A 216632-nucleotide genomic window follows, 5' to 3' on the forward strand; every position below is an offset into this window, starting at 1 on the left:
CGGCGCCTCGTCGGAGCGGATCTACATCCGCACGTCGCCGCACCCTCGCGTCGCGGTCACGGTCGTGGGCCGGTCCCGCCGACGCGACGACCCGGACGGCGACGAGGTCGTCGATCTCTGGCACGAGATCGCCCATCCGCGACCGGTGGTCGATCGCCCGGCGTCCTGACGGCACCGCGCCGGGAGGACGCGCCGAAAAGAAGAGGCGAGGGGCGGCGAAGCCGCCCGCCCCTCGCCATGCGAGTGGTTACCCGAAAACCGACCCGCACATGCCGATCCGCGCTCTGAGGGATACGGATCGACAGAACGCAGAAGCGTTCCAGCGCTATTAGTCTCTCTGATCGCGAAAAGCGTGTCTGTAGGTACTTTGGGGGACAAATCGGGCGTCAGCCCGCCCACCGGCCCCACGGCACGTCGCGACGCAGATCGTTCCCGACGCCGCGGGCCGAGATCCGCCAGGCCGACACGGCCGGCTCGTCCGCGACCGCGGTGCTCGCCTCCTGCGCGAGCGACTCGCTGACGACGGCGATCACCGCGGCGATCTCCTCGGGAGTCGCCGAACCGCGCCGCACGTGGAGGTGCGCCGCATCCGGGCGTGCGTCGTCCGACTCGCTCACAGCGGGATGTTCCCGTGCTTCTTGGCCGGCTGGCTCGCCCGCTTGCCGCGGAGGGCGCGCAGCGCCTTCGCGACGGCGACGCGGGTCTGCGCCGGCTCGATGATCCCGTCGAGCTCACCGCGTTCGGCGGCGAGGAAGGGGGACGCGACGTTGTACGTGTACTCGTTGGCGAGGCGGGTGCGCACGGCGGCGACGTCCTCGCCGGCTTCCTCGGCGCGCTTGATCTCGCCGCGGTACAGGATGTTGACCGCACCCTGACCACCCATGACGGCGATCTCGGCGGTCGGCCACGCGAGGTTGATGTCGGCGCCGAGCTGCTTGGAGCCCATCACGATGTACGCGCCGCCGTAGGCCTTGCGGAGGATCACGGTGACGAGCGGGACGGTCGCCTCCGCGTAGGCGTAGAGCAGCTTCGCGCCGCGACGGATGACGCCGGTCCACTCCTGGTCGGTGCCGGGGAGGTAGCCGGGGACGTCGACGAGGGTGAGGATCGGGATCGAGAACGCGTCGCAGAACCGGACGAACCGACTCGCCTTCTCGCCCGCGTCGATGTTGAGCGTCCCCGCCATCTGCGACGGCTGGTTCGCGATGATGCCGACCGTCCGCCCCTCGATGCGACCGAAGCCGATGACGATGTTCGGCGCGAACAGCGGCTGCACCTCGAGGAAGTCGCCCGCGTCGACGATGTGCGAGATGACCTCGTGGATGTCGTAGGGCTGGTTGGGGGAGTCCGGGATGATCGTGTTGAGGACGCGATCGGAGTCGGTCGTCTCGAACTCGAAGCCGGACTCGTAGCTCGGGGCATCCGACATGTTGTTGTCGGGCAGGAAGCTGATGAGGGTGCGCGCGTAGTCGATCGCGTCGTCCTCATCCTCGGCGAGGTAGTGCGCGACGCCCGAGCGGGTGTTGTGGGTGTGCGCGCCGCCGAGCTCCTCCATGCCGACGTCCTCGCCGGTGACGGTCTTGATGACATCGGGGCCGGTGACGAACATCTGGCTCGTCTTGTCGACCATGATCACGAAGTCGGTGAGGGCGGGGGAGTAGACAGCGCCGCCGGCGGCGGGTCCCATGATCAGCGAGATCTGCGGGATGACGCCCGATGCCGCGGTGTTCAGGCGGAAGATCTCGCCGTACTTGCCGAGCGCGACCACACCCTCCTGGATGCGCGCGCCGCCGGAGTCGAGGATGCCGATGACCGGGATGCCGCTGCGCAGCGCCAACTCCATGACCTTGATGATCTTCTCGCCGGCCACCTCGCCGAGCGATCCGCCGAAGGTCGTGAAGTCCTGCGAGTACACCGCGACCGTGCGGCCGTGGATCGTGCCGGTCCCCGTGACGACCGAATCGCCGTACGGGCGGGAGCGGTCCATGCCGAAGGCGGTCGTCCGGTGCCGGACGTACTCGTCGAGTTCGACGAAGGAGCCCGGGTCGACGAGCAGTTCGATCCGCTGGCGGGCGGTGAGCTTCCCCTTCGCGCCCTGCTTGGCGCGGGCGGTCTCCTCGGCGGAGACGACGGCTTCTTCGTAGCGGGCACGGAGGTCGGCGATCTTGCCGGCGGTCGTGAAGAGGTCGGGCTGATCGGTCACGCGTTCCACCCTAGCGAGCGCGGTCCCGGCGGCGTTGGATACCGGCGACAATCGCCGCGCGGATCCGCTGTGGCATCCCTCAGGATGTCGGCTGTCAAGCCGCCCGGCGCTCGACGCGGCCGCGTCTAGGGTGGGCGGCATGTCGATCCCCGAGAACGGTTATCCCCGCGCCGCCGCGGTCAGCCCCCGCCTCCACGTCGCCCCGAGCGTCGACTCGACCAACAAGAAGCTCCTGAAGGACGCCTTCGACGACCCCGACGGTCATCCGCACCTCTCCGCCGTGGTGACCCGCGACCAGACGGCCGGCCGCGGTCGCCTCGACCGCACGTGGGTCACGCCGCCGGATTCCGCGCTCGCGGTGTCGGTCCTGCTGCGGGTCGAGGCGGTCCCCGTCGCGCAGCGGGGGTGGATCCCCCTCATCGCGGGCGCGGCGATGACCGCGGCCGTCCGGGCGCAGCTGGAGGACCGCGAGGTCGGACTCAAGTGGCCGAACGACGTCCTCGTCGGGGGCCTCAAGATCTGCGGCATCCTCGCCGAGGTCATGCCCGGCGATCCGCACGCCGTCGTGGTGGGAGCGGGCGTCAACACCCGGATGACCGCCGCGGAACTGCCGGTGCCGACCGCCACCTCGTTCGCGGCACTCGGCCGCACCGCCGACGAGGATCAGCTGCTCGCGGACTACCTCACGAGACTCCGCGACGGGATCGCCGACCTCGCCGCGGGCGGCACCGCCGCGGGCCTTGCGACGAAGGCGGTCCGCGACGCGTGCGCGACTGTCGGCAGCGACGTCTCCGTCTCCCTTCCCGACGGTTCCTCCCTCATCGGCAGGGCGACCGGCATCGACGATGAGGGGCGGCTGGTGGTCGAGGCCGCGGGCGTCGCGCACGTCGTGTCCGCCGGCGACGTCGTGCACGTCCGGTGACGGTGGGCGCGTCGGCGCACCCGGCATCCGTCGTCGCGCCATGATGGTCCCGTGAGCCAGCCGACCGCGTATCCGGGTCGTCCGCGGACGCCCGCTCCGGGTGCCGCCGCACCCGAGCTCGTGATCGCGCGCTTCCGTCGGCACGGACGCCGACTGCTGTGGCCTGCGATCGTGCTCATCGCCGTGGCGGGGACGACGGGCTACGTCAGCGGCAACCTCCCGTCGCCGTGGGGGGACTGGATGCTGTGGGCCGCCGCCGGGCTCGTGGTGCTGCTGCTCGCAGCCGTGCCCTATCTACGGTGGTTGTCGCACACCTACACCGTGACCACGCGGCGCGTCATCGAGCGGACGGGTCTCGTCCAGCGTCGCCGCGTCGACATCTCGCACGCCCGCGGCTACACCATCTCCGAACGGCGGGGTCCGGTGCAGCGGCTGTGGGGGAGCGGCACCCTGATCCTCGCCAACGGGGTCGACGAACCGGTGCGGCTCGTCGATGTCCCCTCGGTCCGTCTCGTGCACGAGACGCTGTCGGACCAGGTCGAAGTCAGCCAGATCCTCGCCCACCGCGACTCGCACAGCGTCCCGGTCATCGCGACGGACGACTGAGCGTCTGCGGGCGCCCGCCCGGATGCGCGAGAATGTCGGGGTCGGGAGGAGACGCATGGCACTGCAGGTCGGAATCGTCGGAGGCGGTCAGCTCGCGCGGATGATGATCGCGCCCGCTGTGGAACTGGGACTCGGCGTCCGGGTCCTCGCAGAGGAACCCGGGATGTCCGCCGGTCTCGCGGCGACCGCGGTCGGCGACTACCGCGACCTCGACACCGTCCTCGCGTTCGCGAAGGACGTCGACGTCCTCACCTTCGACCACGAGCACGTCCCGCAGGACGTGCTGCGCGGCCTCGTGGACGCCGGTGTCGCCGTCCACCCCGGTCCCGACGCCCTCGCCTACGCGCAGGACAAGATCGACATGCGCACGAAGCTCGCCGAGCTCGGTCTGCCGCAGCCCGACTGGGCTGCCGTGACGGATGCCGCGGCCCTCGACGCCTTCATCGCCGACCACGGCGGCCGCGCCGTCGTGAAGACGCCGCGCGGCGGATACGACGGCAAGGGTGTGCGCGTCGTCTCCTCCTCCGCCGAGGCCACCGACTGGCTTGACGGCCTGGCGGACGGAGCGGCACTGCTCGCCGAGGAACTCGTCCCCTTCACCCGCGAGCTCGCCCAGCAGGTCGCCCGCCGTCCCTCGGGCGAACTCCTGGTCTACCCGGTCGTCGAGACGGTGCAGCAGGGCGGCGTGTGCGCCGAGGCGATCGCGCCGGCACCGCACTCCGCCGGCCGCCTCGCGGACGTCGCCGCCGAGATCGGCGAGGCGATCGCCACGGGCCTCGGGGTGACGGGCATGCTCGCCGTCGAACTGTTCCAGACCGGCGATGAGCGGCTGCTCGTGAACGAGCTCGCCATGCGTCCGCACAACAGCGGGCACTGGACCCAGGACGGCTCGATCACGAGCCAGTTCGAGCAGCACCTGCGAGCCGTCCTCGACCTGCCGCTGGGCGACACCGCGATGCGCGCACCGCACGCCGTGATGGTCAACATCCTCGGCGGCCCGGCTGAGGGGACCCTCGGTGAGCGGCTCCCTGACGCGCTCGCCGCGCACCCCTCGGCGAAGGTCCACACGTACGGGAAGGACCCGCGCCCCGGGCGCAAGGTCGGGCACGTCAACGTGGCCGGGGACGACCTCGACACGGTCGTCTACGAAGCCCGCGCGGCGGCGTCGTTCTTCCTCGATTGACCCGTGCCGTTCCGGCGTTCTTCAGGCTCGCGCGCCTAGCCTTGATCGGGTGAACAGCCCCCTGCACTCATCGACCGCTCCGCTCATCGGCGTCGTGATGGGATCCGATTCGGACTGGCGTGTGATGTCCGACGCGTCGCAGGCGCTGACCGACTTCGGCATCCCTCACGAGGTCGAGGTGGTGTCCGCCCACCGCACGCCCGACAAGCTGCTGCGCTACGGCCGCGAGGCGCGTGGGCGCGGCCTGCGCGCGATCATCGCCGGTGCCGGCGGCGCGGCGCACCTGCCGGGCATGCTCGCCTCGGTCACGACGCTCCCGGTCATCGGCGTCCCGGTGCAGCTGTCCACCCTTGACGGCCTCGACTCCCTGCTGAGCATCGTGCAGATGCCCGCCGGCATCCCCGTCGCGACGGTGTCGATCAACGGGGCGAAGAACGCGGGCCTGCTCGCCGCGCGCCTGCTCGGCTCGGCCGATCCCGAGGTCGCCGACCGCGTCGCCGCCTACGCCGCCGACCTCGAAGTGCAGGTCGAGGAGAAGAACCGCCGCCTGAAGGACTCCCTGTGACCGGCCACCCGGTCGGGGTACGCCGATGAGCGTCCTGAGCCCGCCGCGGGCGTCGTCCTCATCGGCCCGCGCGCTCGTCGAGGAGCGTCCGCTCCGGAACCCGGACGCTTCGGCCCCCGGTGTGATGTCGCGGCGTGCGTGGTGGCTCGTGGCATCCAACTTCCTCCTTCCCGGGTCCGCGCAGATCCTCGCGGGTGGTCGACGCCTGGGCCGCGTCGGTCTCATCTCGACGATCGTCATGTGGGTGTTCCTCTTCACGACGGTGCTCCTGGCGCTGATGTGGCGCTCGATGCTGACGACCCTCGTCGCATCGTGGTGGACGCTGACCCTCGCGCAGGTGCTGCTCTGGGCGTACGCCGCGCTGTGGGTCGTGCTGACGATCGACACGCTCCGGCTCGCCCGCCTGCGGCGTGTGCCCGGACGCACCCGCGCCGCCGTGTCGATCGTCGCGCTGGTCCTCGCGCTCGTCCCCGCCTCGGCGGCCGCGTACACGGCCCAGTCGGTCGTCGCGCCGCTGCGCTCCGGGCTGTCGATCTTCGCCTCCGGCCCGAGCGTGCCCCCGTCGGACGGCTACTACAACTTCCTCCTGCTCGGTGCCGACAGCGGGCAGGGACGCGACTCCATGCGCTTCGACAGCATCTCGGTGGTGTCGGTGAACGCGGACTCCGGCGCGGTGACGATCTTCGGCATCCCGCGCGACCTCCGCCACGTCCCCTTCTCGGACGGACCGATGCGCGACCTGTACCCCGACGGGTTCGAGGGCCACACCTCGTCGACGTGCGGGTGGTCGTCGGGCATCAACCAGCTCATGAACGCCGTCGAGGTGTGCCGCGAGGATCGCGGGGCGAGCCTCTACCCCGATGCCGCCGCGCAGAATTCGACACCGGCCGTCGAAGCGACGAAGGACGCCGCGGAGGGGATCCTCGGCATCGAGATCCCGTACCACGTCTTCATCGACATGCACGGGTTCGCCGACCTCGTCGACGCGCTCGGCGGCGTGAAGATCACGGTCAAGGAACGCCTCCCCGAAGGCCCCGGCCCGCGCTTCGAGGGTCAGTCCGCCGAGGAATGGGCGACCGGATGGATCGAGAAGGGCACCCAGGTCATGGACGGCGAGACCGCGCAGTGGTACGCGCGATCGCGGTACACGACCAGCGACTGGGACCGGATGCGGCGCCAGCGGGAGCTCCAGACCGCGATCCTCGCCCAGGCGACCCCGTCGACGGTCGCGACCCGCTTCAGCGAGGTCGTCGCGGCGGGCAAGAACCTCGTGCAGACCGACATCCCGGACTCCCTGCTCCCCTTCCTCGTCGATCTCGGCGTGAAGGCGAAGGACCAGGAGGTCCAGGACCTCGAGCTGACGCCGAAGGGGGTCGGCATCGATCCGGAGGACCCCACGGCCGAGGACTGGGCGAAGATCCGCGGCGAGGTCCAGGCGCTCCTGCATCCGCCGACGCCGACACCGACGACCGCGCCGTGAGCGCACAGGGGGAGTTCCGATGACGACCACACTGCGGGTCGTGTTCGACCCGTCCGCTCCCGGCACCGGGCCCGACCTCGCGACCGCCTCCCGGGAGCTGGCCGCCGCGCTCGTGGCGACGGCGCCCAGCGGGTGCGAGGTGCGCGCGATCGTCCCCGGCGACGCGGGGGACGACACCTTGGCCGCGCAGGGTGTGGCGGCCGCCGATCGCCTCCCGGTCGGCTCCGCCGCCGCCGCGGCCCTGTGGCGGCGCGGACTCCGCGCGGGCGCCGGCGACGGCCTCATCCACTCGGCGACGCTCGCGGCGCCGCTCGTGCGCCACGACCGCGTCCACGACCATGACCAGACGGTCGTGACCCTGTGGGACGTCCGTCCGTGGGATCACCCCGACGAGGTGCCGCGGACGGATGCCGCCTGGGCCCGCGCCATGCTGCGCCGGGCCGTCCGGCACGCCGACGCCGTCGTGGTGCCGACGCACGAGCTCGCCCACCGGGTCGCCGAGCTGGCGCCCCTCGGGGACCGGATCCGGGTGATCGCCGGGGCTCCCGAGAGCGCCCTCCGCGTCCCCAGTGACGAGATCGGGCGTCGGCGCGACCTCGGCCTACCCGAAGGGTACGTCTTGCTGTCGGGGTCGTCGGCGGCATCCGACCGCCTGCGCACCGGTTTCGAGGCCGTCGCGACCTCCGGACGGGACACGGCCGTCGTCGTGATCGACGCGCCCGACGGTCAGGAACCCGCGATCGCCGAGCTCGCCGCCGCGGCGGGCCTGCCCGAGCGACGGGTGCACGTGCGCGGTCACCTCGAGGCGCCCGATCGCGCCGCGGTCCTCGCCGGCGCCGTGGCCCTCCTCGCGCCGTCGGACAGCACCGCCTTCCCCTGGCGGACGCTGGATGCGCTCCGGCTGGGGGTGCCCATCGTGGCCGCCGACAGCGCGACGCACCGCGAACTCCTGCTGGACGGGGCGACCTTCGCGCCGGGCGACGCCGGATCGCTGGGGGACGAGCTCGCCGCGACGCTGGCGTCGACCTCCGCGGTCGAACGACTCGCCGTCCTGTCCGCCGATCGTGGGCGGGCGTTCAGTTGGGCGGGCGCGGCGGAGCGCGTCTGGCAGCTCCACGCCGAACTCTGAGGTCGTCCGAACGCCGGGCGTCGGCGTGTCGCACAACGGATATCCAGCCTCGACTGGTAACAGGACGCGACTTCAGTAACACTGTTCACATGCGCCTCTCAGTTTCCGTGCCCCGTCGACCCCTGCGGAGCCTTGCGATTCTGTTGGCGACCGTGCTGTCGTTGAGTGTCCTGATGGCCGTCGCGCCCGCGTCGACGGCGACCGCGGCGGACCCCCGGCTCCCGTCCACCATCGAGGACGGCGGGTTCATCATCAGCGACGCCGAGTACTTCAACGGCGGCTCGATGACTGCGGCTCAGGCGCAGACCTTCCTCGAAGCGCGGGTGCCGTCCTGCAAGGCCACGAGCGGACCGACCTGCCTGCGGAACTTCACCGCCGACATCCCCGCGAAGGCGAAGGATGCCTATTGCGCGGCCATCCCCAAGAAGACCAAGGTGCGCGCCGCCGAGATCATCGTGACCGTCGGGAAGGCCTGCGGCCTCAACCCCAAGGTCATCCTCGTCATGCTCCAGAAGGAACAGGGCCTGGTCACCTCCACGAAGCCGAGCGAGTGGAGCTATCGGGCGGCGATGGGCATGAACTGCCCCGACACGGCGCCGTGCAGCGCGGCATCCGCGGGGTTCTTCAACCAGGTCTATCTCGGCGCGCGGCAGCAGCAGGTGTACGCGAACAACCCCACGAAGTACGGGTACCGCAAGGGCCAGGTGGCCACGGTCAAGTGGCACCCCAACAGCGCCTGCGGGACGTCGAAGGTCCTCATCAAGAACCAGGCGACCGCCAACCTGTACATCTACACGCCGTACCGTCCGAACATGGCGGCGCTGGCGGCCGGTTACGCCACCGGCGACGGGTGCTCGAGCTACGGCAACCGCAACTTCTACAACTATTACGTGCAGTGGTTCGCCCCGGAGGTGAACCGCTGGGGGTCCGGGGCGGCTGCCCGGGTGGACGTGTGCACGGCGCCGAAGGCCGCTGACATCGTCCCGGCGTCTTCCGTGGCGACCGTCACGGCCGCCACGACGGCGCGCAAGGCTCCCAGCACGCTGTGTGCGGCGGGCTCGAGCAGCGTGGCGAAGTCCGCGAAGGTGACGGTGACCGGCACGTACGGGTCGTGGGCGCGGGCGACCGTCGGCTCGACGTCGATGTGGATCGCGAAGTCGGCGCTCTCGATCGCGAGCGGCACGCCGGCCGGCAACCCGTGCGCCGTGCCCGCGGAGTCGAGCGTCACGAAGGCCGGTGGGACGATCACCGTCGTCTCGGAGAACCTGCGAGCCCGCAAGGCTCCCTCGCTCGACTGCGCGACCGGCTTCCGCTGGATCACGGCCGGGCAGAAGTACGAGCGCACCGGGATCTACGGCGCGTGGTGGCGCATCCAGGTGGCGGGTTCGACGTACTGGTCGCACAGCGACTACATGACGGTCGAGGAGAAGCCGCCGGCCAAGACGATGTACCTCGCGACGACGACGAACATGACGCCGTCAGTGTCGTCGGCGACGATCCAGGCGACGCTGCGCAAGGGCTCGACGGTCACGACCCTGGCGGTGTCCGGTGACCGGACCCAGATCACCGTGGGCGGCATGACGGGGTGGGTGTTCTCGTCGAAGCTGTCGACGAAGAACCCCGGTGCCGTCGGCGGTCAGGACCGGCAGGTCGTCAAGGCCACGCCGCTGCGGGCGACGGCATCCGCTTCGGGCAAGGTCCTCTCGACCCTGAAGGCCGGTACGAAAGTCACCGTGCACGACACCTTCGGTGCCTGGCGCGCCGTCACGGCCGGATCGACGAAGGGGTGGATGCGGGACTCCGAGCTGCAGGCCGTGACGAAAACGATGTACCTCTCGACGCCCGACAACGTGGCGCCGTCGGCGACCTCGAAAACCATCCAGGCGACGCTGCGCAAGGGCACGGCGGTCGTCGCCTCGTCGGTGTCCGGCACCCGCACGCAGATCGTCGTCGACGGGACGACCGGCTGGGTCACCACGGCGAAGCTCGTCGCGACCAACCCCGGCGGAGTGGCGGGGCAGGATCGTCAGAGCATCGCCGCCACGCCCCTGCGGGCGACGGCATCCGCTTCGGGCAAGGTCCTCTCGACGCTGAAGGCCGGCACGAAGGTCACCGTCTACGACGGCTACGGGGCCTGGCGGGCGGTGACGGCGGGGTCGACGAAGGGGTGGATGCGGGACTCCGAGCTGCAGGCGGTCTCGACGGCGAAGACGATGTATCTGGCGACGACGACGAACATGACGCCGTCGGTGTCGTCGGCGACGATTCAGGCGACGCTCCGCAAGGGCACGACGGTGAAGGCGCTCTCGGTCTCGGGGGACCGGACGCAGATCACGGTCGACGGGATGACGGGGTGGGTGTTCTCGTCGAAGCTGTCGACGAAGAACCCCGGTGCCATCGGCGGTCAGGACCGGCAGGTCGTCAAGGCCACGCCGCTGCGGGCGACGGCATCCGCCTCGGGCAAGGTCCTCTCGACCCTGAAGGCCGGTACGAAGGTCACCGTGCACGACACCTTCGGGATCTGGCGCGCGGTGACGGCGGGGTCGACGAAGGGGTGGATGCGGGACTCCGAGTTGAAGAAAGTGTCGGCTGCGCCGTCGGTGAAGACGATGTATCTGGCGACGACGACGAACATGACGCCGTCGGTGTCGTCTCCGGCGATTCTGGGGACGCTGCGCAAGGGCACGACGGTGTCGGTGGTGTCGGTGTCGGGTGATCGGACGCAGGTCACGGCTGACGGTGTGACGGGGTGGGTGTTCTCGTCGAAGCTGTCGACGAAGAACCCGGGCGGTGTGTCGGGTCAGGACCGGCAGGTGATCGCGTCGACGCCGTTGCGGTTGACGGCTTCGGCGACGGGCAAGGTCGTGAAGACGTTGCCGGCGGGTACGAAGGTGACCGTGCACGATGTGTGGGGAATCTGGCGTGCGGTGACGGCGGGGTCGACGAAGGGGTGGATGCGGGACTCCGAGCTGAAGAAGGTGTCGGCTGCGCCGTCCAGACCCGTGAAGACGACGACCGCCGCCCTCAACTTCCGGCAGACCGCATCGACCTCCGGCAAGATCATCAGCGTCATCCCCAAGGGCAAGAAGGTGGTGGTGACGGGATCCTCGGGCGCGTGGCGCAAGGTCACCTACGGGTCGCGGACCGGCTGGGTCCACGGAGACTACCTGCGCTGAGGACCATCGCCGGAGCCGGGGGCCGCTCAGAAACCGTCGGATAGGATGATCGACGGCCTGAACGGCACCCGCCTTCGCAAGGAAACCCGTGACACAGATCGATTACAGCGCCTTCGACACGCCAGGACGTGGACGCGGCATCCTCGACGTCTTCGAGTACCGCTACCTGCTCCGGCTGCTGATCGGCAAGAGCACCGCCCTGCGATACCGCAACTCCGTGCTCGGCTGGTTCTGGTCCTACGTCCGTCCGACCATCCAGTTCCTCGTCTACTTCCTCGTCGTCGGAGAGATCCTCGGGCTCCACCGGAACGTCCCGGCCTTCCCGCTGTACCTGTTCAGCGGTCTGGTCCTCGTCAACCTGTTCAACGAAACCCTCGGTGCAGCGACGCAGTCGATCGTCAAGAACGGTGCGCTCGTGCGCAAGATCTACCTGCCGCGCGAGCTGTTCCCCCTCGCCGCCATCATCGGTGCCTTCACCCACTTCCTCCCGCAGCTCGCCGTCCTCATCATCGTGAGCCTGCTGTTCGGGTGGTTGCCGAGCTTCGCCTCGGTCGGGTTGGTCCTCCTCGGGATGCTGCTGGTCCTCCTCTTCGTGACGGGCCTGGGCCTCTTCTTCGCCGCCCTGAACGTGCGCTTCCGCGACGCGAGCAACACGGTCGACATCATCCGGACGATCGCGACGTGGTCGGTCCCCGTCCTCTACACCTGGGCGATGGTCTACGAGCGCACCGAAGGTTTCCGCTGGCTGTTCCACGTCTGGATCTCGAACCCCCTCGCGGTGGCCGTCGAGATGTTCCACCACGCGTTCTGGGGCGCGCTGCCCGTGGTGAACGAGGCCTCGCCCGCGCCCGCCAACCTCGGCTGGCCGCCGGAGTTCGGGTGGCACGTCGCGGCATCCGTCGGCGTCATCCTCGTCACCCTGGTCCTCGGCCAGCTCGTCTTCCGCCGCGCCGAGCGCACCTTCGCCCAGGATCTGTGATGTCCCCTACCGCCACCGAAGCCCAGCCCCGCATCATCGTCGAGCACGTCTCGAAGTGGTTCAACAAGCGCTCCGCCCGCTCCCTGAAGGACGCCTTCATCAGCGTCATCAAGCGGCAGTCCACGCGCTCGCGCCAGTTCCAGGCGCTCGATGACATCTCGTTCCAGATCGCCGAGGGCGAGTCCGTCGCCATCATGGGTCTGAACGGTTCGGGCAAGTCGACGACGCTCAAGCTCGTCTCCGGCGTCCTCGAGCCCGACGAAGGCCGTGTCTTCACGCGCGGCCGTGTCGCCGGTCTCATCGAGGTCGGTGCCGGCTTCCACCCCGACCTCACCGGCCGCGAGAACGTCTTCCTCAACGCGGCCATCCTCGGGATGACCGAGAAGGAGACGAAGGCCCGCTACGACGAGATCGTCGAGTTCAGCGGCATCGGCGACTTCATCGACCAGGAGGTCAAGCACTACTCCTCGGGCATGTTCATGCGTCTCGCGTTCAGCGTCGCGATCCACGTCGAACTCGACGTGCTGCTCGTCGACGAGGTCCTCTCGGTGGGTGACGCACCCTTCCGCGCGAAGTGCGACGCGAAGCTGCGCGAGCTCGCCGACAAGGGTGTGACGATGATGATCGTCAGCCACAGCAAGAACATCGTGAAGAGCCTGTGCTCGCGGGGCGTCGTCATCCGCAAGGGCAAGGTCGTCTTCGACGGACCGATCGACGATGCCCTCGAGGTGCTCGAGAAGGGCTGAGCGCTCCGCTCGCCGCGCGCGCTCAGCCGAGGTGGTCGCGCAGCGACTCCCGCCAGTCGCGCGGGGAGTACCCCGTCGCCTCGATCTTGCCGAGGTCGAGCACCGACCATCGCGGGCGCGGCGCGACGGGGCCGGTCGCGTTCGCGAAGTACTGCTCGGTGCTGACTCCCGAGACCGCCGTGCGGTCGTGGCCGGTGAGCTCGTAGACCTCGGCGGCGATGTCCGCCCATGACGCCGGAGCGCCCCCGCCGGTGAGGTTGTAGGTCCCGTAGGGCGCTGCGCTGGTGAGCAGGTGACGGATGCCGCCGGCGATGTCGTCCGTGAACGTGAGCCGACCGATCTGGTCGTCGACGACCGAGGGCGCGATGCCGCGCTCGGCCAGGGAGGCCATCGTGCCGACGAAGTTCTTGCCCTCGCCGATCACCCAGGACGTGCGGACGATGTAGTGGCGCGGGACGGTCGCGACGATCGCGTCGGCGGCGGCCTTCGTCTGCCCGTAGACACCGAGGGGAGCGACAGGCTCGCCCTCGGTGTACGGCGTCGTGGCCGTGCCGTCGAAGACGTAGTCGCTCGAGACGTGGACCAGGGTGATGCCGTTCTCCGTCGCGATCCGCGCCAGCTGGGCGACCGAGGCGACGTTCCCCGCCCACGCGCCGGCGCGGTCGGTCTCGGCGGCATCGACGGCCGTGTAGGCCGCGGCGTTCACGATCGTGCCGTAGTCGCGCCACCGGCGAGCGGCGTGCAGATTGCCGGTGAGGTCGAGCTCCTGCCGGCCGGCGAACTCGACGCTCTCGTCTTCGCCGTAGGCGGCGCGCAGGGCGCGTCCGAGCTGTCCGTTCGCCCCCACCACCAGGGTCTTCTTCGGCGGGATCGGCACGACGTCGGCCAATCGCGGGTGGGCCAGGTCCTTCGCCGAGATCTCGACGTCGGCCAGCGGGATCGGCCAGTCGATCGCCGCCGTCTCATCGGCCAGGTTCAGGAAGGAGTACGACGCGTCGGGGGACCAGTGGTCGTTGACGAGGTACGTGTAGGCGGTGTCGGGCTCGAGCGTCTGATAGGAGTTTCCGACACCGCGCGGCACGAAGATCGCGCGCGACGGATCGAGCTCGGCCGTGAAGACCGTGCCGTACGTCGGGCCTTCGCGCAGGTCCACCCACGCACCGAAGATCCGGCCCGTCGCGACCGAGACCCACTTGTCCCAGGGTTCCGCGTGGATGCCGCGCGTCGTCCCGACCGCGTCGTTGAACGAGATGTTGTTCTGCACGGGACCGAAGTCCGCGAGCCCCGCCGCGGTCATCTTCTCGCGCTGCCAGTTCTCCTTGAACCAGCCGCGGCTGTCCCCGTGGACGGGGAGGTCCCAGATGACGAGTCCGGGGATGCCGGTCTCGGTGGCCGACAGCGCTTTGCCGAAGTCCGTCACTCTCACTGGCCCTTCGAGGCGTAGAAGGCTTCGACGCCGTCCTTGGCGGGGGCCCACCAGGCTTCGTTGCGGCGGTACCAGTCGATGGTGGCGGCGAGGCCGGCTTCGAAGTCCTGGTAGCTCGGGGTCCAGCCGAGTTCGGTGCGGAGTTTGGTGGAGTCGATCGCGTAGCGCAGGTCGTGCCCGGCGCGATCAGTGACGTGGTCGTAGGCGTCGGGGGACTGGCCCATGAGCTCGAGGATGAGTTCGACGACGGTCTTGTTGTCCTTCTCCCCGTCGGCGCCGATGAGGTAGGTCTCGCCGATCTCGCCCTTGTCGAGGATGGTGAGGACGGCCGAGGAGTGGTCGTCGGCGTGGATCCAGTCGCGGACGTTCTCGCCCTTGCCGTACAGCTTGGGACGGATGCCGCGGATCACGTTGGTGATCTGGCGGGGGATGAACTTCTCCACGTGCTGGTAGGGGCCGTAGTTGTTGGAGCAGTTGCTGATCGTGGCGCGCACCCCGAACGAGCGGACCCAGGCGCGCACGAGCAGGTCGCTGCCGGCCTTGGTCGACGAGTACGGCGAGGATGGGTTGTAGGGGGTGTGCTCGGTGAACCGGGCGGGGTCGTCGAGTTCCAGGTCGCCGTACACCTCGTCGGTGGAGATGTGGTGCAGCCGGGTGTCGTGGCGGCGTGCCGCCTCGAGCAGCGTGTACGTGCCGATGATGTTCGTGTCCAGGAACGGACGCGGGTCGTGCAGCGAGTTGTCGTTGTGGGACTCCGCCGCGTAGTGGACGACGGCATCCGCCTTCTGGAACAGGGTGTCGACCAGTTCCGCATCGGCGATGTCCCCGACGACCAGGTCGACCCGGTCCTCGGGGAGACCGGCGAGGGATGCCTCATTGCCGGCGTAGGTGAGCTTGTCGAGCACCGTCACGGTGTGGTCGGTGTGCCCGATCACGTGGTGGACGAAGTTCGATCCGATGAAACCGGCGCCGCCGGTCACGAGAAGGTGTGCCATGGTCACACGCCCCTGTTCAGGATGTCGAGAAGGTACGTGCCGTACCCGGATTTGACGAGCTTCTCGGCCCGTTCACGGAGCTGATCGTCGGTGAGGAACCCCTGCCGCCACGCGACCTCCTCGGGCACCCCGATCTTCAACCCGGTGCGGCGTTCGATGGTGCGGACGTACTCACCGGCATCCAGCATCTGATCGAACGTGCCCGTGTCCAGCCACGCCGTCCCGCGCGGCAGCACCTGCACCTGCAGGGAGCCGGCCGACAGGTACGCCTTGTTCACGTCCGTGATCTCGTACTCCCCGCGCGGGGAGGGTTTCAGGTCGCGGGCGATCTGGACGACGTCGTTGTCGTAGAAGTACAGACCCGGCACCGCGTAGTTGCTCTTGGGCTGCGCAGGCTTCTCCTCGAGGGAGATCGCGCGGCCGTCGGCGTCGAACTCCACGACGCCGTATGCCTCGGGCTCCCCGACGTAGTACGCGAACACCGCGCCGCCGTCGACATCCCGGAACCGTGCCAGCTGCGACCCCAGACCCGGCCCGTACAGCAGGTTGTCACCCAGGACCAGGGCGACCTTGTCGTCGCCGATGTGGTCCGCCCCGATCGTGAACGCCTGCGCGAGACCATCGGGCGACGGCTGCTGCGCGAACGACAACGACACCCCGAACTGCGACCCATCACCCAGCAACCGCTGGAAGTGCTCCGCATCATGCGGGGTCGTGATGATGAGGATGTCGCGGATGCCGGCGAGCATCAACGTCGACAACGGGTAGTAGATCATCGGCTTGTCGTACACCGGGATCAACTGCTTCGACACACCGAGCGTGATCGGGTGCAACCGCGTCCCCGAACCCCCCGCGAGAATGATGCCCTTCATGGCTCCCATCGTTCCACAAGCGGTGTCGTGCGCCCGACGCCGAAATCCTGCGAGCCGTGGGACCGCGCCCGTAACATGGCCTGGTGATCAAGGTCTCGGTCGTCGTGCCCACCTACCAGACACCTCCCGAGGGACTGACCCGGCTCGTCGGGTCGCTCGATCGGCAGACCCTGCCGACGTCGGAGTTCGAAGTGATCTTCGTCGACGACGGCTCGCCGGACGACACCCTGCAACGGCTCCGCGGACTCCAGTCCACGCACCGCAACGTGCGGGTCGAGGCGATCGAAAATTCCGGATGGCCGTCGAAGCCCCGGAATGTGGGCATCGACCTCGCTCGGGGCGAGTACGTCGCTTTCATGGACCACGACGACGAGCTCTACCCGGATGCGCTCCGAGCGGCGTACGAGTTCGCCGCAGCCCATCGCGCAGACGTCGTCAGCGGCAAGGAGTCGCGAACCACCGATCCCGGGTGGGCGCTCGGAAGTTACGACGTGGATCGCCCCCAGGCGAAGGGGCGCGAGGACGTGCACCCGCTCCTCCCGATGAATCCCCACAAGCTCTACCGGAAGGCGTTCCTCGACCAGCACGGAATCCGTTTCCCCGAGGGGAGGCGGGTGCTGTGGGAGGACATCTTCTTCAACCTCCAGGTCGCCCGGGACGCGAAGGTGGTGTCCTCGCTCGCCAGCGTCCCGTACTACCACTGGGTGACGACCGAGGGCAGCGGGTCCACCACGTTCCTGAAGTCCAACGACGACTACTGGGAGTGGCTGCGTCGCGTCTGCTCCGCCACCGTCGAGACGCTGCCCGGCGAAGAGAACCGGATGCAGCGCGAACAGCTCGAGTTGCATCAGTACAACTCGCGCGTGGTCGGCGCTTTCGACCTCAAGTTCACCGAGCGATCCGAGCGCAACAAGAAGTTCATCTTCGAGCACGCGGCTGCCCTGCAGGCCGATTACGGCTACCGGCGTCTGGACAGTCGGCTCACCGTATCGCGTCGGTTGCGCGCTGAGCTGCTCCATGCGGGTCGTCAGGATCTAATCGAGACGGTGTGCGCGCTGGATGCCGCTGTGCCCGGATGGGGGAGTGCCGACGCGGTGCAGTGGCGCGATGGCGTCCTCCACGTCGAGGGGGTCGTCGAGTGGGCCGATTCCTCGGGCCGTCGCCCCGCTCTGCGGCGCATGGGCAGCCGGATCGTCAAGGATCTTCCCCAGGAGGTCCTCGATGCGGTCTCCAGCGACGCGATCGACGTGACCCGGGAGATCGACGCGATCGAGCTCACGGCATTCGGTCACTCGCGACAGTCGCGGGTGGCCTGGGCCCTTGAGACGACCTCGGAGGTGAGCGTCGAGGATCGCCCCGACGGCACGGTCGGGATTGCCGGCCGGATGAGGTTCTCGATCGATCCGCGCCGCGCCGCGTTCGGTCGTCCTCTCGATAGCGGATCCCACTGGGACATCCGCCTGCATACGAGGTTCGGCAGCGCGACGACTGCACGCGCCGTCAAGTCCGCGATCCCCGCGTCCGTCTCGGTCGCCGACGGCCACCTTCACCTCGTCTACCCGAACGACGGCGGAGCCGCCACTCTCATCCCGGACGGCCAACAGGAAGCCGTTCGGCGGCTCAGCCCGACGGCTGCTTCTCTGGAGGGTGGCGATCTCGTGATCAGCCTCGATGGCCGACACGACGGCTCGGGGTCCGTCGACGCATCCGTGGGCGAGTGGAAGGCCGGCGCCGCCGGACCGCGAGCGACGGCGGCGACGCTGACGGTGAAGGACGGGCACGCTCTCCTCCGCATCCCCGGACCGCACCCCGACGTTCGTGAGCTCCGCATCGGAGACCGTGCTCCCGGAGGCGCCACATCGTGGTCCTTCCGGCGGCGGCCCGGCGGTGTCGACATGGCGCGCACGGCGCGTACGGCGCAGAGCGCGCGTCCCACGGCGAAGCCCGCGGCGCCGACCCTCCGCCGCAAGGTCGGCAAGGTGCTGCGCAAACTCGGGCTCCGTTGAGACGGCCCGGCGCTCAGGGCGATCGCGAACCGGTGCCGTAGAATCGGCAAAATGCCTGAACACACACCCCGTGGCGATGGAACGACCGCGACGGCACCCGTCGTCCGCGTGACCGGGAGCGCCGTCATCGACGGCGACATCGCCGAGATCGTCGGGCAGCCGCTCCCGTGGGAGCGGCTCCAGGGTGCCACGGTGCTCGTGACGGGCGCCGCAGGGATGATCCCCTCCTACGCCCTCTACACGCTGCTGGGTCTCAACGACGTTCGGGACGCGGGCATCACCGTGATTGCGCTCGTGCGCGACCTCGACAAGGCACGGGCTCTTCTCGGCTCGGTGACCGACCGGGACGACGTCGTCCTGGTGAAGGGGGACGTCCGCGAAAGGATCGAGCTCGACCGCACGGTGGACCTGGTGATCCACGGCGCCTCTCCCGCACGCCCCGCGTTGCACGCAGCGAATCCCGTCGACTCCATCCGCGCGAACGTCAACGGCGCTTTCGGACTGCTCGACCTCTGCGTCGCCTCGGGGGGAGCGCGCTTCGTGCTGATGTCCTCGGCGGAGGTCTACGGCCAGCGCGCCGACGACGGATCCCTCGTCGGCGAGTCCGATTACGGCGCGGTCGACATCCTGACGCCCCGGGCGTCCTACATCGAAGGCAAGCGTGCGGCCGAGACGATCGCGGTGAGCTACCACGCACAGCACGGTGTCCCGATCACGATCGGCCGCTTCGGCCACATCTACGGACCCGTCATGGCGCTCGACGACGGCCGTGTGCAGGCGGATTTCGCGTCCGACGTCCTGGCCGGACGCGACATCACCCTCAACAGCGACGGAAGCGCCCGGCGCACGTACACCTACCTGGCGGATGCCGTCTCCGGCATGTTTGCGGCGATCCTCCTCGGTGAGGACACCGCGTACAACATCTCCGACCGCGACGGCTTCATCAGCATCCGCGAACTCGCCGAGGCGTTCACGCACGCGCGACCCGAGAAGGGCCTCAGCGTCCGCTTCGCGGAGGGCGTCGACCTGAGCCGCTACAACTCGGTGAAGGGTCAGGGCCTCGACGACGCCCGCCTGCGCAGCCTCGGCTGGACGCCCCACGTCGGTCTGCGCCGAGGTCTCGACCGGACGCTGGCCTGGCACGAGGAGCGCGCCGAGGGGACCCGCTCGTGAGCGCCACCGGCCGGCCCCCGGCATCCCCCGCTCCGGAGACCGAGGTCGCGGTCGTCCGCCCCCTGCCGCCGTTCGACGTGACGGTCGACTCCCTCAGCTGGGAGCGGGCGAAGCTGACCATCCGACTGTCCGTCGTCCAGGTCGACGACTGGACGCCGCAGGCGCCCGAGCGGGGCGAGGTGCCCCCGCCCGCCGTCGACTTCCGACTCATCGACGGCAAGCGGCGCATCCCGGTGCCTTTCACCGCGGTCGGACCCGGCTCGTTCGAACTGCATGTCGACGTCCCGACGTTCCGGGACCGTCAGGCGATCCCCAACGGCACCTGGCGCATCGTGATGTTCGCGCACGGGGAACGGGTCGCGCCGGCGCGTTTCGACGGACGTTCGCTGCTCGAACTCGACGAGGGGTCCCGCGTCTTCCTGTACGACGGCAACCGCGCCGTCACGACCGTCTCGTTCGGCATCGCCGAGAACGCGGTCGACCTGGAACGGCTCGACTTCCTCATGCGGAGCTACCACCTCTTCCGCTCCCGACCGAAGCCGAAGAAGTTCCGTCCGATGAAGCGCCTCAAAGCGTTCTTCCTGGGCGCCCCCGCGAAGCAGCGGTACGCGGGACTCATCTACCAGCTGATCACCCGCACGGTCGGGGTGAAGCCCGGCCGCATCCTCTTCGCGTCCGATCAGCGTCTGCGCATCGAGGGCAACCTCCGTCGCGTCCAGGAGCGGATCGTCGAGCGCGGTCTGCAGGACCGCTTCGACATGAAGTACTCCTTCCGCCTGCCGCGCTCGGGCGGCTGGGGCACGACGCTCCGGATCATCTACCTGCTCGCGACGAGCGAGATCGTGCTTCTCGACGACTACTTCGGCATCCTCAAGAGTCTGCGGATGGACCCGCGCACCAAGGTCATCCAGCTCTGGCATGCCGGCAGCGGATTCAAGTCGGTCGGATACAGCCGCTTCGGCAACCTGGGGTCGCCCAAGCTCTGGCACCCGCACCGGCAGTACACCTTCGCCATCACGGGCTCGGAGCACCTGCGTCACGTCTACGCGGAAGCGTTCGGCATCGAGGAGGCCGCCGTCATCCCGACGGGCCTGCCGCGCGTCGACTGGTTCCTCGACACCACCTTGCGCGACCGGTTCCTTACGACGTTCGCCACCGAGTATCCGCAGATCGCCGGGAAGAAGGTCGTGCTGTTCGCGCCGACGTTCCGCGGACGGTCGATCTACACGGCGTTCTACGACTACAGCCAGATCGACTTCGACGCCCTGTACGAGGTGTGCGGCGACGACACCGTCGTCCTGTTCCGGATGCACCACTTCGTGAAGAACCCGATCGAGATCCCCGAGCAGTACCAGGATCGCTTCTTCGACTTCACGCACTACCCGGACGGGCTCAACCTGCTGCACGCGACGGATGTGCTCATCACCGACTACTCGTCGATCATCTACGAGTTCTCGCTGCTCGATCGCCCGATGCTGTTCTTCGCGCCCGACAAGGTGAACTACGCCGCGACGCGAGGTTTCCACCGCGACTACGACGAGACCGCCCCGGGCCGCGTCGCCGACACCTTCGACGACGTCATCGACGCGCTCCGCACCGGCGAGTTCGAGCAGGAGAAGGTCGCGGAGTTCCGTCGCCTCAACTTCGACCGCGTCGACACCGGGGCCGCCGACCGCGTCATCGACTGGCTGATCCTGGGCAACCCCGACACCGAGAAGATCACCGAGAGCCCGGTGCCGACCGAGCGTTCCGACGCGAACACCACAGAGTCCAGTGAGAAGGACGTCCCAGAAGAGGAGATCGCGTGAACATCGCCATCATTTTCGCCGGCGGGATCGGATCCCGGATGACGTCGGCGACCCTGCCGAAGCAGTTCCTCGAGATCCACGGCACACCGCTGATCGTCCACACGCTGCAGCACTTCCAGGACCACCCCGAGATCGACCGCATCGCCGTGTCCATCCTGCCGGAGTGGCGCGACCGTTTCGCGCGTCTGGTCGCCCGGTACGAGTTGACCAAGGTGAACTGGATCGTCGACGGCGGCGCGACCGGTCAGGAGTCCCGCCACCGCGCGCTGCGGGCCGTCGCCAACGAGGCTCCCGGTGACACCGTCGTCCTCCTGCACGACGGGGTGCGTCCCCTCATCAATGCGGACGTGATCTCGGCGAACATCGAGACCGTCCGCTCGCAGGGGCCCGCCATCACCAGCACGAAGTTCAACGAGACGATCATCTCCTCGGCCGCGGGCGCCGTCGACGAGGTCATCCCGCGCGACCACCTGTACGTCGCGCAGGCGCCGCAGAGCGGCCGTCTCGACACCGTCCTCGGCGTCTACGACCAGGCCGTCGCCGACGGCGAGAACGACTCGATCGACACCTGCAGCCTGCTGCGCCGGTACGGGCACACCCTGTACCGCGTCGACGGTCCGCGTTCGAACATCAAGATCACGACGGCCGAGGACTACTACGTCTGCCGCGCGTTCTTCGACGTCATCGAGCGCAACCAGATCGGCGGCTGAGGCGCGGGCTCAGCCCCCGGCGTTGCGCATCGCGGCGACGTTGACCGTGACGATCTGACCCGTCAGGTCGGATGCCGCCACGTTCAACGTGACGCGCGCGACGTCGGCCGGGTCGAGCAGGCTGTCGACCGGCTCCTCGCCGAAAGCCTGCGTCCGCATCGGGGTACGGGTGCGCTGCGGGTTGATGCAGTTGATGCGCACCCGGGACGCCTCCCACTCCTCGGCGAGGGCCTGCGTGAGGTTCACGACACCCGCCTTGGTCGCCGAGTAGGCGCTGTAGCCGGCCCGTCCACGGGTGTACGAGCTCGAGGTGAACAGCACGACCTGCCCCGCCGTCTCGGCGAGGTAGGGGTGCGACTCGCGAGCCACGACAGCCGGCGCGATCAGGTTCACCTGGATCGTGTCCTTCAGGTCGCGCTTCCGGCTCTCCACCAGCGGAGCGATGCGCAGCACGCCCGCGGTCACGATGACGACGTCGATCCGACCGCTCCGGGACTGCGCCTCGGCGAGGGCGGCGCGCACGGCCTTGGCGGAGCGGATGTCGGTACCCGTCGACGACCGGCTGAACTCGTGGACCGTGGCCCCGGCATCCGTCGCCTGCTGGACGATGCTCTCACCGATCCCGTAGCTGCCGCCGAACACGACGACGGACTTCCCCGACAGGTCGGGGACCGTCGTCATGCTCTCGAGCGACAGGCTCGCGGACTGCAACTGGAAGAGCTTGTCGGCGATGTGGACGTCGATCGGCTCGGTCACCTTCATGTTCTCGGCGGTGCCGTCGACGACGTAGATGGGGACGTCGGGCAGGTAGGTGAAGACGACGCCGCAGTCGTCGGTCGCGCGGAAGTGCGGATCGGTCGCGGCGATCTCGTACGCCTTGCGGATCGTGCCGAGGCGGAAGGCCTGCGGCGTCTGTCCGCGACGGAGCAGAGAACGGTCCGGGATGCCGGTGATCAGCCGATCCGCGTCGACCTGGATGATCGTGTCCGCCGAGGGGATGGCGGTGTCGACGGCCTCGTAGGTGTCGAGGGCGCGCACGCAGTCCTCGATGATGCGGTCGTCGATGAAGGGACGGACCGCGTCGTGGAAGAGGACCTTCGTGTCGTCGCCCTCGAGCGCGGCGATGGCCAGCTGGGTCGTGTCGTTGCGGGTCTCGCCGCCGGGGAGGATGCGGCTGAGCTTCGTGAACCGGCCGGTGTCGAGCAGGTGGTCGAGCTCGCCGATCGCGGCCGCGTTCATCATGATGATGATCTCGTCGATGCGGGGGCTGGCCTCGAGCGCCTCGAGCGTGTGCTCGACGATCGCCTTGCCCGCGATCTTGATGAGCTGCTTGGGGATGCCGAGACCCACCCGGACTCCGATGCCACCCGCGAGGACGACGGCGACGGTACGGGCTGTGGTCACGGCGAGGGCTCCTCGTGAGTCGGTGCGGGCGTGCGCTGGCACGCCCGCACCATCCTATGCGAGGGGCTCTGCGGGCCCCCTGCCGGCCACGCGGTCGAGCACGAGTCGCGCGATCCGTTCCGTGCACGGGTGCCCGGTGGCGGCGCCCGTCTCGGCGACCCAGCGTGCGGCGAACGCCGCGGCATCCGTCGTCGTCGCGATCTCGGCCTCGACGGCGGCCGCGAGCTCCCCGACGGTGGTGCACACGGGGCCGGGCAGGTCGCGCCGGTAGTCGAGGTAGAAGTCGCGGGTCGCCAGGTACTCGTCGAGGTCCGGAGCGAGGAAGTAGGTGGGGATGCCGCGCACGGCCGCCTCGAACAGCGTCGAGGAGTAGTCGGTGATGAAGACGTCGGCGACGGTCAGCATCTCCTGCGTCGAGAAGCCGTCGGCGGTGTCGACGGCGCTCCCGCGGAGCGTCATCAGGGGGTGGAGCTTCACGACCACGTGGACCCCGATCGCCGCGAGGGCGGCGACGACGTCGTCGGGGGCGGACATGGCGGTGTCCTCGATCCGGAACGTCGGGGCGAACACGGCCACACGCGCGTCCCGCAGATGCGGATGCCGGCGGTAGATGCGCTCGCGCGTGCGACGGGTGATCTCCTCGTCGCGCAGGCGGTCCACGCGGGGCAGGGGAGCCACCACGATCCGGCTCTCGTCGGTGCCGAACGCCTCGGCGTACGGCGCGCGGCACGCCTCGCCGCTGGCCAGCACGAGGTCGTACCCCGCATGCATCCGCATGGCCTGCGCGAGGCGCGCATCGCGTCCTTCGCCGGTACCGAGGATGCTGAGACCGAACTTCTTGAAGGCTCCGAGAGCGTGCCAGATCTGGATGACGCTCAGCTCGTTTTTGTGCCGCAGCATGCTCGCGACCATGGAGTAGGTGTCGACGACCAGGACGCGCGCGGTGGCGACGTGGTACATCTGCACCAGCAGGTGCCCGGCGTAGCCGATCTTGCGGAGGAGGCCGGGCGGTACCATCCGCACGAGCGACACGACCGAGACGGACGGGTCCATGGCGGCGATCGCGGTCCGCAGGTCGATGAAGTCGTCGGTCTCCTCGGGGTGCTCCCGGCTGATCATCACCACCTTGCGTCGGGTGGGCAGCAGCTTGAGCGGCGCGTAGCAGACCCCGAGCACCGTCCGCGCGACGCGGGCCGCGAACACGTGCCGGCCGACCGGGCCGTCGATGCGGGTCGGCGCGACGGGGGGTGCGTCGAGCATCGCGGGGCGGTCGTGGACCTCACGGGGAGTGAGGATCATCTCGCGCACGATGCGCTCGGTCGATCGGCCGTCGCACGCCGACATGAACCGCTCCCGGAACGCGGCGAGGTCCGCGCCGGCGCGCGCGTCCCGGATGGCGGCGGCGAGGTCGGCGCCGTCGGTCACGAGGGGACCGGCGAGGTAGTCCTCGAACGGGTGGTAGAACGAGCGCTCCGCAGCGTAGACCTCGACGTCGGGGCAGAAGAAGACCATCGGGCGGCCGAGCAGGGAGAACTCGAAGATCGCCGAGGAGTAGTCCGTGATGAGGACGTCGGCTGCCATGAGCAGATCGTTGAGCTCGCGTTCGGCGGAGACGTCGAGGATCCGCTCGTGCGACGGGATTCCGGCGGTGGCGCGCGCGACGAACGGGTGCAGCTTGACGAGGACCACCCATTCCTCGCCCAACTCCTCGACGAGCCGGAGCCACGGCACCCAGTCCACGTCGTAGTGCGCGCTCAGCTGGCCGTTGCCCCGGAAGGTCGGCGCGAACACGGCGATGCGCTGCTCGGGTCGGATGCCGAGGCGGGTGCGGACCTCGGTGGCGCTGCGCGCGATCAGGTCGGTGTCGAAGAAGACGTCGGTGCGCGGCACGCCCAGCGCGTGGACCCGCGCGACGTCCATGTCGAACGCCTCCGCGTAATCGGGACGGATCGCCTCCGAGCTCACCGTGGCATCCGTGTAGTTGCGGTGCGCGACCGACCCGGGGAGGGGGCCGCCGGGCAGGCCCGCGCGGCTCCAGCCGACCTTCTTGTAGGCACCGGCGGCGTGCCAGACCTGCAGCAGACGCGTCTCGGGACGCAGCTGCAACGGGTAGATCATCGGGTAGTAGTCGTCGAGGACGATGGTCTGCGCGCGGGCGAGCTCCCAGGGCAGCCGCAGCGAGTCGCGGAGGGGGCGCCGCTCGGCGAGGCTTCCCTTGAAGATGCCGACGACCTTCGCGTCCGGCCGCTGGCGTCGGATCTCGTCGCGGAGGAAGGCGATGTTGCCCGAGAAGCCCCGGCGGGAGTCCGAGAGGAAGAGGGTGCGTCCCTGCTGGACGCGCGCGATCCGCGAGGCGAGGGCGTAAAGGGCGATCCACAGCCCGAAGCGCCACCTCTGCAGGAAGGCGTTCCCTCGCAGACGCCTGCGAAGTGATCGCACGGTGGAACCTCCTGGATCGTGGCGGGTGTCGCTCGATTCTAAGCCGGTGCTCCGAGCCCGAACGTGTCGGGACGCTCCGACGCATCCGGGGGCAGGGGGCGCTCGCGCCGCCAGCCGCGGACGAGGGACGCCTGCGTGGCGCACAGCACGAGGAGGAACCACCCGAAGCCGCCGAGGGGGGAGCTCGTCACGACGGAGTCGGTGAGGAGCACGATGATGACGAGGGCCGGCCACACGTAGACCGTCGAACGCCGCTCACTCGCCGTCGCCCAGGCGCGGGCGAGGGCGAGGCCGACGAAGGCGACGAGGAGCACGACCCCCACGGCGCCCGCCTGCAGCAGGACGTCCATCCAGACGTTGAGGGCCGAGGCATGCGGGCGGCCGGTGACGAGGCGGATGTACGTGAAGGGGGAGAGGTGGTCGGGCCAGGTGCCGACCCACCCCCATCCCTGGACCGGACGCAGCGCCGACATGTCGAGGATCACGTTCCACAGGCGGGAGCGGGTGAAGAAGTCGGGTTCCGCGTTGAGCCAGTAGACCAGCGGTCGGCGGAAGATGTAGACGAGCACCAGCCCCACGGCGACCGCGCCGGCCAGGACCCCTTGCAGGACCGGGCGGACGTGGAGGGGGACGCGACGCAGGACGGCCAGCGCGCCCGTCGCGGCGCCCGAGACGAGGACCATCCCCAGGACGATGGGGGACGCGGTGAACATCGCCAGGACGGCCGCGAGCGAGACGGACCCGATCGCGACGCCCGCACTCACCGATCGCGTGCGCCATTCGACGAGGAAGGTCACGAGGGCGATGATCGTGACCACCCCGAGGACGGTGCGCGTGCCGAAGATCCCCTGGACGGGACCCCCGTCGGCGAGGTTGCCGGCGATGCCGAGGAAGGCGATGGGCAGGTCGAGCAGGATGCCGCTCAGGATCTCGAGTCCGAGCGAGACGCCGAGCAGCACGCGCAGGACGTCGCCGGTGGCGCGCACGGTCTGGAGCGTGTCGCGGAACTGGGCGACGACGACGGCGAGGAAGGTCGGGGCGCCCAGTTGCAGCCACCCCGTCAGGGTCGCCGAGGGCGACGCGGACCACCCCGCCGTGATGATGAGCCAGAGCAGGAGCATCAGGAGCGTGGTCGGGATGAGCTGGATGAGGCGGAGCTCCGCGCGGCGGGCGATCATCATCCCCGCGCCGATCAGGCAGAGACCGCTGAGGACGGCGCCGTACCCCGCGTTGCCCATGAGTTGGCGCAGCGCATGGGTGGAGAACAGGGCGCCGACGGTGACGAGGGTGTAGGCGGCGGCGACGTCGGGGGTCTGCAGCGCGGCGATGAGCCGGGGGAGCGCGCGCACGGTCCTCATCGCTCGGTCGGCCTGTCGCCCTGTTCGCCGATGAGGCGCTCCTCGGACGGTCCGCGGCCGACCAGCGGCGCCTGCTTGATCTTGAACGCGAAGAGGATGAGCAGGAACCATCCCCAGTTCAGCAGCGGCGTCGACTCGGCGAGGCCCTGCACGAGGAGGATCGCGCCCGTGAGGGTCGGGAGCAGCGTCACCGCGGTGTACGGCCGGTCCGCCACGAGGTCCCACCGGGGGCGGTCGACGGCGAAGAACCACGACCGCCAGACGAACGCGACGTACGCGGCGGCGATGAGGACGACGCCGACGGCGCCGAGCTGCAGGAAGACGTCCACCCACATGTTGTGCGCCTGCATGACGGTCTGACCGTGGTCCACGATCCAGCGGTCGAATGCCGGTTCGGTCGGGATCCAGGGCGTGGAGAAGCCCCAGCCGATCACCGGGTGCTCGACCGCCCGCTCGAGGACCTTCTCCCAGATCGACTCGCGGCCGGTGAGGTCGCTCGAACGCCCGAGCGCCGAGAAGACGCGGTCTCGCAGCGCCCAGACCGCGAGCAGCCCGCCCACGGCGACGATCGCGTAGACGAGGTAGTAGCGGGTGCGCTCGCCGGCCCGGGTCGTCGTGCGCATCACCAGCACGGTGATGAGCACCACGACGACGGCGACGGCCGACACGGTCGCGGTCGCGGACCCCGCCCGGACGAAGAGGTACACCGCGAGGAGGATCCACAGCACGAGGACCGGGCGCCGAGGCGCGCGGGAGGCGATCCGGATGGCGAAGACGACGATGGCGAGGAGCGCGACGTAGGCGAGCGCGTTGGCGTTGCCGAAGACGCCCTGGATCCGCCCGCCGTCGAGCAGGTTGTCGCGAGACCACAGCACGATCGGATCGTCGACGGGCCCGTCGGGGCGGACGAAATGCGGCAGGATCGGGCCGTTCCAGACGAGGCTGACCCAGAGCTCGAAGAGGATCGACAGCGCCAGCATCCATTTCAGAGCGGATGCCAGGGCGCGCACGACCTCGCGCCAGGTGAGCACGGCGCCCACGAACAGGGCGCCGACCGTCGTCACGATGAGGAGGGCGACGGTGGCGAGGGTCGCGTCCGGCCAGTGCGACCAGAGGAGGGAGAGGACGGCGAAGGCGAGGTAGGCGAGCGCGTACCACGGCAGTCGGCGCCACTGCACGCGCGGGCGGATCGTCACCCACAGCACGACCGAGACGAGGAAGCTCACGATCCCGATGCCCGCGGCGACCTCTATACCGAAGGCGAGAGGGAGGGCCGTGCCCGACAGGGTGATGACGAGCAGAAGGATGCACCAGCCCCGCAGGAGGATGTGGCTCGTCCGCTCGCGCGGCGGGGCGGCCGGCGGCGCCGAGACCGGGTGCGAGGAATGGACGGCCATGGTGACAGAAGGGTATCGCGCGGCCCTGTGCTTCCTGCGGCCCTGTGCTTCCTGCTGCCTGGTCGTTCCTCCGCACGCCCTAGGCTGATCGCGTGCTGGAGACCCTCTCGAACGAGCCCCGCGACTACGCCTGGGGATCCCCGTCCGCGATCGCCGACCTGCAGGGGCGGGTGCCGACCGGCGGCCCCGAGGCCGAGGTGTGGTTCGGCGACCACCCCGGCAGTCCCGCCCGCCTGGGGGACGGGCGGTCCCTGCCCGAGGCGCGCGCGGCGGCCGGAGAGCCGCCGCTGCCCTTTCTCCTGAAGATCCTCGCCGCCTCGTCGTCGCTGTCGATCCAGGCCCACCCCGACCTCGCGCAGGCGAAGGCGGGCTTCGCCGCCGAGGAGGCCGCCGGGGTCCCGCGCGACGCCGGCGACCGCATCTACCGCGACGACAACCACAAGCCCGAGGTCATCGTGGCGCTGAGCGATCCGTTCCGCGCGCTCGTCGGTCTCCGCCCCGTCGCGGACACCCTCCGGCTCCTCGACGGACTGGGCGATGCCGCCGGGGTCGACCGTCTGCGCTCCGCCCTGACGGCGACCGACTCGTCCGCCGCCCTGCGCGGGGTGATCGAGGAGGTGCTCACCGGACGCGCCGAGGACGTCGTCCGCGACGTGTCGGATGCCGTGGCGAATGCGGTCGTGCCCGGCTTCGCGCAGGAGCTCGACGTTCTCCGCGCGATCGTCCGCGACTTCCCCGGGGACGCGGGCATCGTCGTCGCGCTCCTCATGAACCTCGTCGTCCTGCGTCCGGGGGAGGCCGTCTTCGCCCCGGCCGGTGTGCTGCACGCCTACCAGGACGGTCTCGGCGTCGAGTTGATGGCCGCCAGCGACAATGTCCTGCGCGGCGGTCTCACCCCGAAGCACATCGATGTCCCGGAGCTCCTGCGGATCGTCGACACCGAACCGGGACCAGCGCCGCTGCTGACACCCGTGCCGGAGGGTGAGGGCGAGGTGTTCGACGCCGGCGTCCCCGACTTCCTGCTCACGCGTCACGTCCTCGCCGGCGCGCCGGTGCAGGCGCCGCTCAGCGGTCCCGCGATCGTCCTGGTCGTGTCGGGAAAGGTCACCGTCGGGACTGCGGAGCGCGAGGTGACGCTCACGCCGGGGACGGCGGCGTACGCCCAGGACGAGACGTCGATCGCCCTGTCCGGCGACGGGGTCGCCTACCTCGCTCAGCCCGGCCGACCCGCCTGACGCGGCGACACGCCGGGAGCGTCAAGAAGATTCAATCACCGGTTGAGGGTTTACGATTTGCGACTTGACCGGAGCGAATCACACGGGTGTAATTAGGCATCGGCCGCACCGCGGCGAGTGTCTACAGGTGGGAGAGCAAGATGACGGGTTACCGTTCCGGCGTTCCCGAGAATTGGTTCGTCGACCCGGTGAACCTCGGGGTGCCCGGTGTCCGCCGGCGTGTCGAGACCGACGAGGACACCGCGCTCGCGTGGCAGGCCGATGCGCTCTGCGCACAGACCGACCCCGAGGCGTTCTTCCCCGAGAAGGGCGGCTCGACGCGTGACGCCAAGCGGATCTGCACGTCGTGCGACGTCCGCGGCGAATGCCTCGAGTACGCGCTCCAGAACGACGAGCGCTTCGGCATCTGGGGCGGACTGAGCGAGCGCGAGCGCCGCAAGCTCAAGCGTCGCGCGTCCTGACGCGATCCGCGCCACCCCGTCCGTCCTCCCCGAGTCGGGCGGGTCGCGACCTAGGCTGACCTGGTCATGCCCGCCCGAGTACACGCGATCCTCGTCGTCCGCCCCCACGGACGAGGCCCCACGGATCTCCATCTGAGCCGCACGCTGCGCGCGCTCGCCGCCCAGACGCGGCGAGCCGACGTGCTCACCGTGGTCCTCTGTGGACCCGACGAGACCCTGACGCGCCTCGCCTCCGAGTCCGGTGCGGAGGCGGTGATCGTCGCGGGCCGGAACACCGGCTTCGCGGAGGCCCTGCGTCTGGCCGGCCGTCGCATCTCGGGCGACGCGGTGTGGCTGCTCGCGCAGGACACCGCCCCCGCCCCCGATGCCCTCGCCCGGCTGGCCGGTGCCCTCGAGACCGCGCCGTCCGTCGCCCTCGCGGCGCCCAAGCTCGTCTCCTGGGACGATCCGACCCGCATCGTCTCGCTCGGCGTCACCCTGACGCGGACGGGCCGTACCGTCGGACTCGCCGACGGCGAACTCGACCAGGGCCAGCACGACGCCGGCGAGGACGTCCTCGGCTCCGACATCCGCGGCGTCCTCGTCCGTGCCCAGGTGTGGCAGGCGCTGGGGGGCGTCGACCCGGGGCTCGCCGGCGCGGACGAAGGTCTCGACCTCGGCATCCGCGCCCGATTGGCCGGCGGGCGCGTCGCTCTCGCACCGACCGCGATCGTCGCCGTCGCAGGAGACGGTGTCGCCGGTACCCCCACGGCGCGCTCCGCGGGTGCGCGCGGCCGGCGGCTCTACGCGGTGCGCAAAGCGCAACTGCACCGCCGGCTCGTCTACGCCCCCGCCCCGGTCGTCCCTCTGCACTGGCTGTCACTCCTGCCACTGGCCCTGTGGCGCACCCTCGGTCATCTCGTCGCGAAGAACCCGGGCAGGATCGGTCCGGAGTGGGCGGCATCCGTCTCGGTCCTGGTCGGAGTCGCGTCCGTCATCCGGGCGCGCCGCACGATCCGCCGGACCCGCACGACGTCGTGGCTGTCCCTCGCGCAGCTGCGCATCGGTCGACGGGACCTGCGCGAACGCCTCGAAGACGAAGCGGATGCCGCGACCGCGCCGCGCGAGGAGCTCCGGTTCTTCAGCGGCGGCGGGGCGTGGGTCGTGCTGGGCGCCCTGGCCACGTCGCTCCTCTCCTTCAGTGCCCTGCTGGCGTGGCCGGTCCTCGGCGGCGGCGGACTCGCGCCGCTGCGCAGCGGCGTCCTCGCGCTCTGGACCGACGCCGCCTACGGGCCGCGTGCGCTCGGATGGGACACCGTCGGGCCCGCCGATCCGTTCGCGGCGGTCGTCGCGCTCATCGGCTCGCTCTCGCCGCTCGCGCCCTCGCGCGCTCTCGTGATCCTGTGGCTGCTCGCGCTGCCTCTGGCCGCCCTCGGCGGCTGGTTCGCGGCCACCCGCGTAACCGAGCGCTCGGTGCTGCGCTGCACGGTCGCGTTCGCCTGGGCGGTCGCCCCGACCTTCCTCGTCGCGCTCGTCGAGGGGCGGCCGGCGGCCGTCATCCTCCATCTCGCGCTGCCGTGGCTCGTCTACACGGCGACCGCGGCGCGTCGTTCCTGGAGCAGCGCTGGTCTCGCCTCGATCCTTCTCGTCATCGTCGTCGCGTGCGCGCCGTCGCTCGCCCCCGCGCTCGGTGCGCTGTGGCTCGTCGCCCTCATCCTCGCGATCGTCGTGCGGCGGGGCCGCGGGGCGGGCCGCATCATCTGGCTCGTGATCCCCTCTGTCGCCGTCTTCCTCCCCCTCGTCTGGTACCACCTGACGAGGGGCGACCCGTTGGCCGTGTTCGCCGACCCCGGGCGCCCGCTGGCCGTCGCCGGCAACCCCGACGGACTGCTGCCGAAGATCCTCTTCGCCTTCGGCTACCCGTCGACCGACGGCGCCGGCTGGCTGCAGTTCCTCGGCGAGGACGGCCGGGCATGGTGGGTCGCGGCCTTCACCGCACCCGTGCTCGTGCTGGCGCTGCTGGGCCCGGCCCTCGGCCGGCTCCTCCCCGCCTCGCTCGCGCTCGTGGCGGCGGGCCTCGGCGTCGCGACCGCGGTCCTGGCCTCCGGCATCGCGCTGACGGCAGGCAGCTCCGGACCGGTCGCGATCTGGCCGGGGAGCGCGCTCTCGCTCGCGTGGGCGGGCCTGCTCCTCGCCGCCGTCGCCGGGCTCGACGGGTTCCGCCGCGTCGACGCGCTCGTGCCGGTGGCGGCATCCCTCGTCATCGCGTTCCTCGCCATCGGCGCCGTCCCGGCCCTGACCGCGGTGATCCGCGGCGACGCGGCCCTCACGGACGGGCCCGCCAGCACCCTGCCCGCCTACGTGCAGACGGCGGGCAGCGAAGGGGAGCGGGACGGCGAGCAGACGGCGACCCTGGTCCTCACGGTCCAGGCGGATGCCGCCTACTCGGCCGCCGTCGTCTGGGGAGCGAGCGAGACCCTCGGCGGTCAGACGACCGTCCAGTCCACGCGCCCCGCGCTCACCGCCGGTGACCGCGAGCTCGCCCACGTGACCGCCGACCTGGTCTCGACCGCGACGGGTGACGTCGTGGCGGACCTCGCCCGGCACGGCATCGCGTACGTGCTGCTCGAGGAGGCGCCGGGGGAGAGCGACGTCGCGCGCGCGGCCCGCCTCGGCGCGCAGAACCTGCTTAATCAGCGAGCCGACCTCGTCAGCGTCGGCGAGACGGCGCGCGGGGCGCTGTGGAGCGTCGACGGGACGATCTCCGAGCGCACCGTGGACGACGCCTCAGGTCCGCATTCGATCCGCGTCGCCCTCCTGCAGCTCGGTGTCATCGTGGTCGCGCTCCTGCTCGCCGTCCCGACCCGCGCCAGCCTGCGCGCCGGGCGCCGGCATCCGCGCATCATCGGCGAAGGGGTCCGGCTGTGATCGCGGCGCGGACCGTCCGCCGCGGGGTCGGGGCGATCGTGAGCCTCGCCGTCGTGGCCGGCGCGTTCCTCGTCATCACGACGCCGTGGCAGGGCGTCGAGCGCTCGACGCTGTCGATCACGACGCGACCCGAGCCCGCGACCTCCGTCCTCTCCTGCGACGGTCCGCTCGTCGCGGTCGGGCGTGACGTCGAGGACCCGGGTGCCCTGCAGGTCGCCGCGGGCGCGAGGATCGTGTCGGGCACAGCCGCCGGGTCGCCCGAACCGGTCCCCGGCGAGATCGCCTCGGCGATCGAGGGCGCCGACCCGATCCCGTCGTTCTCCGCCGAGCCCGTCGACCGCGTCCGCGCGGACCTGGCCGCCGCGCAGTCCGCCCGGGTCGCAGCCGACGACCTCGCCGGCTTCGCCGCGTCGACGTGCGCCCCGCCCGCCATGGAGACCTGGCTCGCCGCCGGCAGCGGTCTCACCGGCGCCGCCGACCTGGTGGTGATCGCCAACCCCGGCGACGTCGCGTCGCGGGTCGATCTCACGGTGTTCGGCGCCGAGGGCCGCACCGCCCCGGAGGCCGGCACGAACATCCTCGTCCCCGCGGGGGAGCAGCGGATCGTCCCCCTCGCGGCGCTCGCCCTGAACGAGGCGAGCCCCGTCGTCCTCGTCTCCGCGAGCCAGGCACCGGTGCAGGCCGCCCTCCAGTCGATGCTCACCCGGACGCTCGTCCCCGTCGGCGTCGACCAGGGCGGCGCCACCGGACTGCCGCGCATGCAGCAGACGATCCCGGCGTTCTCGGCGGTGGGCGGCGGCGACGAACACACCGACACGACGATCCGTCTGCTGGCGCCGTCCGACGACACGACGGCATCCGTCACCGTCACCCCCGTGGGCGGGTCGATGACGGCCGCGTCGTTCACCGACCTCGCGCTCACCGCGGGGGTGCCGATCGAGGTCGACCTCGAGACGCTCCCCGAGGGGCGCTACCGCGTCGAGGTGCAGGCGGGTGCTCCCGTCGTCGCCGCCGCGCACACCTCCACGGGAGCGGATGCCGGGTCGGACTTCGCGTGGTACGGCACCGCCGACGACGTCCGCGTCCCCACACTGGTCGCGGTCTCGAACGGCCCCCGTCCGCAGCTCGCGCTCGTGAACCCGGGCCCGCAGGAGGTCGCCGCGGTGCTCGCGGACGGCGCCGGGGCGGGCGAGCCGCGCGAGGTCCGCGTGCCCGCCGGCGGGTCGGTGTCCGTCGACCTCGCCGCCGGGGAGCTCTACCGCCTGGATCCGGCGGGCGGGACGCTGCGGGCGAGCGTGACCTTCACCGCCTCCGACGCGATCGCGGGCTACGCGGTCGTGCCAGCCGACGCGGCGGCCGCACCCGTCGAGGTCCGGCCGCGCTGACGGGATCGCGGGTCAGAACCGGAAGCGGTCGGGACCGAGGTCCCAGGGATCGCGGTCGAGGTATTCCGCGGCCGCGCGGAACACGCAGCTCTCGATCATCATGCGCCGGTGCAGCTCGTCGTTGCGGTGCAGCCGCGCGAGGCGCTCGATGGGCAGGCGGAACAGCACGATCCGCTTCTGCTCGGACTGCACCACCCAGCGCGGGATGCCGTCGTCGTCGGCGGCGTCCGGCATCCATCCGATGTCGAAGCGGACCTCACGCAGTTCGGGCCAGGCGCTGCGCAGGAACTCGACGGCCGTCGTGACGGTCAGGTCGAACTTCTCGGCGCGCGTCTCGATGGCCGGCAGCGGCGGCCGGACGACCGGGCTGCGGTCGAGGCGTCCGTGCCGGCCGTGGCGGTCGGGGCGTGCGGTCGTGCGGGCGCGACGCCTCACGAATCCCCCTTGCAGCGCATGACGCCATCCTAGGCGCCCGGTGCCGCCGCGTCGGGCGCTCGCCCGATGTCCGCGCGCCAGGGGGCGATGCCGCGGGCGATCAGCGCGAGCGCGGCCTCGAAGGCGTCCGGTGCCGGTGCGGCGGCCGACTCCGGTGAGAGGGCGACAGTGGATGCCGCGGTGCCCCAGGCATCCGCCGCTCGCCGCTGCTGCTCGTGGAAGGTGACGCCCATGACGTAGTGGGTGACCGCGTCGGCGACGACGTCCGCAGCGAGGGAGTGGTCGATCGCGCGGAGGGCGTCGTGCACCGGGGAGGCGACCAGTCCGAGGGCGAGCGAGCTCGAGACGACCTCCGCGCCGTCGCGGTGCGCGAGCAGGCGGTCGTGCAGGCGGCGCCCGAGCGTCACCGCGGCCCGCTCGAGATCGTCGGAGTCGCCGTCGCGGAGCGCGACCGGGGCGAGGATGCGGGCGCTCACCTGAGCCAGCAGCTCCTGCTTGCTCGCGACGTGCCAGTAGAGCGCGCTGGGCTGCACCCCGAGCTCCTCGCCGAGGCGGCGCATCGACAGGTCGGGCAGGCCGACACGGTCGAGCAGGACGAGGGCCGCGTCGACGACGTCGTCCTTCGACCGCCGCGCGCCGCGGGGGTTTGGATCGCGCGGAGACATGCCGCTACCCTACCTGAACGGTGTTCACGTGAACGCTGTTCAGGAGGATGAGATGACCCACGACCACCCCGCCCGCACCCCGCGGCTCGACACGACCGACCTGGCCCGCGCCGCCGTCTTCGCCGGTGTCATCGCGATCCTGGGGCTGCCGGGGTCGTTCTCCGTCTTCGGCGGGGTGCCGATCACGGCGCAGACCCTCGGCGTCATGCTCGCCGGCGCCGTCCTGGGACCGCTCGTGGGCGCCGTCTCGGTCGGCACGCTGCTCGTGCTCGTCGCCGTCGGCCTGCCGCTGCTCGCGGGCGGACGCGGGGGAGCAGGTGTCTTCGTCGGCCCCACCGCGGGATACCTGGTCGGCTGGCTCGTCGGTGTCGTCGTGATCGGCCTCATCGTGCACCTGGGCGGCCGGCGGCCGGTGTGGTGGCGGACCTTCGCGGGCGTCGTGATCGGTGGGGTGGTCGTGGTCTACGCGTGCGGCATCCCGATCCAGAGCCTCGTCATGCGCATCGGAGTGGACCAGGCCCTCCTCGCGAACCTCGCGTTCGTCCCGGGCGACCTCGCGAAGGCCGTCGTCGCGACGGTCGTCGTCGGCGCGCTCGTGCGCGGCTATCCGCGCGCGTTCCGACGGACGTGGGCGCGCGCGGCCGCCCCGCGTGAGGCGGCGCCGGTCCGGTGACGAGCGCGCTCCGCCTCGCCGACGTGTCGGTGCGGCTGGCCGACACCGACGTCCTGCGGGGGATCGACCTCGCCGTGGATGCGCGGACCGTCGCGATCGTCGGCGACAACGGGTCCGGCAAGTCGACCCTCGCGCGGCTGATCGGCGGGCTCGTCCGTCCGACGAGGGGCCGCGTCGAGGTGCTGGGGCTCGACGCGGCGAGGGATGCCGCGGCCCTCCGACGTCGCGTGGCGGTCGTCTTCAGCAATCCCGACGCCCAGATCCTCATGCCGACGGTGGCCGAGGACGTCGCCTTCTCGTTGCGTGCGGACCGCCTGCCGCGGGCGGAGCGCGACGCCCGCGTCGCCGCAGCGCTGGAGCGTTTCGGGCTCACCCCGCTCGCGGACCGGCCCGCGTTCGAGCTGTCGGGCGGGCAGAAGCAGCTCCTCGCCCTGTGCGGCGCGTTCGTGCGGACGCCGGATCTCGTCGTGGCGGACGAGCCGACCGCGTTCCTCGACGGTCGCAACGCCCACCTCGTCGCGGGTCACCTGCTCGCCGACACCGGCCACCGCCTCGTCGTCGTGACGCACGACCTCGAGCTCGCCGCGCGATGCGACGTCGCGGTGCGGGTCGACGACGGACGCATCGCCCAGGTGGGGGAGGCGCCGGACGTGGTCGCCGCACACACCGCGAGGTGGCGGTGCTGACGCTGTACCGCTCCGGCGACGGCCCGTGGCACCGGATGCCCGCCGGACGCAAGACCGTGCTGCTGCTCATCCTCGTCCTCGCCGTCTCGCTGCTGCCTCCCGTCTGGCCGGCCGCGGTGGCGGCGTCCGTGCTGTGCCTCGCGTGCTACGCGGTGCCGGGCGTCGGGGTGCGGGAGCTCGGGCGGCAGGTCTGGGCGCTCCGCTGGCTCGTCCTCGTGGCTTTCGGCATCCCTTGCTTCTTCCTGGGTGTCGAGGCCGCCGCCGTCGGCACGGTCCGCATCGTCGCCGCGGTCGCCCTCGCGGGCCTGCTGTCGCTGACGACGCCGGTCGCGGTCCTCCTCGACGTCGTCGAGCGGGCGCTGCGACCGCTGCACCGCGTGGGGGTGGATGCCGCCCGCACGGCCCTCCTGCTCGTCGTCGCGCTCGGCACGGTGCCCACCCTGGCCCGTCTCGCGCGCGAGGTGCGCAGCGCGCAGCACGCGCGCGGCGCCCGCGGCATCCGGGCGTTCGTCATCCCGTTCCTCGTCCTGGCGCTCCGCCACGCGGACGACCTGGGCGACGCCCTGACGGCGCGCGGCGTCCGCTGAACCCGGCGCGGCATCCCGATGGCGGGGGAGGCGCCGGATAGCGTGGACGCGATGCTCGACAGACTCTGCTCCAAGGTGGGCTGCGCCCGCGAGGCCGTGACGACCCTGACCTACGACTACGGCGACCAGATGGCCGTCCTCGGTCCGCTCGGCGCCGGGAACGACCCGCACGCGCACGACCTGTGCGCCATCCACACCACTCGGATGTCGGTGCCCAAGGGCTGGGTCGTCGTGCGTCACGAGACCCTCCGCGTCTGAGCCGGCGTGGGAGAATGGGCGCGTGCCCACTCCCGTGAAGAGCCTCGAACACGTCGTCGCCGACCTCTCGCTCGCCGACGCCGGCCGTCACCAGATCCGTCTCGCCGAGAACGAGATGCCGGGTCTCATGGCCCTGCGCGAGGAGTACGGCCCCTCGCAGCCCCTCGCCGGCGCTCGCATCGCCGGCTCGCTCCACATGACCGTCCAGACCGCGGTGCTCATCGAGACCCTCGTCGCCCTCGGCGCCCGGGTCCGCTGGGCCAGCTGCAACATCTTCTCGACGCAGGACGAGGCCGCCGCCGCCGTCGTCGTGGGACCCTCCGGCACCGTCGCCGAGCCCGCGGGGGTGCCGGTGTTCGCCTTCAAGGGCGAGACGCTCGAGCAGTACTGGGAGCTCGCCGACCGCATCTTCGACTGGTCGGAGGAGGGCTTCGACGGCCCCAACCTCATCCTCGACGACGGGGGTGACGCGACGCTCCTCGTCCACAAGGGCGCCGAGTTCGAAGCCGCGGGCGCCGTGCCCGAGGCGGGCCCCACCGACTCCGCCGAGTACCGCATCGTGCTCGAGACGCTCCGGCGCTCGCTCGCGCGCGACCCGCAGCGCTTCACGCGCATCGCGGCCGGTCTCCTCGGGGTGACGGAGGAGACCACGACCGGCGTGCACCGCCTCTACGAGCTCCACGCCGCGGGCAAGCTCCTGTTCCCCGGCATCAACGTCAACGACTCCGTCACGAAGTCGAAGTTCGACAACAAGTACGGCATCCGTCACTCGCTCCCCGACGGCATCAACCGGGCCACCGACGTCCTGATCGGCGGCAAGGTCGCGTTCGTCGTCGGGTACGGCGACGTCGGCAAGGGGGCCGCCGAGGCGCTGCGCGGCCAGGGCGCGCGCGTCATCGTGAGCGAGGTCGACCCGATCTGCGCCCTGCAGGCCGCCATGGACGGCTACCAGGTCGCCCGGCTCGAGGACGTCGCCGACCAGGTCGACATCGTCATCACGGGGACGGGCAACACCCGTGTCGTGACCGTCGACCACCTGCTCTCCCTCAAGCACCTCGCCATCGTCGGCAACGTCGGTCACTTCGACGACGAGATCGACATGGCCGCGCTCGAGTCGCTGCCCGGCGTCGAGAAGATCGAGATCAAGCCGCAGGTGCACGAGTACCGGCTCCCGACCGGGCGCAGCATCCTGGTCCTGTCCGAGGGGCGTCTGCTGAACCTCGGCAACGCGACCGGACACCCGTCCTTCGTCATGAGCGCGTCGTTCACCAACCAGGTGCTCGCCCAGATCGAGCTGTACACGAAGCTCGACGAGTACCCGACGGGGGTCTACGTCCTGCCGAAGGCGCTCGACGAGAAGGTGGCGCGGCTGCACCTGCCGGCCCTGGGCGTGCAGCTGACGCAGCTCACCGACGAGCAGGCCGCCTACATCGGAGTGCCCGTCGACGGACCCTACAAGCTCGATCACTACCGCTACTGACCACGCGACACGCCCGGCTCGACTCTCTTTTGATCTGATCAAAAAGAACTAGACTGAGGGCATGACCGATCCCGACCCGAACCTCGACATCGCGCTCCGCGACGCCGGTCTGCGGGTGACGGAGTCGCGTCGTGCCGTCTTCGCCGCGCTCGCCGCCCACCCGCACGCCAGCGCGGAGGCGCTCTACGCCGCCGTGGCGGACGAGCTTCCCAAAGCGAGCCGGCAGTCGGTCTACAACGCGTTGCACGACTTCGCGGATGCGGCCCTCGTCCGCCGCATCGAGCCGGCCGGGCAGCCGATGCTCTTCGAACTCCGGGTCGACGACAACCACCACCACCTCGTCTGCACGTCGTGCGGGCGTGTGGAGGATGTGGACTGCGCCGTCGGCGCCGCTCCGTGCCTGCATCCCTCCGACGACCGCGGGTTCCGCATCGCGTCCGCCGAAGTCACCTACTGGGGTCTCTGCGCCGACTGCGCCGCCGAGACCGCCGCCTGACCATCCCCTCTCCCACACCCCGAACGGAAGGATCACCATGAGCGACCGTGACCCCCAGGCCGAGCCCCTCGGCGCCGAGGCCACCGACGTCGACCAGGCCGTCACCCCCATCGACACGCCGGTCGACGAGCGCGCCGACGGCGAGGACCGTCCGCGTTCCAACCAGGCCGACGGATGCCCCGTCTTCCACGGCGCGCCCGGTGCCGACCGCGAGAACCACGGCGCACAGCCGCACCCGACCGTGGGGTCTGCGAACCAGGTCTGGTGGCCGAACCAGCTGAACCTCCGCATCCTGAAGAAGAACCCCGCCGTCGGAAACCCCGTCGGCGAGGACTTCGACTACAAGGCCGCGTTCGAGAGCCTCGACCTGGCCGCCGTGAAGGCGGACATCGCCGAGGTCCTCACCACCTCGCAGGACTGGTGGCCCGCCGACTTCGGCAACTACGGACCGCTCATGATCCGCATGGCGTGGCACTCCGCCGGCACCTACCGTGCGACCGACGGTCGCGGCGGCGGCGGCACCGGCCAGCAGCGTTTCGCGCCGCTGAACAGCTGGCCCGACAACGTCAACCTCGACAAGGCCCGCCGACTCCTCTGGCCCGTCAAGAAGAAGTACGGCCAGTCGCTGTCGTGGGGCGACCTCATGATCCTCGCCGGCAACGTCGCGCTCGAGACCATGGGCTTCGAGACGTTCGGCTTCGGCGGCGGCCGCCCCGACGTGTGGGAGCCGGACGACGACGTGTACTGGGGACCCGAGACGACGTGGCTTGCCGACGAGCGCTACAGCGGCGACCGCAACCTCGAGAAGCCGCTCGCGGCGGTCCAGATGGGTCTCATCTACGTCAACCCCGAGGGCCCGAACGGCGAGCCCGACCCGCTGAAGTCGGCCCGCGACATCCGTGAGACCTTCGGGCGGATGGGGATGGACGACGAGGAGACCGTCGCGCTCATCGCCGGTGGTCACACGTTCGGCAAGACCCACGGCGCCGCGCCCGACACGAACGTCGAGGCGAACCCCGAGGCCGCCGGCATCGAGCAGCAGGGCCTCGGCTGGAAGAACAACCACGGCACCGGGAAGGGCGACGACACCATCACGTCGGGCCTCGAGGTCACGTGGACCTACCACCCGACCCGGTGGGACAACGAGTTCTTCCACATCCTCTACGCCTACGAGTGGGAGCTCATGCGCAGCCCCGGCGGGGGGCACCAGTGGCGGCCGAAGAACGGTGCGGGCGCCGACATGGTCCCCCTCGCGCACTCCGACGGCCGCCGCGAGCCCCGCATGCTCACGAGCGACCTGGCGCTACGCACCGACCCGGCGTACGACGCGGTCTCGCGCCGCTTCAAGGACGACCCGGTCGCGTTCGGCGACGCGTTCGCCCGCGCCTGGTTCAAGCTGACCCACCGCGACATGGGCCCCGTGGCCCGCTACCTCGGACCCGAGGTGCCGCAGGAGGAGCTCATCTGGCAGGACCCCGTGCCCGCGGTGGACCACCCGCTGATCGACGAGGCCGCCGCCGCCGACCTGAAGCAGCGCATCCTCGCGACCGGCCTGACGGTGTCGCAGCTCGTCTCGACGACGTGGGCCGCGGCATCCACCTTCCGCGGCAGCGACAAGCGCGGCGGCGTGAACGGCGCCCGCATCCGTCTGGCTCCGCAGAAGGACTGGGAGGTCAACAACCCCGCCCAGCTGCAGACGGTCCTCGCTGCCCTCGAGGGTGTCAAGGCCGCCTTCGACGCCGAGCGGACGGACGGCACGAAGGTCTCGCTCGCCGACCTCATCGTGCTGGCAGGCAACGCCGGCGTCGAGAAGGCCGCGAAGGATGCCGGGGTCGAGGTCACCGTGCCGTTCCACCCCGGTCGTACCGACGCGTCGCAGGAGCAGACCGACGAACTGTCGTTCGGCTACCTCGAGCCGGCCGCCGACGGGTTCCGCAACTACTACGGACCGAACGCGTTCCTGCCCGCCGAGCACCACCTCATCGACAAGGCGAACCTGCTGACCCTGAGCGCGCCCGAGACGACCGTCCTCGTCGGCGGCCTCCGCGCCCTGGGGGCGAACTGGGACGGCTCGTCGCACGGCGTGTTCACCGACCGGCCCGGCGTCCTCACGAACGACGTGTTCGTGAACCTGCTCGACCTCGGTGCCACGTGGAAGCCGCTCGACCCCGGATCGCATGCGTTCCGCGGAACGGCGGCGGACGGTTCCGAGATCGGTGTCGGCACCCGCGTCGACCTCGTCTTCAGCGCGAACTCCGAACTGCGCGCGCTCGCCGAGGTCTACGCCTCGGACGACGCCGCGGAGAAGTTCGTCCGCGACTTCGTCGCCGCGTGGACGAAGGTCACCGAGCTCGACCGGTTCGACCTCCACGCCTGACCCCCGCCGGTCACCCGCACGGCCCGTCCCTCCGGGGCGGGCCGTGCGTCGTCCCGCCGGGCAGGTCACGGTTCGGTTACTGTGGACTCACCCGTGGGCGGAGCACCGGCATCCGCTGACCCCGAAGGACGACATCGGCCCTATGACATCGCGCATCCTGGTTGTCGACGACGACACCGCTCTCGCAGAGATGATCGGCATCGTGCTGCGCACCGAAGGCTTCGACGTCGCCTTCTGCGCCGACGGCGGCACCGCGGTCGACGCGTGGCGGGACGAGCGTCCGGATCTGATCCTGCTCGACCTCATGCTGCCGGGGATGGACGGGATCGAGGTGTGCACGCGGGTGCGCGCCGAGTCCGGCGTCCCGATCATCATGCTGACGGCCCGCACCGACACCGCCGACGTCGTTCGCGGGCTCGAATCCGGCGCCGACGACTACATCGTCAAGCCCTTCAACCCGAAGGAGCTCGTCGCGCGGATCAAGACCCGGCTGCGCCCCACGGCCGAGGCGCGCTCCGAGAGTCTGCGCATCGGGGACCTCACCGTCGACGTCGCGGCCCACGAGGTGCGCCGCGGGGATTCGCCGATCGCCCTCACGCCGCTCGAGTTCGAGCTCCTCGTCGCGCTCGCGTCCAAGCCGCAGCAGGTCTTCACCCGCGAGATGCTGCTCGAGCAGGTCTGGGGTTATCACTACAAGGCCGACACGCGCCTCGTGAACGTGCACGTCCAGCGCCTGCGGGCGAAGGTCGAGCGCGACCCCGACAACCCGCAGATCGTGACCACGGTGCGCGGCGTGGGCTATCGCGCCGGCGCCGCGGTGTGACCACCGGGAGCCCCCCCGCCGTGTCGGTGACCGCCCGCACCGGCACGCACACCGTCGTCCCGCCGTGGCGCGACTGGCGGTCCTGGCAGCGCCGCGTGCAGTACGCCTGGCGTCGCTCGCTGCGCTTCCGCACCCTGTCGGTGACCCTCACCCTCACGGCGCTGACGATCCTCGTCGCGCTCGTCTGGATGTCGCTCGCGATCCTCACCGACCTCTACGAGTCGCGCGCCGAACAGGTGCAGGATGCCGCGCAGCGCGCGACGCAGGCGGCGCAGAGCACGTTCGACGCGGCGGTCGTCGACAGCGACGAGGTCGCCCTTCAGGTGCTGATGGACGAGGTCCGGCGCGAGATCCTGTCGCGGCAGGCCGGGACGACGATGCTCGCGGTCTTCCGCATCGACGACGAGCCGTCGGCGATCGCGCCGCAGAACTTCGAGGCGGGCGGTCTCGAGGAGTCGATGATCTCTCCCGAGCTGCGCGAGAGCGTCCGCCTCACGGGGGACCGGCAGTGGTGGCAGTCGATCGGGCTGCCCGAGGCCGACGGGGGCGAGACGCCCGGGATCATCGTCGGTCAGCAACTGGTGCTGCCCGAAGCGGGGGCCTACGAGGTGTACTTCGCCTACGACCTCGGGTCCGAGGCGCAGACCCTGCAGTTCGTCCAGGTGACGCTGTGGGTCGTCGGTGTCGCCCTGCTCGTCCTCATCGGCGGGATCTCGCTCTTCGTGCTGCGTTCGGTGACCGTCCCGATCGCCCAGGCCGCCGAGACGAGCGCGAAGCTCGCGGCGGGGGACCTGGGCGTCCGACTGCCGGTGCGCGGCGAGGACGAGTTCGCGACCCTGGGCCGGTCGTTCAACGCGATGGCCGACAGCATCGAGGGGCAGATCAAGGAGCTCGCCGAGCTCTCGCTCGTCCAGCAGCGGTTCGTGTCGGACGTCTCGCACGAACTGCGGACGCCCCTGACGACCATCCGACTCGCGGCCGACATGATCAACGATCAGCGCGACGAGTTCGACGCGTCGACCGCGCGTGCCGCAGAGCTCCTGCACGCGCAGGTGCAGCGGTTCGAGGTGCTCCTCGCCGACCTCCTGGAGATCAGCCGCTACGACGCCGGCTCGGTGCAGCTCGAACTCGAACCGACGAGCCTCGCACACCTGGCGGAGGACGTCATCGAGTCGATGGCGCAGCTCGCCGAGCAGCACGGCAGCGACGTGCGACTGGTCGCCCCCGGAGGCTACTCGCCCGTCGACATGGACCCGCGCCGCATCCGCCGTATCGTCCGGAACCTCCTCGGCAACGCGATCGAGCACGGCGAGGGCCGGCCGATCGTCGTGACCGTCGACAGCGACCAGCGCGCCGTGGCCCTCGGTGTCCGCGACTACGGTCTCGGGATGAGCGAGGCCGACGCCGAGCGGGTCTTCGACCGGTTCTGGCGCGCCGACCCGTCGCGTCGACGCACGATCGGCGGGACGGGTCTCGGACTCTCGATCGCCCTCGGCGACGCGCGACTGCACGGCGGCACGCTCGAGGTCTGGTCCGAGCTGGGCGGCGGCAGCCACTTCGTCCTCACCCTGCCGCGGCAGGCGGGAGAGCACCTCTCGGGCCCGTCGCCCATCGAACTCGATCCCCGGGACGACGCCGCCCTCGGCGACCTCGGCCTCACCCAGCCCATCTCCCTGCCGCCCCGGGAGGAGAACCCGTGACCGTCCGTCGTCCGCTCGGTGCCGCCGTCCTGGTGGTCGTCGCCCTCGTCCTCTCGGCCTGCGCCGGGCTGCCCCTCGGGGGTCCCGTCCACGTCGGCAAGGCGATCGACGAGGTCGAGGGTCCGCCCGACTTCGCGTTCGTCCCGGACGGTCCGGTGAAGGACGCCACGCCCCAGCAGATCGTCGAGGGGTTCGTCGCGGCGGGCTCCGGCCCCCGCGGCAACTGGGAGGTCGCGCAGGAGTTCCTCACGACGCCGTTCCGTCAGCAGTGGCAGCCGCAGGCGAACGTCACCGTCTATCGTCCGGGGGAGAGCTCGATCTCCTCGCCCGCCGAGAACGAGATCGTCTTCACGGTCGACCCGGTCGCCAACGTCGACGCCACCGGATCGTACGAGCCGGCCGAGCAGGGCCGCATCCCGTTCGCCTTCTCCCTCGCGCAGGAGAACGGGCAGTGGCGCATCTCCCAGGCGCCCGACGGCATCGTCCTCGACGCCAACCGCTTCGCCTCGGTCTTCCAGAGCTACGATCTCGCCTACTTCGACCGGGGGTGGGACACGGTGATCCCCGACGTCCGCTGGTTCCCGTCGACCAACCCCGCCACGCGCATCACCGCCGCGCTCGTGTCGGGCACGCCGAGCCCGTGGCTGGCCGAGTCCGTGCGCACCGCGTTCACGGGCGAGGTGGGTCTCGCGCAGCCGTCGGTGCCCGTCGAGGCGGGGGTCGCGCGCATCTCGTTCGACCCGGCGATCCGGGACCTCGGCCGCGAGACGATCGCGCGCATGAAGACCCAGCTCGGCGCGAGCCTGGCGGGCGCCGGCATCCTCGACGTGCAGCTGCTCGTCGGGGACGAACCGTTGGACGTGACCGCCGTCCCGACCCGCTCGACCGCGGTCGACACGCGCCCGCTCGTCCTCCAGGACGGCAGGTTCGGGTTCCTCTCGGGCAACGACCTCGACGAGGTCGACGGCTTCGGGCAGGCCTTGCAGAGTCTCGACGCCCGGGCCGTCGAAACGGATGCCGCACGCCGGACGGCGGCGGTCCGGACGGGCTCCGGCGCGATCCTCCGCGTGCCCGCGAACGGCGAGTACACCGAGCTCGACACCCGCCCGGGCATGACGAAGCCGTCGATCGACACCGAGGGCTACATCTGGACGGTGCCTCGGGACCAGCCGGAGGAGGTCGTCGCGTACGGTCCCGACGGTACCGCGCAGACCATCCCGTCCGGCTGGGTGGGCGCAAGCGAGGTGAGCGCGATGCGGGTCTCCCGCGACGGCGCCCGGATCGCCGCGCTCGTGCGCAGCGGAGGCCGGTCGGCCGTCTGGGTGGCCGGCATCGTCCGGGACGAGAACGGGGCGCCGGTGTCGCTCGGCCAGCCGCTGCTCGTGGCGAACCTCGCCGGTCGCGGTGTCGACCTCGCGTGGGTCGACGGCGCGACGCTGGCCCTCGTCTTCGTCGACGGCGATCAGCGCGTCGTCCGTGAGCAGACGATCGGCGGGCAGGGCACGGAGGTGCGCGCGCCCGACGACGTCGTCGCGATCGCCGCCGGGAACCAGAGCGGCAGCGCGCGGCTGCTGACCTCCGACGGCAGCCTCTATGTGCAGCGCGGCTCCTGGCAGGTCATCGCCTCCGACGTGTCGGCCCTCGCCGTCCAGCAGGGTCTCCCCGGGTGAGTCCTCCTCCCCACCCGCCGCGCCGGGAAGACCCTCCTCGTTCTGCGCCGCCCGCGGGTGGGCGGGCGTGCCGGCGCGGCAGGCTGAGCGGATGCCGCCTCCCGCCGCTCCCGTCGTCGCCGTGCGCCGCGCCGTCGCCGACGCGCTCGCCGTCGTCTTCCCGGTCGCCTGCGCCGGATGCGACGAGGCGGATCGCGACCTCTGCGACGCGTGCCGGCGCCTGCTGAGCCCGACGCCGGTCGTCCGCCGCCTGCCGAGCGGTCTCGAGGTTCGGAGCGGTCTCGTCTTCGAGGGGGTGCCGGCCCGCGTCATCCGTTCGTTCAAGGAGGACGGGCGCACCTCGCAGGCCCGGGCGCTGGCCGCTGCGCTGGCGGCGGCGTGGCCCCTCGACGTCGACGCCGTCCCCGTCCCGGTGCCGGCGAGCCCGGCCTCGCTCCGCCGCCGCGGGTACGCGCCCGTCGAGCTGCTCTGTCGGCGCGCGGGATGGCGGCCGCACCGGCTCCTGCGTGTCGCGCGGCGCACCGCCGATCAGCGTTCTCTCGCGAAGGAGCAGCGCGCCGCGAACCTCGCCGGCGCGCTCGCCGTCCGCCCCCGGGCGCATCGCCTCCTGGGGGATCTGCGCGTCGTCCTCGTCGACGACGTCGTGACCACGGGAGCGACCCTCGAGGAGGCGGCGCGTGCCCTCCGTGCGGCCGGGATCCCGGTGGTCGGCGCCGTCACGGTCGCGGCCACGCCCCGGCGCGCGGGCTCAGGGGATTCATCGTGATCGGGTCGTGACACGAGCGGGGACCGGCACTACGGTGGGGGGACACAAGGCGAACCGAGGTCCGCCCTTGACCGGGTGGACCGGAACAAGGAGGTCAGGGATGGAGATCAACATCGTCGGTGTGGGCGTGAGCGTCAGCGATCGTTTCCGCACAGTCGTCGAGGAGAAGTCCGCCCGCATCGAGCACCTTGCCCCTCGAGCCCAGCGGCTCGACATCAAGGTGACGCATCGCACCTACCACAACGGGGGCCGCGAGGACGAGACCGTCGAGGTCACCCTCACCGGCAAGGGACCCGTCGTCCGCGCCGAGGCGGTGGACGGCGACAAGTTCACCGCCCTCGATCTCGCGATCACCAAGCTCGCCGAACAGATCCGCCGCGCGAAGGAGAAGCGCGTCGACGCACGCAACCACCCGCGCGGCGCCAAGCTCGAGAAGGGCACCGGCACGCTGCAGGGCATCGACGTGCAGCCCGCGTCCGTCGACGTCATCCGCGCCGTCGCGACCGGGGAGGTGCCCATCATGACCGGCGCCGAGGACGAGGAGGACTACACCCCCGTGGTCATCCGCACCAAGCGGTTCGACCCCGAGTGGATGACCGTCGAGGACGCCGTGGACCGGATGGAACTCGTCGGTCACGACTTCTTCCTCTTCATCGACGCCCGCACCGACCAGCCGAGCGTCGTGTACCGCCGCAAGGGCTGGGACTACGGCGTGATCTCGCTCACGACCACCGCCGCACCCGCGGAGCTCGTCTCCTGACCGACGAGCGGTGACATTGAGGGCGGATGCCGCACGGCATCCGCCCTCTTCCGTGTCGGGCGTGCGACTCAGCGTGCCGCGAGGGCTCCGAGGACCGCGTCGCTGAAGGGTGGCCAGGCCTCTGCCGCCCATTCGCCGAACGGCCGGTCGGTGAGGGCGACGAGGGCTGCGCCCGCCCGCGGGTCGACCCAGAGGAAGGTGCCGGACTGGCCGAAGTGGCCGAAGGTCTCGGGGGAGTTGTGCGCGCCGGTCCAGTGCGGGCTCTTCGTGCCGCGGATCTCCAGACCCAGGCCCCAGTCGTTCTCGCGCTGCAGACCGAAGCCGGGGAGGACGCCCCGCAGGCCCGGGAAGGCCACACCCGTCGCTGCGGCGAGCGTCGCGGGGGCCAGCAACCTCGGCCGCTGCAGCTCCGCCGCGAACCGGGCCAGATCGGTGCACGAGGACGCCCCGCCCGCCGCGGCGGAACCGCCGATCGTGGTGGACGTCATCCCGAGCGGGGCGAAGACCGCCTCGTGCGCGTACGCATCGAAGCCGATGCCGGTCTCCGATTCGAGCAGGTCCGCGAGCACCTCGAATCCGGTGTTCGAGTAGAGGCGCCGCTCCCCGGGCTCCGCGCGGAGCGTCGATGTCGAGAAGTCGTACCCGGCCGTGTGGGCGAGCAGATGGGCGACCGTCGCCCCGCGCGGGCCCGCGGGCTGGTCGAGGGCGAGGGCGCCCTCCTCGACCGCGACGAGGGTGGCATAGGCGCTGAGGAGCTTGGTGACGGAGGCGAGTCGGTAGACGCGGTCCTGGTCCCCGGCGGACGCCGCCGCCGTCCCGTCCGCCGTCACGACGACGGCGGAGACGTGAGGGACGTCCCAGGTCTGCGAGAGGGCGAGCGCGTCGTCGAGGGCGGCCATCAGTCGAACATGCCGTCCAGCAGACCGCCGATGACGAGTCCGCCGAGCAGGCCGCCGGCCAGGCTGCCGCCGCCCATCCCGCCACCCATCCCTCGACCGCCGTATCCGCCGTTCCCCCAGTCGTTCGGCCGGGACGAGTCGATGTCGCGCTGCGCCAGCTGCAGCGCCTCGCCCGCCAGGTGCGCGGCGCGACGGGCGAGACCCATCGCCTCCTCGCGGTCGTCCTCGCCGATCGGGCCCGAGAAGCGCAGCAGGTCGCCGCGGATGCGCTCGGCCTCGGCGAGCCGGGTGCGGGCGTCGGCGCCGATCCACCCGCGGTGGCCCGAAATCACACTGCGCGCGACCCCGATCTGGCGGTCGGCGTCGTCGATCGCGTGGCGCACGTGCTCCTCGGACGGCACCGGACGCTCGGCGCGTTCCCGCGCCTTGGCGACGGCCGCGTCGAGCGCGGCGTTGGCGGCGCGCAGACGGGTCAGTTCGGCGAAGGGGTCGGGCTTGCTGCCCGCGGGGGTGAGCGAGGCGAGCGCCGCCTCGAGCTCGGCGGCGGCCGCCGCGACGGCCGGGGTGCCCAGCATCGGCTGCGCGACGATCAGGTCGTCGCGCGAATCGTCGACGATGGCCGCCAGGGTCGACTCCGCCCGCAGGGCCTCGATCTCGAACGTGTCGACGGCCTCGACGAGCGTGCCCGCCCGCCGCGAGGCCTCGATCGCGGTCTCGAGGGCGAGGTTCGCCTGCTCGCGCTGACCGCTGTCGCGGCGGCGCTCCGAGACCTCGGCGCTGTGCTCGGCGAAATCCAGCAGCTGGGCCGCTTCGGCCGCATTGCCCAGCACGGTGCGCATCGCGGCATCCGAGTACCGCGTGGACAGTCGCTCGAGGCTCGCGTTCAGAGCGGGGAGGCGCTCCCGCAGGCGCGACACGTCCGCGCGGATGCCGGCGATGATCTCGGGCGCGCGCCGGGCACGGGCGATCGCCTCGGCGAGGGACTCGGTGCGGTCGTCGAGCAGGTCCTCGGCCCATTCGCACAGCTGGACGATGCGCGCGTTGCGCGTGCGCAGCTCCTCGGGGGTGTCGGGGATCTCGTCGTGGTTCAGCTGGTGCAGCTGGAACGCCTCACCGAGGTGCTGCCGCACCGCCGCGAGCGCCTCGCGCAGCGGAGCGGTCGCCTCGCGCCCGAGCTCGATCTCGGCGTAGGACAGCTCGTCGTCCGTCACGCGGATGCGCTCGTCGGCCGAGACGAGCGCCGCCCCCGCCTTGCGGCTGAGCTCGGCGTCCTGTGCCTCGATCTCCGCGTCCTCGCGCTTGCGTCTTCCCCAGAAACCGGCCATGGGCCGATCTTACGGGCCGACGGATGCCGCCGGTCGACGCACGGGGGAGAGGCCGGATGCCCCCAGCAACCTCGTAGGTCACAGGCGGATAACATGGCGGTGTATGTCTGCGCGTCCCGCGCACCGGCATCCCGACATTGCACGTCGGGGTGGCGAATCGACAGATGGAGATCCTCCGTGGCGAACCCCCTCGAGAAACTGCTTCGTGCCGGTGAAGGCCGCGTCCTGCGCAGGCTGCAGCAGGTCGTGAAGGCCGTGTCGGCCCTCGAAGAGGACTATGCGCACCTCACCGACGAGGAGCTGCGCGGCGAGACCGCCGAACTCCGCGCCCGCTACGAGGCGGGCGAGAGTCTCGACAAGCTCATGCCCGAGGCCTTCGCCGCCGTCCGCGAAGCCGCGAGCCGCACCCTCGGCCAGCGCCCCTACGACGTGCAGGTGATGGGTGGGGCGGCCCTCCATCTCGGCAACATCGCCGAGATGAAGACCGGTGAGGGCAAGACCCTGACCGCCGCCCTCCCGGCGTACCTCAACGCGATCGCGGGCAAGGGCGTCCACGTCATCACGGTCAACGACTTCCTCGCCTCGTACCAGTCCGAGCTGATGGGTCGCGTCTACCGCGCGCTCGGGATGACCACCGGCACCGTCGTCTCGGGTCAGAACCCCGAGGTGCGCCGGCGGCAGTACGAAGCCGACATCACCTACGGCACCAACAACGAGTTCGGCTTCGACTACCTGCGCGACAACATGGCGTGGCGCCGTGAGGACCTCGTGCAGCGGGGTCACTTCTACTGCATCGTCGACGAGGTGGACTCGATCCTCATCGACGAGGCGCGGACGCCGCTCATCATCTCGGGCCCGTCCTCCGGTGAGGCGAACCGCTGGTTCACCGAGTTCGCGAAGATCGCCCGCACCCTCGAGGCCGGTGTCGACTTCGAGGTCGACGAGAAGAAGCGCACGATCGGTGTGCTCGAGCCCGGTATCGAGAAGGTCGAGGACTACCTCGGCATCGACAACCTCTACGAGTCGGCGAACACCCCGCTCATCTCCTTCCTCAACAACTCGATCAAGGCGCTCGCCCTGTTCAAGCGCGACACCGACTACGTCGTGATGAACGGCGAGGTGATGATCGTCGATGAGCACACCGGCCGCATCCTCGTGGGGCGTCGCTACAACGAGGGCATCCACCAGGCGATCGAGGCAAAGGAGGGTGTCGCGGTGAAGGCCGAGAACCAGACCCTCGCCACCGTGACCCTGCAGAACTACTTCCGCCTCTACGAGAAGCTCTCCGGCATGACCGGTACCGCCGAGACCGAGGCGGCGGAGTTCATGTCGACGTACAAGCTCGGTGTCGTCCCGATCCCGACGAACAAGCCGATGATCCGCAAGGACCAGTCCGACCTCGTCTACAAGAACGAGCAGGCGAAATTCGCGCAGGTCGTGGAGGACATCGCCGAGCGTCACGCCTCCGGTCAGCCGGTCCTCGTCGGAACCGTGAGCGTCGAGAAGAGCGAGTACCTCTCCCGCCTCCTGGCGAAGAAGGGCATCAAGCACGAGGTCCTCAACGCGAAGAACCACGCGCGCGAGGCCGAGATCGTCGCCCGCGCCGGTCGCTACGGCGCCGTGACGGTCGCCACGAACATGGCCGGTCGAGGCACCGACATCATGCTCGGCGGCAACGCCGAGTTCCTCGCCGTCTCGGAGATGAAGGCCAAGGGCCTCGACCCCGTCGAGACGCCGGACGAATACGAGGCCGCGTGGGAAGAGGTCTACGCTGCCGTCAAGGAGAAGGTGCAGGAGGAGGCCGACCGCGTCGTCGAGGCGGGGGGACTCTACGTCCTCGGCACCGAACGACACGAGTCACGCCGTATCGACAACCAGCTCCGCGGTCGCTCGGGCCGTCAGGGCGACCCCGGTGAGAGCCGGTTCTACCTGTCGCTCACGGACGACCTCATGCGACTGTTCCAGTCGGGTGCGGCCGAGGCGATCCTGGCCCGCACGAACTTCCCCGACGACGTGGCCATCGAGTCCTCGATGGTCTCGCGCGCGATCAAGAGCGCTCAGGCGCAGGTGGAGGCGCGCAACGCCGAGATCCGCAAGAACGTCCTCAAGTACGACGACGTCCTCAACCGGCAGCGCGAGGCGATCTACGCCGACCGCCGGCACATGCTCGAGGGCGACGACCTCTCGGAGCGCATCGAGCATTTCCTCGAGGACACCATCGCCGCGATCATCGACGAGCACACCGGTTCCGGCCACAACGAGAGTTGGGACTTCGATGCGATGTGGGCCGAGCTCGGCACCCTCTACCCGGTCGGCGTCACGATCGACGAGGTCGTCGCCGAGAGCGGCAGCAAGGGCAAGGTGACCCCCGAACTGCTCAAGCGCGAACTGCTCTCGGACGCCAAGATCGCCTACCGCAACCGCGAGGAGAAGCTCGGAGCGCCCGCCATGCGCGAGCTCGAGCGTCGCGTCGTGCTGCAGGTCCTCGACCGTCGCTGGCGCGACCACCTCTACGAGATGGACTACCTCAAGGACGGCATCGGCCTGCGCGCCATGGCGCAGCGCGACCCGCTCATCGAGTACCAGCGCGAGGGGTACCAGATGTTCCAGTCGATGATGGCCCAGATCAAGGAGGAGTCGGTCGGCTTCCTCTTCAACCTCGAGGTCGAGGTCCGTCAGACCGAGGGGGGCGACATCGAGGCGAAGGGCCTCGCCGCGCCCGAGATCGACGCGCAGAAGCTGCAGTACACCGCCCCGAACGACGCGGGCGAGGTCGAGGTGCGCAACGAGCGCGGCCAGGTCCAGCAGGCGGAGACCAGCAAGGCACGCCAGCGCGAGGCCGAGCAGGAGGCCCCCGCCGACGCCCCTCGCGGCTCCTTCGGGCAGCAGGTGCAGGCACCGGCCGAGGTGGGCAACCGCGCGCAGCGACGGGCGTCCGGCAAGAAGAAGTGATCTCGGTCCGACGGGGTCGGGCGGGCCACCGGACCGCCATTGGCCCCGTCGGGTCCCCGATATCCTGAACCGATGAGCCCGCGCACCTTCGACCAGTCATCCAAACTCAAGGACGTCCTGTACGAGATCCGCGGAGCCGCCCTGGTCGAGGCCGACCGGCTGCAGGACGAGGGTCACACGATCCTCAAGCTCAACACCGGCAACCCCGCGATCTTCGGATTCGAGGCGCCGTTCCAGATCGTCCGCGACATGATCGAGGCGGTCCCGCAGGCGCACGGCTACTCCGACTCCCGCGGCATCATGTCCGCGCGGCGGGCGATCGTCTCGCGGTACGAGGAGGAGCCGGGCTTCCCGAAGTTCGACCCCGATGACGTCTACCTCGGCAACGGTGTGTCCGAGCTCATCACGATGACGATGCAGGCGCTGCTCGACGAGGGCGACGAGGTCCTCATCCCCGCGCCGGACTACCCGCTGTGGACCGCCATGACGAGCCTCGCCGGCGGCACCCCGGTGCACTACCTCGCCGACAGCGAGAACGGCTGGCAGCCCGACCTCGAGGACATCCGGGCCAAGGTGACGCCGCGCACCAAGGCGATCGTCGTGATCAACCCGAACAACCCGACCGGCGCCGTCTACACCCGCGAGGTGCTGCAGGGGATCGTGGAGATCGCCCGCGAGCATCAGCTCCTCTTGCTCTCCGACGAGATCTACGACCGCATCCTCTTCGACGGCGCTCGGCACATCCCGCTCGCGACCCTCGCGCCGGACCTGCTCTGCCTGACCTACAACGGACTGTCGAAGACTTACCGCGTCGCCGGGTACCGCTCGGGGTGGATGGTCATCACGGGACCGAAGAAGCACGCTGCGGGCTTCCTCGAGGGCATCCAGCTGCTCGCCTCGACACGTCTGTGCCCCAACGTCCCCGCGCAGTTCGCCGTCCAGGCGGCGTTGTCTGGTGTCCAATCCATCGATGCGCTCATCGCACCGACAGGTCGGCTCCATGAGCAGCGGGATGCCGCCTGGGCCGGCCTCACCGCCATCCCCGGCGTCACCTGCGTCAAGCCCGAGGGCGCCCTGTACGCCTTCCCCCGGCTCGACCCCGAGGTCCACGACATCCACGACGACGCCAAGTTCGTCTATGACTTCCTCGTCGCCGAGCACGTGCTGCTCGTGCAGGGGACCGGGTTCAACTGGCCGACGCCGGATCACTTCCGCATCGTCACGCTGCCCGAGGCGCGGGTGCTCACCGAGGCGATCGAGCGCCTGGGCAACTTTCTCGCGTCGTACAAGCAGTAAGGGGCCGCGAGGTCAGAGCAGGGCGAGGGAGGTCGCGCGCCAGCGCCCGTCCCAGCCCTCGAGGCGCATCGCGACGGCACGTGTGCGGATCGGACCGCCGACGACCACGACCGCCTCGAGCACGCCGTCGGCGGGTTCGCAGGTGCGATCGCTCAGGATGCGGTGCGCCGGCCGGACGGCGGCGACGCCGCGTGCGCTCCGCGCGCGGGCCGACAGGTTCGCTCGGGTGACGAGCGCCCGGTACGCGTCCTCGCCGAGCCAGCGCGCCAGCTGATCGACGTCGCGCACGCCGGCCAGCACCTCGAGGACGCCGATCGTGAGGTTCTTCACGAGGGGGAGCGGGTCGGGCAGATCGGCCGTGGAGGTGCGCTGCGGTGCGAAGTACTCGGCGACCTCGAGGGCGCTCCCCGAACGCGGTATCCGGCTGTCTTCGGTGGCGGTGAGGGCCATGTCGGTTCCTCTCGGGCGACAGGTGTCTGCGGGTCGATGAACGCCACGAGTACAGCACAGGGCGACGAGAGGGTGGATGAGAATACTCCAACCTGTGGACAAACCCCGCGGTGCCGGCGGGGGGTCCTCTACATTCGCGATCGTGCGCTGGGATCGATTCTTCGAGGATCTCGAAGACCAATTGGACTCCGAATGGGAGGCCGAGCGCGCGGCGCTCGACACCGAGGCCGAGCGGCTGCGACTGGCCCGGCTGTCGCTGTTCCAGCGGTTGCATGCCCTGGTGGGTGCCGTCGAGGACGCCATCACCCTGGATCTCGTAGGCGGCGCCGCCGTGACCGGCGTACCCGTCGCGGTCGGACCGGATTGGCTCGCGGTGGACGACGGCGGCGCGCGGGGTGCCCTGATCGTCCCCCTGGCCGCCCTCGTCGGGGTGGGGCCGACGCACGCCGACCTGCTCCGCAGCGCCCGGGGGAGTGAGCCCGGGCGGCTCCGCGAGCGGATGACGCTCGGCTTCCTCCTGCGCGACCTCGCGCGGCGGCGTGTCCCCGTGACGCTGTACGCCGTCGACGGGCGGGAGTACTGCGGCACGATCGACCGTGCGGCATCCGATCATCTCGATCTCGCCCTGCACGACCGCGGTTCACCCCGTCGCGCCGACCTCGTGAGCGGATACCGCATCGTGCCGCTGTCGGCGGTCACGGCCGTGCGGCTGGAAGCGCCGGCCTCGCTCGCGTGAGCGCGGCGCGATCAGGCCGTGATCATTCGCCGCCGCGGCGGCCGCGCCCCCAAAGCTCGGGGAAGCTCGCGGCGTTGGACTCGCGCCAGAGCGCGTGGAGTCGCGCGTCCTCCGCCTGTTCGTCCAGGTAGTCCTCGACGCTGTCCGCCTCGATGCGCCACGCGAGCGGGGAGCCGAGCCGAGCCCCCCGCAGACGTCCGTCGAGGATGAGAGCCACGACCTCGTCGACCTCCAGTTGCAGCATCTCCGCGACCTGGGCGGGCGTGAGCATACGCAGGGGGGACGCATCGGGCATGAGGCCATTATGAGCCCGCGTACCGGTCGCATCGGTTGCATCGCCGGCTTGTGGATAATCGCGGTGGCACCGCCGCGGGCTCGGTCACCATGGCGTCATGACCACTCCCGACACCGTCCGGCCCGCGCCGCGTGCGTTCTGGGCCGACGCGCGATTCCTCCTCGGTATCGCGCTGATCATCGCGTCCGTCGCGGGCGTCTGGCTCGTCGTCGCCTCTGCGCGTCAGACCGCGCCGGTGTTCGCCGCCGCCCGCACGATCGTCCCCGGTCAGACCGTGACGGCGGACGACCTGCGGGTGGTCGACGTCGCCCTGGGGTCCGCGGGTGACACATACGTCTCGCCCGCCTCGCTCGAGCCCGGCGTCATCGCGACCCGCACGATCCTGGCGGGCGAACTCGTCCCGCACGCGGCCGTGGACGAGGCGGATGCCGCGACCACGACGAGCGTGGTGATCCGGACGGCCGGAGACGTGTCCGCCGCCGTCACCGCGGGCTCGGTCGTGGAGGTCTGGGCGGCACCGGCCGAGGAGGGCGGCGAGGTCGGCGAGCCGCGGATCCTCGTGCCCTCGGCGACGGTGGTCACGGTGACGAAGGACGACGCCGTCGTCTCGGGCGAGGACGTGTCGCTCGAGATCGTCATCCCCCGCGCCGATGTCGCCGCGACGCTCGCCGCGGTGTCCGACGACTCCCTCCTGTCGGTCGTGCCCGTGGCGGGGGAGTCCCGGTGAGGGTCGTCGTCGCGGCGGACGGTGTCCGCGGGGACACCCTCGCCGCGCGACTGCGCCATGAGGACGCCGACGTGCGCGCGGTGGTGGCGGCATCCGCCCCCGCTGCCGCCGCGCTCGATGCGATGGCCGCACCCGAGGCGGCGGAGCTCCTCGCCGAGCTGGCCCGGGCGGACCTCCTGATCGTCGAGGGGCGGGCGGCGACCCTGACCGCCGAGCTCGTCGCCGCCTGCGACCGTTTGTCGGTGCGCATCGTGCCGCTGTGCGCTCGAACCTCGGATCGGCGCCTCGCCGCATCGCTCGGGCTCGCGGCCCACGATCCGGACGCACCGGCGGCCGAGCTCCTCGCGAGCCCTCCGTCGTCCCTTCCCGTCGAGCCCACCCGCGGCCGTGTGATCACCGTGTGGGGCGCACAGGGGGCGCCCGGGCGGACGACCCTCGCCATCGAGATCGCCTGTGCACTTTCGAGTGCCGACCACCGCGTCGCGCTCGTCGACGCGGACTCCCACGCGCCCTCGCTCGCCCTCGCGACCGGCCTCGCCGACGAGGGCCCCGGGTTCGCCGCCGCATGCCGGCAGGCCGAACGCGGCACGCTCACGGTGGCGGAGCTCAGCCGCATCGCGTCGACGCTGGCCGACGTGGACGTTCTCACCGGCCTCAATCGGCCGGGACGGTGGCCCGAACTGTCCCATGCCCGCGTGCTGGCCGCGCTCGAGGCGTGTCGCGGATGGGTGGATGACACCGTCGTCGACACAGCGGCATCCCTCGAACGCGACGAGGAGATCGTGAGCGACCTCGTCGACGGTCCCCGCCGGAACGCCGCGACGCTCGCGGCCGTCGAAGCGGCCGACGTCGTCCTCGCCGTCGTCGCCGCCGATCCCGTCGGGGTGTCCCGTTTCGTGCGGAACTGGCCCGAACTCCGCGCGGCGGCGGGCACCGCCCCCGTGCGGGTGGTGGTCAACAAGATCCGCGCCGGCGCCCTCGGTGTCGACGCCCGCGGACAGGTGCGGCGCACACTCGAGCGCTACACGGGCGTGACGGACGTGTCCTTCGTCCCGTGGGATGCCCGGGGGACGGATGCCGCGCTCCTCGCCGCGCGTCCGATCGCCCACGTCGCACCGCGCTCGGCGGTGCCGACCGCGGTGCGACGCCTCGTGGCCGAATCGCTCGCCCCGCGGCGTGCCGCGGAGGCCGCGACCCGGCACTCGCTGCGCCGCCTGGCCCGGAGCGCGTAGAGCGCGGGAAGCCCCCGGGAGGAGGATCTAGGGTGGAGGCGTGTCCACCCTCAGCGACCTCGTCTACGCCCAAGGCCGATCCACCGCGGAGGATGTGGAGTGGCTCCACCGCCTGGCCGGTGACGGTCAGCTGCTCGCCGACCTGGCCTTCGCGGACATCGTCATCTGGGTGCCGACGTCGGACGACTCGTTCATCGCCGTCGCCCACACCCGGCCGAGCGGCGCCGCGACCCTGTTCTACCGCGACATCGTCGGCGATGCCGTGCGACCGCAATGGCGCACGCAGGTCACGGACGCGTTCACGCAGGTGCGCGTCGTGGATTCGTCCTCGCCGGACTGGTTCGAGGAGACCCCGACCCGCGTGCGGGCCGTGCCGATCGTGCGCGAGCGCGCAGCGGAGGGACGCGAGAGCCGGGTGATCGGCGTGCTGACCCGGCACACCAACCTCGGTGAGGCCCGCACCCCGTCGCGTCAGCAGATCACCTTCAACGACTGCGCGGACGACCTGTTCGGGATGATCGCATCGGCGGACTTCCCCGACCTCACGGCGCCGACCTCGCCGCGCCGGGGCGCCCCCCGGGCCTCGGACGGCCTCATCCGTCTCGACGTCGACGGCATCACGACGTTCGCGAGCCCGAACGCCCTGTCGGCCTTCAACCGGCTCGGCTTCGACGACGAGCTCGAAGGCGAATCGCTCATGGAAGTGGCGACGAAGATCATGCCGGCGTCGCGCCAGTTCGACGAGTCGCTGCCGATCGTGATGGCCGGCCGTGCGCCGTGGCGCGCGGACGTCGAGGCGCGGGGCGTCACCGTGTCGCTCCGGACGATCCCCCTGCGCGAGAACGGCACCCGCATCGGTGCCATCGTCCTGTGCCGCGACGTGAGCGAGATCCGCCACCAGGAGCAGGAGCTCATCACGAAGGATGCGACGATCCGCGAGATCCACCATCGCGTCAAGAACAACCTGCAGACCGTCGCGTCGCTCCTGCGCATCCAGGCGCGGCGAACCCATTCCGACGAGGGTCGGGACGCCCTGACGCAGGCCATGCGCCGGGTGAGCGCGATCGCTGTCGTCCACGACACCCTGTCGGAGGGGCTCACGCAGAGCGTGGACTTCGACGACGTGTTCGAGCGCGTCCTCAAACTCGTCGCCGAGGTCGCGGCGGCGCCCAACACGCGTGCCCGCACGGTCAAGACCGGCACGTTCGGGACGCTGCCGAGCGAGTACGCGACGCCGCTCGCCCTCGCGCTCACCGAGCTCGTGACGAACGCCGTCGAACACGGTCTGGTTGACAAGGAGGGCGAGGTCGAGATCATCGCCGAGCGCGACGAGGACCGGCTCGCGGTCCGCGTCCGCGACACCGGTGTCGGCCTGCCCGAGGGTCAGGTCGGTCGGGGTCTCGGCACGCAGATCGTGAGGACGCTCATCCAGGGTGAGCTGAGCGGGACGATCGACTGGCACACCCTCATGGGCAGCGGGACCGAGGTGACGATCGAGATCCCGATGCGGTACATCGAGCGCGCGCGGGCCTGAGGCCCGCGCGCGGCGGTGTCAGGACGCGCGGCGGGCGCGGGCGGCGCGGCGCTTGAGGGCGCGGCGCTCGTCTTCGGAGAGGCCGCCCCAGACACCCGAGTCCTGGCCGGTCTCGAGGGCGTACTGCAGGCAGAGTTCGGTGACGGTGCACCGGGCGCAGACGGACTTCGCCTTCTCGATCTGGTCGACGGCGGGCCCGGTGTTCCCCACGGGGAAGAACAGTTCGGGGTCGACGGTCAGGCAGGCGGCTTTGTCGCGCCAATCCATAGCGGTGCTCCTTGTGGGGGATCGGAAGTCGGGATGCGACGCCGGGCGACGTCGACTAACCTGATTGGTGTGCGAGCTGATGCTCGCCCCACGCCGCTGTGGGAGCACACTTGCCCATCAATATTCCCATGCCCGGGCATGGGAATCAAGGGTTATGTGAATCACGGGTTAACGGAGTATTTCGGCGCCTCGCCGTGCCCCGGCGCCCAGGAGGAGCGGTGAACGTGCGTACCACCCGCGTCGAGCGGATCGCGGCCGGTTGGCTCGCCCTCGAGGCGATCGGCGTCCTGGCCCTCGCCGCGTGGGAGCTGATCGCGCTGGTCCGCGGCGACAGCGAGAGCGTGCCGAGTTCGCTGGCGCTCCTCGCCCTGACGGTGATCGGCGCGGCCGCCGTCGCAGGCTTCGCCGTCGCCGTGTGGCGCGGCGGGTCGTGGGGACGCTCCGGCGGCGTCGTCGTGCAGTTGCTCGTCCTGTCCGTCGCGCTCGGGACCCTCACGGGGGAGGGAGCCGACACGCGCCTCGCCGCGACGATCGCGGTCCCCGCCGTCGTGGGGCTCGTCCTCCTGATCGCGGCCGCTCGGGCGGCCGGCGCGCGATCGCGGAGCGAGGCCGACGAGGTCTGATCAGACTTCGAGCAGGCTCCGGATCCGCGCGACGTGGCCGGTGGCCTTCACGTTGTAGAGCGCGTGCGCGACCGTGCCGTCCTCATCGATGACGAAGGTCGAGCGGATGACGCCCTCGACGACCTTGCCGTAGTTCATCTTCTCGCCCCACGCGCCGTAGGCCTCGTGGACGCTGTGGTCGGGATCGCTCAGGAGGGCATAGGGGAGGGCGTCGCGCTCACGGAACTCGCGCAGCTTCGCCGGCTCGTCGCGGGAGATCCCCACCACGGTGTACCCGGCCGCCTGCAGCGGCGCGACGCTGTCGCGGAAATCGCAGGCCTCGGTCGTGCAGCCCGGCGTCATGGCGGCGGGGTAGAAGAAGGCGATGAGGCGCCCGCCGCGGAAGTCGCTCAGCGAGACGGCCCCACCGTCCTGGTCGACGAGGGTGAAGTCGGGGGCGGGGGATCCGGGGTTCAGGCGCGGCATCCCCTCATTTTAGTCGGCCGCTCAGGTCGTGAAGGTGGCGAGGAGTCGCTGCAACGAGTCCAGTCGCGCAGGACCGCGCTCGCCCAGTCGACCCTCCGCCACGGCCTCGACGATCGCGCAGTCGGGGGCGTCGGGCAGGTGCGTGCACCCGCGCGGGCACTCCTCGGCGACGGCGGCGAGATCGGTGTAGGCGCGGAGGATGTTGGCGGGGTCCACGTGGCCCAGACCGAACGACCGGACGCCGGGGGTGTCGATCACCCAGCCGCGACCCTGGTCGCCGACGTAGCGGAGCGAGACGGCCGAGCTCGACGTGTGGCGGCCGCGCCCGGTCACCTCGTTGACGTGTCCGGTCGCGCGCGCGGCGTCGGGGACGAGGGCGTTGACGAGGGTCGACTTGCCGACACCGGAATGGCCGACGAACACGGTGGCGTGCCCGGCGAGGCGTTCGCCGATCTCGGCGACCGGCATCGCGCCCGTCCCGCTGGTGAACACCTCCAGGTCGTCGAGGCCCTCGAAGTGCGCGAGGAAGGATGCCGGATCGGCGAGATCGGTCTTGGTGACGACGAGCAGCGGGTGCATGCCGGCATCCAGCGCCGCGATGAGGTAGCGGTCGACGAGGCGCGGGCGGGGTTCGGGGTCGGCGGCGGCCACGACGATGAGCAGCTGATCGGCGTTCGCGACGATGATGCGCTCGACCTGGTCGGTGTCGTCCGCGCTGCGGCGCAGCAGCGAGGTGCGCTCCTCGATGCCGACGATGCGCGCGAGGGTGCCGTCGTCGCCGGAGGTGTCGCCGACGACGCGGGCGCGGTCGCCGTTGACGATCGGCTGTTTGCGGAGTTCGCGGGCGCGTGTCGCGAGGATCTGGCGCTCGTCCGGGCCGTCCTCGTCGATCAGGACCGTGTAGCGGCCGCGGTCCACGCCGAGCACGCGGGCGGTCTGCGCATCCGCGTGCGCGGGGCGGCGCTTGGTGCGGGGGCGGTTGGCCTTGGGATTCGGCCGGACGCGGATGTCGGCCTCGTCGTAGTCGAGGTCGTCGTCGTCGCCGTCGTCGTCGAGCCAGCTCACGCGAGCATGCCCGCCCACAGCTGGGGGAACTCGGGCATCGTCTTGGCCGTCGTTCCGATGTCGTCGACGACCACCCCGGGCGCCCGCAGGCCGATGACCGCGCCCGCCGTCGCCATGCGGTGGTCGTGGTGGGCGCGCCATACCCCGCCGTGCAGGGGCCTCGGGACGATGTGGATGCCGTCCTCCCGCTCCTCCGCCTCGCCGCCGAGCGCGCGGAGGTTCTCCACGAGGGCCGCGATCCGATCCGTCTCGTGGCCCCGGATGTGACCGATGCCGTGGAAGGTCGTGGGGGCGTCGGCGAACGCGGCGAGCGCGAACAGCGTCGGGGTGAGCTCGCTCGCCGCCGACAGGTCGAGGTCGAGGCCGGCGATGCGGTCGCCCGCGGTGACGGTGAGCGCTCCCGCGCGGCGGGTGACGTGCGCTCCCATGACGGGCAGGATGTCGGCCAGCAGCGCGCCGGGCTGGGTGGAGTGCGCGGGCCAGCCGGGGACCGTCACCGACCCGCCGGTGAGGACGGCGGCGGCGAGGAACGGAGCGGCGTTGGAGAGGTCGGGTTCGATCGCGATCTCCTTGCCGCGCACCGGCCCCGCGGGCACGAGCCACTCGTTCGGTGTGGGGTGCTCGACATGCACCCCGCGGCGGGCGAGTGCCTCGACCGTCATCTCGATGTGGGGGAGGCTCGGCAGGCGCTCGCCGTCGTGGATGAGACGCAGGCCGACGTCGAAGCGCGCCGCGGCCAGGAGCAGTCCGGAGACGAACTGACTGGACTGGCTCGCGTCGATCGTGACCTCGCCGCCGCGGAGGTGCCCGTGGCCGCGCACGTCGAAGGGGAGCGACCAGCTGCCGGCGTCGTCGATGTCCGCCCCGATGTCACGCAGCGCGTGGATCATCGCCCCCATCGGGCGGTGCAGAGCGGTGGGGTGGGCGGTCACGTGCACGTCGCCCACGGCGAGGCCGGCGATCGGGGAGACGAATCGCATGACGGTGCCGGCCTGACCGCAGTCGATCGTGGTGCCGCCGGTGAAGCGGGACGGCGGGGTGACCTCGAGGTCCGGACCGAAGGGGGAGTCGCCGGCGACCGGCTCGATCCTCACGCCGAGGCGACGGAGGGCGTCGATCATGCGCGCGGAGTCGTCCGAGTGGAGCGCGCCGGTCAGCAGGCTCGGTCCGTCGGCGATGGCGGAGAGGACGAGTTCGCGGTTGGTGAGCGACTTCGACCCGGGCACCGTCACGTGCGCGTGGACCGGCTCGCCCGGCGTGGGCGCCGGCCACGACCCGCCGGGGATCTCGTCGGCGGTGGCGGGGGAGGAAGGGGCGTCGCTCATCGCTCCCAGCCTACTGATGACACGGAATCCGTTCACCCGTTCCCGAGCCCTGAGCCGCGGCATCCGCGAACCTGGGAATAGGCCCCGCCCTTCGTCCGTTGACCCCTCTGTCGACACCGTGCATGCCAGGGGAGAGGAGCGCGATGATCGCGACAGCTGATGCGCCCGTGCTCGCCGAAGGGGCCGACGTAGACTGGCCTGCGATGAACGATCAGGCGGTCGACGACCCGCGTACCCAGTTCGAGGAGCAGGCGCTCCCCTTCATGGACCAGCTCTACGCTGCGGCCATGCGGATGACCCGCAACCCGGCCGACGCGTCGGATCTCGTCCAGGAGACCTTCGTGAAGGCGTTCGCCGCGTGGGCGTCGTTCACGCAGGGCACCAACCTCAAGGCGTGGCTGTACCGCATCCTCACGAACACGTACATCAACACGTACCGGAAGAAGCAGCGCGAGCCCTACCAGGGCACGATCGACGACCTGGAGGACTGGCAGCTCGGCGGGGCCGAGTCGACCACGGCGTCGTCGGCGCGATCGGCCGAGGCCGAGGCGATCGACCACATGCCGGCATCCGTCGTGAAGGACGCGTTGCAGTCGCTCCCGGAGGACTTCCGACTGGCCGTGTACCTCGCGGATGTCGAAGGATTCGCGTATCAGGAGATCGCGGACATCATGAAAACCCCCATCGGCACGGTCATGAGCCGTCTGCACCGTGGCAGACGTCAGCTCCGCGACCTGCTGTCCGAATATGCGAAAGAGCGCGGCATCGATGTGCCCGCCACGAGGAGTGCGAAATGACCGACTGCGGTTGCGACAAAGCCCGGCAGGACCTCGAGGAGTACCTGCGCAACGAGATCTGCCACACGCGCCACTCGGACATCACCGAGCACCTGGAGAACTGCGCCGCGTGCCGCGACGAAGCCCTGGTCGCCACCACCCTGACCGCGGTGGTCGCGCGCGCGTGCAAGGAGGCGGCGCCGGAGGACCTGCGCGATCAGGTGCTCGCGCGGCTGCGCGCGGAGCAGGCGACGCACCACTGACCGGACGCCACCCCTTCTTCCCACGAAAGAAGTGGCCCCGCCGAAGCGGGGCCTCTTCTTTCGTGAAGGCGCTCAGAAGGTGAGCGCCTTCTCCATGATCGCGGCGTGCTCGCGGGCGTGGACCTTCGGCGAGCCGGTCGCCGTGGAGGCGGCTGAGGAACGCGAGATCCGCTTGATCGTGCGGCCGTGGAGGTGCTTGACGACCTCGAGCGCCATGAACGGCCAGGCGCCCTGGTTCTCGGGCTCTTCCTGGACCCAGAACAGCTCGGCGTTCGGGTAGCTGTCGAGCACCGCGTTGAGCTGGTCGATGGGGGCCGGGTAGTACTGCTCCAGGCGGACGAGCGCGACTTTCTCGTTCGGGTTCTTCTCGAGCTCAGCGGCGAGGTCCCAGTGGATCTTGCCGGCGTGCAGCAGCACCCGGCTGACCGACTCGCGGTCGAGGGAGCGGCTGTCGTCGATCACCGGCTCGAACCGGCCGTGGAGGAAGTCCTCGACGGGGCTCGTGGCGTTGCGCAGGCGCAGCATCGCCTTCGGCGTGAAGACGACGAGCGGCCGGCGCGGGCGGGCGTACGCCTGACGGCGCAGCAGGTGGAAGTACGACGCCGGCGTCGACGGACGTGCGACGGTCATGTTGTCCTGCGCGCACATCTGCAGGTAGCGCTCGATGCGCGCCGACGAGTGGTCGGGTCCCTGGCCCTCGTAGCCGTGAGGGAGCAGGAGCACGACGCCGGACTGCTGGCCCCACTTCTGCTCGGCGGAGGAGATGAACTCGTCGATCACCGACTGGGCGCCGTTGGCGAAGTCGCCGAACTGGGCCTCCCACAGCGTGAGGGTGTCGGCCCGCTCGACCGAGTAGCCGTACTCGAACGCCATCGCGGCGTACTCGCTCAGGAGCGAGTCGTACACGTAGAAACGGCCCTGGTTGTCGCTCAGGTTCGCCAGCGGCAGCCACTCCTGACCGTTCGCACGGTCGTGCATGACGGCGTGGCGCGTCACGAACGTGCCGCGTCGGACGTCCTGACCGGCGAGGCGGACGTTCGAGCCCTCGACCAGCAGCGAACCGAACGCGAGCAGCTCGCCGAAGCCCCAGTCGATCTTGCCGTTGCGGCTCATGTCGTGCCGCTTCTCGAGCAGCTGCTGCAGCTTGGTGTGGACCGTGAAGCCCTCGGGCTTGTTGACGAACGCGTCCCCGATGCGCTCGATGACGTCGCGGGCGACCCCGGTGGTCTCGGGCTCGCCGACGGCCGTGTCGGCCGGTGCGTCCGCCGCGACGACCGGCGAGGTACCGGTCTGGGCGGCGTGCGTCTCGGCGAAGGCGATCTCGAGGCGGTTCTGGAAGTCCTGCTTGGCCTTCTCGTACTCCTCCTCGGTGATGTCGCCGCGACCGACGAGCGCCTCGGTGTAGAGCTTGCGCACCGAGCGCTTGGCCTCGATCAGGTTCGTCATGAGCGGCTGCGTCATCGAGGGGTCGTCGCCCTCGTTGTGACCGCGGCGCCGGTAGCAGACGAGGTCGATCACGACATCCCGGTTGAACTCCTGCCGGTAGCGGAAGGCGAGCTCGGCGACGTGGACGACGGCCTCGGGGTCGTCGCCGTTCACGTGGAAGATCGGCGCCTGGATCGTCTTGGCGACGTCGGTCGCGTAGATCGACGTGCGGGCGTCGAGGGGGAGCGTCGTGAAGCCGACCTGGTTGTTGACGACGACGTGCACCGTGCCGCCCGTGCGGTAGCCGCGCAGACGCGACATCTGCAGGGTCTCCATCACGACGCCCTGGCCGGCGAAGGCCGCGTCGCCGTGGACGAGGATCGGCAGCCACGAGAACGAGCCGATGGGGAGGCGGTCCTGCTTGGCGCGGACGATGCCCTCGAGGACGCCGTCGACCGTCTCGAGGTGCGAGGGGTTCGCCGCGAGGTAGACGGGGAGCTCCTCGCCGCCGTCGGCGACGAAGGTGCCCTGGGTGCCGAGGTGGTACTTGACGTCGCCCGAACCGCTCTTCGAGCCGACGGCGACGGAGCCCTCGAACTCGCGGAAGATCTGGCTGTAGGTCTTGCCGGCGACGTTCGTGAGGACGTTGAGGCGACCGCGGTGGGCCATGGCGATGGCGGCGCCGTCGAGGCCCTCGGCCGCCGCGCCCTGCAGGATCTGGTCGAGCAGGGGCACGAGCGACTCGCCGCCCTCGAGGCTGAACCGCTTCTGGCCGACGAACTTCGTCTGCAGGAAGGTCTCGAACGCCTCGGCCTCGTTGAGCTTGCCGAGCACGCGCAACTGCTCGTCGTGGCCGGGCTTCTGGTACTTGACCTCGAGGTTGTCCTGGAACCACTTGCGCTGCGTCGGGTCCTGGATGTGCATGTACTCGACGCCGATGGTGCGGCAGTACGAGTCGCGCAGGATGCCCAGGATGTCGCGCAGCTTCATCGTGCGCTTGCCGCCGAAGCCGTTCGTGACGAACTCGCGGTCGAGGTCCCAGAAGGTCAGGCCGTGGTTCTCGATCTCGAGGTCGGGGTGCGTGCGCTGCACGTACTCCAGCGGGTCGATGTCGGCCATCATGTGGCCGCGGACGCGGTAGGAGTTGATGAGCTCCTGTACGCGAGCCGTCTTGTCGACGCGCTCGGCGACGTCGACCTTGATGTCGCTCGACCAGCGGATGGGGGAGTAGGGGATGCGGAGCGCCGCGAAGATGTCGTCGTAGAACCCCTCCTGGCCGATCAGCAGCTGGTGCACGATCTTCAGGAACTCGCCCGAGCCGGCACCCTGGATGACGCGGTGGTCGTAGGTGCTCGTGAGCGTGATGGTCTTGCCGATGCCGAGCTCGCCGAGCGTCTTCTCGCTCGCGCCCTGGAACTCGGCCGGGTAGTCGAGGGCGCCGGCGCCGATGATGCAGCCCTGGCCCTTCATCAAGCGCGGGACGGAGTGGACCGTGCCGATGCCGCCGGGGTTGGTCAGCGAGACCGTCGTCCCCTGGAAGTCCGCCGCGGTGAGCTTGTTCTTGCGGGCGCGCTGGACGAGGTCCTCATAAGCGGTGAGGTACTCGCCGAACGTCAGCGTCTCGGCCTGCTTGATGCTCGGCACCATGAGGGCGCGCGTGCCGTCGGGCTTCGGCAGGTCGATCGCGATGCCGAGGTTGATGTGGGCGGGCGCGACGACGGACGGCTTGCCGTCGACCTCGGCGTAGTACACGTTCTGGGTCGGGAAGGCCTTCAGGGCCTGGATGAGCGCCCACCCGATGATGTGGGTGAAGCTCACCTTCCCGCCGCGCGTGCGGGACATGTGGTTGTTGATGACGATGCGGTTGTCGATCATCAGCTTCGCCGGGATCGTCCGCACGCTCGTCGCGGTCGGGACGGTGAGGGACTCGTCCATGTTGGCCGCGAGGGTCTTCGGCAGTCCGCGCAGCGGCGTGACGGTGTCCTCGAGGACGGCCTTGTCGGCGGCGGGTGCGGCCTTGGGAGCCTCGGCGGGAATCGGCTGCGGAGCGGCCGGACGCGCGGTCGTCCGGGCGACGGGCGGGGCGCCGGCCGCGGCGGGACGGTTCTCCGCTGCGGATGCCGCCGGTGCGGAAGCCGGTGCGGCGGATCCGGCCGGTGCGGATGCCGCCGGTGCGGGTTCCGTTGCGGGTGCGCCGGAGGCTCCGTCAGGGGTGTAGGCCTCGAGGATCGGCCACCACTCCTTGTCCACCGAGTTCTTGTCGCGGCTGTACTGCTCGTACAGCTCCGCGACGAGCCATTCGTTGGCTCCGAACTCCCCGTCGCTCGTAGTTCCCACGCCGGTCGCCTGACTGGACACGGTTCCGCCTGCTTTCGTCGTCGACGTTCGAAATGTGCGGTGCCCGCGCGGCCTCGCGCACAGAGATCAAGGGTATCCCAGGTTCGCGCGCGCCCGACCCGCTCACGCCGTCCGGCGCAGGGGCTCGACGGTCGCCTAGCGTGGGAGTATGCACTTCTCCGGTGAGCGGCCCGCAGGCGACCTGACCTACTCCGACGTGTTCCTCGTCCCGCGACGGTCGGACGTGACGAGTCGCCTCGACGTCGACCTCTCACCCGGCGACGGGACGAGTGCGACGATCCCGCTCGTCGCCTCCAACATGAACTCCGTCACGGGACCGCGCCTCGCGGCGACCCTGGCCCGTCGCGGCGGGCTCGCGGTGCTGCCCCAGGACATGCCGCTGCAGGAGGTCGACGCGGCTATCCGGTGGGTCAAGGACCAGCCGGTGCGCTGGGACACCCCGCTCGTCCTGCCGCCGGAGGCGCTCGTGTCGGAGGCCGCCGCACTCCTGCCTCCGGCCGCGGGTCACGCCATCGTCGTCGCGACGTCCTCCGCGCACGATGCGGGCGCACCGCGGGTGCACGTCGACGACATCCTCGGCATCGTTCCCGCCGAGCGGCTCGGGACGGCCCTGCCGGACGCGCGGCTCGGCGACCTCGTGCGGGGGCGGGCGGCATCCATCGACGCCGACGACGTGGACACTGCGCGGGCGGCCTTCGACCTCCTGGTCGCGGCGGATGCCGACATCGTCACGGTCCTGCAGCACGGCCACCTCGTGGGCACGCTGTCGCAGCGGACGGCCCTGCGCTCCTCGCTGTACCGTCCGGCGGTCGACGCGGACGGACGCCTCATCGTCGCCGCAGCCGTCGGGATCAACGGCGACGTCGCGGCGAAGGCGCGCGCCCTTGCGGCCGCCGGTGTCGACGCGCTCGTCGTCGACACCGCGCACGGTCACCAGGAGAGCATGATCCGGGCGCTCCGCGCCGTCCACGCCGAGGGTCTCGACCTCCCCATCGTCGCCGGCAACGTGGTCACCGCCGAGGGGGTCCGCGACCTCGTCGAGGCGGGCGCCACGATCCTGAAGGTCGGCGTCGGCCCGGGCGCCATGTGCACGACCCGCATGATGACGGCCGTCGGCCGTCCGCAGTTCTCCGCCGTGCTCGAGACCGCCGAAGCGGCGACCGCCGCCGGTGCCCACGTCTGGGCGGACGGGGGTGTCCGCTACCCCCGGGACGTCGCCCTGGCCCTCGCGGCGGGCGCGGCATCCGTCATGATCGGCTCGTGGTTCGCCGGCACGATCGAGTCGCCGGGCGAACTGCGGGTCGACGCCGACGGGCGGGTCTTCAAGGAGTCGTGGGGCATGGCGTCGACGAAAGCGGTGCAGGGGCGCTTCGGTCGCCTCGACCCGTTCGAGCGTGCCCGGAAGGAGCTCTTCGCCGAAGGTATCTCGTCGTCGCGCATCTACCTCGACCCGCTGCGCCCGAGCGTCGAGGACCTGCTCGACATGATCACCTCGGGTGTGCGTTCGTCGTTCACGTACGCCGGAGCCGCGACGGTCGCCGACTTCCACGAGCGGGCGACGGTCGGTTTCCAGTCGGCGGCCGGATACGAGGAGGGCAAGGCCCTGCCCGTCAGCTGGTGAGCCGCCGCCCCCGGGCGGGGGCGGGCGTGCCGTAGAATCGTCCGCACAATGGACGACCCTCCCAGTAGACCCTCGCCCCACCGACCCTGCTCCCCGATGATCGGGGGTGACGTGTGATGGACTACGTCATGTTGGGCGTGGGGCTGCTCCTGACCGTGGGAACCGGTCTGTTCGTCGCGAGCGAGTTCGCCCTCGTGAACCTCGACCGCGCCGACCTCGAGGCGCGCCGCGCCGCCGGCGAGACCCGTCTGTCGCTGACGATCAACGCGCTGCGGATCACCTCGACGCACCTGTCGAGCGCGCAGCTCGGCATCACGCTGACGACGCTTTTGACCGGTTACACGATGGAACCGGCGCTGTCGAACCTGCTGAACCCGGTCTTCGCCCTCTGGGGCGTGCCGGAGGCGGCATCCCGTCCCATCGCGACCGTCGTGGCGATCACGGTCGCGACCGTCTTCTCGATGATCATCGGCGAGCTCGTCCCGAAGAACTTCGCGCTCGCCGTCCCGCGGCAGACCGCGAAGCTCGTGATCGGGTTCCAGACGGTCTTCACGACGGTCTTCCGCCCCGCGATCCTCCTCCTCAACGGCAGCGCCAACGCGGTGCTGCGTGCCATGGGCGTCGAGCCCAAGGAGGAGCTGTCGGGTGCCCGCACCGCCGAGGAGCTGTCGAGCCTCGTGCGGCGCTCCGCGAGCGCCGGCGTCCTCGAGGAGGACACCGCGTCGCTGCTCGATCGCACCCTGACCTTCTCGCGGCTCACGACCGCCGACGTCATGACGCCCCGGCCGAGCGTCCACGCCGTCGCCGCCGACGACAGCGTCGAGGAGATCGTGCAGCTCGCGCGCCGCACCGGCCACAGCCGGTTCCCCGTCTACGGCGAGTCGATGGACGACATCATCGGCATCGTCCACCTCAAGCAGGCCGTGTCGGTGCCGCGCGAGCGTCGCGCCGACGTCCCCGCCGCCGCGATCGCGCAGGAGCCCCTGCGCGTCCCCGAGGCGGTCCACCTCGACGGCCTCATGTCCGAGTTGCGCTCCCGCGGGTACCAGATGGCGATCGTCGTCGACGAGTACGGCGGCACGGCGGGTGTCGTGACGCTCGAGGATCTCGTGGAGGAGATCGTGGGCGAGGTGCTCGACGAGCACGACCGCAGCCGCGCGGGCGTCGTGCGGGCCAAGGGGTCGATCATCTTCCCCGGCGACCTGCGTCCCGACGAGGTGCTCGACCGCACCGGCATCCGCGTCCCCGAGGGCGACGTGTACGACACCGTCGGCGGGTTCATCATGGCCACGCTCGAGCGCATCCCGGCGGTCGGCGATCAGATCACCCTCGAGGACGGGACCATCACCGTGCAGCGGATGGACGGTCGCCGCGTCGACCGCGTCAAATTCGTGCCCGCTCCCGTGCCGGTCGGCGCCGAGACCGAAGGGGGTGAGCGCCGATGAGCGACTGGGCCGGGATCGCCTGGCTGGTCGTCCTCCTCGTGGCCAACGCCTTCTTCGTCGGCGCGGAGTTCGCCGTCATCTCGGCGCGACGCTCGCAGATCGAGCCTCTCGCCGAGAAGGGGTCCCGCTCGGCGAAGACCGCGCTGTGGGCGATGGAGCACGCCACGCTCATGCTCGCCACGTGCCAGCTCGGCATCACGATCTGCTCGCTGCTGATCCTGAACGTGTCGGAGCCGGCGATCCACCACCTGCTGGCCGCGCCGCTGGAGGCGATCGGGTTGCCGTACGCGGTCGTCGACGTCACCGGGTTCGTCATCGCTCTGCTGCTCGTGTCGTACCTGCACGTCGTGTTCGGCGAGATGGTGCCGAAGAACCTCGCGTTCTCGCTGCCGGACCGCGCGGTCCTGATGCTCGCGCCGCCGCTCGTGTTCGTCTCGCGGGTCTTCCGCCCGGTCATCGTCGCGCTCAACTGGATCGCGAACCACGTCGTCCGGCTGTTCCGCGTCGAGCCGAAGGACGAGGCCGCCTCGACCTTCACCCTGGACGAGGTCGCCACGATCGTGAACCAGTCGCGCATCGAGGGGGTGCTCGACGACGCGTCGGGCGCCGTCGCCATGGCGGTCGAGTTCACCGACAAGAAGGCGAAGGATGTCGCGGTTCCGCTCTCGGAGCTCGTCACCCTGCCCGAGCACACGACGCCCGATGAGATCGAGCGGGCCGTGGCCCGTCACGGATTCTCGCGCTACGTGATCGTCGACGACGAGGGGATGCCGCTCGGTTACGTCCACCTCAAGGACGTGCTGCGCGCGGCGGAGGGACCGGATGCCGAGGCGACGGTGGACGCGCCGATCAAGCCGAAGCGCATCCACCACATGATCCCCATCGGCGAGGCCACCGACCTCGAGGACGCGCTCGCGCTCATGCGGCGTTCGAGTCGTCACCTCGCGCAGGTGCGCGATTCGGCGGGAGAGACGACGGCGGTGCTGTTCCTCGAGGACATCATCGAGGAGCTCGTCGGCGAGGTGCACGACGCGACGCGGCGCCTCTGAGGTCGCCGGCGACGCGTCGCGGGCGGCTCAGCGCCGCCGGGCGCGGAGGTACTGCGGCGGCCACAGCGCCGCGGCCTCCGCGTCGCCGAGCTCGTCGGCGGCGCGCAGAGCGAAGTGGGGGTCGCGGAGCCAGCCGCGACCGACCATGACGGCGTCGGCGAGCCCGTCCTGCAGGATCGTCTCGGCCTGCGCGCCGTCGAGGATCTCGCCCACCGCCGTGACGAGGAGTCCGGTGCGCTCGCGCACCGTGGCCGCGAACGGCACCTGGTAGCCGGGACCGGTCGTGATGCGCTGGTGGGCGACGAGGCCGCCGGTGGAGATGTCGATGACGCTCGCGCCCCGCTCACCGACCCACGCGGCGACCGTCGCCGTCTCTTCGACGCCCCAGCCGCCGTCGGCCCAGTCGGTGGCCGAGAACCGGACGGCGATCACCCGGCTCGGTGCGGCCTCGCGGACGGCGGCCACGACGCGCAGCAGCAGGCGCGCGCGGTTCTCGAGCGATCCGCCGTAGGCGTCGGTGCGCTCGTTCGACAGCGGCGAGAGGAACTGGTGCAGCAGGTAGCCGTGGGCGGCGTGGACTTCGAGGAGATCGAACCCGGCCTCGTCGGCGCGGCGGGCGGCCTGCGCGAAGGCGTCGACGAGGGCGTCGATGTCGCCGTCGGTCATCGCGACCGGTGGCGCGTAGCCGTCGAACGCGATCGCCGAGGGGGCCATCGTCGTCCAGTCGCCCTCCGCGGGGGCGACGGAGCCGCGGGCGTCGTCCCACGGCCGGTGGGTCGAGGCCTTGCGGCCCGCGTGCGCGAGCTGCACCCCGGCGAGGGCGCCGCGAGCGTGGATCGCGGCGACGATCGGAGCCCAGGCATCCCGCTGCGCGTCGTTCCAGAGCCCCGCGTCGTGCGGGGTGATCCGCCCCTCCGGGGTGACGGCGGATGCCTCGGCGATGACCACGCCCGCACCGCCGGTCGCGAACTGGGCGAGGTGCACGTGGTGCCAGTCGTTCGGCACGCCGTCCACCGCCGAGTACTGGCACATCGGCGAGACCCACAGGCGGTTGCGCGCGGTGGCGCCGGCCAGTTCGAGGGGGCGGAACAGCAGGGTCATGGGCGGACTCCGTCGCAGTAGGGTGGGCGCCATGGCGGCGCGGGGATGGACGAGGGCGGACACGGCCGAGGTCGTCTTCGGGCCAACGGCGGACGACGACAAGTATTCCCGCGGTGTGGTCGGCCTGCGGACCGGATCGACGGCCTTCCCCGGTGCGGCGGTGCTCGGCGTCGAAGCCGCCTGGCGGACGGGCGTCGGCATGGTGCGCTATCTCGGACCGCAGCGCGCGGCGGACCTCGTACTCGCCCGGCGCCCGGAGACGGTGACCGCGGACGGTCGCGTGCAGGCGTGGGTGGTCGGGTCGGGGACGGATGCCGCGCACCGCTCCGCGCGCGAGCGCGCCGCGCTCGGCGGCATCCTCTCGGGGGAGGTCCCCGTCGTGGTCGACGCCGGCGCCTTAGATCTCGCCCCGGCGGCGGCCGCGCCGGTCGTGGCGACACCGCACGGCCGCGAGCACGAGCGGCTGCGGCGGATGCTGGGGCTCGACCCGGACGTGGACGATGCGTCCGAGACGGCGGCCGTCCTCGGCGGTGTGGTGGTGCGCAAGGGTGCGACGACGGTGGTCGCGGCGCCCGGCGAAGAGGCGATCGAGATCACGGCTCCCACCTCGTGGCTCGCGACCGCCGGCACCGGCGACGTCCTCGCCGGGACGGTCGGCGCCGTGATCGCGGGCGTCGTCGGGCGGGGCGGAGCGCCGGGCGACCGGGGCGCGCTGCAGCGGGCCGCGGCATCCGCTGTCTGGCTGCACGGCCACGCGGCGGCGCTCGCCGTCGCCGCCCACCGCGGCGGACCGATCGCGGCGCTCGACGTCGCGGAGCACCTGCCGTTCGCGGTCGCCGAGGTGCTGGCCGGCTGACACGCGTCGGTCGGCGGCGCCCGTAGGCTGGGCGCGTGACGAACCGCGTGCTGCTGTGGACCGTGTTCGTCCTCGTCCACGCGGGTGTCGGCCTGCTGGGGTTCGTCCTGCCGAACGAGCCCATGGGCGACGTGTACCGCGTGTACGAGCCGTGGTCGCGCGCGGTGTTCTCGGGCGGCGGCGTCGTGGGCGTGACGCAGGACTGGGTCTATCCCCAGCTCGCGCTGCTGCCCATGCTGCTCGCCCATCTGCCCGCCGGCCTCGTGGGCGACTACACGGTCGGCTGGGCCGTGCTCGTGACGCTGGTCGACGCGGTCGCCTTCGCGGTGCTCGTCGGCCGCGGGCACTCCCGCGGGCGCGTCGTCGCCGCCGTCTTCTGGCTCGCGGCGATCGTCTGCCTCGGCCCCGTCGGCCTGTATCGGATCGATGCGGTCTCGGTACCGCTGGCGATCCTCGGATGCCTGTGGCTGTTGCGCCGGCCCGCGCTCGCCGCCGCGCTCCTCGCGGCCGCGACCTGGATCAAGGTGTGGCCCGCCGCGCTCCTCGCGGCGGCCGTGGTCGCGGTGCGCCGCCGCGCGAGGGTGATCGCCGCAGCAGCGCTCGTGAGCGTCGCGGTGCTGGGTGTCGTCGTCGCCGCCGGCGGAGCGGACCATGCGCTGGGATTCGTCACCGGGCAGACCGGGCGCGGACTGCAGGTCGAGGCGCCCGTGAGCGCGCCGTACGTCTGGGGTGCGTTGCTGGGCGCCGACGGGTCGGCGGTGTACTACGACCAGGGCCTGCTCACCTTCCAGGCCACCGGCCCGCAGGTCGACCTCGTCATCGCCGCGATGACGCCGCTGCTCGCCCTCGCGGCCGCCGCCGTCCTCCTGCTCGGGGCCTGGCAGGTGCGTCGCGGAGTGCCGTTCGTGCGCCTGTTCCCTGTCCTCGCGCTCGCCCTCGTGCTCGTGCTCATCGTCGCCAACAAAGTCGGGTCGCCGCAGTTCCACACCTGGCTGTTCGCCCCCACCGTCCTGGGCCTCGTGATCGACCGGCGCCGATGGGCGGCACCCGCCGCCCTCGTGCTCACGGCCGCCGCGCTCACCCAGCTCGTGTATCCCGTCCTCTACGGCGGCATCATCACACCGGCGGTCCTGCCCGTCGCGGCCCTCACGCTCCGCAACCTCGTGCTGGTGGGCCTCCTGGTGTGGATGGTCGCGCGCCTCGTCCGCCTGCCCGCATCCGTGTCCGCTCCCGTCCGCGTCGCCCCCTGATCCCGGAGGTCCTCCCATGCTCGTCGCCTTCTCCGTCGCCCCCTCCGGTGACGGCAACCCGGACGGTTCCGTCCACGACGCGGTCGCCGCGGCCGTCACGGTCGTCCGCGCGTCGGGGCTGCCCCATCGCACCACGAGCATGTTCACCGAGATCGAGGGGGAGTGGGACGAGGTGATGGCCGTCGTCAAGGGCGCCGTCGACGCCGTGCAGCCCTTCGGTTCCCGTGTCTCGCTCGTGCTGAAGGCCGACATCCGCCCGGGGCGCACCGGCGAGATCGACGGCAAGATCGCTCGGTTGGAGACGGCGATCGAATCGATTCGTGGCGAGCAGGGGAGCGGGACTACGATCTCGGAGTGATCTCCGCCCCCACGCGTCCCCGCCGCGCCCTCCTCGCGCTCGCCGTCGGCAGCTTCGGCATCGGCATGACCGAGTTCGTCGTGATGGGGCTGCTCCCCGAGATCGCGCGCGAGCTGCTGCCCGCCGCGTGGGCGACCTCGCAGGAGGACGCGATCGCACAGGCGGGGTGGCTCATCACGCTCTACGCGCTCGGGGTGGTCATCGGAGCGCCGACGATCGCGGCATCCGTCGCCAAGTACCCGCGTCACCGCGTCATGATCCTGCTCGCGGCGGCGCTGACACTGTTCAACGCGCTGACCCTCGTGCTGCCGACGTTCGAGCTCGTCGCGGCATCGCGCCTCCTGGCGGGACTGCCCCACGGCGCGTACTTCGGCATCGGCGCGCTCGTGGCCGCCGACGTCATGGGTCCGGGGAACCGGGCCAAGGGCGTCGCCTTCGTACTGACCGGTCTGACGGTCGCGAACGTCGTCGGCGTGCCGCTCGGCACCTTCCTCGGGCAGAACCTGGGCTGGCGATGGGCGTTCGTGCTCGTCGTCGCCATCTTCGCCGCTGCGACCGCCGCGATCGCCGTCACGGTGCCGCGCCGGGCGGGGGAGCCCTCGCGCACCCTCCGCGCCGAGCTCGGGGTGTTCCGCATCGGACAGGTCTGGTTCGCGCTCGGGATCGGCGCCATCGGCTTCGGCGGCTTCTTCGCCGTCTACACGTACGTGTCGCCGCTCGTGACCGAGGCCGCGGGGTCGCCCGCGTGGGTCGTCCCGATCACGCTCGTGATCCTCGGGATCGGGATGACGGTGGGCAACCTCGTCGGCGGGCACCTCGCCGACGTCGACCTGATCCGCGCGATGTTCGGGCTGCTCGGCCTGCTGGCGCTGTCGCTGCTGCTGCTCGCCCTGACCTCGGGGTGGATCGTGACGGTCGTGATCTTCGTCTTCGCGGTCGCCTTCGCCGCGTCGGCGGTGAGTCCCACCATCCAGACCCGCCTCATGGACGTCGCCGGCGACAACCAGTCGATCGCCGCCGCGCTCAACCACTCCGCCCTCAACACCGGCAACGCCATGGGAGCGGCCCTGGGCGGTGCCGTCATCGCCGCGGGGTTCGGCTTCGCGGCGCCCGTGTGGGTCGGCTTCCTCCTCGCGCTCGCCGGGCTCGGCATCGCCGCGCTCAGCGTCACCGTCGAGCGGCGGCACGCCCGCACACCCGCCCTGGTCTGACACGCCGCGGCGGGCGGCGCAACCCCGTCTACGACCGAGCCCGTGACTCGCTAGCGTCGAGCCATGTCCCGTAACTCGCGCCGGTTCGCCTGCACACCCGACGACGTGTTCGCCGTCCTCGCGGACGGCTGGCTGTTCCCGTCATGGGTGGTCGGCGCGTCCCGCATGCGCGAGGTCGCCGACACGTGGCCGCAGGTGGGCTCCCGGCTGCACCACTCGTTCGGCGTCTGGCCGGTGCTCATCGACGACGCGACCGAGGTGCTCGTCTACGACCCGCCCCGCCACGTGCTGCTGCGGGCGAAGGGATGGCCGATGGGCGAGGCCCAGGTCGACATCCAGGTCAAGCCGCACCGGGACGGGTGCATCGTACGGATCCAGGAGGAGGCGGTCGCGGGGCCGGGCAGCCTCGTGCCGCAGCCGCTGCTCGATGTCGTCCTGCAGCTGCGCAACCACGAGACGCTGCACCGGCTCGCGTACCTCGCCGAGGGGCGCGCCGCGCGGCCGACGGACGAGACGACCGCCGAGGACGAGGGCGTCGCCGAATGAACGACCTCGACGTCGTCGTCGTGGGGGCGGGCCCCAACGGCCTCGCCGCGGCCGTCACCCTCGCCCGTGCGGGCTTGGCCGTCCGCGTCTACGAGAAGGGCGCGACGATCGGCGGCGGAGCTCGCACCGCCGAGATGACCCTCCCCGGGTACCAGCACGACGTCTGCTCCGCCGTGCACCCGCTCGCCTTCGAGAGCCGCTTCTTCCGCGAGTTCGGCCTCGGCCGCCGCGTCGAGTTCGTCGTCCCGGAGGCCTCGTTCGCGCATCCGCTCGACGGCGGTCGCGCGGGCGTCGCCTACCGTGACCTCGACCGCACCGCCGAGGGCCTCGGCCGCGACGGCGACGCCTACGCGCGGCTCCTGCGCCCGCTCGTCGAGCGTGCCTCGGAGGTCGCCGACTTCACGGGGCATCCGCTGCTGCGCATACCGCGGCATCCGCTCGCGGCGGGCTGGTTCGGCGCCCGCACGCTGGAGCAGGGGAGTCCGCTGTGGAACGCCCGGTTCCGAGAGGATGCCGCGCCGGCGCTGCTCACAGGGGTCGCCGCGCACACGATCCTGCCGCTGCCGAGCCTCGCCGGTGCCGGGGCGGGCCTCGCGCTCACGACTTACGCCCACGCACGCGGCTGGCCGATCCCGGTCGGCGGCAGCCAGGCGATCGTCGACGCGATGGCCGACGACCTGCGCGCCCACGGCGGCGAGATCGTGACCGACCACGAGGTCACCTCGCTCGCCGAGCTGCCGCCGGCGCGCGCCGTGCTGCTCGACGTCATCCCGCGCGCGTTCCTGCGGATGGCCGGCGACGCCGTGCCCGCGGGGTACCGCGGTGCGCTCGAACGGTTCCGGTACGGCGGGGCGGTCGCGAAGGTCGACTTCGCCCTGTCGGGACCGGTGCCGTGGGCGAATCCCGAGGTCGCGGCGGCCGGCACGGTGCACGTCGGGGGCACGCGCGCCGAGGTCGCGGCATCCGAGACCCTCATCGCGCATGGCGGCCTTCCGGACGCGCCCTACGTGCTCGTCGCGCAGCCCTCGTCGTTCGACGCGTCGCGCGCGCCCGCGGGCGGGCACACCCTGTGGACGTACACGCACGTCCCCGCGGGGAGCACGGCCGACCGGGCCGAGGCCGTCATTCGGCAGATCGAGCGCTTCGCCCCCGGCTTCCGCGACCTGATCCTCGCCGTCAACTCGCGGAACGCCGTCGAGGTCGAGGCGGAGAACCCCAACTACCCCGGCGGGGACATCGCCGCGGGCGCCCCGGCGCTCTGGCAGCTGCTGAAGCGACCCGTCGTCTCGCCCGAGCCGTGGCGGACGCCTCTCGAGGGCGTCTACCTCTGCTCCGCGTCGACGAGTCCGGGGCCTGGGGTGCACGGGCTCGCGGGCTGGCACGCGGCGCGGTCGGCGCTGCGGCACACCTTCGGGACGCGGATCGCCCCGGATCTGTCGCCCCGCTGAGCGTCAGCTCTCGAGCAGACGGCGCAGGTGCCGACCGACGGGCTCGGTCTCGATGAGGAACCCGTCGTGGCCGAAGTCGCTGTGCAGCACGACGGTGTCGTCGTCGATGGCGGTGCGGATGCCGCGGCTGATGCGGTGCTGGCCTTCCACGGGGAACAGCCGGTCGCTGTCGATGCCCAGCACGAGCGTGCGCGCCGTGACGCGTGCCAGGGCGTCCTCGACGCCGCCGCGATCGCGCCCGACGTCGTGCGAGTTCATCGCCTCGACGAGGGTCACGTACGAGTTCGCGTCGAAGCGGCGCGTGAAGCGGTTGCCGTGGAAGTCGAGGTAGCTCTCCACGGCGTACCGGCCGCCCGCGCCGAAGGGACTCTTGTCGGACTGCCACGACCGCTGGAACCGCTGGTTCAGTTCGGTGGGCGTGCGGTAGTTCAGCAGGGCCATGCGGCGCGCGAGCGACAGGCCGCGATGCGGACCGTCGCCGTCGGGTGCATCGTAGTAGTGGCCCCCGGCGAACCGCGGGTCCATCTGGATCGCCGCGAGCTGCACGGAGTTGAGCGCGACCTGGTCGGCGGTCGTCGTCGGCGGGGAGCACAGCACGCCGAGCCGCTCGACCCGCTCGGGATGCGTGACCGCCCACTCGAGCGCGTGCATGCCGCCCATCGAGCCGCCGACCACGCCCGCCCACACGTCGATGCCGAGGGCGTCGGCGAGCATGACCTGCGCGGCGACCTGGTCGCGGATCGTGAGGAAGGGGAATCGTGACGCCCACTCGTAGCCGTCGGGGGCGATGCTCGCGGGGCCGGTCGACCCCTGGCATCCCCCCAGGATGTTCGGTGCGACGACGAACCAGCGGTCGGTGTCGATCGGGGCGCCCGGGCCGACGATCTCACCCCACCAGCCGTCGGTCGCGTGGCCCGGGCCGGCCTCGCCGCGCACGTGGCTGTCGCCCGTGAGGGCGTGCAGGATCAGCACGGCGTTGTCGCGGGCGGGGGACAGCTCGCCCCAGGTCTCGTAGGCGAGTCGGATGCCGGGCAGGCTTGCGCCGCCCTCGGTCGCGAACGCGCCGAACCGCGCGAACCTGCGCTCCCCGATCGGGTCGCCGTCGCGCCAGGCGCCGGTCGCCGGTGGGCGCCCGAGGAGCGACCGGGCGTCTGCCTCGGTCACCGGAGCCGAGGGCACCGTGTCTTCCGAGGTCTGCCAGTCCATACGACCATTCTCCGGGCCGATGGGGAGGGTCAGCGCAGTGTTACGGGGGCACGGACACCTTCGAAAGTTTCCGCCGAAAGGCGGGCGCGGGACCTTCGGACCCGTCGTTAGCGTCGGGGAGATCACCATTCTGTGACCTGATCGCTCCACCGGAAGAGACCCTGATGACACGTTCCTGGCGCCGCACCGCCTCCCTCACGATGGTTACAGCGCTCCTGGCGTCGACCATCGTGGCATTCCCCTCCATCGCATCGGCGGACGACGAGGTCGACGCGGCCTCGATCGCCGTCGCTGCGCAATCACTGGCGAATCTGGATGAGTCACTGCTCCTTGCTGCATCCGATGGAGCCGGGACCGGGACGGTGCAGACCAGCCAGGGCACCATCGGTGTCCCGTCGCGGTTGACGGACGGGGTGTCTATACACTCTCCCGGGCGGTCGCCCTTGACGATCGATCTCCCCGAGGCGGACGCGGCGGGCGATGCCGTCCTCCTCCAGGGTGGGGCGGTGACCTACCCGGGTGAGTCCCTGACCAATTCTGTGATCGTCGGTGACGCGGGTGTGCAGATGCTGACGACGATCACTTCCGCCGACGCGCCGGAGCATCTCGAGTACGACGTCGACCTCGGCGTCGGCGAGTCGTTGCGATCGACCGAGGACGGCGCCGCGGTCGTCGCCGCTGACGGCACTGTCCTCGCCGTGGTCGCGGATGCCTGGGCACTCGACGCGGACGGCGACCCTGTCGCGACGCACTACGAGATCGAGGGCTCCACGCTCATCCAGGTCGTCGATCACCGCGCGGCGGGGGTCGCCTACCCGGTGGTGGCGGATCCGATCTGGATCGCTCCGTGGGTGTTCAAGTGCCTCCTGGGCCTCGGGCTCAAAGGGCCGCAGATCACGCAGGCCTTCGCCACCGGCACGATCTGGGGTGGCCTCGGCGCGGCCGCGCTCGCCTGCGCACTGGGCAAGTGATCGCCGTGCAACCTGAGGAGCTGGCACGGAGGATCGCGAAGGTCGATTCTCAGATCGCGGCGCACCCGCTGTCCAGCGAACGCGTTACGCAGGCGCATGCCGTCATCGAGGCGCACGGGGGCACGGACGACTCCGATGCGATCTCGCGCGAGTTGGCCTCTCGAGGGCTCCCGAGTCTGGTGGAGCTCGGCCGTATCCAGGCGCGGAGCTCGTTCAGCTGGTGGCGGCTCCACCGCAAGCGGCGAGCACTGCTCCGTCGCGCGGATCGCTAGGCGACCCGCGCGCGGCGGACCGAGGAGACGATCGAGTCCAGCACAGCGTTCGACTGACGCAGCAGCGGGCGGGACGCGGCATCCTCGACCAGACGGTCCATGAGCAGCTGGGTCCTCGACACGATGGGATGCCAGTAACCGCCGGGGTGGTGCCGGTCCAGATCCAGGCGCAGTGACCCGTGGTCCGTCGTGAGCACGGCGGTGCCGGGCGCCAGGTCGAGGTCCGGGTCGGTCTGCGTGATCATGACCAGGACGGAACTCCACAGGCCCGAGAACGCGCCGGGGAACGGGAACCGTGTGGTCCTCAGGTCCAGCGTGGCACCCCGGATCTCGGTCCAGTCGACCTGCTGCGTCACGGCGGGTCCATCTCGGTGACTGATGGTGTCCACGCCGAGGACGAGGTGACGCCGACCGGGATCGCCGATCGCGAGCCCGTCAGGCACAGCGTGAAGAGGTCCGTAGCGTTTCATCGTCTTCCCTCGAGCGTATCGGGCCGGACGCGCGACACCCCGCCGCGGTGACCCGGGCGGGGTGTCGGTCTCCTGAGGAGGGGAGGTCAGGCGCGGGCGGCCTCGGAGAGGCGGCGCGCGGCGGCGAGGGCCTGGTCGAGGTCGGCCTTCAGGTCGTCGATGTTCTCGAGGCCGACCGACAGGCGGACGAGGCCCGGCGTGACGCCCGAGGTGAGCTGCTGCTCCGGGGTCAGCTGCGAGTGCGTCGTGGATGCCGGGTGGATGACGAGCGAGCGCACGTCGCCGATGTTCGCGAGGTGGCTGAACAGGCTCAGCGCGTTGACGAACTCGCGGCCGGCGGAGACACCGCCCTTCAGCTCGAACGACAGCACCGCGCCGACACCCTTCGGGGCGTAGCGGTTCGCCGCGGCGTACCAGGGCGAGGTGGGCAGGCCCGAGTAGTTCACCGAGGCGACGTCGGGGTGATTCTCGAGCCACTCCGCGATCTCCTGCGCGTTCTGCACGTGACGCTCGATGCGCAGCGACAGCGTCTCGACGCCCTGGATGAGGTTCCACGCGCTCTGCGGCGAGATCGCGGAGCCGAGGTCGCGAAGCAGCTGCACGCGCGCCTTGATGATGTAGGCGAGGGCGTCGCCGACCGCTGCGGTGTAGACGGCGCCGTGGTACGACTCGTCGGGCGTGGTCAGGCCGGGGAAGCGGTCGGCGTGCTGGGACCACGGGAACGAGCCGCCGTCGACGATGACGCCGCCGATGGTGGTGCCGTGGCCGCCGAGGAACTTGGTCACCGAGTGGACGACGATGTCGGCGCCGTGCTCGAACGGACGGATGAGGTAGGGCGTCGCGATCGTGTTGTCGACGATGAGCGGCACACCGGAGGCGTGGGCGACGTCGGCGACCGTCCGGATGTCGAGGACGTTGATCTGCGGGTTGCCGATCGTCTCGGCGAAGAAGAGCTTCGTGTTCGGGCGGACCGCACGGTGCCATTCTTCGGCGTCGTCCTGGTTCTCGACGAACGTCGTCTCGATGCCGAGCTTGGCGAGCGTGTACTTGAAGAGGTTGTAGGTGCCGCCGTAGATCGAGCTCGACGAGACGATGTGGTCGCCCGCCTGTGCGATGTTGAGGATGGCGAAGGTGGAGGCCGCCTGGCCGGACGAGACGAGGAGGGCGCCGGTGCCTCCCTCGAGACCGGCGAGGCGCTGCTCGAGCACATCCTGCGTCGGGTTCTGGATGCGGGTGTAGATGTTGCCGAACTCGGCGAGGGCGAACAGGTTCGCAGCGTGGTCGGCGTTGTCGAAGACGTATGACGTCGTCTGGTAGATCGGCGTGGCGCGGGCCTTGGTGACCGGGTCCGGAGCGGCGCCGGTGTGGATCTGCTTGGTCTCGAAGCGCCAGTTCTCGGGTGCGGACATGACGGGCTCCCTGCGTGAGTGGACGGTGGGGTGACGGCCTGCGGACGGATGCCGCGGGCTCGACACCGACGTTACGAGCCGCATCCGGCGAGGACAACGGAACGGACACGCGGCGTAACGTGACGGCGTGCCGGGGGGCGGGTCGCGAGTGGCTAGCGTGGACCTCATGGCGAATCGACGTGCAGTGGTGACCGGCGCGAGCTCGGGGATCGGTGAGGCGGTCGTGCGCGACCTCCGCGCGAGGGGCTGGGACGTCGTCGGAGTGGCCCGGCGCGCGGCGCGCCTGGAGGCCCTCGACGCCGAGATCGGGTCGCGCTCGTACGCCGCCGACCTCACGAGCGAGGCGGACGTCGCGGCGCTCGCCGCGCACCTCGCCGACACCGGTCCGGTGCACGCGCTCGTCCACGTCGCGGGCGGCGCCCGCGGGACGCAGCGCGTCGAGGACGGCGACGCCGCCGACTGGCGCTGGATGTTCGAGGCCAACGTCCTGTCGGCGCAGCTGCTGACGGCAGCCCTCCTGCCGCTCCTGCGGCGCGCCGCCGAGGCCGACGGTCACGCCGACACGGTCTACGTCACCTCGACCGCGGCCCAGACCGCCTACCCGGGCGGTGCGGGGTACAACGCGGCGAAGGCGGGCGAGTCGATGCTGGTGCACGCGCTGCGGCTCGAGCTGAACGGCGAGCCGATCCGCGTCGTCGAGATCGCCCCCGGGATGGTGCAGACCGAGGAGTTCTCGCTGAACCGCCTCGGCGGCGACCGGGCCGCGGCCGAGAAGGTCTACGACGGCGTCGACGAGCCGCTGACGGCGGCCGACGTCGCCGACGTCATCGGGTACGCGCTCGAGGCGCCGGGACACGTGAACCTCGACCTCGTCACGATGCGACCGGTCGCCCAGTCGGCGCAGCACCTGCTGGCGCGGGGGCGCCTCCGCCCCCGCAGCGACAAGGACTGACCGCGCTCAGCCCGCGGGCGGGGCGTCGGCGAACGCCACCTTCGGCACGAACACCAGCAGCACGGCGGCGAGGAATCCGCCGGCCGCGCAGATCGCCCACACCGTGAGGTAGCCGCCGAGCGAGCTCGCCGTCTGACCGACGACGCTGCCGGCGCCGGCGGCGAGGACCACGCCGAACACGGCGGACGAGAACGCGCCGCCGATCGTCTTCGTCGTGTTGGTCAGGCCGGAGGCCTCCCCGGTCTTGCCGAGCGGGGCTGCCGCCGCCGCGGCCGCGGGCAGGGCGCCGACGAGCGCGCCGCAGCCGATGCCCGCGATCGACAGGTTCAGCAGCACCTGCCACACCTCGAGGTGGAACGGCAGGAAGAGCGCGTACCCGATGCCCACCAGGGCGGCGGCGGCGATGAGCGCGAGCCGCGGGCTGACCCGTCGCGAGGTGACGGCGAACAGCACCGCGCCGACGATCAGCGACACGAGGTACAGCCCGATCACGTACGAGCGCTCGGTCGCATCCAATCCGAGTCCGTAGCCGAGCGAGGAGTCCGTCCCGGCGTAGGTGGACAGCGGGCCCTGCGCACCGAGCAGGCTGATGCCGATGAGGAAAGCGGTCGCCTGCACCGGCCACATGTCGGGTCGGGCGAGGACCCGCACGTCGATCACCGGGGAGGCGTGGCCCCGCTCGTGACGGACGAACCAGACGAGCACGCCGACGCCGACCACGAACAGCCCCACGACCCCCGCCCACGCGACCGGGCCGAGTGCGAGCTCACCGATGAGCCGCATCCACGCCAGTGCACCGGTGACCAGTAGCAGACCCCACGCGAGCAGGACGACGCCCCACGTGTCGAGGCGGCGCTCGCCGCTCGGCGTCGACTCGGGCACGAAGACCCAGATGACGACCGCGATGAGTGAGACTGCGACGGCGGGCACCATGAGGGTGAGGCCGAGGTCGCCCGTCGCCGCGTAGATCCGACCCGCCGCCAGGGCGCCCATGATGGCGCCGGCCTCGAGCCCCACGACCAGCAGGCCGGCGGCGCGCCGGGTCATCGAGACGCCGCGGTTCTGCTGCCGCCCGCGTTCGAAGATCAAGGCGATCTCGAGCGGGAGCCACACGACGTAGAAGCCCTGCAGCGACCAGAACAGCAGGAACGTCCAGAAAGAGTCGGCGAAGACGAGACCCCACGAGGCGAGCGCGGTGAGGATCGCCGCGACGAGCAGGATGCGCTTGTGGCCGAACATGTCGCCGAGCTTCGCGAGGATCGGCACGACGAGGGCGCTGAGCAGCAGCTGCCCCGCCTCGAACCAGTTGACGTCGGCGTCGCGGATCCCGAGCTGGATCACGATGTCGCTGAACAGGGGCACGTAGAACCCCTGCAGGATGCCGCTGACGATCTCGACGAGGATGAACCACCCGATGAGCCCGGCGGTGATCCCCGCGGCCGAGGAACGCAGCGCGGACGATTGCAGGGCCGAGGAGCGCGCGGAGCCGGTCACGAGCGCGAGCCTAGCGCCGGAGGGGCGCGCGACCGCGAAGGCGCCCGCCCCGCAGGTCGTAGTCTGGGACCTCATGGACGAAGGGATGCCGGTGGCCGGCGAACGCGAGACGTTGACCTGGGACGATTTCGGCGGCGCGACCCGCGACCTCGCGCGATCCATCATCGCCGACGGGTTCGCTCCCGACATCGTCGTCGCCATCGCCCGCGGGGGACTGCTGCCCGCCGGAGCGATCGCGTACGGCCTGGGGGTGAAGAGCTGCGGCGCGTTGAACGTCGAGTTCTACACCGGCATCGGCACGGTGCTCGACGCCCCCGCGCTCCTGCCGCCCGACCTCGACCTCGGCGCCCTCCCCGGCAAGCGCGTGCTCCTCGTCGACGACGTCGCCGACAGCGGCCGCACCCTCGCGCTCGCCGTGAAGATGCTGCGGGAGGCCGGCGCCGACGTCCGCTCGGTGTGCATCTACACGAAGCCCGGGTCGATCGCGATGCCCGACTACTCGTGGCGCGAGACCGACCTCTGGATCGACTTCCCCTGGTCGTTCCGGGGAACCGTGGTCCAGGAGGACCAGGGGCTCCCCGCCGGCGCATGACCGCCCGCTCGCTCGACGACCTGGCCGCCGACGGTCTGCTCGACCCGGAATGGGCGCAGGCGCTCGGGCCCGTGGCATCCGACATCGCGGCCCTCGGCGACCGCCTGCGCGCCGACGAGCGCGGCTACCTGCCCGAGGGACGCCACGTCCTGCGCGCCTTCGCGCAGCCGCTGTCGCGGGTGCGGGTGCTCATCGTCGGTCAGGACCCGTACCCCACCCCGGGGCATCCGATCGGCCTTTCGTTCGCCGTCGAGCGGCACGTGCGCCCGCTGCCGCGCAGCCTCGCCAACATCTACGCCGAGCTCTCGGCCGATCTCGGCATCCCGCCGGCGTCGCACGGCGACCTGTCGGCGTGGACCGAGCAGGGCGTCCTGCTCCTCAACCGCGTCCTCACCGTCGCGCCCGGCGAGGCGGGCTCCCACCGCGGCTGGGGGTGGGAATGCGTCACCGAGCACGCGATCCGCACCCTCGTCGCGCGGCCCGGTCCGCTCGTCGCGGTGCTGTGGGGGAGGGATGCCGCAGGCCTCATCCCCATGCTGGGTGACACCCCGCGCGTCGAGTCGGCGCATCCGTCCCCCCTCTCGGCGCGGCGCGGCTTCTTCGGGTCGCGGCCGTTCTCTCGGGTGAACGCGCTGCTCGAGGCGCAGGGGGCGGCCCCCGTCGACTGGCGACTGCCCGACTGACGGGACGGGTCGCCGGTGAGCCGTATGCTGGCGGCATGCTGGAGGACGAGTACGAGCGCGATCGTCGCCGCCTGCCCCGTCACCTCCGCCGCCGGCCCGAGCCCGAGCGCGAGTTCTCCTTCGAGCTGCGTCCCGCCGTGCGCACCGACATGCCGGACGTCCGTGAGATCTACAACTACTACGTCACCAACTCGGTCGTGACCTTCGACGAGAAGCGCTGGACGCACGCGCAGTGGGTGGAGAAGTTCGACCACCTGACGAAGCTCGGGCTGCCGTTCCTCGTCGCCGTCTCGCCGACCGGGCAGATCCTCGGGTACGGCCTCGTCTCGCCCTGGACGGGCAAGAGCGGCTTCCGCTACACGGTCGAGAACTCGATCTACCTGGGTCAGGCGGCCACCGGCAAGGGGCTCGGCACGGCGCTCCTGCAGGCCCTCATCGCCGCGTGCGAGGAGAAGGGCATCCGCGAGATGGTCGCCGTCATCAGCGACAAGGGGGCCGAGGCCTCGCTCGCTCTGCACGAGCGGCTCGGTTTCGTCGAGGTGGGCCGGATGGGCCGCGTCGGGTACAAGTTCGGGCGATCGCTCGGCACGATCTACCTGCAGAAGCACCTGAACCCGAAGAAGAAGGAATCGATCCTGTCGCGCATCCGCGCGCGCTGAGTCAGGGCGCCGGCACCGCCTCGCCGTCGGCCTGCACCCGGTCGATCAGGTCGCGCCAGGGCCCGGCGGCGTCGCCGTCGCCGAGCGACGCCCGGCGGTGGCACGAGCCGCCGGCCACGGCGACCTCCCACGAGAACCGGTCGGCACCGGGAGCGGATGCCGGTGGCTCCTCCCACGGGCACGCGTCGATGAGCGGCATCCACCCGTCCGCCTCCTCGGGAGCGACCTCGACGCGCCACGCCCGGCGCAGCCCCGCGAAGCCGCCGGTGCGCACCACGACGATCGTCATCGGGTCAGCGGGTTCGGGCATCCTCCACGACTCCGACGCTCGCCCACGCGGTGCGGACGGCGACGGCCTCCTCCGAGTCCTCACCGTACTCCCGCGCCGCGGTGTCCGCGGTCGCCGTCGCGAACTGCGCGAAGGTGGCGGCGGGGCTGAGGGAACCCGCGGTGAGGGTGAGGTACCAGATGCGTCCCGCGCGTTCCCAGGCGTAGCCGCCGAGCGCCGTGGCGACGAGGTGGAAGGCCTTGTTCGGGATGCCGGAGTTGATGTGCACGCCGCCGTTGTCGCCCGAGGTCTCGACGAAATCGCGCATGTGCGAGGGCTGCGGGTCCGTGCCGAGCACGTCGTCGTCGTAGGCGGTGCCCGGGGCGGCGAGCGAGCGCAGCGCCGATCCGGTGACGGCGTCGGTGAAGATCTCGGCGCCGATGAGCCAGGTCGCGGCATCCGCCGTCTGGCCGCGGTGGTGCTGGTCGGCGAGCGCCCCGAAGACGTCGGCGATCGATTCGTTGAGCGCGCCGGACTGCCCCGAGTAGTCGAGGCCGCCGGCGCTCTCGATGACGCCGTGCCCGAGCTCGTGCGCGATGACGCTGAGCGAACGGGTGAACCCGGCGAACACCTCGCCGTCGCCGTCGCCGAACACCATGCGCTCGCCGTCCCAGAACGCGTTGTCGTACGCCCGGCCGTAGTGCACGGTGGCGGCGAGAGCGCCGCTGCGGCCGTCGAGACCGACCCGCTCCAAGGCGTCCCAGAGGAAGGTGAAGGTCGCGCCGAGCCCGTCGTACGCCTCGTCGACCGCCGCGTCGCCGGTGGGGGCGGCGCCCTCGGCGCGGGCGGGGGTGCCCGGCAGCTCCTCGCGGTTCTGCGCGTCGGAGATCAGCCGGTCGGGGTCGGGCGCCGCCGAGACGACGAGGGCGTCGCCGTCGACCGACAGGTCGAGGTGCGCGCGCATCGGCGCGTACGCCCGCGGGACGGCGAGGGTCGCGCGTGCGGCGGCGACGGCGTGCGGGAATCGTTCGGCCGGAGCGGCCGCGAGACGGGCGAGCAGGTACGGCGGGACGATGGCGTGCATGCCGCCACGCTAGTGCCCGGCGCCGACACCCGGGCCGTCGGTCAGCGCTCGCGCGGGTCGATGACGGGGATCGACGCGAGCAGGCGACGGGTGTAGGCGACCTGCGGATCGAGCAGGACCTTCTCGGTCGGGCCCTCCTCGACGACACGGCCCTCGGTCATGACGACGACGTCGTCGCAGAGGCTCTGCACCACGCCGATGTCGTGCGAGACCATCACCAGGGTCAGGCCGTCCCGCTGCCGCAGGCCCCGGATGAGGTCGAGGATCTGCGCCCGGACGGTCACGTCGAGCGCCGACAGCGGCTCGTCGCCGACGAGGACGTCGGGACGGTGCACGAGGGCGCGGGCGAGGGCGATGCGCTGCCGCTGACCGCCCGAGAACTCGTGGGGGAACCGCTCCGCGGCGTCGGCGGGCAGGCCGACGTCGTCCAGCACTTCCCGCACGCGCGCGCGGTGGTCGCCCGGGATCTCGAGCGCCGACAGCGGCTCGCCGACGATGCGTCCGACGCTCATCCGCGGGTCGAGCGACCCGTACGGGTCCTGGAAGACGATGCCGGTCCGCCGTCGCAGCCAGTGCAGGGAGCGAGCGTGTGCGCTCCCGTCGACGGGACGCCCGTCGAACTCGACGGTGCCGGCGGTCGCCGTGTCGAGGCCGAGCAGCAGGCGCACCAGCGTGGACTTGCCCGAGCCGGACTCGCCGATGATGCCGAGGGCGCTGTGGGCGCGGACATCGACGTCCACGTCGTCGAGCGCCGTCGTCCACCGTTTCGGTGCGAAGGCGCCGGCCCGCGGCATCCGGTACCGCCGCGTGAGTCCGCGCGCACGGATCAGTTCGCTCACGCGTCCCCCCTCGGTCGCCACAGGGTCGCCGTCGCGTCCCGCAGCAGGGCCTGCGTGACGGGGGAGGCGGGGGAGCGCAGCAGCGTGCGCAGCGGTCCCTGCTCGACGACCCGTCCGGTGTCGAGGACGACGGCGTCCGTCGCGATCTGCGAGAGCACCGCGAGGTCGTGCGTGATGAACACGAGCGACATCCCGTCCTCGTCGACGAGCTGGTGCAGCAGGTCGAGGATCTCGGCTTGGATCGTCACGTCGAGCGCCGTCGTGGGCTCGTCGGCGATGAGCAGACGCGGCCGGCAGGCGAGGGCCATGGCGATCGCGACGCGCTGACGCTGCCCGCCCGAGAGCTGGTGCGGGTAGCGGCGGACGATCGACTCCGGATCGGGCAGGCGCACCCGGCGCGCCTCCTCGACCGCCCGCGCCCACGCGTCGGCGCGGGAGACGTCGCGATGGTGGATGCGGATCGACTCGGCGATCTGCCGCCCCACCGTGCGGATCGGGTTGAGCGCCGTCTGGGGCTCCTGGAACACCATGCCGATCTCGTCCCCGCGCAGCTGCGCGAGGTCGCGGTCCCGCATCCCGACGAGCTCCCGCCCGTCCCAGCGGATGCTGCCGCCGACCTCCGCGCCGTCGGGGAGGAGTCCGAGGATCGCAAGCGCCGTGAGGGACTTGCCCGACCCCGACTCGCCGATGAGGCCGACGCGGTCGCCGTCGCCCACCTCGAGGTCGATGCCGTCGACGACGCGGCGACCGCCGACGTCGATCGTGAGTCCCGCCACCGAGAGCGTCATGCCGTCACCGCCGCGGGCGGTTCCGCGCCGACCGGGCCGACACGGCGCGACAGCGTGGGGTCGGTGGCGTCGCGCAGGGCGTCGCCGAGGAGGTTGAAACCGAGCACCGTCAGGGTGATCGCGAGCCCCGGCCACACCACCGAGAGCGGGTGGACACTGATGAACCGCTGCAGGTCGGCCAGCAGCAGCCCCCACGACGGCTCCGTCACGGGGGCCCCGAACCCGAGGTAGGACAGTCCCGCCTCGGCGAGGACGGCGACGGCCATGCCCCAGGACAGCTGCACGATGAACACCGGCGCGACGTTCGGCAGCAGGTGGCGCCACAGGTTCTGCCAGGGGGTCAAGCCCGAGGCGCGTCCGGCGAGCACGAAGTCGCTGTGCAGCACCCGGCGGAGCTCGGGCCGGGTCACCCGGGCGATGTTGACCCCGAACCCGATGCCGACCGAGACGACGACCACGAGAAGGGAGCCGCCCCACACCGCCGAGATCATCATCGCGATGAGCAGCACGGGGAAGGCGATGAGGACGTCGACGAGCACCGTGACGGCCTCGCGGACGGGCCGCGGGGTGAGCGCCCCGAGAGCCGCGAGCAGGAGTCCGATGACGGTCGCGATGACCCCGGCGCCGACGGCGACGAGGACCGTCGTGCGCGCACCGGCCATGAGCAGGCTGAGGATGTCCCGGCCCGAACCGTCGGTGCCGAGCAGATGCGCGGCATCCGGTCCGGACCACCGGTTCGCGACATCGACGCGCTGCGGATCGAACGGCGTCCAGACCAGCGAGACGGCGGCGACGACGAGGATGACGAGAACGACGACGACGCCGAACCGTCCCGTGCCCGACCCCCAGAGCCGCTGCGCCCACGCGAACCGCCGCATCACTCGGCCTCCCGCTGACGCGGATCGAGGAGGCGGTGGACGAGGTCGACCGCGAAACCGATGACGAGGACGAGCCCGGTGAGCACGAGCAGCTCGCCTTGCACCTTCACGAGGTCCCGGTTGCCGGTGTCCTCCACGAGCATGCGGCCGATGCCGGGGAGGCTGAAGAGCTGCTCGATCACGACGGCGCCGACCATGATGCCGGCGACCTGGACGCCCAAGACGGTGACGACCGACAGGCCGACGCTCGGCAGGCCGTGCCGCAGGAGTGCCTGCGTGCGGGTGAGTCCCTTCGCGGCCGCCGTCCGCACGAAGTCCTGCCCCATCGCCTGCAGGGTCGCCGAGCGCACGAACCGGAGCAGGACCGCGCCCTCGACGACGCCGATCGTGAGGGCCGGCAGGAGCAAGGCGCGGACGGCCGCGCCGGGGTCGGACCAACCGGCCCGCGGGAACCCCTGGGCGGGCAGCCAGCCGAGCGACACGGCGAAGACGACGACGAGCATCATCCCCGCCCACACGACCGGGACGGCGGCGAGGGCCTGCGCGCCGACCGAGACGAGGACGCCGTCCGGTCGGCGGCGCCGGACCGCGGCGTGCACGCCGAACGGGACCGCGACGATGAGGGCGATGACGAAGGAGAGGATGCCGAGGGGCACCGTGACCTCCGCCTTCTGCAGCAGCTCCGAGGCCACCGGCGTGCCGGTCAGCTGCGAACGTCCCAGGTCGCCCGTGAGGATGCCCGCGATCCAGTCGCCGTACTGCACGGGCAGGGGCCGGTCGAGTCCCAGGCGCTCGCGGATCCCTGCGATCTGCTCGGGGGTGGAGTTGACGCCCGCGATGAGCTGCGCGACGTCACCGGGGAGGATGCGCAGGGTCGTGAAGATCAGCGCACTGGCGACGAACAGGCCCAGCACCAGCAGGGCCAGTCGCGTCAGCGCGTAACGGATCACCCCTCGCTCTTGGCCAGTTCTGCGACGTTGAGTCGCTCGTTGACGTTGACGGTCGGCATCCCGCTCACGTTCGAGCCGACCGCCACGACGGACGCACCGTTGTAGAGCCAGTCGGCGGCGTCGTCCTCGGACACGATGCGCGCGGCCTGCGCGAGCAGGTCGGCGGCCTCGGCGTCGTCGGTCGCGGCGACCGACTGCGCGTACAGCGCCTGTACCTCGGGGTTGTCGTAGGTGAAGTAGTAGTCGGGGTTCGCCCAGTTCTCGAAGTCGCGCGCCTCGGTGTGCAGCACGAAGCTCAGCTCGTAGTCCTTGTTGACGTACACGTCGTTGATCCACGCCGGGAACTCGACGGGGTTCACCTGGAGGGTGATCCCCACGTCGCGCAGGTTGGAGACGAGGATCTGCGGGACCGTGGTGCCGTACGCCGAGGGGATCGTGAGCGTGAGGGTGAGGTCCTCGGCGCCCGCCTCGGCGAGCAGGGCGCGCGCGGCCTCCGGGTCGAACGGGGCGACGTCGGCGAGGTCCTCGTAGCCCGGGTCGAGCGACGGGATCGGGCCGTACATCGTCGTGCCGGCGCCGAGCGCCTCGACGATCGACGCGTTGTCGATCGCCTGGCGGATCGCCTGGCGCACGCGGTCGTCGGCGAGCGGACCGGAGGTCTGGTTGAACGCGAGCGTGCCCTTGTCGGTGGACTCGCCGATCTCGAGCGAGAAGTCGCCGTTCGCCTCGATCTGGTCCTTCAGGTTCGCGTCGAACCCGGTGAGCACGTCGAACTCGCCGGCCAGCGCGCCGCTGAGGGCGGCCTGGTTGTCGCCCACATAGGAGAAGACGACCTCGGCCGCGGCGGCCGGGGTGCCCCAGTACTCGGCGAAGCGCTCGAAGACGATGCTGTCGCCCTCGCGCCATTCGGTGAGACGGAAGGGGCCGGTGCCGTTCGCCGCGGTCTTGCGGTCGATCTTGTCGCCCTCCTTCAGGACGAGCCCGGCGCGACCGGTGAGGCTCCACAGGAGCGTCGAATCGGGCGCCTTCAGCGTGAGGGTCACGGTCTGCCCGTCGGCGGCGATGTTCGCGACGTTCGCGAGCCGCGCGGAGTCGCGGAAGGTCGAGGTGTCGCGCACCTGCGTCAGCGACCACACGACGTCCTGGGGGGTGAGCGGCTGACCGTCGTGGAAGGTGACGCCTTCGCGCACCGTGAAGGTGTAGGTCAGCTTGTCGTCGGAGACCTCGTAGTCGCTCGCGAGCGCCGGGACGATCTCCTGGTCGGGGGTGCGGGCGACGAGGCCCTGGTAGACGTTGTCGACGAGGATCTGGTCGAGGGCCGAACCGGCCGTCTCGCGGATGTCGAGGTTGCCCGGCTCGAGCACGAGACGCACGTTGACGGATGCGTCGGGGTCGGGGGTGCCTGCCGAGGCGGAGGGACCGGGCTGGGAGCCGGTGCAGCCGGACAGGAGCAGGGCGCCGGCAGCGACGAGCGCGGCGGCGGCCAGGGCGGTGCGGCGAAGCATGTGCGTGGGGGATCCTTTCGGCACGATGGGGGTCGTCACTACGGCCGCGCCATCGGAGTGCTCGGGTGCGCGTTACAGCCTAGAGTCCCGCGCGCGCAGTTCGGTCACCGGCCGTCATGTGCCGCGCGCACGGCCGCGGCGAGCTCGACGGGGCGCTCCTCCTGCACGTTGTGCCCCGACTCCAGCTCGAGATGGCGTGCGGCCGGCATCCGCTCCCGGAACGCGCGCCGGTCCGCCTCGGTGAGGAAGCCCCGCGTGCCGGTGACGAGGGTGACGGGGGCGGTGACCGCGGCGAGGTGGTGCCATCCCGCGGCGGAGAGGACACCGGCATCCGCCCGCTGCGCGGCGTCGACCGCTGCGGCGGCCCCCGGGTCCGCCGCGAGCCGGTTCGCGAGGTGCGCGTAGTGGTGCTTCCACTCGACGCGGCCGTCGGGGCGGATGCGGGAGTTCAGCGACACCCCTCGCGTGGCCGCCTCGCGCGAGCCGCCGAGACCGAACGAGAGCGCGCGGTCGACGAGCTCGTCGCGGCTGGCCCAGTCGGTGGGACCGGCGAAGAAGGCGCGGATCGAGGCGGCGGCGCCGTTCGGGTCGATGCCGGGGGAGATGTCGACGAGGACGAGGACCGCGACGAGCTCGGGATGCCGCGCCGCGAGGGCCGCGGCGGTGAGCCCGCCGAGCGAGTGCCCGACGAGGGTCTGCGGGCGGCCGCCGGTCCAGGCGGTGACGGCGGGCGCGATGTCGGCGGCGAGGGTGTCACCGGTGTACTGCGCGTCGCTGCGCCACGACGAGTCGCCGTGCCCCGGCAGGTCCAGGACGAGCGCCGGGAGACCGGCGGCGAGGACCGTCGTGTCCCACGTGTGGGCGTTCAGCCCGGCGCCGTGGAGGAACGTGACCTCGGGCGCGAGGTCCGGGTCGCCGAACCGCAGGGCGCTCACCGTCCGTCCGTCCGGTAGGCGGTGCGTCAGGCGGCGCACCGGCGGGACGGGGACCCCGAGGGCGTCGCCCTGCGCGGGGAGGTAGGAGAACTCGTCGAACGCGTCGTCGCTCACGTTCCTCATTGTCGCCGATCCCGGGTGGCGGGGACGCGGCTACGGTGGACGGCATGAGCGATCCCCACCGCGTGCACCTGGCCCGCGCGGCCCGGCCGGCCTACGACGCCCTCGAGGCGTTCGCCAAGACGGTCGGCGACCTCGCCGCCGAGGCGGGGATCGACGCCCGCCTGCGGGAGATCGCCCTCATCCATTCCTCGCAGCTGAACGGATGCGCCTACTGCGTGCGCGTGCACGCCGATCGTGCCGCCAAGGCGGGGCTCACGATGGACGTCGTCGCGCAGATCGCCGTCTGGCGTGAATCGGGCGTCTTCACCGAGCGGGAGCGCGCGGCGCTCGAGCTCACGGAGGCCTACGTCTTCATCCACGAGGAGGGCGTCCCCGACGACGTCTACGACCGGGTCGGCGGCATCCTCTCCGAGGAGGAGTACGTCGCGCTCAGCTGGCTGCTCGTCTCGATCAACGCCTTCAACCGCATCGCGATCGCGGGGCGCTACCCGGTGCCCGAGCGCCCGGCGCCGCCGACACCGTGACGGTCCACGACGTCCCCGGCGTCTTCAACGTCCGCGACGTCGGCGGGCTGCCCGCGGACGGCGGCCGCACGAGGGACGGCGTCCTGTTCCGATCGGGGCACCTGGCGCGGCTGACCTCGGAGGGCCGCGAGCGGCTCGCGGCGTTCGGCATCCGTCGCATCGTCGACCTCCGCGACGAGCAGGAGCGACGCGACGAACCGTCCCGCATCGACGGTCTCGGCGTCGAGACCGTGTGCCTGCCGATGTTCGCCGGGTCGGCCGCCTCGTTCTTCGACGACGACCTCTCGCTCGACGACCTGTACCGGGCGCTCGTCGACGGTTCTGCGTCGCGGCTGGTCGAGGTGGTGCGCGCCGTGCTGGCGGCGCAGCCGGTGCTCGTCCACTGCACGGTCGGCAAGGACCGCACCGGGCTGTCGGTCGCCCTCGTCCTCGCCGCCGCGGGGGTCGACGAGGAGGCCGTCGTCGCCGACTACGCGCGCACCGAGCACCTGCTGCCGGTGGCCCGCAACGACGCCGTCCTGCGCTTCCTCCGCGCCCGCTACCCGCACGCGCGGCACCTCGAGGACCTCGCGACGCGCTCGCCGGCAGAGGCGATGCGCGCCGTCTTCGAGGACCTGCGGCTGCGCTACGGCGGTCCGGTCGACTACCTGCGGGCGTACGGACTGCGCGACGACGAGATCGCCGAGCTCCGCCGCATCCTCATCGCGTGACGCCCCTCAGCGGCGCGGCACGTAGCGGCCGTCCTCCAGCCCCGCCTCGATCTCGAACCGGTTGGTGAGGGGGTCGCGGCCGGCGAACAGGTACAGCAGCGGCATGAGCATGCCGTAGCGCCGCCACTGCTCCCGGTGCACCGCTTCATGGGCGAGCAGCCGGTCGTCGATGGGGCCGGTGCCCGTGAGGAAGCAGCCGCCGACGCAGACGCCGCCGCGTCCGAACGTCGCCTCGGGCATGCCGCGGAACACCCAGAGCCCGCCACGGCGTTCGACCCGCCCCGTCGACCAGAGCGACCCCCACACGAACCCGAAGGCGGTGCCCGCCAGGTATCCGAGGCGGCTGAGGGGGGAGTCGAGCAGGATGCCGGGGATCCACCGGTCCCACCGTCGCCCGCGGTCGAGGGCACGCTCCGCGCGCTGCTCCCATCCGGGCGGAGGGAGCGGACTCACGCGAGGGCGCCCAGCAGGCGGAGGATCGTGCCGAGGTCCTCGACCGCGGCGTCCCGGCTCGCCGGGGCGAAACCCGCGACGGAGGCGCCGACCAGTGGCATCCGCTCTCGCAGTCGTCCGATCGCGGCGACGACCTGGGCGGGCTGGGCGCCGAACGGCACCGGTTCGAGCACGCCCGTGATCGTGGCCGGGTCGAGGACGTCGAGGTCGATGTGGACGTACACCGCGTCGGCGCCGGTCGCGGCGACGGCGTCCGCGAGGGCCGCGGGGTCGGCGAGGGCGTCGGCGGCGAGCATCGTGACCGGCGAGGAGTCGAGCACGTCGGCCTCGCCGTCGTCCAGCGCGCGCGCCCCGACGAGGACGGTGCGCGCGGCGGCGGCGGGGGGCGCGTCCGTGAACGGGCCCGGCGCGATCGCGGCGCGCAGGGCCATGCCGGCGAGGGCGCCCGAGGGCGAGGACGCGGGGGTGTGCAGGTCGCCGTGCGCGTCGAACCAGACGACGGCGAGGGAGGGATGCCGCGCGGCCGCGGCCGCGATCCCGGGCACCGCGACAGCGCAGTCGCCGCCCACGACGACGGCGGGCTCGTCGGCGCCGTCGAGCGCTTCGGCGATCGCATCGCGCACGCGGGTGAGGGTGCTGAACCGACGGATGCCGGTGCCGAGCGCCTCACCTGCCTCGGCGGGGACCTCGATCCGCGTGAGCGCGGACCGGGGGAGGTCGTCGGCGATCGCCTCGGCGCCGTCGATGAGGCGCATCGCGCGGGCGGACGGCGAGCCCTGCCACTGCGGGGCGACGACGAAACGGGTCATGGACACCTCCGGGGAGCAGGACGGCGCCGGACCCGAGGGCCCGGCGCCGTCCGTGCGGATGGGTTTACTGCTCGATCGCCCCGGCGCTGCCGCCGGTCTTGAGCGCGGCCAGGCGCGCCTCGACCTCGGTCAGCTCGCCGATGTCCTCGAGCTGGTTGAACTGCGCGTCGATCGACGACGCCGCGATCTCCGCCTTGCCGGCGGCCAGGGCCTCCTGGCGGCGGACCTTGTCTTCGAAGCGGCCGAGCTCGCTCGTCGGGTCGAGCACGTCGATCGACTTGACGGCGTCGTGCACCTTGTTCTGCGCCTCGGCGGTCTTCGCACGGGCCAGCAGCTCGGAGCGCTTCGAGCGCAGCTGCTCGAGCTTCTGCTTCATGCCGTTGAGGCCGTCCTTGAGCTTCTCGACGACCTCGGTCTGCGCGGCGATCGAGGGGGCGATCGCCTTGGCCTCGTTCTCCTCGCTGATCTGGCGCTGCAGGGCGATCTTGGCGAGGTTGTCGAACTTGTCGGCATCCGTCGTGTTCCCGGCGGCGCGCAGCTCGTCGGCCTTGCGGCTGGCGGCGATGGCCTTGTTGCCCCACTCGGCGGCGGCCTTGACGTCCTCGTCGTGATCGCGCTCGAGCAGACGCAGGTTGCCGATGGTCTCGGCGATGGCCGTCTCGGCGTCGGCGATGTTGTTCGTGTAGTCGCGGACGAGCTGGTCGAGCATCTTCTGCGGGTCCTCGGCGGAGTCGAGGAGGGCGTTGATGTTCGCCTTCACCAGAGTCGAGATGCGGCCGAAGATGGACTGCTTTGCCATCGTGTTTCCTTTCCTAGCGGGAGGTCGTGGTGTCGGGGTGGGTGGGGAGGTCGTGGCCCTGCGGCGTCGGAAGATCAGAAGCGACCGCCTCCTCTGCGGGATCGGGAGCCGCCGCTGCTGCGGCCGATGGATCCGCCGCTGCGACCGCCGCTGCGCCGGGAGGAGCCGCCGCCGAACCCGCCGAACCCGCCGGAGGAGCGACGGGACCCGCCGCCGCTGAGGAGGGATCCCATGATGATGCCGCCCAGCATGCCGCCGAAGTCGCCTCCGCCGCCAGCGTTTCCGCCGCCGGCGAACGACCCCACGTCGCTCTGCGCGCGCCGTGTCGCCTCCTCCGCCAGGCTCGAGGCGCGCTGCGCCAGGGCGAGCGCCCGTTCCGGGTCGCCGTCCTGCGCCTGCGTGGCCTGCACCAGCGTGGCTCCGGCCTCGGCGAGCCGGGTGCGCGCGGTCGCTCCCACGGCGCCGCGACGGGCGGTGATGAAGTCCTCCGCGGCGGAGATCTGCGCCCTCGCCTGCAGCAGGGTCTGCGAGAGCACGCTGCGAGCGCGGTCGGCGCGCTGCTGCGCTTCGCGGACCTGGCCGAGCGCACCGTCGATCGCGGTGTTCGCGCGCTCGAGCAGGGTGAGGGCCGAGAGCGGGTCGCGATGCGCGCCCGTGAGATCCTCGCGCGCCGCGTCGAGGTTCTGCCGCGTGGCGGCGATGACCGGGGCGAGGCGGGCGTCGGGATCGGGTGTCGCCGCCGCGGCCGCGAGATCCGCTTCGAGCTCGGTGACGAGGGCGGCGCCGTCGCGTTCCGCGGCCTCGAGGTCGGCGGCGAGCTTCGTGATCGCGTCCTGCAGTTGGGCCGCCTGCGCGACGGCTTGCTCGGCCGCGCGGATGCCGACGGCCGCCGCAGCGCCGTCGCCCGCCGCGACCTCGCGTTGCGCCTCGGCGAGCCGCGCGTCGGCGAAGGTCAGCCGGTCGCGCGCCTGGTCGGGGTTGTCGGCGACGGCGCTCAGCGCCTCTGCGCGGTAGGCGGCGCGGAGCTGCGTCAGCCGGGCGTCCGAATCCGCGGCCCGCGCGCCGACCTCGGCGCGGCGCTGCTGCACGCGGGCGAGCGCCTCGGGGGCGTTCGCGGCGAGGTCCCGCAGGGCTTCGAACGCGCCCGCCTTCTCCGCCAGGGCCGCTTCGGCGGCGCGCGAGCGCTCGAGGATCTCCTCGTACCAGGCGCGGCGCTGCTCGGGGGAGTCGGGCGTCTCGTCATCCATCTTCTGCTGCAGGGCGAACGCCTGCTGCAGCGAGGCGCGCGCCGCGGCGATCGCCTGTTCGAACTCGCCCGTCGCGGCATCTCCGAACTCCGCCTTCGCGAAGCCGAGCTCCTGCGCGCTCGTCGAGATGGCGTCGTCGGTGCGGACCAGGGCTGCGCCGGCCTGTCGCTCGAGCTCCTCCAGCGGGACCTGGGCCTTGCCGGATGCCGCACCCGCCCCGCGGCGTCGACGCCGCACGAGCGCCCACACGACGAGGGCCGCCAGCGCAGCCACGACGATCACCACGACCCAGACGAGTCCGCCGCCACCGCCCCCGGACCGGGCCTCCTGGAGCCCGTCGGCCGCGGCGGTGCCGGCGCCCGCCCAGTCGCGGTCGCTCAGGGCGGGGAGCACGCGTTCCTGCTCGATGCGTGCGACGGCGTCCGGGGAGATCGGGCCGCTCGAGTCGGCGGAGAGGTAGTACGCGCGCCCCTCGGTCGCGACCGCGAGGAGGTACTGGTTCGGACCGAGGTTGTTGCGTTCGGCGGTCGCGTCCGCCCAGTCCTCGGCGCTCGACGGATCGGTGAAGTCGTCGACGTAGACGACCCACAGGCCGAGGCCGGTGTCGTCCTGCAGCTGCGCGAGACGGGCGTCGAGGCGGGCTTCCTGCGCGTCCGTGAGGACGTCGGATGCGTCGAGCACACGGGTCTCGTCGAGGGTGACCGGCTCGGTCGCGGCGGCCGGTGCGGCGACGGCGGCGCCGAAGAGGACCGCGAGCGACACCGCCACGACGGGCGTCAGGCGGGATCGCATCGTCCAGACCTCCGGGAGTCGCTCGAGTGCGGTCGGAACCGCCTGTCGCGAGTCTATGCCGCGACCCGTATGCCTCGGTACCGGCATCCGACCGGAGCGCCTGTGCGTTCGCTCTGTGTTCCTCCTCTAGGCTTCCCGGTTCGGAGGTGCCGATGGACGACCGGTATGGAAGCGACGTGCTCGCCGCGGGATGGCGCGACAAGGGGCGGCCCACGGTGGCGACGGTCCCCGCCGAGCGGGGTCTCGTCGTCGAGGTCGCGCTGGACGACTTCGTGGGTGCCGTGACCGGCGTGACGGCGGGCCACGTCGAGCTCGAGGACCGGCACGGCCGTGTGCGGCTGTTCCCGATCGGCGGCGGGTTCCTCGTCGACGGTCGGCCCGTTCACCTCGTCCCGCCCCGCGCCGCAGCCCCCGCGGGACGGACCCGCACGGCATCCGGGTCCTTCGCAGACCCGCAGGCGCGGGCGCGCGTCGCCCGGGCCTCGCGCATCCTCGTCGAGGGTCGCCACGACGCCGAACTCGTCGAGAAGGTCTGGGGCGACGACCTCCGCATCGAGGGGGTCGTGGTCGAGTACCTGCAGGGAGTCGACCTGCTGGAGGATCTGCTCCGTGCCGAGCCGCCGAGTGCGGAGCGTCGCTACGGCGTGCTCGTCGACCACCTCGTCCCGGGGTCGAAGGAGACGCGCATCGCCGAGCAGATCCTGCGGGGTCCGCACGGACCGTTCCTGAAGATCGTCGGACATCCCCACATCGACGTCTGGCAGTGCGTGCTGCCGCGCGCGGTCGGCATCGCCGCCTGGCCGGAGGTGCCGCGGGGGATCGAGTGGAAGAAGGGCGTCAGCCGCGCCCTCGGCTGGCCGGCCGAGGACCAGACCGACATCGCCCACAACTGGCAGCGCATCCTCGGGTCCGTCACGACCTACCGCGACCTCGACCCCGCCCTCCTCGGCCGCGTCGAGGAACTCATCGACTTCGTGACCGCATGAGCGGGCGACGCAAGGGCCGGCCCGCGGGGGCGCGGGACACCGCGGGATACCCTGGTCGCATGCCCGACCCCGATGCGCCCGAGGCCGCGCCGCGCTTCCGTGACAAGCCGGTGTCGTTCGTGCGGCGCAGCGGACGCATGAGCGATGCACAGGAGCGCGCGTGGGACGAGCTCTCGGGCACGTACCTGCTCGAGGTCGAGCGGGATGCCGCGGCCACCAGCATCCGCCCCGGTTCCACGATCGACCCCGCCGCCGAGTTCGGCCGCGCGGCCCGGCTCGTCGTCGAGATCGGCTCCGGGCAGGGGCACGCGATCGTGCACGCCGCGGCGGCCGACCCCGCCACCGACTTCATCGCCGTCGAGGTGTTCCGCGCCGGGCTCGCCCGCACGATGCTCGACGCCGACCGTGAGGGCGTGCGGAACCTGCGGCTCGTCGAGGCGAACGCGCCCGAAGTCCTCGAGCACCTGCTGCCCGAGGCATCCGTCGACGAGGTGTGGATCTTCTTCCCCGACCCGTGGCACAAGACCAAGCACAACAAGCGCCGGCTCATCGCCGACGGATTCCCCGCGCTCGCCGCCCGCGCGCTGCGGGACGGCGGGGTGCTGCGGCTCGCGACCGACTGGGAGGACTACGCGCTGCAGATGCGCGAGGTCCTCGCCGGCGCCGACGAGTTCGAGGCGACCTTCGACGGGGAGTGGGCGGCGCGGTTCGAGGGGCGCATCATGACCGCGTTCGAGCGCAAGGGCATCGCCAAGGGGCGCGACATCCGCGACCTGACGTACCGCCGCCGGCCGCGGACGCCGTGATGGTGCGCGCCCACGCAGGAGCACGTCCGCTCGTCGGTGTGCGCCTCGTGCCGGCGCTGCTCGTCTGCCTGGCGGCGCCGGCGTTCTTCGTGCTGCTGACGCCCTGGCTCGGGTGGATTCTGCTCGCCGCGGGGCTCGGAACCGCTGCGCTGCTCGATCGCGGGGGTGGTGGTGGTGAGGTCGTCTCGGTGGGGTCGACCCTCGAGTCGTCCACGCAGGTGGGCGTCGCCCGGACCCCGTCGCTCACGCGCGACCTCTCGCTCATCGCGATCGGGATGCTGATCGTCAGCGTCATCCCGTTGAAGGCCGAGCTCGACGACGCGGCGATGGTGCGCTTCACCCTGGCGCTGGGCGGCGCGGTCCTCGTGCCCTACCTCGTGTCGCGGTTCGTCTACCGGGACCATGCGATCCGGTTCCCCTGGCGCGGCGGGGGGCGGTGGACGCTCTGGCAGTGGGCCTGGCTGATCGCGGTGCTCGTGCTCGGCTGGCTGATCCTGCCGTTCTACTTCATCACGTCGGGCGTCTACGAGAACTGGCCCGTCGTGGACACACCCGACCTCATCGCGCGCCTGTTCGTCGGTGTCGGCGCGGTCGGCATCTGGGACGAGCTGTTCTTCATCTGCACGTGCTTCGCCCTGCTGCGCCGTCACTTCGCGGATGCGACGGCGAACGTGCTGCAGGCGATCGTGTTCGTCTCATTCCTGTGGGAGCTGGGATACCGCGCATGGGGTCCCGTGCTGACGATCCCGTTCGCGCTGCTGCAGGCCGTCATCTTCCTGCGGACGAAGTCGCTCGCCTACGTCGTGACGGTGCACCTGCTGTTCGATGCGGTGGTGTTCGGTGTGCTCGTCCACGCCCACAACCCGGGACTGCTCGACGCGGTCTTCCTCGTTCCGGCGCCCTGACCCGGGCCGTCAGGCGGGAGAAGGGGATGCCGTCGCGCGCGCCGACGTCGCGTGCGCGACACCCCAGACGACCAGGGCCATCGCGGCGACGGCGCTCGCCGCCATCAGCACGGTGCCGCCGGGGGCGTGATCGCCGCCGCTGATCATGAACGTGTCGGCGAGCGACATCCCGGTACCTCGTGTCGCGCATCCGTTTGAGGGTGTCAAGCCCTGCGATCGCGTCGCACCCCGGTGCGAGCCTGGCGGCGAGACGAAGGAGGGCCTCATGGCCGATGAGAAGGATCCGCACGCGACACTGATCGACCTGCTGCCGAAGTTCCGCTTCGCGATGGTCACCACGATGAACGAGGAGGGTGCCCACACGGCGCGGCCGTTGACGGTGCAGGATCGCGAGTTCGCCGGCGACCTGTGGTTCATCGTCGGTCGTGACTCGTCCGTCGTCGCGCATGTCGCCGCCCGTCCTCAGGTCGGCGTCGCGCTGAGCACGAACGACGCGTGGGTGTCGATCGCGGGCAACGCCGAGGTGGTCGACGACCTCGCGCGACTGCGCGAGTACTGGTCGCCCGCGGTCGAGGCGTGGTTCCCCGACGGCCCCGAGGACCCGAACGTCACGATGCTGAAGATCGATGCGGTGTCGGGGGAGTATTGGAGCAGCCCGGGAGGGGTCGTCGCCTCGGTGGTCAGCCTCGTCAAGTCGAAGATCACGGGTGAGCCGTACGAGGGGCGCAACGCGACCGTCGACCTCTGAGCGTCCCCGGCGCATCGGGTCTGTCAAGGCCCTGAGCGGGACGAGGGCGGCTGCGTAGCGTCGCCGACACGTGACCGACAACGACCGGAAGGACTGCGATGAGCGACACGAACGGCTCGGACGAGCACAACACGCAGGGTGTCCCCGACGAGAGCGCTGACGCCGACACCGCGTCCGGCGGATCGCCCGACGAGAACCCGCCCGTCACGACGGACGAGGACGGAACCCCCATCGAGAACCCGTCGGGCGGCTGAGTCCGCCCGACGCAAGGCCTGCCGTCGCACGAGGATGTCCGTCTTCGTGCGACGGCAGTTCCGTGTGCGGGCATCGCTGAGCCGGTGTGGATGCCGGGCCCCGCCGCGCCTGGTGTCAGAACAGGGCGAGCAGGGACGCGCCGAAGGTCACCAGGAGGGCGACGGGGACCACGAGCAGACCGATCGCCGCGATGCCGATGGCGACGATCGTGCCGAGCACCGACAGCACGGCCGCCGAGGCCGCGCCACCCGCGCGGGCGACGGAATGCGAGCGTGTGGAGAGGGTCGCGGTAGCCATACTCCGACGCTACGAACCGGCGCTCGCCGGCGCGTCCTTCGCAAGGGTGTCCGGGGTCATCCTCGGGGATGATGTCGGCCGTTAGAACGGGGGCGGTCCGGGTGGGTCGGTGGTGAATTGCGGGATGCGGCGTTCGGGCCTCACGAGGTAGACCCGGCCGGCGGGTGAGGTCCATTCGAGTGCGCCGCCGGGTTTGGCTCTGACCTGCCAGTCGGAGTGGTGTTTGAGGGTGTGATGCCCTCGGCACAGCGGGGCGAGGTTGTCAGCGGCGGTGGTCCCGCCGTGGTGCCAGTCGATGGTGTGGTCCAGGTCGCACCGGTCGGCGGGGATCCCGCAGCCGGGTGCCATGCACCGCGCGGCCCGCCAGGTGACGAGCCGTCGGAGGTCGGCGGGTGGCCGGTACTGCTCGCGCCCGACAGAAAGGACGACCCCGGTTTCGGGGTGGGTGAGCACCCGCATCCACCCGGATGCTGCTCCGCAGAGTTCGCGGGCGCGGTCGAGGGGGATCGGGCCGACACCGTCGACCTGCGCGGCCGGGCCGTCACCGGTGAGAAGGGTCAGGGCGGGGACGGTGACAGCGACCGTAGGGCGGATACCGCGCGCGGTCTCGGGGAGCGCGTCGGTTTCGCCGTCGAGGAGGAGGTCTCCGAACACGTCCGCCCGTTTCTGATCCAGGGTCCGCTCATCGTCGGCGGAGTGGAGGGTTTTCGCGATCGCGGTGAGCCTGCCGGCGATCACGTGTGCTTCGACTGTGGGCAGGTGCGCGGTGAGCCACGCCATCCCATCCACCCCCGCATCCACCCGCACGTATCGGTGCGCGACCGCGGCGGCGTGCTGTTCGGCGAGGGTCGCTTCCTGCTCGCGGTCGACGATGCGTTTCATCGCCCGCCGGAACGGCCCGGTCGGGAGTTCTTCCGCGAGGCTCAGCACCTCAGACACGAGCCCCGCGGTCACGTCGTCGATCTGGTCGAGCCCGTCGACGATGATCGTCGCGTGGGTGTCGGTGATGTCCGCACGGCTCATCGCCTCCCACACCTTCGGGTACCGACGCAGCAACGCGTGCCCGACACCCATCAACCGTCCCGCCGCGTGCTCGGTGATCCGCAACGCGGCGGCGACCTCGAGCCGCACCGACCGTTCCACGAACGCGACCGGTTCCTCCCGACGGCGCGCGTCGGCGATCGCGTCGTCCCACAACTCGACGATGCACGCGTACCGCTGCGCGGCATGCACGGTCGCCATATCCGCGCACATCACCACCCAGTCCAGGGTCGTCGGGATCCCCTCCGGGACCTCGTCGCGACGATCGGCTGAACTGGACATAGTTCCAGACTAGGAGGGGGTTCCGACATCGATTCCGGCACGGTGCCACCCCCCCCGGCGTGGAAGGATCGGGGCATGCAGACGCCTCTGGGGATCGATGGGTTGGCCAACGCAAGAGACCTCGGTGGGCTCGAACGGATCGACGGTTCCCGCACGCCGACCGGCGTCTTCATCCGGGCTGAGACGCTCGACCGTGTGACCGACGCCGGGTGGGATCGCCTCCGAGCGCATGGCTTGGGAACCATCGTCGACCTCCGCCGTCCGAGTGAACGAACGGCGTCCGTCCCCCGCGACATCGCCGTCCGGCATGTCGATCTCGACGGGAACGAACGGCACTTCTGGGAATCTCGGGAGAAGGACGGGCAGTGGGGAACTCCGCTGTACTACCTGGACCACGTCGGGGAGCTGCCGCATCGGCTCGCGGGTGCCCTCGAGGAGATCGCGCGAGCCCCTACGGGCGGCATCCTTTTCCACTGTGGCGCAGGCTGGGATCGGACCGGCCTGCTGGCTGCGGTCCTGCTGAAGGCCGCCGGTGTGACCGAGTATGCCGCGACCCGCGACTACCTCTCGTCGTTCGCCAACGCCGTGGCCATGGCGGAGCTCCACAGCCGTTCGTTCGACGTCGCTGAGCGTCTGAGCGTCCTCGACCGCTTCGGGCATACGCCGGAGTCCGCCTTCCGCGACATGTACCGCCGGCTCGATCTCGACGCGTGGCTGAGCTCGTACGTCGACGGCGACACCGCCAGGGCCATCACGACGTGGCGCGGCGCCATCGCCTCTGCACCGGGTCTGCAGGCAGCCTCGATAGACTCGGCGGCGGGCCCCGACCGGGCCCCCGGACGAGGGTTCAGTACCCGGTGAGCGACAAGACTGGCCAGGAGGTCAGTGATGTTGTCGTGGATCGTTCTCATCGTCGCCGGGATGCTCGAAGCCGTGTGGGCCACCGCGCTCGGGCGCTCCGAAGGCTTCACGAAGCTGTGGCCGACGGTCACCTTCGGTGTCGCGCTCGTCGCCAGCATGGGCGGTCTCGCCTTCGCGCTGCGCGAGATCCCCACCGGGACGGGGTACGCCGTGTGGGTCGGCATCGGGGCATCCCTCACCGTGGTCTGGGCGATGGTGACGGGCGCCGAGTCGGTCTCCGTGGTGAAGATCCTGCTCATCCTCGGCCTCGTCGCGTGCATCGTCGGGCTCAAGCTCGTCTCGGATTGACGCGCCGCGCTGTCAACCCCGGGCATCCGCGCGAGCGTCGCGTTAGCGTCACGTCCACAGAGGACACCGACCGACGGAGGGCGACATGACCGGCGACGACCGCAGCATCGATGACAACGCGTACGAGGGGCCGGATGTGGAGCTCCCCACCCACGACGGCGCGGTACCGGGCGGCGTGCCGCCATTCGGCCATCCCGCCCACCCGGACGAGGACCAGGACGCGCGCGAGGACTGAGGTCCCGTGGAACGACGAAGGGGACCCGGCGCGATGCCGAGTCCCCTTCGCTTCCGTGTGCCCCCGGAGGGATTCGAACCCCCGACTTCTGGTACCGGAAACCAACGCTCTATCCCCTGAGCTACGGAGGCGTACCGATCGAGACTATCACCGGTGCGACCGCTCCCGCGCGCACGTCCACGCCGTCGCCTAGCCTGAAGCGATGACCTCCTCCGCTCCCGCCCCGACCGCGCGGGAGCAGCTCGTCGGCCTCGTCGAATCCGTCGCGAGCGGCGCCGCCCAGCCGGGTTTCGAGGTGCTGCGTTCGATGCCGGAGGTGCCGGGTGCCCGGCCGGCGGCGGTGCTCATCCTGTTCGGCGTCCTCGACGAGGTGCCGGCCGAGCGCGAGGCGGCTGAGAGCGCCGTCTCCCGCGATCTCGACGTGCTGCTGCTCTCCCGCGCCGAGACGCTGCGCGCCCACCCGGGACAGGTCGCGTTCCCCGGCGGACGCGTCGATCCGGGGGATGCGGATGCCGTCGCGGCATCCCTCCGCGAGGCGTGGGAGGAGACGGGGCTCGAGGTCGACGGGGTCGACGTCCTCGGCACGCTCGAGCCGATCCCGCTCGAGTTCTCCCGCCACCTCGTGACACCCGTGGTCGCGTGGTGGCGCCGCCCGTCACCCGTGCGCGTCGTGGACGAGGCCGAGTCGGCGGACGTGTTCCGCGCTCCCGTCGCCGATCTGCTCGACCCCGCCCACCGGGGCGTCACCGTTGTGCGGAGCGACCGGGGCGAGTTCCGAGGGCCCGCGTTCCTCATCCCGACACCTCGCGGCGACCGCCTCGTGTGGGGGTTCACCGCCATGATCCTGGCGGGCCTGTTCACCCGGCTCGGCTGGGAGGAGCCGTGGGATGCGGGCCGCGTCATCCCCCTGCCGGGTCAGAACGCGTAGAAGTTCGCGTAGTCCGACAGCAGCAGGTCGGTCGCATCCTCCGGGACGAGGTAGGCGACGAGACCCTCGACCGTCTCGCCCTCGGCGATCGTGCCCTGGTCGACCAGCAGCGTCGTGTCGTCAGGCGGCACGACGTACGCACTCGGGTAGCTCATCCCGTCCGGGGTCGCGACCGACAGGTCGTACGACGCGTACGACGCCTCGATGCCCTCGGGATCGAGTCCCGTCACCGTCATCTCGACGAGGACGTACCGCATGCCGGTGATGTCCCTCTCGTTGTAGGCGTTCCACCCCAGGATCTCGTCGGTGGCGTCCTCGTCGACGAGCCGGACGTCGGCACGGTACTCGTCGCGCGACGACGGACCCGCCATGTACGGCAGGGGGAGCGGGTCCTCCAGGGACCCGGGACCGGTCTCGGGGGCGTACGGCTCGAAGCCGCGGTCCGAGGGGGATGCCTCGGGTGCCGGTGCCGCGCCCGCATCGGGATCGCTGTACGACGGGCTCGGTGCCCAGATCAGGGAGCCGATCGAGATCGACACGATGAGCGCCCACGCCAGTCCGAGGCCGGAGAGGACCGTGCCCGTCACCGCGAGCGCCTTGCGCTGCCGGCGGACGAGGGCGATCACGCCGATGACGGCGCCGGTCAGGGCGATGAGGAGTCCGAGGAACGGGATCCACGCCGACAAGAAGGCCGCGATGCCGAGCACGAGTGCCGCGACCGCCCACCCCTGCGGCGCGCTCGGCGCCAGGACGGGGCCGCCGTACGGTGCGTACCCCGCCGGCGGCGCTCCGTACGGTGCCGGCGGCGCTCCGTAGGGCGCGTGCGGCGGCACCGGGCCGTACGCGCGCACGGGACCCTGCGCCGGAGGAACGGCGGCGGCGTCGGCGGGGAGGAACGGGGGAGCGGCGTGCCACGCCGCGCCGTCCCAGTAGCGGAGTTCGTTGCCGGCGTGCGGAGCCGGATACCACCCGGGAGGCGTCGTCTCGCTCACGTCCGTGTTCCCCATCGTCGATGCATCGGGAGCCCACCGGCCCCTTCCACGTCGAGCGTACAAGCGCAAGGGGACGCGCCTCCGGGGCTGTCCACCGTAGCGTCGAGGCGGTAGGAAGGGAGCCCACATGGCACGCATCACGATCATCGGGGGACACGGGAAGGTCGCGCTGCTGCTTGCGCCGCTCCTGGTCGAGGCCGGACACGACGTCACGTCCGTCATCCGCAACCCGGAGCACGAGCAGGACGTCGCCCGCACGGGCGCCCGCCCGGTCGTCGCCGACGTCGCGGCATCCGATCTCGACGCCCTCATCGATCTGCTGGCCGACAGCGACGCGGTCGTCTGGTCCGCCGGCGCCGGTGGCGGCTCGCCCGAGCGCACCTACGCGGTGGATCGGGATGCCGCGATCCGATCGATCGACGCGGCCGTCGCCGCTGAGGCGCGCCGCTACGTCATGGTGTCCTACTTCGGCGCCGGGCCGGATCACGGGGTCGACCCGTCGGACGGCTTCTACGCGTACGCCGAGGCGAAGGCGGCGGCGGACGAACACCTGCGGGGCGCCGACCTCGACTGGACGATCCTCGCGCCGTCAGCGCTGACCCTGGATGAGCCGACGGGGAGGATCGACGCCCGCTCCGACGAGGGGACCTCGGTCCCGCGTGCGGACGTCGCCGCCGTGATCGCGGCGGTGCTGGCGGAACCGGCCACGATCGGACGGACCGTCTCGTTCAACACCGGCGACGTGCCGATCGCCGAGGCCATCCGGCCGTGAGAGGTCAGGGCCGGACGGGCGCCGACTCGTCCTCGGTCGGGGCGACGGCGTCGGTGCTCGCGCTGCGGTCGACGAGCGCCTGCTGAAGCCGCTCGGCGAGGTACGCGTGACCCCGGTCGGAAGGATGCCGCTTGCCGGCGCCGACGTCGATCACGTCGAGATAGTTGGCGGGGGTGACCCACTGCTCCTGGAGCGGCGAGATGTACCACCAGTGCCGGTCGGCGGCCGCCTCCTGGAGGTCGCGGTCGATGCGGGCGGTGCCCTCGTCGATCGGGAACTGGTGCGGGGTCGGCCCGAAGATCACGATCTGCGCGTGCGGGTACAGCTGGGCGAAGACGTCCCAGGTCGCGTCGACGGCTTCGCGGTAGCCGCGCTCGCCCTGGTGACGGTCGTTGATGGAGCCCTGGATGATGATCAGGTCGTAGTCGGCGGCCGGGTCGAGCCACTTCGCCCGCGTGCGGAAGTCGGGACCGTCCCACCCGGGCTTCATGTAGCCCGAGCCGCGCACGCCGTCGACGGTCACGTCCCATCCGGTGAGCCGCCCGAGGCGGTACGCGTAGCCGTCCGTGGGGACGGTCGCTGCCGCGCCGTAGGTCCAGGAGTCGCCGAAGACGAGCACGTCGGGGTCGGCGGGGAGCGAGAGCGGCTCGACGGTGGAGACGCCGTCCGATGAGGAGGCGGCGTCGACGGCGGAGATGCTGCGCCACGGCTGCCACGCGGCGAGCGCGACGATGGCGGCGACTCCGACGGCGATGATCCCCAGTCCCCACCCCCGAGCGCGTCGTTCAGAGGTCATGCGACGAGGGTAAGCGATGATCCCCGAACTCGCCGAGCACGATCTTCACCGTGGGAGGATTGCTCGGTGCAGCGTGTCGTCACGGCGGAACTCGACCTCGATCTCGAGGGCGAGCTCGACCTCATCCTCTCCGTCGCCGTGGCCGCCGGCACTCCGCTCGCCCACGAGCGCCTCCGCATCCTGCGGAACGGCGAGGATCTGCCCGCCGTGACGGTGACGGATGCCGTGGGCACGCGGTTGCACCGCCTCCGCGTGGGGGCGGGCCCCGTCCAGGTGCGGTACGAGGCGCGCGTCGACGGGCCGCTCGCCGTGGCTCCGGCCTCCGATCTCGACACCGCCGTCTACCTCCGGCCGAGCCGCTACGCCCCGTCGGACGCCGTGTTCGCGCAGGCGCGCCGCCAGTTCGGTGGGCTCCGCGGCACCGACCTCCTCGCCGCCGTCGAGTCCTTCGTCGCCGAGACCGTGACCTATTCGCCCGGTCTGTCCCTCGGGACCGACTCGGCCGTCACGACGCTCGCCACGGGGCAGGGCGTCTGCCGCGATTACGCGCACCTCGTCATCGCGCTCCTGCGGGCGATGGACGTCCCCGCCCGCTACGTCGCGTGCTACGCACCGGGTCTCGTCCCGATGGACTTCCACGCGGTCGCCGAGGCGTGGATCGACGGGCGCTGGCTCGTCGTCGACGCGACCCGGCTGTCGAACCGTCGCGGGCTGGTGCGCATCGCGACGGGGCGGGATGCCGCGGACTGCGCCTTCCTCAGCTATTACGGTGCGAACCTGGCGCTGCGACGGCTCGTCGTGGACGCGCGCGTCGACGCCGACGAGGCGGTCGCGGCCGCGGCATCCGATCCGCAGCGGGACGATCGGGCAGCGCTGGTCTCGATCGGGTGATTAGGGTGATGCGTAGGACATCGGGGAGGTGCGGGTGAAGACCGCAGATGACGCCATTCGGCGAGCGATCATCGAGGACTACCGCGTGCTGGGCGAGGCCCCGGAAGCGGACCTCCAGGGCCTGGTGCAGCTGGCCGCCACCGTGTCCGGCGTCCCCACCGCGGTCATCAACCTCATCGACGATCGGTTCCAGCATCAGATCGCGGCGGTCGGCATCGAGCCGGCTGTCTGCACCCGCGAGGACTCGATGTGCGCGGTCGTGTTCCGCAAGCCGGGTCACACCGTCGTCACCGACGCGAGCCTCGACGAGAGATTCGCGGGCAATCCGTTCGTGACCGGGGAGGTCGCCAACGTCAAGTTCTACGCCTCGAGCCCGCTCATCACCCCGATGGGGGTGCCCATCGGCACCATCTGCATCTTCGACGAGGTGCCCCGTGAGCTCCCCGAGGACGAGAGTGCGGCGCTCGCCCTCATCGCGCGCCAGATCGTCGACGTGCTCGAACTGCGACGCATCACGCGGGAGCTCGGCGAGTCGAACGAGCAACTCGAGAACTTCGCGGCGCAGGTCGCGCACGACCTCCGCAACCCGCTGACCGCGCTCACCGGATACATCGAGCTCGCCGCGGACGTCCCCGAGGTCGCAGATCTCCCCGCGGCGTCGCGCGCGCTCGCCCGCGCCGAATCGGTCGCCGACAGGATGTCGGGGATGATCGGCCGGCTGCTGGACTACGCGCGCATCGGCGGATCGCCCATCCGTCGCACCGCGGTCGACGTCGAACCGCTCGTCGCCTCGACGATGGAGGACCTCCGCAGCGCGGGCGAGGACAACGGCGCCGAGGTGACGGTCGAGGCATCCGTCCCCGTCCAGGCCGACCCGACCCTGGCAAGCGTCCTCGTGCAGAACCTCGTCGGGAACGCGGTCAAGTTCGCCGGGACCGGCGGTCGCCTCCCGCAGGTCGTCGTCTCGGTCGGAACGGTCGCGTCCGGCGTGCGCATCGTCGTCGACGACAACGGCCCGGGCGTCCCGGTCGCCGAGCGGGAGCTCGTGCTCGAGCCGCTCGAGCGCGGATCGAACGCCGAGGCCCCCGGCTTCGGCATCGGCCTCGCGACGTGCCGTCGCATCGTCGAGTCCCACGGCGGCCGCCTCGGGATCGACGATTCGCCGCTCGGGGGAGCCCGCATCTGGGTCGTCCTGCCGTCGGCGTGAGGGTCTCCCGACCGTAGACTTGTCGGGTTATGACTCCCGACGCCCTCTCCGCCGCCCTCCTCGCCGTCGTCCTCCCGCTCGTCGAGGCGCGACGACCCGGCGCCGGTGAGGCGCTCACCGTCGCGGACTTCCCGGTCGAGCGGCCGAAGAACCGCGATCACGGCGACTGGGCCTCCAACGCCGCCCTGAAGCTGTCGAAGCAGGTCGGGGCGAACCCGCGCGAGTTCGCGGCCGAGGTCGCCGACGCGCTCGCCGCCGTCGACGGCATCGCCTCGGTCGAGGTCGCCGGTCCCGGGTTCATCAACATCCGACTGGATGCCGCCGCCGCCGGCGCGCTCGCGAAGACGATCGTCGACGCCGGTGCGAGCTTCGGGCACGGGCGCACGCAGGAGGGCAACACGATCAACCTCGAGTTCGTCAGCGCGAACCCGACCGGTCCCATGCACATCGGCCACACGCGGTGGGCGGCGCTCGGCGACGCGATCGCGCGTCTGCTGCTGGCCAGCGGCGCGACCCTCGTGCGCGAGTTCTACATCAACGACGCCGGTGCGCAGATGGATCGCTTCGGCCGCTCGGTCCTCGCCCGCATCGAGGGCAAGCCGACGCCCGAGGACGGGTATGCCGGCGCGTACATCGACGACCTCGCGACCCGGGTCGCCGCCGCCGAGCCGGGTCTGGGCGACCTGCCCGAGGCCGAGCGCGTCGCGGTGGCCCGCGACAAGGCCTACGAATTGCAGCTCGCGGAGCTCCAGGCATCCCTCGAGAAGTTCAACGTGCACTTCGACGTCTTCTTCAGCGAGCGCACGCTCCACGCGAAGAAGCCGGACGGCGGCCCGAGCCTCGTCGACGAGGCCGTCGACCGCTTGCGCGCGCAGGGCCACGTGTTCGACGCCGAGGGTGCGGTCTGGGTGCGCACGACCGACTTCGGCGACGACAAGGACCGCGTCATCCGTCGGTCCAACGGCGAGTACACCTACTTCGCCGCCGACGCCGCCTACTACTTGAACAAGGGCGACCGCGGCTTCGCGCACAAGATCTACCTGCTCGGCGCCGACCACCACGGGTACGTGCACCGCCTCAAGGCGCTCGCGGGGGCTGCCGGCGACGACCCGGAGAAGGACATCGAGGTGCTCATCGGGCAGCTCGTGTCGGTCAACGGCGCGCGGCTGTCCAAGCGTGCGGGCAACATCATCGAGCTCGACGACCTGCGCGAGTGGCTCGGCACGGACGCGCTGCGGTACTCCCTCGCGCGCTACCCGGCCGACTCGCCGCTGACGCTCGATCCCGAGATCCTGCAGAAGCGCACGAACGACAACCCCGTGTTCTACGTGCAGTACGCCCACGCGCGGACGCACAACGTCGCTCGGAACGCCGCCGACTCCGGCGTCTCGCGCGACGCGTTCGCCCCCGAGCTCCTCACGCACGAGGCCGAGTCCGCTCTCCTCGGCGCCCTGCAGGAGTTCCCGCGCCTGGTCGCTTTCGCGGCCGAGCTGCGCGAGCCGCACCGCATCGCGCGCTACCTCGAGGAGCTCGCGAGCCTCTACCACCGCTGGTACGACTCCTGCCGTGTGACGCCCCTCGGCGACGAGGAGGTCACCGACCTGCACCGCACGCGTCTGTGGCTCAACGACGCCACCGGCCAGGTGCTGCGCAACGGTCTCGACCTGCTCGGCGTGAGCGCGCCCGACCGGATGTGACATGACGACCGTCACGGCGCCCCGCCGACGTCGCCGCGGCTGGGTCGTGGTGATCGTCGTCGTCGCAGTGCTCGCCGCCCTGGTGGTCGCGGCGGAGTTCGCGGCGCGGACGATCGTGCCCAAGGTCGTCCGCTCGCAGCTGATCGAGAACCTCGGCCTGCCTGTGGACCAGGCGATAGACGTCGAGATCCCGGGGCTCGTCCTGCCCCAGCTCGCCGTCGGGAGCATCGCTCAGATGAGCGTGTCCGCTGACGACGTCGACGTCGAGGGGATCTCGGGCGACGTCCGGGTCGACATCGAGGATGCCCCGGTCCGGGGCGGCGACTGGAGCAGCGCCCGCGCCGTCGTCGTGCTGGACGAGGACCAGGTGCGCATGATCCTGTCGCGGGTGGACGGTTTCCCGGTGGACGCCTTCCGCCTCGCGCCCCCCGAGGTCGCCCTCGACACGGAACTGAACCTGTTCGGGACCGCCATTCCACTGGGTGTGCGCCTGTCCGCGGCCCCGGAGGACGGCGACCTCGTCCTCTCGCCGACGACCTTCCGGCTCGGCGACGTCGACGTGAGCGCCGACGCGCTCCGCGAGCAGGTCGGGCCGCTCGTGGGGTCCTTCGCGCAGAGCTGGCCGGTGTGCCTCGCGCAGTACCTGCCGCGGGCGCTCACCCTGACGGGCGTCGCCGTCGAGGAGCGCGGGGTCGTCGCGACGTTCGACATCGACAGCGCGATCCTTCGCGACGAGACCGCGCAGCAGCCCGGTTCCTGCTCCGACGCCTCGTAGCGTCACGGGGCCGGGGGCGGCAGCCGGGGTGCCCTAGACTGTGGGCACCGTCGGGGCGTGGCCACACCGCCCGACGATCCCGTTCCCACCCGATTGGTGCCCCTGCGTGTCCACCGCCTCCGACCGTCCCGCCGTGCCCGAGTGGCTCTCGAAGCCGGATGATGCGAATGCGCTCGTCGAGGCCGTCTGGCCCGCCGGCGCGACGCGCGACGACGCCGGCGCGCTCGTCCTCGGCGGCGTGCCGGCGACCGAGCTGGCCGAGCGGTTCGGCACGCCGCTCTACGTCGTCGACGAGGATCTCGTCCGCGCCCGCGCCCGCGAGGTGCTGACGGCGTTCCGGGATGCTGCGGCCCGCCACGGCGGCACGGCGCGGGTCTACTACGCGGGCAAGGCGTTCCTCACGACCGACCTCGTGCGCTGGGTGACCGCGGAGGGCCTCGGCGTCGACGTCGCCAGCGGCGGCGAGTTGGCGGTCGCCCTGGCCGCGGGCGCGGACCCGCGCCGTCTCGGACTCCATGGCAACAACAAGCTCCTGCCCGAGATCGCCCGCGCCGTGCGCGCCGGCGTCGGCTCGATCGTCATCGACTCGCTCGTCGAGATCGAGCGGATCGCGGCCGAGGCCGCCTCCCAAAGCGTCGTGCAGACCGTCCTCGTCCGCGTCAACAGCGGCGTCCACGCCGAGACGCACGACTTCCTGGCGACCGCCCACGAGGATCAGAAGTTCGGCTTCGCCCTGACGGATGCCGAGGCGGCGGTCGCCCGCATCCGCGAGCTGCCTTCGCTGCGCTTCGCGGGGCTGCACTGCCACATCGGCTCGCAGATCTTCGGCACGGCCGGGTTCGCCGAGTCCGCCGCCCGCGTCGTCGAGGTCCACGCGCGGCTGCGCGAGGGCGGCGAGGTCCCGATGCTGAACCTCGGCGGCGGCTTCGGCATCGCCTACACGTCGAAGGACGACCCGACCCCTATCGCGGAGCTCGCCGAGGGGATCGTCGCGGCGGTCGCCCGCGAGTGCGCGAGCCGCGGCATCCCTCTTCCCGAACTCGCGTTCGAGCCGGGACGGGCGATCGTCGGCCGCGCCGGCGTGACCCTGTATTCGGTCGGCACGGTGAAGCCCGTGCGCGTCTCGGACGACCTCGAGCGGCTGTACGTGAGCGTCGACGGCGGCATGAGCGACAACGCGCGGACGGCGCTGTACGGCGCCGACTACAGCGCCCGCATCGCGAGCCGTCGCAGCGACGCGGACGCCGCGCTCGCGCGCGTCGTCGGTCGGCACTGCGAGGCGGGTGACATCGTCGTCGGCGCAGAGTACCTCCCCGGCGACGTGGCCCCGGGCGACCTGCTGGCCGTCGCGGCGACCGGCGCGTACTGCTTCTCGCTCGCGAGCAACTACAACTACCTGACGCGCCCTCCCGTGGTCGCCGTCGGCGGCGGTGCCGCCCGGCTGATCGTCCGCGGAGAGGACGAGAACGACCTGCTGGCGCGCGACCTCGGCGTCGCACCGGCCGCATCCCGCACCACCGAGGAGTCCGCATGATCGAACCCCGCCGCCTGCGCGTCGCGCTGCTGGGAGCCGGCGCCGTCGGATCCCAGGTTGCCCGCCTGCTGCTGACCCACGCCGACGAGCTCGCCGACCGCGCCGGTGCACCGCTCGACCTCGTCGGGATCGCCGTCCGCGACGTGGACGCCCCGCGCGAGGCCGACCTGCCGCGCGATCTGTTCACGACCGACGCCGACACCCTCATCGCCGGCGCCGACATCGTGATCGAGGTCACCGGCGGTCTCGAGCCGGCGCGCACCCGGATCCTCCACGCCCTGTCCTCCGGCGCCGACGTCGTCACCGCCAACAAGGCGCTGCTGGCCACCCACGGCAGTGAGATCTTCGACGCCGCCGACCAGGTCGGTGCGACCGTCGCCTACGAGGCCGCCGTCGCCGGCGCCATCCCGATCATCCGTCCGCTGCGCGACTCGCTCGCCGGCGACCGCGTCCGCCGCATCATGGGCATCGTCAACGGGACGACGAACTACATCCTCGACCGCATGGACCGCGAGGGCCTCGGCTTCGACGAGGTGCTCGCCGAGGCGCAGCGGCTCGGGTACGCCGAGGCCGACCCGACGGCGGATGTCGAGGGCTACGACGCGGCGCAGAAGGCCGCCATCCTCGCGAGCCTCGCCTTCCACACCACCGTCCCGCTCGAGGCCGTTCACCGCGAGGGCATCACGGCGGTGGATGCCGGTGTCATCGAGGCAGCCCGCAAGGCGGGCTACGTCGTGAAGCTGCTCGCCGTCTGCGAGCGTCTCGTCGACCAGCCCGACGCTGCGCCCACGGGCGAGGCCATCTCGGTGCGCGTCTACCCGGCGCTCGTCCCGCGCGAGCACCCGCTGGCGTCCGTCCACGGCGCCAACAACGCCGTGTTCGTCGAGGCCGAGGCCGCCGGCGACCTCATGTTCTACGGCGCCGGCGCCGGGGGAGTGCAGACCGCGTCGGCCGTGCTCGGCGACGTCGTCTCGGCCGCGCGTCGTCACGTCGCCGGGGGGCCGGGTGTCGGCGAGTCGACGCGGGCCGGACTTGCGATCGTGCCGATCGGCCGCATCCGCACCAGCTGCCAGATCACGCTCGAGGTCGACGACCGACCGGGCGTCCTGGCCACCGTCGCGGGGATCCTCAGCGACGGGGACGTGTCCATCGCGACCGTCGAACAGACCACCTCGGGCGACGCCGTCGTCCGGGACGGCGGGGATGCCGTCGCGCACCTCGTCATCGGAACCCACACGGCCCGGGAGCAGGACCTGGCCGACACCGTCGCGCGTCTCGCTGCCACCAGCGCCGTGCGCCGCGTGATCTCGGTCCTGCGCGTAGAAGGAGACTGACATGGCACACGTCTGGCGCGGAGTCCTCCGCGAGTACGCCGATCGACTGGGCGTCACCGACGCCTCGACCGTCGTGACGCTCGGCGAGGGCGGCACCCCCCTCATCCCCGCCGCCTCGCTGTCGCGCATCACCGGGGCCGACGTCTACATCAAGTTCGAGGGCATGAACCCGACCGGCTCGTTCAAGGACCGCGGCATGACGGTCGCGCTCTCGCGTGCCGTCGAGCACGGCGCCGAGGCCGTCATCTGCGCCTCGACGGGCAACACCTCGGCATCCGCGGCAGCCTACGCGGCGCACGCCGGCATCACGGCGGCCGTCCTCGTGCCCGAGGGCAAGATCGCGATGGGCAAGCTCAGTCAGGCCGTCGCCCATGGCGGCAAGCTCATCCAGATCCGCGGCAACTTCGACGACTGCCTCGAGATCGCGCGCGAGCTCGCCGTCGGCTACAAGGTGCACCTCGTCAACTCGGTCAACCCCGACCGCATCGAGGGGCAGAAGACCGCCGCCTACGAGGTCGTCAGCCAGCTCGGCGACGCCCCCGACTTCCACTTCATCCCGGTCGGCAACGCCGGCAACTACACCGCCTACTCGCGCGGGTACCGCGAGGAGGCCGAGCGCGGCGTCGCGACGCGCGTGCCCCGCATGTTCGGCTTCCAGGCCGAGGGTTCGGCGCCGCTCGTGCGCGGCGAGGTCGTCAAGAACCCCGAGACGATCGCCTCGGCCATCCGCATCGGCAACCCCGCGTCGTGGGATCTCGCTCTCGAGGCCCGCGCGGCGACCGACGGGTGGTTCGGCGCGATCGACGACGAGCGCATCCTCGCGGCGCAGAAGCTGCTCGCCGGGACCGTCGGCGTCTTCGTCGAGCCGGCCTCCGCGATCAGCGTCGCGGGTCTGCTCGACCGTGCCGAGGCCGGCGTCATCCCGAACGGCGCCAAGGTCGTGCTGACCGTCACCGGCCACGGCCTGAAGGACCCGCAGTGGGCGCTGCGCAACGCCGACGGCTCGCAGGTCGAGCCGCTCGTCGTGGATGCCGCGACCAGCGAGGTCGCGTCCGCGCTCGACCTCACGCGCGTGGCGGGATGACGCTCGCCGGGCGCAGCGTCGCCGTCCGCGTGCCAGCCACGAGCGCCAACCTGGGCCCGGGCTTCGACACGTTGGGCCTCGCCCTGAGCGTCCACGACGAGCTCGTCGTGACGGCGCTCGACGCGCCGGGGCTCGAGATCGAGGTCACCGGCGAGGGTTCCGCGGACGTGCCGACGGACGCCTCGCACCTCGTCGTGAAATCTATGGCGTACGCGTTCGAGGCCGTCGGCAGGCCGATGCCCGGCATCCGATTGCGCGCGCACAACGTGATCCCGCACGGCCGGGGCATGGGATCGTCGGGGGCCGCCGTGGTCGCGGGCCTCCTCGCGGCGCAGGGACTGCTCGAGGGGGACGTCACCCTCGGGCCCGAGACCCTGCTGCGCCTCGCCACCGAACTCGAAGGGCACCCCGACAACGTCGCCCCGGCGCTCTTCGGCGGTCTGACGATCGCGTGGATGGACCAGGACGGTCCGCAGCACAAGAAGCTCGCGGTCCACCGCGGTGTCTCGCCCCTCGTGTTCGTTCCCGAGTTCACGATGTCGACGTCGGTCGCGCGGGGACTCGCGCCGCTCCACGTCACCCGCGAGGACGCCGTCTTCAACGTCTCGCGGTCCGCGCTGCTGATCGCGGCGCTCACGCAGAGCCCCGAGCTGCTGATGGCGGCGACCGAGGACAAGCTGCACCAGTCGTACCGGGCGCAGGCGATGCCCGCGACCGACGCGCTGGTGCAGTCGCTCCGGGGCGCCGGTTTCGCCGCCGTCGTCTCGGGCGCCGGCCCCAGCGTGCTCGTCCTGGCCGACGGCCCCGGACGCCGCCTCGAGGCGGTCGAGTTCGCGGCGCGGTCCACGGACACGCCATGGAAACCCCTGCTGCTGGCCGTCGATGTCCGGGGTGGTACAGTGAAGGACCATACGGAGGATGCCACGTAATCACGTGAATCTGCCCTCCATCGCAATCTGCGAACCACCGCACACCCCCTTCTGACGGGCCTGCGCAACTTCTGTGCCTGCGCGAACACCCCGCTGAGGAACCGGATCTGTCGTGGACGGAACCACCTGCGGTTATGACTTTCCACATCTGAAAGGGAGAACTCGTGGAGTCCATCTCCGAGATCCAGACCGGCGACGACGTCGCCACCGGCGGCACCGTCGCCGACGAGACCACCGCCGATGCCACCGCCGAGTTGGCCGCGCCCGCGACCGAAGAGACGCCCGTCGAGGACACCCCCGCGGACGAGGCGCCCGCCGCCGAGGCGCCCGTCGAAGAGGCCCCCACCGCGGACCCCGCCCCCGTCGCCGACGAAGAGGTCGCCGCTGCGCAGCCGGTCGACGAGACCCCGGCCGAGGAGAAGCCCGCCGAGAAGCCGGCGAAGGCGCCGCGCAAGCGCGCTCCGCGTCGCGCGAAGAGCACCGATGTGCCGGCCGCCGATGCCGCCGTCGCTGCCGACGCTGCGGAAGCCCCCGCCGTCGAGGCCCCCACTGCCGAGGCCCCGGCCGCCGACGCCGCCGAGACTCCGGCCGCCGATGCCGCGTCCGCCGTCGAGGCACCCGCGGCCGACGCCGCCCCCGAGACCACCGAGCAGGCCGCGACCACCGAGGCGCCGACGGTTGATGCCGCGGCACCGACGGCATCCGCCGATGACAGCGAGAACGCCGGCGAGGGCAACGGCCGCAGCCGCAGCCGTTCGCGCAGCCGCAGCCGCAACCGCAACAAGGGCGACAACGGCCAGAACGGCAACGCGCAGAACAACAGCGCGCAGAACGGCAACGGCCAGAACGCGCCCGCCGACAAGCCCGCCGTCGAGCAGGCCTCCGACGACGAGCAGGGGCAGGGTCGTGGCCGTCAGCGCAACAAGCGCCGCGGACAGAACACGAACGACGAGTTCGATACCGAGATCGGCGAGGACGACGTCCTCATCCCGATCGCGGGCATCCTCGACGTCCTCGACAACTACGCCTTCGTGCGCACGACGGGCTACCTCCCCGGCCAGAGCGACGTCTACGTCTCGCTCGGTCAGGTCAAGAAGTACAACCTGCGCAAGGGTGACGCCGTGGTCGGCGCCATCAAGCAGCCGCGCGAGGGCGAGCAGTCCAGCCGCCAGAAGTACAACGCGCTCGTCAAGGTCGACGCCGTCAACGGCCTCTCGGTCGAGGACGCCGCGACGCGTGTCGAGTTCGGCAAGCTCACGCCGCTCTACCCGCAGGAGCGCCTGCGCCTCGAGACGGCCCCCGAGAAGCTGACGCAGCGCATCATCGACCTCGTCGCCCCGATCGGCAAGGGTCAGCGCGGCCTGATCGTCGCGCCGCCCAAGGCCGGCAAGACGATCGTCCTGCAGCAGATCGCGAACGCGATCGCGACGAACAACCCCGAGGTCCACCTCATGGTCGTGCTCGTCGACGAGCGCCCCGAAGAGGTCACCGACATGCAGCGGACGGTCAAGGGCGAGGTCATCGCCTCGACGTTCGACCGACCCGCCGAGGACCACACGACGGTCGCCGAACTCGCCATCGAGCGCGCCAAGCGCCTCGTCGAGCTGGGCCGCGACGTCGTCGTCCTGCTCGACTCGATCACCCGCCTCGGTCGCGCCTACAACATCTCGGCGCCGACCTCGGGTCGCGTGCTCACCGGCGGTGTCGACGCATCCGCTCTCTACCCGCCCAAGCGCTTCTTCGGCGCCGCGCGCAACATCGAGAACGGCGGATCGCTCACGATCCTCGCGACGGCCCTCGTCGAGACCGGTTCGAAGATGGACGACGTCATCTTCGAGGAGTTCAAGGGCACCGGCAACAGCGAGCTGCGCCTGTCGCGTCAGCTCGCCGACAAGCGCATCTTCCCCGCCGTCGACGTGAACGCGTCGAGCACGCGTCGCGAGGAGATGCTGCTCTCGGCCGACGAGGTCAAGATCACGTGGAAGCTGCGCCGGGCCCTCGCGGGTCTCGACCCCCAGCAGGCCCTCGAGGTCGTCCTCGGCAAGCTCAAGGAGACGACGTCGAACGTCGAGTTCCTCGTGCAGATGCAGAAGTCGATCCCGGCGCCCGCCGCGGGCGGCCACGGCCACGGGCACGAGAACAGCATCCGCTGACCTTCGCGTCGTGTTCGAGTCCGTCCAGACGCTGATCGACGAGCACCGCGCGGTCCAGGAGGAACTCTCCGACCCCGCGGTGCACGCCGATGCGGCGCGCGCCAAGCGCGTCAACCGGCGGTACGCGGAGCTCTCGCGCATCGTCGCGGCGCACGACGCCTGGCGGGCCGCGGAGGAGGACCTCGCGGCTGCGCGGGAACTCGCGAAGGAGGATGCCGCCTTCGCCGACGAGGTCCCCGCCCTCGAGCAGCGGCTCGCCGAGGCGCAGGAGAAGCTCCGCCGCCTGCTCATCCCGCGCGACCCCGACGACGCCCGCGACGTGATCCTCGAGATCAAGGCGGGGGAGGGCGGCGCCGAGTCGGCGCTGTTCGCCGCCGACCTGCTGCGCATGTACCTGCAGTACGCCGCCTCGCAGGGGTGGAAGACCGAACTGCTCGAGCGCAACGAGTCCGATCTGGGCGGCTACAAAGACGTCCAGGTCGCCATCAAGGGCTCCTCGAGCGATCCTGCCCAGGGCGTCTGGGCGCACCTGAAGTACGAGGGCGGCGTCCACCGTGTGCAGCGCGTGCCCGCGACCGAGTCGCAGGGCCGCATCCACACCTCCACAACGGGAGTCCTCGTCTTCCCCGAGGTCGACGAGCCCGAAGAGGTGCAGATCGACGCGAACGACCTCAAGATCGACGTCTTCCGCTCGTCGGGTCCGGGCGGTCAGTCGGTCAACACGACCGACTCCGCCGTCCGCATCACCCACCTGCCCACGGGCATCGTCGTGTCGATGCAGAACGAGAAGAGCCAGCTGCAGAACCGCGAAGCCGGCATGCGTGTGCTCCGCGCGCGCCTGCTCGCCAAGCAGCAGGAGGAGCGGGATGCCGCGGCCTCCGACGCCCGCAGGTCCCAGATCCGCGGAATGGACCGGTCGGAGCGCATCCGCACGTACAACTTCCCCGAGAACCGCATCGCCGACCACCGCACCGGGTACAAGGCGTACAACCTCGACCAGGTGATGGACGGCGCGCTCGGACCGCTCATCGAGTCCGCGATCGCGGCCGATGAGGAAGCGCGGCTGGCCGCCGTCGGCTCCGAGGCCTGACCGCTCAGATGTGGTACTCGGGCGCCGTCAGGATCGCCCGGGTGTCCTCGCCGACCGCCCGCCGTCGGGCCCGCGCCGGCACTCCGACGAGCACGGAGTCGGACGGCGCGTCCTTCGTGACCACGGCGTTCGCGCCGATGACCGAGTGCGCGCCGATGACGATCGGTCCGAGGATCTTCGCTCCCGCGCCGACGGCGACGCCGTCTTCGAGGGTCGGATGCCGCTTGCCGCCGTCCCGCGTCCGGCCGCCCAGCGTCACCCCGTGGTAGAGCATGACGTCGTCGCCGACCTCCGCCGTCTCGCCGATCACGACACCCATGCCGTGGTCGATGAAGAAGCGCCGCCCGATGCGGGCGCCGGGATGGATCTCGATGCCGGTGAGCCAGCGGGTGACCTGCGAGAGCGCCCGCGCGGGGAAGCGCCGGCCCCGCCGCCACAGCGCGTGCGATACCCGGTGGCTCCACACGGCGTGGAGCCCCGGGTACAGCAGCGCGATCTCGAGCCCGCCGCGTGCGGCCGGGTCGCGCAGCTTCGCCGCCGCGATGTCCTCGCGGACGGCGCGGACGACGGCGACGAGGCTGCGGCGCAGGGAGCGGGCGATGCCGGGCACGACGGACCTTTCGGAGACGACCGGGATCAGTCGCGGAACTCCTCGAAGAGCGCCGTCGAGAGGTACCGCTCGCCGAAGGAGGGGATGATCACGACGATGTTCTTGCCCTCGGCCTCGGGACGTGCGGCGACCTGGAGCGCCGCCCAGATGGCGGCGCCGGACGAGATGCCCACGAGGATGCCCTCGGTCGTGGCGACCTTCTTGGCGGTCGCGATCGCGTCGTCGAAGGTGACGTCCTGGACTTCGTCGATGACGCCCTGGTCGAGGATCGGCGGGATGAAGTTCGGGCCGATGCCCTGGATCTTGTGGGGTCCGGGCTTGCCCTCGGTCAGCAGGGGGGAGTCCTTCGGCTCGACCGCGACCACCTTCGCGGCGGGCACGCGCTCCTTCAGCACCTGGCCGACGCCGGTGATCGTCCCGCCGGTGCCGATGCCGGCGACGAAGTAGTCGACGGCGCCGTCGGTGTCGCGCAGGATCTCCTCGGCGGTGGTCTTGCGGTGGATCTCGACGTTGGCCTGGTTGGCGAACTGCTTCGCGAGCACGGCGCCGGGGGTCTCGGCGGCGATGCGCTCGGCCTCGCCGACGGCGCCCTTCATACCGAGCGACGGGTCGGTCAGGACGAGCTCGGCACCGTAGGCGCGCAGCAGCATCCGACGCTCGATCGACATCGAGGACGGCATCGTCAGGATGACCTTGTAGCCGCGGGCCGCGCCCACCATGGCGAGGGCGATGCCGGTGTTGCCGCTCGTGCCCTCGACGATCGTGCCGCCGGGCTTCAGCTCACCGGAGGCCTCCGCGGCGTCGACGATCGCGATGCCCAGGCGGTCCTTGACCGACGAGGCGGGATTGTAGAACTCGAGCTTGGCGAGGATGGTCCCCGGCAGCCCCTCGGACACGCGGTTCAGTCGGACGAGGGGGGTGTTGCCGAATGCGCTCGTGATGTCGGAGTGGATGCCGGTCATGGGATGCCTTCCGTGCGGGTCGGATGAATTGGGTGCGGCTCAGGTGTCCGCGATGCGCCCCCCAGCCTACGGTCCCGGCGACCCGGGCGGCCCTGTGTGACGATGCCGTGCGCGGTATCCTGAGGCTTCCCATGTCGACTTCACGGACTTCCGACGCGCCCACGGGCAGCGACCTCGCCCCCCTCGTGCGCCGCGCCGCCGAGCGCCTCGCCGCGTCCGGCGTGCCGTCCGCCGATGTCGACGCCGAACTCCTCGCCGCGCACGTCCTGGGCATCGGCCGGGGGGAGCTCGCCGCCGCCATGATGCGCGGTGATCGGATGCCGGAGACCGCCGCCACGCGCTTCGCCGAGCTCGTCGAGCGCCGCGCCGCGCGCGAACCGCTGCAGCACCTCACCGGGACGGCGCCGTTCCGCCACCTGGAGCTCCGGGTGGGGCCGGGGGTGTTCGTCCCGCGTCCCGAGACCGAGATGGTCGCGCAGCTCGCGATCGACGCGCTGCGCGCCGCGCCCGGTCCCGAGCCGGTCGCCGTCGACCTCGGCACGGGCAGCGGCGCGCTCGCCCTGTCGCTCGCGACCGAGGTGCCGCACGCGCAGGTGCACGCGGCCGAGAATTCTGTCGACGCCTTCCTCTGGGCGAAGGAGAACTTCGCCCTCCACGCCCCGCATGCCCGTCTCGCGTTCATCGACCTCGCCGATGCGTTCCCCGAGCTCGACGGCACCGTCTCGGTCGTGGTGTCGAACCCGCCCTACGTGCCCGACGACGCGATCCCGCGCGACCCCGAGGTGCGCTTCTGGGACCCGCCGGCGGCGCTGTACGGCGGTCCCGACGGGCTCGACGTCGTGCGCGTGCTGTCGCACGTGGCGCTGCGGCTGCTGCATCCCGGCGGCACGCTGGTGATCGAACACGGCGAGTGGCAGGGCCCCGGCATCCGCGATCTGCTGACCGCCGACGGATGGCGCGGCGCGGCCACGCACCGGGACCTCACGGCGCGGGACCGCGCGACGACGGCGCTGCGTCCCTGAATCGGGACCGCCCGCGTGCAGGCGGTCCCGAGCCCGCTCCTCGTAGAATGCTGCGGATATGTCTCCCGTCCTCGACTGCCGCGACGCCGACCAGCTGCTCCCCGCTCTGCGCCAGGCCCGCCAGGCCATCGGCCGCGGCGAACTCATCGTGATGCCGACCGACACCGTCTACGGCGTGGCCGCCGACGCGTTCAACGCCTCCGCCGTCGCGCGCCTGCTGGCGGCCAAGGGCCGCGGACGGCAGTCACCCCCGCCGGTGCTCGTCTCGGGACCCGACACCATGCGTGCGCTCGTGGCCGAGGTGCCCGAGCCCGTCGATCGCCTCGTGGAGCGGTTCTGGCCGGGGGGTCTCACCATCGTCCTGCCCGCCCAGCCCTCGCTGCGCTGGGACCTCGGCGAGACCCGCGGCACCGTCGCGGTGCGGATGCCGGACGACGCCTTCGCCCTCGAACTGCTGCAGGAGACCGGTCCACTCGCCGTCTCGAGCGCGAACCTGACGGGCAAGCCCGCGGCGCTCGAGATCGACTCGGCGATCGAAATGCTCCGCGACAGCATCTCCGTCTACCTCGACGGCGGGCTCGTCGACACCGGGGTCGCCTCCACCATCATCGATGCGACGGGACTCGTCGGCCGCGATCCGCGGCCTGTGACGGTGCTGCGCGACGGTGCCGTCTCCCGCGCCGCCCTGCGCGAGGTGCTTGGCGACCTGCTCGAGCCGGATCCGGTCTCGCCCGACGAATCCGACGACGCGTGAGGGACTACCTGCTCGCGTTCGTCATCACCGGCGCCCTCACCTTCGTCTTCTCGTGGGCGGTCTGGCGTGTGGCGATGAAGTTCGGGCTGCACCCGGCGATCCGCGAGCGGGACGTCCACAAGACCCCCACGCCCCGGCTCGGGGGCGTGGCGATGTTCATCGGCATGCTCGGCTTCTTCGTGCTGTCCTCCCAGCTCCCCGCCTTCGCGATCGTGTGGCAGGAGCCGTCGATGGTGTGGTCCCTGCTGGGGGCCGCCGCCCTCATGGTCGTGGTCGGCGTCGCCGACGACCTGTGGGACCTCGACTGGATGATCAAGCTCGGCGCCCAGTTCGTCGCCGCCTGGATCGTCGTCTCGCCCGGCGGCATCCAGATCTTCTACCTGCCCTTCGGCCAGCAGGTCGTCGTGTCGAGCTGGGTCAGCATCAGCCTGTCGATCCTCCTCATCGTGATCGTCATGAACGCCGTCAACTTCATCGACGGACTCGACGGGCTCGTCGCAGGGGTGTGCCTCATCGCGAACGCGGTGTTCTTCGCCTACTCGGCGATGCTCGTGCGCGACTTCGACAACAGCGAGCAGAGCAACACCGGGGTGTTCATCGCGATCGTGCTGCTCGGGATGTGCGCGGGCTTCCTGCCGTTCAACTGGAATCCGGCCCGCATGTTCATGGGGGATGCCGGTGCCCTCCTCCTCGGGCTCATGATGGCGTCGTCGGCGATCGTCGTCACCGGCAACCTGCCGCCGAACCTCCTGAGCGATAACGACCTCTTCGGCCGCTCTCAGCTGCTCGGTGCCTTCATCCCCGTCATCCTCCCCGTCGTCATCGTGCTGTTGCCGCTCGTCGACTTCGGTCTCGCCGTCGTCCGGCGGATGGCGCAGGGCAAGTCGCCGTTCTCGCCCGACCGCAAGCACCTCCACCACCGGATGCTCGACATGGGCCACACCGACCGCAACGCCGTCTTCGTGTTCTACGCGTGGACCGCCGTCGTCTCGCTGTCGGTCCTGCTGATGTACATCGGCACGACGAAGGGCTGGCCCGGCCGGTACTGGCCCGGCGTCGCGTTCCTCGTCATCGGCTGCATCGCCTGCGTCCTCGTCACACTGCCCCCCGCGCGCCGCGCCCGATCGGTCGCGCCCGAACAGAAGGCCCTCTCGTGAGCTCCCTGTCCTCCACCTCCATGCTGCGCACCGCCCTCGTGTGGTCCGGAATCGTGACCGCGGTCCTTCTCGTCGCGGGGGGAGCGGTCGGACTGCTCGTCGCCGGGACGTCGGGCCTGTGGAGCGCCCTCGTCGCCGTCCTGATGGCGGCGGTCTTCCTGGGCTTCACGATCGTGTCGATCCTCATCGCCAACCGTTTCTACGGCGATCCGCTGTTCGTGCCGATCTTCTTCGGTTCCGTCATGGGCGGATGGATCCTCAAGTTCGTGGTCTTCCTCGTCGTGCTCTTCGTCCTGCGCGATCAGCCGTGGCTGACCCCGCTGGTCTTCCTCGTCTCCCTCGTCGTCAGCATCGTCGCCTCGCTCGTCGTCGACGTCGTCGTCATGCTCCGGATGCGGACCTCCGCCGTCAGCGACACGACACTGCCCACCGCCGCGGAGGTGGAGGCCGGGGAACGCCGGCCCGGGGACTCGGCGGCGCCCCAGGACTGATAGGCTGTTCTCGAGCCCGCCTGATCCCGACGGGAACGTCTGCGGAGTCAGCTCACCGACCATCGTCGCCCGATCCTTTGATCGACGCCCCGAAGCTGGAGCCAGCGCTGTTTACTCAAGCTGCGACCCTGATCGCTACTGCCGCCGAAGACGCCCCCGTGTTCCACGGGCCCTCGATCGACGACTTCTTCCCCGAGACGCTCTTCCAGATCGGTTTCCTCGAGGTCAACCGGATCCACCTCATCCAGTTCCTCGCGACGATCGCCATCGTCCTGATCTTCTGGCTCGGGACGCGTCGGATGACCGTCGTCCCCGGCCGGTTCCAGAGCATCGTCGAGATGGGCCTGGACTTCGTCCGCGTCAACATCGCCGAGGACATCCTGGGTAAGAAGGACGGGCGCCGGTTCCTCCCGATCCTCACCACGATCTTCTTCATGGTGCTGTTCATGAACATCACGGGCGTCATCCCGTTCCTGAACATCGCCGGTTCTTCGATCGTCGCGGTCCCACTCCTGCTGGCGATCGTCGCGTACGTGACCTTCATCTACGCCGGCATCAAGCACAACCCGGGCGCGTTCTTCAAGAACGCCCTGATGCCCTCCGGCGTGCCGTGGCCGCTGTACATCATCATCATCCCGCTCGAGTTCCTCTCGACCTTCATCATCCGGCCCGTCACGCTGACGCTGCGTCTCCTGATGAACATGATCGTCGGCCACCTCATGCTGGTCCTGTTCTTCGCGGCCACCCAGTTCTTCCTCGTCGAGGTCGGCGGCTGGTTCTCGGCGCTCGCTGCGGGCACGCTCGCGTTCGGGTTCGCCTTCACGCTGTTCGAGATCTTCGTCGCCTTCCTCCAGGCCTACGTCTTCGCCATCCTCACCGCGGTCTACATCCAGCTCGCGGTGGCAGAAGAGCACTAAGCGGTCCGGCGCACGCCGAACCATCCAACCGAAAGGAAACACCTCCGTGGACGCAACTACGGTTCTCGCCGCCCTCGAGGGCAACGTCGCGACGATGGGCTACGGCCTCGCCGCCATCGGTCCCGCCATCGGCGTGGGTATCGTCGTCGGCAAGACGATCGAGGGCGTGGCCCGTCAGCCCGAGCTGGCCGGCCGCCTGCAGGTCCTGATGTTCATCGGTATCGCCTTCACCGAGGCGCTCGCCTTCATCGGCATCGCGACCTACTTCATCTTCGTCTGATCCCCGAACAGATTCCTAAGGAGACAGGATGCTGAATGCTCTTGTCGCGTACGCCGCAGAAGAGGGCGAGGCGCACAACCCGCTTTTCCCCGCCGCGTACGACATCATCTGGTCGGGCGTCTGCTTCGTCGTGATCCTGTTCGTCTTCTGGCGGGTCGCCCTGCCGAAGATGCAGGTTCTGCTCGACCAGCGCGCTGCCGCCATCGAAGGCAACATCGCGAAGGCCGACGAGGCGCAGCGCAAGGCGGAAGCCGCCCTCGAGGAGTACACGGCCCAGCTGGCCGAGGCTCGCAAGGAAGCCGGTGAGATCCGTGACGCCGCTCGTGAGGACGGCAAGAAGATCGTCACCGAGGCCAAGGACAACGCCGCCGCCGAGGCTGCGCGTCTGACCGCCGCTGCTCACTCCCAGATCGAGGCCGAGCGCCAGAGCGCGCTCGTCTCGCTCCGCAGCGAGGTGGGCACCCTCGCCCTCGACCTCGCCGGCGGCGTGATCGGTGAGACCCTGTCGGACGACGCCAAGGCCCAGGCCGTGGTCGACCGCTTCCTCGCCGACCTCGAGGCATCCGAGAAGGCGGCGAAGTAATGGGCAGCGCGACCACTCAGGCCCTCGCGGCGACGACGTCGGCCCTGCAGGCCGCGCCGGGCGTCGACCTCGACGTCGCCCGCGAGCTCTTCGCCGCGGCGCGCGTCCTGGCCGGCTCGTCGCAGCTGAGCGGCGCGCTCTCCGATGCGTCGGTTCCCGCGGAAGGCCGCCAGAAGGTCGTCGCGAACGTGTTCGGCACGTTCTCGCCGGCCACGGTGGCCGTCCTCGACGCCGCCGTCAGCGAGCGGTGGTCCTCGGCCGCCGATCTGCTGACCGGTATCGAGGAGGCGGGCATCCGTGCCGCCGCCATCGCGGCCCCGCAGGCCGACATCGAGGGCGAACTGTTCTCGGTGGCCCGCACGATCGCGGCCAACCCCGAGCTCGAACTGGCGCTTGGCAGCCGTCTCGGCGACGCGTCCGCCAAGGGTGCCCTCGTCGAGAAGCTGCTCGCCGGCCGCGCCGCCGAGCCGACGGTGATCATCGTCTCCTCGCTCGCGCAGCTCCCGCGCGAGCGGCGGGTGCGTTCGATGCTGAGCTGGGCGCTCCGCGTCGTCGCCGAGCAGCGCGGTCGCGCTGTCGCGACGGTGTTCGCCGCGGCGGAGCTGACCGAGGCGCAGACCGCGCGTCTGCGGCAGACCCTCGCGGCACGGTACGACACCGAGGTCTCGCTCACTGTCGTCATCGACCCCGAGGTCGTGGGCGGCATCCGCATCGAGATCGGCAACGACGTGATCGACGCCACCGTCTCGTCCCGATTGGGCGACCTCCGCCAGCGTCTGGCGGGCTGACTCTTCCCGCTCCACCGCGGAGCGGACCCGGCTGGCCAGGTGCCCGCCACAAGACCTCACTAAGAAGGAAAACCATGGCAGAACTGTCCATCAGCCCCGACGTCATCCGTGACGCGCTGAAAGACTTCGTCGCCGCCTACGAGCCCACCGGGGCAGCGGCGACCGAGGTCGGCACCGTCGTCGACGCCGCGGACGGCATCGCCCACGTCGAGGGCCTGCCCGGCGTCATGGCGAACGAGCTCGTCCGCTTCGAGAACGGTGTCGAAGGCCTCGCGCAGAACCTCGACGAGCACGAGATCGGTGTCGTCGTCCTCGGCGACTTCGCCGGCATCGAGGCCGGTCAGAAGGTCACCCGTACCGGCGAGGTCCTCTCGGTCGGTGTCGGCGAGGGCTACCTCGGCCGTGTCGTCGACCCGCTCGGCAACCCGATCGACGGTCTCGGCGAGATCGCGACCACCGGCCGCCGCGCGCTCGAGCTCCAGGCTCCCGGCGTCATGCAGCGCAAGTCGGTCCACGAGCCGATGCAGACCGGCATCAAGGCGATCGACGCCATGATCCCCGTCGGCCGCGGTCAGCGCCAGCTGATCATCGGAGACCGTCAGACCGGCAAGACGGCGATCGCGATCGACACGATCATCAACCAGAAGTCCAACTGGGAATCGGGCGACGTCACCAAGCAGGTCCGCTGCATCTACGTCGCGATCGGCCAGAAGGGCTCGACCATCGCTTCGGTGAAGGGCGCGCTCGAGGACGCCGGTGCCATGGAGTACACGACGATCGTCGCGGCCCCGGCATCCGACCCCGCCGGCTTCAAGTACCTCGCTCCCTACACCGGATCGGCCATCGGCCAGCACTGGATGTACGAGGGCAAGCACGTCCTCATCATCTTCGACGACCTGTCGAAGCAGGCCGAGGCCTACCGTGCCGTGTCGCTGCTGCTGCGCCGCCCGCCGGGCCGCGAGGCGTACCCCGGTGACGTCTTCTACCTGCACTCGCGTCTGTTGGAGCGTTGCGCCAAGCTCTCCGACGAGCTCGGGGCGGGATCGATGACGGGTCTGCCCATCATCGAGACGAAGGCCAACGACGTCTCGGCGTACATCCCGACCAACGTGATCTCGATCACCGACGGCCAGATCTTCCTGCAGTCCGACCTCTTCAACGCCAACCAGCGTCCCGCGGTCGACGTGGGTATCTCGGTCTCGCGCGTCGGTGGTGACGCTCAGGTCAAGTCGATCAAGAAGGTATCGGGAACGCTCAAGCTCGAGCTCGCCCAGTACCGCTCGCTCGAGGCGTTCGCGATGTTCGCCTCCGACCTCGACGCCGCGTCGCGTCGTCAGCTCGCCCGCGGTGCGCGTCTGACCGAGCTGCTGAAGCAGCCGCAGTACTCGCCGTACCCCGTCGAGGAGCAGGTCGTCTCGATCTGGGCCGGCACCAACGGCAAGCTCGACACGATCGAGGTGGAGGACGTCCTCCGCTTCGAGCGCGAGCTGCTGGACCACCTGAAGCGGAACACGTCGATCCTCGACACGCTGCGCGAGACGAACGTCCTCGACGACAGCACCGTCGCGGAGCTCGACAAGGCGGTCGACGCCTTCGTCCTCGAGTTCCAGGGCGGCAAGGGTCAGGCACTCGGCGCGCCGGGTCACGAAGAGGTCGCTGCTGCGGACGCCGACGACGTGAACCAGGAGAAGATCGTCAAGGGCCGCCGCGGCTGACGCCGACGGGAGACTCATAACCAATGGGCGCACAACTCAGGGTCTACAAGCAGAAGATCTCTTCTGCTCAGACGACCAAGAAGATCACGAAGGCGATGGAACTCATCGCGGCTTCGCGCATCCAGAAGGCGATGGCACGCGTGCGCGCGTCCAACCCCTTCGCGCGGGCCGTGACGCGGGCCGTCTCCGCCGTGGCGACGCACTCGAACGTGCAGCACCCGCTGACCACCGAGCGCGAGGACATCCGACGCTCCGCCGTCGTCGTCTTCGGCTCGGACCGCGGTCTCGCCGGCGCATTCAACTCCCAGGTGATCCGCGAGGCGCTGCAGCTCGGCGAGCTGCTGCGCAGCGAGGGTCGCGAGCCGGTGTACTACCTCATCGGCCGCAAACCCGTCGGCTTCTTCCAGTTCCGTCGCATCGCGACGGCGGGGGAGTGGATCGGTGACACCGACACGCCGGCGTTCTCGACGGCGGAGGAGATCGCGGCCGCGCTGATCGGCGCGTACGAGAAGGGCGGCGCGGACGGCGGCGTCGACGAGATCAACCTCGTCTACAACCGGTTCGTCAGCATGATGACGCAGACGCCCGAGACCGTGCGTCTGCTGCCGCTCGAGGTCGTCGAGGCGGAGGACGCGGCGTCCAGCCAGGTCTACCCGCTCTACGAGTTCGAACCGGATGCCGAGACGGTGCTCGACGCGCTGCTGCCGGTGTACGTGCAGAGCCGCGTGTTCAACGCGCTGCTCCAGTCGTCCGCCGCGAAGCAGGCCGCCACGCAGAAGGCGATGAAGTCCGCAAGCGACAACGCCGACAAGCTCATCACCGACTACACCCGCCTGCGCAACAACGCGCGTCAGGCGGAGATCACGCAGCAGATCGCCGAGATCGTCGGCGGCGCCGACGCGCTGGCGTCGGGCAAATAGACCACACGAAAGAAGAGAAGCCATGAGCCTCACCGCTGAGAAGACGGAGACCCCCGTCGTCGGTCGCGTCGCGCGCGTCACCGGCCCGGTCGTCGACATCGAGTTCCCGCACGACTCGATCCCCGAGGTCTACAACGCCCTCAAGACCACCATCACGATCGACGGCGAGTCGACCGAGATCACGCTCGAGGTCGCGCAGCACCTCGGCGACGACCTCGTCCGCGCCATCTCGCTCAAGCCCACCGACGGCATGGTCCGCGGCCAGGAGGTGCGCGACACCGGCGGCCCGATCACGGTCCCCGTCGGCGACGTCACCAAGGGCAAGGTGTTCAACGTCACCGGTGAGGTCCTCAACGCCGCGCCGGGCGAGACCATCGAGGTCACCGAGCGCTGGGGCATCCACCGTCAGGCGCCGAACTTCGACCAGCTCGAGTCCAAGACCGAGATGTTCGAGACCGGCATCAAGAGCATCGACCTGCTCACCCCGTACGTCCAGGGTGGCAAGATCGGCCTCTTCGGTGGTGCCGGCGTCGGCAAGACCGTCCTCATCCAGGAGATGATCCAGCGCGTCGCGCAGGACCACGGCGGTGTGTCGGTGTTCGCCGGTGTCGGTGAGCGCACCCGTGAGGGCAACGACCTCATCGGTGAGATGGAGGAGGCGGGCGTCTTCGACAAGACCGCCCTCGTCTTCGGCCAGATGGACGAGCCGCCGGGGACGCGTCTGCGCGTCGCCCTGTCGGCTCTCACGATGGCGGAGTACTTCCGCGACGTGCAGAAGCAGGACGTCCTCCTGTTCATCGACAACATCTTCCGCTTCACGCAGGCCGGTTCCGAGGTCTCCACGCTGTTGGGCCGCATGCCCTCTGCCGTGGGTTACCAGCCGAACCTGGCCGACGAGATGGGTGTCCTCCAGGAGCGCATCACGTCGACCCGCGGTCACTCGATCACGTCGCTGCAGGCGATCTACGTCCCCGCCGACGACTACACCGATCCGGCTCCGGCGACCACCTTCGCGCACCTCGACGCGACGACCGAGCTCTCGCGTGAGATCGCCTCGAAGGGTCTGTACCCCGCGATCGACCCGCTGACTTCGACCAGCCGCATCCTGGACCCGCGGTACATCGGTGAGGACCACTACCGTGTGGCCACCGCCGTGAAGCAGATCCTGCAGAAGAACAAGGAACTGCAGGAGATCATCGCGATCCTCGGTGTCGACGAGCTCTCCGAAGAGGACAAGATCGTCGTGTCGCGTGCACGCCGCATCCAGCAGTTCCTCTCGCAGAACACCTACATGGCGAAGAAGTTCACCGGTGTCGAGGGCTCCACGGTCCCGATCAAGGAGACCATCGAGTCGTTCGACGCCATCGTCAAGGGTGACTTCGACCACGTGGCCGAGCAGGCCTTCTTCAACGTCGGTGGCATCTCCGACGTCGAGGAGAAGTGGGCGCAGATCCAGAAGGAGAACGGCTGACATGGCGCTGACCGTCACCCTCGTCTCCGCTGAGGCGGAGGTCTGGCACGGCGAGGCGAGCCTCGTCGTGGCCAAGACGGTCGAGGGCGAGATCGGCTTCATGTCCGGTCACGAGCCCGTCCTCGCCATCCTCGCGGAGGGTGAAGTCCGGATCACGCAGTCGAACGGCGAGAAGATCGTCGCGACGGCGGAGGACGGCTTCCTCTCGATGGAGAACGACGAGCTCACCATCGTGGCCGGGAACGCAGCCCTGCAGTCCTGACACCCTTTGCGCGCAGCGCCGTCCGGTTCGCCGGGCGGCGCTGCGCTTTTCCCCGGAGGTGCCGCCGTGCTCATCCTGCTGCCCCCGTCCGAGACCAAGCGCCCCGGCGGCGACGGCCCGCGCTGGCGTCCGGACGCGCTCGCCTATCCGACGCTCTCGACGCAGCGCGAGCAGGTGATCGACGCGCTCGTCGCGCTCAGCGACGACGAGGAGGCCGCGGCCCGCGTGCTCAAGCTCTCCGCCCGGCAACGCGGCGAGGTCGCCGTCAACGCCGCGCTCCGCGGCTCCCCGACGATGCCCGCCGTCGACCGCTACACCGGGGTCCTCTTCGACGCCCTCGACGCCGCGACTCTCGACGACGCGTCGCGTGCCTGGCTGGCGGGCCACGTCGCGATCCACTCCGCCCCGTTCGGCGTGGTCGGGGCGCTGGATCCGATCCCGGCGTACCGTCTGGGAGCCGGCATCCGCGTCCCCGGACTCCCGCCGATGCGGGCAGTGTGGGCGGATGCCGTCGGTGCCGCGATCGCGGCATCCTCGCCCTCGTTCGTCCTCGACCTGCGTTCGGAGGCGTACGTCGCCCTGGGGCCCGTGCCCGCCGGGATCCCGCAGGCGTACGTGCGGGTCGTGTCGGAGGGACCGGACGGCGCCATCCGGGCCCTGAACCACTTCAACAAACACGCCAAGGGGGAACTCGTCCGCCGCCTCGCGACCTCACGGCCGGACGTCCCCGGACCCGACGCGCTCATGCGATGGGCGCAGGACGAAGAGATCGTCCTGCGCCCATCGGCGGCCGGCGAGCTGGAGCTCGTCGTGCCGCCTACTACGAGATGAAGCGGAAGGTCACCGGGTAGCGGTAGCTGCCCCCGGCGTTCACCCGAACCGCGCCGAGGATCGAGAAGATGATGTTCGCGACCCACACGGCGAACGGGAGCAACCCCCCGATGAAGCCGAGGAACGGGATGAAGGCCAGGATGCCCGCAACGATGTAGGCGACGATCATGGCGATCGTGAAGGTGATCTGCCAGTTCAGCGCCTCCTTTCCCTCGACGTTCGTGCGGGGACCGCGGTCCTTGAACACGAGCCAGATGATGAGGGCGGGCAGGAAGCCGACGATGCCGCCGAGGTGCGCGAACATCGCCCACTGCTTGTCCTGATCGGGGGTGAGAGCGGCGCCCGGCTGCGGCTGCCCGTAACCCGGCTGCCCGTACGGCTGCTGCTGCGCGTAGGGCTGCTGGGGCGGCGGCGGAGCGTAACCGCCCGGGTTCTGTCCCGGCGGAGGGGTCGGCGCGCCTGCGGGAGGAGGAGACGCGGGGCCGTCCTGCGGCGGCGTGTTCGGGTCGGTCATCGGTATGCCCTTCTGTCGGCGTCGCCGCGGCGCGCGGCGTTCAGCGCGCGTGCGCTGCCACACACGAAAGGTAGTGCCGGGAACGGGTCGGGGGCAACGCCCCGCGCCGCAGGATGACGGCGGAGGACGTCCACTAGAGTGTGAGGACGCTGCACCGATCAGGAAGAAGGGTGGGAGCGTGCCCGAAGCCGTCACCTCGTCCCGCGTCGTCCCCTCCGGCGCAGGCCCCATCGAGGTGCGCTGGGCCGAGGTCACCCACCAGGGCCGCCGCCGCGAGAACAACCAGGATGCCGTGCTGTCGGCGTTCCCGCTCTTCGTCGTCGCCGACGGGATGGGCGGCCACATCGGGGGCGAGATCGCCAGCTCGCGCACGGTGGAGCGCCTCTCGGCCGCCGTCGACCGCGGCACGGTCTCGCCGGAGGCGATCGAGGACGCCCTCGAGCACGCGGTGGCCGACATCGCCTCGCACGCCGAGACGACCGACGACGGCACCGGCACGACGGTGACGGGTGTCTACCTCGACCTCACCGGCGCCGAGCCGACCTGGGTGACCCTCAACATCGGCGACTCCCGGGTGTACCTGCTCCGCGACGGCGCGCTCGCGCAGGTGACGACCGACCACTCCGTCGTCCAGGAGCTGATCGCCGCAGGCCGTCTCAGCCCGGAGGAGGCCGAGAACCACCCTTACGGCAACGTCATCACCCGGGCCGTCGGTCCGAGCGACGGGGTGGTGCCCGACTACGTGCGACTCGAGGTCGTCGACGGCGACCGCTTCGTGGTGTGCAGCGACGGACTGACGAAAGAGCTCACCGACTACGGTATCCTGCACTTCCTCCTGCAGAACCAGGACCCGGCTGCCGCGGTCGACGCGATGCTCGAGGCGGCGCTGGAGAACGGCGGCCGCGACAACGTGTCCATCATCGTCGTGAGCGCGCGGCACGTCCCGGCCGACGAGGACACCGCCACGGTCGAGATCTCCTCACCAGTGCGCCCCTGACGCGGATCGTCCACAGGACGTCCGTGCACCGGCCGCCGGACCGGGCCCTCCGCGCACAGTGGAGCGGTGTCCACCTACGCACCCGATGACCCCCTCGCGCTTCCCCGCCGTGCCGAGCCGGCACCGCGCCCGCCCCTCCCGCTCCTGACCGTCGTCGTACCGGTCGTCGGTGCGGGCGTGCTGTGGATGGTGACGGGGTCGGCCTACGCTCTGCTGTTCGCCGCCCTCGGCCCGCTCATCGCGATCGCCTCGGTCGCCGACGCGGCGCGCACCTCGAAACGGACGGCGAAGAAGGATGCCGCGGCGCTCCGCCGTCGGCTGGCGCAGGCGGAGGTCGACGTGGCGAACCGCCACGACGACGAGCGCGCCCAGCGTTGGGCGACGCATCCCGACGTCCCGCGCTTCCTCGCCCGCCCGGAATCGATCTGGCGCGTCGTCCCCGAGCGCGAGTCCATGCTCGTCGTCGGTTCGGGAGAGGACGCGAGTGCCCTGCGGACGACGGGCGGTGACGGGGACGACGCGTCGGCGGAACTCCGTCGGCGCGCGGCGCGGGTGGACGACGTGCCCGTCCTCGTGCCGCTCACGACGGGCGTCGCCGTGGTGGGGCCGCCGGCGCTCGCCGCCGCGGTCGCGCGCGCTCTCGCGTTGCAGGTGCTCCTGTGCCTCTCGCCCGGGCGCGTGCGTCTGAGCGACGCCGGTCCGTCGTGGGCGGATGCCGCGCCCCACCGCGCCGCTGCGGTCGGGCCGCTCCTCCAGGTGCTCGAAAACGGCGGGCTCGTCGGCGGCGACGTCGACATCCCCATCGTCGTCGTGCCCGACGGCGCGCCGCCGCCGCCGCGGTGCGGGGCGGTCCTGCGGCTGACCGGGCCGACCCGGGCGTGGCTCGATCTCGACGGCCGGTCCCGTGACGTGACCGTGGACGTGCTCTCGGCGGCGCAGGCGGCGCACCTGGCCGGCCTCCTCGCCGATCGGGCGGAGCGCGCGCTCGGGCAGACCGCGGGGGACGTCCTGACCCTGCGCGAGACGCTGCGGCAAGTTCCGCCCGCCCGGCGCGGCGCACTGCCGGCGGCGTTCGGAAGCGCGGGCGGAGCGGCGGCGCCCGTCGACCTCGTGGCCGACGGGCCTCACGCGGTGGTCATCGGGATGACCGGGGCGGGCAAGAGCGAGCTGCTCACGTCGTGGGTCGTCTCGCTGTGCGCGGCGCACACGCCGTCGCAGGTGGGACTGCTGCTCGTGGACTTCAAGGGCGGCCGCACCTTCGACCATCTGGCACCTCTGCCGCACGTGACCGGTGTCCTCACCGATCTCGACGAGGCCACGACGCTGCGCGCCATCGACAGCCTTCGCGCCGAGGTCCGCTTCCGGGAGCGCACCCTCGCGTCCCTCGGGGCGCGCGACGTCGACGAAGCGGGCGAGGGGCTCGGACGGCTCGTCATCGTGGTCGACGAGTACGCGGCGCTCGTGGCGGCGCACCCCGTGCTGCATGACGTGTTCGGTGATCTCGCCGCACGCGGGCGGGCCCTCGGCATCCACCTCGTCCTCGCGGCGCAGCGCGCGAACGGTGTCTTCCGCGACGCCGTGCTCGCCAACGCCCCGCTCCGCATCGCGCTGCGGGTCGCCGATGCGACCGACTCCCGTGCGGTGCTGGGCGTCGACGACGCCGCGCGGCTCTCGGGACGAGCGGATGCCCGCGGCACGGCGCTCGTGCGACGGTCCGGCGACACGGCGCCGCACCCGGTGCGGGTGGCTCTGTGCGATGCGACGGTCATCGCCGAGGCGGTGGCGAGGTACGAGGGTGAGGGCGCGCGACGCCCGTGGTTGCCGGCTCTTCCCGAGTGCGTCCCGCTCGCCTCGGTCCGGCAGGCCGGCGTCGTCGTGCTGGGAACCGCCGACGAGCCCGAGCAGCAGCGCCAGCGCGCCGTGGCCTGGGACGAGCCGGCGCTCGCGGCGGTCGGCGGGCCGCGGAGCGGGAGGACGGGGGTGCTCCGCACGATCGCCGCGCAGACGGAGACGCTCCTGGTGCCGGGGGATCCCGAGGGGGCGTGGGACGCACTGACGACCCTCGAGCACGTGCCCGCCGGCGCCACGGTGCTCGTGGACGACCTCGACGCCATGCTCGCCGCCCTGCCGGGGGAGTACGGCGCCGTCGCTGCCGAGTCGCTCGAGCAGGCCCTGCGCGGCGCGCGCACCCGCGGCATCCGGATCGCCCTCACGACGCAGCGCGTCGGCGGCGGCGTCGGCCGGATCCTCGAGCTCGTGCCGCAGCGTCTCGTCCTCGGGACGGCCACGCGTGCCGACCACGTCGCCGCCGGCGGCGACGCGAGCGATCACCTGCCGGATCTACCGCCGGGACGCGGACGGCTCGGGCGGACGCTCGTCCAGGTCGCCGACGCCGGCGCCCAGGACCTCTCCGTCGTCAGCGATCCGCCGCCCGTCTGGCAGCCCGGACGCCGGCCCGCGGCGGTCGTCGCGCCCGCCGGCGCGCGTCTGCGACGGCTCACGGCGGAGTGGGAACGCTGGGGCATCCCGGTGACACCCGTCGCCGCGCAGGCGTCCCTGACGCGCGGCGGGGTCGTGATCGGCCCGCCCGACGCCTGGCTCGCCCAGTGGCGGCTGCTCGCCGACGCGCGCGCCGACGCGGACCTCGTCATCGACGCCGCGTGCGCGGCGGAGTACCGCGCTCTCGTCGGGTCCCGCGACCTGCCGCCGTTCGTCGTCCCCGGTGCGGGTCGCGGCTGGTGGCACGTGCCCGATCGCCCGGTGCGGCGCGTCCTGATGGAGCGCGACTGAGCGTCAGGGCGCCGGGATCAGACGGTGGGACGGATGACGCCGACGTCCCTGCCGCCGCCGACCACCGTCAGCGGCAGGTCGGCGAGGGTGCGCGCCACGTCCGCCGCCTGCAGGGCGCCGGCGCGGACGAGCAGCGTGAGCGCCGTCACGGCGCCCGCCCGGGTGCTGCCGTCGAGCATCTTCAGCACGGCGGTCGTGCCGTTCGGGGCGATCATGGCCATGACGCCCTCGGCACCGTGCTTGGCGAACACGCCGAGGCGCTCCGTCACGATCGAGTCGGGCTGACCGGGGCCCTGGATCACCCACGGGTTCTCCCGGACGGCACGGACCAGGGTGCCCGCGCTCCGGTGCAGCGCGAACGGCGACTTCTCGGACGAGGCGCCGATGCGGTGGAAGGCCCGGGCGAGGGCGGCGAGACTCATCGCGTGCACCGGGGCGCCGCATCCGTCCGTCGCCGTCGCCGTGATCTTCGTCCCGGTGAGGCGCTCGATGACCTCACGGGTGTGGACCTGCAGCGGATGCTGCGGGTCGAGGTAGGTCGTCGTGTCCCACCCGCTCGCTTGACAGGCCAGCAGCATCGCCGCGTGCTTGCCCGAGCAGTTCATCCGCACGCGCTGCGGCCCGATCAGCTCGCGGGTCATCTCGTCGCGCGCGGCCGGGTCGCCCGGCCACGCGGGCGGGCACTGCAGCGCATCCTCACCGAGACCGGCGGCGGTGAGGATGTCGGTGACGAGGGCCACGTGCCGGTCCGTGCCGGAGTGGCTGGCGGTCGCGACGGCGAGATGCGGGCCCTCGAGCGTCGCCCCGGCCGAGACGCTCGCGAGCGCCTGCATCGGCTTCAGGGTCGAGCGGGGCAGGATGGGCGCCTCCACGGCGCCCAGCGCCGAGACGACCCCTCCCTCGGGGTCGAGCACGATCGCCGACCCCGCATGACGGGACTCGATGAAACCGCTGCGTTCGACGACGGCGAGTTCGACGGCATCCGTCACGGCGAAGGTCTCAGGCACCCGTCCAGCCTACCCAGGGCCCTCCCGCGCCCGCCCCGGCTGCGCGTGCGAGACTGACCGCGTGCACGACGAACACCACTATCGCGTGAAGACCCTCTGGACGGGCGACCGGGGGAGCGGAACAAGCGGGTACCGCGACTACGACCGCGCCGTCACCGTGCAGGTCGAGGGCAAGCCCGACCTGCTCGCCTCGGCCGACAAGCCGTTCCGCGGCGACCCGACGCGCTGGAACCCCGAGGACCTGCTGCTCGCCGCCCTCTCGGAGTGCCACCTGCTGTCGTACCTGCACGCCTGCGTCACGGTGGGTGTCGTCGTGACCTCCTACGAGGACGACACGACGGGCACGATGACGCTCGACGGCAGAGGAGGCGGTTCATTCCGCGAGGTCACCCTGCACCCGCGGGTGACGGTGGCGGATGCCGCGATGGTCCCCGCGGCGGAGGCCGCCCACCGGCAGGCGCGCGAGTGGTGCTTCATCGCGAACTCGGTGAACTTCCCCGTGCGCCACGAGGCCGTCGTGACCGTCAGCGACGTTCGTGCGGCAGGACCTGCTTGAGACGCTCGACCGGATTCTGCGCGGGCACCTCGTTGTACGAGCCGGCGAGCTCCTGACCCGAGAGCGCGTGGATCGCCGACATGATGTGGTCGGTGGCCTGGCGGCGGGCACGGCCCGACGACGCCGGACCGTGATGGGACAAATCCATCGGCTCGCCGTAGCGGATCGTCACCCGCGGCGACATGCGCGGCCACTTCGCGCCCACGGGCATCGCGTCGTTCGTGCCGACGATCCCCACCGGCACGACCTTCGCGCCGGTCTCCAGCGCGAGGAAGGCGACACCGGTGCGGCCCTTGTAGAGGCGTCCGTCGAGCGAGCGCGTGCCCTCGGGGTACAGCGCGATGGCCTTGCCGGACTCGAGGATGCGGCGCTGCTGGTCGAGGGCGTCGAGCGCGGCCTGGCCCGCCCCGCGCTGCACGGGGGTGGCGCCGAGGGCGCGGAAGAACCGGTTGCTGAACCAGCCCTTGATTCCCGACCCGTCGAAGTAGCTCGACTTGGCCAGGAAATAGACGGGCCGCGGCGCGAACAGCGGCAGCACGAACGAGTCGATGAAGCTCAGGTGATTGCTCGCGAGGATGATGGGGCCCGACCGCGGGATGTTGCCCACGCCCTCGATGCGGGGGCGGTAGATCAGCCGTGCCAACGGGCCGAAGCCCCAGCGCACGAGGTAGTAGAGGCCACCGGCACGCGCGAGTTCGTCGTCGGATGACCCGGCGGAGTTCTCGGGGGGAATCGGCGCTTCGGTCACCTGAAGAGGGTACTGCCAAACCCATGCGGGCCAGGACATGCCCCGGTGCATCGCGGCGCTCGGAACGCCGACTCACACCCCGGACAAAAGAAGGTGGGGGAGGATGGAGGCAATCCCCGTTTCTCTGTGAGGTCTACTCCGTGCGTCTTCGTCCCTTCGCCGCCCTGTCCGCCGTCGCCGTGACCGCGCTTCTGCTGACCGGATGCGGCTCCTCCGACACCGCCGCTCCGACGCCCACCGGCTCGGCGGCCGCAGATCTCTGCGACGCTGCCGCGAAGCCGGGCGAGGCATCCGATTCCGTCGAGGTCGACGGCACCGTCGGCTCGCCCTCCACCGCGACCTTCTCGACGCCGCTCGAGCCGAAGGAACTGCAGGTCACGGTGCTCGACGAGGGCGACGGCCCCGCCGTCGAGGCCGGCGAGTTCGTGTCGTACGCGATGACCGCGTACAGCGCCGAGGACGGCAAGGAGCTCGCCACGATCGGGTACGAGCCCGGCCAGTTCCTGCCCTCGCAGCTCTCGCCCGACACGGTTCTCGGTCAGGTCTTCGGGTGCGGGCACGTCGGCAAGCGCGTCGTCGCCGCGTTCCCCGCCAGTGACACGGCGCAGGCCGAGGTCTACGTCCTCGACCTGCTCGGCACGGTGCCCACCGCGGCCTGGGGTGAGCCGCAGGCCGCCCCCGCCGGCTTCCCGACGGTCGAGCTCGCCGAGAACGGCGCGCCGAAGATCACGATCCCCGAGGGCGAGGAGCCCCCGACCCAGACCGAGGTCGCGACCATCAAGAAGGGCGACGGCTACACGGTGCAGAAGGGCGACTACGCCCTCATCCAGTACACCGGCGTCCGGTGGTCGAACGGTGAGACCTTCGACTCCACGTGGGACAAGGGATCGCCCATCGCCTACCCGACGACGAACTACGTCCAGGGCTTCCAGAAGGCGCTCGAGGGCCAGACCGTCGGGTCGCAGGTCCTCGTCGTGATCCCGCCCGCCGAAGGCTACGGCGAGGGCAAGATCAACGAGGCCGACCTGAAGGGCGAGACGATCGTCTTCGTCGTCGACATCCTCGGCGCGCAGACACCGGCGGCGGCTTCCGCGCAGTGACGGCGACCCGGCCGAGCCGGTCCCCGCGGGTAGGGTGAAGCGCATGCGACGCATCCTGATCCTCGGTTCGACGGGCTCGATCGGGACGCAGGCGCTCGACGTCATCCGCGCGAACCGCGACCGCTTCGAGGTCGTCGGTCTCGCGGCGGGGCGGGATGCCGAGGGCCTCCGTCGTCAGGCGGAGGAGTTCGGCGTGGCCGCGACTGCGCTCGGGGCCGGCGACGCCGAACGTCTCGTCCGCAGCGTCGAGGCCGACGTCGTCGTCAACGGGATCACCGGATCGGTCGGGCTCGGGCCGACGCTCGCGGTGCTCGAGACGGGCGCGGCGCTCGCGCTCGCCAACAAGGAGTCGCTCATCGTCGGCGGCGAGCTCGTCACCCGGCGGGCGGCCCCCGGCCAGATCGTCCCGGTCGATTCGGAGCACTCCGCGATCGCGCAGTGCCTGCGGTCGGGCGAGGCGGGCGAGGTGCGCCGCCTCGTCCTGACTGCCAGCGGTGGCCCCTTCCGCGGGCGGAGCCGCGAGCAGCTGCGGGAGGTGACCCCCCGCGAGGCGCTCGCGCACCCCACCTGGGACATGGGGCGTGTCGTGACGACGAACTCGGCCACCCTCGTGAACAAGGGCCTCGAGGTCATCGAGGCGCACCTGCTGTTCGACGTCCCCTACGACCGCATCGACGTGACGGTCCACCCGCAGTCGATCGTGCACTCGATGGTCGAGTTCGTCGACGGGTCGACGATCGCGCAGGCGTCGCCGCCCGACATGCGGCTGCCGATCTCCCTCGCCCTCGACCACCCGCGCCGCGTCGCGGGGGTGGGTGCTCCGCTCGACTGGACGACGGCGTCGACGTGGACGTTCGAGCCGCTCGACGCGGCGGCCTTCCCGAGCGTCTCGCTCGCGAAGCAGGTCGGTGTCGCCGGGTCCACCTATCCCGCCGTGTTCAACGCCGCCAACGAGCAGGCCGTCGAGGCGTTCCACGACGGCGCGCTGCCGTTCCTGGGCATCGTCGACACGATCGCGCGCGTCGTCGACGCGCATGAGCCGCCAGCGGAGCTGACGCGCGAGAGCCTCGCTGACGCCGAGCGCTGGGCGCGGACCACCGCGGACCGGCTCATCGCCGCCGGCTGAGGCTCCCTCGAGTCCCGACCCTTCCCGAACGTCAGGCGGGAACCGGCCATCCCGCGCGTCGCAGGGCGTCCGTCGCGGCGCCCTCCGCGTCGAACGGCGTGCGGACTCCGTGGATCTCGCGGTAGTGCTGGTGGCCCGGTCCCGCCCACAGGATGGCGTCGCCCTCGCCGACCAGCGAGACCGCCGTCGCGATGGCCTCCTCGGGCGGGGTGACCTCGTGGATGACGGCGTCCGGTCGCGCCGCGCGCGCCCCGTCGACGAGCGCACGCCGGATGAGAGCGGGATCCTCCGAGCGGGGATGCTGGTCGGTCACGACGAGCACGTCGCTCCCGAGCGCCGCGACGGCGCCCATGTCGGCGCGCTTGGTGGTGTCGCGGTCGCCGTTGGCCCCGCACACCATGACGACCCGCCCGGGGGTGACCCGACGAACCGCGTCGAGGGTCTTCGCGAAGGCGTCGGGGGAGTGGCCGAAGTCCAGGTAGAGCGCCGGGCCGTCGGCGCCCGAGATCCGCTGGATGCGGCCGGGCAGGCGCGCGTCGATGGCGCGGTGGCCGATGAGGGCGGTCAGCGTCTCCCACTCCCAGCCCGCCTCGAGCAGCATGACGATCGCGAGGCCTGCGTTGGACGCCATGTGCGGACCGATCACCGGCACCGTCGTGGTGACCGAGCCCGCCGGGCCCGACAGCGTGAAGGTCGTGCCCTCGGGCGTCTCGGCGACGAGGTCGACGCGCCAGTCGGCGGCCGCCGTCGGGTCCTCCGCGATGGCGGCGGTCAGCACCGTCGTCACCGGGATGCCGGCACGCTCGGCGATCGCCTGTCCCGCCGGCTGGTCCACGCAGACCACCGCGCGGCGCGCGCGCTCGGGGGTGAACAGGGCCGCCTTGGCGGCGAGGTACTCGGTCATGTCGGCGTAGTCGTCGAGGTGATCGTGCGACAGGTTCGTGAACCCGGCGACGTCGAAGACGAGACCGTCGACGCGGTGCCGGGTGAGGGCCTGCGCGCTGACCTCGACCAGGATCGCCTGGACGTCCTTCTCGCGCATGAGTGCGATCAGGGCGTGCATCTCGGATGCCTCGGGGGTCGTCAGCCGTGAGGGGATGACTTCGCCCGCGATGTGGCGCTCCGCCGTCGACGACAGACCCGTCGTGACGCCGAGACCGTGCAGCATCCCCTCCATGAGGTGGGTGACGCTCGTCTTGCCGTTCGTCCCGGTGACGGCCAGGAGCGGCGGGAGGTCGGCATCCGCTCCCGTTCCGTAGACGAGTGCGGAGAGTCCGCCCAGGCGCGCCCGAGGGTCGTCGACGACGAGGACCGGGACGCGGACGTCCGTCAGGAGCGCCGCGCCGTCGGCATCCGTCACCACGGCGACGGCGCCCTTCGCGATCGCGTCGGGCGCGAACTCCGCCCCGTGGCGATGTGCGCCGCGGACGGCGACGAACAACTCGCCCGCGCGCAGATCGGCGGTCGCGAGGGTCACACCGTGGACGGACGCCCCCGCGAGGTCGCCCGACGCCGTCGCGCCGAGGTGGGCGGCGACGTCCTGCAGTGGCACGGCACGGGGGTGCGACGGCCGGAGGACGGGGGGAGGTGCGGAGGGGTTCTGCATGGTCCCTCCATCATCGCACCCGGCCTCCGGCCGGCCCGGGTCAGACCCGGCGTCGGTTCAGCAGGGCGACGACGAGTGCCGCGGCACCGAGCACGAGAGCGCCGCCCCCGAGCCAGGTCGCGACCGGGGCGCTCGCCGCGGCCTCCGCCTCGGGAGCAGCCCCGGCCTGGCCGTGGCCGTCGCCGTGCTCGGAGGTGCCCGCGGCCGACGCCGCAGCGACGGCCACGATCGGCGCGGGGGATTCGAGCTCCTCCGGGTCCTGACCGTCCTCGGCCACCTGCGTCCAGCCCGTCTCGCCCACCTCGCACCGCTGCGTCACGGGGAACGCGATGTCGGTGTCGCCCACGTCCGAGGAGAAGAGCGCGTCGAAGGATGCCGAGGCGGCGAAGCCGTCCTCGATCGGGGTGAGCGCGGTGTACGTCACCTGCGTCGGCGTGCCGTCGTCGCCGAGGACACGGCTGATCTTCCACACGCCGTCGACGACGGGGGTGACGTTGGCCACCCCCTCGGGGATGTCGAAGACGAGGGCCGTCGTGGGGGAGCCGTCGCAGCCGTGGCTGAACGAGAAGTCCAGGCGCGACGTGGCGCCGGCGGCGGCACCGTCGGCGTGGACGTGGACGTGGGCGGATGCCGCCAGGGGGGCGGCGAGGACGAGGGCGCCGCCGAGGGCGATGCCGGTGAGGGTGAGCGCCGAACGGCGCGGGGAACGCGTGGTCATGAGTCGATGTCTCCCGAAGAGGTGTGCGGGGCGCGCCCGAGGGCAGGCCCGCGCGGAAAGGTGAGGAACGTGCCGCCGTGGGCGGCCGGCTCAGCGGGGAGGTCCGCGGCGGGAGAGATCGGCGAGGGCGAGGCGGGGGCGGAGGCCCCGCGGCGTCGTGAGCGGAAGGGCCGGCGCGGGCCATCCGCCCGTCGGCGGGGCGACGACGGCGACGCGCAGGAGGGAGTGGATGCCGCGTGCCACGGCGCGCAGCATCCGTTCGCCGTGGCAGACCGCCACCGCGGTGACGACCGCGGCGAGGGCGTGGCCGGCGATCATCGCGCCGTCGACCGAGACGGTGCCCCCGGCGGTCGCCCCGAGCGCGAAGGCGTCGTGTTGATGGCCGGCGGGGGCGGCCGTCGGCTGGACGTCGCCGACGAGCGCGAAGGCCGAGTGGAGGAGCGCCTGCGCGGCGACGACGGCGAGCCCCGTCCGGACGGCGGAGGGCCGGGACCCCACGATCGCCAGTGCGATCGGCCACGCGAGCAGCATCACGGTCGCGACGAGCCAGGGAGCGGGGGCGGTGCCCCCGCCGAGGGTGTGGGCGGCCGCCGCGGTCAGCGTCGCGACCGCAGCCGCCCCGCCCGCACGCACGACGCGCACGCGCCGCGAGTCGACGGGTCGGGGGATCACCCTCCCAACCTAGATCCGAGACGAGCCGCGATGACGGCGGCGACGTCATCGCCGCTTCATAGCGTCCGGGGGTAGCGTGTCGGCTCGTGACCGTACTCGCATTCATCATCGGCGTCGTCGTGCTGGTGGTCGGGCTCGCCGTGTCGATCGCCCTCCACGAGGTCGGACACCTCGCCCCCGCCAAGGCGTTCGGTGTCCGTGTGGGCCAGTACATGATCGGCTTCGGCCCGACCGTGTTCTCGCGCCGGGTCGGCGAGACCGAGTACGGCTTCAAGCTCCTGCCGCTCGGCGGTTACATCTCCATGGCGGGCATGTACCCGCCTTCGGCGGCGACCACGGGCGAGGATGACGACGCGCGGCCGCGCCGCCGCCGCCTGTTCGAGACGCTCATCCAGGACGCCCGCACGGCCAACGACGAGACGCTGCAGGGCGACGGTGCCGGGCGTGCCTTCTACCAGCTGCCGGTCTACAAGCGCGTCATCATCATGCTCGGCGGCCCCGCGATGAACCTCGTGCTCGCGATCATCCTCTTCGCGATCATGTTCTCCGGTATCGGCGTGCAGACGGCCACGACCACCGTCGCGTCGGTCAACGAGTGCGTCCTCCCGGCCGGCAGCACGCAGACCTCGTGCGCGGCGGACGATCCGGCCTCCCCGGCGGCGGCCGCCGGCATCCGTCCCGGTGACGTCCTCGTCTCGGTGGACGGCACCCCGGTCGACACCTTCGCCGAGGCGTCGGCGATCATCCAGAAGTCCCCGGACCGGCAGATCCCGGTCGTCGTCGAGCGCGGCGGCACGCGGCAGACGCTCGAGGTGACCCCGGTGCTCGCGACCCGCGAGATCGCGACGGCGGACGGCGGCACGACGACGGCCGAGGTCGGCTTCGTCGGGATGTCGGCGACCGTCGCGTTCGTGCCGCAGCCCATCTGGGACGGGCCGCAGGCGGCCCTCGCGCAGACCGGCCAGGTCGTGGGGATCATCTGGCAGCTCCCGGCCCGGGTCTACCAGACCGCCGTCGACACGATCACCGGCGCCGGTCGCGACCCGAACGGCCCCCTCTCCGTCGTCGGCGCCGGGCGACTCGCGGGCGAGGTCGCCGCGACCGAGACGCCGATCCTGAACCGCGTCTCGGGCATGCTCGCGCTGCTGGGCTCGCTCAACATCGCCCTGTTCGTGTTCAACCTCGTGCCGTTGCTCCCGCTCGACGGCGGCCACGTCGTCGTCGCGCTGTGGGACGGACTCAAGCGCGTCTGGGCGCGGATGACCGGGCGCCGCGCACCGCGTCCGGTGGACGCGACGAAGCTCGTCCCGATCACCTACATCGTCGTGATCGGCCTCATCATCATGGGCGGCACCCTGATCCTCGCGGACATCGTCAACCCCGTGCAGCTGCTGGGCTGACGCGCGGCTCAGGCCTCGACGGGGCTGAGCGCGTGCGTGACGAGCCGCTCGAGGGTGGTGAGACCGTCGCGCGAGAGGATCGACTCGAGGTGGCCCTGCACCGACGCGTACGCGGGACCGCGCAGCGCGTAGACGTCGCCGGTCCGCGCATCAGCCGACACCTCGGTCGCCCCCACGCGGGTCGTTCCCGGGGAGACGCGGGCCGTGAACGTGTTGTAGAAGCCGATGGATGCCGGGGTGCCGAAGACGTCGACGGTCTTCTGCAGGCCCTGGTGCGGGCTCGCGAGCGGCGCCAGCTCGAGTCCGAGGCGGTCGGCGAGCACCTGGTGGCTCAGGCACACCGCGAGCAGCGGCGCACCGGCATCCACCCGTTCCGCCACGATCTCGCGGAGACGGGCGATGCGGGCGCTGTCGGCGTCGCGCGGGTCGCCCGGACCCGGGCCCGAGACGACGAGGTCCGCCGCGGCGACTGCTGCGGGGGAGGCCTCGGACCAGTGCGCGATCGTCACGTCGAAGCCGAGGTGGCGCAGCTGGTGGGCGAGCATCGTCGTGAACCGGTCCTCGGCGTCCACCACGAGGGCGCGTCGCCCGGCGAGCGGACCGCGTCCCGGCTCGCCCTGGGGGTTCAGCCAGAAGGCGGCCAGGCGGGCGTTGCGCGAGGAGAGGAGCTCGGCGATGGCGGGATCCTCGGCGAGCGGCCGCGGGGCCGGGGCCGGGGCGTCCTCGTCGACGGTGCGGGCGACGACGTCGCGCGGGATCGCGCCGATGGCACCCAGCACACCGGCCGCCTTGCCGTGGGTCTCGCCCACCTCGCCGTACGGGTCGGAGTGGCGCACGAGGGTCGCGCCGACAGGGACGCGCAGCCGGCCGTCGACGACGTACGCGGTGCGGATGAGGATCGGCGCGTCGAGGTCGTGTCCGCCGTCGGCGCGTGGCGTGAAGAGGGCCGCCACGCCGGAGTAGTACCCGCGCGGGCTCTGTTCGTGACGGGCGATGACGGTGCAGGCGTTCTGCATGGGCGAGCCGGTCACGGTGGGCGCGAACATGGTCTCGCGGAGGATGTCGCGCGGGTCCATCGTGCTCGTCCCACGGAGCATGTACTCGGTGTGCGTCAGCCGCGACATCTCCTTGAGATGCGGGCCCGTGATGCGGCCGCCGTCGCTGCAGACCGCCGACATCATCTTGAGCTCCTCGTCGACGACCATGAAGAGCTCCTCGGTCTCCTTCGTCGAGGAGAGGAACTCGGTCAGGGTCTCTGCCGTCGCGCCGCCCGCCGGGTGGCGGAAGGTCCCCGAGATGGGGTTCATCGTCACGACGCCGCCCTGGGCGCTGACATGCGCCTCGGGGCTCGCGCCGACGGCGAGGTGGTCGGGCGTCGACACCAGGAACGTCCAGTAGGCGCCGCGCTCGTGCTCGAGCAGCGCGCGGAACCACGTCAGACCCGCCGTCAGCGGGTCGCCGCCGACCTGCGCGACGTAGTCGCGGCGGATGACGAAGTTCGCCCCCTCGCCGCGGCCGATCTCGTCGGCGATGACCCGGCGGACGATGTCGGCGTACGCCTCGTCGTCGATGTCGAAACCGGCGTCCTCGAGGGCGACGGGCTCGGTCGGCAGTTGGGCGAGCGCCTCCGACAGGGGCAGGGAGTGCCGTTCGCCGACGACGAGGCAGCGCAGCGGCGCGCCGTCGTCGTGGCACGCGAAGCCGCGCTCGACGACCTGGCGGAACGGGACGAGCGCGAGCACCTCGCGCGGGGAGCCCGCGGCATCCGTGAGGGGGATGTCGGCGAGCAGCTCGACGTCGACCACCTCGCCGGTGAGCACCTCGACGGTCGCGCCGTCGCGGGCGAGGAGGGCGAAGGGGACGCCGCGCGCGGCGAGGTCGGCGAGGATGATCGGGGCGGTGCCGGTCATGGGGGATCTTCCGTTCGGGGCGGTCGCCGGTAAACGAGAAACGACCGCCGGGCTGTCAGCTCAGGCGGTCGTCGGGATGCACGTGGCGTCCGCCTCAGGCGGAGCGCCACCACGTGCGGTTCGCGAACATGGGGCCGAACCTACCACAGGCGACCCTCGCGGCATCCTCTCGGCCAGGTGCCGTGCCCGAGCGCCCCCCGCGGCTTAGGCTGGAGCCGTGCCAGCTGTGAACATCGGGATGCCCCGCGTGCCGGAGGTCCTCGCGCCTCGTCGCAAGAGCCGTCAGATTAAGGTCGGCAAGGTCCTCGTCGGTGGCGATGCCCCCGTCAGCGTCCAGTCGATGACGACGACGCCGACCACCAACATCAACGCGACGCTGCAGCAGATCGCCGAGCTCACCGCCTCCGGGTGCGAGATCGTGCGCGTGGCCGTGCCGTCGCAGGATGACGCGGACGTCCTCCACATCATCGCCGCGAAGAGCCAGATCCCGGTGATCGCCGACATCCACTTCCAGCCGAAGTACGTGTTCCAGGCGATCGACGCCGGCTGCGCGGCCGTGCGCGTGAACCCCGGCAACATCCGCAAGTTCGACGACCAGGTCGGCGCGATCGCCAAGGCGGCCCAGGCCGCGGGTGTGTCGCTGCGCATCGGCGTCAACGCCGGGTCCCTCGACCGGCGCCTGCTCGAGAAGTACGGCAAGGCGACGCCCGAGGCCCTCGTCGAGAGCGCCGTGTGGGAGGCATCCCTCTTCGAGGAGCACGACTTCCACGACTTCAAGATCTCGGTCAAGCACAACGACCCCGTCGTCATGGTGAAGGCCTACCGGCAGCTCGCCGAACGGGGCGACTGGCCGCTCCACCTCGGCGTCACCGAGGCGGGCCCCGCCTTCCAGGGCACGATCAAGAGCGCGACCGCGTTCGGGATCCTGCTCGGCGAGGGTATCGGCGACACGATCCGTGTCTCGCTGTCGGCGCCGCCCGCCGAAGAGGTCAAGGTCGGCCACCAGATCCTCCAATCGTTGAACCTCCGCGAGCGCAAGCTCGAGATCGTGTCCTGCCCGTCCTGCGGTCGCGCGCAGGTCGACGTCTACACCCTCGCCGACAATGTCACCGAGGGCCTCAAGGACATGACGGTCCCGCTCCGCGTCGCGGTCATGGGCTGTGTCGTGAACGGTCCGGGCGAGGCCCGCGAGGCCGACCTCGGCGTCGCGTCGGGCAACGGCAAGGGGCAGATCTTCGTCAAGGGCGAGGTCATCAAGACCGTCCCCGAAGAGGACATCGTCGCCACCCTCATCGAGGAGGCCAACCGCCTCGCCGACGAGATGGGGCCGGATGCGCCCCTCGGAACGGCGCAGGTCGTCACCTCCTGACGCGAAGCGGATGCCGGGCGGTCCCGGCATCCGCTGTTCTCGTCAGCTCCAGAGGGAGTGATAGGCGTTGATCGCCGGCTGCCCGCCCAGGTGTGCATAGAGGACGGTCGAGTCCTTCGGGATGTCGCCGCTCTTCACAAGGTCGATGAGACCGGCGAGCGACTTGCCCTCGTAGACGGGGTCGGTGATCATCGCCTCGAGCTGCGCGCCGAGCGCCATCGCCGCCATCGTGGAATCCACCGGGATGCCGTAGAGGTCGCCCGCCCACCCCTCGAGCACCTGGATCTCGTCGTCGCGCAGGTCGCGGCCGACTTCGATGAGTTCCGCGGTGTGGCGTGCGATCCTGGCGACCTGGTCGCGCGTCTTCTGCAGCGTCGCGGAGGCGTCGATGCCGATGACCCGTCGCGTCACCCCGGTCAGCTCCTCGAGGGCGGCGAAGCCCGCGATCATGCCGGCGTGCGTCGAGCCGGTCACCGTGCAGACGATGATTGTGTCGAAGAAGACGCCCAGCTGCTTCTCCTGCTCGGCCACCTCGAAGGCCCAGTTCGCGAAGCCGAGGCCGCCGAGGCGGTGCTCGGAGGCTCCGGCGGGGATGGGGTAGGGGGTGCCACCGGCATCCTCCACCTCCTGCAGCGCCTGCTTCCAGGAGTCACGGATGCCGATGTCGAACCCGGCGTCGTCGAGGCGGGAGTCCGCGCCCATCATGCGCGAGAGCAGGATGTTACCGACCTTGTCGTTGACGGGCTCGTCCCACGGGACCCACTTCTCCTGGACGAGCCGCGCCTTCAGACCCAGGTGCGCGGCGACCGCGGCCACCTGACGCGTGTGGTTGGACTGGTAGCCGCCGATCGAGACGATCGTGTCGGCGCCGCTGGCCAGGATGTCGGGGACGATGTACTCGAGCTTGCGGGTCTTGTTGCCGCCGAACGCGAGTCCGCTCGAGACGTCCTCGCGCTTGGCCCAGATCTCGGCTCCACCGAGGTGCTGGGTGAGGCGCTTGAGGTGCTGCAGAGGGCTCGCGCCGAAGGTCAGCGGGTGGCGCGGGAACTGGTCGAGGATCACGGGGTCTCCTGGGTGGTGTCGGTGAGCAGGTCGAGCCAGAGGCCTTCGGCCACGGCTGCCGCGGCCTGCGCGTCGCGCGTCGCGCAGTGGCGGATGAGCTCGGTATGGCGGGCGGCGGAGGCGGTCGCGTCGCTCGAGGCGAAGCGCAGGCGCTCGGCGCGTTCGAGTACCGGTCCGTAGAGGGCGAGGACGGTGCGGACGGCCTCGTTGTCGGCGCGGTCGACGGCGACGTCGTGGAACGCGTGGTCGGCAGCGAGGGCGGCGGACGTGTCGCCCGCGTCGTGTGCGGCGACGAACGCGTCGTTCGCCTGACGCATCCGGTCGATGTCGTCGTCGGTGAACCGGGGTGTCGCCTCGACGACCGCGACCCGGTGCATCGCGGCGACGACCGCCGCGGCATCCCGGACCTTGTCGTCGTCGACGGGAGCGACGACGGTCGACCGGCCCGGGAGGGCGAGGACGAGGCCGGAGCGGGCCAGGTCGAGGAGCGCTTCGCGGACGGGGGTGCGGGAGACCCCGAGCCACGTGGCGAGCTCGACGTCGCGCAGCTGCTCGCCGGGGGCGAGGGTCCCGTCGACGATCGCGTCGCGCAGTCTCGTGCGGACTTCGTCGCGCAGCAGCCCGCGCGGGGGAAGGGAGGTCGAGGGCACCGGCATGCAATATATTGCACACCCGACGGCGGCCGGACGCAAATCGGCGCGCTCAGGCGGGCGCGAACTCGACCCTTCCGGAGGCGACGTCGGCGGCGACGAGGCGCACCCGGATCGTCGCGCCGGGCTCGGCGTCGACGCCCGCGACCGCCGTCTCGAGGGGCGGGATCGTCAGGGCGACCCGCCCGCCGTTCTCGCGGCGACGGAGCACGACGGCGTCGAAGACCTCGCCCTCGCGACCGCGGAGGACCGCCGCGGCGACGTGCTCGATCGCGGCGGCGTCCACCTGCGACGCGACGCGCGAGGATCGTTCCATCGCCTCGGGCAGCTCCGTCAGCGACCCGCGGACCTCGGCCGGCACCTCCTCGCCGTTCGCGAGCGCGTGGCACACGAGCAGCGACCAGCGATCGACGAGGCGCCGCAGCGGCGCGGTCGTGTGCGCGTAGGGCGCGGCAATGGCCGCCTGCGTCACGAGGTTCGGTACCTCGCCGTCGAGGACGGTGTACCCCGCTCCGCGGAAGAGGCCCGCGGCCTGCTCGCGGATCGCGCGGCCGACCGGGGTCCGCGGCAGATCGCGGAGGTAGTCGCCGTACGGGACGTCCGGGTGCCACGGCACGCCGAGCCCGACGGTCTGCGCGCGGAACGCCGCGACGTCCTCCTCGGATGCCGGAGGCATCGTCCGGAGGATGCCCACCTTGCCGGCGAGCATGATCTCCGCGGCGGCCATCCCGGTCAACAGCGACACCTGGGCATTCGCGTCCTCGAGCGGCACGCCCTCGTCGGCCTGCAGGTCGTACCCCTCGGGCGTCGCCACGACCCGGATCTCGGGCAGGTTCAGGCTGGCGCCGCCGCGCTCGCTCTCGCGCCGGGCGCGCTCGTCGCCGAACCACACGAGGTGCTGGATCGTCTCGGGGGCGTCGCCGCGCCCCAGCGCCGCCTGCGCGTCGACGTACGACCACTGCGCGCGGGACCGGATGACCCCGCGTGCGAGCGTGACGGCGGCTGGGCGGGCACCGGCATCCAGCTCGAAACGCCAGACGAAGGCGCGCCGGTCGCGATCCGGTAGCAACGAGGCCGCGTCCTCGCTGAGGACGGCCGGGTGCAGCGGGATGCGGCCATCGGGCGCGTAGATGGTCTGGCCGCGCCGCCGCGCCTCCGCGTCGACGGCGCCGCCCATCGGCACGAACGCGGGCACGTCGGCGATCGCGTAGTGCAGGATGCCGCCGCCGTCCGCGGTCCGCTCGAGGTGGACGGCCTGGTCGAGGTCGGTCGAGCCCTCGGGGTCGATCGTGAGGAATGGGATGCCGCGCAGGTCGGCGAGCTCCGCGGACGCCCAGACCGGGACCTCGCGCGCCGCCCGCTCCGCCGCGGCCTGGACCTCGGCCGGGAAGGCGCCCGGCAGGTCGAATCGCTCGCGCAGCGCGCCGAGTGCGGCGCTCAGTTCCGACTGGACGGGGGAGACGAGGCGAGCGCGGCGGGAGGGCACGCGGTCAGTGTAGGCCGGGCTGCCTCAGCGTGTTCCTCGGTTGCATCCAGCGCGCTCGTAACGGCGGCGCATACCGTGAGCGGCATGAGCAAGCTCTCGCGACTGATCGGCCTGGCCGCCAAAGCCCTCGACTCGTCCTCGTCCTCGTCCTCCTCGTCGTCCCGGGAGGGTTCGTCAGCAGGGGACTGGCGCGGCATGGTCCGCTCCGCTGCGGACGCGCTCACGGGCGACAGTCGCGGAGTTCCGCCATCGCCCGTACAGAACCGCGACGTGCGTTCGGCGGGCGCGCCGGTGGGTCTGACGCCGCCGGCGGCGGGAGCCCCGGCATCCGCTTCGCACAACCGTCTGTCGGCGGCCGATCGCCAGGCGGTCGCGCGGTACGACTACCTGCTGCAGACGGCGGATCCTCATCAGATCGAGCAGATCCACCGCGAGGCGTTCGCCCGTCTCACGCCGGCGCAGCGCGCGCACGTGCAGTCGCGGATGACGGCGGAGCTGCCCGTCCACGAGCATCCGCGATCGTCGTCACCGGATGACCTCGCCCGCGCGGCGGCACGGGGGGAGGCTACACGCCCGGGCCTGCTCAAGGGGCTCCTGGCGCGGGCCGGGACGGGCGGTGGCGCGGCCCGCCTGGTTGGTGGTGCGGCGATCGGCGCCGGTGTCGGCATCCTCGGCGCGGTCGCCGCAGGCGCCGTCGTCACCTCGGTAGCGGGGCCCCTGCTGGCACAGGCTGTCGGCATGGGTGTCGACTTCGATGCGCTCGCCGCAGGCGTCGACCTCGACGGCATGGCGGGAGAGGCGCTCTCCGGTGCGGGTGAGCAGGTCTCCGGCTTCGGGGAGCAGGTGTGGGGCTTCGGCGAGAACCTGGGCGGCTTCGGGCTGCCCGGACTCGACGACATCTTCGGCCGCTGAATCCTCGCGCGCGTAGGCGCGCTCTCGTAGTGTCACCTCATGAGCACTCGGGGGAGCGGTACACGTCGTCGGATCACCGGAACGAGCCTGGCGGCTGCGGTCGCCGTCCTGCTGCTGGCCGGATGCGCGGGTGCCGTCGAGGCATCCCCGTCCCCCTCTTCGGCGTCACCGTCCGCGCCGTCCGCCGGACCGTCGCCCTCGCCGGAGGAGACGGATGCCGAAGCTCAGGGCATCTCTGCGACGTGCGATGACCTGCTCGCCGATCCGTCGCTCAGCGAGGTGACGGACCCCGCGGACGCGGTCGAACCCGACGGCCTGTGGTCGACGGCGGCGGAGGTGGCGGGCGGGCTCGTCTGCGGGTTCGACTCCTCCCGACTGTCGGGCACGATCGTCGCGCTGCCCGCCGACCGAGCCGGGTCGGTGGCCGCCGCGGCGGAGGCCGCATGCGCCCCGTCGTACGATGCCGTCGAATGCATCGGGACGGGTGCCGCGGATGGTATGGCCGTCGCCGTGTCGTTCCTCGCCGTGGAGCAGACGCAGGCGCAGATCGATCTCGTGACGCGCCTGCGCGACGCCGCGCTCGACGCGGTGCGCGCCGCCGATCGGGCGCCGCTCGCCGAACCGGCGGCGCTGCCCCCGTCGTGCACCGAGCTCGGTGACGCCATCGACCCGTCCGCCGTGCTGCGCGCCGAGGAGGTGTTCCCGGAGCCGATCATGGAGGGCGACCTCCCGTTCGACCGGCGGACCGTCGAGGCGGCGGAGCTTGTGCGGGCCTGCGACTGGTCCGAGTTGACCGACTCCCGAGAGCTGCAGGTCGTCATCGTCCCGGGTGGAGCGGAGAAGTGGGACGAGGTGAGCGACCGGCTCGGCGGCACGGCTGCGTCCGTCGACGGCGCCGACGCCACCAAGGTCCAGGAGGACAACCGCGTCCGGCTCCTCGTCCGCGGAAGTGTCGACCTGATCCTGGTCGAAGGCCGGTTCGGCGACGCCGAGCGAGCCGTCAGCCCGGAGGATCTCCGGACGGTGGCGCAGAAGCTCCTCGCCCTCAGCTGATCTCGCCGCCGACCCCGCCGGCGTCGTCACCGGCGTCGAGCGACACCCGGACCGCGACCTCGAGCGCGTCGACGAGGCGGTCGAAGGGCAGCGACGGCACGTCGCCGGGCCCGGTGCCGTCCGCCCACGGGAGGTGGACGAATCCCGCGCGCACCGGGGCACCGTCCGTGGCGTGCAGGGCGGCGTACATCACCGCGTTGCAGACGAACGTGCCGGCCGTGTGCGAGACGGTGGACGGGATGCCGCGGTCCGTGAGTGCCGCACCGATCGCCTTGACGGGGAGCGTCGCGAAGTACGCCGCGGGCCCGCCGTCGACGACGGGGGCGTCCCGGGGGCAGTGGCCTGCGTTGTCGGGGATGCGGGCGTCGGCCAGGTTCACGGCCACGCGTTCGGGGGTTACGGCCGCACGACCGCCGGCTAGACCCGTGGCGACCACGACATCCGGTCGATGCTCCTCGAGGAGCGCGGCCAGACGTGCCGTCGCACCGTCGAAGGTGACGGGCAGCACCTCGGTGATGAGGCGCTCGGGTCCGCGCCAGCGCGCGGCGAGTGCGCGGACGGCATCCCCCGACGGGTTCACCGCGTCGCCGGCGAACGGTTCGAATCCGGTCAGGAGGACGGTGCGCATCCCTTCAGGCTAAGCGCCTCGCCGCCACGGCGTCCCGGCCCGCGCACCTAGACTTGACCCTCGTGGTCACCCGTCTCTCGACATACTTCCTCCGCACGCTCCGCGAAGACCCGGCCGACGCCGAGGTCACCAGTCACCGCCTGCTGGTGCGCGCCGGCTACATCCGCCGCGCCGCCCCCGGCGTCTTCACCTGGCTGCCGCTCGGCCTGCGGGTGAAGACGAAGCTCGAGCAGATCATCCGCGAGGAGATGGCGAACGCGGGGGCCTTCGAGGTCCACTTCCCCGCGCTGCTGCCGCGTGAGCCGTACGAGCAGTCCGGACGCTGGACCTCCTACGGCGACGGGATCTTCCGCCTGCAGGACCGCAAGGGCGCCGATTACCTGCTCGCTCCCACGCACGAGGAGATGTTCACGCTCCTCGTGAAGGACCTGTACTCCTCGTACAAGGATCTGCCGCTGAGGATCTTCCAGATCCAGGACAAGTACCGGGATGAGGCGCGTCCCCGCGCGGGCCTGCTGCGCGGCCGCGAGTTCACGATGAAGGACGCCTACTCGTTCGACTACACCGACGAGGGGCAGGACGTCTCGTACCAGTCGCAGCGCGACGCGTACGAGCGGATCTTCACGCGCCTCGGCCTGGAGTACGTCATCGTCGCCGCCGACAACGGACTGATGGGCGGTGCGCGCAGCGAGGAGTTCCTGCACCCGATCGCCGTCGGCGAGGACACCTTCGTCCGGTCCGCCGGCGGCTACGCGGCCAACGTCGAGGCCTTCACGACGGTCGTGCCCGACGCCCTTCCGCTGCCCGACGGCGCCCCGGTCGTCTTCGACTCCCCGGACACCCCGACGATCGACACGCTCGTCGCGCACGCCAACGCCCACCTCGACGCCCCGGCGTCCGGCATCGCCGGTCCCGCGACCGACGGCGCCGACACCTGGACGGCGGCCCACACGCTGAAGAACGTCGTCCTCGCCCTCACGCACCTCGACGGCACGCGCGAACTCGTGATCGTCGGCCTGCCCGGCGACCGCGACGTGGACGACAAGCGGGCGGAGGTCGCCTTCGCACCCGCCGCCGTCGAAGCGGCGACCGAGGCCGACTTCGCGAAGCACCCCGGCCTTGTGAAGGGGTACATCGGACCCTGGTCGCCGAACGGTCCGGTCCTCGGCGAGGAATCGACCACCGGCATCCGCTACCTCGTCGACCCCCGCGTCGTCGAGGGCACCGCCTGGGTCACCGGCGCGAACGAGCACGAGAAGCACGCCCACTCCGTCGTTGCGGGCCGCGACTTCACGCCCGACGGCGTCATCGACATCTCGGACGTCCGGGCCGGCGACCCTGCCCCCGACGGTTCGGGGCCGGTCGAGCTCGCGCGCGGCATGGAGATCGGGCACGTCTTCCAGCTGGGACGCTTCTTCGCCGAGACGTTGGGGCTGAAGGTCCTCGACGAGAACGGCAAGCTCGTGACGGTGACGATGGGCTCGTACGGCATCGGCGTGACCCGCATCCTCGCGATCCTCGCGGAGCTCAACAACGACGACCGCGGCCTCATCTGGCCCGAGTCGATCGCGCCGTTCGACGTGCACGTCGTCGCGACCGGTCGCGACGCGGTGGCGTTCGAGCTCGCCGAGAAGCTCGCCGCCGACCTCGAGGCCGCGGGCCGCGACGTGCTGCTCGACGACCGGCCGAAGGTCTCGCCGGGCGTGAAGTTCGGCGACGCCGAGCTGGTCGGCGTGCCGTGGATCCTCATCGTCGGACGCGGCGCCGCCGACGGCCAGGTCGAGCTGTGGGATCGCCGCTCGGGCGAGCGGTCGACTCTGGCCGCCGCCGACGCGATCGCGGCGCTCACCGCCTGAGCTGCGGCATCCGTTCTCATCCATTCACCCGACGGATGCCGGATCGTGACAGCCTGGGGAGATGTCGCCGAGTCCCACCTCTTCCCTCGACGGTGACGTCACCGACGCCGTCCGTGCCCTCCTGACCGACGCCGGGGTGACCGACGACGCCGATCTCGTGGCCCGCATCCTCGTGACGGGACTCGGGATGGGGGTCGACGACACCGACCGGCTCGACCTGAAGATCGCGTCGGCGGCGCTGTCGGAGATGCGCTCCGCGTTCGGGCTGTTCGCGCCCTACCGCGGGACGCCGAAGGTGACGATCTTCGGCTCGGCGCGCACCCGGGCGAACGACCCGCTGTATCGCGCGGCCGCCGAGATCGCCGGCGCGCTCGCGCAGCGCGGCTGGATGATCGTGACCGGCGCCGGTCCCGGCATCATGCAGGCCGCGGCGGAGGGCGCGGGTCCCGAGCACTCGCTCGGCGTGTCGATCCGGCTGCCGTTCGAGGAGAAGCCGAACGCCGTGATCGCCGAGGCGGACCGCGTCGTCGCGATGAAGTACTTCTTCACGCGCAAGCTCATGCTCGTCAAGGAGTCGCGCGGGTTCGTCTGCGTTCCGGGAGGTTTCGGCACCCTCGACGAGCTGTTCGAACTGCTCACCCTGCAGCAGACCGGCAAGGCCGAGCCGACGCCGATCGTGCTGCTCGACGCCCCTGGGGGGACGTTCTGGCAGGGCCTCGAGCGGTTCGCGTCCGACCATCTCATCCCGTCGGGGGTGATCTCGCCCGACGACCTCGACCGTGTCCTCGTGACCGATTCGGTCGCGGCGGCGGAGGCCGAGATCACCGGGTTCTGGCGCAACTACGACTCGCTGCGGTGGATCGGTTCCCGCCTCGTGCTGCGGTTGTGCGCGGAGCCGACGGATGCCGAGGTCGCAGACCTCAGCGACCGTTTCACGCACCTGCTCACCGGGGGCCGCATCCAGCGCACCGCACCCCTGCGCCGCGAGCGTCAGGACGACGATCGGCTGGAGATGCCCCGCCTGCTCCTGGACTTCGACCGGCACCGTATCGGCGAGCTGCACCACCTCATCCGCGCGATCAACGCGCTCCCCTCGGCGCCCCCGGCCACGCCGCCGACCGAACCCCACGCCGTCGGCTGATCAGAGCTTCGCGTAGCGGGTGCGGAGGAAGCTGAAGACCGCGTAGACGACGAGGCCGAGCCCCACGAGGAAGACGAGGACGGGACCGATCATCTGCGAGAGGAGGGCCTCGATGGCGGCGTCGAAGCCGCCGGCGGCCGCGGAGTCCTGCTTCACGGCCGCGACGATGAGGAGGATGCCGACGATGAGCACCGACACCCCCTTGCCGATGTAGCCGAGGATCCCCGACACGGTCACGGCGACGCCCAGCGCGCCGTCCGGGATGCGGACCTGCTTGTCGAAGGATCGGCGGACACCGATCGACGCGAAGACGAGCGCTCCGATCACGAGGCCCACGCCGGCCGCAGCGACGACGAAGACCCCGCCGGGGGTTTCCAGGAGACCGCGCGTGATCTGCTGTGCCGTGCGGTCGCCGTCGGGGCGCGCCCCCAGCGCGATGGTGACGGCGATGGCGCCGAGGGCGAGGTAGACGACTGACTGCCCGGCCGCCGAGCCGCGCCTGCCCCACGCCGCGGCATCCTTCCCCTTCACGAGGCAGGCGCGCAGGGCCTGGAACAGTCCGAGCGCGGTCAGGAGGAGGCCGAGGATCCAGACGAGCACGAGCCCGAGCGGCGCGTCCAACAGGGCCTTGAAGACCCCGGCCTGGTCTGATTCGCCTCGGCCGCCGAACGAGATGACGATGACGACGACACCGAAGACGAGGTGCACGACGCCGTTGGCGGCGTACCCGCCGCGGGCCAGGATGCGCGCGACGGGGGAGCGGCGCACGGTCTGTGCGACATCCTCCACGGCATCGGTCATCCGTCGATCTTCTCAGGTCGCCCGCGATCCGATCGGGTAACGTTGACGGGATGCCGCGACGCACCGGGAGACCGGGCGTGATCGCGGCGCCGTGTTGAGCAACTGAAAAGGGAGGCACCTGTGGACATCGACCTGGGGCTGCTGAGGACTGTCGAGCGCGAGCGGGAGATCCCGTTCGACGAACTGGTCCGGATCATCGAGCAGGCCATCCTGACCGCTTACGCGAAGCACACGTCCCCCGACGGTGAACTCCCCGAGGGCGCGCGCGCCCGGCTCGACCGCAAGACCGGTCACGTCGCCGTGTACATCCCGCTGCGCGACGAGGAGGGTGCCGTCATCGGCGAGGAGGAGTCCACGCCGGACGACTTCGGCCGGATCGCCGCCTTCGCCGCGAAGCAGGTCATCAGCCAGCGTCTGCGCGACATCGCCGACGACGCGGTGCTCGGCGAGTTCAAGGGCAAGGAGGGCGACATCGTCGCGGGTGTGGTCCAGCAGGGCCCGAATCCGCGCATGGTGCACGTCGACCTCGGCACGATCGAGGCGATCCTCCCTCCCGAGGAGCAGGTCCCCGGTGAGGACTACGCCCACGGCTCCCGCCTGCGCGTCTACGTGACCTCGGTCTCGAAGGGCCTCAAGGGGCCGCAGATCACCGTCTCGCGGACGCACCCCGGTCTCGTCCGCAAGCTCTTCGCCCTCGAGGTGCCCGAGATCGCGTCGGGTGTCGTCGAGATCGTCTCGCTCGCCCGCGAGGCCGGCCACCGCACCAAGATCGCCGTCAAGGCGAACGACCCCGCCGTCAACGCGAAGGGCGCCTGCATCGGCGAACTCGGCCGCCGCGTGCGCGCGGTGACCGAGGAGCTCGGCGGCGAGAAGATCGACATCGTCGACTACGACGAGACCCTGCCGAAGTTCGTCGCGAACGCCCTCTCGCCGGCGAAGGTCACCTCGAGCTTCGTGCTCGACCAGGCCACGAAGGCCGTGCGTGCCCTCGTCCCCGACTACCAGCTGTCGCTGGCGATCGGGAAGGAAGGCCAGAACGCCCGGCTCGCCGCGAAATTGACCGGCGCGAAGATCGACATCCAGCCCGACAGCATTCTCGACGAGTCCTGACGCGGTAGGATGGAACCTGTTCGAACGTGCGTGGGATGCCGCGCGCGTGCCCCCCGGTCCTCGTTGCTCCGCATCGTGGCCCGGGACGGTGCCCTCGTCATCGACGAGAAGGCCGTCCTGCCGGGTCGGGGCGCGTGGGTGCATGACACGGACACCTGCGTGACGACCGCTCTCAAGCGGCGCGCATTCGGACGCGCACTACGGGCATCCACTCCGCTGGACACAGCGGTACTGGATGCGCGGACCACCAGAGAATCCCTCCAGCGAAACGGCTGAACGGCTATGGACACAAAGTGAACGGCTCGAAATGAGACCCGTCCGCGAATGACGGTCTGCCCTGTCCGGGGCGGGCCCCAGACAGGAGAATTGTGGCAAAACCACGCGTGCACGAGATCGCTTCCGAGCTCGGCGTCGACAGTAAGGTCGCCCTCGCGAAGCTGAAGGAGCTCGGCGAATTCGTCAAGAGCCCCTCATCCACCATCGAGCCCCCCGTGGCTCGCAAGCTCCGCGCCGCCCTCGAGGCGGAAGGCGTGAAGGCACCCGCCGCCGCGCCCGCGAAGCCCGCGGCGAAGGCCCCGACATCCGGTGCGACCCCCGGTCCCCGCCCGTCGGCACCCAAGCCCGCCCCGGCCCCCGAGCCCGCCGCGCCTGCGGCCCCCGCTCAGCCGGCCGCTGAGAAGCCCGCACCGTCGGCCCCCGAGGGCGGTGCGCCCAAGCCGGGCGCCCCCGCTCCCGCGAAGCCCGCGTCGCAGGCCCCGCGTCCCGGCGGCGCTCCGCGCCCCGGCAACAACCCCTTCGCCAGCTCGCAGGGTATGGGTCAGCGTCCCGCCGGCCCCCGCCCCGGCAACAACCCCTTCGCCTCGGCGCAGGGCATGGGCCAGCGTCCGACGCCCGGCAACATCCCGCGCCCGCAGGCGCCGCGTCCCGGTTCCCCGCGTCCGGGTGCCCCGCGTCCCGGCGGCGCCGGTCGTCCCGGTGGCGGCGGTCGTCCGGGTGCACCGTTCCAGCAGCGTCCGGGTGGTCCCGGTCGCCCCGGCGGCGGCGGCTTCGGCGCTCCGCGTCCGGGCGCCCCGGCCGGTGGTTTCGCCGGTCGTCCCGGTGGCGGCGGCGGTCGTGGTCGTGGACCCGGCGGCGGTACCGCCGGTGCCTTCGGTAAGGGCGGCGGCAAGTCGAAGCAGCGCAAGTCGCGTCGGGCGAAGCGGCAGGAATTCGAGATGCGGTCGGCGCCCGTCGTCGGCGGCGTCAACGTCCAGAAGGGCAACGGCGAGGTCATCCGGCTCCGCCGCGGCGCGTCCATCGCGGACTTCGCCGACAAGCTCGAGGCACTGCGCGGATACACCGTCCAGCCCGGCACCCTGGTGACGATCCTCTTCAACCTCGGCGAGATGGCCACGGCCACCGAGTCGCTGGACGAGGCGACGTTCGAGATCCTCGGCGAGGAGCTCGGCTACAAGATCCAGATGGTCTCGCCCGAGGACGAGGACAAAGAGCTCCTCGAGGGCTTCGGTCTCGACCTCGAGGCCGAGCTGGAGGCGGAGAACGAGGACGACCTCGAGATCCGTCCTCCCGTGGTCACCGTCATGGGCCACGTCGACCACGGTAAGACCCGACTGCTCGACGCCATCCGCCAGACCAACGTAGTCGCAGGCGAGGCCGGCGGCATCACGCAGCACATCGGTGCGTACCAGGTCTGGACCGAGCACGAGGGCATCGAGCGCGCGATCACCTTCATCGACACCCCGGGTCACGAGGCGTTCACCGCCATGCGTGCCCGCGGTGCGCAGGTGACCGACCTCGCGATCCTCGTGGTCGCGGCCGACGACGGCATCATGCCGCAGACGGTCGAGGCGCTGAACCACGCCCAGGCGGCGAACGTGCCGATCGTGGTCGCGGTCAACAAGGTCGACAAGCCCGACGCCAACCCGGCGAAGGTCCGTCAGCAGCTCACCGAGTACGGCCTCGTGGCCGAGGAGTACGGCGGCGACGTCATGTTCGTCGACGTGTCGGCTCGTCAGGGCACGAACATCCAGGCACTGCTGGATGCCGTCCTCCTCACCGCCGACGCGGGCCTGGACCTCACGGCCAACCCGAACAAGGCGGCGCGCGGTGTCGCGATCGAAGCGAAGCTCGACAAGGGTCGCGGTTCGGTCGCCACGGTGCTGATCCAGTCCGGAACGCTCCGTGTCGGCGACGCGATCGTCGCGGGTACCGCGTACGGCCGCGTCCGCGCCATGATCGACGAGAACGGCGATGCGGTCGACGAGGCCTACCCGTCGCGTCCGGTCCAGGTGCAGGGTCTGAACTCCGTGCCCCGCGCCGGTGACGTCTTCATCGTGACCGAAGAGGACCGCATGGCCCGCCAGATCGCCGAGAAGCGTGAAGCGGTCGAGCGCAACGCCCAGCTGGCCAAGGCCCGCAAGCGCATCTCGCTCGAGGACTTCACGCGAGCTCTCGAAGAGGGCAAGGTCGAGTCGCTCAACCTCATCATCAAGGGTGACGTCTCCGGTGCCGTCGAGGCGCTCGAGGAGTCCCTGCTCAAGATCGAGGTCGACGACAGCGTCCAGCTGCGCATCATCCACCGCGGCGTCGGTGCGATCACCGAGTCGGACATCAACCTGGCGACGATCGACAACGCGATCGTCATCGGCTTCAACGTCCGTCCCGACACGAAGGCCCGCGAGCGCGCCGCCCGTGAAGGTGTGGACGTCCGGTTCTACTCGGTCATCTACAACGCGATCGACGACGTCGAGCAGTCCCTCAAGGGCATGCTCAAGCCGGAGTTCGAAGAAGTGCAGTCGGGTGTCGCCGAGATCCGCGAGGTCTTCCGCTCCTCGAAGTTCGGCAACATCGCCGGTGTCATCGTCCGCTCGGGCACGATCACGCGCAACGCCAAGGCGCGCGTCATTCGCGACGGCGTCGTGATCGCCGACGGCCTGGCCATCGAGTCGCTGCGCCGCTTCAAGGACGACGTCACCGAGGTGCGTACGGACTTCGAAGCCGGTATCGGCCTCGGCAAGTACAACGACATCCAGGTCGGCGACGAGATCGAGACGACCGAAATGGTGGAGAAGCCGCGCGGCTGATCCACGGTGTTGCTACGGACTCGGATGTCCGTCCTCGGCAAGAGCGGGGCCCCTACCCCGATTGCCTCGGACGGACATCCGAGTCCTCCGCAATTCCTCCGTCAGCCGATCGCGGCCGGGGGAGAACAAGAGGAGAAGGACTATGGCCGGGGAACGGCAGGCACGGTTGGCGGACCGCATCCGCGTGCTCATCGCGGAGCGCCTCGAGAAGGGGCTGCGCGACCCGCGGCTCGGATTCGTCACGATCACCGACGTGCGCGTCACGGGCGACCTGCAGCACGCGTCGGTCTTCTACACGGTCTACGGCGACGACGAGGCCCGCGAGGGCACGGCTGCGGCGCTGAAGGCCGCGACGGGGATGCTGCGCAGCGAGGTCGGGCGACAGCTCGGCACGCGCCTCACGCCGTCGCTGGAGTTCATCCTCGACGGACTGCCCGAGAACGCCGGCCACATCGAGGACCTGCTGCGCGAGGCGCGTGAGCGCGACGCGGCCGTGGCGGCCACCGCAGCCGGCGGCACCTACGCCGGCGAGGCGGACCCGTACGTCAAGCCGCGCGAGAGCGACGAGGAGGACTGAGCGGTCCGGTCAGCGGGGCAGGTGCAGGGCACCGTCCGTGACCTCCACCAGCCCGTCGGCGATCAACGAGTCGACGGCCCGGTCGCGCTGAGCGGCATCGGGCCACTCCGAGGCCACCTCGTCCGCAGGGACGGGGTGGCCTTCGGCGTCCCGCAGCGCCTTCAGGATCGCTCCGCGGGCCTGGCGGTCGCTGCCCTCGTAGCGCGCCTGCTTGCGCCGGTCGTCGCCGGTGTCGGGGCATCCCGCCGCCCGCCAGGCGCAGACGGCCGCGAGCGGGCACGCCTCGCACCGCGGCGCACGCGCCGTGCAGACGATCGCGCCAAGCTCCATCGCGGCGGCGTTCACGACCGCGGCGTCCTCGTCGTCCGCCGGGAGGATCGCCGCCATCGCCGCGAGGTCCGCCTTCGCGGGCGGTCCGGGCTGCGACCGGCCGTCGACGGCGCGCGCCAGGACGCGACGGGTGTTGGTGTCGACGACCGGATGCCGGTCCCCGTACGCGAACACTGCCACCGCGCGGGCCGTGTAGTCGCCGATCCCGGTGAGGGCGAGCAGGGCGTCCACGTTGCGGGGGACGACGCCGTCGTGCCGGTCCCGGATCTGCGTCGCCGCGCGGTGCAGCCACAGCGCCCGGCGGGGATAGCCGAGGTTCGCCCACAGCCGCACCGCGTCGGCCGGGGGAGCGGCCGCGAGGTCGGCGGGGGTGGGCCAGCGCGCGAGCCACTCCTCGAGCCGCGGGACGACCCGCGACACGGGCGTCTGCTGCAGCATGAACTCGCTGACGAGCGTGCCCCACGCGCCGAAGCCGTCGCGCCGCCAGGGCAGGTCGCGGGCGTTCTCGCGGTACCACGCGATGAGCGGCGAGGCGAGGTCGGGCACCGCTCCAGCCTAGGCTGGAAGCCATGCAGCAGAGCCAGGGGAGCGGCGGGATCCTCCTCGTCGACAAGCCGGGCGGCGTGACGAGCCACGACATCGTGGCGCGGGCGCGCCGCGCCCTGAACACCCGCAAGATCGGCCACGCCGGCACCCTCGACCCGATGGCGACCGGGCTGCTCGTCCTGGGCGTCGGTCACGCCACGCGGCTGCTCACCTACGTCGTCGGACTCGACAAGACCTACGAGGCCACCATCCGCCTGGGTGTCACGACGGACTCCGACGACGCCGACGGTGTCGAGACCGCACGAACGGTTGCCGGTGGTGTGGCCGACGACGCGATCCACCGCGGCATCCGCGCCCTGTCCGGACCGATCTCGCAGGTGCCCAGTACCGTCTCGGCGATCAAGGTCGGCGGGCGCCGCGCGTACGACCTCGCGCGCGCCGGAGAGCAGGTCGAGCTGAAGGCGAGGGACGTCGTGATCAGCCGGTTCGAGGTGCGCGGCATCCGTCGGGACGGCGACGTGGTCGACGTCGACGTGGTCGTGGACTGCTCGAGCGGCACGTACATCCGGGCCCTCGCCCGCGACCTCGGCGCGGACCTCGGCGTGGGCGGGCACCTCACAGCGCTCCGGCGCACGCGGATCGGTCCGTTCGACGTTGCCGACGCCGTCACCGAGCTGACCGAAGACATCCCGCTGCAGGATGCCGCGGGTGTCGCGGCATCCCTTCTCGGCACCTTCGCGGTCACCGCCGACGAGGCGCGCGACCTCCGTCACGGCAAGCGTCTGGTCGGGGCGGCGGACCGCCTGCCGACCGACACACCCGCCGCGATCGCGCCCGACGGTGCGCTCGTCGGGATCGTCGGCCGTCGCGGCGACGACGTCAAGAGCCTCATGAACATGCCCGAGGAGCAGCCATGATCGCGTGGTTCACCGTCGTCCAGATCGCCGTCGCGTGCGCGGCGGGTCTGCTGTGCACCGTGCTGGGTCTCGCCGGCCGTCGCCCGAGCGATCTCTCCGTGGGTACGCAGGCGCTCGTCCTTCTGCTGCTCATCGTGCAGGTCGTGATCGCGATCATCGCCCCGCTCGCCGGCAACCCGCCGACGGGGGACCTGCTGGAGTTCTGGGTCTACCTGGTCTCGGCGGTCCTCATCCCGCCGGCCGCGGTCGCCTGGGCGCTCATCGAACGCGGTCGCTGGAGCACGGTCGTCATGGGGGTCGCCGCGTTCGCGATCGCCATCATGATCTGGCGCATGAACGTCATCTGGACGGTGCAGGTCGCCTGACCCCGGCCGGGCCGCGTCCGCGGCGGTCGTAGGATTGAGGGGCCATGCCTGAGACCGCGCCGACCTCGACCGCTCCGTCGGCCGCCTCCCCGCGTCGGATGACCGGTGTCGGCCGTGTGCTCGTGGTCGTCTACGCGATCATGGCCCTCGGCGCGACGGGTCGTTCGTTCGTGCAGATCGTCCGCGAGTTCGACGACGCACCGCTCGCGTACTCGCTGTCGGCCCTCGCCGCGCTCGTCTACATCCTCGCCACCCTCGCGCTCGTGTTCAGCGCGTCCGAGCGGTGGTACCGCGTCGCGTGGGCGGCGATCGTCTTCGAACTCGTGGGTGTGCTCGTCGTCGGGACGCTCTCGCTGACGCATCCCGAGCTCTTCGACCACCCCACGGTGTGGTCGGGGTACGGCATCGGATACGTCCTCGTCCCGCTCGTGCTGCCCTTTCTGGGGCTCTGGTGGCTCATCACCCACCGGCACGCCCGTGCCGCCGCGGAGGGCGCCGCGTGATCGTCTTCCGCGATCCCGCCGAGGTGCCCGCCGGCTTCGGCCCGAGTGTCGTCGCGATCGGCAAGTTCGACGGCGTGCACTCGGGGCACCGCGCCGTCATCGACCGCGCGCGCGTGGCCGCGATGGACGACGGCGCACGCGTGGTCGCCGTCACATTCGACCGCAACCCGCTCGCCCTGCTGCGACCGGACCGCTGCCCCGAACCCCTCGTGAGCGTGGATCAGAAGATCGCCCTGCTCGCCGAGGCCGGTGTCGACGCGGTGCTCGTGCTGCGCTTCGACGAGGAACTCGCCGCGCTCGCGCCCGAGGAGTTCGCGCAGCGCATCCTCGTCGACGCCCTGCACGCGGTGTGCGTCATGGTGGGGGTCGACTTCCGCTTCGGACGCGGCGGAGCGGGTGATCCCGCCTTCCTCACGACGTTCGGCGAGACCCACGGGTTCACGGTGGACGTCGTGGGCGACGTCCAGGGCGGCGGACGCCGGGTCTCGTCGACCTGGGTGCGCGAGATGCTCGCCGCCGGCCAGGTGGAGGACGCCGCCCGCCTGCTGGGGCGCCCCCATGCCGTCCGCGCCGAGGTGGTCCACGGGCTCAAGCGCGGTCGCGAGCTCGGCTACCCGACCGCCAACCTGTCGACGGATGCCGAGGGGTTCATCCCCGCCGACGGCGTGTACGCCGGCTGGCTGATCGACGAGGGGACGGATGCCGGGCGCGTCCGCGCCGCGACGCGATACCCGGCCGCCGTCTCGGTCGGCACGAACCCCACCTTCGACGACGTTCCCCGGCGTCAGGTCGAGGCGTACGTCCTCGATGAGACCGGCCTCGACCTCTACGGCCACACGGTGCAGGTGCAGTTCACCGCCCGCATCCGCGGCATGGTCCGCTTCGAGGGCATCGAGGCCCTCATCGAGCGGATGGATGCCGACGTCGCCGAGGTGCGGGCGGCGCTGCAGCCCGGCGCCTGAGTCCGAGCGGCGCGGGGCGAGCCGCGCCGGTCAGTACGAGCCGGAGTCGACCGCTCCGGTCGCCTCGTCGCCGGCGTCGATGCGACGCGCTTCGCCGAGGATGACGGCGCTGCCGCTCGTGCCGAGGCGGGTCGCGCCGGCCTCGAGCATCGCGATCGCGTCGGCGTAGCTGCGCACCCCGCCGGAGGCCTTCACCTCGACGCCTGCACCCACGGTGCGACGCATGAGCTGGACGTGGGGGATCGTGGCCCCACCGCCGGCGAACCCGGTCGAGGTCTTCACGAAGTGGGCGCCGCCGGCCTCGGTGAGGCGGCTGCCGCGCTCGATCTGCTCGTCGTCGAGCAGGGCCGTCTCGAGGATGACCTTCGTGACGCGGCCCTCCGCCGCCGCGACGACCGCGCGGATGTCCTCGACCACGACGTCGTCGAAGCCCGAGCGCAGCGCGCCGATGTTGACGACCATGTCGACCTCGCTCGCGCCGTCGGCGATCGCCTGTCGCGTCTCGGCCACCTTCGCGGCGGTCGAGGTGGTGCCGTGCGGGAACCCGATGACCGTGCCGACCGCGACGCCGGTGCCGTCGAGGCGGGCCACGGCGTGGGGGATGTCGCTCGGGCGCACGCAGACGCTGAACACACCCCATTCCGCGGCGATGTCGAGCTCGGCGTCCACGTCGGCGCGGGTGAGCTCCGGCTTGAGGATCGCGTGGTCGATGGTGGCGGCGAGTTCGCGTTCGGTGGGCATGACACCAGCGTACGCGGCACCGCGCGCGGCACCGCCGAGTCGCGGTGGGAGCCCGGGACCGCGACGCGCTAGAATGGCGGGGAAGGGCCCGTCCCGTCGCCGCAGCTCGCAGAAGCGAGTACCCGCAGCCGTGACGACCCGGGGACCACATCCGCGCCGCGACCGACGTCGCGGCCTCGAAGACCGTCGTCTCGCACGACGCTCGCCGGCATCCGCCGGTGTCACGCTCAGGAGGAGCATGCCGACCACGGCAGCCACCGCCCCCAAGACCGCCGCTCGGCGTCGTCGGGGATCATCGTCGCGCCGAGACGACGAAGCACCCCTCATCCCGATCCTCGCCCGGAAGGTGCGCGAGGTCGAGGCCAAGGCCCAGCGGGGCAAGCTCGGGCCGACCAACCGCGTCAAGTTCCAGGTGATCGCCTTCCTCGTGCGCGAGGAGCGCGCCCGCGTGAAGGCGGCGTCCGACATCGCCGACGGTGCGCGCGCCGAGCTGCTCAAGCGCCTCGACGGCGTCGCGACGATCCTCGCCAAGACCGCGGCCCGCGACACCTCCCTCATCCAGCTGCTCGAGGTCGATCAGGCGACGTCGCCCGTCGCGCGCCGCATGCGTCGTGACTGGCTCCTCGAGTCCGGGGCGGAGCTGCCCGAGGACGAGCTCATCATCACCGACGCGAAGCCCGTGCAGGCTCCCGTCGTCCCCGAGGCGATCGCGGACCGTCAGGTGGTGCCGCCGCAGGTCGAGGCCCGCAAGGAGGCCAACCCCTTCCTCGCCCCCGACGTCGCCCTTCGCGCGCCCGTGTCGACGCCGCGCCGCCGGCTCGACGGGTGGGAGCTGATGGGCCCGCTGTACAAGGCTTTCGAGACCGGTGCCGGGGGAGGGGCCGCGTCCATGGACCTGCCGCCCGTCCCCGAGTTCGACCGCATCTCGCCCAAGGGGCTCGACGTCATGCCGCACCAGTCGCGGTTCCTCGAGGCCGTCCGCACGGGGCACCGCAGCTTCCTGCTGGCCGACGAGCCGGGTCTCGGCAAGACGGCGCAGTCGGTGCTCGCGGCATCCGTCGCCGACGCCTACCCGCTGCTGGTCGTCGTCCCCAACGTCGTGAAGATGAACTGGGCGCGCGAGGTGGAGCGGTGGACCCCGCAACGTCGCGCGACCGTCATCCAGGGTGACGGCGAGACGATGGATGCCTTCGCGGACGTCTTCATCGTCAACTACGAGATCCTCGATCGCCACCTGTCCTGGCTCAGCTCGATCGGGCTGAAGGGCATGGTCGTCGACGAGGCCCACTTCATCAAGAACCTGACCTCGCAGCGCTCGCGCAACGTGCTCGCGCTCGCCTCGCGTATCCGCGAGCAGGTGCGCGATCCGCTGCTGCTCGCACTGACGGGTACCCCGCTCATCAACGACGTCGAGGACTTCGACGCGATCTGGCGCTTCCTCGGCTGGACCAACGGCGAGAAGCCCGGTCCCGAGCTGATGGCGCGCCTCGACGAGACCGGCCTCACCCCCGCGGACAAGGCGTTCTACCCCGAGGCCCGCTCCGCCGTCATCTCGATGGGCATCGTGCGGCGCAAGAAGAAGGACGTCGCCGCCGACCTCCCCGACAAGCTCGTCGCCGACCTCCCCGTCGAGCTCGACGACGAGTACGGCCGCTCCATCCGCGCCGCCGAGCGGGAGCTCGGGGAGCGTCTGGCGGCGAAGTACCGCCGCATCATCGAAGCGCGCGGCGACCGCGTCGTCCGCGGCGACGTCGACGAGGACATCGTGCGCCTCGTCGCGCACGGCGAGCTCGAAGAGGCCAAGGCCGCCGGCTCCGGCTCCGAGAACGTGTTCACGATGGTCCGCCGCATCGGTCAGGCGAAGGCGCAGCTCGCCGCCGACTACGCCGTGCAGCTGCAGCGCTCGGTCGGCAAGGTGGTCTTCTTCGCCAAGCACATCGACGTGATGGATGCCGCCGAGGCGCACTTCGCGTCGGCGGGGCTCCGCACCGTCTCGATCCGCGGCGACCAGACGACGCCCGTCCGCCAGCAGGCGATCGACGCGTTCAACGGCGACCCCGACGTCGCCATCGCGGTGTGCTCGCTCACGGCGGCCGGTGTCGGTCTCAACCTGCAGGCCGCCTCGAACGTCGTGCTCGCCGAGCTCAGCTGGACGGCCGCCGAGCAGACGCAGGCGATCGACCGCGTGCACCGCATCGGTCAGGGCGAGCCGGTCACGGCGTGGCGAATCATCGCGGCGCACACGATCGACACGAAGATCGCCGAGCTCATCGACAGTAAGCAGGGTCTCGCGCAGCGCGCCCTCGACGGCGACGCGGTCGACCCGACCTCGAGCGACTCCGTGCAGCTGTCCGCGCTCATGCACCTGCTCCGGCAGGCGCTCGGCGCCGCCTGAGCCCGCTCGGCTGGCAGGCGACGCCGTCGCGGCGATAGTGTCATCGAGGCAGCGTCGCCCCCAGCACCAACCCGAGATCACTTAAGGACCCCTCATGAAGATCGGTATCCTCACGAGCGGCGGCGACTGTCCAGGACTGAACGCCGTCATCCGGGGCATCGTGCTGAAGGGCACGACCACGTACGACATCGAGTTCGTGGGCATCCGCGACGGGTGGCGCGGCGTGGTCGACGGTGACTTCTTCCCGCTCACGCGCCACGAGGTGAAGGGTCTGTCCAAGGTCGGCGGGACGATCCTCGGCACGAGCCGGACGAACCCCTACGAGGGCCCGCGCGGCGGCGCCGAGAACATCTCGAAGACGCTGTACGGCCACCGTCTCGACGGCATCGTCGCAATCGGCGGCGAGGGCACCCTGGCTGCGGCCGACCGGCTGCACAAGGACGGCATCAACGTCCTGGGTGTGCCGAAGACCATCGACAACGACCTCCACGCCACCGACTACTCGTTCGGCTTCGACACGGCGGTGAACATCGCGACCGAGGCGATGGACCGCCTGCGGACGACCGGTGACTCGCACCAGCGATGCATGGTCGCCGAGGTGATGGGTCGACACGTGGGCTGGATCGCCCTGCATTCCGGGATCGCGGCCGGCGCGCACGTCATCTGCATCCCCGAGCACCCGATGTCGATCGACGAGATCGCCGAGCAGGTCCAGAAGGCCCACGACCGCGGTCGTGCGCCGCTCGTGGTCGTCTCGGAGGGCTTCACCCTCACCGGCATGGACGAGGCGTACAGCGACAAGGGGCTCGACGCCTTCAACCGCCCCCGCCTCGGCGGCATCAGCGAGATCCTCGCCCCTGAGATCGAGCGGATCACGGGCATCGAGACTCGCGCGACCGTCCTCGGCCACATCCAGCGCGGCGGTTCGCCGTCGGGCTTCGACCGTGTCCTCGCGACACGTCTGGGCCTGCACGCCGCGGACGCCGTCGTCGACGGCGCATGGGGCCAGATGGTCGCCATGCAGGGCACCGAGATCGTCCGGGTGCCCTTCGCGGAGGCGCTCGGATCGCTCCACACCGTGCCGGCGCACCGCTACGAAGAAGCCGCCGCGCTGTTCGGTTGAGCCGGCTCGCGTGACGAGTGCGTCCGCGCGGACCTCGCTGGCGCCCGCCCTGGTGGGTGCGGTGACGGTCGGCGTCCTCACCGCCGTCCAGGCGCGCATCAACGGTCAGCTCGGTGTGCGTCTCGAGCACGCCATGGTGGCCGCCGTCATCTCGTTCGGCAGCGGTCTGCTGCTGATCGCGCTCGTCTCGGTGCTGACCCCGGGTGGGCGTCGCGGTGCGGTCCTGCTGAGCCGCGGCATCCGCGAGCGCAGCATTCCGTGGTGGATGCTGGTGGGCGGCGCCGCGGGAGCGTTGACAGTCGGAACGCAGGCCGTCGCCGTCGGGATCGTGGGGGTGTCGCTGTTCACGGTCGGCATCGTCGCAGGGCAGACGGTGGGCGGGCTGATCCTCGACCGGGTGGGGTACGGGCCCGGCGGGGTCGTCGCCGTCACGGTGCCGCGACTGGTCGGCGGCGCGCTCGCCCTGGCCGCGGTGGGCGTGGTGCTGGTCTCGGGGGACGGGCTGGCGGGCGTGCCCGTCTGGATGGTCGTGCTCCCCGTCGTCGTCGGAGCGGGGCTCGCCTGGCAGCAGGCGACCAACGGCCGGCTGCGGGTGCGCGTCGGGACCCCGGTGACGGCGACGCTTGTGAACTTCACGCTGGGGACGGCGATCCTGGCGGTGCTGGCGGTCGTCGTGACGATCGTCGACGGACCACCGGCGCCGCTGCCCTCGGAGCCGTGGCTCTACCTCGGCGGTGCGGTCGGCGTGGCCTACATCGTGCTGTCGGCCGCGCTCGTGGCCCGCACGGGGGTGCTCCTGTTCGGGTTGGCCGCGGTGTCGGGGCAGCTCCTCGCGTCACTGGCTCTCGATGTGCTCTGGCCTGCGCCGGCCGGACCGGGGGTCGTCATCGAAGCCGTCACGGTCGTCATCGGACTGGCGTCGGTGTTCGTCGCCGCGTTCTGGCCCGTCCGGCGCTGACGCGGTCAGCCGGTCGGGGCGGGCGACGGTTCGGCGGGAGCGGGGCTGTCGGCCGGGTCGGGCTCGGTGACGGCGTCATCAGTGGGTGCGGGGCTCGGCTCGACGGGGGCCGTGCCGCCGCCCTCGACGGTGCCCTCGTCGTCGGTGGCGCCCTCGGCCGGGGCCGTCTCCTCCGCCGGCTCCGTGGCGCCCTCGTCCGGTGTCGCCTCCTCGTCGGGCGCCTCGGTGGTCACCTCGGGCGTCGGTGTCGTCTCCTGCTCGTCCGTGGTGTCCGTGTCGCTCACGGTGTCGACCTCGTCGGGGGCCTCGTCCTCGGCGACCGGGGCGGTCGGACTGACGTTCGGGGTCGGGTCGGTGACGGGAGCGGGGTCGGGGGGAGCTACCTCGTCGCCGTCGGCGGTGAGGGCCAGGATGCCGCCGGTCCCGGCGACGAGCGCCGCCGCGGCGGCCGCGGTGATCCAGACCGTCGCTCGGCGCCGTGACCGTCGGCGGGGCCGGCGTTCGGCCGGCTGGCCCTCGGCAGGGGCTGCCGGGGCGGGCGCCGCGTCGATGGTGCGGGTCGCCTCGGCTGCAGGCGAAGCGCTGGAGGCGGCCGCCAGCACACTGGTGGGGGCCGTCGCGGGCGTGGATGGAGGGGGAGCGGCGTCGGTCGCGGCGGCCCCGGCGGGCAGGAGAGCCTCGGTCGCCGCATCCGGAGCATGGTCGACAGAGCCCGCCGCCATCGCTGCGCCGGCGCTGCCGGCGGCCACCGCGCCGGCCGCGGGAAGCGATTCGGTGCGGGCGTCGGACGTGGTCGCGGCGAGCGCGCGTGCGCGCATCGCGACGTCGAGGGCCGTGGGCCGCTCGGCCGGGTCGATGCGCGTCATGTCGCGCAGCAGGTCCCGCCATTCCGGGTCGAGCTCCGCAGGGATCTCCGGTGGGGCCTCGAGTCGGGCGAGGGCGGTGGCGACGCCGGCCGCGTCGGGGAAGGCCCGTTTCCCTGTCAGGGATTCGATCAGGACCAGGCCGAGGGCGTAGACGTCGGCGGGCGGTGCCGGATCGACGCCCTGTACCTGCTCGGGAGCAAGGTAGGCGGCGGTGCCGATCACCTCGCCGGGGTTCGTCACCCGTGCGGTGTCGACGAGATATGCGATGCCGAAATCGGCGAGCTTGGCGCGGAACTCGTGATCGGGGAGGGGAGACGGTGCGAGCAGGACGTTGGATGGCTTCACGTCGCGGTGCACCACGCCGGCGCCGTGTGCGACGTGGAGGGCTTCGCCGAGCTCGGCGGCCATCGTCGCCGCCGCAGACGGGGTCAACGGAGACCGGGCGATGCGCGTCGTGAGGGTGGGTCCCTCGACGAGCTCCATCACGAGGTACGGCGGATCCGCGTCGAGTTGCGCGTCGTAGAGCGTCACCAGCGACGGGTGGTTGAGCGCCGCCAGCACGCTGACCTCGCCGCGCGCACGGCTGTCGGCGGCGACTCCGTCGGCCCCCGAGCGCACAACCTTGATCGCGACCTCTCGGCCGAGGACGACGTCCTCGCCGCGGTACACGTCGGCCATGCCGCCGCGGCCGAGCGTCTCACCGAGACGGTAACGGCCGCCCAGCAGGTCGTCTGCGTGGTCGGTGGTGTCGGGCATGTGCATCCTCCGACCGCGGCGTCCCTCACCGCGCTCGAGGCAACGCTAAACGCATGAAGCCGCGCCGACACCGGGGTTGACGGTGTCGGCGCGGCCTGCAAGCGGGGCGATGCCCCGGAGGTCAGTCGTTCTTCGGGGTGAACGACAGCGACAGCGAGTTCATGCAGTAACGGTCGCCCGTGGGGGTGCCGAAACCGTCGGGGAACACGTGCCCCAGATGCGAGCCGCAGTTCGCGCAGCGCACCTCGGTGCGCACCATGCCGTGGCTGCGGTCCTCGATGAGCTCGACGGCCTCCGGGCGGACCGACTCGTAGAAGCTCGGCCAGCCGCAGTGCGAGTCGAACTTGGTGCCGCTCTGGAACAGCTCTGCGCCGCACGCGGCACAGGTGTACAGGCCGGCGCGGTCCTCATCGAGGAGTTCGCCCGTCCACGCGCGCTCCGTCCCGGCCTGCCGCAGGACGGCGTACTGCTCGGGCGTCAGCTCCTCCCGCCACTGCTCGTCGGTCTTCTCCACGCGATAGCTCATGTGTTCTTCCTTCCCTCGACATATTCAACCGGACGAACCGCCCCGATGTTCCGGGGTGTCGGCGGATCTCGGTCGTACCGTGGGGGAGTGCCCCTCTCCGATCGCGACCGCGCCGTCCTCGATTTCGAGGCGCGCTGGCACGGGCACTCCGGGGCGAAGGAGGAGGCGCTGCGCGCCGAGCTCTCGCTGACCCCTGCGCGCTACTACCAGCTGCTGGGGCGGATCCTCGAATCAGCGGATGCCGTCGCCTACGATCCGGTCCTCGTGCACCGTCTGCGGCGGCTGCAGACTGCGCAGGAGCGGGAGCGGCGCACCCGCTCCAGGGTGCTCCCGGCATCCGCCCGGTAGCATTCTCGGGTGCCGTCTCCGACCTCTCCGCCCGAGCCAGAGCAGCCCACCGCCGCGGACCCGTCCGAGACCGCGGCGCGCTCCGCAGTGAAGGATCGCTTCGACGACCTCCCGGCCCGTCCTGCTCGGATCGGGGCGCACCGCGCCGAGACGCCCCGGCTGCGCGTCGGCGTCATCGTGCTGTGGTCCGTCGTGGCCACCGTCGCCATCGTCGCGGCGGGGGTGCTCAGCACCCTGTTCGCAACCGGTCGACTGGACTTCAACGCCCGTTCGGCGCCCGGTTCGTCGTCGCAGGTGGTCGCACCGCAGGTGGACACGTCGTACGAGGTGCTCGTGCTGAACGCGACCCCCGACGCCGCGCTGGGTGACGCCGTCCGCCAGGACGTGATCGCCGCCGGGTGGGCGGAGGCGGACGTCCAGGAGAGCAACGCCAGCTCCGACGACTTCGCGACCACGACCGTCTATTACGGCACGACCGCCGACGAGGCTGCGGCCCGCGGTCTGGCCGACGCGATCGGCGGCGCCGAGGTCTCCCTCGACGACACCTATCAGGTCGTCGCGCCGCCCGAGACGGCGAGCGCCGGCGGTGACCCGCGATCCCAGCTCGTGGTGATCGTCGGGATCGATTTCGGCTCGGAGTGAGCCCGTCCGTGGCGGCTCGGCCGTCGCGTGTTTCGCCGCCGTAAACACTTGGGTTCGGAAGTGTCAACAAAGCCGGGAACCGCCGGATCCGGCAGGGGGCCGTGGCTAGCATTTCGAGTGTCCCACAGCTTCAGGAGATGCGCATGACCCAGGGAACCGTCAAGTGGTTCAACGCCGAGAAGGGCTTCGGCTTCATCACGCTCGGCGACGGACAGGATGTCTTCGTCCACTACTCGAACATCGAGATGTCGGGGTTCCGCGTGCTCGAAGAGGGTCAGGCCGTCGAGTTCACCGTCGGGACCGGGCAGAAGGGCCCGCAGGCCGAATCCGTCCGCGTCGTCGCCTGACGCCGGTCGGTCAGCCCGCGTAGCGGGCGAGGAACAGCCCGCTCAGCTCGGGCGGGTTGAGTTCCGCGGCGGAGCGGTTCTCGTTGGACTCGGACGCATCGCGGTCGGTGACCGACACGAAGAGGGTGACACCGTGCAGCGCGTCCGCGCGCTCCTCCCGGAGGGCTGCGAGCGCCGCGATGAGCACGTCGATGTGTTCCTCGAACCAGTCGTCCGCGTCGTCGTCGGGCATGGAGATGCTCGAGTGTGGTGAGGCAGAGTCCGGGGCTCATGCCGCCGTCGTCGGTCGTCAGAGCGACGACGTACAGGTGCTCGCCGTCGAGCGTGGCGACGGCGTCGCGCGGCTTGCACTCCCTAGGGTCGAGTGCCAGAATGATTTAGCACTCACTCATCCTGAGTGCCAGAACTATCCCGCTCCCAGTCCCTGGGGGCACGGTACTGAACCTCACGTCCGGGAGGGACGACACACTTATGGCAAAGATCATCGCTTTCGACGAGGAGGCCCGCCGCGGCCTCGAGCGCGGCCTCAACACCCTGGCCGACGCCGTCAAGGTGACCCTCGGCCCCCGTGGCCGCAACGTCGTGCTCGAGAAGAAGTGGGGCGCTCCCACGATCACGAACGACGGCGTGTCGATCGCCAAGGAGATCGAGCTCGACGACCCGTACGAGAAGATCGGCGCGGAGCTCGTCAAGGAGGTCGCGAAGAAGACCGACGACGTCGCCGGTGACGGGACGACGACCGCCACGGTCCTCGCTCAGGCGCTCGTGCGCGAGGGTCTGCGCAACGTCGCGGCCGGTGCCGACCCGATCTCCCTCAAGAAGGGCATCGAGAAGGCCGTCAAGGCTCTCTCCGACGAGCTGCTCGCCGGCGCCAAGGAGATCGAGACCAAGGACCAGATCGCGGCGACGGCATCCATCTCGGCTGCCGACCCCGAGATCGGCGAGCTCATCGCCGAGGCCATCGACAAGGTGGGCAAGGAGGGTGTCGTCACCGTCGAGGAGTCCAACACCTTCGGCACCGAGCTCGAGCTCACCGAGGGTATGCGCTTCGACAAGGGCTACATCAACCCCTACTTCGTCACCGACGCCGAGCGTCAGGAAGCGGTCTTCGAGGACCCCTACATCCTGATCGCGAACCAGAAGATCTCGAACATCAAGGACCTTCTGCCCGTCGTCGACAAGGTGATCCAGGACGGCAAGGAGCTCCTGATCATCGCCGAGGACGTCGAGGGTGAGGCTCTCGCCACCCTCGTGCTCAACAAGATCCGCGGCATCTTCAAGTCGGCTGCCGTCAAGGCCCCCGGCTTCGGCGACCGTCGCAAGGCTCAGCTGCAGGACATTGCGATCCTCACGGGTGGCCAGGTCATCACCGAGGAGGTCGGTCTCAAGCTCGAGAACGCCACCCTGGACCTGCTCGGCCGTGCGCGCAAGGTCATCATCACCAAGGACGAGACCACGATCGTCGAGGGTGCCGGTGACGCGTCGCAGATCGAGGGTCGCGTGACCCAGATCCGTCGCGAGATCGAGAACACCGACAGCGACTACGACCGCGAGAAGCTGCAGGAGCGCCTCGCCAAGCTCGCCGGCGGCGTCGCCGTCATCAAGGCGGGTGCGGCCACCGAGGTCGAGCTCAAGGAGCGCAAGCACCGCATCGAGGACGCCGTCCGCAACGCGAAGGCGGCCGTCGAGGAGGGCATCGTCCCCGGTGGTGGCGTCGCGCTGATCCAGGCCGGCGAGAAGGCGTTCGCGAGCCTCGAGCTCGAGGGCGACGAGGCGACCGGCGCGAACATCGTCAAGGTGGCCATCCAGGCTCCCCTGAAGCAGATCGCGCTGAACGCCGGTCTCGAGCCCGGTGTCGTGTCGAACAAGGTCGCCGAGCTCCCCGCGGGCCAGGGCCTCAACGCCGCCACGGGCGAGTACGTCGACATGTTCGCCGCGGGCATCATCGACCCGGCCAAGGTCACGCGCTCCGCGCTGCAGAACGCCGCGTCGATCGCAGGTCTGTTCCTGACCACGGAGGCCGTCGTCGCCGACAAGCCCGAGAAGGTCGCGGCGCCGGCAGGCGACCCGACCGGTGGCATGGACTTCTGATCCACCGCTGAACGGCTCACGAAGGGCCCCTCCTCCGGGAGGGGCCCTTCGTCGTCCGGCTACGGCCCAGGCTTCCGCAGAGTCTCATGCAGAAGTCAAGGGGGCATCCTTCTCGGTCGAAGCGGACGAGTCTGGGTCCAGGCGTCGAGCACGCAGCAGTGGTGGTCGTCATCGCGCAGCGTCGCACGGGCCGTCACGTCGATTCGAGGAGGTTCCCATGACAGACCACGATGACTCCGCCGCCCACGCCGACGACGCGCCCCCGCGGAACGGTTCGGACAGCGACGGGACCGAGAAGCCCGGAGGTCTCGGCAAGGACGGCACCATCCCCGCCGATCCGGACGGCGTCGCCGCCGGGCACAGCGACACCGCGTCCCACTTCAACGCGGAGGAAGACGAAGACGCGTCCTGACGGGCGGGAGACGTCTCGTCAGCACGAAGGGCCCCTCCTTCGGGAGGGGCCCTTCGTCGTCCGCCGACGGTCAGCGGAACATGCTGGCCGCGGCCATCTCGGTCTGCGCGTACTGCTGACCGACCGCGCCGAGCGCCGTGCTGATGTCGGCGAGCGCGGCATCCAGTTCGCGTTGCGCTGCGCGCCAGCGCTCGACGACGGACTGGAAGGCGACCGACGCGCTCCCTGTCCACGACCCCTGCAGCTGGGTCAGGTGCCCGAGCATCGCGGTGGTCTCGGACTGGACACGGTCGCCCGTCGCACGGATCGTGCTGGTGGCGGCGAGGACGGCGTCACTGTCGACGGTGAAGGTGGACATCGCGGTTCCTTTCGATCGGATGCCGCCACGCTAGGAGCCGGGCAGGAGCGATCCGCGAGCAGGCCGCGGCCCTGGGGACGCCGGCGGAAGGCGCGTGCCTGGGGAGGAGGCGTCAGGCATCCTCTCGCGGGGCGCGCGGCAGCGGCTGGGTTGCGAGATCGAGTGCGGCGCCGGCCGTCGCCCGGTCGACCGCGAGCGGCAGCCACACCGTGAACGTCGCGCCGCCGCCGGGGGTGTCGGTCACCTCGATCGTGCCCTGCAGGGTCGCCACGATCGACGCGACGATCGACAGTCCGAGCCCCGACCCGCCGGTCTCGCGGGTGCGCGAGGAGTCCGCGCGCCAGAAGCGCTGGAAGATCTTGGCGCGGATCTGCTCCGGGATGCCCTCACCGTGATCGGCGACCGCGATCCAGCCGCGCGCGGTCTCGAGGTCCGCGCCGACGGAGAGCTCGATCGGCGAGCCTTCGGGGGTGTAGCGGCGCGCGTTGCCGAGGAGGTTCGCCACGACCTGCCGGATGCGGTTCTCGTCGCCGAGCACGATCGGCGCCGGGGTGGCGGGGACGACGGGCACGACGATCGGCGAGGTCTCCAGTGCGGGGGGCGGGGTATCCGCTCGGCCCCGTCGGCGCAGCAGTCGTCCGGCGCCGGCGATCGGTCCGCCGCGGCGCTTGGGCGATGCCGGGTCGGGCTCGGTGAGCATGGCGAGGGGGATCGCCGAGCTCGGCGCCTGCCCGGTGAAGGTGACCTCGCGATCGGGCGCCGCCGCGCGGGCGTCGAGGGCGGCGTCGCGGGCGATGGGCCGGAGGTCGACCGGGACGACGGCGATGTCGCGCTGCTCGTCGAGGCGCGCGAGGGCGAGGAGGTCCTCGACGAGGGCCCCCATCCGGATCGCCTCCTTCTCGATGCGTTCCATGGCCTGCGCCGTCTGCTCCGGGTCCTGGATCGCCCCCATCCGGTAGAGCTCGGCGTACCCGCGGACGGTCACGAGCGGGGTCCGCAGTTCGTGGCTCGCATCGCCGATGAAGCGCCGCATCCGCTCGACCGTGGAGTCCCGCTCGCCGAGGGCCTCGTCGATGCGGTCGAGCATGACGTTGATCGCGGTCTTCAGGCGCCCGACCTCGGTGCCGGGAGCGATGTCGCTCATGCGCTGACTGAAGTCGCCCTTCGCGATCGTCATGGCGGTCGATTCGACCTGCCCGAGACCGCGGAACGCGAGGGTGACGAGACCGCGGGTGAGGACCGCGCTGCAGAGGATCGTGAAGAGGGCGAGCGCCGTGTAGATGCCGATGTAGTTGGCGACGGTGCGGTTGACGTCGTTCAGGGGCAGTGCCACCAGCTGCGTGTAGTAATCCCGGGAGCCGGGGATCGGCAGGGTGTCGACGCTGGCGCGGTAGCGGACGGTGCCGTCGGCCGAGGCGAGGTCGAAGGGCGCCGTCCCGTTGAGGACGGTCTGATCGAGGGAGAACGTCGAAGGGAACTCCGGCGGGGAGAGCGAGGAGTCACCGCCCGCGACGGCGAGGAGCCGCCCGTCGCCCTTGCCGCTGTAGACGGCGACGGAGAAGTCGGTCGGCGCCGCCGCGATCGGGGTGAAGGTCGCCTCGCCGTCGTCGAGGTCGACGTTCATGAGGTTGCTCGCGATGTCGGTCGTGACCGTCTGGGTGAGCGACTGGTCGACCGCGTTCAGCTGCGCGTTGCGCAGGAAGATCATCGTGCCGACGCCGGCGCCGATCATCCCGAAGGCGAGGACGCTGACGGTGACGCCGGTGACCTTCGCGCGCAGACTGAGGCCGCGCCACCACCGGGTGACGCGGTCCTGCTTCTCGGTCGGGCCCAGGGGGCGCCTCCGTTCAGGCGGTGCGGTCGGCCTTCAGCATGTATCCGAAACCGCGCTTGGTCTGGATGAGCGGCTCGGAGGAGTGCGGGTCGATCTTGCGGCGCAGGTAGGAGATGTAGCTCTCGACGATGCCGGCGTCGCCGTTGAAGTCGTACTCCCACACATGGTCGAGGATCTGCGCCTTGCTCAGCACCCGGTTCGGGTTGAGCATCAGGTAGCGCAGCAGCTTGAATTCGGTGGGGGACAGGTCGATCGAGACGTCGCCGACCTGGACGTCGTGCGTGTCCTGGTCCATCGTGATCTCGCCGGCCTTGATGATCGAGTCCTCGTCGGCCTGCATCGTGCGGCGCAGGATCGCCTGGATGCGGGCGACGATCTCGTCGAGGCTGAAGGGCTTGGTGACGTAGTCGTCGCCGCCGGAGTTGAGGCCCTCGATCTTGTCCTCGGTCGCATCCTTCGCGGTGAGGAAGAGGATGGGGGCGGTGTAGCCCGCGCCGCGGAGGCGCTTGGTGACGCTGAACCCGTTCATGTCGGGCAGCATGACGTCGAGGATGATGAGGTCGGGTTCTTCCTCGAGGACGGCCGAGATGGTCTGGGCGCCGTTCGCGACGGCGCGGACCTGGTATCCGGCGAACCGAAGACTCGTGACCAGCAGGTCCCGGATGTTCGGCTCGTCGTCGACGACGAGGATTCGCGCAGCGGTCATGAGCCCATACTGGCACCGGAATCCATCGGTTTGCTGGACATTCCGGCGTCGGGTCGCCTCAGGGTACGATCCCCGCCCGGCGTGGGACAGGATGGAACGGTGACTGTTTCGCAGCCCCGACCTCCCCAGCCCCTTCCCGCCGACGCGACCGGTTCCGGTCTCGCATTCCACCGGCTCGTCTTCGCGCGCCAGCGCCGCGGCTGGTGGGTGCCGCTCGTCACCGGCATCCTCGGTGTCGTCTTCTTCCTCGTCGGCTCGCTCCTGATCGGGCTGGTCTTCGGGATCCTCGTGTTCGCTGCGGACCCCGGCGCCGGGGCCGAGGTGATGCTGCGACGGCTCACGGTCATGGACGTCACCGATCCGGTGGGGCTCGCGGTCATCCTCCTCTCGCTCGCCATCCTCTGGCCGTCGTACCTTTTCGCCTCGTGGATCGTCGCGGGCAAGCGGATCGGCCACATCTCGTCGGTCGCGGGTCGACTGCGGTGGCGATGGATGCTGGTGTGCACCGGTGCCGCCGTCGTGGTCTACATCGTGGTGTCGGCGCTGACCTTCCTGATCCCCGTCGAGGAGGGCTCGAGCGGTGACCTGGTCGCGCCGCAGGACAACCCGTCGTTCGTCGCGTCGCTCCTGGTCGTGCTGCTGCTCGTCCCGTTCCAGGCGACCGCCGAGGAATACGTCTTCCGTGGCTACCTCATGCAGACGGTCGGGCGCTGGCTGCGGCATCCTGCCTGGGCGATTCTCCTGCCCGTGCCGCTGTTCGTCTTCGGGCACGTGTATGACGTGCTGGGGCAGACGAGCGTGGCCGCGTTCGCCGTCGCGGCGGGCTGGCTGACCTGGCGGACCGGGGGACTCGAGGCGGCCATCGCGCTGCACGTGATCAACAACATCGTCGCGTTCGGGTTCTCGGTCTTCGGCCTCAGCGACGCGAACGCGACCGACACGACCGTGCTCGGCCTGGTGTCGTCACTCGTGATGATCGGCATCTACGTCGGGGTCGTGGAGTGGCTGTGGCGCCGCGGCGACGGTCGTCGCACGCTGCGTCTGACACCCGCACCCGAGCCTGTCTACGCTCCGCCGGTCTACGGTCAGCCGATCTACGGACAGCAGCCTGTGTACGGCCAGCCGCCGATGTATGGGCAGCAGCCGGTGTACGGCCAGCCGCCGATGTACGGCCAGCCGCCTGTGTACGGGCAGCCGCCTGTGTACGGGCAGCCGCCGGTGTACGGGCAGCCGCCGGTGTACGGGCAGCCGCCGGTGTACGGGCAGCCTCCCGTGTACGGTCAGCCGCCTCTCGTCCCCGAGCCGCAGCCGACGCCGCCGGCCGAGCCGTACTCCGGGCCGCCGCTCGAGCCTCACCAGGCCCCGCGATGGGGCGAGTATGCGCCCGCCCCCGCCTCCGCGCCGAGCCCGGACCCGACGCCGACCGCCTCGGACCGGGGCTCGTCGTCGGACACCAGCGGCCCGTCGGGCGACGGCGGGGCATCCGGATCGTCCTCATCGTCGGACTGACGCCGAACCTCCGCGTCGCTCAGGCGGCGCGGAGGTCGTCGGCGTCGAGGATCGTGTAGCTGTAGCCCTGCTCGGCGAGGAACCGCTGGCGGTTCTGCGCGAAGTCCTGGTCGACGGTGTCGCGGGCGATGAGCGTGTAGAAGCTCGCCTTGTGCCCGTTCGACTTCGGACGCAGGAGGCGCCCGAGGCGCTGCGCCTCCTCCTGACGCGACCCGAACGAACCCGACACCTGGATCGCGACGGAGGCGTCCGGCAGGTCGATCGAGAAGTTCGCGACCTTCGAGACGACGAGCACCGGGATGCGGGCGTGCCGGAACGCGTCGAACAGCTCTTCGCGCTCGTCGACGGGCGTCGAGCCGGTGATCTTGGGTGCGCCGAGTTCCTCGGACAGCACGTCGATCTGGTCGAGGTACTGCCCGATGACGAGGATCTGCTCGCCCTGGTGCTTGGCGACGAGGTCGCGGACGACGTCGATCTTGGCGTGCGCGGTCGCCGCGAGGCGGTACCGCTCGTCGTCGGCGGAGGCCGCGTACTCGAGGCGATCGGATGCCGGCAGGTCGATGCGCACCTCGTAGCAGACCGCGGGCGAGATGAAGCCCTGCGCCTCGATCTCCTTCCACGGGGCGTCGAACCGCTTGGGCCCGATGAGGCTGAATACGTCGCCCTCGCGGCCGTCCTCGCGCACCAGTGTCGCGGTGAGGCCGAGTCGCCGCCGTGCCTGCAGGTCGGCGGTCAGCTTGAACACGGGGGCGGGCAGCAGGTGCACCTCGTCGTACACGATGAGACCCCAGTCGAGCGCGTCGAGGAGCGCGAGGTGGGCGTACTCGCCCTTCCGCTTCGCCGTCAGGATCTGGTACGTCGCGATCGTGACGGGCTTGACCTCCTTGGACTGGCCGGAGTACTCGCCGATCTCCTCGGGTGTGAGTGAGGTGCGCTTGAGCAGCTCGTCGCGCCACTGCCGGGCGCTGACGGTGTTCGTCACGAGGATGAGGGTCGTCGTCTTCGTGTCGGCCATCGCCGCGGCGCCGACGAGCGTCTTGCCCGCCCCGCAGGGGAGTACGACGACACCCGATCCGCCCTCGCTGAACATGTCGACGGCCTTGCGCTGGTACGGGCGCAGCGTCCAGCCGTCCTCGTGCAGCTCGATCTCGTGCGGGGTGCCGGGCGTGAACCCGGCGTGGTCCTCGGCCGGCCAGCCGATCTTCAGCAGCTCCTGCTTGATCTGGCCGCGCGCCCACGCGTCGATGACATAGGTGTCGGGCGTCGGGTGCGCGATGAGGAGCGGCTGGATGCGGCGGTTCCGCGCGATCTCGGCGAGCACGGCCTTGTCGGTCGAGCGCAGGATGAGGGTGCCCTCGTCGTCGCGCTCGATGATCAGGCGCCCGTAGCGGCCGACCGTCTCGCGGATGTCGATGGAGACCGACGGCGGCACGGGGAACTTCGCCCACCGCTCGAGGGTCGCCAGCATGTCCTCGGCGTCGTGGCCTGCGGCGCGGGCGTTCCACAGGCCCAGCCGCGTCACGCGGTAGGTGTGGATGTGCTCGGGGGCGCGTTCGAGCTCGGCGAAGATCGCGAGTTCGTGCCGCGCGTTCTCCGCGTCGGGATGCGCCACTTCGAGCAGCACGGTGCGGTCGCTCTGGACGATGAGGGGGCCGTCAGCCATAACGGACGAGTCTACCGGCCCTGCCGGTCGCCCCGGCCCGACCGGCCACGGTGCGGGACCGGTCAGGCCGGGCGCACGCTCACGATGCTCGACAGCGGGAGGGTGCGTTCGACGTCGGCGGCGCGGTCGCGGCCGCGCAGGCGTCCGCCGCCGAGACCCGCCGCCTCGAGCGTCACGTCGCGCGAGGAGCCGTCCGGCATGCGCACCGTGATCTCGATCGTCGCGCGGGTGCGGACGGCCTGGTCGAGCTCGCGTTCCAGCCAGGCGGCATCCGCGTCGTCCGACAGACTCGCCCGGAGCGTCTCGATGAGGGTGCGGTACCGCTCGGATGCCGGTGGTTCGGGTGCGGCGTCCTCGACCGCTTCGTGCCGGCCGAGCGCACGCGGGGCGCCGTCGGCATTCACGGCGAGCACGGGATAGCGGGCGTCCGCGAGCATCCAGTAGGTCGTCTCGGGGCTCGTGCGCGTGACGAGGTCGTCGCCATCGAGCACGAGTCCGAGCGGACGCAGCGCCTGGTCGACGCCTATCGCCTCCAGGAGGTCGGGATCGCCCGAGACCCGCGTGTACCCCTGCTGGTCCGGTCCGACGCGCAGCCGACCGTGACGCGCGGCGGCGCGCTCGATCTCGTAGGCCAGCGGCTGCGGCACGCCCGTGAGCGACAGGTCGGTGAGGAAGGCGGTGAGGGATGCCGCGGTCTCGCCGGCGGCGAAGGCGGCGCCGATCGTCTCGGCCGTGAACCGGTACGTCGCCGCCTGCGCACGCGATTCGCGCCGCGCCGTCGTCCGCAGGCGCTGGTCGAGTCGGGGCTCGAGCGGACCGGGGGCGATAGCCGTCAGGTCGTTCTGGAGGTAGACCTTGTCGACCTCGTGGGGGAGGAGGGAGCGCAGGGTGCCGGCGTCGGCATCCGCTCCGGCAGCGAGTCCCGCGGCCCAGGTGGGCGGCGTGCCGTCGGGGGCGGTCATGGCCCACTGCGTGAGCATGGCGGCGAGGTGGCCGACGCGATCGGGCCACGCCGGGTCGAACGGATGGGCACCGGGCCACTCGGCGGCGGGTCTCCATCCGCCGTCGGGCGTGCGGAGCGCGCGGGGGAGTCGGTCGCGCAGGCGGTGGGCGACGTCGAGCCAGCGCTCGAGCGTGCGCGTGCCGAGCCACCGCGTCCCCGCGTCGGAGACCGTCCAGGTCCGCTCCGCGCCCGACAGCAGTCCCGCGTGCGCGGCGATCGCGACGAGGGTGTCGGCATCCTCCGACGTGTGCGCGGCTCCGATTTCGACGAGGCGGCGCCGGTCGCCGGCGCTGAGCGCCCCCGAACCGATGCGTCCGAGCGGGCTGCGCGAGGCGGCGTGCAGGATGTCGGCGAGCGAGGCCACGGCGTCGAAGGCGCGCTCGGCACTCGCGGCATCCGATTCCGCTCCGCCGTCGAAGACCGTCGGCGCGGTGACGGGCGTCGCCGAGGCGAGCGCCGCTGCGACCGCCTCATAGGGGCGTCCGGCGTCGTCGACGAGCGCGCGGCCCACCAGGCCGTCCCGGACGGCGGGGGAGACGGCCACGCCGTTTCGCACGGCCGCGCGCACGGCGGCGGCGTCGACGTCGGAGACCTCCGCCAGTGCGCGGGTCAGCTGCGCGGGATCGAGCAGGGCGTCAGCGGCGTCGAAGAAGTCGGTCCAGGAGGTGCGGGGGGAGACGTGGCGGGCGTCGAAGAGGGCGGCGAGGGCGTCCGGATCGAGTGTCGCGAGGCGGGTCGCGAGAGCACGAGCGTCGGATGCGGTCACGTCAACGACCCTTGTTGGCCCGTCCCCGTCGCACGAAGGTCATGATCAGCAGGGTCAGCAGCAGCGCGAAGGCGATCGGCGGCGCGACGTAGACGATCAGCGTCACGACGGGCCAGAACCCGGTCGCGAAGTCGGCCTGCTCGAGGCCGCCCGGACCGGACGCGATGATGATCGAGAAGAAGCAGACGACCGAGAGCACCAGCAGCCCGAGGGACATGAACGCCAGGATGCGGTCGATGCGACGGACGGGAAGATCGCCGGCCGAGGGCGGAGTGCTCATCCGATCAGAGTAGCGGCTCGCCGGGGTGCCGTAGTCTGGTCGTGGGGCTGAGACGGTCCCACTTTTCCATGCCCGCACGCGGGCTCGAGCAGCGAGGTTTCGACACATGCCCACCGGCAAGGTCAGGTTCTACGACGAGGCGAAGGGATTCGGCTTCATCACCGACGACGACGGTCAGGACGTCTTCCTGCACGCGACGGCGCTCCCCGCCGGGACCACCACGATGAAGCCCGGCACGCGCCTGGAGTTCGGCGTCGCCGACGGCCGCCGCGGCCTGCAGGCGCTCGCGGTCCGTGTGCTCGACGCACCCGTCAGCCTCAGCAAGCGCAACCGTCCGAAGGCCGACGACATGGCCGTGATCGTCGAGGACCTTGTGAAGCTCCTGGACGGGATCGGCGGCGACCTGCGTCACGGCCGCTACCCGAGCACGTCGCACGGCAAGAAGGTCGCGGCGATCCTGCGCAAGGTTGCCGATGACCTCGATGCCTGAGCAGCCTTCAGAGGCGGAGCTGCCCGCGGAGGCCGAGCAGGCCGCCGAGGCCGAGCAGGCCGCCGAGGCCGAGCAGGCCGCCGAGGCGGAGCAGCCTGCCGAGGCGGAGCAGCCTGAAGCGGCGGAGCCTGCGGCGGTCGAAGAGCCGGAGTCCGCTCCGGACGAGCCGATCGTCGTCGACGAGCGGCTGTTTCACGCGCACGACCTCGCTCGCGCAGCGCTGCGCGAGGTGACTCCGGAGTCGACGATCGGCGAGGCCGCCGGCTACGTCGTCGAGGACGGCGGGGTCGTCTCGCTGCGGTTCGCCAATCGGATGGACGGCTATCCCGGGTGGTTCTGGACCGTCAGCGTGGCGGTCGTCGAGGGCGCCGAGCCGACCGTGCTCGAAGTCGAGTTGCTTCCCGGTGACGGCGCGCTGCTCGCTCCCGAGTGGCTGCCGTGGGCCGAGCGTCTGGCCGAGTACCAGGCGGCGCAGGCCGCGGCGGGTGAGGACGACGAGTCCGAGGACGACGAGGACGACAACGCCTCCGATGAGGACGAGGACGACGCGGAGGACGCCGACGACCTCGATGCGGCCGACTTCGACAGCGACGGGTCGCCGATCCTGCACGCCGGAGACGTCGACGGCGTCGACATCGACGAGCTCGACGACACCGAGCAGACGGCTGACGACGACGCTGAGCCGGATGACGAAGACGACGCTGAGTCGGACGACGACGACGAGGACGACGAGGACGAGGACGACGAGGACGACGAGTCGGGGGAGTCGCTGCGCGAGTACTGACGCGCGGCATCCACTGTCACACGACGGCGGCCCCGGGGAATCGCTCCTCGGGGCCGCCGTCGTACAGCCGGGTCAGTCGGCGAGGTGCTCGACCGTGTAGTCGATCGCCTGGATGAGCGTCCGCACATCGGACGGCTCGATCGAGACAAAGGTCGCGACGCGCAACTGGTTGCGGCCGAGCTTGCGGTACGGCTCGGTGTCGACGATGCCGTTGGCGCGCAGGCTCTTCGCGATCGCCGCGGCATCCACCGCCTCGTCGAAGTCGATCGTGACGACGACGGGGGAGCGGTCGGCGGGGTTCTGGACGAACGGGGTCGCGAACGAGGCGGCATCCGCCCACTCGTACAGCGCACCCGACGACTCCGCGGTGCGGGCGCCCGCCCACGCGAGACCGCCGTTCCCGTTGATCCACTGCAGCTGCGTGTCGAGCAGCTGCAGCGTCGCGATGGCGGGGGTGTTGAGCGTCTGCTGCAGGCGCGAGTTGTCGAGCGCGTTCTTGAGGCTCAGGAACTCCGGGATGTACCGACCGGATGCCGCGACCCGCTCGATCCGCTCGATGGCGGCAGGCGACACCGCGGCGTACCAGAGGCCGCCGTCGGAGCCGAGGTTCTTCTGCGGCGCGAAGTAGTAGACGTCGGTCTCGGTGACGTCGAAGTCGATGCCGCCGGCGGCGCTCGTCGCGTCGACGACCGTCAGGGCGCCGGCGTCGCCGTGCACGCGGGTGATCGCGGTCGCGACGCCGGTCGACGTCTCGTTGTGCGGCCAGGCGTAGACGTCGACACCCTCGGCCGCCTCCGGGGCGACGCTCGTGCCGGGCTCCGCCTTGCGGACGTCGGGGGCCTCGAGCCACGGGGCGGCCGCGGCCGCGGCGAACTTGCCGCCGAACTCGCCGAAGACGAGGTTCTGGGCGCGCTTCTCGATGAGGCCGAAGGCGGCGGCATCCCAGAACGCCGTCGAGCCGCCGTTGCCGAGGATGATCTCGTAGCCGTCGGGCAGGCGGAGGAGCTCGGCGAGACCGGAGCGCGTGCGACCGACGAGGTCCTTCACGGGGGCCTGGCGGTGCGACGTCCCGAACAGCGACGCTCCCTGCGTGACGAGCGCCTCGAGCTGCTCGGCACGGACCTTGGACGGGCCGCAGCCGAAGCGTCCGTCGACGGGCAGGAACTCGGGGGGCAGGGTCACAGTCGCCATGCCGAGAAGTCTAGGGCGAGAGCCCCCGGCGCCCCGGCCGCGTGACGCCCCGTGAGCGGATGCCGGATAGGCTGGGAACGCACTGTCTCCCGCGCGAAAAGGCCACTGATGACCGACCTCATCGACACCACCGAGATGTATCTGCGCACCATCCTCGAACTCGAGGAGGAGGGCATCACGCCGCTCCGCGCACGCATCTCGGAGCGCCTCGGGCACTCGGGTCCCACGGTGTCGCAGACGATCGGGCGCATGGAACGCGACGGTCTCGTCGTCGTGTCGGAGGATCGCAAGCTCGAGCTCACCGACCCGGGGCGTCAGAAGGCCGTCGACGTCATGCGCAAGCACCGCCTCGCCGAGCGGCTGCTCTCGGACGTCATCGGTCTCGACTGGGCCTACGTCCACGAAGAGGCGTGCCGCTGGGAGCACGTCATGAGCGAGCTCGTCGAGCGTCGCCTCATCGAGCTGCTCGATCACCCGACCGAGTCCCCGTACGGCAACCCGATCCCGGGACTCGACCAGCTGGGCGACGTCCCGGCGAACGCATTCGACAGCGGTGTCGTGGGTCTGGTCCGCCGACTGACGGATGCCGGTGGCCCGATCACCGGCAGCGTGCGGCGTTTGGCGGAGCCGATCCAGGTCGATCCCGAACTGCTCGCGCAGCTGCGTGACGCGGGTGTCGTCCCCGGACGCACGGGCACCTTCCGCTTCAACGAGGGGTACGTCCTCGTCGAGATGGACGGTGTCGACGAGGCCCTCGAGCTGCCCGTCGAGGTCGCCTCCCACATCTTCCTCGTGGACGTCCGCGAGATCTGAGCCGTCGTCACCGGCCCTCGGTTCGGGGGCGGGAGCGTGACATATTCGTTACCTTCGGGTAGCCTCGGAGAGTCCATCGGCGAGAAGCCCGCCACGGACCGCTCCGCGAGTTGCCTCTCCGGCTCGTCATTCGCGAAGTGCCCCGTACATCTGTGCCCGACACTGAGTGCCGACGAGCCAGCATCCTGCCAGCAGGGATGCGGAGGCGCCGGAGGACAGCTTGGCTGAAGAGTTCCACCCGTCGAACGAGATTTCTGAGGCGTCGACGGCCCCCCGCAAAGGTCGTCTGAGCCGCCGCGTCGCCGCGAAAGCGCCCGCGACCCGTTCGACCGCCACCCGCCCGCACCCCGTCCGCAGCTTCGTGACCGTCGCCGCCGTCGCCGGCATGGTCGCCACCGTGGCCATCCCCGCCTTCGCGGCGGCCGACCGCGGTGACGTCGCCGAGGCGCGCACGCTGCAGCAGATCTCCGCCGACGACGCGCAGTCGTTCGTCGTCGCCTCGGAGGGCAGCCCCGAGACGCTCGAGCGCGGCGGCTACTCCGCCACGACGCCCGAGGAGATCGCGGCCGCCAAGGCGAAGAAGGCAGCGGAAGAGGCGGCCAAGGCTGCTCTCGCCGCGCGCCTCGCCGCGGCATCCAGCGCGTCGAGCTCCAGCTCGCGGTCGTCGAGCTTCTCGTCCTCGGTGCCGCTCGTCGCTCCGGGATCGGGCACCGTACGTCGCCCGCTCGCTAACTTCAACAACTTCGGCCGTCCGTACGCCGGTCACAAGGGAACCGACTACATGGTCGGTCGCGGCGAGCCGATCTACGCGGTCGCCGACGGCACCGTGGTCGCCTCGTCCGAGTCCGGACCGGGGTGGGGTGTGTACGTGAAGATCGCCCACAACATCGGCGGCACGAGCGTCACCTCGCTCTACGCGCACATGGACTGGGGCACGCGTCGCGTCTCGGTCGGTGAGAAGGTCTCGGCCGGGCAGCTGATCGGTCAGGTCGGCGACAGCGGCCGCGCCAACGGCACCCACCTGCACCTCGAGATCCGCGTGAACGGCGGATACACGAACGCCGAGTCCTGGCTGCAGGCCAACGCGGGCTGACGACACACGGCATCCGTTCGTCTGCTGTTCGCCCTCGGGTATCCCTGGGTGTATTACCCTGACCCCGACGCTCGTTCGAGCCGAGGGGAGCCGCATGGACATCCAACTCCGCATTCGCAACCGGAATGCGCTAGGTCGGCATGTGCTGCGGCATCGTGTGCACGATTGCCACGACGTCGGTCGTGCGATGAAGGCGCTGTCATCATGACAGCGCCTTTTTTCGTGCCCGCACCCCTCTCGACCCGTGCCGCGTCGACGCAACGGAAGGCCGCTGAAGCCGTCACGGCAGTTCGAGAGGACACCCCATGCGCACCCTGGTGCTGAACGCAGGTTACGAACCCCTGGCCGTCGTCTCCTTCAAACGAGCGCTCGTGCTCGTCATGACGGAGAAGGCCACCATCATCGAGCGCGTCGAGGAGGATCCCGTCTGGGGGACCCGAGACGTGTACGACCGCCCCGCCGTCATCGTGCTGACCCGCTACGTGCGGATCCCCGCCGGGCGTCGCGTGCCCGTCACGCGCCGCGGGGTGCTGCGGCGCGACGGCAACCGGTGCGCCTACTGCGGCAAGAGCGCGACGACGATCGACCACGTGCTGCCGCGGTCGCGCGGGGGAGCGGACTCGTGGGAGAACCTCGTCGCCGCGTGCTTGCGGTGCAACAACGTGAAGGGCGACCGGACGCCCCAGGAGATGCACTGGGAGCTGCGGTGGACGCCATCGGCCCCGCGCGGCGCCGGCTGGCGCGTGCGCGGCACCGAGCGCACCGATCCGGCCTGGGAGCCGTACCTGGCGCTCGCCGCGTAGGCGGTTCGGTCGGAATACTCGTGGACGGGTCGCGCTCCTCTCGCTTATACCCCTAGGGGGTATAAGCGAGAGGAGCGACATGCACGCGGAGCACGACATACGCGCGGGCCACGATGTCCACTCCGGGCATCAGGGCCATGACATGCACGGCGGGCACGGCGACCACGTCGGGCAGTTCCGGCGGCTGTTCTGGATCAACCTGCTGATCGCGGTTCCGGTGGTCGCGGCCTCGCCGATGTTCGCGATGATCCTCGGGTACGAGGTGCCGGGGTGGATGCGGTGGGTCGCCCCCGTCCTCGGAACCGTGATGTTCGTGTGGGGCGGCCGGCCGTTCCTCACCGGTGCGGTCGCCGAGCTGCGACGCCGCTCGCCGGGCATGATGCTCCTCATCGCCCTCGCGATCACCGTGGCGTTCCTCGCGTCGTGGGGGGCGAGTCTCGGCATCCTGCACCACGAACTCGAGTTCTGGTGGGAGCTCGCGCTCCTCATCGTCATCATGCTGCTCCGCGAGGTGTGAGGGCGGGGCTCACTCCCCGGAGGCGACCCACGCGTACGGCAGGAACTTGCCGTCGATCGTGATGACGACGCGGTCGCCGTCGGGGTGGGGGACCCGGTCGAGCGAGATGCTGCAGTTGATGGCGCTCATGATGCCGTCGCCGAAGCGGTCGTGGATGAGGGCCTTCAGGGCCGGTCCGTAGACCTGCACAAGTTCGTGGAGGCGGTAGATCGTGGGGTCGCTCGACAGGTCGGCCTCCGCAGCACGGTTGGGTTGGCGCGTCAGCGCGTCGACGTGAGCCGCGTCGAGACCGAGCGCGGCGCCGAGGCGTTCGGCTTCCGTCTCGGTGAGGGCGTGCATGCCGAGGACGGCGGCCGCTGTCCAGACCGGTGGCCGGCCGATGAGCTCGCTCACGGCGTCCCACGAGAGCCCGGCCTTGCGGCGGAGCTCGTCGATGACGGCGCCGGCGGCCTGCTTGCTGAGGAGCGGGGTGAGCGTCATGAGGGTTCCTCTCGTCGGGGTCGTCCCCCACTCGACCAGCTCGAACGGCGCGGGAAGCAGGAAGATCGCGCACGGATGCCGGCATTCCGCGCACGTGTAACACGGTCGCCACGCGCGCGACCCGCCGAGGCAAAGCGCGCTGCCTAGCGTGGGCGCATGGCGGCCTTGGACCGGTGGATGCACGCGGTGGTGGATGCCGTCGCGCAGCCGCTGTGGGTGATCGGTCCCGGCGGGGCGGTGGCGCACGTCAACGCCGCCGCCGGGCGCCTGCTCGGCTACGACGATGCGCGCACGCTCGTCGGTGGGTCGAGCCACGAGATGCTGCACGCCCGTCGGCCCGACGGCTCTGCCTATCCCGCCCACGAGTGCCCCATCGTCCATGCGTCGTCCTCGGGCGGTGATCCGCACGGGGTCGAGGTCTTCGTGACCCGTGCGGGGCGGCCGGTCGACGTCGCGTGGCGGGTGGCGGACCTGCCTCTGCCGGAGCATCGCCTGCTCTCGTTCGCCCCGCAGCCGGGCGTGCCCGTCGGGCGGGGTGTGCCGTCGGCGTCCGCTCTGCGTGCGCGGATCGCGGCGCGTCACCGGGACCCGGAGTTCGGCGTCGACGTTCTGGCCCGCGACGCGCACGTCTCGGTGCGCACCGTGCAGGCCGTTCTCGGGCGCGTAGGGGAGAGTCCGGCGACGCTCATCCGCGAGCACCGCCTCGCGTCGGCGCGGGAGCTGCTGCGCGAGGGGATGCCGGTCGCCGCCGCCGCGTACGGCGCGGGTTTCCGGGATGCCGACACCTTCGCGCGCGCGTTCCGTCGCCGCTTCGGCGTGGCGCCCGGTGCGTTCGCGCGCGCCGCGCGCTGAGCCGCGGCATCCGCTCGAGGCGGGAGGCCGGCGCGAGACGGCATGACGCGCCTGAGACGGGACGGTGTCTCGCGCGCGTCAGGCAGTCTCGGCACCGGGGGCGATCGATGTCGGAGGCCGTGCGTATCTTCGAACTCGACCGCTTGAGTCACTCGAACAAAGCTTCTACCATGTCGAGGTGAGATCCATCGTGCGAAACACCGCCACTGCCCAAGAGGTGCAGCGGCTGCGTGCGCAGATGGCAGAGATCCAGGGGCGCAAGCTCGATGCGCCGCCCCTTCCCACCCATCCTGCACTGGCCGAGCTGCTGCCGGGCGGGGGACTGCGCCCCGGTTCGTCGTATGCGATCGGCGGTTCGATGTCGCTGCTGTTCGGTCTGCTCGCGCAGCCGTCGCAGACCGGCAGCTGGTGCGGAGTCGTCGGGATGCCGGGGTTCGGCGCCGAAGCAGCCGAGAAGGCGGGGGTCGACCTCTCGCACCTCGTGCTGATCCCGGAGCCTGGGCCGCGCTGGCTCGCGGTGACCGCGACGATCGCCGACGTGCTGCCGGTCGTCGCAGTGCGGCCGCCGAGCAGAGCGAAGGATGCCGAGATCTCACGTCTCGCGGCCCGCATGCGCGAGCGGGGGGTCGTGCTGCTCGTGCAGGGGCCGTGGCCGCAGACCGAGGCGATGATCGACGTGACGGATGCCCGGTGGTCGGGGCTCGGCGATGGGTACGGCGTGCTCGAGGGGCGCGAACTGACCGTCACGGTGACGAGCCGGCGCTTTCCGGTGCCGCGGTCGTCGCGGATGCTGCTGCCCGCCCCCGACGGCGCGATCGCGGTGCGCGCGCAGCCCGTCGCCCCCGTGGTCGACCTGCCGATGCGGGCGGTGAGCTGATGGATCCCGCGCTCGTCGACACCGGCACCGAGCCGGTCCGCAGCCTCGTCGTGTGGGTGCCGGACTGGCCGGTCGTCGCGCTCGCCCGCGAGGGCCTCGCCGACGCCGCGCAGCCGATCGCCGTCTTCGCCAAGGGGATGGTCGCGGCGACGTCGCCCGCCGCGCGCGGCGACGGGGTGCGACGGGGGATGCGGCGCCGCGACGCGCAGGCGCGGTGCCCGCAGCTGCAGGTGGTCGACGCCGACGACGCGCGCGACCACCGTACGTTCGCGCCGCTCATCGCCCGGCTCGAGGAGATCGCGCCGGGGGTGCAGCTGCGCGAACCGGGGCTGTGCGCGCTGCGGGTGAAGGGTCCGGCCCGCTTCTACGGCGGCGAGGCGGGCGCGGCGACGGCGCTGACCGGCGCGCTCGCCGAGCTCGGCGTGCTCGACGTGCGTGCTGGCGTGGGCGACGGTCCGTTCACGGCGGAACAGGCGGCGCGGGCGACCGGCGCCGACACTCCGCTGCGGATCGTGCCGCCAGGCGGCGCGGCCGGGTTCCTGTCCCCGCTGCCGGTGTCGGCGCTCGAGGACGAGGGCATCGCGAGCCTGTTCGCGCGTCTCGGCATCCACACCCTCGGTCAGCTCGCCGCGCTGCCGCCGCAGCGGCTCGTCGAACGGCTCGGTCCCCGTGGGGCGCGGTTGCATGCGCTCGCGTCGGGGCTCGATTCGCAGCCCGTGCAGCCGCGCACACCCCCGCCCGAGCTCGAGCGCGAGGTGAGCTTCGAGCCGCCGCTCGAGATCGCCGACCAGGTCGCCTTCGGCATCCGGCTCGCGGCGGAGCAGTTCATCTCGGGGCTCGGCGCCGTCGACCTCGTCTGCACGGAGCTCCGGGTCGCGCTGACAGGCGACCGCGGCGACCACAGCGAGCGGGTGTGGCTGCATCCGGGCGCGTTCGATGCGGCGGCCGTCGTCGACCGGGTGCGCTGGCAGCTCGCCGAGCGCGGTCTCAAGAGCGCCGTCGCGAAGGTGCGGATCGCGCCCGAGAAGGTGGACGCGGCATCCCATCACGTGAAGGGGCTGTTCGGCTCGGGGCCGGAGGAGCGCGTGCACTCGGCGCTCTCGCGCGTGCAGGCGATGCTCGGGCACACCGGCGTCGTGACCCCGCAGGTCGGCGGCGGGCGCTGGCTCGCCGAGCGGCAGGTGCTCGTGCCGTGGGGGGACCGTGCCGTGATCGCCGAGCGGGCACGGCCGTGGCCGGGGAGCCTGCCCGATCCGCTGCCGGCGACGGTGTTCCCCGAGCCGGTGCCGGTCGCCGTCATCGACCGCGACGACGACATGGTCGCCGTCGACGGCCGCGGCGAGCTGACGGCCGAACCGGTCGCGCTGATCCTCCCCGGGGCGCCGGACGCGTCGGGGGCGCGCAGGCCCCGGCATCCGCGTCGCATCGCCTCGTGGGCGGGACCGTGGCCCGTCATGGAGCGGGGGTGGGATGCCGCCCGCGCCCGTCGCGCGCACCGGTTCCAGGTCGTCGACGAGGCGCAGACGGCGTGGCTGCTCGTGTGCGAAGAGGGTGTCTGGCACGCCGAGGGCAGGTACGACTGATGGGCTGGGGCAACAACCCGTCGGTGTCGTGGTCGGAGATGGAGCGGATCCTCAGCGACCGGCGCCGGCCCGAGGGGGCGCCGGCGGGCACCGACGGCGGCGACAGTCCGGCGTGGTCGCACAAGCGAGGGAAGTACCGCGCGCCCGAGATCGAGCGGCCGCGGAATGCCGTGCCCTACGCCGAGCTGCACGCGCACTCGTCGTTCTCGTTCCTCGACGGGGCATCCTCGCCCGAGGACCTCGTCGAGGAGGCGGAGCGGCTCGGGCTGCACGCTCTCGCGATCACCGACCACGACGGGTTCTACGGCATCGTCCGGTTCGCCGAGGCGGCCGAGCACCTGCAGCTGCAGACCGTGTTCGGTGCCGAGCTGTCGCTGGGGCTGCCCGGTCCGCAGAACGGCGAGCCCGATCCGCACGGCACGCACCTGCTGGTGCTCGCTCGGGGCGAAGAGGGGTACCACCGGCTCGCCGCCGCCATCACGCACGCGCAGCTGTCGGGAGGTGAGAAGGGGCGCCCGGTGTACGACCTGCACGACCTCGCCGACCGGGCGGGCGGGCACTGGCAGGTGTTGACCGGATGCCGCAAGGGCGCCGTCCGGCAGGCGCTCGCCGCCGACGGGCCGGCCGCCGCGGCGTACGAGCTCGACCGACTCGTCGACCTGTTCGGGCCCGAGCGGGTCGACGTCGAGCTCATCGACCAGGGGGCGCCGACGGACTCGCGCGACAACGACGTACTCGCCGCCCTCGCCGCCGAGCGCGGGCTGCCGGTCGTCGCGACGAACAACGTGCACTACGCCGTGCCCGAGAAAGTGCACCTCGCGGCGGCGGTCGCGGCGGTGCGGGCGAACCGCGGGCTCGACGAGCTCGACGGCTGGCTGCCCTCGCATGCGAGCGCGCACCTGCGGTCGGGCGCCGAGATGGCGCGGCGGTTCCGGCGCTATCCGGGAGCGGTCGAGCGCACCGTCGTGCTCGCCGACGAGCTCGCGTTCCCGTTGCGCCGCGCGAAGCCCGCACTGCCGAAGATGCAGGTCCCCGAGGGGCACACGCCGATGACGTGGCTGCGGCACCTCGTATGGGAGGCGGTTCCCCGCAAGTACCCGGATGCCACCGACGCGAACCGTGCGCGCATCGAGAAGGAACTCGGCGTCATCGAGCAGAAGGACTTCCCGGGGTACTTCCTCATCGTGCACGGCATCGTGCAAGAGGCGCGGCGCCGCGGCATCCTCTGCCAGGGGCGGGGATCCGCCGCGAACAGTGCCGTCTGCTACCTGCTCGACATCACGGCGATCGACTCGATCTTCTACGATCTGCCGTTCGAACGGTTCCTGTCGGCGCTGCGCGACGAGGAGCCCGACATCGACGTCGACTTCGACTCGGATCGGCGCGAGGAGATCATCCAGTGGGTCTACGAGACCTACGGACGCGAGCGGGCGGCGCAGGTCGCGAACGTCATCCAGTACCGGCCGAAGAACGCGGTCCGCGACATGGCGAAGGCGCTGGGGCATTCGCCGGGGCAGCAGGATGCCTGGTCGAAGCAGGTCGAGCGCTGGGGGGCGGTGCTCGACACCCCGCCCGATCACGACATCCCGGAGCGGGTGATCGAGTATGCGGGGGAGCTGTTGAAGACGCCGCGGCATCTCGGCATCCACTCCGGCGGCATGGTCCTGACGGACCGTCCGGTCGGTGAGGTCGTGCCGATCGAGCACGCGCGCATGGAGAACCGCACCGTCATCCAGTGGGACAAGGACGACGCGGCGTGGATGGGGCTCGTGAAGTTCGACCTGCTGGGGCTCGGGATGCTCGCCGCCCTGCAGTACTGCTTCGACATGATCCAGGCGGCGACGGGGGAGACCTGGTCGCTCGACACGATGCCCAAGGAGGAGGCCGCGGTCTACGACATGCTGTGCCGCGCCGATTCGATCGGCGTGTTCCAGGTCGAGTCGCGCGCGCAGATGGGGCTGTTGCCCCGCCTGCAGCCGCGGAAGTTCTACGACCTCGTGGTCGAGATTGCGCTCATCCGGCCGGGACCGATCCAGGGTGGCGCGGTGCACCCGTTCGTGCGGCGCAAGCTCGGCGACGAGAAGATCACCTACGCGCACCCGAAGCTGAAGCCGGTGCTCGAGCGAACGCTCGGCATCCCGGTGTTCCAGGAGCAGCTCATGCAGATGGGCATGGCCGTGGGGGATCTGTCGGGGGAGGATGCCGACCTGCTGCGCCGCGCGATGGGGTCGAAGCGCGGGATCGAGCGGATCGACTCGCTGAAGAAGAAGCTGTACGAGGGGATGGCGCGCAACGGCCTGACCGGCAAGGCAGCTGACGACATCTACGTGAAGATCCAGGCGTTCGCGAACTTCGGGTTCGCCGAGAGCCATTCGCTGTCGTTCGGGCTGCTCGTGTACGCGTCGTCGTGGCTGAAGCTGCACTATCCGGCGGCGTTCCTCGCCGCACTCCTGCGCGCGCAGCCGATGGGCTTCTACTCGCCCGCGACCCTCACCGCCGACGCCCGCCGGCACGGGGTGGAGGTGCGCCGCCCGGATCTGCACGCGTCGGGGGTGGACGCGGGGCTCGAGCCGGTGGACGGGGACGAGGCTGGAGCGGAGGTCGGCCGTCGCGCGGGGACCGGCCTTGCCGCGGAGGTCGGCCGTGCCGCGGAGATCGGCCTTGCCGCGGAGGTCGGCCGTCACGAGGATGTTTCGGGCGGGATTCCTCCTCGGGAGCGCAGATCTCCGCTCGAAGGCCGGGATGCCGAAGGGCGGGATGCCGGGGGTGCCGGCCCGGGCGACGGCTCCGATGCCGAGGGCCGCTGCCCGCCGACGGGCCGGGACTCGTGCACCGACCGCATCCAGCCGCCGGTGCCGGAGTTCGACCGGTCGCTGCCGGACGACTCGGCGGCGCATCGGCGGGACGGCAACTTCGCGGTGCGGCTGGGGCTCGCCTCGATCACGGGCATCGGCGTGCCGTTGGCGACGAAGATCGTCGCGGAGCGGGAGGCATCCGGTCCGTACCGGGACCTGCGTGACCTTGTGCGTCGCACCGGCGCGACGGCGGCGCAGCTCGAGGCGCTCGCGACGGCGGGCGCGTTCGAAAGCCTCGGGATCACGCGGCGCGAGGGCATCTGGTTGGCGGGGGATGCCGCGCAGGACCGGCAGGAGTTCCTCGAGGGATCGCTCGTGTCGGTGCAGCCGCCGCTGTTCCCCGACCAGTCGAGCTACGACGTGCTCGCCGCGGACCTGTGGGCGACGGGCGTGTCGGCCGACGACCATCCGCTGACCCACTACCGGTTGCAGCTCGACGCGCGCGGGGTGATCACCTCACGCGGCATGCGCGAGCACGAGGTCGGTCGGCGCATCGAGGTCGCGGGTCTGGTGACGCACCGGCAGCGGCCGGCGACGGCATCCGGCATCACGTTCCTCAACCTCGAGGACGAGCACGGCGTGATGAACGTGATCTGCTCGGTCGGGGTGTGGAACAGGTACCGCCGCATTCTGCGCGACAGTCCCGCCCTCATCGCTCGCGGCATGCTCGAGCGCTCGCCGGAGGGGGTGACGAACCTCGTCGCCGACGCGTTCGAGGATCTGCGGGTCGGGGTGCAGCACCGGTCCCGGGACTTCCGGTGACCGGCGCCGCACCCCGCGCCTCACGCGGCGGCCGCGCGCCGCCGCTGCACCGCGTCGACCGTGACGTCGACCACGACGAACGCGGCGAGCGTCCAGCCGACGAGCGGCAGCGCGAGACCGATCAGCACCCCGCCGACGACGACGGCGGTGACGCCCCACCAGGGGGCGCCGTCGAGCACACCGCGGCGGGGCGGCATCCCGACCCGTGCGGTCTTGGTCGGGCGGCGCTTCACCCACATCACTTAGCCGAGCAGCACCATGCCGGCGATGCCGACGGCCAGCAGCAGCATGACGATCTGGTTGGCGAGGCCGAACATCGTGCCCGTGTGGAAGAGCAGCTGACTCGCGGTCACCGCGACGGCGAGCCGGACGACCGACAGGTGGCGTCCCGCGAGGGCGGTGCAGAAAGCGAACGAGAGCACGAGCGGCACCGCGACACCGAGCCAGCCCGGCATCGCGCCGCCGGCGGCGACGTGCGAGAGGAGTGCGGCCCACGTGGCGAGGGATGCGGCGGCTTCGCCGCGAGCGACGCGGGAGGGACGGGAGGGGCGCACGCGTCCATCACCTCAGGAGTGTTCCTGCCGAGATTGCAACCCCTGGGATCGCGTCGTCCCGCGCCCGTACCGTGAGGTGACGATCGAGGGTCGGAGGCCACCATGTCGAACCAGGCACAAAGGAACGCAGCGATGCAGCGGAAGCAGATGGGCTCGGGCGCGTTCATCGCGATCTTCATCAGCCTCGTGTTCCTCGTCGTCGCGGCGGGCTTCGCGATCCTCGGGGTGCTGTTCATCACCAACCCGATGCCCGTGATCGTGCTGGGTGTCCTGATGCTGATCGGAGCCGTCGTGCTCCTCGCGACGAGCGGCGCCTGCATCGTCGCGAGTGTGCAGGCGATCGCCCGCCCGGCGAAGGCGAAAGCGCGCGTCGACCGCATGGCGTGACGAGCTGACGCCGATCGGTGCGAGGATCGGCGGATGCTGGCTGATGTGCTCGAGTTCCTCGGCGAGGCGGTCGTGGGAGTGCGCGAGGCTCTCCGGGGCCCGCGCTTCATCACGGTCGCTTCCGGTTGATCGACGGCGCGGCGGACGGGATGGCGCGCGGCGAGGAGATCTCGGCGGAAGCGATCGTCGATCACCGCACCATCACGCTCGGCGAGCTCGAGCTGACGGGCGTCGCGGTCTCATCGCAGGCGCTGCGGATCTCCTATCTCGACGACATCGACCAGCGCGCGCACGTGGTGCGCGTCGAGTTCGACGGCGGCGCCGGGGAATGGACGATCCCGGCATCCGTGGATCTGCGAAGACTCCGCAAGCGCATCGGCGCCTCGTTCTGACCCCGGCCCTGACGCACGAGAGCCCCGAACCGATCGGTCCGGGGCTCTCGGGAAGTTCTGGCTCAGACGGCCTGCGCGAGGGCGAAGCCGACGGCGCCGTCCTCCTGCACGCGGGCGTCGAGGATGCGGTCGTCGAGCGCGACGCTGGCCGCCTGGTCGACGAACACTCGCGCGCCGTCGCTCTCGACGACGGTGTCGCCTTCTTCGGGAGCGGCGGCGAGGGAGAGGGCGTACCCGTTCTGCGGGTCGGCAGCCTCGGCGATACGGAGTCCACCGGTCTCGGTGGGGATCTGCGAGGCGAGGTTCTTGACGGCGCTGCTGGCGTTCTCGGTGAGAGTGAGCATGATGCTCCCTTCCGTGGATTGCGGGCGTGAGTCGGCCACGATTCCGAGAATCAACTCGTCCTGCAACCGCTGACACACCTTGCCCCGGCACTCACACGGTTTACGGAGGTTCGCGGGAGCGAACTGCGGGCGTCATCTGAACCGCGCAGAACTGAGTTCAGATGAAAGTGGGCGGAGGCCGAGGCAACAGCCCCGGCCTCCGCCCACTTCTGCGATGTCACTTGATCGCGACGAAGATCTTGTCCGCGATCATGCCCGGGCTGACGGCGAGGACGCCGTCTGCAGGCGCGGGGACCTGGATGGTGCGGTTGCCGGTTGCCGAGGCTCCCTCGTAGAGCGGGCTCAAGGAATCGAGCTCGTCCGGACCGACCACGAGCTTCTCGAATGCATCGACGGTGACTCCATCTGCGGTCACGTAGTCGATCCCGACGAAGGCGGGAGACTGTCCGTCGGGGTCATTGCCGGTGTAAGTGATCGTCACGTTGACCGAGATGTAGACGGTGCCCTCGTCGGCGGGCTCGTTGAACTCGTTCTCCGCGGCGACCTCCTCGTTGGCGTCGAGATCGACGGAATTGACGACGACCGTCCAGTCCTCGCCCTCGATCGGAGCACCGAGTGGTGCGGGGTTGGCGCGGGTTCCGACCTCATCGCCAGCTGCTTCCTCGGTGTCCGCAGGCTGCTCCTCGTCGGTCTCCTCGACGACCGTCGAGTCGCCGACGGACGACTCGGAGCCTCCGAACGAGTCGTTGAAAGCGGTAGCGACCACGGTCATGAAGACGATCACACCCACGATCGTGCCGACGATCGAGACGATCACCGCGGTGATCGCCTGCGACTTGGGCTTTCCGGACATGAAGAGTCCGACGATGCCGAGAATGAATCCGACTGGCAGCAGGACCCATCCGACGATGAGAGCGCCCGGGATGCAAGCGAAGATGAAGCCGATTGCCGAGATGATGAGCGCGATGATGCCGACTGTGTTGCGGCCTTTTTTGGCAGGTGGCTGCTGAATCGGCTGCGGAGCCGGAGCGGGCGCGCCCTGATACGGCGGCGGAGTAGTGGTCATGAAGAACCCCCAGGGTGGTGCGGTGAAGCAGCACGGCGGGTCGGGTGCGGACCAAGTCCCCATTCGCCCCGCGTGCCATATGAATCTTTAATCTATCTCTTAGAGAAGACACACGTTTGTCACAGGAACAGCACGATGTACGGCTGCGACCGACAGCCACCGGCTGACGCCCGGGATCATCCGCCCGGCGTACGCGGATCATCACGCGGGCCGATTCCGCGCGGCGGCGCAACGGCTTGGCTGGAGTCATGTCCCACCTCACTGCATCCTCGTCGTCCCGTCGTCTTCGTCTCGCCGCTGCCGCCGGCCTCGTCGCACCGCTCCTCGCCCTGACTCTCGCCGCCTGCAACCCGATGGACGTGCTCGAGAAGGTGCACTCTGAGGAGTTCGACGACCGCGCGGCCGCTGAGAAGGGCTGGGTCGGGGTCGCCATGCCGGAGTGGATCCCGGCCGATGCCACGAAGATCAAGAACACCGCCACGAACGACGAGACCAATTCCGTCATCGCCGTCGAGGGCGGTAGCGCTCCGGAGGGCTGCGAGAAGAAGGAGCGTCTGGCGCTGCCGTTCGATGACCGTTACGGCGAGCTCGGCGAGCCGCTGCCGACGGAGGTGTTCGCATGCGAGCCGTACGAGGTCGTCCAGACCGAGACGGGGTGGCTCGGCTGGTTCAACGCGCGCGAGGAGAATCAGACGCCCGACGACCTCCGGTGAGACACTGGAGCCTCGATCTCTCGGGGAGGCAACGATGGGGCGGATGAGGATGCCGGTGGCCGGCGCGTGTACCGGTGCGCTCGCCGCCGTCGCGGTGCTGCTGCTCGCGGGGTGCGCCCCCGAGCCCGTGCCGACCCCCACGGCATCCGTGTCCTCTCCGGCGCCGACCGCGTCATCGCCGTCGCCGTCGGTAACGCCCGCCGCGTCGCCGTCGCCGAGCGCGACCCCGACGCCGAACGGTCCGCCGGCGACGCGTCCCGTCGAGCCGCCGACCGGCACCGACCCGGATGCCGCCGGCATGAGCGCCGCGCAGGCGGGGGAGCTGTGCGCCGCCGAGCAGCGGAACGGGTTGGGCGCGGGCGACACGCAGGTCGGGGGTCCGACGGCGTACGAGCGGACGATCGACCCGCAGTGGTACGTGACGATCCTCGCCGAGAACGAGTTCGGGCAGTACTACCAGGAGTGCGTCCTGGGCGGTTCTGCCGACGACCCGGAGTGGTCTGTCGTGCAGCAGACGCCGGAGGATCAGCTGACGAAGGCGCATATAGAGCAGATGCGCACCGAGAACGAGGGGTTCGACGAGGACCGCTGACCGCCGGATACGGTGAGGCATGGCCATCACCGTTTTTCCGCCGCGCGACTTCGCCCTCGACGGGCAGCGCTGCCGCGTGCACGTCTACGACGTCGTCACGGGCACAGATCGCATCGTGTTCGAGACCGACGAGATCCTGCTCGAGGCGCCGAACTGGGCGCCGGAGGGTCTGCTGCTGAACGGCGCGGGAAAGCTGTGGTCGCTCGAAGCGGATGCCGACGGTGGCGACCTCAGCGAAGTGCCGCTCACCGGCATCCCACCGATCAACAACGATCACGTGCTGGTGCCGGGGACGGCCGACATCCTGCTGTCGGCGAATGACGGCCAGATCTACCGTGCGCCGCGCGCCGGGGGAGAGGGTGTGCGGATCACGGATCCGGACGACCCGTTCATGCACTTCCTGCACGGGGTGAGCCCGGATGCCGCGTGGATCGCGTACACGGCGCTGTCGATCGACGACGGGCGGGTGCTGTCGGCGAACCTGCGGACGGCGCGGATCGACGGAGCGGACGATGTTCCACTGACGCTGGGTGACGTCGCCGACGGCAGCGAGTGGGCGCCGGATGGATCGTGGATCTACCTGAACACTGAGCAGTTCTCCGAGACGCCCGGGCACGCCCAGATCGCGCGGATGCACCGCGACCGGTCGCAGCTCGAGCAGCTGACGTTCGACGACCGCGTGAACTGGTTTCCGCACCCGTCGCCGACGGGCCGGGATGCGGTCTACATCAGCTTCCCGCCGGGGACGCAGGGGCACCCGGCCGATCTCGAGGTCGAGCTGCGGCTCGTGCGGAACGGTCGCTGGCGGCATCCCGAGACCGTCGCGACGGTGTTCGGCGGGCAGGGGACGATCAACGTGAACAGCTGGACCTCGGACGGGTCGCGGTTCGCGTACGTCGACTATCCGGTGGGGTGAGGCGGCGTCAGCAGTCGACCTCGGGGACGGGCTGGTCGTCGAAGGTGACCACCGAGCGACCGTCGAGCGGTCCGTCGAGTTGCGCGACCAGAGTCGCCGGCGAGGCGTCCGCCGGGTAGGAGCCCGAGCCCGCCGTGTTCAGCGACACCGTCGGGAACCTGCTGCAGCTCGCGGCGTACAAGGGCTGACGCTCGCGGGCGCGCGGCTCCCGGCATTCCGGCCGAATCACCATCCGGCTGCCGAGTCACCAGCGAGATGTGCGCATTCGGGTGGTGATTCGGCACGCGAGCGGTGATTCGGCAGCGGCTGACGGTCAGAACGCGATCGCCGCGAAGCGCTCGCTGATGAGGCGGTGCGCCTCGGGGCTCGGGTGCAGCCGGTCGGGGAGCGGGTGGGTGGCGGCATCCGCTTCGCCGTAGAGGGCGAGGCCGTCGACGAGGTGCAGGTTCGGGTCGTCGCGGTGGGCGTGGACGTCGGCGAGGGCGTCGCGGATGACGCGGAGCGTGAGGCGTCCGCCCGCGGTGTCGCCGGGGGTGCCGGCCGCGCCGAAGAGCAGCGTGCCGGTGGCGAAGGATTCGGGCTCGATGATGCCGGGGCCGGGGGTGTCTTCGTGGATGCCGCACCAGATCGGCGTGATGAGGTGCAGGGGCGTGTCGGGGTGGCCGTCGCGGATCGTGTCGAGGAAGCCGTGCACCGCCGGGACGAACGCGCGCAGCCGCATGGCGTCGGCGTTGACGACGTTGATGCCGAGCGCGACGCTGATGACGTCGGCGGGGGTGTCGCGGATGACGCGGGCCATGAACGGGTCGACCTGGGCGCTGCCGCCGACGCCGAGGTTGCGCAGGTCGAGTCCGGCACGGCGGGCGGCGAGCGAGACCCACGTGGAGCTCGGTTCGGTCGCGTTGGAGCCCTGGCTGATCGAGCTGCCGTGATGCACCCAGCGCGGGCGCGCGGTCGTGTCGGGCGAGGCGGGGGCATCGGCGCGCAGCGCGAGCAGCTCGATGGTCTCGTTGTGCGGCAGCCAGAGCTCGACGAGCTTGTCGCGCGGCTCGAGTCCGTCGACGGTGATGCGTTGGGTGGGCCCTTCGACGAGCTGGCGGATGCCGGTGGCCGGATCGGTGTCGACGGTGTCGCCGCCGTCGAGTTCGACGCTGGCGTGCAGGGCGCCGTCGATGCGGACGTCGACGCGTCCGCGCGGGCGGGAGAGTCCGCGCAGGGTGGCGCGCGTCGAGTGCAGATCGAGCTCGAGGCGGGATGCCGCAGTGCGCACCGCGATGCGGGCGCCGGCGGGCTGCGCCTCGACGCCGAGGAGTTGCGGCTCGGGGTACTGGGTGCGGACCCACGCGGGCAGGCGGTGCGGGCGCAGGCCGCGCTCGGTGGGTTCGAGCTCGGCGAGTCCGCGGACGGTCGTGGTGTCGAGGGTGATGTCAATCATGAGGGGTCCTTGGTGGTCCAGGTGCGGAGGGCGCGGTCGAGGGCGTCGAGCGCGCGGCTCCAGGAGGTGTCGGTGGCCTCGTCGCGGTGGGCGAACGACGAGGCGGATTCGAGGGCGAGGTAGCCGGCGATGGTGGCGCTCGCGAAGCGCACCGCGTGGACGGTCTCGCCTTCGGGCAGGTCGTAGTCGCCGAGCGAGCCGACGACGAGCGCCGAGATGCGGGATGCCGCCGGCTCGGTGATCTCGTCGCGCTCGACCGGCTGCGAGATCATCGCCCAGCGCGCCGGGTGCGCGAGCGCGTAGGTGCGCTGCGCGTTCGCGAGGGCGCGCAGGGTGGCCGCGTCGCCGATGGTGTCGGCGAGCTCGTGGAAGATCGCGGCCTGGACGGCGCTGCGGAGCGCGGCGAGGTCGCGGACGTGCGCGTAGAGGCTGGCGGTCTGCACGCCGACGCTCCGGGCGAGTGCCGACATCGAGAGCGCGCCCGGTCCGTCGGTGTCGATGAGGTCGAGCGCCGCCCGGGTGAGAGCGTCGGGGGAGAGGTTCGCGCGGGGCACGAAGAGTTAACCTACACCCTTTAGGTTTCGATGCGGTCGTGCGAGCATGGCGGCATGAACCCGGACGACGAGTTCCCGCGCCTGCACGGTCAGGCGATCGATCCCGCGGTGCTCGCCGAGGAGGGTGAGCCGTTCGCCGATCTGGTGAGCCGTCACAGGGGCGAGTCGTTCGAGGTGCCGCAGCCGAACGGCTGGCGTGTGCTCCGAAGGCGCGGTGAGAGTGTCGGAATCGGCGCCCCGTTCGACGCCGAACGGACGCTCTGGCATCTCGCATCGGTGCGTCCGGGCGAGGAGGTGTGGTTCATCGACGAGCCGGAACCGCTGCGCGCGAGCCTGGCGGATCGGCGACGTGGGCTCGAGCTGCGGTGGCCGGATGCGGTCCGGCGGGACGCAGCGCCGGACGGTTTCGCGGTCGACATCGTGAACACCGGCGATACGCGGTGGGTGCCCGACGGTGACGGCTTCCACGTGGTCGGCACGGTCGCTCTGGTGGGGGATGAGTCGTTCTACGTCGGCTGGGCGACGATGGGCGGGCCGCGGGCCGTGCCGCTCGATTCGGGTGAGTACGCGCGTGTGCCGGTGCAGATCGACCGGTCGTCGTGGGCAACGCTCGCACCCGGCGAGTACGATCTGCACGCTCTTCTGGTGCCGCTGATGGTGCGGAGCGAGCCGTTGCGCATCCAGGTCTCGGCACAGGCGATCGAGCGTGTGCAGATGGCGGGTCGCTCGCGGGACGGTGACCGCCATCGGCGAGCCATGGAAGACGATCTTCGCCGACAGCGGGTGCTGCTGGATGCCACGTCCCGCCTCGCCGACATCGGCGCGGCCATCGACAACACCTCGACCGAAGAGGAGGCGCTCGCCGCGATCGAGGCTCTGCTGGGAGTGGGCCCGGCCGCTGCACGTGAGGTGTTCCGGGCATCCGTCAGCGATCTTCACGAGTCGTCAGCGGTATGGCGTCGGGAGCGCGTCGCCGAGACCGAGCAGAAGCTCGCCGACTAGCGAACTCCGCCGCGCGGGGGAGGCGTGCGGCGGCACGCGCGGCTTACCGTCGGTGACGAGAGAAGGAGCACGGCATGCCACGACAGAGGAATGAGACTCCGGTCGCGGTCTGGTACTTCATCGCGGCGACCTTCGCGGGAACTTTGCCGAACCTGCTGTTCCCGGGAGTGGATGCCTGGGTGCGCATCGTCTTCGCCCTGATCGGTGTCGTGCTGATCGCCGCCGGCATCGTGCGGTTGAAGGCCGAGATGGGTTGGGGTGCCAAGCCCAAGGGTGATGAGCCACCGTCGGGCACGTCCCCTGACGTCTGAGCGCGTCAGGCGCCGGTCTGCGGCAGTCGCGACGTCCTGAACTGGCCGAGCGCCAGCAGCAGGAGGATGACGGCGGCGCAGGCGAGCCACCCCGGCCAACTGAGCGGCGACGCGGCGAGGGGCTGCAGGTCGGGCGTCGACACGAGGAACGCGAAGCCGGCGGCGGCGTTGAACGCGCCGTGGCCGAGGACGGCGGGCCACACGTTGCCGGAGCGCAGGCGCAGCCAGCCGAGCAGGATGCCGAGGCTGAGGCATCCCATCACCATGAGGGCGAGCCCGAACAGGTTGGGTTCGGCGAAGTTGTAGCCGAGCAGGATGATCGGCGCGTGCCAGAGGCCCCAGATTGCGCCGCTGATGAGCAGCGCCGGCCAGGTGCCGAGGGGACGGAGCGCGGAGAGCAGCCAGCCGCGCCACCCGAGCTCTTCGCCGAACGCGAGGAACGAGTTGATCACCGCGCCGACGGGGATGAAAGCGATCTGCGTGATGACGAGCACGCCGACGGGGACTGCGACGTTCGGCGTTCCGGCGGCGTCGAGCTGCGCCTGGAGGGCCGCGGCGAAGCCCGAGAAGTTCACGAGGTCGAGCTGCAGCGCTCCTGTCGCGGCGGCGATGAACGTGGCGAGCACCGGCACCAGGATGGCGATGCCCAGGCCGATGCCGAGCAGGCCGAAGAACCGGCCCAGCGGCTTGATCGGGACGAGGGCGAGCATGCGCCAGGCGCGCCGCCCGGCGGTGCGCCTCAGGAACAGGGTGACGATGAGCGCGGCGACCGCCGGCGTGAACATCATCACCGGCAGGAGCAGCGGCGCGATGGGGGTGGCGAGCCCGTTGCCCAGCCAGAGGGGGAGCGTGACGAGCCACGCGAGCCCGCACGCGAGGATGGTGAACGCGATGACTGCGATCCACGGGACGGTGGTCGTTCCGCGCGTGTCTGGAGTGGTGGGGGCGGATGCCGGGGGTGCGGGGTCCGTGCTCATGGTGGGGTGGCCTCCTGGTGGCGAGGTGCTTCCGCCGGTGTGGTCAGTCGGCAGTCACATCAACCGAGCCCCGGGTTCTGGCCCAGGGACCGGGAGTGTGCTGTCAGGTTGTGAAGGTCAGACGGTGGCCGCGGCTATTTGCCCAAGGACTTTTTCGCGGTAGCGCTCCTGGTTCATGTAACGCGAGTAGTGATCAATTTGCACGACCCGATGACTGCGATGGAAGTCGGGCGTGAGTGATGAGTAGGCGAGATGGCCGAAGACCAGAATCAAAGGGTTGGAGTCGAGTGCTTCGAGCTCCTGATTGAGTCGGGTGAGGTGAGCGGCCACAGCCTCCGGGTGTTCTGCTCGCCACTTCCGCACGATTTTGGAGTCAGTCTCAGGCAGGTCTGTGAACACATCCGTCATATAAGCGCCCCAGTAGGGCGTATCGCGAAAGGCGAAACGAATCTTGTAGTCCTGCGCGCGGCCAGACGGGTCGTGGAAGTTCCGCCATGGTTCCGGCTTCATCTCGACGCCTCGGCTCGACGCGTTCAGCCCAAGAAGAACCACGCTGGGGTTGAGGTCACCGAGAAGCTCCGCGTTCTGGTCAGGATCCAGCACACTCAAATCACCCACTCGCGCTTTCGCCGGTTCTCCCGCCTCTGGACGAGCCCACACGGCCCACGAGGAAAACATGCTGTAGGTCTCGAGCAGGGAGTTGAAAGTATCCCGATCAATCAACGGTGAAATCCTTCGGTCGTATGCGCTCTGCTGATTGGACGCTTGCGCGCATCCTGCCAGGTGCGCTCCGCGATCGCCTACTCCAGGTATACGGGTGGGTAACAGCCTGGGTGTGGCGTCTAAATGAGGTCGTTCTGAATCTGGACATGCTGGCACGTCGGTCGCGCTACCGCCTTTTCGTTCGATCATGTTTAGCGGCTCGGGGCGAATCAGCCGCAGGTCCCTAAGACATACGCCGGGTCATCCGGCGTGACGAGGTCCCGGTCCCGCAGAACGACGGATGCCGGTGTCTCCGGGTCGGCGCAGACCTCGTCCCACGTGCGGGGGAGGTTGTCGGTGTACTCGATCGCGAGGACGTGGTCGCCGTAGACCTCGGTGTAGGCGGAGCATTCCTCGTAGGCCGCGCACTCCTCGACGACGGCGAAGTCGAACCCGGCGCGCGAGCGGAGGAGCGAGGCATCCTCGGCGGCGTTCTTCTGCCCGGCCGCGAGACCGACGTCGTGGGCAGTGTCGACGAGCAGGGTCGCGAGGTCGAGCGCGTCGTCGCGGGTGAGGGCGCCGTCGGTGCGGGTGTAGGTGTCGAGGTTGTCGAACTCGACGGCGTCGAACCCGTCGGACGCGCAGTCGCGGATCCACGGCCCGACGATCTTCGCGATCTCGTCCGCCTTGCGGGTGTCGAGGATGACCTCGTCCGGCCAGTCCGGGTCGATGACCGGCTCGCCCTCGTCATCGCGGAGTTGGAGGTCGTCGGGCCAGGCGTCAAGCTCACCCGGCTGCGTCTGGAAGCCGTTGACGTAACAGACGGAGTAGAGGTCGTCGACGGATGCCGCGGCCCGGTCGCGTACGACGATCTCGACGCCGTCAGCTGGCTCGTAGGCGCCGCCGAGCTGGTAGTCGAGCTGACCTCCGACGGGTGGGAGCTGCGGCCCGGCGGGTGGGTCGTGGGGCGGCGGCGACTGGCCGGCGCATCCGCTGAGTAGCAGCGCGGTCGCGGCGAGCAGGGGGAGTGCGCGCCGGACGGTCATGTCGCGAACCTACCGGACGCCGGGGGATCGGTAGACTCGACGGGCCAGCCTCTGTAGCTCAATGGAAGAGCAGTTCCGTCCTAAGGAAACGGTTGGGGGTTCGAGTCCCTCCAGGGGCACTACATCTTCGCTCCACGTGCCTCATACATGGAATGAGGCACGTCATCGCGCTGTGCTGAGACAGGGAGGACTGAGTCTCGTCGGATTGCGAGCGCGTAAGGGGTTCCTGCTGCGAGCAACAGACGGAGCGGGTCTTCTGCGTCCGAGCCGTCTTGTATCGACCACGTCGGATCGCGCTTCACCCGGTTCGTGTTCTGAGTCGTTGAACGACCGGCGACCGTGCGTGCAGCTTCACGCGTACGCAGGTGTCAGGCATTATGGGCGTGTGAGCGACCTCGAGGATCTTGTCCCCCCGCATGAGCCCGCGGAGGACGCAATCGCATTCGCAGGGCGCGCGGCGCTGTCGCTAATTCCCGCGGTCGGGCCGCTCGCCTCGGAAACACTTGCCTACGCTCTCGAGGCTCGCCAGGCTCAGCGTCAGCACCAGTTCAACCTGCAGATCGCCCGCGCGCTCACCGAGACGATGGACCGCATCGGCTCCGCTGCCACGCTCGAGGATGTCGTCAGTTCGGACGACTTCATCGCTGGTGTCACGCGGGCTCAGCGAGCTGCAGCCGAGACCGCAAGCGCATCGAAGCGGCAACGTCTAGCGGCTGCCGTCGCAAATGGCGGCGGGTGGGCTCCGTTCTCAGCAAGCGAGCGGGCGCAATTCGTCCGCCTTGTTGAAGATTTCGACGAGTTGCATGTTTGGCTGCTGCACTACTTCCAGAACCCCATGGAATGGCTCCAGGCTCGGGGGTTGTATGAGCAGCATTCCCGAATCTCCTCCGGAGGCATCGATGGCCCTCTCGGCGCGGCACTCGGCATGCGTCAGAGCGTATGGCGAGAATCCGTCGCACAAGCTGTCGCGGACCTCGACCGTGCCGGTCTTGCCTCAATCCCTCTGACCACCATGATGAGCCGGAACGGGATCTTCCAGCCCCGTACGTCGCCAAAAGGCGAGCGATTCCTCGAGTTCATCAACGAGTCCGACCATGTCGCTGCGGAACCACCAGGGTCGATCTAGTCGACGAGCATGCGAATCGACAGTGTGCCTCTAGTCGGCGAGTAGCTAACACGCCCATCCAAATGCGCCCGAGTACCGACCGCCTTCCGCGCGCTTGACAAGGGCGTCGGCGCCCCCAGAGGACGACGCAACCAACGCGCACTGTCCGGGCCGAGGCGTGTACGGGTTCGTCAGTAGGATGGCGACCATGCCGGGGACTGATGCGGAGCGTGGCGATGTTTACCGAGTCGATCGCGACGCGACGCTCGATCGCGACCCGAAGCAAGGGCCACGGCCGATGGTGTGCGTGGCGGAACAGCCACACGATGACCTCGCGTGGAAGGCGATGGCGCGGACCACGAGTGCGTTCCATCGCGAACTCGACCTGCACAGTCCTGCAGACCCCGCCACCGGGCTCACCGCTGAGGGGTGGTGGTCGTATCGATTCCTCCGCTCCGTCAAGAAGCGATGGACAGGCCACGCCGATATCTGCCGCTACATGGGAACGCTTCAGGACCCGGTGAAGTCAGAGGTTCTCCGGCACTACATGAGCCGCCCCAAGGCGAAGCGGGAGAACGGCGCGTGATAAGTTGGCAGACTTTGCCCGTTCGAACGCCCCCGAGGAGTTGCCATGTCGCTCAGCCTTGACGACGCGCCGCATGGTGTCGCGCCGGACGCGTGGTTGCGTTCCGCTTCGGGCGACCCGCAGATCGGCGACCTTTGGCTGCTGTCTTGGGACACGCGAGCGCTCGGTCTCGTGGTCGTGTCCGGAGTTGCGCCGACCTTCATCCTCGGCTGGCCGGTGACGTTGCCCGGCGATCGGACATTCCCGCCCGCGATCCGCGTGGAGGGGTCACCGCTCGGGGAGATTGCGGTGTGGCCCTCGCGCGAGACCGGAGTCGGTAACCACCTGCTTCATCGACGGTTCGGCACCGCGCTGTCGGCGCGGACGATGCACCTGCTCGCCGATGCGTTTGAGGATGGTACGGAACCGGTGCTCCCCTTCGCGACGTCAGACATGGGCCTGGAGGAGCGCGAGGCCGCTAGCGACCAGATGGTCGACTCGTGGGAGGCGATAAACCTCAACGTCTGGCCAGTGCCCCGACCCGGCATCACTCCCCTCGACGCCGACGTCCTCCGCGCCACCGGAACCCTGGTCGGCGACCTCGCCGAAATCCTCTCCACCTCCGTGCCGGCCGCGGTCAGTCTCTACAACGGCGAGTCGGTCCCGACGCCGTCCGAGCTCGAGGTGCTCGTCGCAGCGCTCGGCGTGCCGACCGAGCAGCTTCTTCGCTCGCAGCCCGACGCCGAGACGGTCGCCATGCTCGCACCCGACATTAAGGACGACCTTGTGGAGATCAGTCGACGTCGGGCAATCGGGGAGGAAGCCGCTCGAGACCTCGTCCGCAGCCAGTTCGCGCTCGCCGCTCGTTCGGATGGCGACGCGCGCTCGCGGCTCGACGCCGCGATCCAACGCGTCCTGGGTGGGATGGAGCCGTGACGTCGGAAGACGAGTTCCGCGCCCTCATCCAGGCGAAGAACTACCGGCAGATCGCTATCGACCTAGGGCGTGTCTGACAAATAGTTCGGTGGTTCGCTGAGAGCCTGGGCTCATGTCGCGGTTTCAGATGCTTTCGGATGCGCAGTGGTCGTTGAT

The 216632-nt window shown here is 71.2% G+C and carries 213 protein-coding genes, 2 tRNA genes, 2 pseudogenes and 1 riboswitch (1 of these 218 cut by a window edge); of the genes and pseudogenes, 137 read left to right on the top strand and 80 right to left on the bottom strand.

The window, feature by feature from the left end; all coding sequences use genetic code 11:
- On the top strand, positions 1-169 hold the 3' end of the coding sequence (locus AB0P29_RS06675) for a hypothetical protein (protein WP_311284317.1). The gene continues 917 nt to the left of window position 1, outside the view; the window shows 169 of its 1086 coding nt (coding positions 918-1086); the start codon falls outside the window, past its left edge; it ends in the stop codon at positions 167-169.
- A 217-nt stretch (positions 170-386) separates the two neighbouring features.
- Here AB0P29_RS06675 and AB0P29_RS06680 read toward each other — a convergent pair whose 3' ends face one another.
- Positions 387-617, bottom strand: a complete 231-nt coding sequence (locus AB0P29_RS06680; protein WP_363379157.1) for an acyl-CoA carboxylase subunit epsilon — start codon at positions 615-617, stop codon at positions 387-389.
- The gene (locus tag AB0P29_RS06685; RefSeq protein WP_363379158.1) at positions 614-2212 is read right to left on the bottom strand and encodes an acyl-CoA carboxylase subunit beta; all 1599 of its coding nucleotides are present in this window, start codon (positions 2210-2212) and stop codon (positions 614-616) included. Before AB0P29_RS06685 ends, AB0P29_RS06680 begins: the two co-directional genes overlap by 4 nt.
- Positions 2213-2342: 130 nt before the next feature.
- On the opposite strand from AB0P29_RS06685, the gene AB0P29_RS06690 reads away from it, so the two are divergent.
- From AB0P29_RS06690 to AB0P29_RS06730, 9 genes are all read left to right on the top strand, one after another.
- Positions 2343-3125: a biotin--[acetyl-CoA-carboxylase] ligase gene (locus AB0P29_RS06690; protein ID WP_363379159.1), complete on the top strand. Its 783-nt coding sequence runs from the start codon at positions 2343-2345 to the stop codon at positions 3123-3125.
- Between the two features lie 51 nt (positions 3126-3176).
- On the top strand, positions 3177-3731 hold the full coding sequence (locus AB0P29_RS06695; protein WP_363379160.1) for a PH domain-containing protein: 555 nt from the start codon (positions 3177-3179) through the stop codon (positions 3729-3731).
- 55 nt (positions 3732-3786) lie between these two features.
- A complete protein-coding gene (locus AB0P29_RS06700; protein ID WP_363379161.1) occupies positions 3787-4914 on the top strand; it encodes a 5-(carboxyamino)imidazole ribonucleotide synthase in 1128 nt (375 codons plus the stop codon).
- Between the two features lie 97 nt (positions 4915-5011).
- A complete protein-coding gene (gene purE / locus AB0P29_RS06705; RefSeq protein WP_363379293.1) occupies positions 5012-5479 on the top strand; it encodes a 5-(carboxyamino)imidazole ribonucleotide mutase in 468 nt (155 codons plus the stop codon).
- A 25-nt stretch (positions 5480-5504) separates the two neighbouring features.
- Positions 5505-6959 carry an LCP family protein gene (locus AB0P29_RS06710; protein WP_363379162.1) on the top strand — a complete coding sequence of 485 codons (1455 nt, stop codon included), beginning with the start codon at positions 5505-5507 and terminating at the stop codon, positions 6957-6959.
- Between the two features lie 19 nt (positions 6960-6978).
- Positions 6979-8088: a glycosyltransferase gene (locus AB0P29_RS06715; RefSeq protein ID WP_363379163.1), complete on the top strand. Its 1110-nt coding sequence runs from the start codon at positions 6979-6981 to the stop codon at positions 8086-8088.
- 173 nt (positions 8089-8261) lie between these two features.
- Positions 8262-11264, top strand: coding sequence for an SH3 domain-containing protein (locus AB0P29_RS06720; protein ID WP_363379164.1), 3003 nt, complete (start codon positions 8262-8264; stop codon positions 11262-11264).
- Between the two features lie 88 nt (positions 11265-11352).
- Entirely contained in the window at positions 11353-12243 is an 891-nt protein-coding gene (locus tag AB0P29_RS06725) for an ABC transporter permease (protein ID WP_363379165.1), read from the top strand.
- Positions 12240-12989 (top strand): ABC transporter ATP-binding protein, encoded by a 750-nt coding sequence (locus AB0P29_RS06730; protein WP_253035217.1) that lies wholly within the window; start codon positions 12240-12242, stop codon positions 12987-12989. Before AB0P29_RS06725 ends, AB0P29_RS06730 begins: the two co-directional genes overlap by 4 nt.
- A gap of 22 nt (positions 12990-13011) precedes the next feature.
- Here the strand turns inward: AB0P29_RS06730 and AB0P29_RS06735 are convergent, their stop codons facing one another.
- Genes AB0P29_RS06735 through rfbA form a run of 3 tightly spaced genes read right to left on the bottom strand, consistent with a single transcriptional unit; the run spans position 13012 to position 16282 of the window.
- Entirely contained in the window at positions 13012-14415 is a 1404-nt protein-coding gene (locus tag AB0P29_RS06735; RefSeq protein ID WP_363379166.1) for a bifunctional dTDP-4-dehydrorhamnose 3,5-epimerase family protein/NAD(P)-dependent oxidoreductase, read from the bottom strand.
- The gene (gene rfbB / locus AB0P29_RS06740; protein ID WP_311862935.1) at positions 14412-15410 is read right to left on the bottom strand and encodes a dTDP-glucose 4,6-dehydratase; all 999 of its coding nucleotides are present in this window, start codon (positions 15408-15410) and stop codon (positions 14412-14414) included. Before rfbB ends, AB0P29_RS06735 begins: the two co-directional genes overlap by 4 nt.
- 2 nt (positions 15411-15412) lie before the next feature.
- A complete protein-coding gene (rfbA, locus tag AB0P29_RS06745) occupies positions 15413-16282 on the bottom strand; it encodes a glucose-1-phosphate thymidylyltransferase RfbA (RefSeq protein WP_363379167.1) in 870 nt (289 codons plus the stop codon).
- 83 nt (positions 16283-16365) lie between these two features.
- On the opposite strand from rfbA, the gene AB0P29_RS06750 reads away from it, so the two are divergent.
- From AB0P29_RS06750 to AB0P29_RS06765, 4 genes are read left to right on the top strand one after another with little or no spacing between them, the layout of a single operon-like run.
- On the top strand, positions 16366-18288 hold the full coding sequence (locus AB0P29_RS06750) for a glycosyltransferase (RefSeq protein ID WP_363379168.1): 1923 nt from the start codon (positions 16366-16368) through the stop codon (positions 18286-18288).
- 51 nt (positions 18289-18339) lie between these two features.
- Positions 18340-19461: an NAD-dependent epimerase/dehydratase family protein gene (locus AB0P29_RS06755; RefSeq protein WP_363379169.1), complete on the top strand. Its 1122-nt coding sequence runs from the start codon at positions 18340-18342 to the stop codon at positions 19459-19461.
- Positions 19458-21269 (top strand): CDP-glycerol glycerophosphotransferase family protein, encoded by a 1812-nt coding sequence (locus AB0P29_RS06760; RefSeq protein WP_363379170.1) that lies wholly within the window; start codon positions 19458-19460, stop codon positions 21267-21269. Before AB0P29_RS06755 ends, AB0P29_RS06760 begins: the two co-directional genes overlap by 4 nt.
- Positions 21266-21979: an IspD/TarI family cytidylyltransferase gene (locus AB0P29_RS06765; protein WP_253035210.1), complete on the top strand. Its 714-nt coding sequence runs from the start codon at positions 21266-21268 to the stop codon at positions 21977-21979. Before AB0P29_RS06760 ends, AB0P29_RS06765 begins: the two co-directional genes overlap by 4 nt.
- A gap of 9 nt (positions 21980-21988) precedes the next feature.
- Here AB0P29_RS06765 and AB0P29_RS06770 read toward each other — a convergent pair whose 3' ends face one another.
- From AB0P29_RS06770 to AB0P29_RS06785, 4 genes are read right to left on the bottom strand one after another with little or no spacing between them, the layout of a single operon-like run.
- Positions 21989-23383: a bifunctional cytidylyltransferase/SDR family oxidoreductase gene (locus tag AB0P29_RS06770; RefSeq protein WP_363379171.1), complete on the bottom strand. Its 1395-nt coding sequence runs from the start codon at positions 23381-23383 to the stop codon at positions 21989-21991.
- 54 nt (positions 23384-23437) lie between these two features.
- The gene (locus tag AB0P29_RS06775) at positions 23438-25822 is read right to left on the bottom strand and encodes a CDP-glycerol glycerophosphotransferase family protein (RefSeq protein ID WP_363379172.1); all 2385 of its coding nucleotides are present in this window, start codon (positions 25820-25822) and stop codon (positions 23438-23440) included.
- A 38-nt stretch (positions 25823-25860) separates the two neighbouring features.
- Positions 25861-27180 carry a hypothetical protein gene (locus AB0P29_RS06780; protein WP_363379173.1) on the bottom strand — a complete coding sequence of 440 codons (1320 nt, stop codon included), beginning with the start codon at positions 27178-27180 and terminating at the stop codon, positions 25861-25863.
- Entirely contained in the window at positions 27177-28577 is a 1401-nt protein-coding gene (locus tag AB0P29_RS06785; RefSeq protein ID WP_363379174.1) for an O-antigen ligase family protein, read from the bottom strand. Before AB0P29_RS06785 ends, AB0P29_RS06780 begins: the two co-directional genes overlap by 4 nt.
- A 92-nt stretch (positions 28578-28669) precedes the next feature.
- On the opposite strand from AB0P29_RS06785, the gene manA reads away from it, so the two are divergent.
- The 4 genes from manA to AB0P29_RS06805 all read left to right on the top strand — a co-directional run bounded on the left by manA (position 28670) and on the right by AB0P29_RS06805 (position 34565).
- A complete protein-coding gene (gene manA / locus AB0P29_RS06790) occupies positions 28670-29812 on the top strand; it encodes a mannose-6-phosphate isomerase, class I (protein ID WP_363379175.1) in 1143 nt (380 codons plus the stop codon).
- A gap of 140 nt (positions 29813-29952) precedes the next feature.
- On the top strand, positions 29953-30273 hold the full coding sequence (locus tag AB0P29_RS06795) for a WhiB family transcriptional regulator (RefSeq protein ID WP_082886057.1): 321 nt from the start codon (positions 29953-29955) through the stop codon (positions 30271-30273).
- A 66-nt stretch (positions 30274-30339) separates the two neighbouring features.
- Positions 30340-33180 carry a glycosyltransferase gene (locus AB0P29_RS06800; protein ID WP_363379176.1) on the top strand — a complete coding sequence of 947 codons (2841 nt, stop codon included), beginning with the start codon at positions 30340-30342 and terminating at the stop codon, positions 33178-33180.
- Positions 33177-34565, top strand: coding sequence for a DUF5719 family protein (locus tag AB0P29_RS06805; RefSeq protein ID WP_363379177.1), 1389 nt, complete (start codon positions 33177-33179; stop codon positions 34563-34565). Before AB0P29_RS06800 ends, AB0P29_RS06805 begins: the two co-directional genes overlap by 4 nt.
- A 12-nt stretch (positions 34566-34577) precedes the next feature.
- Here the strand turns inward: AB0P29_RS06805 and AB0P29_RS06810 are convergent, their stop codons facing one another.
- Positions 34578-35000 (bottom strand): metallopeptidase family protein, encoded by a 423-nt coding sequence (locus tag AB0P29_RS06810; protein WP_217531100.1) that lies wholly within the window; start codon positions 34998-35000, stop codon positions 34578-34580.
- Positions 35001-35029: 29 nt separating this feature from the next.
- Positions 35030-35665: a TetR family transcriptional regulator gene (locus AB0P29_RS06815; RefSeq protein ID WP_253035201.1), complete on the bottom strand. Its 636-nt coding sequence runs from the start codon at positions 35663-35665 to the stop codon at positions 35030-35032.
- Between the two features lie 52 nt (positions 35666-35717).
- Between AB0P29_RS06815 and AB0P29_RS06820 the strand changes: the two genes are divergently transcribed.
- The 12 genes from AB0P29_RS06820 to raiA all read left to right on the top strand — a co-directional run bounded on the left by AB0P29_RS06820 (position 35718) and on the right by raiA (position 47941).
- On the top strand, positions 35718-36338 hold the full coding sequence (locus AB0P29_RS06820; protein ID WP_253035200.1) for a biotin transporter BioY: 621 nt from the start codon (positions 35718-35720) through the stop codon (positions 36336-36338).
- Entirely contained in the window at positions 36335-37024 is a 690-nt protein-coding gene (locus AB0P29_RS06825) for an ABC transporter ATP-binding protein (protein ID WP_311284300.1), read from the top strand. The genes AB0P29_RS06820 and AB0P29_RS06825 overlap by 4 nt, the downstream gene beginning before the upstream one ends.
- Positions 37018-37611 carry an energy-coupling factor transporter transmembrane component T gene (locus AB0P29_RS06830; protein ID WP_363379294.1) on the top strand — a complete coding sequence of 198 codons (594 nt, stop codon included), beginning with the start codon at positions 37018-37020 and terminating at the stop codon, positions 37609-37611. Before AB0P29_RS06825 ends, AB0P29_RS06830 begins: the two co-directional genes overlap by 7 nt.
- 51 nt (positions 37612-37662) lie before the next feature.
- Entirely contained in the window at positions 37663-37869 is a 207-nt protein-coding gene (locus tag AB0P29_RS06835; RefSeq protein WP_064002410.1) for a DUF3499 family protein, read from the top strand.
- A 22-nt stretch (positions 37870-37891) separates the two neighbouring features.
- On the top strand, positions 37892-39349 hold the full coding sequence (gene ahcY, locus AB0P29_RS06840) for an adenosylhomocysteinase (protein WP_363379178.1): 1458 nt from the start codon (positions 37892-37894) through the stop codon (positions 39347-39349).
- Positions 39350-39410: 61 nt separating this feature from the next.
- On the top strand, positions 39411-39845 hold the full coding sequence (locus tag AB0P29_RS06845; protein ID WP_363379179.1) for a Fur family transcriptional regulator: 435 nt from the start codon (positions 39411-39413) through the stop codon (positions 39843-39845).
- Between the two features lie 37 nt (positions 39846-39882).
- The gene (gene katG, locus AB0P29_RS06850) at positions 39883-42222 is read left to right on the top strand and encodes a catalase/peroxidase HPI (protein WP_363379180.1); all 2340 of its coding nucleotides are present in this window, start codon (positions 39883-39885) and stop codon (positions 42220-42222) included.
- A gap of 142 nt (positions 42223-42364) precedes the next feature.
- Positions 42365-43045, top strand: coding sequence for an MtrAB system response regulator MtrA (gene mtrA / locus AB0P29_RS06855; RefSeq protein WP_217531226.1), 681 nt, complete (start codon positions 42365-42367; stop codon positions 43043-43045).
- 20 nt (positions 43046-43065) lie between these two features.
- Complete coding sequence (gene mtrB, locus AB0P29_RS06860) at positions 43066-44745, top strand: MtrAB system histidine kinase MtrB (protein ID WP_311284295.1); 1680 nt, start codon at positions 43066-43068, stop codon at positions 44743-44745.
- Positions 44742-46415, top strand: coding sequence for an LpqB family beta-propeller domain-containing protein (locus AB0P29_RS06865; protein ID WP_363379181.1), 1674 nt, complete (start codon positions 44742-44744; stop codon positions 46413-46415). The genes mtrB and AB0P29_RS06865 overlap by 4 nt, the downstream gene beginning before the upstream one ends.
- 91 nt (positions 46416-46506) lie before the next feature.
- Complete coding sequence (locus AB0P29_RS06870; RefSeq protein WP_363379182.1) at positions 46507-47181, top strand: phosphoribosyltransferase family protein; 675 nt, start codon at positions 46507-46509, stop codon at positions 47179-47181.
- 100 nt (positions 47182-47281) lie between these two features.
- Positions 47282-47941, top strand: coding sequence for a ribosome-associated translation inhibitor RaiA (gene raiA, locus AB0P29_RS06875; RefSeq protein WP_253035791.1), 660 nt, complete (start codon positions 47282-47284; stop codon positions 47939-47941).
- A gap of 68 nt (positions 47942-48009) precedes the next feature.
- Here the strand turns inward: raiA and AB0P29_RS06880 are convergent, their stop codons facing one another.
- Both AB0P29_RS06880 and AB0P29_RS06885 read right to left on the bottom strand, forming a co-directional pair.
- Complete coding sequence (locus AB0P29_RS06880) at positions 48010-48840, bottom strand: serine hydrolase domain-containing protein (RefSeq protein WP_363379183.1); 831 nt, start codon at positions 48838-48840, stop codon at positions 48010-48012.
- The gene (locus AB0P29_RS06885; RefSeq protein ID WP_363379184.1) at positions 48840-50165 is read right to left on the bottom strand and encodes a hypothetical protein; all 1326 of its coding nucleotides are present in this window, start codon (positions 50163-50165) and stop codon (positions 48840-48842) included. The genes AB0P29_RS06880 and AB0P29_RS06885 overlap by 1 nt, the downstream gene beginning before the upstream one ends.
- A gap of 177 nt (positions 50166-50342) precedes the next feature.
- On the opposite strand from AB0P29_RS06885, the gene secA reads away from it, so the two are divergent.
- Complete coding sequence (gene secA, locus AB0P29_RS06890; protein WP_363379185.1) at positions 50343-53117, top strand: preprotein translocase subunit SecA; 2775 nt, start codon at positions 50343-50345, stop codon at positions 53115-53117.
- Positions 53118-53189: 72 nt separating this feature from the next.
- Positions 53190-54413, top strand: coding sequence for a pyridoxal phosphate-dependent aminotransferase (locus AB0P29_RS06895; RefSeq protein ID WP_064001415.1), 1224 nt, complete (start codon positions 53190-53192; stop codon positions 54411-54413).
- 12 nt (positions 54414-54425) lie between these two features.
- Here AB0P29_RS06895 and AB0P29_RS06900 read toward each other — a convergent pair whose 3' ends face one another.
- Complete coding sequence (locus AB0P29_RS06900; RefSeq protein WP_064001416.1) at positions 54426-54863, bottom strand: Rv3235 family protein; 438 nt, start codon at positions 54861-54863, stop codon at positions 54426-54428.
- Positions 54864-55005: 142 nt separating this feature from the next.
- Here AB0P29_RS06900 and AB0P29_RS06905 point away from each other — a divergent pair, with 142 nt between their 5' ends.
- Positions 55006-55599 (top strand): hypothetical protein, encoded by a 594-nt coding sequence (locus AB0P29_RS06905; RefSeq protein ID WP_363379186.1) that lies wholly within the window; start codon positions 55006-55008, stop codon positions 55597-55599.
- Between the two features lie 22 nt (positions 55600-55621).
- Here AB0P29_RS06905 and AB0P29_RS06910 read toward each other — a convergent pair whose 3' ends face one another.
- Complete coding sequence (locus tag AB0P29_RS06910; RefSeq protein WP_231872690.1) at positions 55622-55894, bottom strand: helix-turn-helix domain-containing protein; 273 nt, start codon at positions 55892-55894, stop codon at positions 55622-55624.
- A 97-nt stretch (positions 55895-55991) separates the two neighbouring features.
- Here AB0P29_RS06910 and AB0P29_RS06915 point away from each other — a divergent pair, with 97 nt between their 5' ends.
- Genes AB0P29_RS06915 through AB0P29_RS06925 form a run of 3 tightly spaced genes read left to right on the top strand, consistent with a single transcriptional unit; the run spans position 55992 to position 59387 of the window.
- Positions 55992-56621, top strand: a complete 630-nt coding sequence (locus AB0P29_RS06915) for an SAF domain-containing protein (protein WP_363379187.1) — start codon at positions 55992-55994, stop codon at positions 56619-56621.
- Positions 56618-57853: a hypothetical protein gene (locus AB0P29_RS06920; RefSeq protein WP_363379188.1), complete on the top strand. Its 1236-nt coding sequence runs from the start codon at positions 56618-56620 to the stop codon at positions 57851-57853. Before AB0P29_RS06915 ends, AB0P29_RS06920 begins: the two co-directional genes overlap by 4 nt.
- Positions 57854-57893: 40 nt before the next feature.
- Positions 57894-59387 carry a histidine kinase N-terminal domain-containing protein gene (locus tag AB0P29_RS06925; RefSeq protein WP_363379189.1) on the top strand — a complete coding sequence of 498 codons (1494 nt, stop codon included), beginning with the start codon at positions 57894-57896 and terminating at the stop codon, positions 59385-59387.
- Between the two features lie 18 nt (positions 59388-59405).
- Here AB0P29_RS06925 and AB0P29_RS06930 read toward each other — a convergent pair whose 3' ends face one another.
- Positions 59406-59654 carry a WhiB family transcriptional regulator gene (locus tag AB0P29_RS06930; protein ID WP_018188706.1) on the bottom strand — a complete coding sequence of 83 codons (249 nt, stop codon included), beginning with the start codon at positions 59652-59654 and terminating at the stop codon, positions 59406-59408.
- A 218-nt stretch (positions 59655-59872) separates the two neighbouring features.
- Here AB0P29_RS06930 and AB0P29_RS06935 point away from each other — a divergent pair, with 218 nt between their 5' ends.
- The gene (locus AB0P29_RS06935; RefSeq protein WP_363379190.1) at positions 59873-60277 is read left to right on the top strand and encodes a histidine kinase; all 405 of its coding nucleotides are present in this window, start codon (positions 59873-59875) and stop codon (positions 60275-60277) included.
- Here the strand turns inward: AB0P29_RS06935 and bcp are convergent, their stop codons facing one another.
- The 3 genes from bcp to aroA are packed head-to-tail and all read right to left on the bottom strand — an operon-like array spanning position 60278 to position 63132.
- Positions 60278-60742 carry a thioredoxin-dependent thiol peroxidase gene (gene bcp, locus AB0P29_RS06940; RefSeq protein ID WP_363379191.1) on the bottom strand — a complete coding sequence of 155 codons (465 nt, stop codon included), beginning with the start codon at positions 60740-60742 and terminating at the stop codon, positions 60278-60280.
- A gap of 21 nt (positions 60743-60763) precedes the next feature.
- Complete coding sequence (gene rsgA, locus AB0P29_RS06945) at positions 60764-61807, bottom strand: ribosome small subunit-dependent GTPase A (protein ID WP_363379192.1); 1044 nt, start codon at positions 61805-61807, stop codon at positions 60764-60766.
- Entirely contained in the window at positions 61804-63132 is a 1329-nt protein-coding gene (gene aroA, locus AB0P29_RS06950) for a 3-phosphoshikimate 1-carboxyvinyltransferase (RefSeq protein ID WP_363379193.1), read from the bottom strand. Before aroA ends, rsgA begins: the two co-directional genes overlap by 4 nt.
- A 143-nt stretch (positions 63133-63275) precedes the next feature.
- Here aroA and AB0P29_RS06955 point away from each other — a divergent pair, with 143 nt between their 5' ends.
- Both AB0P29_RS06955 and AB0P29_RS06960 read left to right on the top strand, forming a co-directional pair.
- Positions 63276-63929: a sigma-70 family RNA polymerase sigma factor gene (locus AB0P29_RS06955; RefSeq protein ID WP_311862878.1), complete on the top strand. Its 654-nt coding sequence runs from the start codon at positions 63276-63278 to the stop codon at positions 63927-63929.
- Positions 63926-64171, top strand: a complete 246-nt coding sequence (locus tag AB0P29_RS06960; protein ID WP_064001424.1) for a hypothetical protein — start codon at positions 63926-63928, stop codon at positions 64169-64171. Before AB0P29_RS06955 ends, AB0P29_RS06960 begins: the two co-directional genes overlap by 4 nt.
- 72 nt (positions 64172-64243) lie before the next feature.
- Here the strand turns inward: AB0P29_RS06960 and AB0P29_RS06965 are convergent, their stop codons facing one another.
- Positions 64244-67954 (bottom strand): multifunctional oxoglutarate decarboxylase/oxoglutarate dehydrogenase thiamine pyrophosphate-binding subunit/dihydrolipoyllysine-residue succinyltransferase subunit, encoded by a 3711-nt coding sequence (locus AB0P29_RS06965; RefSeq protein WP_363379194.1) that lies wholly within the window; start codon positions 67952-67954, stop codon positions 64244-64246.
- Between the two features lie 148 nt (positions 67955-68102).
- On the opposite strand from AB0P29_RS06965, the gene AB0P29_RS06970 reads away from it, so the two are divergent.
- The 3 genes from AB0P29_RS06970 (at position 68103) to AB0P29_RS06980 (ending at position 72069) form a co-directional block, all read left to right on the top strand.
- Positions 68103-69575 carry a GuaB1 family IMP dehydrogenase-related protein gene (locus AB0P29_RS06970; protein ID WP_217531120.1) on the top strand — a complete coding sequence of 491 codons (1473 nt, stop codon included), beginning with the start codon at positions 68103-68105 and terminating at the stop codon, positions 69573-69575.
- Positions 69576-69691: 116 nt separating this feature from the next.
- Complete coding sequence (locus AB0P29_RS06975; RefSeq protein WP_217531230.1) at positions 69692-71020, top strand: hemolysin family protein; 1329 nt, start codon at positions 69692-69694, stop codon at positions 71018-71020.
- Entirely contained in the window at positions 71017-72069 is a 1053-nt protein-coding gene (locus tag AB0P29_RS06980) for a hemolysin family protein (protein WP_217531121.1), read from the top strand. Before AB0P29_RS06975 ends, AB0P29_RS06980 begins: the two co-directional genes overlap by 4 nt.
- 27 nt (positions 72070-72096) lie before the next feature.
- On the opposite strand, the gene AB0P29_RS06985 is transcribed toward AB0P29_RS06980, so the two are convergent.
- Positions 72097-73170, bottom strand: a complete 1074-nt coding sequence (locus tag AB0P29_RS06985; RefSeq protein ID WP_363379195.1) for an NADH:flavin oxidoreductase/NADH oxidase — start codon at positions 73168-73170, stop codon at positions 72097-72099.
- A 22-nt stretch (positions 73171-73192) separates the two neighbouring features.
- Between AB0P29_RS06985 and AB0P29_RS06990 the strand changes: the two genes are divergently transcribed.
- The 6 genes from AB0P29_RS06990 (at position 73193) to AB0P29_RS07015 (ending at position 78839) form a co-directional block, all read left to right on the top strand.
- Positions 73193-74026 carry an ADP/ATP-dependent (S)-NAD(P)H-hydrate dehydratase gene (locus AB0P29_RS06990; RefSeq protein WP_363379295.1) on the top strand — a complete coding sequence of 278 codons (834 nt, stop codon included), beginning with the start codon at positions 73193-73195 and terminating at the stop codon, positions 74024-74026.
- 35 nt (positions 74027-74061) lie between these two features.
- Complete coding sequence (locus AB0P29_RS06995) at positions 74062-75276, top strand: glycosyltransferase 87 family protein (protein ID WP_363379196.1); 1215 nt, start codon at positions 74062-74064, stop codon at positions 75274-75276.
- A 16-nt stretch (positions 75277-75292) separates the two neighbouring features.
- Complete coding sequence (locus AB0P29_RS07000; protein ID WP_363379197.1) at positions 75293-75634, top strand: thiamine-binding protein; 342 nt, start codon at positions 75293-75295, stop codon at positions 75632-75634.
- Positions 75631-76845 carry an MFS transporter gene (locus AB0P29_RS07005; RefSeq protein ID WP_363379198.1) on the top strand — a complete coding sequence of 405 codons (1215 nt, stop codon included), beginning with the start codon at positions 75631-75633 and terminating at the stop codon, positions 76843-76845. The genes AB0P29_RS07000 and AB0P29_RS07005 overlap by 4 nt, the downstream gene beginning before the upstream one ends.
- A gap of 63 nt (positions 76846-76908) precedes the next feature.
- On the top strand, positions 76909-77391 hold the full coding sequence (locus AB0P29_RS07010; protein WP_064001434.1) for an SRPBCC family protein: 483 nt from the start codon (positions 76909-76911) through the stop codon (positions 77389-77391).
- Entirely contained in the window at positions 77388-78839 is a 1452-nt protein-coding gene (locus AB0P29_RS07015) for an NAD(P)/FAD-dependent oxidoreductase (protein WP_363379199.1), read from the top strand. Before AB0P29_RS07010 ends, AB0P29_RS07015 begins: the two co-directional genes overlap by 4 nt.
- A gap of 3 nt (positions 78840-78842) precedes the next feature.
- Here the strand turns inward: AB0P29_RS07015 and AB0P29_RS07020 are convergent, their stop codons facing one another.
- The gene (locus AB0P29_RS07020) at positions 78843-80045 is read right to left on the bottom strand and encodes a homoserine O-acetyltransferase (RefSeq protein WP_253035550.1); all 1203 of its coding nucleotides are present in this window, start codon (positions 80043-80045) and stop codon (positions 78843-78845) included.
- A 164-nt stretch (positions 80046-80209) separates the two neighbouring features.
- Here AB0P29_RS07020 and AB0P29_RS07025 point away from each other — a divergent pair, with 164 nt between their 5' ends.
- Positions 80210-81016 (top strand): hypothetical protein, encoded by an 807-nt coding sequence (locus AB0P29_RS07025; protein WP_363379200.1) that lies wholly within the window; start codon positions 80210-80212, stop codon positions 81014-81016.
- A gap of 268 nt (positions 81017-81284) precedes the next feature.
- Here the strand turns inward: AB0P29_RS07025 and AB0P29_RS07030 are convergent, their stop codons facing one another.
- Entirely contained in the window at positions 81285-81644 is a 360-nt protein-coding gene (locus tag AB0P29_RS07030; RefSeq protein ID WP_253035548.1) for a hypothetical protein, read from the bottom strand.
- Between the two features lie 200 nt (positions 81645-81844).
- Positions 81845-83167: a bifunctional o-acetylhomoserine/o-acetylserine sulfhydrylase gene (locus AB0P29_RS07035; RefSeq protein ID WP_363379201.1), complete on the bottom strand. Its 1323-nt coding sequence runs from the start codon at positions 83165-83167 to the stop codon at positions 81845-81847.
- A gap of 166 nt (positions 83168-83333) precedes the next feature.
- Between AB0P29_RS07035 and AB0P29_RS07040 the strand changes: the two genes are divergently transcribed.
- Positions 83334-84119 carry an SDR family oxidoreductase gene (locus tag AB0P29_RS07040; protein WP_217531135.1) on the top strand — a complete coding sequence of 262 codons (786 nt, stop codon included), beginning with the start codon at positions 83334-83336 and terminating at the stop codon, positions 84117-84119.
- Between the two features lie 6 nt (positions 84120-84125).
- Here AB0P29_RS07040 and AB0P29_RS07045 read toward each other — a convergent pair whose 3' ends face one another.
- Complete coding sequence (locus tag AB0P29_RS07045; RefSeq protein ID WP_217531232.1) at positions 84126-85571, bottom strand: MFS transporter; 1446 nt, start codon at positions 85569-85571, stop codon at positions 84126-84128.
- Between the two features lie 115 nt (positions 85572-85686).
- Between AB0P29_RS07045 and AB0P29_RS07050 the strand changes: the two genes are divergently transcribed.
- From AB0P29_RS07050 to AB0P29_RS07060, 3 genes are read left to right on the top strand one after another with little or no spacing between them, the layout of a single operon-like run.
- Complete coding sequence (locus AB0P29_RS07050) at positions 85687-86205, top strand: phosphoribosyltransferase (protein WP_363379202.1); 519 nt, start codon at positions 85687-85689, stop codon at positions 86203-86205.
- Complete coding sequence (locus AB0P29_RS07055) at positions 86202-86888, top strand: uracil-DNA glycosylase (RefSeq protein WP_363379203.1); 687 nt, start codon at positions 86202-86204, stop codon at positions 86886-86888. Before AB0P29_RS07050 ends, AB0P29_RS07055 begins: the two co-directional genes overlap by 4 nt.
- Before the next feature lie 35 nt (positions 86889-86923).
- Positions 86924-87547, top strand: coding sequence for an N-acetyltransferase family protein (locus AB0P29_RS07060; protein WP_363379204.1), 624 nt, complete (start codon positions 86924-86926; stop codon positions 87545-87547).
- A gap of 1 nt (position 87548) precedes the next feature.
- Here AB0P29_RS07060 and AB0P29_RS07065 read toward each other — a convergent pair whose 3' ends face one another.
- The 8 genes from AB0P29_RS07065 to AB0P29_RS07100 all read right to left on the bottom strand — a co-directional run bounded on the left by AB0P29_RS07065 (position 87549) and on the right by AB0P29_RS07100 (position 94917).
- A complete protein-coding gene (locus AB0P29_RS07065; RefSeq protein WP_363379205.1) occupies positions 87549-87857 on the bottom strand; it encodes a protealysin inhibitor emfourin in 309 nt (102 codons plus the stop codon).
- On the bottom strand, positions 87841-88899 hold the full coding sequence (locus AB0P29_RS07070; protein ID WP_363379206.1) for a M4 family metallopeptidase: 1059 nt from the start codon (positions 88897-88899) through the stop codon (positions 87841-87843). Before AB0P29_RS07070 ends, AB0P29_RS07065 begins: the two co-directional genes overlap by 17 nt.
- A 41-nt stretch (positions 88900-88940) precedes the next feature.
- Positions 88941-89693, bottom strand: a complete 753-nt coding sequence (locus AB0P29_RS07075; protein WP_363379296.1) for an ATP-binding cassette domain-containing protein — start codon at positions 89691-89693, stop codon at positions 88941-88943.
- A 41-nt stretch (positions 89694-89734) separates the two neighbouring features.
- Complete coding sequence (locus tag AB0P29_RS07080; RefSeq protein ID WP_253035541.1) at positions 89735-90526, bottom strand: ABC transporter ATP-binding protein; 792 nt, start codon at positions 90524-90526, stop codon at positions 89735-89737.
- The gene (locus tag AB0P29_RS07085; protein WP_363379207.1) at positions 90523-91404 is read right to left on the bottom strand and encodes an ABC transporter permease; all 882 of its coding nucleotides are present in this window, start codon (positions 91402-91404) and stop codon (positions 90523-90525) included. Before AB0P29_RS07085 ends, AB0P29_RS07080 begins: the two co-directional genes overlap by 4 nt.
- Positions 91404-92354 carry an ABC transporter permease gene (locus tag AB0P29_RS07090; RefSeq protein WP_253035539.1) on the bottom strand — a complete coding sequence of 317 codons (951 nt, stop codon included), beginning with the start codon at positions 92352-92354 and terminating at the stop codon, positions 91404-91406. The genes AB0P29_RS07085 and AB0P29_RS07090 overlap by 1 nt, the downstream gene beginning before the upstream one ends.
- Positions 92351-93859 (bottom strand): ABC transporter substrate-binding protein, encoded by a 1509-nt coding sequence (locus AB0P29_RS07095; RefSeq protein ID WP_363379208.1) that lies wholly within the window; start codon positions 93857-93859, stop codon positions 92351-92353. Before AB0P29_RS07095 ends, AB0P29_RS07090 begins: the two co-directional genes overlap by 4 nt.
- Before the next feature lie 104 nt (positions 93860-93963).
- Entirely contained in the window at positions 93964-94917 is a 954-nt protein-coding gene (locus AB0P29_RS07100; protein ID WP_363379209.1) for an alpha/beta hydrolase, read from the bottom strand.
- A 44-nt stretch (positions 94918-94961) separates the two neighbouring features.
- Here AB0P29_RS07100 and AB0P29_RS07105 point away from each other — a divergent pair, with 44 nt between their 5' ends.
- Both AB0P29_RS07105 and AB0P29_RS07110 read left to right on the top strand, forming a co-directional pair.
- The gene (locus AB0P29_RS07105) at positions 94962-95441 is read left to right on the top strand and encodes a carboxymuconolactone decarboxylase family protein (protein ID WP_363379210.1); all 480 of its coding nucleotides are present in this window, start codon (positions 94962-94964) and stop codon (positions 95439-95441) included.
- A complete protein-coding gene (locus AB0P29_RS07110) occupies positions 95438-96151 on the top strand; it encodes a tyrosine-protein phosphatase (RefSeq protein WP_363379211.1) in 714 nt (237 codons plus the stop codon). The genes AB0P29_RS07105 and AB0P29_RS07110 overlap by 4 nt, the downstream gene beginning before the upstream one ends.
- 6 nt (positions 96152-96157) lie before the next feature.
- On the opposite strand, the gene AB0P29_RS07115 is transcribed toward AB0P29_RS07110, so the two are convergent.
- The 4 genes from AB0P29_RS07115 to AB0P29_RS07130 form a co-directional block, all read right to left on the bottom strand.
- A complete protein-coding gene (locus AB0P29_RS07115) occupies positions 96158-96604 on the bottom strand; it encodes a Fe-S oxidoreductase (RefSeq protein ID WP_363379212.1) in 447 nt (148 codons plus the stop codon).
- Positions 96601-97413, bottom strand: coding sequence for an arginase family protein (locus AB0P29_RS07120; protein ID WP_311284256.1), 813 nt, complete (start codon positions 97411-97413; stop codon positions 96601-96603). Before AB0P29_RS07120 ends, AB0P29_RS07115 begins: the two co-directional genes overlap by 4 nt.
- Before the next feature lie 64 nt (positions 97414-97477).
- Positions 97478-98212 (bottom strand): PspA/IM30 family protein, encoded by a 735-nt coding sequence (locus tag AB0P29_RS07125; RefSeq protein ID WP_363379213.1) that lies wholly within the window; start codon positions 98210-98212, stop codon positions 97478-97480.
- Between the two features lie 74 nt (positions 98213-98286).
- On the bottom strand, positions 98287-100251 hold the full coding sequence (locus AB0P29_RS07130; RefSeq protein ID WP_363379214.1) for a TPM domain-containing protein: 1965 nt from the start codon (positions 100249-100251) through the stop codon (positions 98287-98289).
- Positions 100252-100403: 152 nt separating this feature from the next.
- On the opposite strand from AB0P29_RS07130, the gene AB0P29_RS07135 reads away from it, so the two are divergent.
- From AB0P29_RS07135 to AB0P29_RS07145, 3 genes are read left to right on the top strand one after another with little or no spacing between them, the layout of a single operon-like run.
- Positions 100404-101237, top strand: coding sequence for a DUF3097 family protein (locus AB0P29_RS07135; RefSeq protein WP_253035775.1), 834 nt, complete (start codon positions 100404-100406; stop codon positions 101235-101237).
- A 59-nt stretch (positions 101238-101296) separates the two neighbouring features.
- Positions 101297-102043: a tRNA (guanosine(46)-N7)-methyltransferase TrmB gene (gene trmB, locus AB0P29_RS07140; RefSeq protein ID WP_359918018.1), complete on the top strand. Its 747-nt coding sequence runs from the start codon at positions 101297-101299 to the stop codon at positions 102041-102043.
- Positions 102043-102948, top strand: coding sequence for a CPBP family intramembrane glutamic endopeptidase (locus AB0P29_RS07145; RefSeq protein WP_363379215.1), 906 nt, complete (start codon positions 102043-102045; stop codon positions 102946-102948). The genes trmB and AB0P29_RS07145 overlap by 1 nt, the downstream gene beginning before the upstream one ends.
- Before the next feature lie 9 nt (positions 102949-102957).
- Here AB0P29_RS07145 and AB0P29_RS07150 read toward each other — a convergent pair whose 3' ends face one another.
- A complete protein-coding gene (locus AB0P29_RS07150; RefSeq protein WP_363379216.1) occupies positions 102958-103116 on the bottom strand; it encodes a hypothetical protein in 159 nt (52 codons plus the stop codon).
- Between the two features lie 97 nt (positions 103117-103213).
- On the opposite strand from AB0P29_RS07150, the gene AB0P29_RS07155 reads away from it, so the two are divergent.
- Positions 103214-103696 (top strand): pyridoxamine 5'-phosphate oxidase family protein, encoded by a 483-nt coding sequence (locus tag AB0P29_RS07155; RefSeq protein WP_363379217.1) that lies wholly within the window; start codon positions 103214-103216, stop codon positions 103694-103696.
- Positions 103697-103794: 98 nt separating this feature from the next.
- Positions 103795-103950 (top strand): hypothetical protein, encoded by a 156-nt coding sequence (locus AB0P29_RS07160; RefSeq protein WP_311284250.1) that lies wholly within the window; start codon positions 103795-103797, stop codon positions 103948-103950.
- 115 nt (positions 103951-104065) lie between these two features.
- Here the strand turns inward: AB0P29_RS07160 and AB0P29_RS07165 are convergent, their stop codons facing one another.
- Positions 104066-104248, bottom strand: coding sequence for a hypothetical protein (locus tag AB0P29_RS07165; RefSeq protein ID WP_311284249.1), 183 nt, complete (start codon positions 104246-104248; stop codon positions 104066-104068).
- Positions 104249-104329: 81 nt separating this feature from the next.
- Positions 104330-105571 carry a DUF222 domain-containing protein gene (locus AB0P29_RS07170; protein WP_363379218.1) on the bottom strand — a complete coding sequence of 414 codons (1242 nt, stop codon included), beginning with the start codon at positions 105569-105571 and terminating at the stop codon, positions 104330-104332.
- A 75-nt stretch (positions 105572-105646) separates the two neighbouring features.
- Here AB0P29_RS07170 and AB0P29_RS07175 point away from each other — a divergent pair.
- From AB0P29_RS07175 to AB0P29_RS07185, 3 genes and pseudogenes are all read left to right on the top strand, one after another.
- Positions 105647-106249 (top strand): annotated as a pseudogene (locus tag AB0P29_RS07175) (tyrosine-protein phosphatase); the annotation flags it as partial.
- A 137-nt stretch (positions 106250-106386) separates the two neighbouring features.
- Positions 106387-106450, top strand: a riboswitch (guanidine-III (ykkC-III) riboswitch).
- Positions 106451-106462: 12 nt separating this feature from the next.
- On the top strand, positions 106463-106780 hold the full coding sequence (locus AB0P29_RS07180; protein ID WP_217531235.1) for a multidrug efflux SMR transporter: 318 nt from the start codon (positions 106463-106465) through the stop codon (positions 106778-106780).
- Positions 106781-106865: 85 nt separating this feature from the next.
- A complete protein-coding gene (locus tag AB0P29_RS07185) occupies positions 106866-107015 on the top strand; it encodes a hypothetical protein (RefSeq protein WP_311284247.1) in 150 nt (49 codons plus the stop codon).
- Between the two features lie 58 nt (positions 107016-107073).
- Here AB0P29_RS07185 and AB0P29_RS07190 read toward each other — a convergent pair.
- Positions 107074-107146, bottom strand: a tRNA-Arg gene (locus tag AB0P29_RS07190).
- A gap of 71 nt (positions 107147-107217) precedes the next feature.
- Here AB0P29_RS07190 and AB0P29_RS07195 point away from each other — a divergent pair.
- Positions 107218-107943 (top strand): CoA pyrophosphatase, encoded by a 726-nt coding sequence (locus AB0P29_RS07195; protein ID WP_363379219.1) that lies wholly within the window; start codon positions 107218-107220, stop codon positions 107941-107943.
- Here the strand turns inward: AB0P29_RS07195 and AB0P29_RS07200 are convergent.
- Positions 107931-108935: a DUF2510 domain-containing protein gene (locus AB0P29_RS07200; RefSeq protein ID WP_363379220.1), complete on the bottom strand. Its 1005-nt coding sequence runs from the start codon at positions 108933-108935 to the stop codon at positions 107931-107933. The genes AB0P29_RS07195 and AB0P29_RS07200 overlap by 13 nt on opposite strands.
- Positions 108936-109062: 127 nt before the next feature.
- On the opposite strand from AB0P29_RS07200, the gene AB0P29_RS07205 reads away from it, so the two are divergent.
- The gene (locus AB0P29_RS07205) at positions 109063-109707 is read left to right on the top strand and encodes an NAD(P)H-binding protein (RefSeq protein ID WP_253035765.1); all 645 of its coding nucleotides are present in this window, start codon (positions 109063-109065) and stop codon (positions 109705-109707) included.
- A 4-nt stretch (positions 109708-109711) separates the two neighbouring features.
- Here the strand turns inward: AB0P29_RS07205 and AB0P29_RS07210 are convergent, their stop codons facing one another.
- On the bottom strand, positions 109712-110503 hold the full coding sequence (locus AB0P29_RS07210; RefSeq protein ID WP_363379221.1) for a GDSL-type esterase/lipase family protein: 792 nt from the start codon (positions 110501-110503) through the stop codon (positions 109712-109714).
- 66 nt (positions 110504-110569) lie between these two features.
- Here AB0P29_RS07210 and AB0P29_RS07215 point away from each other — a divergent pair, with 66 nt between their 5' ends.
- The 10 genes from AB0P29_RS07215 to prfA all read left to right on the top strand — a co-directional run bounded on the left by AB0P29_RS07215 (position 110570) and on the right by prfA (position 123197).
- Positions 110570-111394, top strand: coding sequence for a transglutaminase family protein (locus AB0P29_RS07215; RefSeq protein WP_363379222.1), 825 nt, complete (start codon positions 110570-110572; stop codon positions 111392-111394).
- A gap of 34 nt (positions 111395-111428) precedes the next feature.
- Positions 111429-112601: a GAF domain-containing sensor histidine kinase gene (locus AB0P29_RS07220; protein ID WP_363379223.1), complete on the top strand. Its 1173-nt coding sequence runs from the start codon at positions 111429-111431 to the stop codon at positions 112599-112601.
- A gap of 29 nt (positions 112602-112630) precedes the next feature.
- Positions 112631-114298 carry an arginine--tRNA ligase gene (locus tag AB0P29_RS07225; RefSeq protein ID WP_363379224.1) on the top strand — a complete coding sequence of 556 codons (1668 nt, stop codon included), beginning with the start codon at positions 112631-112633 and terminating at the stop codon, positions 114296-114298.
- A 1-nt stretch (position 114299) separates the two neighbouring features.
- Positions 114300-115073 (top strand): DUF2993 domain-containing protein, encoded by a 774-nt coding sequence (locus tag AB0P29_RS07230; protein ID WP_363379225.1) that lies wholly within the window; start codon positions 114300-114302, stop codon positions 115071-115073.
- A gap of 106 nt (positions 115074-115179) precedes the next feature.
- On the top strand, positions 115180-116607 hold the full coding sequence (gene lysA, locus AB0P29_RS07235) for a diaminopimelate decarboxylase (RefSeq protein WP_363379226.1): 1428 nt from the start codon (positions 115180-115182) through the stop codon (positions 116605-116607).
- Positions 116604-117941, top strand: coding sequence for a homoserine dehydrogenase (locus AB0P29_RS07240; RefSeq protein ID WP_363379227.1), 1338 nt, complete (start codon positions 116604-116606; stop codon positions 117939-117941). Before lysA ends, AB0P29_RS07240 begins: the two co-directional genes overlap by 4 nt.
- 1 nt (position 117942) lies before the next feature.
- Entirely contained in the window at positions 117943-119025 is a 1083-nt protein-coding gene (thrC, locus tag AB0P29_RS07245; protein WP_253035758.1) for a threonine synthase, read from the top strand.
- Positions 119022-119954 (top strand): homoserine kinase, encoded by a 933-nt coding sequence (thrB, locus tag AB0P29_RS07250; RefSeq protein WP_064001473.1) that lies wholly within the window; start codon positions 119022-119024, stop codon positions 119952-119954. Before thrC ends, thrB begins: the two co-directional genes overlap by 4 nt.
- A gap of 164 nt (positions 119955-120118) precedes the next feature.
- Positions 120119-122107, top strand: coding sequence for a transcription termination factor Rho (gene rho, locus AB0P29_RS07255; protein ID WP_363379228.1), 1989 nt, complete (start codon positions 120119-120121; stop codon positions 122105-122107).
- Between the two features lie 10 nt (positions 122108-122117).
- Entirely contained in the window at positions 122118-123197 is a 1080-nt protein-coding gene (gene prfA / locus AB0P29_RS07260) for a peptide chain release factor 1 (protein WP_359917988.1), read from the top strand.
- A gap of 4 nt (positions 123198-123201) precedes the next feature.
- Here the strand turns inward: prfA and epsC are convergent, their stop codons facing one another.
- Both epsC and cysK read right to left on the bottom strand, forming a co-directional pair.
- Entirely contained in the window at positions 123202-123807 is a 606-nt protein-coding gene (gene epsC / locus AB0P29_RS07265; RefSeq protein WP_082886059.1) for a serine O-acetyltransferase EpsC, read from the bottom strand.
- A 26-nt stretch (positions 123808-123833) separates the two neighbouring features.
- Positions 123834-124769 carry a cysteine synthase A gene (gene cysK / locus AB0P29_RS07270; RefSeq protein WP_363379229.1) on the bottom strand — a complete coding sequence of 312 codons (936 nt, stop codon included), beginning with the start codon at positions 124767-124769 and terminating at the stop codon, positions 123834-123836.
- 131 nt (positions 124770-124900) lie between these two features.
- Here cysK and prmC point away from each other — a divergent pair, with 131 nt between their 5' ends.
- The 13 genes from prmC (at position 124901) to AB0P29_RS07335 (ending at position 135960) form a co-directional block, all read left to right on the top strand.
- Positions 124901-125791 carry a peptide chain release factor N(5)-glutamine methyltransferase gene (gene prmC, locus AB0P29_RS07275; RefSeq protein WP_363379230.1) on the top strand — a complete coding sequence of 297 codons (891 nt, stop codon included), beginning with the start codon at positions 124901-124903 and terminating at the stop codon, positions 125789-125791.
- Between the two features lie 58 nt (positions 125792-125849).
- On the top strand, positions 125850-126545 hold the full coding sequence (locus tag AB0P29_RS07280) for an L-threonylcarbamoyladenylate synthase (protein ID WP_217531172.1): 696 nt from the start codon (positions 125850-125852) through the stop codon (positions 126543-126545).
- Positions 126542-127702 carry an MraY family glycosyltransferase gene (locus AB0P29_RS07285; RefSeq protein ID WP_217531173.1) on the top strand — a complete coding sequence of 387 codons (1161 nt, stop codon included), beginning with the start codon at positions 126542-126544 and terminating at the stop codon, positions 127700-127702. Before AB0P29_RS07280 ends, AB0P29_RS07285 begins: the two co-directional genes overlap by 4 nt.
- A complete protein-coding gene (locus AB0P29_RS07290; protein ID WP_363379231.1) occupies positions 127699-128193 on the top strand; it encodes a hypothetical protein in 495 nt (164 codons plus the stop codon). Before AB0P29_RS07285 ends, AB0P29_RS07290 begins: the two co-directional genes overlap by 4 nt.
- A 158-nt stretch (positions 128194-128351) precedes the next feature.
- Positions 128352-129110, top strand: coding sequence for a F0F1 ATP synthase subunit A (gene atpB, locus AB0P29_RS07295; RefSeq protein ID WP_359917980.1), 759 nt, complete (start codon positions 128352-128354; stop codon positions 129108-129110).
- Between the two features lie 46 nt (positions 129111-129156).
- Positions 129157-129390 (top strand): ATP synthase F0 subunit C, encoded by a 234-nt coding sequence (gene atpE / locus AB0P29_RS07300; protein ID WP_064001481.1) that lies wholly within the window; start codon positions 129157-129159, stop codon positions 129388-129390.
- Positions 129391-129418: 28 nt separating this feature from the next.
- The gene (locus AB0P29_RS07305) at positions 129419-129973 is read left to right on the top strand and encodes a F0F1 ATP synthase subunit B (protein WP_363379232.1); all 555 of its coding nucleotides are present in this window, start codon (positions 129419-129421) and stop codon (positions 129971-129973) included.
- Positions 129973-130761 (top strand): F0F1 ATP synthase subunit delta, encoded by a 789-nt coding sequence (locus tag AB0P29_RS07310; RefSeq protein WP_363379233.1) that lies wholly within the window; start codon positions 129973-129975, stop codon positions 130759-130761. Before AB0P29_RS07305 ends, AB0P29_RS07310 begins: the two co-directional genes overlap by 1 nt.
- Positions 130762-130835: 74 nt before the next feature.
- Entirely contained in the window at positions 130836-132476 is a 1641-nt protein-coding gene (gene atpA, locus AB0P29_RS07315; RefSeq protein ID WP_253035920.1) for a F0F1 ATP synthase subunit alpha, read from the top strand.
- 23 nt (positions 132477-132499) lie between these two features.
- Positions 132500-133396 carry a F0F1 ATP synthase subunit gamma gene (locus AB0P29_RS07320; protein WP_363379234.1) on the top strand — a complete coding sequence of 299 codons (897 nt, stop codon included), beginning with the start codon at positions 132500-132502 and terminating at the stop codon, positions 133394-133396.
- Between the two features lie 22 nt (positions 133397-133418).
- Positions 133419-134867 carry a F0F1 ATP synthase subunit beta gene (gene atpD / locus AB0P29_RS07325; RefSeq protein WP_311284226.1) on the top strand — a complete coding sequence of 483 codons (1449 nt, stop codon included), beginning with the start codon at positions 133419-133421 and terminating at the stop codon, positions 134865-134867.
- 1 nt (position 134868) lies between these two features.
- A complete protein-coding gene (locus tag AB0P29_RS07330; protein ID WP_064001487.1) occupies positions 134869-135129 on the top strand; it encodes a F0F1 ATP synthase subunit epsilon in 261 nt (86 codons plus the stop codon).
- A 66-nt stretch (positions 135130-135195) separates the two neighbouring features.
- The gene (locus AB0P29_RS07335; protein WP_363379235.1) at positions 135196-135960 is read left to right on the top strand and encodes a peroxide stress protein YaaA; all 765 of its coding nucleotides are present in this window, start codon (positions 135196-135198) and stop codon (positions 135958-135960) included.
- On the opposite strand, the gene AB0P29_RS07340 is transcribed toward AB0P29_RS07335, so the two are convergent.
- Positions 135950-136474: a DUF4870 domain-containing protein gene (locus AB0P29_RS07340; protein ID WP_363379236.1), complete on the bottom strand. Its 525-nt coding sequence runs from the start codon at positions 136472-136474 to the stop codon at positions 135950-135952. The two genes, AB0P29_RS07335 and AB0P29_RS07340, sit on opposite strands and share 11 nt — an antisense overlap.
- A 178-nt stretch (positions 136475-136652) precedes the next feature.
- Here AB0P29_RS07340 and AB0P29_RS07345 point away from each other — a divergent pair, with 178 nt between their 5' ends.
- Entirely contained in the window at positions 136653-137471 is an 819-nt protein-coding gene (locus tag AB0P29_RS07345) for a protein phosphatase 2C domain-containing protein (protein ID WP_064001490.1), read from the top strand.
- A gap of 66 nt (positions 137472-137537) precedes the next feature.
- Entirely contained in the window at positions 137538-140261 is a 2724-nt protein-coding gene (locus AB0P29_RS07350) for an FtsK/SpoIIIE domain-containing protein (protein WP_363379237.1), read from the top strand.
- Positions 140262-140278: 17 nt separating this feature from the next.
- On the opposite strand, the gene AB0P29_RS07355 is transcribed toward AB0P29_RS07350, so the two are convergent.
- Positions 140279-141268, bottom strand: a complete 990-nt coding sequence (locus AB0P29_RS07355) for an asparaginase (protein WP_363379238.1) — start codon at positions 141266-141268, stop codon at positions 140279-140281.
- A 61-nt stretch (positions 141269-141329) separates the two neighbouring features.
- Here AB0P29_RS07355 and AB0P29_RS07360 point away from each other — a divergent pair, with 61 nt between their 5' ends.
- On the top strand, positions 141330-141824 hold the full coding sequence (locus AB0P29_RS07360; RefSeq protein ID WP_363379239.1) for an OsmC family protein: 495 nt from the start codon (positions 141330-141332) through the stop codon (positions 141822-141824).
- Here AB0P29_RS07360 and AB0P29_RS07365 read toward each other — a convergent pair.
- Positions 141793-142572 (bottom strand): lysophospholipid acyltransferase family protein, encoded by a 780-nt coding sequence (locus AB0P29_RS07365; RefSeq protein ID WP_217531184.1) that lies wholly within the window; start codon positions 142570-142572, stop codon positions 141793-141795. The two genes, AB0P29_RS07360 and AB0P29_RS07365, sit on opposite strands and share 32 nt — an antisense overlap.
- Positions 142573-142712: 140 nt before the next feature.
- Here AB0P29_RS07365 and AB0P29_RS07370 point away from each other — a divergent pair, with 140 nt between their 5' ends.
- Both AB0P29_RS07370 and AB0P29_RS07375 read left to right on the top strand, forming a co-directional pair.
- Complete coding sequence (locus AB0P29_RS07370; protein ID WP_363379240.1) at positions 142713-143672, top strand: FKBP-type peptidyl-prolyl cis-trans isomerase; 960 nt, start codon at positions 142713-142715, stop codon at positions 143670-143672.
- 43 nt (positions 143673-143715) lie between these two features.
- Entirely contained in the window at positions 143716-144798 is a 1083-nt protein-coding gene (locus AB0P29_RS07375; RefSeq protein ID WP_363379241.1) for a 1-deoxy-D-xylulose-5-phosphate reductoisomerase, read from the top strand.
- A 31-nt stretch (positions 144799-144829) separates the two neighbouring features.
- Here AB0P29_RS07375 and AB0P29_RS07380 read toward each other — a convergent pair whose 3' ends face one another.
- From AB0P29_RS07380 to AB0P29_RS07390, 3 genes are all read right to left on the bottom strand, one after another.
- Complete coding sequence (locus tag AB0P29_RS07380; protein ID WP_363379242.1) at positions 144830-146404, bottom strand: UDP-N-acetylmuramoyl-L-alanyl-D-glutamate--2,6-diaminopimelate ligase; 1575 nt, start codon at positions 146402-146404, stop codon at positions 144830-144832.
- A gap of 40 nt (positions 146405-146444) precedes the next feature.
- Complete coding sequence (locus AB0P29_RS07385; protein WP_253036131.1) at positions 146445-147122, bottom strand: DUF1775 domain-containing protein; 678 nt, start codon at positions 147120-147122, stop codon at positions 146445-146447.
- A 90-nt stretch (positions 147123-147212) separates the two neighbouring features.
- Positions 147213-147794, bottom strand: coding sequence for a hypothetical protein (locus AB0P29_RS07390; RefSeq protein WP_363379243.1), 582 nt, complete (start codon positions 147792-147794; stop codon positions 147213-147215).
- Positions 147795-147880: 86 nt separating this feature from the next.
- Here AB0P29_RS07390 and AB0P29_RS07395 point away from each other — a divergent pair, with 86 nt between their 5' ends.
- Positions 147881-149194, top strand: coding sequence for a site-2 protease family protein (locus AB0P29_RS07395; RefSeq protein ID WP_363379244.1), 1314 nt, complete (start codon positions 147881-147883; stop codon positions 149192-149194).
- A gap of 8 nt (positions 149195-149202) precedes the next feature.
- On the opposite strand, the gene AB0P29_RS07400 is transcribed toward AB0P29_RS07395, so the two are convergent.
- Positions 149203-151104, bottom strand: a complete 1902-nt coding sequence (locus tag AB0P29_RS07400; RefSeq protein ID WP_363379245.1) for a chorismate-binding protein — start codon at positions 151102-151104, stop codon at positions 149203-149205.
- A 238-nt stretch (positions 151105-151342) separates the two neighbouring features.
- Here AB0P29_RS07400 and ispG point away from each other — a divergent pair, with 238 nt between their 5' ends.
- Positions 151343-152473, top strand: coding sequence for a flavodoxin-dependent (E)-4-hydroxy-3-methylbut-2-enyl-diphosphate synthase (gene ispG, locus AB0P29_RS07405; protein WP_064002420.1), 1131 nt, complete (start codon positions 151343-151345; stop codon positions 152471-152473).
- Positions 152474-152515: 42 nt separating this feature from the next.
- Here the strand turns inward: ispG and AB0P29_RS07410 are convergent, their stop codons facing one another.
- From AB0P29_RS07410 to AB0P29_RS07420, 3 genes are read right to left on the bottom strand one after another with little or no spacing between them, the layout of a single operon-like run.
- A complete protein-coding gene (locus AB0P29_RS07410) occupies positions 152516-153535 on the bottom strand; it encodes a 1-aminocyclopropane-1-carboxylate deaminase (protein WP_253035983.1) in 1020 nt (339 codons plus the stop codon).
- Positions 153532-154191: a GntR family transcriptional regulator gene (locus AB0P29_RS07415; protein ID WP_363379246.1), complete on the bottom strand. Its 660-nt coding sequence runs from the start codon at positions 154189-154191 to the stop codon at positions 153532-153534. The genes AB0P29_RS07410 and AB0P29_RS07415 overlap by 4 nt, the downstream gene beginning before the upstream one ends.
- A 46-nt stretch (positions 154192-154237) precedes the next feature.
- Complete coding sequence (locus AB0P29_RS07420) at positions 154238-155671, bottom strand: RNB domain-containing ribonuclease (RefSeq protein ID WP_363379247.1); 1434 nt, start codon at positions 155669-155671, stop codon at positions 154238-154240.
- Between the two features lie 84 nt (positions 155672-155755).
- Here AB0P29_RS07420 and AB0P29_RS07425 point away from each other — a divergent pair, with 84 nt between their 5' ends.
- Positions 155756-156583, top strand: coding sequence for a cation-transporting ATPase (locus AB0P29_RS07425; protein WP_363379248.1), 828 nt, complete (start codon positions 155756-155758; stop codon positions 156581-156583).
- Between the two features lie 39 nt (positions 156584-156622).
- Positions 156623-157636 (top strand): hypothetical protein, encoded by a 1014-nt coding sequence (locus AB0P29_RS07430; RefSeq protein WP_363379249.1) that lies wholly within the window; start codon positions 156623-156625, stop codon positions 157634-157636.
- Here the strand turns inward: AB0P29_RS07430 and pcp are convergent.
- The gene (gene pcp, locus AB0P29_RS07435) at positions 157629-158264 is read right to left on the bottom strand and encodes a pyroglutamyl-peptidase I (protein WP_363379250.1); all 636 of its coding nucleotides are present in this window, start codon (positions 158262-158264) and stop codon (positions 157629-157631) included. The genes AB0P29_RS07430 and pcp overlap by 8 nt on opposite strands.
- Positions 158265-158326: 62 nt before the next feature.
- On the opposite strand from pcp, the gene AB0P29_RS07440 reads away from it, so the two are divergent.
- Positions 158327-160120: a proline--tRNA ligase gene (locus AB0P29_RS07440; RefSeq protein WP_363379251.1), complete on the top strand. Its 1794-nt coding sequence runs from the start codon at positions 158327-158329 to the stop codon at positions 160118-160120.
- Positions 160121-160181: 61 nt separating this feature from the next.
- Positions 160182-161261: a TIGR00730 family Rossman fold protein gene (locus tag AB0P29_RS07445; RefSeq protein ID WP_359917946.1), complete on the top strand. Its 1080-nt coding sequence runs from the start codon at positions 160182-160184 to the stop codon at positions 161259-161261.
- Here the strand turns inward: AB0P29_RS07445 and AB0P29_RS07450 are convergent, their stop codons facing one another.
- Positions 161262-162062: a DUF1206 domain-containing protein gene (locus AB0P29_RS07450; protein WP_311284208.1), complete on the bottom strand. Its 801-nt coding sequence runs from the start codon at positions 162060-162062 to the stop codon at positions 161262-161264. It abuts the gene before it with no gap.
- 120 nt (positions 162063-162182) lie between these two features.
- Between AB0P29_RS07450 and nusA the strand changes: the two genes are divergently transcribed.
- From nusA to rbfA, 4 genes are all read left to right on the top strand, one after another.
- The gene (nusA, locus tag AB0P29_RS07455) at positions 162183-163172 is read left to right on the top strand and encodes a transcription termination factor NusA (protein ID WP_064001510.1); all 990 of its coding nucleotides are present in this window, start codon (positions 162183-162185) and stop codon (positions 163170-163172) included.
- Between the two features lie 9 nt (positions 163173-163181).
- Positions 163182-163448, top strand: a complete 267-nt coding sequence (locus tag AB0P29_RS07460) for a YlxR family protein (RefSeq protein WP_311284207.1) — start codon at positions 163182-163184, stop codon at positions 163446-163448.
- A gap of 92 nt (positions 163449-163540) precedes the next feature.
- Positions 163541-166255, top strand: a complete 2715-nt coding sequence (infB, locus tag AB0P29_RS07465) for a translation initiation factor IF-2 (RefSeq protein WP_197471562.1) — start codon at positions 163541-163543, stop codon at positions 166253-166255.
- A 142-nt stretch (positions 166256-166397) separates the two neighbouring features.
- The gene (gene rbfA, locus AB0P29_RS07470; RefSeq protein ID WP_217531202.1) at positions 166398-166832 is read left to right on the top strand and encodes a 30S ribosome-binding factor RbfA; all 435 of its coding nucleotides are present in this window, start codon (positions 166398-166400) and stop codon (positions 166830-166832) included.
- A gap of 9 nt (positions 166833-166841) precedes the next feature.
- Here the strand turns inward: rbfA and AB0P29_RS07475 are convergent, their stop codons facing one another.
- Entirely contained in the window at positions 166842-167708 is an 867-nt protein-coding gene (locus tag AB0P29_RS07475; RefSeq protein ID WP_217531203.1) for an A/G-specific adenine glycosylase, read from the bottom strand.
- 23 nt (positions 167709-167731) lie between these two features.
- On the opposite strand from AB0P29_RS07475, the gene truB reads away from it, so the two are divergent.
- From truB to AB0P29_RS07495, 4 genes are read left to right on the top strand one after another with little or no spacing between them, the layout of a single operon-like run.
- Positions 167732-168625 (top strand): tRNA pseudouridine(55) synthase TruB, encoded by an 894-nt coding sequence (gene truB, locus AB0P29_RS07480; protein WP_363379252.1) that lies wholly within the window; start codon positions 167732-167734, stop codon positions 168623-168625.
- Complete coding sequence (locus tag AB0P29_RS07485) at positions 168622-168990, top strand: hypothetical protein (protein WP_064001515.1); 369 nt, start codon at positions 168622-168624, stop codon at positions 168988-168990. The genes truB and AB0P29_RS07485 overlap by 4 nt, the downstream gene beginning before the upstream one ends.
- 44 nt (positions 168991-169034) lie before the next feature.
- Positions 169035-169493 (top strand): hypothetical protein, encoded by a 459-nt coding sequence (locus AB0P29_RS07490; protein ID WP_363379253.1) that lies wholly within the window; start codon positions 169035-169037, stop codon positions 169491-169493.
- Entirely contained in the window at positions 169490-170455 is a 966-nt protein-coding gene (locus AB0P29_RS07495) for a bifunctional riboflavin kinase/FAD synthetase (RefSeq protein WP_253036077.1), read from the top strand. Before AB0P29_RS07490 ends, AB0P29_RS07495 begins: the two co-directional genes overlap by 4 nt.
- Positions 170456-170485: 30 nt before the next feature.
- Here AB0P29_RS07495 and deoC read toward each other — a convergent pair whose 3' ends face one another.
- Positions 170486-171196 (bottom strand): deoxyribose-phosphate aldolase, encoded by a 711-nt coding sequence (gene deoC, locus AB0P29_RS07500; RefSeq protein ID WP_064001518.1) that lies wholly within the window; start codon positions 171194-171196, stop codon positions 170486-170488.
- Between the two features lie 238 nt (positions 171197-171434).
- Between deoC and AB0P29_RS07505 the strand changes: the two genes are divergently transcribed.
- From AB0P29_RS07505 to AB0P29_RS07515, 3 genes are all read left to right on the top strand, one after another.
- The gene (locus AB0P29_RS07505; RefSeq protein ID WP_363379254.1) at positions 171435-173591 is read left to right on the top strand and encodes a DEAD/DEAH box helicase; all 2157 of its coding nucleotides are present in this window, start codon (positions 171435-171437) and stop codon (positions 173589-173591) included.
- Between the two features lie 94 nt (positions 173592-173685).
- Positions 173686-174714, top strand: coding sequence for an ATP-dependent 6-phosphofructokinase (locus tag AB0P29_RS07510; protein WP_363379255.1), 1029 nt, complete (start codon positions 173686-173688; stop codon positions 174712-174714).
- Between the two features lie 10 nt (positions 174715-174724).
- Positions 174725-175672 (top strand): DMT family transporter, encoded by a 948-nt coding sequence (locus AB0P29_RS07515; protein ID WP_363379256.1) that lies wholly within the window; start codon positions 174725-174727, stop codon positions 175670-175672.
- Positions 175673-175677: 5 nt separating this feature from the next.
- Here AB0P29_RS07515 and AB0P29_RS07520 read toward each other — a convergent pair whose 3' ends face one another.
- Together AB0P29_RS07520 and msrB are read right to left on the bottom strand one after the other, a co-directional pair.
- Entirely contained in the window at positions 175678-177294 is a 1617-nt protein-coding gene (locus AB0P29_RS07520) for a serine/threonine-protein kinase (RefSeq protein WP_363379257.1), read from the bottom strand.
- A 121-nt stretch (positions 177295-177415) separates the two neighbouring features.
- Positions 177416-177820: a peptide-methionine (R)-S-oxide reductase MsrB gene (gene msrB / locus AB0P29_RS07525; RefSeq protein WP_064001523.1), complete on the bottom strand. Its 405-nt coding sequence runs from the start codon at positions 177818-177820 to the stop codon at positions 177416-177418.
- Positions 177821-177907: 87 nt separating this feature from the next.
- Between msrB and AB0P29_RS07530 the strand changes: the two genes are divergently transcribed.
- The 3 genes from AB0P29_RS07530 (at position 177908) to AB0P29_RS07540 (ending at position 179157) form a co-directional block, all read left to right on the top strand.
- Entirely contained in the window at positions 177908-178168 is a 261-nt protein-coding gene (locus tag AB0P29_RS07530; RefSeq protein ID WP_064001524.1) for a DUF3263 domain-containing protein, read from the top strand.
- A gap of 9 nt (positions 178169-178177) precedes the next feature.
- Positions 178178-178810 carry a LytR C-terminal domain-containing protein gene (locus AB0P29_RS07535; RefSeq protein WP_363379258.1) on the top strand — a complete coding sequence of 211 codons (633 nt, stop codon included), beginning with the start codon at positions 178178-178180 and terminating at the stop codon, positions 178808-178810.
- Positions 178811-178953: 143 nt separating this feature from the next.
- The gene (locus tag AB0P29_RS07540) at positions 178954-179157 is read left to right on the top strand and encodes a cold-shock protein (protein WP_064001526.1); all 204 of its coding nucleotides are present in this window, start codon (positions 178954-178956) and stop codon (positions 179155-179157) included.
- Positions 179158-179167: 10 nt separating this feature from the next.
- Here AB0P29_RS07540 and AB0P29_RS07545 read toward each other — a convergent pair whose 3' ends face one another.
- A complete protein-coding gene (locus AB0P29_RS07545) occupies positions 179168-179389 on the bottom strand; it encodes a hypothetical protein (RefSeq protein ID WP_363379259.1) in 222 nt (73 codons plus the stop codon).
- Between the two features lie 239 nt (positions 179390-179628).
- On the opposite strand from AB0P29_RS07545, the gene groL reads away from it, so the two are divergent.
- Both groL and AB0P29_RS07555 read left to right on the top strand, forming a co-directional pair.
- Positions 179629-181248 carry a chaperonin GroEL gene (gene groL / locus AB0P29_RS07550; protein ID WP_253035786.1) on the top strand — a complete coding sequence of 540 codons (1620 nt, stop codon included), beginning with the start codon at positions 179629-179631 and terminating at the stop codon, positions 181246-181248.
- 217 nt (positions 181249-181465) lie between these two features.
- The gene (locus AB0P29_RS07555; RefSeq protein ID WP_064001529.1) at positions 181466-181660 is read left to right on the top strand and encodes a hypothetical protein; all 195 of its coding nucleotides are present in this window, start codon (positions 181466-181468) and stop codon (positions 181658-181660) included.
- Positions 181661-181730: 70 nt separating this feature from the next.
- Here the strand turns inward: AB0P29_RS07555 and AB0P29_RS07560 are convergent, their stop codons facing one another.
- From AB0P29_RS07560 to AB0P29_RS07570, 3 genes are all read right to left on the bottom strand, one after another.
- Positions 181731-182018 (bottom strand): WXG100 family type VII secretion target, encoded by a 288-nt coding sequence (locus tag AB0P29_RS07560; RefSeq protein ID WP_253035785.1) that lies wholly within the window; start codon positions 182016-182018, stop codon positions 181731-181733.
- A gap of 112 nt (positions 182019-182130) precedes the next feature.
- Positions 182131-183750, bottom strand: a complete 1620-nt coding sequence (locus AB0P29_RS07565) for a HAMP domain-containing sensor histidine kinase (RefSeq protein ID WP_363379260.1) — start codon at positions 183748-183750, stop codon at positions 182131-182133.
- Positions 183751-183865: 115 nt separating this feature from the next.
- The gene (locus AB0P29_RS07570; RefSeq protein WP_036311868.1) at positions 183866-184558 is read right to left on the bottom strand and encodes a response regulator transcription factor; all 693 of its coding nucleotides are present in this window, start codon (positions 184556-184558) and stop codon (positions 183866-183868) included.
- 99 nt (positions 184559-184657) lie between these two features.
- On the opposite strand from AB0P29_RS07570, the gene AB0P29_RS07575 reads away from it, so the two are divergent.
- A complete protein-coding gene (locus AB0P29_RS07575) occupies positions 184658-186067 on the top strand; it encodes a CPBP family glutamic-type intramembrane protease (protein WP_363379261.1) in 1410 nt (469 codons plus the stop codon).
- A gap of 19 nt (positions 186068-186086) precedes the next feature.
- Here the strand turns inward: AB0P29_RS07575 and AB0P29_RS07580 are convergent, their stop codons facing one another.
- From AB0P29_RS07580 to AB0P29_RS07590, 3 genes are all read right to left on the bottom strand, one after another.
- The gene (locus tag AB0P29_RS07580; RefSeq protein ID WP_363379262.1) at positions 186087-187730 is read right to left on the bottom strand and encodes a DNA repair helicase XPB; all 1644 of its coding nucleotides are present in this window, start codon (positions 187728-187730) and stop codon (positions 186087-186089) included.
- A 62-nt stretch (positions 187731-187792) separates the two neighbouring features.
- Positions 187793-189499, bottom strand: coding sequence for a helicase-associated domain-containing protein (locus AB0P29_RS07585; RefSeq protein ID WP_363379263.1), 1707 nt, complete (start codon positions 189497-189499; stop codon positions 187793-187795).
- A gap of 1 nt (position 189500) precedes the next feature.
- A complete protein-coding gene (locus AB0P29_RS07590) occupies positions 189501-189779 on the bottom strand; it encodes a multidrug ABC transporter ATPase (RefSeq protein WP_363379264.1) in 279 nt (92 codons plus the stop codon).
- 106 nt (positions 189780-189885) lie between these two features.
- Here AB0P29_RS07590 and AB0P29_RS07595 point away from each other — a divergent pair, with 106 nt between their 5' ends.
- Both AB0P29_RS07595 and AB0P29_RS07600 read left to right on the top strand, forming a co-directional pair.
- A complete protein-coding gene (locus AB0P29_RS07595; RefSeq protein WP_064001536.1) occupies positions 189886-190269 on the top strand; it encodes a cold shock domain-containing protein in 384 nt (127 codons plus the stop codon).
- Positions 190253-191053 carry a DUF3027 domain-containing protein gene (locus tag AB0P29_RS07600; RefSeq protein ID WP_363379265.1) on the top strand — a complete coding sequence of 267 codons (801 nt, stop codon included), beginning with the start codon at positions 190253-190255 and terminating at the stop codon, positions 191051-191053. The genes AB0P29_RS07595 and AB0P29_RS07600 overlap by 17 nt, the downstream gene beginning before the upstream one ends.
- Positions 191054-191125: 72 nt before the next feature.
- Here AB0P29_RS07600 and serC read toward each other — a convergent pair whose 3' ends face one another.
- On the bottom strand, positions 191126-192244 hold the full coding sequence (serC, locus tag AB0P29_RS07605; RefSeq protein ID WP_363379266.1) for a phosphoserine transaminase: 1119 nt from the start codon (positions 192242-192244) through the stop codon (positions 191126-191128).
- Between the two features lie 108 nt (positions 192245-192352).
- Between serC and AB0P29_RS07610 the strand changes: the two genes are divergently transcribed.
- The 4 genes and pseudogenes from AB0P29_RS07610 to AB0P29_RS07625 form a co-directional block, all read left to right on the top strand.
- Positions 192353-193057, top strand: a complete 705-nt coding sequence (locus AB0P29_RS07610; RefSeq protein ID WP_311284185.1) for a metal-dependent transcriptional regulator — start codon at positions 192353-192355, stop codon at positions 193055-193057.
- A gap of 220 nt (positions 193058-193277) precedes the next feature.
- Complete coding sequence (locus AB0P29_RS07615; RefSeq protein WP_363379267.1) at positions 193278-194150, top strand: M23 family metallopeptidase; 873 nt, start codon at positions 193278-193280, stop codon at positions 194148-194150.
- Between the two features lie 305 nt (positions 194151-194455).
- Positions 194456-194953 carry an HNH endonuclease gene (locus AB0P29_RS07620; protein ID WP_064001540.1) on the top strand — a complete coding sequence of 166 codons (498 nt, stop codon included), beginning with the start codon at positions 194456-194458 and terminating at the stop codon, positions 194951-194953.
- 79 nt (positions 194954-195032) lie between these two features.
- Positions 195033-195458, top strand: a pseudogene (locus tag AB0P29_RS07625) (heavy metal translocating P-type ATPase); the annotation flags it as partial.
- A 21-nt stretch (positions 195459-195479) separates the two neighbouring features.
- On the opposite strand, the gene cynS reads toward AB0P29_RS07625, so the two are convergent.
- The gene (gene cynS, locus AB0P29_RS07630) at positions 195480-195950 is read right to left on the bottom strand and encodes a cyanase (RefSeq protein WP_363379268.1); all 471 of its coding nucleotides are present in this window, start codon (positions 195948-195950) and stop codon (positions 195480-195482) included.
- Between the two features lie 156 nt (positions 195951-196106).
- Here cynS and AB0P29_RS07635 point away from each other — a divergent pair, with 156 nt between their 5' ends.
- The 4 genes from AB0P29_RS07635 to AB0P29_RS07650 all read left to right on the top strand — a co-directional run bounded on the left by AB0P29_RS07635 (position 196107) and on the right by AB0P29_RS07650 (position 202879).
- A complete protein-coding gene (locus AB0P29_RS07635) occupies positions 196107-196802 on the top strand; it encodes a helix-turn-helix domain-containing protein (protein WP_253035777.1) in 696 nt (231 codons plus the stop codon).
- 190 nt (positions 196803-196992) lie between these two features.
- Positions 196993-197679 carry a hypothetical protein gene (locus AB0P29_RS07640; RefSeq protein ID WP_064002422.1) on the top strand — a complete coding sequence of 229 codons (687 nt, stop codon included), beginning with the start codon at positions 196993-196995 and terminating at the stop codon, positions 197677-197679.
- Positions 197679-199262: a DNA polymerase Y family protein gene (locus AB0P29_RS07645; RefSeq protein ID WP_363379269.1), complete on the top strand. Its 1584-nt coding sequence runs from the start codon at positions 197679-197681 to the stop codon at positions 199260-199262. Before AB0P29_RS07640 ends, AB0P29_RS07645 begins: the two co-directional genes overlap by 1 nt.
- Complete coding sequence (locus AB0P29_RS07650) at positions 199262-202879, top strand: error-prone DNA polymerase (protein ID WP_363379270.1); 3618 nt, start codon at positions 199262-199264, stop codon at positions 202877-202879. The genes AB0P29_RS07645 and AB0P29_RS07650 overlap by 1 nt, the downstream gene beginning before the upstream one ends.
- Before the next feature lie 20 nt (positions 202880-202899).
- On the opposite strand, the gene AB0P29_RS07655 is transcribed toward AB0P29_RS07650, so the two are convergent.
- Together AB0P29_RS07655 and AB0P29_RS07660 are read right to left on the bottom strand one after the other, a co-directional pair.
- Positions 202900-203112 carry a hypothetical protein gene (locus AB0P29_RS07655; protein ID WP_363379271.1) on the bottom strand — a complete coding sequence of 71 codons (213 nt, stop codon included), beginning with the start codon at positions 203110-203112 and terminating at the stop codon, positions 202900-202902.
- Positions 203113-203121: 9 nt separating this feature from the next.
- Complete coding sequence (locus tag AB0P29_RS07660; RefSeq protein WP_363379272.1) at positions 203122-203433, bottom strand: hypothetical protein; 312 nt, start codon at positions 203431-203433, stop codon at positions 203122-203124.
- Between the two features lie 132 nt (positions 203434-203565).
- On the opposite strand from AB0P29_RS07660, the gene AB0P29_RS07665 reads away from it, so the two are divergent.
- On the top strand, positions 203566-203820 hold the full coding sequence (locus AB0P29_RS07665) for a hypothetical protein (RefSeq protein WP_311284177.1): 255 nt from the start codon (positions 203566-203568) through the stop codon (positions 203818-203820).
- Positions 203821-203945: 125 nt separating this feature from the next.
- Positions 203946-204212: a hypothetical protein gene (locus AB0P29_RS07670; RefSeq protein WP_253035857.1), complete on the top strand. Its 267-nt coding sequence runs from the start codon at positions 203946-203948 to the stop codon at positions 204210-204212.
- Positions 204213-204274: 62 nt separating this feature from the next.
- Here the strand turns inward: AB0P29_RS07670 and AB0P29_RS07675 are convergent, their stop codons facing one another.
- Positions 204275-204556 carry a Fe-S cluster assembly protein HesB gene (locus tag AB0P29_RS07675; RefSeq protein ID WP_363379273.1) on the bottom strand — a complete coding sequence of 94 codons (282 nt, stop codon included), beginning with the start codon at positions 204554-204556 and terminating at the stop codon, positions 204275-204277.
- A gap of 217 nt (positions 204557-204773) precedes the next feature.
- Positions 204774-205622 carry a DUF308 domain-containing protein gene (locus tag AB0P29_RS07680; protein WP_363379274.1) on the bottom strand — a complete coding sequence of 283 codons (849 nt, stop codon included), beginning with the start codon at positions 205620-205622 and terminating at the stop codon, positions 204774-204776.
- Between the two features lie 248 nt (positions 205623-205870).
- Between AB0P29_RS07680 and AB0P29_RS07685 the strand changes: the two genes are divergently transcribed.
- Genes AB0P29_RS07685 through AB0P29_RS07695 form a run of 3 tightly spaced genes read left to right on the top strand, consistent with a single transcriptional unit; the run spans position 205871 to position 207843 of the window.
- Positions 205871-206335 (top strand): hypothetical protein, encoded by a 465-nt coding sequence (locus AB0P29_RS07685; RefSeq protein WP_363379275.1) that lies wholly within the window; start codon positions 205871-205873, stop codon positions 206333-206335.
- Between the two features lie 55 nt (positions 206336-206390).
- On the top strand, positions 206391-206927 hold the full coding sequence (locus AB0P29_RS07690; RefSeq protein ID WP_363379276.1) for a hypothetical protein: 537 nt from the start codon (positions 206391-206393) through the stop codon (positions 206925-206927).
- A gap of 19 nt (positions 206928-206946) precedes the next feature.
- Complete coding sequence (locus AB0P29_RS07695) at positions 206947-207843, top strand: hypothetical protein (protein ID WP_363379277.1); 897 nt, start codon at positions 206947-206949, stop codon at positions 207841-207843.
- A 7-nt stretch (positions 207844-207850) separates the two neighbouring features.
- On the opposite strand, the gene AB0P29_RS07700 is transcribed toward AB0P29_RS07695, so the two are convergent.
- The 3 genes from AB0P29_RS07700 to AB0P29_RS07710 all read right to left on the bottom strand — a co-directional run bounded on the left by AB0P29_RS07700 (position 207851) and on the right by AB0P29_RS07710 (position 209832).
- Complete coding sequence (locus AB0P29_RS07700; protein ID WP_363379278.1) at positions 207851-207991, bottom strand: hypothetical protein; 141 nt, start codon at positions 207989-207991, stop codon at positions 207851-207853.
- Positions 207992-208156: 165 nt separating this feature from the next.
- Entirely contained in the window at positions 208157-209278 is a 1122-nt protein-coding gene (locus AB0P29_RS07705) for a GDSL-type esterase/lipase family protein (protein WP_363379279.1), read from the bottom strand.
- The gene (locus AB0P29_RS07710) at positions 209275-209832 is read right to left on the bottom strand and encodes a WHG domain-containing protein (protein WP_363379280.1); all 558 of its coding nucleotides are present in this window, start codon (positions 209830-209832) and stop codon (positions 209275-209277) included. The genes AB0P29_RS07705 and AB0P29_RS07710 overlap by 4 nt, the downstream gene beginning before the upstream one ends.
- A 54-nt stretch (positions 209833-209886) precedes the next feature.
- On the opposite strand from AB0P29_RS07710, the gene AB0P29_RS07715 reads away from it, so the two are divergent.
- Both AB0P29_RS07715 and AB0P29_RS07720 read left to right on the top strand, forming a co-directional pair.
- On the top strand, positions 209887-210834 hold the full coding sequence (locus AB0P29_RS07715; protein ID WP_363379281.1) for a hypothetical protein: 948 nt from the start codon (positions 209887-209889) through the stop codon (positions 210832-210834).
- Between the two features lie 74 nt (positions 210835-210908).
- Positions 210909-211145, top strand: a complete 237-nt coding sequence (locus tag AB0P29_RS07720) for a hypothetical protein (RefSeq protein ID WP_363379282.1) — start codon at positions 210909-210911, stop codon at positions 211143-211145.
- A 5-nt stretch (positions 211146-211150) separates the two neighbouring features.
- Here the strand turns inward: AB0P29_RS07720 and AB0P29_RS07725 are convergent, their stop codons facing one another.
- The 3 genes from AB0P29_RS07725 to AB0P29_RS07735 all read right to left on the bottom strand — a co-directional run bounded on the left by AB0P29_RS07725 (position 211151) and on the right by AB0P29_RS07735 (position 213870).
- On the bottom strand, positions 211151-212122 hold the full coding sequence (locus tag AB0P29_RS07725; protein ID WP_363379283.1) for a CPBP family intramembrane glutamic endopeptidase: 972 nt from the start codon (positions 212120-212122) through the stop codon (positions 211151-211153).
- A 117-nt stretch (positions 212123-212239) separates the two neighbouring features.
- A complete protein-coding gene (locus AB0P29_RS07730; protein ID WP_363379284.1) occupies positions 212240-212845 on the bottom strand; it encodes a hypothetical protein in 606 nt (201 codons plus the stop codon).
- 209 nt (positions 212846-213054) lie between these two features.
- Positions 213055-213870 carry an endo alpha-1,4 polygalactosaminidase gene (locus AB0P29_RS07735; RefSeq protein ID WP_363379285.1) on the bottom strand — a complete coding sequence of 272 codons (816 nt, stop codon included), beginning with the start codon at positions 213868-213870 and terminating at the stop codon, positions 213055-213057.
- A 47-nt stretch (positions 213871-213917) separates the two neighbouring features.
- On the opposite strand from AB0P29_RS07735, the gene AB0P29_RS07740 reads away from it, so the two are divergent.
- The 4 genes from AB0P29_RS07740 (at position 213918) to AB0P29_RS07755 (ending at position 216476) form a co-directional block, all read left to right on the top strand.
- Positions 213918-213989 (top strand) — tRNA-Arg (locus AB0P29_RS07740).
- A 266-nt stretch (positions 213990-214255) separates the two neighbouring features.
- On the top strand, positions 214256-214996 hold the full coding sequence (locus AB0P29_RS07745) for a hypothetical protein (RefSeq protein ID WP_363379286.1): 741 nt from the start codon (positions 214256-214258) through the stop codon (positions 214994-214996).
- Between the two features lie 187 nt (positions 214997-215183).
- On the top strand, positions 215184-215561 hold the full coding sequence (locus tag AB0P29_RS07750) for a hypothetical protein (RefSeq protein ID WP_363379287.1): 378 nt from the start codon (positions 215184-215186) through the stop codon (positions 215559-215561).
- A 45-nt stretch (positions 215562-215606) separates the two neighbouring features.
- Positions 215607-216476, top strand: a complete 870-nt coding sequence (locus AB0P29_RS07755) for a hypothetical protein (protein WP_363379288.1) — start codon at positions 215607-215609, stop codon at positions 216474-216476.
- The last annotated feature ends 156 nt before the right edge of the window (positions 216477-216632 follow it).

The organism is Microbacterium sp. NPDC080220 (assembly GCF_040686395.1).
In the GTDB taxonomy this organism is placed as follows: domain Bacteria; phylum Actinomycetota; class Actinomycetes; order Actinomycetales; family Microbacteriaceae; genus Microbacterium; species Microbacterium gawkjiense.

Excerpts from the sequence above, each read along its gene's own strand:
- purE (WP_363379293.1), top strand. The coding sequence starts at position 5,012 with ATGGGATCCGATTCGGACTGGCGTGTGATGTCCGACGCGTCGCAGGCG.
- deoC (WP_064001518.1), bottom strand. The coding sequence starts at position 171,196 with ATGCCCACCGAACGCGAACTCGCCGCCACCATCGACCACGCGATCCTC.
- AB0P29_RS07595 (WP_064001536.1), top strand. The coding sequence starts at position 189,886 with ATGCCCACCGGCAAGGTCAGGTTCTACGACGAGGCGAAGGGATTCGGC.
- AB0P29_RS06930 (WP_018188706.1), bottom strand. The coding sequence starts at position 59,654 with ATGGATTGGCGCGACAAAGCCGCCTGCCTGACCGTCGACCCCGAACTG.
- AB0P29_RS07100 (WP_363379209.1), bottom strand. The coding sequence starts at position 94,917 with ATGAGGAACGTGAGCGACGACGCGTTCGACGAGTTCTCCTACCTCCCC.
- AB0P29_RS07715 (WP_363379281.1), top strand. The coding sequence starts at position 209,887 with ATGAACCCGGACGACGAGTTCCCGCGCCTGCACGGTCAGGCGATCGAT.
- AB0P29_RS07160 (WP_311284250.1), top strand. The coding sequence starts at position 103,795 with ATGAGCGACACGAACGGCTCGGACGAGCACAACACGCAGGGTGTCCCC.
- AB0P29_RS07560 (WP_253035785.1), bottom strand. The coding sequence starts at position 182,018 with ATGTCCACCTTCACCGTCGACAGTGACGCCGTCCTCGCCGCCACCAGC.
- AB0P29_RS07385 (WP_253036131.1), bottom strand. The coding sequence starts at position 147,122 with ATGACCACGCGTTCCCCGCGCCGTTCGGCGCTCACCCTCACCGGCATC.
- prmC (WP_363379230.1), top strand. The coding sequence starts at position 124,901 with ATGTCGACTTCACGGACTTCCGACGCGCCCACGGGCAGCGACCTCGCC.
- AB0P29_RS06910 (WP_231872690.1), bottom strand. The coding sequence starts at position 55,894 with ATGCCCGATGCGTCCCCCCTGCGTATGCTCACGCCCGCCCAGGTCGCG.
- AB0P29_RS07155 (WP_363379217.1), top strand. The coding sequence starts at position 103,214 with ATGGCCGATGAGAAGGATCCGCACGCGACACTGATCGACCTGCTGCCG.
- AB0P29_RS07145 (WP_363379215.1), top strand. The coding sequence starts at position 102,043 with ATGGTGCGCGCCCACGCAGGAGCACGTCCGCTCGTCGGTGTGCGCCTC.
- AB0P29_RS07305 (WP_363379232.1), top strand. The coding sequence starts at position 129,419 with ATGCTGAATGCTCTTGTCGCGTACGCCGCAGAAGAGGGCGAGGCGCAC.
- AB0P29_RS07620 (WP_064001540.1), top strand. The coding sequence starts at position 194,456 with ATGCGCACCCTGGTGCTGAACGCAGGTTACGAACCCCTGGCCGTCGTC.
- AB0P29_RS07650 (WP_363379270.1), top strand. The coding sequence starts at position 199,262 with ATGGGCTGGGGCAACAACCCGTCGGTGTCGTGGTCGGAGATGGAGCGG.
- AB0P29_RS06975 (WP_217531230.1), top strand. The coding sequence starts at position 69,692 with ATGGACTACGTCATGTTGGGCGTGGGGCTGCTCCTGACCGTGGGAACC.
- AB0P29_RS07185 (WP_311284247.1), top strand. The coding sequence starts at position 106,866 with ATGACCGGCGACGACCGCAGCATCGATGACAACGCGTACGAGGGGCCG.
- AB0P29_RS07425 (WP_363379248.1), top strand. The coding sequence starts at position 155,756 with ATGAGCAAGCTCTCGCGACTGATCGGCCTGGCCGCCAAAGCCCTCGAC.
- AB0P29_RS06700 (WP_363379161.1), top strand. The coding sequence starts at position 3,787 with ATGGCACTGCAGGTCGGAATCGTCGGAGGCGGTCAGCTCGCGCGGATG.
- AB0P29_RS07135 (WP_253035775.1), top strand. The coding sequence starts at position 100,404 with ATGGACGACCGGTATGGAAGCGACGTGCTCGCCGCGGGATGGCGCGAC.
- AB0P29_RS07375 (WP_363379241.1), top strand. The coding sequence starts at position 143,716 with ATGCGACGCATCCTGATCCTCGGTTCGACGGGCTCGATCGGGACGCAG.
- AB0P29_RS07075 (WP_363379296.1), bottom strand. The coding sequence starts at position 89,693 with ATGCCGCGGGCCGGCGCCTTCGCACCGAAACGGTGGACGACGGCGCTC.
- AB0P29_RS07565 (WP_363379260.1), bottom strand. The coding sequence starts at position 183,750 with ATGATCGGCGCCGGCGTCGGCACGATGATCTTCCTGCGCAACGCGCAG.
- AB0P29_RS07165 (WP_311284249.1), bottom strand. The coding sequence starts at position 104,248 with ATGGCTACCGCGACCCTCTCCACACGCTCGCATTCCGTCGCCCGCGCG.
- AB0P29_RS07450 (WP_311284208.1), bottom strand. The coding sequence starts at position 162,062 with ATGACCGATGCCGTGGAGGATGTCGCACAGACCGTGCGCCGCTCCCCC.
- AB0P29_RS07040 (WP_217531135.1), top strand. The coding sequence starts at position 83,334 with ATGGCGAATCGACGTGCAGTGGTGACCGGCGCGAGCTCGGGGATCGGT.
- AB0P29_RS07010 (WP_064001434.1), top strand. The coding sequence starts at position 76,909 with ATGTCCCGTAACTCGCGCCGGTTCGCCTGCACACCCGACGACGTGTTC.
- AB0P29_RS06980 (WP_217531121.1), top strand. The coding sequence starts at position 71,017 with ATGAGCGACTGGGCCGGGATCGCCTGGCTGGTCGTCCTCCTCGTGGCC.
- AB0P29_RS07570 (WP_036311868.1), bottom strand. The coding sequence starts at position 184,558 with ATGACCGCTGCGCGAATCCTCGTCGTCGACGACGAGCCGAACATCCGG.
- AB0P29_RS07195 (WP_363379219.1), top strand. The coding sequence starts at position 107,218 with ATGACCTCCTCCGCTCCCGCCCCGACCGCGCGGGAGCAGCTCGTCGGC.
- AB0P29_RS07460 (WP_311284207.1), top strand. The coding sequence starts at position 163,182 with ATGGAACCTGTTCGAACGTGCGTGGGATGCCGCGCGCGTGCCCCCCGG.
- AB0P29_RS07695 (WP_363379277.1), top strand. The coding sequence starts at position 206,947 with ATGGCCATCACCGTTTTTCCGCCGCGCGACTTCGCCCTCGACGGGCAG.
- AB0P29_RS07035 (WP_363379201.1), bottom strand. The coding sequence starts at position 83,167 with ATGTCCGCACCCGAGAACTGGCGCTTCGAGACCAAGCAGATCCACACC.
- AB0P29_RS07320 (WP_363379234.1), top strand. The coding sequence starts at position 132,500 with ATGGGCGCACAACTCAGGGTCTACAAGCAGAAGATCTCTTCTGCTCAG.
- bcp (WP_363379191.1), bottom strand. The coding sequence starts at position 60,742 with ATGCCGCGCCTGAACCCCGGATCCCCCGCCCCCGACTTCACCCTCGTC.
- AB0P29_RS07685 (WP_363379275.1), top strand. The coding sequence starts at position 205,871 with ATGTCCCACCTCACTGCATCCTCGTCGTCCCGTCGTCTTCGTCTCGCC.
- AB0P29_RS07675 (WP_363379273.1), bottom strand. The coding sequence starts at position 204,556 with ATGCTCACTCTCACCGAGAACGCCAGCAGCGCCGTCAAGAACCTCGCC.
- cynS (WP_363379268.1), bottom strand. The coding sequence starts at position 195,950 with ATGACGCTCACCCCGCTCCTCAGCAAGCAGGCCGCCGGCGCCGTCATC.
- rfbB (WP_311862935.1), bottom strand. The coding sequence starts at position 15,410 with ATGGCACACCTTCTCGTGACCGGCGGCGCCGGTTTCATCGGATCGAAC.
- AB0P29_RS06845 (WP_363379179.1), top strand. The coding sequence starts at position 39,411 with ATGACCGATCCCGACCCGAACCTCGACATCGCGCTCCGCGACGCCGGT.
- AB0P29_RS06755 (WP_363379169.1), top strand. The coding sequence starts at position 18,340 with ATGCCTGAACACACACCCCGTGGCGATGGAACGACCGCGACGGCACCC.
- AB0P29_RS07610 (WP_311284185.1), top strand. The coding sequence starts at position 192,353 with ATGACCGACCTCATCGACACCACCGAGATGTATCTGCGCACCATCCTC.
- AB0P29_RS07020 (WP_253035550.1), bottom strand. The coding sequence starts at position 80,045 with ATGGACTGGCAGACCTCGGAAGACACGGTGCCCTCGGCTCCGGTGACC.
- AB0P29_RS07755 (WP_363379288.1), top strand. The coding sequence starts at position 215,607 with ATGTCGCTCAGCCTTGACGACGCGCCGCATGGTGTCGCGCCGGACGCG.
- AB0P29_RS07545 (WP_363379259.1), bottom strand. The coding sequence starts at position 179,389 with ATGCCCGACGACGACGCGGACGACTGGTTCGAGGAACACATCGACGTG.
- AB0P29_RS07380 (WP_363379242.1), bottom strand. The coding sequence starts at position 146,404 with ATGCAGAACCCCTCCGCACCTCCCCCCGTCCTCCGGCCGTCGCACCCC.
- AB0P29_RS07490 (WP_363379253.1), top strand. The coding sequence starts at position 169,035 with ATGCCTGAGACCGCGCCGACCTCGACCGCTCCGTCGGCCGCCTCCCCG.
- AB0P29_RS07580 (WP_363379262.1), bottom strand. The coding sequence starts at position 187,730 with ATGGCTGACGGCCCCCTCATCGTCCAGAGCGACCGCACCGTGCTGCTC.
- AB0P29_RS07735 (WP_363379285.1), bottom strand. The coding sequence starts at position 213,870 with ATGACCGTCCGGCGCGCACTCCCCCTGCTCGCCGCGACCGCGCTGCTA.
- AB0P29_RS07130 (WP_363379214.1), bottom strand. The coding sequence starts at position 100,251 with ATGCGATCCCGCCTGACGCCCGTCGTGGCGGTGTCGCTCGCGGTCCTC.
- atpD (WP_311284226.1), top strand. The coding sequence starts at position 133,419 with ATGAGCCTCACCGCTGAGAAGACGGAGACCCCCGTCGTCGGTCGCGTC.
- rfbA (WP_363379167.1), bottom strand. The coding sequence starts at position 16,282 with ATGAAGGGCATCATTCTCGCGGGGGGTTCGGGGACGCGGTTGCACCCG.
- AB0P29_RS07340 (WP_363379236.1), bottom strand. The coding sequence starts at position 136,474 with ATGACCGACCCGAACACGCCGCCGCAGGACGGCCCCGCGTCTCCTCCT.
- AB0P29_RS07070 (WP_363379206.1), bottom strand. The coding sequence starts at position 88,899 with ATGCACGCCATCGTCCCGCCGTACCTGCTCGCCCGTCTCGCGGCCGCT.
- AB0P29_RS07590 (WP_363379264.1), bottom strand. The coding sequence starts at position 189,779 with ATGAGCACTCCGCCCTCGGCCGGCGATCTTCCCGTCCGTCGCATCGAC.
- AB0P29_RS07680 (WP_363379274.1), bottom strand. The coding sequence starts at position 205,622 with ATGACCACTACTCCGCCGCCGTATCAGGGCGCGCCCGCTCCGGCTCCG.
- AB0P29_RS06960 (WP_064001424.1), top strand. The coding sequence starts at position 63,926 with ATGACCGACTGCGGTTGCGACAAAGCCCGGCAGGACCTCGAGGAGTAC.
- ispG (WP_064002420.1), top strand. The coding sequence starts at position 151,343 with ATGCCCCGCGTGCCGGAGGTCCTCGCGCCTCGTCGCAAGAGCCGTCAG.
- atpA (WP_253035920.1), top strand. The coding sequence starts at position 130,836 with ATGGCAGAACTGTCCATCAGCCCCGACGTCATCCGTGACGCGCTGAAA.
- AB0P29_RS07750 (WP_363379287.1), top strand. The coding sequence starts at position 215,184 with ATGCCGGGGACTGATGCGGAGCGTGGCGATGTTTACCGAGTCGATCGC.
- AB0P29_RS07600 (WP_363379265.1), top strand. The coding sequence starts at position 190,253 with ATGACCTCGATGCCTGAGCAGCCTTCAGAGGCGGAGCTGCCCGCGGAG.
- AB0P29_RS07015 (WP_363379199.1), top strand. The coding sequence starts at position 77,388 with ATGAACGACCTCGACGTCGTCGTCGTGGGGGCGGGCCCCAACGGCCTC.
- AB0P29_RS06780 (WP_363379173.1), bottom strand. The coding sequence starts at position 27,180 with ATGAGGACCGTGCGCGCGCTCCCCCGGCTCATCGCCGCGCTGCAGACC.
- AB0P29_RS07540 (WP_064001526.1), top strand. The coding sequence starts at position 178,954 with ATGACCCAGGGAACCGTCAAGTGGTTCAACGCCGAGAAGGGCTTCGGC.
- AB0P29_RS06690 (WP_363379159.1), top strand. The coding sequence starts at position 2,343 with ATGTCGATCCCCGAGAACGGTTATCCCCGCGCCGCCGCGGTCAGCCCC.
- AB0P29_RS07485 (WP_064001515.1), top strand. The coding sequence starts at position 168,622 with ATGATCGCGTGGTTCACCGTCGTCCAGATCGCCGTCGCGTGCGCGGCG.
- AB0P29_RS07000 (WP_363379197.1), top strand. The coding sequence starts at position 75,293 with ATGCTCGTCGCCTTCTCCGTCGCCCCCTCCGGTGACGGCAACCCGGAC.
- AB0P29_RS06895 (WP_064001415.1), top strand. The coding sequence starts at position 53,190 with ATGAGCCCGCGCACCTTCGACCAGTCATCCAAACTCAAGGACGTCCTG.
- AB0P29_RS07125 (WP_363379213.1), bottom strand. The coding sequence starts at position 98,212 with ATGGCAAAGCAGTCCATCTTCGGCCGCATCTCGACTCTGGTGAAGGCG.
- AB0P29_RS06720 (WP_363379164.1), top strand. The coding sequence starts at position 8,262 with ATGGCCGTCGCGCCCGCGTCGACGGCGACCGCGGCGGACCCCCGGCTC.
- AB0P29_RS06785 (WP_363379174.1), bottom strand. The coding sequence starts at position 28,577 with ATGGCCGTCCATTCCTCGCACCCGGTCTCGGCGCCGCCGGCCGCCCCG.
- AB0P29_RS07445 (WP_359917946.1), top strand. The coding sequence starts at position 160,182 with ATGTCGCCGAGTCCCACCTCTTCCCTCGACGGTGACGTCACCGACGCC.
- mtrA (WP_217531226.1), top strand. The coding sequence starts at position 42,365 with ATGACATCGCGCATCCTGGTTGTCGACGACGACACCGCTCTCGCAGAG.
- AB0P29_RS07205 (WP_253035765.1), top strand. The coding sequence starts at position 109,063 with ATGGCACGCATCACGATCATCGGGGGACACGGGAAGGTCGCGCTGCTG.
- AB0P29_RS06715 (WP_363379163.1), top strand. The coding sequence starts at position 6,979 with ATGACGACCACACTGCGGGTCGTGTTCGACCCGTCCGCTCCCGGCACC.
- AB0P29_RS07310 (WP_363379233.1), top strand. The coding sequence starts at position 129,973 with ATGGGCAGCGCGACCACTCAGGCCCTCGCGGCGACGACGTCGGCCCTG.
- AB0P29_RS07665 (WP_311284177.1), top strand. The coding sequence starts at position 203,566 with ATGCAGCGGAAGCAGATGGGCTCGGGCGCGTTCATCGCGATCTTCATC.
- AB0P29_RS07225 (WP_363379224.1), top strand. The coding sequence starts at position 112,631 with ATGACTCCCGACGCCCTCTCCGCCGCCCTCCTCGCCGTCGTCCTCCCG.
- AB0P29_RS07085 (WP_363379207.1), bottom strand. The coding sequence starts at position 91,404 with ATGCGGCGGTTCGCGTGGGCGCAGCGGCTCTGGGGGTCGGGCACGGGA.
- AB0P29_RS06795 (WP_082886057.1), top strand. The coding sequence starts at position 29,953 with ATGACGGGTTACCGTTCCGGCGTTCCCGAGAATTGGTTCGTCGACCCG.
- AB0P29_RS07025 (WP_363379200.1), top strand. The coding sequence starts at position 80,210 with ATGACACGTTCCTGGCGCCGCACCGCCTCCCTCACGATGGTTACAGCG.
- AB0P29_RS06880 (WP_363379183.1), bottom strand. The coding sequence starts at position 48,840 with ATGGCCGCCCTCGACGACGCGCTCGCCCTCTCGCAGACCTGGGACGTC.
- AB0P29_RS07400 (WP_363379245.1), bottom strand. The coding sequence starts at position 151,104 with ATGACCGGCACCGCCCCGATCATCCTCGCCGACCTCGCCGCGCGCGGC.
- AB0P29_RS07105 (WP_363379210.1), top strand. The coding sequence starts at position 94,962 with ATGAGCGATCCCCACCGCGTGCACCTGGCCCGCGCGGCCCGGCCGGCC.
- groL (WP_253035786.1), top strand. The coding sequence starts at position 179,629 with ATGGCAAAGATCATCGCTTTCGACGAGGAGGCCCGCCGCGGCCTCGAG.
- AB0P29_RS07430 (WP_363379249.1), top strand. The coding sequence starts at position 156,623 with ATGAGCACTCGGGGGAGCGGTACACGTCGTCGGATCACCGGAACGAGC.
- msrB (WP_064001523.1), bottom strand. The coding sequence starts at position 177,820 with ATGAGCTATCGCGTGGAGAAGACCGACGAGCAGTGGCGGGAGGAGCTG.
- AB0P29_RS07505 (WP_363379254.1), top strand. The coding sequence starts at position 171,435 with ATGCCGACCACGGCAGCCACCGCCCCCAAGACCGCCGCTCGGCGTCGT.
- thrC (WP_253035758.1), top strand. The coding sequence starts at position 117,943 with ATGGCACACGTCTGGCGCGGAGTCCTCCGCGAGTACGCCGATCGACTG.
- AB0P29_RS06915 (WP_363379187.1), top strand. The coding sequence starts at position 55,992 with ATGACCACTCCCGACACCGTCCGGCCCGCGCCGCGTGCGTTCTGGGCC.
- AB0P29_RS07150 (WP_363379216.1), bottom strand. The coding sequence starts at position 103,116 with ATGTCGCTCGCCGACACGTTCATGATCAGCGGCGGCGATCACGCCCCC.
- AB0P29_RS06970 (WP_217531120.1), top strand. The coding sequence starts at position 68,103 with ATGCACTTCTCCGGTGAGCGGCCCGCAGGCGACCTGACCTACTCCGAC.
- AB0P29_RS06835 (WP_064002410.1), top strand. The coding sequence starts at position 37,663 with ATGCTCGACAGACTCTGCTCCAAGGTGGGCTGCGCCCGCGAGGCCGTG.
- AB0P29_RS07065 (WP_363379205.1), bottom strand. The coding sequence starts at position 87,857 with ATGCCCGAACCCGCTGACCCGATGACGATCGTCGTGGTGCGCACCGGC.
- AB0P29_RS07510 (WP_363379255.1), top strand. The coding sequence starts at position 173,686 with ATGAAGATCGGTATCCTCACGAGCGGCGGCGACTGTCCAGGACTGAAC.
- AB0P29_RS07230 (WP_363379225.1), top strand. The coding sequence starts at position 114,300 with ATGACGACCGTCACGGCGCCCCGCCGACGTCGCCGCGGCTGGGTCGTG.
- AB0P29_RS07095 (WP_363379208.1), bottom strand. The coding sequence starts at position 93,859 with ATGCTTCGCCGCACCGCCCTGGCCGCCGCCGCGCTCGTCGCTGCCGGC.
- serC (WP_363379266.1), bottom strand. The coding sequence starts at position 192,244 with ATGGCGACTGTGACCCTGCCCCCCGAGTTCCTGCCCGTCGACGGACGC.
- AB0P29_RS07280 (WP_217531172.1), top strand. The coding sequence starts at position 125,850 with ATGTCTCCCGTCCTCGACTGCCGCGACGCCGACCAGCTGCTCCCCGCT.
- AB0P29_RS07170 (WP_363379218.1), bottom strand. The coding sequence starts at position 105,571 with ATGTCCAGTTCAGCCGATCGTCGCGACGAGGTCCCGGAGGGGATCCCG.
- AB0P29_RS07210 (WP_363379221.1), bottom strand. The coding sequence starts at position 110,503 with ATGACCTCTGAACGACGCGCTCGGGGGTGGGGACTGGGGATCATCGCC.
- AB0P29_RS06815 (WP_253035201.1), bottom strand. The coding sequence starts at position 35,665 with ATGTCTCCGCGCGATCCAAACCCCCGCGGCGCGCGGCGGTCGAAGGAC.
- AB0P29_RS07060 (WP_363379204.1), top strand. The coding sequence starts at position 86,924 with ATGCTGGAGGACGAGTACGAGCGCGATCGTCGCCGCCTGCCCCGTCAC.
- AB0P29_RS07520 (WP_363379257.1), bottom strand. The coding sequence starts at position 177,294 with ATGCCCGACACCACCGACCACGCAGACGACCTGCTGGGCGGCCGTTAC.
- AB0P29_RS06710 (WP_363379162.1), top strand. The coding sequence starts at position 5,505 with ATGAGCGTCCTGAGCCCGCCGCGGGCGTCGTCCTCATCGGCCCGCGCG.
- pcp (WP_363379250.1), bottom strand. The coding sequence starts at position 158,264 with ATGCGCACCGTCCTCCTGACCGGATTCGAACCGTTCGCCGGCGACGCG.
- AB0P29_RS06985 (WP_363379195.1), bottom strand. The coding sequence starts at position 73,170 with ATGACCCTGCTGTTCCGCCCCCTCGAACTGGCCGGCGCCACCGCGCGC.
- AB0P29_RS07330 (WP_064001487.1), top strand. The coding sequence starts at position 134,869 with ATGGCGCTGACCGTCACCCTCGTCTCCGCTGAGGCGGAGGTCTGGCAC.
- cysK (WP_363379229.1), bottom strand. The coding sequence starts at position 124,769 with ATGACCGGCATCCACTCCGACATCACGAGCGCATTCGGCAACACCCCC.
- AB0P29_RS07705 (WP_363379279.1), bottom strand. The coding sequence starts at position 209,278 with ATGATTGACATCACCCTCGACACCACGACCGTCCGCGGACTCGCCGAG.
- AB0P29_RS07415 (WP_363379246.1), bottom strand. The coding sequence starts at position 154,191 with ATGCCGGTGCCCTCGACCTCCCTTCCCCCGCGCGGGCTGCTGCGCGAC.
- raiA (WP_253035791.1), top strand. The coding sequence starts at position 47,282 with ATGGAGATCAACATCGTCGGTGTGGGCGTGAGCGTCAGCGATCGTTTC.
- AB0P29_RS07240 (WP_363379227.1), top strand. The coding sequence starts at position 116,604 with ATGATCGAACCCCGCCGCCTGCGCGTCGCGCTGCTGGGAGCCGGCGCC.
- AB0P29_RS06800 (WP_363379176.1), top strand. The coding sequence starts at position 30,340 with ATGCCCGCCCGAGTACACGCGATCCTCGTCGTCCGCCCCCACGGACGA.
- aroA (WP_363379193.1), bottom strand. The coding sequence starts at position 63,132 with ATGAGCGACGCCCCTTCCTCCCCCGCCACCGCCGACGAGATCCCCGGC.
- AB0P29_RS07120 (WP_311284256.1), bottom strand. The coding sequence starts at position 97,413 with ATGACCCGTTTCGTCGTCGCCCCGCAGTGGCAGGGCTCGCCGTCCGCC.
- AB0P29_RS07645 (WP_363379269.1), top strand. The coding sequence starts at position 197,679 with ATGGATCCCGCGCTCGTCGACACCGGCACCGAGCCGGTCCGCAGCCTC.
- katG (WP_363379180.1), top strand. The coding sequence starts at position 39,883 with ATGAGCGACCGTGACCCCCAGGCCGAGCCCCTCGGCGCCGAGGCCACC.
- AB0P29_RS07050 (WP_363379202.1), top strand. The coding sequence starts at position 85,687 with ATGGACGAAGGGATGCCGGTGGCCGGCGAACGCGAGACGTTGACCTGG.
- rbfA (WP_217531202.1), top strand. The coding sequence starts at position 166,398 with ATGGCCGGGGAACGGCAGGCACGGTTGGCGGACCGCATCCGCGTGCTC.
- AB0P29_RS06900 (WP_064001416.1), bottom strand. The coding sequence starts at position 54,863 with ATGGCCCTCACCGCCACCGAAGACAGCCGGATACCGCGTTCGGGGAGC.
- trmB (WP_359918018.1), top strand. The coding sequence starts at position 101,297 with ATGCCCGACCCCGATGCGCCCGAGGCCGCGCCGCGCTTCCGTGACAAG.
- AB0P29_RS06820 (WP_253035200.1), top strand. The coding sequence starts at position 35,718 with ATGACCCACGACCACCCCGCCCGCACCCCGCGGCTCGACACGACCGAC.
- AB0P29_RS07080 (WP_253035541.1), bottom strand. The coding sequence starts at position 90,526 with ATGACGCTCTCGGTGGCGGGACTCACGATCGACGTCGGCGGTCGCCGC.
- AB0P29_RS07055 (WP_363379203.1), top strand. The coding sequence starts at position 86,202 with ATGACCGCCCGCTCGCTCGACGACCTGGCCGCCGACGGTCTGCTCGAC.
- thrB (WP_064001473.1), top strand. The coding sequence starts at position 119,022 with ATGACGCTCGCCGGGCGCAGCGTCGCCGTCCGCGTGCCAGCCACGAGC.
- AB0P29_RS07555 (WP_064001529.1), top strand. The coding sequence starts at position 181,466 with ATGACAGACCACGATGACTCCGCCGCCCACGCCGACGACGCGCCCCCG.
- AB0P29_RS06955 (WP_311862878.1), top strand. The coding sequence starts at position 63,276 with ATGATCGCGACAGCTGATGCGCCCGTGCTCGCCGAAGGGGCCGACGTA.
- truB (WP_363379252.1), top strand. The coding sequence starts at position 167,732 with ATGCAGCAGAGCCAGGGGAGCGGCGGGATCCTCCTCGTCGACAAGCCG.
- AB0P29_RS07720 (WP_363379282.1), top strand. The coding sequence starts at position 210,909 with ATGCCACGACAGAGGAATGAGACTCCGGTCGCGGTCTGGTACTTCATC.
- AB0P29_RS06885 (WP_363379184.1), bottom strand. The coding sequence starts at position 50,165 with ATGGCCGGTTTCTGGGGAAGACGCAAGCGCGAGGACGCGGAGATCGAG.
- AB0P29_RS06870 (WP_363379182.1), top strand. The coding sequence starts at position 46,507 with ATGCCGCCTCCCGCCGCTCCCGTCGTCGCCGTGCGCCGCGCCGTCGCC.
- AB0P29_RS07725 (WP_363379283.1), bottom strand. The coding sequence starts at position 212,122 with ATGAGCACGGACCCCGCACCCCCGGCATCCGCCCCCACCACTCCAGAC.
- AB0P29_RS07635 (WP_253035777.1), top strand. The coding sequence starts at position 196,107 with ATGGCGGCCTTGGACCGGTGGATGCACGCGGTGGTGGATGCCGTCGCG.